This window comes from Nostoc sp. (genome assembly GCF_036917465.1).
Taxonomy (GTDB): domain Bacteria; phylum Cyanobacteriota; class Cyanobacteriia; order Cyanobacteriales; family Nostocaceae; genus Nostoc.
Genome location: NZ_JBALDL010000087.1, coordinates 1 through 226,001 on the forward strand (window position 1 = coordinate 1; position 226,001 = coordinate 226,001).

Consider the following 226,001-nt stretch of genomic DNA (forward strand, 5'->3'; position numbering starts at 1 on the left):
GTTATTTCGGCGTACTCAGTTGTTATTTTGGCGAACCCATTTGTTATTTCGGCGTACTCAGTTGTTATTTTGGCGAACCCATTTGTTATTTCGGCGTACTCAGTTGTTATTTTGGCGAACCCATTTGTTATTTCGGCATACTCATTTGTTATTTCGGCATATCCATAACGCACCCTACGAAACTTAACAAAGCGATAGCGCGGTATTAGCGTTAGCGAGTCATTGAGCGTCCGTAGGAGCGTCGGAACGAGTGTCATTACGAATTACACAAAGCGGTACTAGGAGATTTAGACCCCACCACAAAATCTGCTGTGCTTAGTTACTCTTTAGATTTAAATGATCAGTGGCTCAAGTTCACGATTATGCCATTGTCGCTGATGCCATTCGGCAACCAAAGGACGGACAATAAATTTAGGTTCTCCATCGCCTTTAACGTCAATGCGTAAACCTGAGTAAGGTCGCCGCTTTTGAGAACCTTGACCGTTGCGACCAATGAAAAGATGCGATCGCGCCACTAATCTATTTCCTTCCATTAAATCTGCTCCCTCAATGCGTTGACGGCGCAAACTAAACCCGCTACCACCACAAACAAGCCAGTGGATATGAGCATCAGCGTGTCCTGTATCCATTGTCTCTAAATGTTCCAAGCAGTGGGCGTGACCATTTAATACCAAATCAACCAAAGGACGACCCTGATTTAGAGAACCGATTTCTTTAGCTACTGCATCCAGCACACCACGGAAGCGATCGCGAACGATCAAAGTTTGCGCTTGTTCCCACTTTGTCGCCTCAGTTACATAAGGTGGATGATGGAAATAAATCACTCTTCCCCGAACTTGTGAATTATTCCAAGATTCAATTAATCTTTGCTTGAGCCAGTCTAATTGTTCGATATCAGTCAGCGTTGTTTTATCAGCAGCTAATTGCTTATCTATATCAACAATAATTTCTTCGATTTGCGATAGTTTGGCGTGGAAGTCGTCTAATTGGTCGGCTTCAATTGGGTTTTCGGGACGAAGCTTGGCCGAGCTTTCAATAATGTTCTGCTTTTCTTGCTCTAAATCTTCACGACGCTTTTCTAAGATTTTGCGATCGGCATCACCTTGTTTTGTTTTAGGTAGGGGTGGTGGATCGTTAAATGTATTAGAATCCAAGGCAAAGAAATCAATCCCGCCATAGCGAAAAGTATAGTAGCGATTGGGAAGACGGGTAAAATGTCCAGGTTCATACTTCAGACAAAGACCTGTATCTGTCTTACCTGTGTAGTACTTATCTAAATGGCTGCTTAACTCTCCTGGAAGCTGAAACGTCTTAAGATAGTCTAGAAATGCCCGTGCATAAGCCTCACCGGTTCCTGAGCCATGCAAGCCTACATCTAGGTCTAACCGCGATCGCAACAAGCGACGAATGGGTAATGTTGTTAGAGATGCCAAGCTCAATAAAATGGGCAAGTTATAGTAATCGTGATTTCCCGGTACTGGTAAAATAGGCAGCTTAAAAATCATCTGGTCATAAGCAATCTTTCTCGGATGCTCTCCCCCCAAGAGAAACTCTCGGTAAGGCTCGATGAAGTTCTGCTGGTAGTATTCACTCGATCCCACTAAGTAGATCACATCCCCGGTATGCAGCATAAACCGGGATTCTTCGTGATGAGGCAACATCAGTTCAGCTATCTGTCGCTGAGGATTATGTCCCCGATGCCTACCAGAACCACTATCACCTACAACTAAAAATGAGAACTCTGAATCGTCTGTTTGTCCATCCTCTAACACCAGGCGAGTTTGGTCGATGTTCCGTTCCACAATTAACGGATCTTCCCACTTTACTCGCTGATTCATCTTACGAATTTTGTTAGCGATCGCTGGATCAGATACAAGTTTCAATGCAACCTACTCCTGAATCTTGAATTGCAGGGGATGGGGGAGATGGAGAGATGGGGGCAGGGGGCAGGGGGCAGGGGGCAGGGGGCAGGGAGCAGGGAGCAGGGGGGAAAATACCAATGCCCAATGCCTAATCCCCAATCCCCAATGCCTAATCCCCAATCCCCAATCCCCAATCCCCAATTCCCTTATTCCTCTACCGTATCTTTCATCTCAATAGTTAAGTTAGGAAGTCCCTCTAGTTTTTCGGTACGCTCAACTTCTTCTACTAATGGCACAAAAATCCTCAATCCTGCTGGTACACACTTAATTTCTACTGGTGTTGTGCCGACTATTTCACCATCGAGAACAACCTTTTGTGGTGGCTCAGTTGTAATTTTAAATTGTTTAGCTCGCAGAAAACCAATATCATCCCGTTCTACGGCGTTACCTGTAGAAGCCGTTTGGAATAGATGGAATGTCGCTGCGATCGCTCCTGCCTTATTAACTGGAGCGACAATCGTTAAATCTAGCAACCCATCATCATAAATCAGACCTGCTGGCCCCTGAGCCAAGACTGAAGTCGCAGGCGCGGCATTTGCGACTGTTACTGCACAGGCGGTAGTTTTAATTATCCTGTCTTCTGTTTCAATTTCAACATCAAAGTTTTTTAAGTTTCTCAGTTGCTGAATTCCAGCGAAAACGTAGGCCATCATTCCAAAGCGATTTTTGGCATCTCGGTCTGCCAATTCTACAGTTTCAGCTTCAAAACCAATACCTGCCAAGAGTACCATCGGACGATCGTTACAATAGGCTACGTCTACATGGCGGGTTCCTCCCTGCAAAATTGTTTCACATGCAGCTGCGATCGTGTCAGGAATTCCTAAAGCTGTAGCAAAAGCGTTTGCTGTTCCTCTGGAAATGATGCCAAATGCAATATCAGTTCCCACTAAAGCTGTCGCCGCCGCCGAGAGTGTCCCATCTCCCCCCGAAGCAATAATTGCATCTACTCCTCGTTCTACAGCTGCATAAGCTAGTTGGTCTGCATCGATTTCTTCAGTTGTGAGATAAATATCTAGGTCAATATCTGGCTCTAATATTGCCCGAATTTCTGCTAATTCTATGTCTGGATCACCCTGACCCGCAACTGGATTGAAGATCAGGCAAGCGGAACGATTCATAAAATATAAAAGCTAAACTTAGATTACTAAAATACCAAATTATTTCTAGCATTCTCGTAAAATCTCGACTTTCTTCTACCAATTAGATTACATTTTGTAACAAATTACGAGTTTTTTGCGTCACACTATACCAAACTATGCACTACCATTGGTATATTTTACCAATGAAGATAAGCTACGCTTGTCCTGTCCGTATCAATACGTAGGCTCACTGCCTCCTGCCTCCTTCAAATACTTAAATAATAAATTTTGGTATGCGTCAATTATTATTAGCTTTGGCAAGTATGCTAACTCTCAGCAGTTTAGCTACCCCTACGATGACAATGGCAGGCACAACGCCTGATTTACCGCAGAAGATGCGCTTGGTTCAAAAATTTAATTGCAATAATGCTCAAACTCAAGCAGCAATTAATGAATGCACGAAGTTATCTTATCAGAATGCAGATAAAAAACTGAACCAAGCTTATCAACAATTACTACCTACCTTAAAAAGGTCTAGGAAAGAGAAATTGATTGCTGCACAGGTAGCATGGGTAAAGTTTCGGGATAATAATTGTGAGTTTGAAAGAAGTGAAAACGAGGGAGGAAGTATTGCTCCTAGCATTTATTTTGGTTGTCTGGAAAATACGACAAAACTGCGTACCCAACAATTACAGGAATATCTCAAATCCGATCGCTAAAATAATTCGTAATTCGTAATTCGTAATTAAGTAATGCAACTAGGATTTAGACCCCACCACAAAATCAGAGGTTGTTAGAAGCGGTGGACTTAAACCCGCAGAATTAGCTATTTAGCTCCACCAAAGAACGAATGGGCAAACAAAGCGGCTTGGGTGCGATCGCGTAAACTCAACCTACTCAGAATACTGGTAACATAATTCTTAACAGTATTTTCTGAAAGAAACAGCGATTCAGCAATTTCACGGTTATTAGATCCAGAAGCAATTAAGCGTAATACATCTAATTCTCTGGGTGTGAGTTGCGCTAATTCTGGAGGGGGTTGCACAGAAGGGATAGGTGCGGCAATGGGCGGCGTGAGTGCTTTCTCAAACAATCCTGGCCCAAGTAGGGTTTGTCCCTTATAGACGGATAGAATTGCCAACATGAGTTCATCTGGTTCGGTATCTTTGAGCAAATAGCCCTTTGCACCCAGTCGCATCGCCTGGAAAACATACTCATCATCATCGAAGGTGGTGAGAACGAGAACCTTAATGTGAGGATATTGTTGAGCGATCGCTTTTGTTGCCGCAACTCCATCCATTACGGGCATCCGAACATCCATAAGCACAATATCGGGTTGCAGTGCCAGAATCTGTTCGAGTGCGCGTTGTCCATTTTCCGCCTCACCGATTACCTGCATCTCTGCATTCGACTCAAGCATACTCTTAAGTCCCTGGCGAATAAGATGCTGATCGTCAACTAATAAAATCCGAATCATAGCTAAAATAACAGCTTTGATAGTGGCAAAGAAACAGAAATACAGCAACCTGTTCCTAGTTTACTGTGGAGATTTAACTGAGCGCCCAGTGCAACCGCCCGTTCTCGCATCCCTTGTAATCCAAACCCAGTTGTATTTTGAGTGGGATTAAATCCTTTTCCATTATCTTCAATTGATAAATGAATCATTCCAGCGTGAGCCAGTAATCCAACGGTGACACTTGTCGCTTGAGCGTGTTTGCAAATATTTGTCAGCGATTCTTGCACAATGCGGAAGAGAACCGTGTTTACTTCTGTTGGTAAAGAATAGGGCAGATCAATTTTATAAGATGGTTCAATACCTGTGGTTTGCTGAAAATCTGTTAGCAGCTTTTCAATGGCTGATGTCAGAGATTTTCCTTGCAAAGGGTTTGAACGTAACACAGAAAGCGATCGCCGAATTTCTAGCAGCGCCTCAGCCCCCAATTCCTTTGCCTGTTTGAGAAATGTTAATGCTTTGTCATTATTTGATTCCCAAAACAACAGAGTGTTATTAATCTGAATAGTTTGGGCAACTAGAGTGTGTCCCAATCCATCATGAATTTCGCGGGCAATTCGGTTGCGTTCCTGCAAGGTTGCTTGATCTTCAATCCGTAGCGCATACTGACACAGTTGTTGATTGGTGATCTCTAATTGCAAATGGGCAATTTCTAACTGCTCTCGACTTTGGCGCTCTGCAAGCAGGGCATTGATTAACAATAAAGCGAATACTAACGTTAAGCTAAACAATAATATATTACTTAATCGCCAATCCCAAGACATGGCAATTATATCTCGCCTAAAATTCTCAGGTACAATCGGTCTTGATAAAAGCAGTGTTCCATAGGTGAGCAGAGATAAAACCAAGACAGCCAGCTGTCCCGATCGCTTAAATATCAGACAACTCCGCATTACCAGTACTAGACACAGCAGGAAAACGGGGCGACTAGATAAGCCATGTTGAGTTGTTGGTAGCAAAATCAAACCGAATTCCAGGGCTGTATAAAATAATTTAGTTTCCAGCTTCACCATCGGTAGTCTCAAGCCCATCAAGCTGAAAGTTGCGATCGCAACAACTCTTAGCAGCAAAGACCAGGACAACTCAAACGGCAGCACAACTTCCATGAACATTGCCGTGGCTAACAACAGCCACTCTAGGTAAAGCAACAGACGAAATGATGGGTAAGTCAAGCGAATCATAGAACTGTTCCAACTCAATGGCCTTTGTAACAAAACCATAGGTATTTTCACAATTTTAGGATGAATCTCTTCTTCCTATATAACGAATCTGTCTCTACTATCGATAGAGCCGTTCCGACTGATTAATTATTCCTCAATTAGGAAAAAAGTCACAATAGCTTGAGTACTTTTTTCCTAGTCAGGTTAGGAATTCTAGTTCATGCACAAATCTATCCTAACTTTTAAGATTAGCTGGTATGAGTCAAGCAGTAACTTTTCAAACATCTTTCAGACAAACATCCTCTAAATTGAGCCAAAACAATCGTATTACCTACAACAAAAGCAGAAAAGTAAATGATTAAAAAACAGATAATTTTACCAACTCTTTTATTTGCAACTATCCTGATTGGAGGAATGACAGGTTGCACCAGTTCTAAGTCTCCCGATGTATCTCAAGGTGACAATGGTGGAACAAAGGTATCTGATACCAACACTTCTGCGCCAAACACTCCTGGAGCGAATACGCCAGAACGCGCAAAGAAGCGCGAAGCAGTTCGCCAGCAAGTTGAGGCAGTTCTGACCCCAGATCAAGTCAAGGAATTGTCAGCGAAATTGCAACAAGGTGAAAAGATGCGTAAAGCAGTATTCAGCCTGAATCTGACGGCTGAACAAAAAACTAAGATTCAGGATATTTTTAAGACTGCCTATCCCCGCCGTAAAGGGTAATTCGTAATTATTGTTAGGTAAGGGTTTTAGACATTTCAATTTGGTCATGTTATTGGGATGTAAATTTTGTTTGGTGTTGCGTTTTAAAACAGTGGGGATTGAAATTTGCCACTGATTATATTCTGTATTGTTCTTTAAGAGTTAAATTATGTTCAAACAAAAATTTATCCTCAAGATAGAAATTGCTATTATTACAGCAATCTTGACAGGAACTAGCTTCTACTCTTACAAAGCTCTAGGTATCACCCAAACTACCCCTCAAAAGCTGGTGGATGAGGTATGGCAAATCCTCGATAAAAATTATGTTGATGTCAGCTTTAACCATCAAGATTGGAAAGCAATTAGACAGCAATATCTTAGCCGCTCCTATAGTTCTAAGAAAGAGGCTTATGGAGCGATTCAAGAAATGGTAGGTAAATTAGGCGATCGCTACACAGAGTTTTTCGACCCCCAGGAATTTAAAGCCTTAAATAGCGATATTTCTGGCAACCTAAGTGGTGTAGGGCTGGAACTGGCAGAGAATGAAAAAACTAAAGCCCTAACTGTTGTTGCCCCAATTGAAGGAACGCCTGCTTTTAAAGCGGGTATTTTGCCGGGTGATTTAATTGTGCAGATTAACGGTGACATAACTCAGGGAATGAAAATCGAAGATGCCGTTAAGCGAATTATCGGCCCTGCGGGAACTAAGGTAGTACTGACGATTCAACGGGGTAGCCAATCGCAAACTTTCAAACTTACCCGCGCAAATATTGCCATTCATCCTGTAACTTATAATACTCAAACCACACCAGCAGGTAAGATTGGTTATATTCGTTTACCAGAGTTTACCGAAACTGCACCCGCCCAGATGCATCAGGCAATTGAAGCATTAGAAAAACAGCAGGTGCAGGGCTACGTTTTGGATTTGCGTTCCGATCCGGGTGGACTGCTAGATGCGAGTTTGCAAATTGCCAGTATGTGGTTGAAGCAAGGAGCGATCGTGTCTTTGGTAAATCGAGATCAAGTTAAAGATAGCTACAATGCGTCGGGACATCCTCTCACCAACAAACCCTTAGTGATACTGGTCGATAAGGGATCTGCCAGCGCCAGCGAAATTTTGTCAGGAGCGCTCCAAGATGATAATCGCGCCAGGTTAGTAGGGACTCGCACCTTCGGGAAAGGTTTAGTTCAAGCCGTAGAACCACTGGACGATGGTTCGGGGCTGAAACTAACGATCGCTAAATACTACACACCAAAAGGTCGAGATATCAATCATGTGGGTATTGCACCAGATATTACTGTGGAGTTAACCGAGGCACAACAGAAAGCATTAGTACAAAACCGAACCTTGGGGACATTAGCCGATCCTCAGTATGCTAGCGCTGTTGCTGACTTGAGCAAATTGATTCAATCGGGGGCTAATCATGTGAGTTTGCAGGGTGGGAAATAAGTATACCGATACTTTTGACAATATCTACTATCGTCACTTTCAATCATGTCAACCCGCAAAGCCCAACGACTTCAAATGTGTGAACCAGTCCCAGGTCTGCAAATCCTGGTTAAACTCAGTAACACTCCTTTGGTGCGGACAGTCATAACTACTGTTACTCGCCATCAGCTAGCGATCGTCGGAGTTGTATTTTTTACCACCCTACTTTTTGCTATGCGGGAAAACGCGCCCTGGCTGACAGTGCCTAAACAGGTGGCGATTGAATTTTTTTCTGCTGTATCCCAATCCCTAGCTGCTTTATTGGGGGTATTAATTGTTTTCCTCACCTTTACTAGTCAGTTAATCGCTCAAAGACGGCATGAAGACTACTATACGCTTCAGATTCAGATTGACCAACTCATTCGTCTAACTCAGTCTCTTCCTGCCGAACTCAGTAATTTTAATCAAACTCTAATAGCGCTGATTAACTATTTAGTTCCCTTGCATTTAAAAGATTTCCCAATCTGGGCAAATAGCTCCCAGATGCTACCTTTGGACAAACTTCTAGATAATTTCAAGAATGAATATGAATTGGCACAAGTGCAGCCGGAATGCTCATTAGCTACCCATTTGCACCGACAACAAATTTTACTTGTCATCAATAACATGGAAGAAATCCTGGAGGGATTTTCCAGACTTTACAATCGCATCATAGAGATCAGCCGTTTTATTCTCGCGATCGTTAAGTTGTCATTTCTTCTGGGAGTTTCGCTCCTATTTTTGCTGTTATTTGGCATTATCGATTTGCAAAGAAAGTTTCCCGATCTCAGTCTACCTGTAATTGTTTCTCTAGCAATTTGGGTATTGATTGCCCTTTTGGAGTTAGTACTTGATACCTGGTTTTTTTATAAAAACTTGTATGGTTCTTCGAGTCACTATCTGCGGTTTTTTCCTAATTCAAAATACCCTAATTAATAGGCATAAACTAACTTATTATGAGTAACTTAACATTCTCAGATACTAAAGCTAGTAACACAAACAAAGCTACAACTGATACAGTCCGTGCTTATCTTAAAGAAATTGGAAGAATACCTCTATTAACCCAGGAGCAAGAAATTATTTTTGCCCAAGAAGTTCAGGAGATGATGACAATACTTGCTGAATCTGAAAAGTTGGCTGTTGAATTAAAGCGTAAACCCACGTTTTCAGAATGGGCTAACCGGATGCAGTTAAGCGAACAGGAATTACTTCAGCAGTTAAATCAAGGGAAAAAAGCTAAACAGAAAATGCTCGCGGCTAATCTCCGCCTTGTAGTATCAATTGCCAAGCAATATCAGAGACGTAACTTAGAGTTGATGGACTTAGTTCAAGAAGGTACATTAGGTTTAGAAAGAGGGGTTGAAAAATTCAATCCGGCTCTAGGATATAGGTTTTCAACCTACGCTTACTGGTGGATTCGTCAAGGAATTACCAGAGCGATCGCTCAACAAGGACGCGCGATTCGATTACCCATTCACATCAATGAAAAATTAAACAAAATTAAGCGTGTTCAGCGAGAATTATCTCAACAACTGGGTCGTATCCCCACCAGTACGGAAATTGCTGATGCACTTTCTTTAAAACCTAGTCAGATTCGAGAATTTCTGCTTTTGGCTCGTCAAACTATCTCTCTAGATATTCGAGTTGGGGCAGATAAAGAAATACAATTACAAGATTTAATAGAAGATAATAGATATTCTTCCAATGGCTCAACTACTGATGAATATCTCAATCAAGAGGTTGAAAATTTATTATCAAACCTGTCTCGCCAACAACAAGAAATATTAAATTTGCACTTTGGATTGAAAGATGGCAATGAACTTTCTCTACAAGAGATTGGTCAGCGTCTGGGTATTAGTCGGGAACGAGTCCGGCAGATAGAAAAACAAGCTCTCAAACTTTTACAGCAGCAGTTAAGTCAGTCTTGAAAAAGAATTCAGAATTAATTTAATACGGAATAACGAACCGCAGAGGCGCGGAGGACACGGAGAAATAAGAGTTTAGAGAGATATTTTGCTTAAGTCCTATCATTCTGAATTCTGTTTTTAATAAACTAAAATCCTCTGGAGGTTTTGATGAACAATGAAATTGTTAATGAGCGTTTGACTGAGAATATTGTGAAACCGAAGTTACCGCGATCGCCAAGAAAGATTATTTTGGTAAGTTTGGGTTTGTTGTTGCTGGCTGGGCTGGGTATTTTTGGTATCCATACGGTTGCAGCTAAGTCAGACAAAACTGAAAAATCTGGGCGCAATAAACAGCAAGTGACACCTGTAACCGTGGCGATGGTGACACAAAAAACGGTTCCGGTGCAATTGCAGGCGATCGGCAATGTGCAATCGGGTTCTACGGTATCGATTACGCCCGAAGCTAGCGGACGGATTATTGGAGTTTATTTCAAGAAAGGTCAAGATGTGAAAAAGGGACAACTTTTATTTACTCTGGATGACCGATCGCAAGCTGCTGCAATCCAGCAAGCTGAGGGAACTGTTGCCAAAGACCAAGCTTCGGTACAACAGGCTAGAGATGGATTGACTAGAGATTTGGGTCAAATAGAGCAAGCTAGGGCGACTTTAATTAAAGACCAAGCGCTGGTACGACAAGCCCAGGCGACTTTGGCGAAAGATCAAGCCCAAGCAGAATTTGCCAAGGGACAGAGCGATCGCTATGGTGCATTGTATAAAAAGGGTGCGATTAGTTTAGATCAAGCCCAACAATACCTTTCTAATAGTAAATCGGCCACAGCAACCCTCCAAGCCGATCGAGAAGCGATCGCTAATGCGGAAGCAGTTTTGCAAAGCGATCGAGTGGCGCTAAGTAATGCTCAAGCTGTTGTTAAGGGCGATCAAGCTGCGATCGCTAATGCTCAAGCTGTTGTCCGTTCCGATCAGGGAGCATTAGACAATACCAAAGTGCAATTATCTTACTCCAAAATTTATGCGCCAATTGATGGTCGCGCTGGCAATATTCTGGTGACTCAGGGGAATGTGGTGCAGGCTAACAGCACAACTCCACTTGTGACTCTAACCCAAGTTCGCCCGATTCAAGTTGCTTTTTCTATTCCTGAAACAAATCTACCCCAGGTACAAAAGTATATGCAGAATGGCAAGCTGAAGGTAGATGTAACCTTTCCCAACGATCAAACTCGTTCTGTTCCAGGTACTTTGACGTTTGTCAATAATACGGTGGATAACACTACAGGGACAATTCAACTAATTGGCGATTTTGATAACACTCAGGGACATTTGTTTCCCGGTCAATTTGTGAATGCAACGCTAACATTGACCGAACAACCCAATGCAACGGTTGTACCCTCCCAAGCCGTGCAGAATGGCCCGGATGGTCAGTTTGTTTTTGTAGTTAAGCCAGATATGACGGTGGAAAATTTGCCAGTTACAGTTAGCAGCACTATTAATGGACTAGATGTGATTGAGAAAGGGCCGCAACCAGGCGATAAAATTGTCACCGATGGTCAAGCGAATCTGGTTTCGGGGAGCAAAATCCGCGTCAAAACAGCCGGTAATAATAACTCAAATGCAGATGGAAATTCCTCGAAGTCAGGAAGAGGGAGCAGAAGGGAACAGGGGGGAGAACCTTCTAAGTCAGGCGGGGGTGATTCATGAACCTTTCAGAACCATTTATCCGCCGCCCGATCATGACAACTTTGGTGATGACGGCGATTTTGATTTTCGGTTTCATGAGTTATCGCTTGCTGCCAATCAGCGATTTACCCAGCGTAGATTATCCCACAATTCAGGTCAGCGCCTCCCGACCGGGAGCTAGCCCCGAAACGATGGCAGCATCGGTTGCTCGTCCTTTAGAGAAGCAATTTTCTAGCATTGCTGGACTCGATTCGCTCAATTCAACTAGTACTTTGGGACAGACTCAAATTACACTACAATTCAACTTGAGTCGTAATATTGATGATGCAGCCCAAGATGTAGAAGCAGCGATATCAGGAGCATCGGGGCAAATTGCGACGGATTTACCCAATCCTCCCACCTACAGCAAAGTTAACCCCGCAGATCAGCCGATTCTTTACCTTTATCTAGATTCTCCCACTCTCCCCCTTTCCCAGGTAGACAATTATGCCGAGACTTATTTGGCGCAAAAGCTATCTACAATTAATGGGGTAGCACAGGTAGCCGTCTACGGTTCCCAAAAGTATGCGGCTCGAATTCAACTCGATCCCCAGCAATTGGCTACGCGGCAAATTGGGTTAGATCAGGTGGCGACGGCGATTCAACAGGGTAACGTGAATTTACCTACCGGCAGTCTTTCGGGAAATCATAAGAATTTTACAGTCCAGACTAACGGGCAACTTGAAGATGCGGCTGCTTATCGCCAGTTGATTGTGTCTTATAAAGATGGAATGCCTATCTATCTCAATCAACTCGGTAGGATTATTGACAGTGTAGAAAATGACAAAGTAGCAAGCTGGTACAACAATACTCGCGCCATTATTCTTACCATTCAAAGACAGCCTGGAACCAATACGGTACAAGTCGTAGACACAATTAAGAATTTGCTGCCGAAGTTACGAGAGCAAATTCCAGCATCCGTGGAAATTGGAGTTCTCTATGATGCATCTCAATCGATTCGAGATTCAGTAGATGATGTCAGATTTACGTTGATTTTGACGATCGCTCTCGTTATCTTAGTAATTTTCATATTTTTACGGAACCTCTCGGCGACGGTAATTCCCAGTTTGGCATTACCTGTTTCGCTGATTGGTACTTTTGCGGTGATGTATTTGCTGCACTACTCACTAGATAACCTATCACTGATGGCGTTGACCCTTTCAGTGGGTTTCGTCGTGGATGATGCGATCGTCATGCTGGAAAATATCGTCCGGCACATGGAAATGGGGGAAAGTCCGTTAGAAGCGGCGTTGAATGGGTCGAGAGAAATTGGTTTTACAATTCTGTCGATGACCCTTTCCTTAGTTGCAGTCTTCATTCCCATGTTGTTCATGAGTGAAGTGCTGGGACGATTATTTCATGAATTTGCTGTGACGATCGCAGTTGCAATTCTCGTCTCTGGTTTTGTATCTTTGAGTCTGACTCCCATGTTGTGCAGCCGTTTTCTGCGTCCTGTGGATCATGCTAATCAAAGTCGCTTATATCAAGCTTCCGAATATGTATTCGATCGCTTCCTCGGTTTGTACGATTGGAGTCTGAAAAAAGTCTTAAAATATCACCTCACCACGATGATTTTATCCGCCTTTCTCTTGGCGGTGACAGTTGGGCTGTTGGTGATAGTTCCCAAAGGCTTTATTCCTAGCGAAGATACCGGACAAATTACAGGTATTACCCAAGCAGCCGAAGATGCATCCTTTGATAATCTTGTCCAGCATCAGCAGACAGTTGCTAACCTGATTCGCCAAAACCCAAATGTCGATGCAGTCAACTCCAATATTGGCGCGGGATCTAGTGCTAGTGGCGGTGGGGCAGCAGTTGCAGCCAATTCCGGCAGTTTGTTCATTCGGTTAAAAGAGCGATCGCAGCGCCAGCTAAGTGCCGATGAAATCATTCAAGAGTTGCGAACCCAACTCGCTACTGTTCCCGGCATCCAAGTATTCTTACAAAATCCCCCAGCAATTCCCATTGGCGCTCAACAAAGTACGGGACTTTATCAAGTTGCACTTCAGAGTTCGGATGTCAAGCCATTACAAGAATATGTTCCTCAACTTGTTCTCAAGATGAAGGAGATGTCAGAACTCCAGGATGTCAACAGCAATTTACAATTTGCTTCCAAAATTCAAATTGACATTGACCGTGATAAAGCCTCAACTTACGGGATTACCGCCCAGACAATTGAAAATACTTTGAGAAGTGCTTACGGCTCTTACCAAGTGTCAACTATCTATGCAGCGACCAATGAGTATCAGGTAATTTTGGAATTAGCACCCCAGTATCAGCAGGATATTAATGCTCTGTTGACATTGTATGTTAACTCCAGCACTGGAGTAGCAGTTCCTCTCAAGACATTCGCCAAACTGTCTCAGGGAGTCAGCCCGTTAATGGTCAATCATAACGGTCGGATGAACGCCGCCACCATTTCCTTTAACCTCGCCCCTGGTGTATCCTTGGGAAATGCCAACGAAGACATCCAAAAACTGATTGATCAGGTGATTCCTGCCAGCATTAGCACCAGCTTTCAGGGTGCAAGCCAGGTATTTCAAAGTTCACTGCCGAGTTTGGGTTTATTATTAGCGATCGCCATCCTCGTAATTTATCTAATCCTGGGTGTTCTCTACGAAGATTTCATTCACCCAATTACAATTCTTTCCGGTTTGCCATCAGCAGGTTTTGGGGCATTGTTAACGCTGATGATATTCCACGTTGAACTCAACGTTTATTCCTTCATCGGCATAATTTTGTTGGTGGGTATCGTCAAGAAAAACGGCATCATGATGGTAGACTTTGCGATCGTTGCCCAGCGAGAAGAATTGAAAAAGCCCTCCGAGGCAATTTATCAAGCCTGTTTAGTGCGCTTCCGCCCGATTATGATGACCACAATGGCAGCATTAATGGGAACCTTACCCATAGCGATCGGATTTGGAGCTGGTTCCGAATCTCGCCGTCCTCTAGGGATTGCAGTTGTGGGCGGACTGGTATTTTCTCAGATATTGACCCTGTATTTAACGCCTGTGTTCTATATATATATGGAATCATGGCGGAAAAAGTTGAGTCAAGTTAAGTTCCGGGGGGTATTTTCATTTACAGGGGGGCGATCGTGATTTTGAACAAGCAATATAGCCTTACGAATTACGAATTAGAAAATAGCAGCACACTAAAATCTAGATACTAGCGTTTTTGGAAAAATTACAACTATGACTTTAGCACTAGAACAAGAAATTCCTCCCCTAAGTGAAGATGCAACAGGTGCAATTCGAGTAGGTAATACAAGGATTTTGCTAGAACTGGTGATTCGTAGCTTTCAAGATGGTGCATCGCCTGAATCTATTGTTCAGCGTTATTTATCCTTGTCATTATCCGATGTATACCTGACTATTGGCTACTACCTTCGACATCGAGATGCTGTGGAAGCATACCTCGATCGACGCGAACAGTTAGCTGAATCTGTTCATCAACGTCTTGCAAATGTTCAACCTGATTTGAGCCTGATTCGTTCTCGTTTATTAACCCAGCAATAATCTTAAAAAATGTCAATGCTGAAGTTATTGAGCGACGAAAATTTCAACGGCGATATTGTGCGAGGACTATTTCTGCGTCAACCGAATCTTGATTTACTTCGCGTTCAGGATGTTGGTTTGCAGGAAGTAGATGACCCAGTAATCTTAAATTGGGCAGCAGTGAGCGATCGCATAATCCTCACTCAGACCGTGCAACAATGCCAGATTTCGCTTACGAGCGATTGTTAAAGGGAGAGCAAATGTTAGGTTTATTCGTAGTAAATGATCGGATGCCTATTAGACAAGCAATTGACGAATTGCTGCTGCTGATTAATTACAGCGATAAATCTGAGTGGAAGGGGATTGTCCTATATTTGCCCTTATGAAATATAAACTCAAAACAATACAGACTGAGCAATTTCATTGCACGTACTCATCACATTTCTGGGATAACAAAACCCATGAACCTTTCAGAACCCTTCATCCGTCGTCCAGTCATGACCACCTTGGTGATGATTGGTATCCTCATCTTCGGTCTGATGAGTTATTTCCTATTACCCATCAGCGCCCTACCCAACGTTGAATATCCTTTTATTTCTGTCTCCGCTAGTCTCCCAGGTGCCACCCCCGAAACAATGGCATCTTCCGTCGCCGCACCCCTAGAAAGACAGTTTACCGAAATTGCCGGACTCAATTCCTTCAATTCCACCAGTTCAACCGGCAGCACCAACATCTCCCTCCAATTTGACTTCAGCCGCAGAGTCGAAGATGCCGCCAAAGATGTGCAAGCAGCCATCTCCGCCGCCGCCGGACAACTACCCGCCGGAATGCCTCATCCGCCCACCTACCGCAAAGTTAACCCCTCTGTCTCACCAGTTCTCTTCCTCTATATGTATTCTGAGACACAGCCAATCTCAACAGTAGATGAATACGCAGAGGTAACAGTTGGTCAACCCATCTCGATGATTGATGGTGTTGCTCAGGTACAGGTTTTTGGTCAACAGCAATATGCAGTCCGCGTCCAGGTTGATCCACGAGAGTTGGCATCGAGAGGAATTGGTCTAAATCAGGTAAAAACTGCAATTCAACAGGCAAATGTCAACTTACCAACAGGTAGTCTCTCTGGCACTTACAAAAGTTATACAATTCAAGCCAACGGTCAACTTACCGATGCTGCCGGCTATCGCCAGTTGATTGTAACTTACAAAAATGGCGCACCCGTGCGGCTTCAAGATTTGGGGCAGGTGATTGACAGCGAACAAAACGTCAAAGTCTCAAATTTGTATAGCGATCGCAAAGTAACAAACCGCCATTCTGTTGTTCTCGCTGTACAGCCGCAGCCGGGAGCTAATACTGTAAATATTGTTGATGCTATCCAGAAACTTTTACCGACACTCCGCGAACAAGTTCCCAAATCCATTGAGATGGGGATTATGTACGATCGCTCGCAAACTATCCGCGCCTCTGTCAACGATGTAAAATTTACCTTAGTTTTGTCAGTTTGTCTAGTTGTCTTAGTTATTTTCTTATTCTTGCGTGACACAACTGCAACGCTGATTCCTAGTTTGGCGTTACCTGTAGCCATCATTGGCACTTTCGCTGTGATGTATCTATCGGGCTTCTCCTTAGACAACCTCTCACTAATGGCGTTGACCCTTTCTGTGGGCTTTGTCGTAGATGATGCGATCGTGGTATTGGAAAATATCGTCCGTTATCGAGAAATGGGCGAATCTCCCCTAAACGCGGCATTGAAGGGATCGAGGGAAATCAGCTTTACCATTTTGTCAATGACTCTCTCCCTAGTAGCGGTGTTCATCCCCATCATGTTTATGAGTGGAATAATTGGTAAATTATTTCATGAATTTGCCGTGACGATCGCAGTGGCAATTTTGGTTTCCGGTTTTGTTTCCCTCAGTCTCACCCCAATGTTGTGCAGTCGCTTTTTGCGTTCATCCCATCAGCAAAAGCCAAATCTGGTGTATCGCGTTTCAGAACGAGCATTTGATTTACTACTGCAAGGATATGATTGGACGCTCAAACCGATTTTAAAATACCGTCTGATGACACTCATCGGTTCTGGTATTTTGCTAATAATGACTGTCTATTTGTTCGTCATCGTTCCCAAAGGCTTTATTCCCACCGAAGACACCGGACAACTGATGGGAAACACAAAAGCAGCGCAAGATATTTCTTTTGATGATATGCGTCGTCACCAGCAAAAGGTTGTTGATATCATTCGTAAAGACCCCAACATAGAAGCAGTTGACTCCATTGTGGGTGCAAGTGGCCCGAACGCCTCGGTCAACTCTGGGCGAATTACAATTATGCTCAAGCCACGTTCTAAACGGAAACTCAGCGCTGACGAAATCATTCAAGAGTTAACCCCCAAGTTAAGGCGGGTAACTGGGATTAAGACATTCCTCCGCTCTCCGCCAGCTATTCCCATCGGTGGACAACAAACTAATTCTAGTTATCAGTTCACGTTGCAGAGTTTAAATCTGCAAGACTTGCGCCAATACGTACCGAAACTTGTAGATAAAGTCAAAACTCTACCAGGACTCCGGGACGTTGACAGCGATTTACAACTTAGCACTCCCCAAATCCAAGTCCAAGTTGACCACAATAAAGCTGCAACCGTTGGCATTACCGCCGAACTGGTTCAACAAACCCTCAGCGCCGCTTATGGTTCTAGCCAGGTTTCCACTATCTATACTCCAAATGACCAATTTTATGTAATCTTAGAAGTTAAACCGGAGTTTCAACGAGATCCCAGCGCTCTATCGATGCTCTATGTGCAATCAAGTACAGGCAAACTTATTCCCCTGAGTGCGATCGCAAATATCACCCAAAATGTCGGCCCCCTCACTGTTGCTCACGTTGCTCAACTCCCTTCTTCGACGATCTCTTTTGACACCCTCCCCGGAACGTCTCTAAGTCAAGCTACAGATGCCATCAAGCAAGCAGCCAGTGAGGTGCTACCATCAACAATTACCACCAGCTTTCAGGGTTCAGCCCAAACCTTTCAACAGTCTTTTAACGATTTAGGTGTGCTGTTGTTGGTGTCTATTTTAGTAATCTATCTGATTCTCGGTATCCTCTATGAGGATTTTATTCACCCGATTACCATTCTTTCCGGTTTACCTTCGGCGGGTTTTGGTGCATTACTGACGCTGCTGATTTTCCAGGTTGATTTAAACCTTTACTCTTTCATCGGCATTATCCTGCTAGTAGGCATCGTTAAGAAAAACGGGATTATGCTGGTGGATTTTGCCATTGAAACACAACGCAAGGAAGGTAAAAATTCCTTTGATGCCATCTATGCGGCTTGCTTAATTCGCTTCCGGCCAATTATGATGACGACGATGGCAGCTTTAATTGGCACACTCCCTATTGCTTTGGGTACAGGAGTCGGTTCAGAAGCGCGTCGGCCTTTAGGGATTGCGATCGTTGGTGGATTGCTGTTCTCTCAGATATTGACTCTCTATCTGACTCCAGTGTTTTACATTTACATGGAGGCATTGCGGAAAAAGCTTGGACAACCTAAGTCTTACCGCTTTTTCTTCAAAACTTAGTTACTAGTAATTATGCACTATACAAAATAATCATATCGTGTATCAACGTAAATACGTCGGTTCAGATTTCTATATGACTCAATTGCAAACTGCTAATATCATTAAATTAGTAATGAGTAATGAGTAAATACCCATTACTTATTAGACATCTCCAGAAAAGATTTTGTTACCTTAAATTTACATAAAAATATCACGGGAATTAAGCCTCTCCCCGAAGCGGAGAGAGGTTTGGAGAGGGGTCTTAATTGATTTCTGGAGATGTCTATTACTCATTACTTCAAAATTAAAGACAGTTGGAGTCGGGGATTTAAACCCCAACTCAACTGAGCGCAAAGTGGGTGCGTCACGGTTTCCGTGCGCCCAACTTTGTAAGAATACTACGTATAGACGTAGGGGTCTTAAACCCTTGATTTAGTGATAAAGGATTTGTATCATAAATTACAGCAAGTATTTAATCTGAATGCTAGCTCTGAACCCATGAGTGCTAACCAAATATCTCTTAGACCTGCCCAAGAAACAGATGGCTGGGTAATGAGTGCAATTCATATTGCCGCTATCAAAGCTCTACCTGCAACTTTCTACACCGAAAAAGAACTTTTAGTTTGGCGTAATTACCAGAATAAACCTGATGGTTTAAATATCTTGAAGAGTATGAAAGTAGAGACTTGCTGGGTTGCGATCGAAAAAGATGTTGTTATAGGTTTTGCTAGTTTTACTCTTGATGAACTGATCGGGCTGTATGTCAATCCTAAATCTCAAGGTAAAGGGATTGGACGTGCTTTAGTTCAACATTTTTGCGATGAAGCAACTGAGCAAGGTATAGATAAAGTAATTACAACTGCTAGTCTTTATGCTGAAGAGTTTTATTTACGACTGGGATTTACTGCCATACAAAGATCACCTCATTATTTAAGAAGTGGGGTAGTTGTCCCAGTTACTAAAATGAGTAAAATATTAGCTACTGCACCGAAAGCAATTTAAGCGGATACAATATTTATCGCTAACTTTAAAATTGCTGGCATCAAGATTATTTTTCACATAACCTATGATGTAAGTAAGTAGGCGAGAATAAATCAAATTAGAATAAGCATTATAGATAATAACAAACTTGTAAACCCACGGGTGTGTGAATAATCACAGATTCCACGCCAAATACTTGGGCGATCGCATGAGGTGTCAAAACTTCTTCAGGTTTACCAACTTCCCAAAGATGACCTTGTTTTAATAAAGCAATGCGAGAGCTGTATCGTGCCGCTAAGTTTAGTTCGTGTAGAACTGTAACAATAGTTAATTCCTGTTTTTGATTCAGATTTTTCAGTAGTTCTAATAGTTGTAATTGATAGTTGATATCTAAGAAAGTTGTAGGTTCATCTAATAGTAAAACTTTTGGTTCTTGCGCCAGTGCTAAAGCTAAAAAAGCGCGTTGCCTTTCACCACCGGAGAGTTCTTCAACTAAGCGATCGCTCAATTTTTCTAGTTGCGTGTTTTCAATTGCAGCTTCCACTTTAACCCAATCTTGGGCGTTTAATTCCCATTGCCACCAAGATTGATGTGGCGTGCGTCCTAAACTTACTAATTGTCGCACTGTTAAGCCCACGGGAACTGTTTGTTGTTGAGGCAATAAAGCCAGTTTCTGTGCAACCAAATTTGGTGGTTGCGAATGAATTGCTTTACCATCAAGTAGCACTGTTCCCTGCTGTGGGGAGAGAATACGACTCAGCAATTTAAGTAAAGTAGATTTACCTGAGCCATTAGCACCAACAAAACTCAACCATTCTCCTGTTTGCAGAGTGAGGTTAATGTCTTGAACAATTGGGACTGTGGTATAACCGCCTGTGAGGTTTTGCAGTTCGAGTGGCATTTGCTGAAATTTAACAAGAAGAAACTTAATTTTATATTGATGGGCAAGAAAGTTCGTAGTAAGCACAAAGCGTCCTTATTTTCTAAGCACTAAAGTGCTTACTACAAACTTTTCATTAATAGCTTGACAAACTACTACTTTAATGCTAACACGCCACATTTTTTCCTGAAGGGGAATTCTACTTATTGCCGCACAATAAGCCAAACCGAATTAACCCACGTTGATAACCGCGACGCATTAATCCCAGCGATAATGCCCCTTGGATGGTAGTCCAACCAGCATTTAGTAAGCCCCAAAGTGCTTGGGGAGTGAATGCAGAATCAATCACCACATTCCAAAAGGGTGCGACAGCTGTTGACCAATCAGCAGTGCGGATATTATGTAATGGTAGTTGATGTGCGATCGCTTCATACTCTGGCAAAGAAATCACATAAGGTAAACAATACACCCGATAAATATCCTGCAAGTGCTTTTCCTCATCTGCCGTTAGTGGAGACTCATCAGTTGGTCGATGACACCAAGTCACCATAATTAACTTACCACCAGGCTTTAATACTCGATAGCATTCCTGGAGAAACTTGGTTTTATCTGGCATGTGTTCACCGCTTTCCAGCGACCAAACTAAGTCAAAAGAATCGTCAGCAAAGGGCATTGCTTGAGCATTTGCGACTTGGAATTGTGTTCTCAGACTCAAATTAGCTTCCAAGGCGCGTTCCGTTGCTCTCGCTGCTTGTACAGGACTCAATGTAATCCCTGTAGCCTTAGCATTAAACTTCTGTGAAAGGTATAAAGAACTACCGCCGATGCCGCAACCCACATCTAGGATATTTTCTGCTGCTTCTACCCCTGCCCAATTGAGCAATTGTTCGATTAAATCAATTTGAGCCTGACGACGGTCTTTTTTCTGAGTCCCATCGGCACCATAATAGCCGTGGTGCATGTGTTCGCCCCATATCTGTTCCCATAGACCAGATGAAGCATCGTAAAATTGCTGAATTTGCTCGTAAAGTGTTGCACTCATGAAAAAAGCAGTGTTAAGACAAAGCCGAATTTAAAAAAACATACAGATAGGCTACCATGTATATTTTTAATTAAATCAGGGTATTTTTGCTTCTAGAGAAAGTCAGAAGATTTTCGTGAAATTTTATTATTAATTGAAAGTTATGAGTTAGGAGTTATTAACTATCAAGGAAAATAAAAGCACCAGTATTGAGAATTTATGCTGAATTCTCAACACTGGCGGATGACTTCTTCGTTTATTTGTAACTCGGAGTTTTTTATTGTCCAGGACTTGTTGAGCTAGACTGTGGTTTAACTGAGATAGGGACATTAACGGGGTTTGCTGGAGTTTCTGATTGATTTAGCGTTTGTGGCTCAGGTGTTGGTATTCCTACATTACTTGTGTTGTCTGGAATCTGAGAAGGAGTAGCTGTTTGACTGGCTTGAGGCTGTTGTTGCTGAATTTTCTGGGCAATTTGTTGCATTAGTTGTTCTATTTTCTCAGCTTGCTCAATGTTCCCTTGCTCACGATACTCCTTACGGGCGCGTTTCAATACTCCACCAGCTTTCTTGATCTCTCCCTGATTATATAAAGTAACTCCCAAGTTATAGTAAGCTGAGGCGTTTTTAGGATTTAGGAGAATAGCTTGCCGATAAACAGAAATAGCCTCAGAAGCTTGACCTTGAGTTGCTAACAAATTTGCCATATTGTTGTAGGCTGTGGCATTTTTAGGATCTAGCTGCAATACTTGGCGATAAGTGGCGATCGCTTGCTCTGTTTGACCTTGTTGTTGCAAGGCGATCGCTAAGTTAAAATAAGCGTTGGCATTGCTACTATCTAGATTAATTGCTTGCTGGTATGCTGCGATCGCTTCCTGTATATGTCCTTGTTCATACAGCGCTAAACCCAAATTATACAGCGCTGCTACCCTTGTGGGATCTATCACAAGACTCTGCCGATAAGCTGTAATCGCTGTATCTTTTTCACCTTGTCGGTACAACACTAACCCTAAGTTGTAATAAGCTTCGCTAAAATTGGGATTAACTTTAATCGCCTTTACATAAGCTTGTAAAGCTATATCCAGGCGATTTTGCTCCATGAATATATTACCCAGATAATTTAGCGCAGCCCCAAAACTAGGATCTCGCTGCAAGGCTTGACGAAAGGCAGATTCTGCACCCTGTAAGTCTTTGCGGTTATAGCGCGTCACTCCCTGTTGGAAAAAGCTAGCTGCTTCGAGATCCTGAGAAACTGCGGTTTCTGCTAGCAGTTTACTTCCTAAAGAATTAGTAATTGCCGGCGAAGCTAAGACCAAAAATGCAGAACAGCTACAGAGTGTCACCCGGCAAAATAAATGTAACGACTGAGAAAATAGGAATTTTTCAGACATGAATCACAGACCTATACTTATTTTTCACTCCTCATAAGTCAGAGTACCCACCACGAAAGCAAAAATTCCAAATTTCCAAATCTTGTACAGACGCGATGAATCGCGTCTCTCCTAATTCCTAACTTCCATAGCTTCTGGCAAAATTAGCATGGCATCGCCGAATGAATAAAAGCGATATGCAGAAGCGATCGCTTCGTTGTATATATTTAATAACCGTTGTCTGCCAATTAGCGCACTTACCAACATCAGCAAACTAGAACGTGGAAGGTGAAAATTGGTAATTAAACCATCCACCACCCGCCATTGGTAGCCGGGATAAATAAACAGGTCTGTTTTACCGCAAAATGGTTGTAAATTCCCAGATTCAGCCGCCCCTTCTAAAGCCCGTACTACCGTTGTTCCTACAGCGATAATTCGACCGCCATCTGCTTTAGTGGCGCGGATTTGCTCTACTGTGGCGGCGGGAACTTCAATCCATTCTTCGTGCATCAGATGGGTAGTTACATCCTCCACTTCCACAGGGCGAAAAGTCCCGACACCAACGTGTAGAGTTACAAAAGCTTGATTGATTTGGCGATCGCGCAACTTTTGTAATAATTCTGGAGTAAAATGTAATCCTGCCGTTGGAGCTGCGATCGCTCCTGGTTGTTTTGCATAAACTGTCTGATACTGCTCATCAGCAGCTGACGAGGTAGTAATGTACGGTGGTAGTGGTACTTCACCAAATATCTCTAACAGTTGCACTAAAGACTTTCCCTCTGGCATATCAAATTGCAACAAACGCCCCCCAGTTGATGCATCTGTTTCCAAAACCGTAGCCGTGAGTTGGGGAATGGGTATTAGGGACTGGGGACTAGGGACTAGGGAAGATTCTTCCAAATCCCTAATCCTTGCTTCAAAAATAATCTTCGTTCCCTGTTTAAAGCTTTTTCCTGGCTTAACTAAAGCTAACCAACAGTTATACTGTCGTTCTTCCAACAGCAAAATCTGGATTTTAGCACCAGTGGATTTATGACCATAAAGCCGCGCTGGGATAACTCTTGTATTGTTCATCACCAATAAATCACCAGGGCGTAGCAGTCCAGGCAAATCGTGGAAAATATGGTGCAGAGGTGCTGTTTTGTTACCTGTAGTGGGAGAATTAACCACCAGTAGCCGGGAACTATCTCTAGGAACGGCTGGGTTTTGGGCAATGAGTTCTGGAGGTAGGTTGTAGTCATAGCCAGCTACCGAGCAATCTAATTTCAAATCTTTTTCTTGTGTGCCAGAGATATCTTTCAACTTTGCTTATACTAGTTTTTACTTCATTTAGTATTTATACTCTCTTAAAAAAGCTGCTTTGAGCTTTTCTTCTAAAGGAACTTTAAGGCATCTTTGCTTAATTTTCTCGCAAGGCTATAAGATTGTTACTATTAAGTAACACGGAAAACTTAATATAAAAATTGGGTAAACCTCCCCATCTAAAAACGGGGGCTTTTACCCTACCGGGAAGAGGCACTTATTGACGAATATAGATATGTAGGATTGGCTTTGATCCCAAGCACCAACAAACATGGAATATTTGTATTATCTGGCAAATGCCAGTCTAACCCTGAGGGTCGTTCAACACCTGCATGCTAGACCCCAGACACCAGTTTCGTTCGTCACCGTAATTCATCAAATTGATGGCTGGGTGGTTAGGATCAAACTCAAAGGTCAAGTCTCGCCCCAAGAAGATGGCGACTTTCGCGCATTTCTAAATGAATTAGGAATTAGCTACGAACCGCCAATGAGGGTGCAAATGGCACTTTGGAGTTTGGAAGCGGGACAATGCCCTGTAGAAGTGATGCGTCGCTATCAAGTAGCGATCGTCTCTCATGGTAGTCCAGAGAGAGACGAAATCGAAGCTTTCCGGCAACAATTTGTTCGGGGCTTAGGTTACTGTCCAGAAACTTTAGCATGATGGCATTTGGTTACAATGCCATTACAAAATTATTGGTAATTTAAGATATCTTATCTATTACCAATTAACCATTCTCAATTGAAGAGTCGAAAGCTGCCAGAATGTATTCTTGCAGCTTAAACTTATATCCGGCTGCCGATGAAGTAGCTAGAGCTTCCTGAGTTGCTACAACCGCAGTCTGATTTTTTGATATCCTTTGACAGTAGACAATAGCAACATCAAATCGGCAAGAATAATCTGCCTTCTCAGGGTACTGAGCTAAGAATATTCCAGCCGTCCGCGAGATTTTTGCTTGCTTTTGTAGACTGATTGCACTTCTCCCCCCTGCATCCCAACTCCCTGAACTGCGGGTTTTGACTTCAACAAATGCCAATATTGAGTCTTGAGTCCTGAGTTCTCTGACTGCGCCTCTGCTCCCACGCTCCTCTGCTCCCCCGATTCCATCATATTGGGCGATAATATCGATTTCTCCCCAACGGCTAGAAAAGCGACGATGCAGAATTATCCAACCTGTCGATTGCAACCATTGGGCAACTAGGTCTTCTCCTAAATGACCAAAATTCGGATAATGAGATGGAGGAAGGTTAGCCATTGACTAAAAATATGATGAATTCTATGAATTCTAGGTTAAGCGATGCCTGCGACGGGCTACGCCTACGCACAGCAGGTTCTACACTCGACTCATCCCGAACAAAATTCGGGTTGAGGCATAAAAGAGACTATCACTTTTGGGCAAATATACTCAGCTTATTTCTGTGGGCAATAGTTGGCATCACCGCAACCGTGGGTTTTGCTCCAACAGCTTTGGCACTCGAATATAATAAGGAAATTTTGGTCGAGGCTGATTTTTCAGGGCGTGATTTAACAGACTCCAGCTTTACCAAGGCTAATCTTCGTCAGAGTAACTTCAGCCACGCAAATTTGAACGGTGTCAGTTTTTTTGCAGCAAATTTAGAATCTGCGAATTTGGAGAGTGCTGATTTGAGAAATGCCACTTTAGATTCGGCTCGTTTAGTGAGAGCAAATTTGACAAATGCGCTGTTAGAGGGTGCGTTTGCCGCTAACGCCAGATTTGATGGTGCAATCATTGACGGGGCAGATTTTACCGATACGCTGCTGCGTTCGGATGAGCAAAAAAAATTGTGCAAACTTGCCAAAGGGACTAATCCAATCACCGGACGAGATACACGTGACACACTGTTTTGTCCATAGTATTGTTTAGATAGGCATTGGGTATTGGGCATGGGGCATGGGGCATTGGGCAGGAGAGAAATAATAACTCCTAACTCCTAACTGCCCACTCTGCTACCAACCAATAGCCCCAATCTTTTGACAAACAATTTTCATTCCTTTACCTGGTGAAGAATTTGCGACAAAAGGTATTTCTCCTTTCTCCTTATCTTCTTCAAGTAACTGTCCCTCTGAACCGTAAATGGCGATGCGATTCCGAAAAAGCCGCGATTCTGTACATGATGCATCGAAGGTAGTCTCGAAGATGCCATCTCCGTACATTCCGTAAAGTTTGTATGTTGTACCCTTAATAGTTTTTGTGTCCAGAGCGACACTGTTTCCTAATTTATCATGCCCCACAGTGATATATCTTTGTGCATCTTGGGCGATCGCTATGCCAACACCTTCAGCGATGGCTGCGCCAACACCTCCGGTGAACGCACTACCACTGCTCAATAAAATAGCGATCGCTCCCACCATACCGCCGATTTTAAAATACATACGCTTTCAAAATATAAGATTTCATATATTTTTACTCGCAATCAAAGCTCTTCTGGCATGGTATAAGCACTGAAATCAAAATATGTCAAGGTGTTATACTACTTCGTAATACCTTATAGGAAGCGTAAGGCACTAGATAAATAGCTGCAATACTTTTCAAAGTATGAGTGAAACACTTGCTGATATTGCCATACCACCCCAGTTTCCCGATCACACTCAATTACCAGAGTCTGATGGTACTTTTGTGAAAAATTTTCAAGAGCATCCCCAAACCATCATTATCACAGACTCAATTGCTCAAATTTTGCAAAACTTACATCCAGATGGACAGTATTGCATTGGTCAAGATTGTGGTATTTACTGGCGAGAAACCGATCCACCAGAAAAAGGAGCAGCAGCACCGGACTGGTTTTATGTCCCTAATGTACCACCAAGGCTAGATGGCAAAAACCGTCGCTCCTACGTTCTGTGGCGGGAATACATACCCCCATTGATTGCCATAGAACTAGCTAGTGGTAATGGCGATGAAGAACGAGATGCCACTCCTTTATCTCTAGCTGGTAGTCGGGAAGGCGCAAAACCAGGTAAATTTTGGGTATATGAGCGAGTAATCCGAATTCCCTACTATGCGATTTATGAAATTAGTAATGAGAAACTGGAGGTTTATCACCTGGTAGATTTTTCTTACCACAAAATGCATCCTAATGAGCGAGGCCACTACCCAATTCCTCCTTTAGGTGTGGAATTAGGGTTATGGCAGGGAAATTACTTGAATAATCCTGAGCAATTTTGGTTGCGCTGGTGGGATTTAGAGGGAAATCTGTTGCTGATTGGTAAAGAAGAAGCCGATTTGCAAAGGCAAAGGGCAGAGCAAGCAGAACAAAAAGCTGGACAATTAGCAGAACGGCTCAGGGCAATGGGTATCGATCCAGATGTAGAGTAATACTTATTAAGTTATGGCAAGCCGAAAAACTTAGTAATCAAGGGCAAAAGCTTACCACAGACTTCAACTAGCTTTTGAGTGTTTGGCAAATCAGCGATGTCTACGACGGGCTACGCCAACGCACCTTTCAATAACTTGACGGCTGTTTTTGCTATCTTCTGCATGGCTCGATCTTTTGGGTTTGGCAGTGGGGCGATCGCATCTGTGTTCAAATCGAAACCATAAGAAAATAAGCTAATCCTTCAACTTCTGTAGCGATCACCTCAAAGCGGCAGATAGAAGTTCTATAGATAGTAAAACCTTGAGCCTTGTTCTGATTTGTATAAGGATAAACAACACTTCCGCGAGGTTCGCGCAAACCTTCTGCTTGTTTTTCGTTTTTTACGGCATGTTCAGCACAGATATAAGGGCAAGTGAAATCTTGCTCTGACAATACTTCACCACCATCATTTAAATAGAAGTCATACAGAATAACTTCAAGTTCAGCAGCACGATTGCAACCTGGCACGCAGCATTCATACATATTTTTGTACAAATTATTACTTTTTTATATTTCCCATTTGTTTCTACAAAATTTGCATGACACGCTAAATCCTTAATGCCCAATGCACTCCTCTAGGTCGTCTCCATGCCAATTACCAGCAAATTTGAGCAAGTCTTGACCTGTAGAACCTCGTCGGATCACAGATTGAGAACGATCGCCACGTTGTTTTATTTCAGCGATCTTAGCAGCAAAATCTTCAGGTGGTTCTGCTAGAGTCTCATCCTCCAGAGGAGAATCGGGCGGAGTGTGTGCTTGCTCTAAAGATGCCAGAATCGAAGCTCCAGTGGAAGGTGATTTGGTCACTTCTGATTGAGATGGAACTGTTTTCTGAAAAACAAGAAATGCTATATATTGCTCAACCTGAGTCAGCTGGTCATCTGGAAGTTGAGCAATCTGTTGTTGAAGTTGAAGGCGGCACTCAAGGATAGTCAACGGACACCTCGCAGGAACAACTGAACTTTCATTTTACTCGATTGATACAGTAGGAATGGTTTTGACGATCGCACTATAAAAGTCAAAAAGCTTGAACAAAGACCGATCGCAACATTGAGCAGGAACTAGCTAAAAAATAGCGGTCGCACTCCAGCAAGGTTAGAGAGCAATGCTTGGTTCTATAAAACAGCGATCGCCTCAAAGCAGCAAATGCTAATATTTATGATTTTACAGCAGATATAACCGCTACTCCATATTTTCCAAAGATAGTATCGGAAGTAATTATAACCCTCTTTTCTAACATCGCTTGTGCTATTAAAAGTTTATCAAAAGGGTCTTTATGATATTCAGGTAGCGATGCTGCTTTAACAGCGTGGTGTTCTGTCATTGATAAAAAAATAAACTTAGTATCAATAATCGCTTGTATTAAATTTTCCGGCGTTTTAAGCTGCCCTTTTTTCCTTTTTATTTCTATTTCCCAAACACTAACAGCGCTAACAAACACTTTATTTGAAGAATCTGAAATTTGCTGACGAGCTTCAGGTAAAAGATAAGGGTTATCTTCAAGTGACCATATTAAAGCACAGGTGTCAAGCAACAATTCCATTATCCTTCTATACCAAATTCAGAAAGAATATCACTTGATGTTTTATAAAAATCTTCTGATATTTCTACTTGCCCTTTCCAAATACCTAAAGGTCTAGGAGATTTTTGAGTAGAACTAATTTCTTTTATTTCACCACCAATGTTAAAACTGAAGATAGGTGAACTAACTACAGTCGATTCATTTCCACATAAGGGTTGAGAAATAGTTTTTTTCTCTTTCAAACTATTTAATGGATGTAAAGTCAAAACATTCGTATCAGTAATAGAATTCAGAAATTCGATAGAATTATTATACATTCGTTCATTTATATCTTCTTTAATATTGTCTACATTTTTCGTACTAATAATATAATCAAGTTCTTCTTTTAACGATTGTAAGTCTGAAAGAGTTAAAGAAGATAGTATGGATGATATTAAACGCGCCTTATCGCTAATAGACATAATATTATTAGGTGTAAAATAAACTACAGTCAACAGCTAAAGATGAAATTTTTATTTCACTACTATTTTAATCTACCTGGTTAGACTCTATATCTTGTAAAGCGTGTATTAATGGTTGTTATTATCACAAACATTGAGCAAGAATTAGCTAAAAAAGAGCGTTGGTGCTAGCCTTATCATCAGACATCGCACTCCACCAAATACAACACTGGTTTTACCTGCAAATTTATTTAACACTCCTAAACCACTCAGTAATTCCCTGAGCGATCGCATCAGCCATTTTCTTCTGTTCTTCTGGGTTCACCACCTGCTCAAATTCATTGGGATTGCTCATAAAACCCAATTCCAGTAAGACTGATGGTGCAGCTGTCGGGCGTGTCAGCGCCAGATTATCCCAAAACACACCATAAGAAGGTTTGCCAAGTTTTTTGACTACATAGTTATGTAAAAACATTGCCAGGTTGTGGGCTTGGGGTTGATACCAAAAAGCGCCGAATCCCTTAATTTTTTCGGCATCGCCATCATCGGGTAGAGAATTGTGATGGATGGAAAGAGCGATCGCAGGTTCTTCTTGACTGATAATTGCCTGACGTTCTGCTAGAGAAACTTCGCGATCGTCCTCCCGCGTCATCACTACCGTTGCTCCTCTTTTCACCAAATCGTCGCGCAGCAACTTAGATACCACCAAATTCACATCTTTTTCTAAATATCCAGTTGGGCCACTGGCACCAGTTTCTTTACCGCCATGCCCTGGATCGAGTACAATCTTGAAATTAGCTAAAGGCTTGCGTCTTGTGTTCCCGATTTTAGGCGGATGACGCAAAGCCAAAACCAGGGTTGTACCGTCATATCTCAGCTTATATCCCCACTGTTGAGCTTTTTTGAGGTTAAAGGTGTATTTTACTCGTTCTGGAGCTTCCTGTTGCCAATCTAGGCGAGAAATTAGGGGGTCATTATCCAGGCGAATAATGTCCGTTTGGGCAGTGGTATTGTAGAGAGTAAGAGCGATCGCTTGCTCACTTTGTTGCACGCTCACAGGTACGGGAACTTGTAAGGGGAAAACTATCTCTGTCACACCAGGGAGTTGACGGTATCCGACACTGCGAATTATTGTCTGTGGCGGAATTGCACCAGGTAGAATGCGGGTTTCTTGACTATTAATCCAAGCACCATAGTCTAGGCGTAACCATTCACCTTCTCTACCTGTTACTGTAGCGCGTGTGCCTTTGGGCAGTGGTGTGAGTCGAGAATAATCGGTGCTTGGGCCGGTACGAGCAACGCCTGACTCTACTGTAACCTCAGAAACTGGCAATTCTGCTCTTGAGAGGATTTGAATTTTACCAGTCCCTGGTTGAGTTATCGTCTTGCCATTCAGCGTTAGTTGAAATTGAGGTTTTCCCAGATCGGCAGCTGTTGCCACTGTGGTACAACCTTGATAATCGCCTACGCTAGACTGGGCATGAGGCTGATTTTGCCCTGTTAAAGCTGCCAAATTACTTGGTAGTTGTGCCTGTTGAGGTTGGGGTGAAAGAGCAATGGTTTGATTAGCCAGAGTTACAGAGACATTGGCGTTAGGGGGTGCGATCGCGCTAAAACAAATTAGTTCTCCCGGTAATCTGGCAATTTCAACTGCGGGAGTCAAAGAATCTTTCGCAAAGGCTACCCCCTGTGGTAGTTCCCGGCTAGTGTTCAGCCGAATCACCTTAATCTTAAGTTCTTGATTTTGGCGACGCACAGTAAAAAGATTCTCCCCCAACTGCAAAGGGAAACTAGGGGAAAAATGACCGGCTTTGCTGCGAGTAATTGGCTTACTATTGATCAAAACCTGACCATCTGGTGGTGCAGTTCCCAAAAAAAAGATTTTTTCGGAACTAGTCTGGTAGTTTGTTTCGGGAAAAATGACTATAAGAGATGGCTCTGCCAATGCTATGGAGGATGCGAAAATGCAGCCTAATATTACTAATCCTAAAAGTTTTTTCACGACAAAATCACAGAAGATTACACCACAACAACTGTGGCACAATGACGGGATGTATTTTTAGAAGTTGTGAGAAATTTAAACTACTATGACTAAGTTTATCTTCGTAACTGGAGGCGTTGTTTCCAGTATTGGTAAGGGCATTGTAGCAGCAAGTCTAGGGCGTTTGCTCAAGTCCCGCGAATATTCGGTGTCGATTCTCAAACTTGACCCTTATATCAATATCGATCCTGGTACGATGAGTCCCTTTCAGCATGGGGAAGTATTCGTTACCCAGGATGGTGCAGAGACAGATTTGGACTTGGGGCATTACGAACGCTTTACTGATACCTCAATGTCGCGCTTGAATTGTGTGACTACTGGCTCGATTTACCAAGCAGTCATTAATAGAGAGCGGCGTGGAGACTACAATGGCGGCACTGTACAGGTTATTCCTCATATTACCAATGAAATAAAAGAGCGGATTCTGCGAGTTGCTAAAAGTACAAATCCGTCTGTAGTAATTACAGAAATTGGCGGGACGGTGGGAGATATTGAATCACTGCCGTTTTTGGAAGCAATTCGCCAGTTTCGCAAAGAGGTGGGACGGCAGAATGTGCTGTATATGCATGTAACGTTGGTACCGTGGATTGCTTCTGCGGGTGAAATGAAAACTAAGCCAACACAGCATTCAGTTAAGGAACTGAGATCCATTGGTATTCAACCAGATATTTTAGTTTGTCGGAGCGATCGCCCCTTACCCAAGGGATTAAAGCAGAAATTATCAGGATTTTGCGATGTCCCCGAAGAATGCGTCATTACTTCCCAAGATGCCAAAAGTATCTATGAAGTACCCCTGAATTTAGAACGGGAAGGAATGGCAGAACAAGTCTTGAAGTTGCTGCAAATGGAACAGCGCAAACCAAATTTGACGCAGTGGCAAACCTTGGTACAACGGTTACATACTCCCAAGCACGATCTAGAAATTGCCATCGTTGGGAAATATGTGCAGTTAAGTGATGCCTATTTATCTGTAGTGGAAGCACTAAACCATGCTGCAATCTCCACTTATGGCAAACTGCGCCTGCGTTGGGTGAACTCAGAAGATTTGGAAAATGAATCAGCCGAAACTCATCTTGGGGGTGTCGATGGCATAGTTGTGCCAGGAGGTTTTGGTGTTCGGGGGGTGGATGGCAAAATTGCCGCCATTAAATACGCACGCGATCGCCAAATTCCCTTTTTGGGTTTATGCCTGGGTATGCAATGTTCTGTAATTGAATGGGCTAGGCACGTAGGGGGATTAACAGATGCTAATAGTGCCGAATTTGACCCCCATACAACTAATCCCGTAATTAATTTATTGCCAGGACAGCAGGAAGTTGTCGATTTAGGGGGTACAATGCGCTTGGGGCTATATCCTTGTCGTGTTCTCCCTGATACCTTAGCTTTCAAGCTTTATCAAGAAGATGTAATTTATGAACGACATCGACATCGCTATGAGTTCAACAATACTTACCGCGATTTGTTATTAAAGTCTGGCTATGTAATCAGTGGTACTTCTCCTGATGGACAGTTAGTTGAAATTGTGGAATTACCCAAGCATCCATTCTTTCTTGCTTGCCAGTTTCATCCAGAGTTTCAATCGCGCCCTAGTAGCCCTCATCCCTTATTTAAAGGGTTTATTCAAGCAGCGATCGCTCTTTCTTTATCAATTCCAGGTACACCAAAACCATTGGAGGTGTCATAACAATTAAAAATTAATTTTTAATTTGTACAGAGCAACATTAACTTAAGGCTTCAGTAGATTTAGACATATAGGGTGCATCATTCGTAAATTTTTGACTTGAGGAGATGTTGTGGCGTACTGGGTGAAAATCCTTTACGAGAGGAGAGAATATGTAGTGAACTTTGAATGTGTCCATGCTTTTTGTTATGAAGTAAATGGCAGAGTTACTTTTTGGCTACCCGATAGTGCCATTCCAATAGTAATTAACCCTCAAAATAACCTGGAAGACTATCAAAAAATTCTCGATTATTTAGAATGTGTGACGAGCTTAGAATTAGATCATGCCCACTGGGTAAAAATCTTTTACGAAAAAAATGAATATGTAATTAATCTCAACTGCATCAGTTCCTTTTGTCATGAACCGAACGGCAGGATAACTTTCTGGTTGCCAGATGGTACTATTCCCATTATCATCAACCCTGCGAGCAATCCTGAATCTTATGAAAAAGTTGTGAAATACGTTTACAAGGCAACAGGATATTCTTTGTCCTAGTATTACAAATTACTTTAGCGTAGTGGTAGCGAATCCGCGTACCCCTCAAAGGAAGCTACGCGCAGCATATCGTAGAGAGACAGCATCATTACGAATTACGAATTACGAATTACGTAAAGACTGATGTCTCTTGCTGGGATTGTTTGAACCATAATCTAAAACCCTGAATAGCATTGCCATGCCAACTTAGCTGCACCCACTATCCCAGCAAAATTTCCTAATTCGGCTGGCAAAATCTGTAAACCCGCTCGTGATAAAGGCTGAACTCGCTTCTCAATTTCTGCCTTCGCTGCTGGTAAGAAAAACTCAAAACTGCCACTTATACCACCACCAATGACGATCGCTTGCGGTGTGAGTACATAAATCAAACTCGTCAAACCAATCCCCAAATTCTTACCATATTCTTGCCAAAAAGTCAATGCTGCTGCATCTCCTTGTTGAGCAAGAATACCCAATTCGATGGGTTCCTTGAGAGTGCGGCGGCGAATGGCAGTAGCAGAGGCATGTTGTTCTAAAGAGCCTTGATTGCCACTATTACAAATTGGCCCATCAGGATCTAATGAAATTAAACCTAATTCTCCGGCGGCTCCTTGATGTCCAACAAATAGTTTGCCATCGAGGATAATTGCGCCACCAACCCCAGTTCCTAAAGTTAGCAGAATCAGATTTTGCAAATGGCGACCGGCTCCTAGCCAAGCTTCTCCCAAAAGAGCGCAGTTGGCATCGTTAGCGATCGCAGTAGGTTTGTCAGTTTTCGCTTCTAACCAGTCTGCTAAAGGCACATCGAGCCATCCAGGTAAGTTAATGGCGATTTTGGCGATGCGTCCTGCTGCATCGGAAGGGCCAGGAGTCCCAACGCCAATAGCAACAGCTTGATTATCTGGATCAATTTGTGCGATCGCATCTAGCAGCACCGCCAACACCGCCTCCGGCGTTGTCGGTTGAGGAGCCGCCACAGTCAAAGATTGCAGACAAGTACCATCGGCTGTAAACCGCCCCAGCTTAATTGCTGTTCCCCCGACATCAATGCCAATTACTTGAGAACTCACCACTTTGTCATTTGTCATTTGTCATTTGTCATTGGTGAACAGCTATTCCCTATTCCCTATTCCCCAGTTCATTTTTTTATCCCCGATCTGTTTGCGTAGCGTCTTCCCGTGGAAGAAGACGCGAAGCTTTCAACTCCGATTTCTGTAAATTAGCAAAATTCGTGGTGCGGAAACTCGATTGCTCCTGCCAACCTGTAATCGGCGCACCTCTTAAAATGCCAGCAAGGGCAACAGAAAGGATAAATCCGCCAGTGGCGGCGGCAATTAATGTCAGGTTATCTTTCACACAAATCTCTCCAGTTATCAATTACTAGTTATCAATGATTAGTCCGTTGACTAATAAGTGTCCACTATTTATTAACTAACGCGATGTGCAACTTATTATTGGAACCCCTCTCTAAACTTCTCCCCGTTGGCGTCAGCCTGCCGTTAGGCAAGCGGAGAGAGGCTTTGATCTTGCTCCCCTTCCCTTGTAGGGAAGGGGTTGGGGGTTAGGTTCGAGAGAAAGTTGCACACGGCGTTAACTATTTTCGGGTTCCATTTTCTCTCCGTAATCGGGGATTGACAAATTCGTTTAACCCTTCACCAAGTAGTGATAACCCTACCACCATGAATGTCATGGTTAAACCAGGGAAAAGTGTAGTCCACCAAATGCCAGTAGGTAGAGCTTCTAAGGCTTGTTTTAAATCATGTCCCCATTCTGGCACTTCTTCAGGAAGTCCTAGCCCCAAAAAGCCCAAACCGCCCAACACCAAAATGGCATCGGCGGCGTTGAGTGTGAAGAGGACGGGTACGCTTTGAATGACGTTGAAAAATAGATAACGAGAAAGCACAACCCAAGTGGAAGCGCCCATTGCTTGAGCCGCTTCAATGAAGACTTCAGTTTTGACGCTAACGGTGTGGTTGCGAACAACGCGGTAATATTGGGGAATGTAGGCAATGCTAATAGCGATCGCTGCATTTAATATCCCCCGCCCCACTACAAAGGCTAGTGTTACAGACAGCAGTAGCCCCGGAAGAGTGTAGATGCTATCCATCATAAACAGCAACACTTTATCCAATTTCCCGCCGAGATAACCACTCAGCATCCCCAGAGGTACACCGATAATCATACTCAGCGCCGTTGCCAAAATCACCACCTGCAAGGCAGCTTGAGCGCCGAACAATGTCCGAGAGAAGACATCATAACCCAAGCGACTAGTGCCAAACCAATGTTTAGCTGAGGGTGGCTCGTGAATTGGATTAGAGAGAAAATCTTTCGGGTTTAGCAGCCATCCCCAAGCCTGGAATAAAGGAGCGAAGAATGCCAGGAAGATGAAAAATAGGGTGATGGCTAACCCAATGAGCATGAGTCTTTGGGAAAGATTGGAACTTTTGCCAAACTGTAAAAATGTCGGTAGTCGCCGTTTTGTAATGGCCATAAAGCGATCGCCTGGAGCAAAGCTTGATACGCTGACCATTTTACATATTAGGGAGTAGGGATTGGGGATTGGGGACTGGGGATTGGGGAAAAATTTCCCATAAAATTGAGGGACTTTAGATTAAGATGATATGCCAGATAGGGGTTTTGAGTCTTTAGACTTCTATCAAGATAGCCTTAAGTTGCTAAAAGCGCCTTATAGACTAGCAGATAGTTTGCCTAATTGTGAGCGTTACAATTTGAGCGATCAATTACGAAGAGCAGCTTGTAGTGTTTTACTGAATATAGCTGAGGGATATGGGCGTTATCACTACTTAGATAGATTGCGTTTTATGTACATTGCTCGTGGCTCATTAACTGAAACCAAAAGTGCCTTCATTATTGCTGAGAGCTTGGGCTACTGTAACACGGAACAATTAAACTGGGTCAGTCAGCTTAAAGACTGGATTGAAAAAGGTCTTAACGGTTATTGTCGTTTCATTCGTTTCCAACAACAGGGTAAAGAAGAGTACGGAACTCGATTAGGTGATTCGTAGATTGGGGATTGGTGATTGGCGATTGGATAGTTTGAGGTTCTGAGGTGGATGAACGGAGTTCTCAGAGAGATCAAAAAGTCTTTAATTTTGTTTGTCCCCAGTCCCCAGTCCCCAGTCCCCAGTCCCCCTAGTCCCCAGTCCCCAGTCCCCAGTCCCCAGTCCCCAGTCCCTAAAGATTACTTTCAATTAACTGGCGGTATTCGCTCTTTTGCTTCACACCTTTAACTTCCTTCACCAGTTCCTTGTTTTTGAACAATTGAACTGTTGGCGTTCCTGTCACACCAGCATTTTCAGCAATATCTCGGTCTTTGTCGATGTCAATTTCTATAAAGTGAATTTTGCTGTCAAATTCATCCACCACTTTATTTAAAATTGGCTTCAGGGTATGACAAGGGCCACAACCAGGAGAGACGTATTTAACCAGGAGTAAGCGATCGCTTTCATGGAACAATTTCCGTAAAGCATAACCTCCCGCATGGCGCGTTCCATCCAAATTAAATCCAGCTTCTTCCTCAGCTTCAGTCTTTTTGGCTGGCTGATGTTCTAATTCATTGTCTGCTGATTCTGTTTGTTGATGGAATTCTTGAATTAACCCACTGGATGACAACCAGCGTTCTGCCAACATCGCCGCCATACAACCAGTACCCGCAGCCGTAATTGCTTGCCGAAACTCATGATCTTGCACGTCACCAGCTGCAAAAACGCCTTCTACACTGGTTTCTACAGTACCGTGTTTGGTGACAACGTAACCCACTTCATCTAGTTCTAATTGTCCCTTGAATAAAGAGGTATTGGGACTGTGACCAACAGCGTAGAATAAACCCTTAGCGTGCAGTTTTCTTTCTTCACCAGTTTTAGTATTGCGGATTTTCACCCCTTCCATGCGACCATTACCAAAAATATCCACAGCTTCTGTATTCCAATGCACTTGGATTTTTGGGTTCCTCAAAACCCTGTCTTGCATGGCTTTAGAAGCCCGCATTTTATCGGTGCGTACCAACATATTTACCTTAGAACCGTATTTGGTGAGGTAAATAGACTCTTCCGCCGCCGAGTCGCCAGCACCGATCACAGCCAATTCCGCGCCGTGAAAAATTGGTGTCGCACCATCACAAATCGCACAAGCAGAGATACCCCGACTCCAAAATTCATGTTCGCTAGGTAAACCCAAACGCTTTGCTGTCGCACCCGTAGCAATAACGATGCTGTTGGTTTTAATTTCCCTTTCTTGCGATCGCACTGTAAATGGACGCTGACTCAAGTCAACTGATATAACATCTTCAGTATATAGTTCAGCTCCCCAGCGCTCCGCCTGTGCCTTCATCTGATCCATCAGTTCCGGCCCGGTAATCCCTTGGGGAAACCCTGGAAAGTTCTCGACTTCCGTCGTTGTCATTAATTGCCCACCAGGTAAACCCCCGGCTTGGAAACCTTCAAATACAACAGGTTTCAGGTTAGCGCGTCCGGCATAAATGGCGGCTGTGTACCCTGCTGGGCCAGAACCGATAATTACTAAGTTTTCTACTGTGGGGTTAGTCATAACTCTATACAAACTCATAACGACTACGCTTAATATAGCACAATAAATTATGATTGGCTACGCCAGATGGTAAGCGATGTCTCCGACGGGCTATGCCTAGGCAAAATGCCTACAATACTATGCGCTCAACACTTGGCAAACATCCTCTTAACCGCTAAAACTGTTCTTGCAGATATTTCCTGATAACTTCAATATCTATTTCTAGCAATTCTGCTATTTCTTGAATGCTCATACCTTTATCACTAAGTTTTGGGGCTAATTTCAATCTACTCTTTTCCAAGAGGCTCTTGTACAATCGAGTATTTACGAATTCATCTAAATCGAGCATGGCTTCAATTTCCTCTAAAGAAAGATTAGGAAACTTATAAAATACAATGGCTTGGAAAAAAGAAACCTGCGATCGCCTGATGTGTCTTTTGTTCGCGCCGATCGATGTTTGAATAAAGCACTCTCACAAACGAAATTAAGAATCTAGGCATTGGTGAACACCAGGGGCTTAGTTATATCTGTGTTAATTGAGATACAAGGATTTTGGATTATGTAACCGGATAGCCCCAAACTTTTTTTCTCAAGGTGATAGGAAAGCGATCGCAGTTGGGTAAGTTATATCTAGAACACCCAAGCACTTCCTACCCCCAGGAAAACACTTATGAAAACCGAACTAAAAGCAAAATTTCTCCAACACATCCTCAACAAAAAGAACGAAAATGAGGGTTTTACACTCATTGAATTACTAGTAGTAATTATTATCATCGGTATTTTGTCTGCGATCGCACTACCTTCTTTCTTGAACCAAGCTAACAAAGCCAAGCAGTCAGAAGCTAAAACTTACACAGGTTCTATGAACCGCGCTCAACAAGCTTATTACTTAGAAAATACTACATTTTCAACTTCAATTGGTAGTTTAGGTCTTGGTATTGCAACACAAACCATAAATTACGCATATTCAGCTCTTACGCCAGACGCTAGTTCAGTACTCAACCAAGCAAAAGTAATAAGTGGAGGGGGCCAAGCACCTCTCAAAGCCTATATTGGTAATGTCGCGATAACAACCCAAGCAGCTACTAGTGAAGCTACTACCATAGCTGTTTTGTGTGAATCTAACAACGCTATGGTTAACGGTGGTGTAAATGCAAATACCATTACAACAACTACTTATGCTTCAGGACAGCCTAGTTGTGCTTCCAGCTACGTCTCTTTGGCTAAGTAAGCAACCAAGGACAAACAGTATATAAATTATCTCTAAGCTAGATATTTTCCAAAGTGGGTAGATGCTTCTATCCACTTTATTTCTATTATGTGAGTCGTTCACAAGTATATTCCTCATAAAATTTTCTCAGAAAACTACAATGATTACTGATATATATAATTGGCGAAATCAAGCTGAACAATACTTAATTCAAGGGAGATATTCACAAGCAGCACAGTTATATGAACAAGCAATTGCAATAGAGCCAAATGCTAGTTCTTATTATTGGCATTTAGGTTTACTATTCCTATTACAAGGGCAAGAAGCAGAAGCTCAAATGACTTGGATGCTGCCAATGACAGAGGCAGATGAAGAACAGTTACAAATATGGACAAACGAATTATTTCAGGTTTTGCAAATAGAAGCTGTAAGGCGTGAAACACTGGACGAATATTCTCTAGCTTGGTTAATTCGCCAGCATATACGAGAAATTAATCCTAGTAATATAAATAATTTGCTTCAAATTCTTCTCCTTTCTATCAGATTAGAAAAGTTTGAACAAATTGATGACTTGAAGGAGTGGGGATTAATTGAAAGTTTAAATGCCAAAGAAAATATAGAAATTAATGCCGAATTATTAATCCAAGTTTTAAAAGAATTTTTAAATGCTGTTCCCTTACATTCAATTAATCTAAATTTAATAGAGGCTAGTCTGCCTTATTTCTCTGATACTCATCAATGCTTCTGTATACTACTTCCTGCTGCTATCCAACTTGGTCATACTTTGCGGCAGCCTTTACTAGCAGCATCTCTACTAGAATTGCATTTACGATTAGAACCAGATAATGTAGAAATTTTGCGACACTTAGCGACTTTTTATCAAGATGCTCGTAATTATTCTCAAGGTATAGAGACAGCTAGGTTATGTTATTCCCTATCAGCAGGTTTGGCTGATAAAATTTTTGCACTCCATTTGCTGTTAAGGGGTCTAATGTCAGCAGGAGGATATTGGCAAGAGATATGTACAACTTGTCAAGAATTGGAAACTGTATTTCAACAGTTTATTAAAGCTCAACGAATTCCTTTAGAAGAAGGAAGAATATTACGGTTACTTACGCCAGCTTTTGCGATTCCTCACATTAAAGATGCTCCTGCTGATTTTCGAGATATTCATAATAAGGTAGCTGATATTTTTACTAATTATGTTCAAGCTTTTGCTCAATCTGAAGGAAAAAATTATGCTCGTCAAATTAATCAATCTTTAACAACCCATCCCAAGAAACTAAAAGTTGGTTATATATCTTACGCTTTAAGGAATCATTCTGTTGGTTGGTTAGCTCGCTGGTTATTTCATCATCACGATCGAGATAAATTTGATATTCATACCTATTTCGTGAACTATAAATTAGTAGATGATTTCCTACGGGATTGGTATGTACAAAATGCAGGTAATGTTCATAAATTAGGCATGGATGGTCTAGAAATTGCTGACCAGATATATCAGGATAAAATTGATATTTTAATTGATCTTGATAGCATAACTTTAGATATTACAAGTGAAGTAATGGCACTCAAGCCAGCCCCAATTCAAGTTACTTGGCTGGGGTGGGATGCATCGGGTATACCTGCAATTGATTACTTTATTGCAGACCCTTATGTACTTCCAGATGATGCACAAAATTACTATACAGAGAAAATTTGGCGATTACCTCAAACTTACATAGCAGTAGATGGTTTTGAAGTTGGTGTTCCAACACTTCGCCGTGATGACTTGGATATCCCTATGGATGCCGTTGTCTATCTCAGCGCCCAAAGAGGATATAAACGCCATCCAGAAACAACAAAATGGCAAATGCAAATTATCAAACAAGTACCTAACAGCTACTTTTTGATTAAGGGGCTTTCTGAAGAGGAAACAATTAAACGCTTCTTTTACCAAATTGCTGAAGAAGAAGGTGTAGATTTTTCTCGGTTACGATTTTTACCAATAGTTCATTCAGAGTCAGTTCATCGTGCTAATTTAGGCATTGCTGATATTGTATTAGATACATTTCCCTACAACGGAGCGACAACAACCTTAGAAACATTATGGATGGGTATCCCCTTGGTGACGCGAGTCGGCGAACAATTTGCAGCGCGTAACAGCTACACCATGATGATAAATGCAGGAATTACAGAAGGCATCGCTTGGACAGATGAAGAGTATATCGAGTGGGGTATCCGCTTGGGGAAAGATGAGACTTTACGCCAGCAGGTAGCTTTAAAATTGAAAGCATCTCGACAAACAGCACCCCTGTGGAATGGGAAGCAGTTTACCCGTGAAATGGAGAAAGCTTACCAACAGATGTGGGAGAATTATAGCGGTTCTCAATTGTATGGAATAAAGCAAGGTTTTTAACCCGATTGGGCGGGTTTTACCACTAAGGAACGTGGATTAAATAAAATGTAAAACTTTATCCTGTCTCTAGCTTCCCTCTCCTTTATAAGGCTACGGTGTACACACATCTCTGTACAAACCCCAAATCGTTGGAGATCCCCCTAAATCCCCCGATAAATTGGGGGACTCTAAGAGACTTTTGCCCCCCAATTTATCGGGGGGTTGGGGGGATCAAAAGGCTCTGGGGCAACTCTAGAAGACTTGTACACCGTAGCCAATACATACGGGGAGGGTTAGGGTGGGGTAAAACCTGTCTTCTTGAGCTATTTTCAGACTTATGTGTACACCGTAGCCTTTATAAGGAGAGGGATTGAGGGTGAGGTAAGCCAGAAACATAAACTGTATGTTATTTAATTCTTATTCCTAAGTAAGTCGGTGAGAAAAATTCAATGTATATGAAAAAATATAAATTTGAAGTAGGGTGTGTTATGCCGTAGGCTAACGCACCTTGAATCGTTAAAACAAGTTAGACCATAGTATAAAATTTCCTCCGCGCCATTCTGAGGTAAGTTACGAGAGAGAAGATTGTGTGCATTAGAAATTTAAGCACTTTAGTGCTTACTACAAACTTAAGTTGTCTACATCGCAGAATGGAAGAGTTTCGGCTTTCGCCTGTGCGATCGCAGATTGATTATCTGTTGCTAAAGCAATTCGAGTATTAATTTTAGGCAAAAGAGTTTGCCATTGTGTATCACTTATCTTACCTAGCAGAGAAATTTCTGGCCCCTCAGTTATATCTACATCATCTTCCATAAGCAAATTCATGGTCAAAGATGATAAAAGCATATCGGCTTCTTCCTCAGAAATATTTTGAGTATCTATCAGAAGAGTTATATGACTTTTATGTGGGTGAGTAGTGAGAATAGAAATAACATTTGCTAAATCTTGATATAGCAAGTCTTCTGGCTGTGACCAGTCTGGGAAAATAATTAGGTTAATATCTCCTAAGCGGAAATTTTGACTCAGAGTATCTGCAAGATATTTACTAAATAGTTCTTGGAAAAGTTCGCCTATTTTAGCTGAGTAAGAGCGGCTATCTAAAAAACTAGGATTACCTTGCATTTTTTCTTTGATTTGGGCGCTCTTTTGTTGGCGTAATTCAGGATCAATTCCAAGTGCAACTGCTAACTGTATATAAGACTCTTCGCTATCCGCAACTAAGTCAGGGACATCTAATGCTTGAATCATTGCGGCTCCCATTGCAGAACGAAAGCTATTTCCCCGTCTAGCGATTACTGGTAAATTAACCTGTAATGGTTCTACTAGAGAAGTTGTTCCCGCAAATGGATAAGAATCTAAATACACATCGGCAATACTGAAATATGCTTTAACCTCTTGTCGATTTGGTACTGGCTGAGGATCTAAGACTATCAATCGATCTGCTGGTATTCCATGCTTGGAAAATACTTTATTCAAGTGATTTACAAAAGCTTTTTTCGGATAAGCATTTGACCAATTTGGGCCAAATGGCAAAAGTACTAAAACGGATTTGGGAACGGCAAAAATAATTTTTGCCCATGTATCAATTAGTTCAGGGATAATTTTGAAGTAGTTAGCACCAGAAATAAAAATAACTGTTTCTTCAGAAATACCCAAACTTTCCTGATCAACTTTTACAGTTGTATTTTCTTGTTCATTCCCATAACTAAAGCAATGAGCAGTTCCTTCTAGTTTTACCAACTTTTCTTGATATTGATCTTCTGCCATTGCTGATGAATCGGTTAGCGTACCAGAGATGTAATAATCAATATGTCGCATTCCGGTAGTAACAACCGATCCGCCACTTGTGACTTGTATTCTAGCCAACCGATGCATTGACAAGAGGCAGATTTGATTCATCACCGCCGTCACATTAGTAGCGATGAATAATATATCGAGATCGTCAGCCCGAATAATATTTACCTGTTCTGCTAAATTTTGTGGTAATAGCTTAAAGGAGTTTGCACAGCTTTGGCAATATTGCTCTAGTTGATGACCCGTTTGATTAAGAGAGTACAAAATTACTTCAAAATCTCTACTGATATACTCATAAATAGGAAGGTAAGCAAATGTTTCAGAGCCAGGTAAAAAATATGCAGCCAGGACACCCAACCGTATTTTTTTTCTGGTTGTAGGTCTATCAGCAAACTCGTAATCTACCTCATAACCCTTAAGCTTCAGCAAAAACTCTATAATCTCTCCCCGTTTAGTATAGATATCTTTAAGATTATGCTCATTAAAATATAGGGGAATAAAATTAGCAATAGGAGCAAAATTATTAATTATTTCATCCCATAAAGGAGAATCAGAATTTTTGAGTATCGATGTGTGTAAATAATCAATCCAACCCTGGATATAGTAATAGTAATTATCTGCATCACCCAGTTCTTGAAAGTTGACTGGGGATGAAAATAGGAATTGCAGATAGTCATTAAGTAACCAATGAGGTATGCCAGAGAGGTCATGCTGTAATGGTAACTGGTCAGCGCGCTGATACAGCATACCTGCTAGTAAATACTGAATTGCTTTTGGCTGCTCAAAACCTTGAGATATATTTTTAACAATATGATTAGCGAAAATTTCTTCTTCATCAGTTAGACTTTCATATTTGATGCTACTATTCAGTAACATCTGATGTGTTTTACCTAGCAGACTCACGTACCTATCTTTTATCTCTTCATCTAAAATATTTAGCCATTCTTCTGCTATTTGTTTTCGCAACTGACATAATTCAGTATTCTGTTCACTCAAAGCTGCGTATCTATAAAGAGCCTGTTGTCTCGTTGCTTGAGGATACCGTGTATCATTGTAAATTGTCTGAAACAGCTTTTGGTAATCTAATAAAATAGCATCCTTTAAAGCAACGTTTCGACGAGTTTGTTGTTGTGAATGTATCCTAAAGTGAGATAAAACTTTGTCAACAAAACCAACTTTGTATTGACTCATAATTCTGAGCCACATCTCCAAATCTACAAGCTGGCAAAACTCAGAATTAAATAATCCTACTTTTTCAAATACATCTTTTCTAATAAGGACTGTACTTGGTTCTCCAATTTTATTAATTGGATTATCAAGTATATTTGGATCTAACAAAAGTTCCTGTCCTGATTGAATCAGTTTTAATGTTGACCAAGCCTTGTGTACATCCTTGGCTTCGTGATGCATTAATAAATTTGAATCATAGTTAGTATCACCAGTATTACTAAAAATTGTTCTAGATGAAAAAACTAAACCTATTTCTTCATCTTGTTCAGCCAAATTGACCATTTCTTCAATAGCATTTGGCTCTAATATATCATCTTGAAATAAAAACTTTATATATTTACCTTTAACTTGAGAAATGCAAAAATTCCAATTAGGAGCTAGTCCATATTGGCTATGTTCAACTATTGAAAAATTAAAGGATAATTTTTGCTTAAATGATTTAGCAATCTCAACTGTTCTGTCAGTAGAGTTATCATCAGATAAAATAATTTCTATATTTGGATAGGTTTGACCTAACACACTATTAATAGCTTCTGCAATAAATACTTCACCATTGTAAGTAGGAATACAAATACTAACTAAAGGCTGCCCTTGTAAAAAATTAGTTTTATTGTAAGCAGTTTGTTGCTGTAATTTATCTAATTCATTCTTATTTGCTAATTGAGCTTCACATATAAGCAATGAATCTGCTCTAGTTTCACGATTTCTTAGTTCAGGTATATCACTTAATCCCCATACAACATCCTTGATATTTGTATAACCTGTTTCAAAAAGTCTACGATTTAACTCTTCTCTGTCGTAAAGCCACTGATGACCCCACCAACGAAAAGAAATATTTAGCATTTCAGCACGAGTTTTAATAAACTTGAATTCTGGCCAATTCAACCATTCTTGATTTTGCCATTCTTCAGAATTGTATTTTTGTACAACATACTCTAAAGAAGGCATAGCTATACGTAAGATTCCTCCTGGCTGTAAAACGCGGTAACACTCGCTGAGAAAAAACATAGCTTCTTGAAGTGTCAAATGCTCTAGAAAATGCTCATTATATATCAATGCACAGGAATCATCATCAAAAGGAAGTTTTTGTGCAGCGTTACAAACTAAATCAACAGCCTTTTTATCTTTATCTATATCTATATTTATCCAATTATCAAATTTGATATGTCCGCACCCGATATTCAATTTATAAGGCTTCTCAAAACTAGATAAAATTAAATGTTTAGCACTAAAGTTTTCCCAGATAAAAGCGGGAAGTTTTTCTAATCCAGATGAATAAATTGCTTGTTTATCTTCTCCACTCAAAATTATTTTTCCTGTAAGAAGAGGTATGAGATTTCGCCATTTAATTTGACTTAGATTCCCTGTAAAAGAAATTTGTAATTCCTCACTTACTTCTATTTCTTCCTCTATATAAAGATTCATAACGATAGTAGATATATACAAACTTGCATTTTCTTCAGTGATGTTATTAGTACATATCAGTAAAGTTATTTCATTTTTATTAATATGACTATTTAATCCTTTAATAAGATTGGCTAAAATTTTACATAATAATTCATGCGACTGATTCCAATCTGGAAAAATAATTAAGTTTGTATTTCTTAAATGTAAATATTCTTTTAAATCAACTGATGAAGAATTAATTATTTCTTCATTCTTCAAAAGACTAGCTAGTTGTTGAGAATAGAAATTTATTGATGTATTTATAATTGCTTGATATTGAGAACTAAAATTATGTTTTATAGTGTCAAGCATTCTAATCGTTTCTTTTATTTGCCATTCTCGGCTTTTACCAGACCATACTCCTTTTGCATGAACTCTATATGCTGACATTACTTCATCAATATATCCGATTTTTCCATGCTGTGCATTTAAAATATGGAAAGTCCAATCTCCCATACTTTGTTCATAAAACCAATCGGGAAACTCTTGTACCAAACCAGCACGATACATTACTGAAGGAGTGGAAATAAAATTGTTTATTAACAAATTTTCTATGGTAGACGTTTTTTGCTGATTGTGTAGGAAAATCGCAGGTGAGTAACTGTTATTTTGCCAAAATACTAGTACATTATGAAAACATATAGCAAAGTCTAGGTTTTTATCTAAAAAATCTACTTGTTTTTGTAATTTTTCGCTAGAAGTCCAGTAGTCATCACCTTCTAACATTGCTATATACTGACCTTGGCAAGCTTGCAACGTATTGATAAAGTTTTTGTGCATACCAAGATTTTTATCAGGCAATAACAACCGCAGTTTTTCGGGATAGTTCTTTTGGTAATCACTAATAATTTGGCGCGTATTATCTGTAGAACAGTCTTCTCCTATAACAACTTCATATTCAAAATTAACTTGCTGCATTAAAATACTTTCGATTGCCTGGGCAATATAATTTTCATGATTATAGGTAATCATTAAAATACTTACTTTCATGCTTTTAACTCTAAGATATAAATTTTAGATGTGTGAATAAAATTTGACTTTGGAAAGTTCGCAACTATTTGCAGCAACTAACTTGATAATTTGACAAATTTTGCTAATATCTTCTGGTTTTAGTGCTGTGCCTGTTGGTAGACAGAGTACTCGATTGACAAGTTTTTCAGTTTCAGGTAGCAATAGCTTATTATAAGGAAAATAAGAACGGTAAGGTTCCATATTATGGCAACCTGGATAGAAATACCTTCGAGCAATAACATTTTCAGCCTGTAATATTTCAACTAAATAATTTCGGCTTATACCAAAATCATTTTCATCAATTTCTAAAACAATATATTGATAATTACATTTTTCTGTTTTGTCATAATTAATAAGTCTTAGCCCCGCAATACTCTGCAATTCTTGTTTATATTGTTGGTAATTACGATAATTAATAGCAACAAACTCTTCTAAACTTTCAAGTCCTGTCAAACCCATTGCCGCTGATGTTTCATGCATTTTACCGTTTGTACCAATATAGATAACGTTATCGATACCAGCAAAACCAAAGTTAGTCATCAGGCGAATTTTTGCAGCTAATTCATCATTATTAGTCACAATTGCTCCGCCCTCAAATGTGTTCAAAAATTTAGTAGCGTGGAAGCTAAAAACTTCGGCATCTCCAAAGCTACCAATCATACGTCCTTGATGTGAACAGCCAAAAGCATGAGCCGCATCAAAGATTAATTTTAAATTATAAGTATGAGCAATTTCACTTAAAACTTCCACATTGCAAGGACGACCCCACAAATGAACACCAAGAATACCAGTAGTGTGAGGGGTGATGCTTTGAAATATTTTGTTTGGGTCTATATTATGGGTTTGAGGATCAATATCACAAAAAACAGGTGTAATTTCTTGCCATTGTAGAGCGTGTGCGGTTGCAATGAAGGTAAAAGAAGGAACAATAACTTCACCTTTTAATCCGGCGGCGCGAATGGCTATTTCTAATGCCACTGTTGCATTACAAGTAGCAATACAATGCTTTACTCCGATAAAATCAGCAATGCGTTGCTCAAATTCCTGGACATAGATTCCATTATTAGTTAACCATCTTCTGTCGAGTATGTCATTGATACGATACAGTAAGCGTTCGCGGTTTCCAATGTTAGGACAACCAACATGTAATTTATTAGTAAATATTGGTGTACCATCAAAAATAGCTAAATCGCCAAAGGGCTTATTTATCATTATATTTAATATATTGATTTAATTTATATGAGTTCTATTTTCTAATAAAAATTTGTTGTAGTTTTCAATAACTCCTGATTTATCCCGATCACCGATTTTGCGATTTCCAACATATATTCCCCACGGTTCTAAGTTTTTTGTGACAACTGAGCCTGCGCCAACTGTAGCCCCTTCGCCAACAGTAACACCTGGTAAAATGACGCTATTTGCGCCAATAACACAAAATTTGCCTATGTGTATCGATGCCCTTTTAGTATTTCTATACTTTTCGTCAATCGTAGGATTTCCAAATCCCCATTCTTGAAAATCTTCCGAGCCAGTGAAAATTCTTACCCCAGACGATAACCCTGAAAAATCCTCCATTATAAAACACTCACCTCCCGTTATTGAAGTGAAAGATGCAATATGTACATTGCTACCTATCTTTATAGGTTTTTTAGCATATATAAACACAAAATCATCGATTACGATATCCGTACCAAATTCTATATTTTCTAAACCTATTATCTTAGTGTACTCAAAGGTGCTAACACCTGGTATTCCATATTTATCAACAGGCAGTTGCATATTTTTCTCCTCACATCTTGAATTATCTCTAAATATCAATTCAATAAATAATCATTTTTCTTACTTAACTATTACCTTAGCAATCAAGAAAATAAGCTTGTTTATTTACTTGGCCTATCGCTATTACCCTGTTGCTTCTTAATCTGCTCTAATACAACTTTGTAATCTTGCCTTTGGGGGTGCAACTTCACCAGTTTCTCTAAAGGTTCCATCGCCCCCTTAGCATCCTTCAATTGCAACCGCACTACAGACAGTTTCTCTAAAGCAAGTTGGTTTTCTGGTTCCCGCCGTAAAACCAACTCGTAACCCCGCGCCTGTTGCTGTAATACTGACTCAGCAGAAGCAGAGGTAGTTACAGGCTTAGGTTGATTAGCCTGTTGGATTGCTGGAATGACTGCAAATACCGTAGAACCAAAAAATGAGAACATCGATACTATCGTTAAAATCTTTTGTCGCCGCTCAATCTGCTTTTTGCGGGCGATTAGGTATTCTGCGTCCGATCCGGCCATGTATCAATTATTGCTGCGTTAAATAGTTAGGTGTCAGCAACCCTCCTCGTTTTGAGGATACCCATCTGCTGAACAGAAACTAACATCTTGGCTAAAAATTTTTTACATAAACTTTAAAAGCTGACTCTGAAGACGGAGGAACTTTATGGTAAGCCTGTGCTGTAGCGAGAATTTTGCCATGCGTAGTTTACCGCCGTAGGCATCGCTCTTACCCTTTAAAATAAAACCTTCTCCTACCCCTGCACAGAGCTAAACCTCTAGGTCTAATTCATTGGAGAGAACATCAAGATTATATAAAGATTTGCGATTATTCTACCTAATGCCAGATGTTTGCGATATCCTAAATCACGTTCAAGTAAATAGAAACAGTGGATATTTCTACCCAATTGCAAATTTCCCTGTTAGTCAAAAACTTACAAATTAGCCTGTGTCATCTGGGTTTTTCAACAAGCAAACATATTTTTCAACGATCCAAAGAAATAGAATTTTCGCAGTTGTCCTCAGTTACACTACATAGTGCAACTTCCTAAAGGAGTAATTGTTTTGCTCAGTGTTCACAATTTGGACTAACTTCTGCAAAAAGTTTATGCACTGCTTGGTGAAATTAGAGTTTTGTGGTGGTAATTACCGTACAAAACCGAATTTACCAGTAATTTAGTAGAGTTTGTTATGGTATAGTTAAAAAGTTAAGACTAGCTTTACCAAAATTACACCACTCTACGACCCGGCAACAATTGCAGAATGGGAAGCAGTTTTAATCAAGTATTTACCAACAAACAAAATCTGAATTCAATCGAGGTTATGACTCAGCAAGTGATTCACCCGATGGTGAAATTGCAGCGCAACGTGCAATCACTCATAGAATCTAATATTATCAAGCCAAGCGATAGCATCTGGAAAATCGCTTTGCTCTATGGTAATGAATGGCAGCACTGGAAACAGGAACTGCTTGACTTTGGCTTTAGTATGCAAGACCCAGTTAGTGAATTGCTAGCTGTAGAAACTTGGGATGAAGAATTAGGGGATAGGGCATAGTGCATAGGGCATTGGACTCTCCGCCATTACCTATTGCCTGTTCCCTTTATTGGCAAGCAGCTAAGGCTGTGGCTAATTCCTTGGAAGTTTGGTAGCGATCGCGTGGCAATGGTTCTGTAACGCGATCAATCGCATCTCTCAATTGGGGACTAATGGTGGGAACTTTTGCCACATCAAACCTGAAGTTTCGCCCTCGTTGGCGGTAATACTTGAAAGGGTTTTCGCCTGTGAGCAAAAAAATCAGCGTTGGCCCAATTGCATACAAGTCAGATTGAGTCAAAGGTTGTCCCCGTTCTTGTTCAGGAGCGCAATAACCTTCCGCACCAATTCGAGTACCGGGCGCAGTGCCAATTTCCTTAACTGCGCCAAAATCCAGCACTACTATGCGATTTAGTGAACTTCGCACCATTAGGTTAGCGGGTTTAATGTCGCGGTGGATCAGTGGAGGCTCTTGGCTATGAAGATATTCTAAAATATCGCAGGTTTGGATCATCCAAGCGATCGCTTGGCTTGGTGTAACTGGCCCAGTGGTATAAACACGTTTCTCTAAATCTTGTCCCTGAATTAGTTCCATTGCCAAGTATTTTTTTCCGTCTTCTACAAAGAAGTCGTAATACTTGGGAATTCCTGGATGGTTAAGGGATTTGAGAGTATACGCCTCCCGCTCAAATAATTCTTGAGCTTTGGCAATTTTTACCATATCAGCATTCATTTGCTTTAACACCAGCAGTCGTGGGCTACTCCCAATCTGACTAGCTCCATCCCAAGCGAGATAAGTGGTACCCATACCTCCTTGTCCGAGAGTTCGCAACACCTGATAATGGCGAATTTTATGTTGTACAGAGAGAGGTTGACCGCAGTGGATGCAAAACAGATTGTTTGAGGAGTTACCTTCGTGCGTACAAGTGTATTTGCCTTGGGCTGAATAGACAGTTGCAACAGCGTTTTCTTCTCTCTCTTGCATTTGTGGCGATCGCAAACCAGTTTCCAATACTGTTACTTCCTGAATTTGGAATTGCAGTATTGGGCCTCCCTGTGCCAGTTGCAAAAGGGAATTATCTGGTAACGGACTCTGAATCACAAGAATACCGTTGAGAAAAGTCCCATTAGTACCCTGACTAATCAGCCGCCAACCACCACTATTGTCGGCAGAATCGACGTGTCTCAGTTCTAGATGATGCCGTGAAACTAAACTATCAGTTAAAACAACGTGATTATCTGCCGCTCGACCAATCCGAATTATGGAAGAGTTCTCAAAGCACCACTGTTGAAGGGGCGTTTTTTGTTTCGGTTCTAGCAGAGTCAGACTAACCACAATACAACCTATAAGGTAAAGGGATTAGGAAATGGGGCATTGGGCATTGGGCATTGGGCATTGGGCATTGGGTACTTGTACTGAGCGAAGTCGGAAGTCGAAGTATTGGGCATTGGGCATTCAACTATACGTAAATTAGATTTTGAATCCTGATTTATAAGGCTTAAAGGTTAAATTTTAAATATCTATATTGGGAATTGATGATTCTATTTATTACCCATGCCCTATGCCCCATGCCCCATGCCCAATTTCTTTTTAACTTTCCAAATTTGGACGTACTTTTGCCCGAATTAGTATACCAGTAATGTTGTCGTGACCATTATATTGGTTTCCCAAATCAATTAAGTTTGTAACACCCTGTTCTAAGTTAGCGCCTGAACTAAGTAAAGGTTCTAAATGAGTCTGGCAATGGGTTTCTAGTAAATCATTATCTGATAGACCGTCTGATGCTAACAGCAGAAGAGTATCTTCATTAATCTCGAAAAAGCCGACATCAGGATTAATTGAATTTTCATCACGAGGCCCCAAGGCTTGGGTGAGTTGGTAGGCATCAGGGCGGGCATAAGCTATGCTTGCTTCTACTCCTCGGCTAATTTCCCGTTGTCCAACTTCGTGATCTACTGTGACTTGTTCTAGTCCCCGTTTGCGTGTCAAGCGATAGAGACGGCTATCTCCTACGTGGGCAACTGCTGCTTGAGTATCTTCAATTAATAGCATTACCAGAGTTGTACCCATACGCCCTACTCCAGAACGGGCATCTTTTTGATTTAGCTTATAAATCGCCTCATTAGCTAAATACACTGCCTCACGAATACTATCTTCTGTTGGCAGTTGGTTAGTAATCCAATGTTCTTGAAAGTATTGCCGTAGGGTGTTGACTGCTAACTCACTGGCTATCTCGCCGCCAGCGTGTCCGCCCATACCATCGCAGAGAATATACAAACCATGCCCTTCTAGAACTCGACTTTTAGGGAACTCCAACTTCTGAATTTTGGTTTCAATGCCAAAGTAGTCTTCGTTATGATGACGTTGACGACCTACATCTGTACATCCTGCATCTTCCAAACTACTTAACTGCATCGCCAGCACAACAGTCGGCATCTCATCACTTTTGCTAATGATGTCTTCTGGTTCGGCTGATTGCGGCATAGTGGGCACAGTAGTATTGTTTTCCTTTATTGGGGGCAAAGTTGCGGTTCCTAGTGCTTCCAATTCAATAGAGATTTCTTCTAAACGCGATCGCAATTGGGCGATCGTCTGAATCTTACCTACATCTAAATCCCCTAACATCTGGACTACAGAACCAAATTGAGTGCGTTGAGACTGCCTAAATAGTGCTTGCCAAACCCGCCCTAAAGCTTGAATGGTTAACGGCTCCTCTGGACTCACAGATGTTTGAGCTTCGGCATTTTCTGACAATTCTGTGGCAAGCAAAGGACTTGATGATTCGAGATACAACCTTTGCAACGCTAGCGTTTGGTCTTCATCCAATCGCAAATTCGCCAAATCTAAAAGGCTTTGACGACAATTTACTGGTTCCAACAATGCCCAAAGTTGGGCCATTTGATAACACCAGTGCAAAATTTTTAACGAACTTGTTGTCTCTTCTTGCCACAAGTCTACTAAAGGCTGCCAATTTGAGCGGTCTTCAATTATTACTACCTGTATATCTCCCTGCTGCCATGCATCATGAATCAGTGGTATCTCGCGCTGACCTTGGGACTGTAAGGCAATATAAAGTTTAGCAAGGTGAGGAATTCCATTCCCTTCTATTGATGGCGTTAGCAAATCTGATTGCTGACTTGCTAGCATTGCCTCAATGTATGATATTTCATAAGGCTGGCAGTCTAGAACTCTCACACCTACATCAGTAATGGCGCTACTTTCCGTTTGGACAGGTAACGGATCTAACAATTGATAACGCTCTTGAAAGTCTAAATAGGAGCGTAATGCAATGTGGGAAGTAGGGGATAGCGGAGATGAAGAGGATATTGTTTCCTCATCTCCCGCTACTCCCACATCTTCCAGCTCTCTCTCTACTCCCAAAGCTTCCGCCGGCGTTTTTTTAGCAATAATTGCCCAAAACACTGTTCCACATTCCGCGCCACAGTTATGACAACGTAGTGCGTTGACAGGTACATCTTCGGCACTACATTCAGGACAAACTTTGTGGGTTAGGGATGTGCCACAGCTTTGACAGAATTTGTTGCTTTTGGGGTTTTCAAATTTACACTGAGGGCAAATCAGCATAGTGGAAGTTCCTTTAATTCCCGCTCCAAGGTGCTTCTAGCCACTAAGATCCAAGGTGCCACAATTGGCTGTCCCTGACTAAAGTAGACCTACAAGAGATTGTAGTTTATCAATTAATTTTGGTGGCAGTATTAATTGTGACGCATATTAGATAAATATTTAATATTTTGGGAATTGGGAATGGGGAATGGGGAATTGGGTATTAGACAAATGACCAAATGTTAAAAGTCTGGCAATTGTGGGGGTTCAGCATTAAACCATTTTTGATAAATTTGCTTGTAAGTACCATTGGATAACAAAGTCCCTATAGCTTTGTTAATTGTATCCAGATGGGGGGAGTCTTTCGGTGTGGCAATCCCGTAGTATTCTTCGGTAAGCAAATCGGCAACAACTCTGATGCCTTTGAGGTTGCCGTTTTTTATCGCATACAGAGTTGCAAAAGCATCACTAATTACAGCATCAACATTGCCATTGAGCAAATCTTGGAAAAATTCTGGGCCAGAATTAAAAGTGCTAATTTTGGCGTTAGGGATAGTTTTGGCAAAATCTGCGCCAGTAGAACCAATTTGGACAGCGATTTTTTTACCTCTGAGACTATTGAAGTCTTGAATATTTTGGTTGTCTTCGCGGACAGCAATCGTTAATCCGGCTTTAAAATAAGGTCGTGAAAAAGCAATTGTTTTCAGGCGTTCGGCGGTAATGGTGATTCCACTAATTGCTGCATCGACTCTTTTGGCTTGCAAGGTCGAGATCGTGCCATCAAAGGGCAGACTTTCAAACTGGACTGCAAAACCTGCTATTTTAGCAATCGCATTCATCAAATCAATATCAAAGCCTTCCAATTCCCCGCTAGCTTTTTGGATTTCAAAGGGGACAAAGGTGGGATCTGTCGCCACCCTAAGAGTTATGGCATCTCGGTTATTGGTGGGATAGAAACTTTTACAGGCAATAATCAGTAGCAAACAGCCTAAGCTGAGAATTAGCTGCTGCCACTTGAGGTTAATTAATTTCACTGTAGTAATTGCGTTCTATCGGTCAATATTCACGATACTTGTCATGATGTTATAAGAAAGAATACATCTGTTAGCAGTAACAATTTACTATGAATTCTGGGCGACTAACGAAAGTTTAAGACCCCCCTCTTGTGAAAAGTTTAGACCAGAGGAAGCTTCTAATCTGACTTTTCGTTAATTACTTACTTGTGTTTTCTGTATTTTGACTTCCAATTTTTAACTACTTATGGTTTCTACAACCCCTGCTTACCGAATTACTGATTTGTTCGCTGAACGAGCAAAAAACCTCGCACCACCTACTTACGGTACAGAGTTAAGCAAAGTTGTCACTGTCAGCTTTGCATACGGTTTAGCCGACCCAATTCTTTTTCCTCATGCTGACTTGGCTGCTGCAAGTGCCGTTGTGCTGGCAGAAGAGGCTCCGAACGCTCTCAATTACGGCCCACCTTCTGCTCAACTGTATGAGCAAATTATCCTCCGCTTGCAGGCTAAAGGAATCGCTGCCGATCGCGATCGCCTGATCGTTGGCTACGGTTCTGGTCAGATTCTCGGCTTGCTACCAGATGTGTTTGTGGAACCTGGTGATGTAGTAATTGTGGAAGGGCCAACTTTTTTAGGAGTAGTTGCCAGATTTGTCCACGCTGGCGCACGTATAATTACTATTCCTGTAGATGAGTTGGGGATGGATGTAGATACCCTAGAAGTGACATTGAAGGATTTAAAGAAAAAGGGCATCCGACCCCGATTTATTTATACTATTCCTACCTTTCATAATCCTACGGGCGCTACTATGCCTTTATTTCGTCGCCAAAAGCTGGTAGCATTAGCGGCTGAGTATGGCGTTCTCGTAGTGGAAGACGATGCTTATAGCGATTTGCGCTTCCGTGGAGAAACTATGCCCCCCCTGGCAAGTCTTGACCAAGAGGGGTGGGTATTATATGTAAGTACCTTCTCGAAAATTATTGCGCCTGGTATCCGGCTGGGATGGGCTTGTGGCGATCCAGCAATTATTGAGCGGTTGGCGATGTTCAAAAGTGAGGGGCCTGTGGGGCCATTTGTCAGCCATGTTGTTGCTCGTTATTGTGCCACAGGGAAACTAGAGAATCATACTCAGCAGCTAATCGCCTGCTACAAGCATAAGTGCAATTTGTTGTTAGAAGCGATCGCTCAAGAGTTCCCCAGTGATGTAGTTGCCTTGCGTCCCGATGGCGGCTTTTTTGTTTGGTGTAAATTGCCACCAGATATCAGCGCTAAAGCACTCCTTTTGGCTGCCAATGAACACGGCATCAGTTTTCTGCCAGGGACTCGCTGTTACGCCAATGGACAAGGGGATGATGCCATCAGGTTAGCTTTTAGCTTTCAGCCAACACAGAAGATTGTTGAGGGAATCGCTACATTAGGAGCGGTGTTACGCGGATTGAGGTAATTCGTAATTCGGAATTCACCTCGTTTTCAGTCTCAGACGGAAAATGCTTTTTAGGAGACTAACTAACGCCTCCCGATAACTCTTGTAGGGTGGGCATCTTGCCCGCCCTTTATATGCAAATTAAATGTGGTACAACTTATCTAGAAAGGATATATCAGCAGATTTTAAATTTTTTAAATATTTACAAAATTTGTTCTAAGCGTTGGAAATCGCGTTGGACTTCATACCAAAGACTTTTATTATGGGGGTCTGTTTTCAAAGCTTTTTTAAGATAAATTCTGGCTTTGAGCAGTTGGTTTTCAGAAATTAATGCCCGTCCCCAAATTTGATAAGCGATCGCTTGCCATTGGCGAACTTCTGCATCTGTTGACAAACGATCTGCTAAAGCTTCTACCAGTGCGATCGCTTGCGGAAAGCGCCTTTCTTGCAAAAATCTCTGCAATTGCTCATAAGTCTTCCACTTCAGCCGTTCTTCTATTTCCAACAGATTAGGCGGCTTTGGTTTTCCTGGTTGTTGGTTTACCACCGTTGTGACTGGTGTTTTCTGTCGCTGCGTTGCCTTCGCGTCATCACACCCAGTTGACACCTGACTTGAATATGCAATACTTTCCTCTGGCAGTACTACCGTCAGCAGGAGTTTGTAAGCCTCTGTCAAGGCAATAAACTTATCTTTGGCTTTGTTGTCATCTGGGTTGATATCGGGATGATATTGCTGCGCTAATCGTCGGTAAGACGCTTTGATGTCAGCAAAAGAAGCTCCCGATCTTAAACCTAGCAAGCGGTAGCAATCTCCAAGATCCATCTTGAGCTATGAGCTATCGAATATTTAGCTATTGGCTATTATCAGCTTCCAGCCTGGAATATTAATGATAAAGGCTAATGTTCTATTTTAAAGTTCAATGTTGACAATTTTTTTATAAAAGAGCATTGGGCATTGGGCATTGGGCAATTAATTATTCTTCCCCTGCCCCCTGCTCCTCTGCCCCCTGCTTCTTCTACTCTGCTACTATAGAGGTTCTTTCTTCAATTACACGGTCAATTAAACCGTATTCTTTCGCCTCTTCAGCAGACATGAAAAAGTCACGATCCATATCTTTTTCAATTTTTGCTATGGTCTGACCTGTTTTATCGGCATAAATGCCATTAAGCTGGTGACGAATCCGCAGAATCTCTCTAGCTTCAATTTCGATATCGCTTGCTTGTCCACGGGTGCCACCTGAAGGCTGGTGAATCATAATCCGGGAATGAGGCAATGCTAGCCGTTTGCCTTTGGTGCCAGCTGCCAATAGGAAAGACCCCATTGAAGCCGCTAAACCGACGCAAATAGTCACTACATCTGATTTGATATGTTGCATGGTGTCAAAAATAGCCATGCCAGAGGTGACCATCCCACCAGGGGAATTGATGTATATATAAATATCTTTACCTGGATCATCTGAGTCCAGATACAGCATTACAGCGATAATTTGATTGGCAATTTCATCATCAATATCTCGCCCCAAGAAAATAATCCGTTCCCGGTAAAGGCGATCGTAGATGCTAATCCAATCTGTATATTGTCCTCCGGGCATCCGGTAAGGAACTTTAGGAACGCCTATAGGCATAATTTACTCCGTTTTTAATAATTTGGGCGCGGTAGGAGAGTTAGAAATAACTCATAACTCATGTACAGACAAAGATTTTTCGCGTCTCTCAGCACTCACTAAAGGACACTGGCTGGGAGTGGGGGATTTGCGAGTTCTTCTTTCTCAAAAACTCGGTCAATTAGCCCGTATTCCTTCGCTTCGTAGGGTGTTAGATATAACAGCCGATCCATATCTTTAATAATCTTTTCTGGGGGCTGTCCTGTGGTGCGGTGTAAGATATCAACTAATGCCCCTTTATTTACCAAAACTTCCCTTGCCCGAATTTGAATATCCGTTGCTTGACCTTGGGCGTAGCTCTTGGGCTGATGCAGGATAATCGAAGAGTGAGGCAAACTAGCGCGGCAACCTTTTGTACCAGCACTGAGAAGCATGGCTGCCATACCCATCGCAGAACCGACGCAGATGGTGTGGATAGGAGGCTTGATATATTTCATGGTGTCAAAGATGGCGAAGGCTTCGGTTTCAAAGCCAATGGGTTCGCCACTGTAACCAGATGTGCCGGTGGAGTTGATATAGATTTTAATGGGCTTTTCTGGGTCATCGGACTGCAAAAACAGCAACTCAGCCACGATTAGTTCCGTGACAGCAGGCACCAGTGGCATCCCAATATAAACTATTCGCTCCTTCAATAAGAGGGAAGGTAAATCTGGCGGTGGTGTCCGGTAAGAGCTATCGCCGTAATATGGGGCTTGAACAGCTTTGATTGGGGAAATGTCCATAGCAACTGATCGCCTGAAACTATGCCGTTAACTGTAATACATCCTAGCGCGATGCTTGCCATCCTCAAGGTGCGGATTTCTCCCTAATGCTTCAGGTAGCTTCGCATCTGCCAATGCTTGGCTTGTAAGATATTCTGATTATTATATTGGATAAGTTTTCCGTAGAGCTAAAGTAGTGTTTTGAAGTTATTTAATAATATGTATATCCTGAATAGGGACTTTGAGTTATGAAGGTTAGTTTGCAGCCTGCCTTGAATGATGGTAATTTGGACGCGAATCAACTGAATAGTCAACGTCAGTTGGGAATTTCGATTTCGGCGATCGCAGAGACTCAAGACCGCAATGTGCCACTTAATCTATGCTTGATTCTGGATCATAGTGGTTCCATGAATGGGCGATCGCTAGAAACGGTGAAAAAAGCAGCGAATCGTCTAGTAGATAGACTCAATCCTAGCGATCGCCTCAGTGTTGTAGTTTTCGATCACCGCGCCAAAGTCTTAGTACCTAGTCAAAGTGTCGAAGATCCAGAAAAAATCAAGAATCAAATTAACCGCCTAGCAGCCGATGGTGGAACTGCCATTGATGAAGGATTGCGCTTGGGGATTGAGGAGTTGGCGAAGGGAAAAAAAGATACTGTTTCTCAAGCCTTCTTATTAACCGATGGGGAAAATGAACATGGTGATAACAATCGCTGTTTAAAATTCGCCCAATTAGCTGCTAGCTATAACTTGACTTTGAACACTCTGGGATTTGGTGACAACTGGAACCAAGATGTTTTAGAAAAAATTGCTGATGCTGGTTTGGGTACTTTATCTTACATTCAAAAACCGGAAGAGGCTGTGGATGAGTTTAATCGCCTGTTCAGCCGCATTCAAACAGTGGGATTAACTAATGCTTATCTGTTATTCTCCCTAATGCCGAATGTCAGATTAGCAGAACTTAAACCCGTTGCCCAAGTTTCCCCAGACACAATTGAATTACCCCTGCAACAAGAAGCTGATGGACGCTTCGCTGTGCGGTTGGGAGATTTAATGAAAGATGCGGAACGAGTTATTTTAGCTAATATTTATTTGGGACAATTGCCAGCAGGTGAACAAGCGATCGCTAATGTGCAAGTCCGCTACGACGATCCAGCCGCCAATAAGGTAGGTTTAGTTACACCAAATATCCCCGTTTATGCCCATGTGGTGAGAAACTACCAAGCAGATCCAAATCCCCAGGTGCAGCAGTCTATTTTGGCATTAGCTAAGTATCGCCAAACCCAGCTAGCCGAAACGAAATTGCAACAGGGCGATCGCTCTGGTGCTGCGACAATGTTACAAACGGCTGCTAAAACTGCGCTGCAAATGGGAGATACGGGGGCGGCGACGGTGTTGCAAACTTCTGCCACCCAGCTACAATCTGGTGGAGATTTATCGGAAAGCGATCGCAAGAAAACTAGAATGGTCTCCAAAACAGTTTTGCAAGATACCCCTCCTCAGTAAACTTACGTTTAGATGAAAGTTAAATTGCTCTCGGCGTTAAATGACAATAATGTTGATGTGGCTCAAACAAGTAGCCAACGTCAACTAGCAATAACGATTTTTGCTATCGCTGGTGAGTTTGACCAAAATCTACCCCTTAACCTCTGCCTGATTCTAGATAGAAGCGGTTCTATGCATGGACAACCGATTAAAACGGTGATTCAGGCAGTGGAAGGATTAATAGACCGGTTAAAAGTTGGCGATCGCATCTCAGTTGTGGCTTTTTCCGGTTCTGCGGAAGTCATTATCCCCAACCAAGTCATCGAAGACCCTGAAAGCATCAAATCTCAAATAAAAAGCAAACTCAGTGCTAGCGGCGGTACAGCGATCGCTGAGGGTTTGGAACTGGGAATTACAGAACTGATGAAGGGGACAAGAGGCGCTGTTTCCCAGGCGTTTTTGCTGACAGATGGGCATGGTGAAAACGGTTTGCGGATTTGGAAGTGGGATATTGGGCGAGATGATAATAAGCGCTGTCTCAAACTGGCGCAAAAAGCTGCCAAGCTGAACCTAACTATCAACACTTTCGGATTTGGCAATAGCTGGAATCAGGATTTGCTGGAAAAAATTGCTGATGTCGGTGGTGGTACTTTAGCTCATATTGAACATCCCGAACAAGCTTTAGAGCAGTTTAGCCGACTCTTTGGACGGATTCAGTCTATTGGGCTAACTAATGCCTACTTGCTGTTATCTCTAGTGCCTAATGTCCGATTAGCAGAATTGAAACCCATTGCCCAAGTTGCCCCAGATACAATCGAGTTACCAGTGGAATCGGAAGCTGATGGTAGCTTTGCTGTGCGTTTGGGAGATTTGATGCAGGACGTAGAACGGGTAGCTTTGGCGAACATTTATCTGGGACAATTGCCAGAGGGGAAACAAGCGATCGGGCATTTGCAAATTCGTTATGATGACCCGTTGGTTAACGAAGAAGGCTTACTTTCGCCTTTGGTTCCAGTGTATGCAGATGTGGTGCGGGCATATCAACCAGCGTCTAATTCCCAGGTGCAACAGTCTATTTTAGCATTAGCAAAGTATCGCCAAACCCAGTTAGCCGAGGCAAAATTGCAACAAGGCGATCGCACTGGTGCAGCCACGATGCTGCAAACAGCCGCCAAAACTGCTTTACAAATCGGAGATCAAGGTGCAGCGACAGTGTTGCAAACTTCCGCCACCCGCTTGCAAGCTGGCGAAGAACTTTCCGAAGCAGACCTCAAGAAAACTAGGATTGTATCAAAGACCGTTTTACAAGAATAATTAATTTAGATTTAAAACCCCTAATTTTGTAGGTTATTGTGTTATCTGCTATTCATCCAGGCGATCGCACACATATTAGACTGCCGATTGGGATATATAGTAATTTTATTTGATTTCTGAAAATTCCAAGAATCAGATCCCCGACTTCTTAGAGAAGTCGGGGATCTGATTGTTCACGGCTGTCATTTAAACGAGAATTTTATGCTTCCAGAATTTTAGAGATTTTTTAAAACCCAGTTATATACAAATCTTCTCAAGTAAGTTATTATTCTTCTGATGATTTGATAGTAATTATAACTAATAAGGTTATCCATGCTTTTTCCCTTCTTGATCATGTTCAGAGAGGGCGTTGAAGCTGCACTTGTCGTGGGCATCATTGCCAGTTACCTCAAGCAAACTGGGCGTACCCATTTGATGAAGTCAGTGTGGGTTGGCATCGCACTAGCGACTTTTGTTTGTCTAGTTACTGCAATTATCTTGCAAATAACTAGCCAAGATTTTCCCCAACAAGAACAAGAATTATTTGCAGCAGTAATTTCCATCGTCGCAGTTGTGGTTCTCACCTGGATGGTTTTTTGGATGCGTCGTGCTGCTCGTTCTATGAAAGGCGAGTTGCAGTCTCAAATTGAAACAGCCATTCAGTCAGGGGATAAATGGGGTACAGCACTGGTGGGGATGGCATTTTTTGCTGTGCTGCGAGAAGGTTTGGAAACAGTAGTGTTTCTGCTGGCAACATTCCAGCAAAATTTAGGACTTCAAGCCCCAATGGGAGCATTATTTGGATATGCAGCCGCAGTCGCCGTCGGTGTAGGCATTTATCAAGGTGGTATTCGCATCAATCTGAAGCGATTTTTTAAATGGACAGGAGCCTTTATTATCCTAGTTGCTGCTGGACTTTTAGCAAGTGGGGTGAGAGCTTTCCATGAAGCTGGAGTGTGGAATTTACTGCAAACAGTGGTATTCGATGCTAGTGGGGTAATTCCCAATAATGGATTTATAGGTTCACTTTTGGCGGGATTTTTTGGATATAACGATGCCCCGACTGTGAGCGAGGCGATCGCCTATTGTGGCTATCTAATTCCTACCATGTTGCTGTTCTTCTTGGGGGATAACGCTGGACAGAAGCCTAGAGCAAGGCATTCGTAATTCGTAACGGTTTTAGATATTTCAACTAGTGGCTTATTTTGGCCTTGCTGTAGTAGCTAGTTCAATAATTTTTAGGAAGATATAACAATGAAAAAATTTTTAAAGCGCTCAACAATTATCTGTTTGATTGCCTTGACAGTAGCTGCGTGTGAATCGAATAAATCAAATGATCCTTTGGGAAGTAATTCTCCAGAAGCGAAAGTAGCTAGTGATACTTCTACTAGCAATTCTGCCGAAACTGCTTTGACTGTAACAGATAAAGGTTGCGAACCTAATCAGCTGACACTGACATCTGGACAAAACAGCTTTGTAATTACGAACAAAAGCAGTCAACCTTTGGAGTGGGAAATTTTGTCTGGGGTAAAAGTCATTGAGGAACGGGAAAATATTGCTCCTGGTTTCGTTCAAAGACTCAAGACTAATCTAGAAGCAGGTGAGTATGACATGGCTTGCGGTTTACGCAGCAATCCCAAAGGAAAACTTACAGTGAAAGCAGGAGTTGGAGATTCTCAAGCCAAAGGAACTGTAGATCAAAGTAAATTAGTCGGTGCGATCGCAGAATACAAAGTCTACGTCACTAAAGAAACTGACCATCTTGTGGCAGATAACAAGACTTTCACAGATGCCGTGATTGCTGGCAACCTTGCTAAAGCTCAGAAACTTTATGCCTCTACCCATGTTCACTGGGAACGTGCAGAACCAATAGCTGAATTGTTCTCCGACCTCGATAAAACGATGGATTCCCGTGCTGATGACTTTGCAAAAAAAGAGGCCGATCCAGCATTCACTGGATACCATCGCCTAGAGAAAGCTTTATTCCAGGACAAAACTACAAAAGGGATGAAACCTTTTGCCGAAAAACTACAGAAAGATGGACTGGAACTACAAAAGCGTATTGCTACCTTGACCATTGAACCGAAAAATATGGTTGGCGGTGCTGCTGGCTTGATTGAAGAAGTGGCTGCTACCAAAATTTCTGGGGAAGAAGACCGTTACAGCCATACTGACCTATGGGACTTCAGCGCTAACGTCGAGGGTTCTCAAAAGATTGTGGAGTTATTGCGTCCCGTCATCCAAAAAGCTAACCCAGATTTACTAGCGCGGGTGGATGCTAACTTTACCAAAGTTAATCAAGGACTTGCTAAATATAAAACCCCTGATGGTGGTTTTGCTACCTACGACAAAGTGAGTGACGCAGACAAAAAAGACATGAAAACAGCGATCGCTGCTCTTTCTGAAGATTTGTCTCAACTGCGCGGCACTTTGGGCGTTAATTAAATTTTTGCATAATTCCCAGAAAAGTAAATTATGTCTAGTTCGGAACCACCAAGTTTACGGATTACTCCCCGAATCAGCCGTCGTGACTTGCTCATTGGCATGGCAGCAGCCGGTGGAATAGCAGCATTGACCAGTTTGGGTTATCGCACTCTTTCGGAAAGTGCTGAAGACTCATCGGAAGAGACTGTGCCATTTTTTGGTATTCACCAAGCAGGTATTATTACCCCTGTGCCGGCTTCTGCCCTGATGGTTGCATTTGACACAACAGCTAAAACCAAAGCGGATTTGGTGCGGTTGTTTCAAACCTTGAGCGATCGCATTCAGTTTCTCATGGCAGGGGGAACACCCAAGCTCCGCGACCCCAAATTTCCACCCAATGATTCGGGAATTCTTGGGTCTGTAGTGGTTCCCGATAATCTCACCATCACCCTAGCAGTGGGTGAGTCGCTTTTCGATAACCGTTTTGGACTTGGCAACTTGAAACCCAAACGGTTAAACACCATGCCAGGTTTTCCCAATGACCAACTCGACCCGGATTTGTGTCATGGGGATATGCTGCTACAATTTTGTGCCAACACAGAAGAAGCGAACATCCATGCTTTGCGGGATATTATCAAGAATTTGCCTGACTTGCTAACTCTGCGTTGGCAAATAGAGGGTTTTCTACCACCCAATACTCATAAAAAGCTTGGCAAAACCACAGTGCGAAATCTACTTGGTTTTAAAGATGGCACAGCAAATTTAGATGCTAGCGATGATAAATTGATGAACCGGATTGTTTGGGTAAAGCCAAACAACGGCGAACCAGCTTGGACAGCAGGGGGAAGCTATCAAGTGGTGCGGGTAATTCGTAACTTAGTCGAACGCTGGGATCGGACACCACTACAGGAGCAACAGACGATTATTGGACGCAGCAAGGATTCTGGCGCACCCTTGGGGATGAATCACGAGAAAGATATTCCCGATTATGCTCAAGATCCCAAAGGTAAACAAATTCCTTTAGATGCCCATATCCGCCTTGCTAATCCCCGAAAATCAGAATTGGGTTTGATTCTGCGGCGTGGTTTCAACTATTCACGCGGGTTTGACAAATCTGGACATTTAGATATGGGTTTGTTGTTTGTCTGTTTTCAGGCTGATTTAGAAAAGGGCTTTGTGACGGTGCAAAATCGCTTAAGTGGGGAACCTTTGGAGGAGTATATTCGCCCTATTGGTGGTGGATATTTCTTCGCTTTACCTGGTGTCAAAGCTGAAAGAGGTTATCTCGGTCAGTCATTACTAGAAGCTTAATTTTTAATTTTTTGACGGTGGTTAGCAGCTTGCAATAACAGAGATTCGGCAAAAGCGATCGCATCACTTGCAGATTTACCACCAGCTAACTGCGCTAATTCTTCCCGGCGTGTGGTTAAATTATCCAAGGTAGTAACTCTCACAACGGTACGCTGTTCAGCATTTTCATTGTTAGCTTTTTTACCTTTACCTTGATTAATAGTCTGCTTATCCACGCGGAAATGGCGATCGGCCATTGCTGCAACTAAAGGCTGGTGGGTAACACACAATACTTGGTTGCGTTGACTTAGCTGGTGTAATTTTTCCGCGATCGCTTGGGCGACTCTTCCCGAAACCCCGACATCAATTTCATCAAATACCATCGTCCCAGCCACATCAACCTGAGAAAAACAAGCTTTCAGCGCCAGTAAAAAGCGGCTCATTTCCCCACCAGAAGCAACTTCCGTTAAAGGTTGCAGTGGTTCTCCAGGGTTGGAACTAAATGTAAAGGTAATTTTATCTGCTCCCATAGCAGTGGGGAAAGCAGGTACTATCTCAACCAGAAACTTCACCTTTTCCATCGCTAGGGGCTTGAGTTCAGCTATCAAACGAGATTCTAAATTAGCAGCCGCCTTACTCCGCAGTTGAGTTAACTGATTAGTTGCTTGGGTGAGTTTTTCAAAACACGCCTTTTCTTGCTGTTCTAGCTTTTCAATCGATTGTTCGCTATCGTTAAGTTCGGCTAATTCCCCTAGGATGCGTTGGTAATAAGCGATCGCTTCGGTAAGTGTCGGCCCATACTTACGGCAAATTTGCTTTAATTCCTGAACCCGTTCTTCCACCTCTTCCAATCGCTGTGGATCGGCTTCCAAAGCATCCCCATAAGCATTAATTTGTCTTCCCACTTCCATTACCGCAGCTTGCGCGTCCCTAACCAACTCCAACAGGTGTTGTAGTTGGGTATCATACTCCACCATGTCATTTAATGTCGCTTCACTGTCTCCCAGTAAATCTGTGGCGGCTGGCGTTTCACGATCGTTTTGATACAAAGCCTGATAAACCTTGTAACTCATTTGTTGCAAATCAACGACATGATTCAAGCGTTCCCGTTCTTGTCCCAACTGTTCCAATTCATTAACTTCGCACAGATTGGCTGCTCCCAATTCCTGGACTTGATAAGTGAGCAAGTCGAGTTGTTGCAACCGTTCACGTTCCGATGTCCGGCGTTTTTCTAGCGCTAAATGCGCCTGTTGGTAAGTAGTGAAATTCGTGGCGACTTTATGGCGCTGCTGCATTAGAGAGTCGCCACCATATAAATCCAGCCAGTCGCGGACTTGGGCAGATTGTCCTACTTGTACAGTTTGACCTTGGGCTGTAATTTCCACCAAGCGATCGCGCATTCCTCCCATAATCTGCCGATTTACCAACACACCATTTACCCGCGATCGACTGCGGATATTACTAGTACTGGCTGTGATTTCTCGGCTAATGACTACGGAATGTTCATCAAGCAAATCTATTTCTTGTTCGGTCAACCAAGCAGCTAGGGGAGCATTTGAGGTGAAAGTAGCTTCTACCATCGCCCGACTTGTCCCCGTGCGAATGACTCGACTAGAGACTTTACCGCCCAAAGCGGCATCAATAGCATCCAAAATAATCGATTTTCCAGCGCCGGTTTCACCTGTGAGCACATTTAATCCCGCGCCAAATTCCAATTCCAGTTGGTCAATTAAGGCAAAGTTTTCAATTCGCAGGCAAAGCAACATCAAGCCAAATTCTCCATAAGGGCAGATGCCGAATACTTCTAATTTACAGGACAATAAGTATAATTTTTCAGCAACTAGCAATACCTAATACTATTGAACTAGTATGCCCGTTTAAGTGTAGCAAACCTTTGGCGAATGGGGAATGGGGAATGGGGAATGGGGACTGGGGACTGGGGACTGGGGACTGGGGACTGAAGAATGAGGAACATGGGTAAGAGTTCTATTGATTATCGCTCAATGCCCAATGCCCAATTCCCAATTCCCAATGCCCAATGCCCAATGCCCAATGCCCAATTCCCAATTCCCAATTCCCAATTCCCAATTCCCAATTCGTAAAGATATTGTTACAATACTTAATGTGATCGTTCTGACTGGTGGCCTTCTTCATGATTGTTAAGACACTTCCCCCTAGTTCCCGACCGATTCAGGAGGACAGTCGCAACGGCACTAATAGCCGAGGCGAACTGGACGTTATAGATATAGTGCCAGAAGAAAATGGTACATCAAGCTTAGTTGTACGTTCGCCAAGACTCTTAGCTGCCCAAAAGGTGAGGACAGATGCTCAACCTGAGACGCTTTACGATCCTGTGAGCATAGCGGCGCACTACCAAAATAGACCCCTGCAAGTTTTAGGACGGATTTTCGCCGTGTTGGGGCCGACTTTCTCCTTTGTTTTTGGGTTGTGGTCGGATAATAAACGGGGAATTGTCGTCAAAAATGATCGCCGCAGAGCCACTCAACTACGAGAATTGCTGACCAAACTGGGGCCTGCTTACATCAAAATTGGCCAAGCTTTGTCCACCAGACCAGATTTAGTTCCTACCGTATTCTTAGAAGAATTAACTAAGCTACAAGACCAATTACCACCTTTTCCCAACGAACTTGCTTACCAGTTTATCCAGGAAGAACTAGGCGCACCTCCAGAAGAGGTTTACGCCGAACTCTCCGCCCAGCCAATTGCTGCGGCTTCCTTGGGACAAGTATATAAAGGTAAGCTAAAAACAGGTGAAGAAGTCGCAGTAAAAGTTCAACGCCCTGACTTAAGAGAGCGGATCGCTATTGATTTGTATATATTGCGTAACATCGCCGCTTGGGTACAGAAAAAAGTCAAACGGGTAAGAAGTGACTTAGTTGGGATTCTCGATGAATTAGGCGATCGCATCTTTGAAGAGATGGACTATATTCATGAGGGGGAAAACGCCGAAAGATTTTTTGAATTATACGGTCACATAAAAGACATTTACGTACCGAAAATTTATTGGGAATATACCAATCGTCGCGTGTTGACGATGGAATGGATTGATGGTATTAAATTAACCCAGACAGCAGAAATTAGCGCCCAAGGCATAGATGCTCGTTATCTAATTGAAGTGGGTGTCCAATGTTCTTTGCGCCAGTTGCTAGAACATGGATTTTTCCACGCCGATCCCCACCCTGGTAATCTATTAGCAACACCAGATGGCAAATTAGCTTATCTTGACTTCGGAATGATGAGCGAGATTAAGCCACTACAGCGTTATGGTTTAATTGAAGCGATCGTCCATGTCGTCAACCGCGACTTTGAAGGGTTAGCAAAAGACTACGTTAAATTAGACTTTTTATCACCAGAAACCGATTTAACACCGATTATCCCAGCTTTTGCCAGAGTCTTTGCTGATGCCCAAGGAGCCAGCGTTGCCGACCTTAACATTAAAAGCATCACCGATGAACTATCGGCTTTGATGTATGAGTATCCTTTCCGCGTACCGCCTTACTACGCCTTAATTATTCGTTCTCTCGTTACCCTCGAAGGGATTGCAATATTTATAGATCCCAACTTTAAAGTCCTCAACGAAGCTTATCCTTACGTTTCCAAACGCCTGTTAACAGACCCAGCACCGCAATTAAGAGCATCATTGCAAGATTTGCTATTTAAAGATGGAAGATTTCGCTGGAATCGCTTAGAGAATTTGTTACGTAATGCGCGTAATAGTCAAGACTACGATTTCAATTTAGTGCTAAATCAGGGGATAGAATTTCTGTCATCTGAACGCGGTGCTTTTATTCGTGACAAGCTAGTAGATGAATCTGTTAATGGAATTGATGCTTTAAGTAAAAATGTTTTGCATAACTTCACCTCGTTGTTACGCGAACGTGTTGGATTGACAGCAGTTAATGAAACTCCAGCAGCGACAGTTGAGCAACAACAAACTTTAGAGCATATCAAACATATCTTAGGTATTCTACAAGAAACACAAGGCTTTGATCCAATACAATTTGCGCCCCGAGTTGCCCAATTATTGGTCAATTCAGATGTACAACGCTTAGGTCAACAAATTGCCAGCCGCTTCACGCAAAAAGCTGTAGCTAGGTTAATTCGGCAATTATTGGCATCTTAGTAAGAGTTATGAGTTAAAAACTTTCTTTAACTCATAACTCATTAACATTAGAAACTATGTAACCCAACTCTTCCAGCTTTTCTAAAACCTTAGTTGCACTTTGGACAACGCTTTCTTGGTTAGTCTTACATTCGACTTCAGGACGGAGTGGTATTTCATAAGGTGCGTCAATACCAGTGAAGTGCTTAATCTCCCCCGCTCTGGCTTTTTTATATAACCCTTTAACGTCTCGCTGTTCACAAACTTCTAATGATGCATTGACATAAACTTCAATAAAACATGGAATATTTTGGCGCAATTCTTGCCGAATTTCGCGGTAAGGTGAAATGACCGAAACCAATACAATGACATTATTTCTGGCAAGAAGATGAGCGACAAATCCAATGCGGCGAATATTTTCTTCTCGATCTTCTTTACTGAAACCCAACCCTTTGCATAGATTCTGACGTACCGCATCACCATCCAGAACTTCAACTTTGTATCCCTGTTTCCGTAGTTCCTTTTCCACGAATTGACAGATAGTAGTTTTCCCTGCACCACTTAGACCGGTGAACCACACTGTCACACCACGCTGTTGTTGTCTCATGCTACCTCCGTAGTACACTTCAAATCGCACACCGCAAAAAAGCTTTTTTGAGATAATTTTAGATAAAGTAGTAATTCTATAGGACTTACGCACTGTACAAATTAATCATCGGATGAATTTACCAAAATAGGTCGTTTCAGACTTTGATTAATCGTTCTTTGATACCCGCACTGTAGGGGTTTAGCAATGCTAAACCCCTACGATAAATGTGGTTTTTTCTATCATCCATATTTGGTATTTTCTGTCAATGGGTAAGTCCTATTTCAATACCTTTGCCAAAAATAAAGGTAGTCTAACTTTTGCCAAATAACCTAACACAAGAGCTTGCAATACTTCTTAAGCAAAACGTACTTTTAACTTTCCTCTTGGGGATAATCGTTTCTCTCGCGTTTGAGGCTTTCTTCTAAGGCTTGAATTTGTTCACGACGAGCTTCCAATTCTAAAGAACGTCGCGCTAAGTCTTGATTTTGTAACGTCAGGGATTGTCGCCAATGTTCTGCTCGCTCGGCTTCGTCCTGCAAAAATTCGGGGGTAATGCCAATGGTGAGGTAGTTTTCTACTAGATGGAGTACCCAGTTGGTAGCGTCTTCTATTCTTTCAATGTCGCCAGTAGGAGAAAGTTCTACTAAAACAAGCAAGTTCTCACTAATAATTTTTCCCTTTCCTAATAGAATGAAAGCCTCTTCTGGAATTATCGCCCACAAGTTATCAGCTTCTTGACGCGCTAATAAGCGTAACTGGTGCTGGTTTAAAAAATCGTTTTTACGCACCTGGGCTAGATATAGCATGAGGGTCGCTTCGCTCCAATTCAAAATTCAAAATTCAAAATTCAAAATTCAAAATTCAAAATTCAAAATTAATAAAAAAAATAACTGCCAGCATTTATATTTGGATTTTGTTAATTGGTAATGGGTAATTGGGAATTATTGATACTCCATTACCCATTACAGTTATCCTAAGCTACGCTGGCGATCGCTACAACAACGCCTTAAGGCGATCGCGCAAAATTTCCGCTTGTTTCTGTGCTTCTGTTAAGGAGTCCCGCGCTGCTTGCACTACATCAGCAGGTGCTTGTTCAACAAACTTAGCATTGCTTAATCTAGCATGTAGCCCGCTAATTTCTGCTTCTACCTTGTTCAGGCGTTTTTGTAGTTTGGCACTAACTGCTTCGACATCTACCACACCTGCAAGAGGAATTAGGACTTGGACTGTACCAATCACACCAGCGATCGCATTTTCTGGTTCTTGTGGTTGTTCTAATTCTCTCTGTGGGAAAAACCGTCCCCATAACTTTTGTCTCGCTTCAGCAGTGAGCAAATTTTGGCTAACAAACCAAGCTGTGTAACCAAAACCAACCATTTCAAAGAAAGTTCCGATGATGGGAATATCATCAATGGCATTTCCCACAGCCAACCCCAATCTACCAAAGACAATGGCGACGATAATTAAGCCGATTGTCTTCAAACCGCTCTGAGGTTTTTTAGCAGCAACAGTTTGGCTTTTTTCCTTGTCAGTAATGGTTAAAGTCTCAACCTTAGCCAAATCTTTAATATAAGACTGTCCAGCAGTGAGAATTTCTCGCTCCTTCTGGCTTTCAGTTTGCAAATTCGCTGTTACTTTCACCCCTGGTTTAATATCCGCTTCCGCCCGTAAATTCCGAATTGTGCGGATAGTAGCAATCAGCAATTCAAACTGTTCTTCTAAAGCTAGATCAATTAAGTTTGCATCTATCTGGGGATATAGTTGCAATGGTAAAGTTTGCAGTGAATCTGGCGGTTGTTGAGTGAGAGTTTGCCAAATTTCCTCGGTAATATGAGGCATGAAAGGGTGAAGCAGTTTCATAATCCCTTCCAATATGTAGCCGAGGGTTTGCTGTGCTACCCGCCGCGATACTGGATCGGCATCTGCTTGCAGTCTGGATTTTGCTAGTTCAATATACTGATCGCAGAAATCACCCCAGAAGAATTCGTAGAGTCCTTTTGCTGCTTCCCCTAAACCATAATTATCGATGTAATTGGTGGTTTGTTTGACAACTTGATGATAGCGCGAGATGATCCAGCGATCGCTCAATTCGGTAGCGACTGGGTTCCCCAATTGTTGCGGTGTTTGTCCATCCAAATTCATCATCACAAATCGGGCAGCATTCCACAACTTATTAGCAAAGTTGCGGGATGCCTCTACAGATGCCGATTCATCCTTTTTGCGATCGTATTCCAAGCGGATATCTTGTCCCGCACCAGCCACTTCCCTAATTAGGGTATACCGCAGGGCATCAGTGCCATATTTGTCAATTAATAACAAAGGGTCAATGCCATTACCTTTGGTCTTAGACATCTTCTGACCTTTTTCATCCAGCACCAGCCCGTGGATGTAAACCGTTTGGAAAGGCATTTGTCCTGTAAGATGCCCAGCCATCATTGTCATTCTAGCTACCCAAAAAAAGATGATGTCAAAGCCTGTTACCAAAGTAGTAGTCGGGTAGTAAGTTGTTAAATCTTGAGTTTGTTCCGGCCAGCCCAAAGTCGAAAACGGCCATAGTCCAGAAGAAAACCAAGTATCTAGTACATCTGGGTCTTGTTCAAGCTGGACATTTTCACCAAATTGTGATTTGGCTTTCTCCCAAGCTTCGGTTTCCGATTTTGCCACCACAAAGGGCGTGTTATCGGTAATTTGTCCACCCGTTTCACTGATGGCGTACCAAGCCGGAATTTGGTGTCCCCACCATAATTGGCGAGAGATACACCAATCTTTGAGTTTTACTAGCCAATCACGATAGACCTTAGTCCAACGTTGGGGGACAAACTCTGGGGAAGTTTGTTGGTCGAGGAATTCGAGAGTGTTGTCAGCTAGAGGGCGAATTTTGACGAACCATTGAGTTGAGAGGAGGGGTTCAATAGGTACTTTACCGCGATCGCTGTAGGGAACGGTATGTTTATAATCTTCTATCTTCACCAAAAAGCCATCTGCTTCTAGGCGAGAAACCACATTCTTTCTAGCAACAAAGCGGTCTTGTCCTTGAAACTCCCCGGCGTTGGCGTTGAGAGTGCCGTCTTTGTTCATAATATTAATTAACGGCAGATTGTGACGCTTACCCATGTCAAAATCGTTGGGGTCATGGGCGGGAGTCACCTTCACGCAACCTGTGCCGAAAGTGGGGTCAACAAATTCATCGCCAATGATCGGAATTTCTCGTTGTAAAATAGGCAGAGTTAGAGTTTTGCCAATGAGATGTTTGTAGCGATCGTCATTGGGATTAACTGCTACAGCCGTATCACCCAGCATCGTTTCTGGTCGAGTTGTCGCCACCTCTACAAAACCGGAACCATCGGTGAGAGGATAGCGGAAATGCCAGAGATTGCCATTAACTTCTTGATTTTCCACTTCCACATCAGACACAGCCGATTGGGAAGCTGGACACCAGTTAACTAAATATTCACCACGATAAATTAAGCCTTCCTCGAAGAGGCGAGTAAATGCCTCCACAACAGCTTTGGATAAACCCTCATCCAGGGTAAATCTTTCCCGTGACCAGTCTACCGAGACACCCAAGCGTCGTAGCTGATTCAGAATCGTTCCCTCAGACTCCGCTTTCCATTGCCAAGCGCGTTCTAGGAACTTCTCGCGCCCCAATTCGTAGCGAGTCTTACCCTCTTTTTTGAGTTGCTTTTCCAGCATACTATGCACAGCAATACTGGCGTGGTCAGTTCCGGGTAGCCATAGGGTATTGCGGCCTTGCATCCGGTGGTAGCGCACGAGGGTATCAATTAAGGCACTTTCAAAGGCGTGACCCATGTGTAAGCTGCCGGTGACGTTGGGCGGCGGGATGACGATGCAGTAGGGTTCACCGCCTTTGGTGGGGTCAGCTTTGTAAACTTGGTTGTCTTCCCAGAATTTTTGCCACTTGGCTTCGGTGGAAAAGGGGTCGTAGAGACTGGGGAGATTGGGAATGGTTGCGGTCATGCTGGGCAAACTAAGGAAGGACTTTTATAAATTTTGCCATAGGGTTGGGGAGGGATTGATGGAAACGAACCGCAGAGGCGCAGAGAACGCGGAGGGAAGAGAGGTGGGAGAGGAAATGAATCGGCTTACGGGTGAGGTGATTGGGGCGGCGATTGAGGTGCATCGGGTGTTGGGGCCAGGGTTTTTGGAGGCGCTAATTATAGAATTTTTTAGGTGCGGGATACCTCATCTGGTTGAGAAGTCGGTAACAGTCAATTACAAAGGACATGAAGTAGGTAAGGGTAGATTAGATTTTCTGGTTGCTAATTGTCTAATTGTGGAATTAAAAGCTGTCCAAAATTTAGCCCCAATTCACGAAGCCCAAGTCCTCTCATACCTATAAAATGACTAATTACCCCCTAGCCATCCTTATCAACTTTAACGTCCCCCTCCTCAAAGACGGCATCAAACGCATCATCCTCTCTTAATCCCTCTCTGCGCCCTCTGCGCCTCTGCGGTTCGTTCCCCCAACCTATGAAACACCAAACAACCTCCCCCTGGAAATTCATCCCCACCCTATATTTCACCTCCGGCATACCTTACATCATCATCAACACAGTTTCCGTAATCTTCTACAAAAAACTCGGAATCGATAACGCCCAAATTGCTCTTTGGACAAGCTTCCTCTATCTACCTTGGGTCATCAAAATGTTTTGGGCCCCAATCATTGATATTTACTCTACCAAACGCAAATGGATACTCTATACCCAATTTGCCATGTTCTGCTGCTTAAGTTTAATAGCCTTCTCTTTACAACTGCCAAATTTCTTTTTCATCTCCCTCGCAGTATTAACAATAGGAGCATTTATTTCTGCAACTTATGACATTGCCACAGATGGCTTTTACCTCCTCGCTTTATCTCCAGAACAACAAGCGTTTTTTGTCGGCATTCGTTCACTTTGTTATAGACTTGCTGTAATCTTTGGCTCTGGGATATTAGTAGTTTTAGCAGGACATCTTGAAGTATCTCTCAATAATATTCCTTTAAGCTGGACTATTGCTATTGGCTTCTCAGCTTTAATTTTAGCAATCCTGTTTATTTTTCACCGCCTAATTTTACCATTATCTGAATCAGATAACCGACAACAAATACAAGCTATAGAAAATATACCATTTTGGTCAATCATTAGCTCATATTTTGCTCAGGATAAAATTATCAGTATTTTAGCATTTATCTTGCTTTACAGACTTGGTGAAGCAATGCTTGTCAAAATAGCCTCTTTATTTTTATTGGATAAACCAGAAGTAGGAGGCTTAGGGCTATCAACGTCAGATGTTGGCTTAGTCTACGGAACTTTTGGGGTGATATCCCTGATTTGTGGAGGGATTTTAGGAGGCTTATTAATTTCTAAATATGGATTAAAAAAGTCTCTATTCCCTATGGCTTTGGCGTTAAATTTGCCTGATATATTTTATGTATATATGGCTTATGCTAAACCTTCATTAACATTAATATATCCCTTGGTTTCCTTGGAGCAATTTGGCTATGGTTTTGGATTTACAGCTTTTAGTGTTTATTTAATGTATATTTGTCAAGGCGAATATAAAACTTCTCATTTTGCTATCTCTACTGGCATTATGGCTTTAGGAATGATGCTACCGGGTTTAATTAGCGGTTATCTGCAAAAAGCACTAGGTTATCCATTATTTTTTGTCTTGGTCTGCTTGCTTACAATTCCTGGAATGATTGCTATCTTTTTTATTCCTTTAAAAGAAGAACTAAAGCGTCAAAATAATTAATATTATTACAGATAATGGTCTATATCTTAGGAATAGATGGCGGCGGCAGTAAGACTGTTTGTGTCTTGATGGATGATTCGCATCAAGTGTTAGGTCGTGGTGAAGCTGGGCCATCTAATTATCAGAGTATAGGAATAGAAGCAACTTTACAATCTATTCAATCAGCAATTCACGATGCTATTGAGGCAGCAATAATTAGAAATAGTGTGAAGATTGACGCGATATGTTTAGGTTTAGCGGGTGTAGATCGTGCAGCAGATATCGAATTAGTAAAAGATTTAGTTAAAGAATTACAGAATAGCAAATTGCCTATTGTCTGGGCATTGCAACCAGCGAATATCGTAATTTGTAATGATGCTTTAATTGCTTTAGTTGGTGGAATTGGTCAACCTGTAGGAATTGTGGTTGCAGCCGGTACTGGTTCGATAGTTTTCGGACGAAATCATCAGGGGTATACTAAGCGAGTCGGCGGCTGGGGCTATATTTTAGGAGATGAAGGTAGCGCTTATAAAATTGCGATCGCAGCCATGAACGCAGCATTAAAATCTTATGATGGACGGGAAATATCAACGATTTTGCTAGAGGGTTTTAAACAGCACCTTGATTTGGAGAGTATAGAAGATTTAATAGAAGTAATATATCGGCGAGGATGGGGAGTTAAACAGATAGCTGCTTTAGCACCAATTGTAGATTTTGCAGCAGCATCAGGTGATATAGTAGCGAATATCATAATTGACGATGCTGTAAAAGAGTTAGTAAAAGCTACATCTACAGTAATTGATGCTATTTTTAATGCTGACTCAGTTTTAGAAGTAGTCACAACGGGAAGTGTATGGCAAGGTAGATGCAACATCCATGAAAGATTTGCAGCATCTATTGTTAAGAAGTTTCCTAATGTAAACGTGATTTTTCCGAGGTATGAACCTGCTTATGGTGCTGGTTTGTTGGCGTTGCAGACAACTCAAATTTGACGGGCTACTAAATAATAGGAGTTTTCAGTCTGCAAATATGCGCCCCAAGAAAGTTACTATTTCAGACCAAGCTGCGGTGGTAGCGCTAGAATCATAACGATAACCGTCATCGCGCATGAATGTATGTTCTGCTTCATACAAGAAAACTTGGTGAGGTATGTTAGCATTCTCGATTGATCTTATTATGGTTTTGCGATCGCTCTCTGGTATATGAGGATCAAGTGTACCAAACACCATTAGCATCTCACCTTTTATTTCACTTACCCTCTGGATTGTATCAGCTACCTCTTTACCGAGTTTGCCACTAGGAATGCCAGTAGGATAACAGCAGACACAAGCCCGAATTTCGTTTTGAAATGCTGCACGGAATGCTAAATGTCCACCAATACAAAAGCCGAGAGTGCCTATTTGATTTGGAGAAACCGCACTCTCTGTTTTCAGAAATTCAATCACAGCAAGGCAATCGGCATCATAATTAGCTACTGCGGTTCGACGCGCATCGTCATTTCCCCGCATCCTTCCAATATCGTCTGGCTCAATTACTGAACCAATTGGCTCGATTCGGTGAAAAATTTCTGGGGCTGCTACTACATAGCCGTATCCTGCTAAGTAGTTAGCTAGACGAATCATTGCATCACCTAACTGATAAATATCGCTGTAGAACAGAATACCGGGGTATTTTCCTGCTGCTTTAGGAGCCGCAACGTAAACACGCATTAAGCTGCCATCTACTCTTAACTCAACGTTGCGCTTAGTGATTTGCACTTTTTTGTCTCCGTGTTCTGCTTGCTGTCATTAGCTTCTACACTGTAGCGCCGCAGCATCCGGTTACTTTAAACCCACAATTTGGCGTTTTTCTGCCATGATTGATTGCGATCGCCTTAATAGTTAATAAATAAGTATTAAATGTTATAAAGTAATGAATTTTGCTATTTAGATCATCTGTGATATGAATCAAAAAAATATTCTTACTTGGGGTGATGTAGCTTACGCTTCACGAATTGCGACTGGAGGATCAAAGCATGAATGGGAAGCTTTAGAACTGATTTGGCAAGCATGGGAAATAATAATCTACACCGGACTTGCAACTTATTCTAATAAACGTGAGCTTTTGCTAGTAGTTATAAGATTTTTTGCTATTGTAAGTTTTTACCTGGAATTTCTTAATGATTATTATTGGGAATACTATATTAATAATTACAGTAGAGAGTGGCTTAAAGGTATTCACATAACTCATGAGTATAATGAATACATAATCGACTGTGTAGATGGTTTACGCTGCCCTATACTACCGAAATCCGAGCCAAATAATCTACTTTTGTACTTTGTCGATAATGCTTTACAGCAAGTAATGCAAGTACTGATGGATAGCCTAGACAGTGACTCAATGCTATTTAAATCTGTATGGGAAATTAACCACCAGCAGTTTCAAGTAGATGCAGATATATATGAGTTGCAGAGAATGGAAGCTGAACTAATTAGTGAGAGTATATTTTTGGATAAGATCGTCAACTTAGCCGAAATACATGAAATCTATAATCAAAATAATGGATTTATTAGAGATGAAACTGTAATCATAGAAATGTTTTTTTACGAAGATAATACAGACTTCTTTTACGAAGATGATACAGACTTTTTTTACAAAGATAATACAGACGCACAATGGATGAAATGCACAAATAATAAAGATTTTCAGCAATCTCAAGAAGTTATAGATGCTACTAATAAATTTGTGGCTTTTTTTTCCTGTTATCAAATAAACCCTAACTTTTCTATCAAGCAATGCTCTGAAATAATTGGGTTTGATGAAACAGATTTAAAACGGTGGATACGTACAATTAATCGCAAAAAACAGGTAATTTTAAGCGGTTCGCCTGGAACAGGCAAAACCTTCATAGCTGAAAAACTTGCAAAACACTTAATCGGCGGTAGTGATGGTTTTTCGGAACTGGTGCAATTTCATCCAGCATACTCTTATGAAGATTTCATTCAAGGTATCCGTCCTCAAAGCCAAGATGGACAATTAACATACCCTTTGCTTCCTGGCAGTTTTCTAAAATTCTCCAAAGAAGCAGAGTATCATCAAGGAACTTGCGTTTTAATTATTGATGAAATAAACCGCGCTAATCTCGCACAAGTTTTTGGCGAACTAATGTACTTACTTGAGTACCGAGATAGAGAAATTCTATTAGCTGGCGGTAATATGTTTCGCATCCCGAAAAATGTCCGCATTCTTGGCACAATGAACACAGCAGATAGGTCTATCGCCAATATAGATCATGCACTTCGTCGCCGCTTTGCATTTATTGAACTTCGTCCAAATTATGAAGTGCTGAAACGGTATCACCTAAAAACAGGTTTTGGAGTAGAGGGATTAATTGATATTTTAGAGCAATTAAATCAGGCGATCGCAGATAAAAACTACGAAATTGGTATTTCATTCTTTTTAACAGACAACCTACGTGAAGATATAGAAGATATATGGTGTATGGAAATTGAGCCATATTTAGAAGAATACTTTTTCAATCAGCTAGAAAAAGTAAATGAATTTCGCTGGAAGACAATCAAAAATAAACTATGGATATAAACCTAGCACAACTAAAAATTATTGAAATTACAGAATACGAAAATAACTTATTTCTGCGTGATGAAATACCCCATTCAGACGGGGTCGAATTATATGAAAAATACAAAACACAAGTAGATATAGAATTCCCTAGCTATACAACGAGAGAACATTGGAAACTGAAAGCTAAAGGATGGGTAGGTTACATTCCTATAACTCCGGAATTTCATCTAAAAATAAATCCGAAAGTGCCTATCCAAAACCTCTTCGGAATGCTGGAATATGCCTACAAGTTAAAAGGTTTTCGCTTTCTCGAAGGGCTGATGGATTGTGAATCTCTAAAAGATTTTTATAATAATCTAGCTCAGATATTAGCGCATAAAGTTTTAGAGCGATGCCGCAAAGGATTATATCGTACTTACTTGCCTAAAACACAGCAGCTTTCTTATGTGCGGGGAAGGCTAGATGTGCAACAGGTAATTCAAAAGCCGTGGAATGTTAAACTTAAATGCGATTACGAAAAACATACGGCTGATGTTAAAGAAAACCAAATACTGGCATGGACACTTTATATCATTGGTCGTAGCAATTTATGCTCAGAAAGAGTATCACCAACAATACGAAAAGCTTATCATGCTCTACAAGGATTAATAACGCTGCAACCTTGTAGTGCAAAAGATTGTATTAGAAGACAGTACAATCGCCTCAATGAAGACTATCGACTATTACATATTTTATGCCGATTCTTTTTAGAAAATAGTAGTCCCATTCATGAGATGGGAAATTATAAAACCCTACCCTTTCTCGTCGATATGGCATATTTATATGAACTTTTTGTTGCAGAATTGCTTCAGAAAAACGCGCCACAAGGCTATTTTTTCAAACAGCAACATTCAATAAAAATTAGTCAAAATCGACACTTTAGTATAGATATATTACTGTGTGATGCTGCTACTGGCAAAACAATAGCAGTTTTAGATACAAAGTATAAAGTCCCTGAACAGGCAGAAAATATAGATATTCATCAAATGATCAGCTACGCTAACACAACAAAATGCACGCAAGCCTATTTGATATACCCCAAAAATCTGACACAGCCACTAGATATTCAAAGTGATAAAATTCGAGTCCGCAGCCTCACCTTTTGCCTAGATGATAATCTCGATCGCGCAGGTCAAACCTTCTTAAAAAACCTTTTTCTCCTAATCTCTCAGAACTCACACCAATAATTAGTAAAGGGGATAGATGACATTCGCTTGCGGCGAAGCACCCATCCCCGAATAGCTGCCCAGATTGTGAACCTGGTAATCTATAGTCCGGTATCTAATCACCCCAGTATCGTCCGAGATATGTAGATTGTCACTGGGATAGATACTGATTTATAAAATATCTACGAAAAGATAGTTACACAATTACTCCTGTTTAGCCCTTCCATCGCCAACAGCGCCGTCCCGTAAGCCGCTTCTGTATACACTGACGCTACTACAGGAATCTGCAAATAACGCGCTCTAATTGCAGTCCAAGTGTCATTTGCAGCACCACCACCAGCAGTATAAACACGACTTAACTTGTCTGCGCCCTTATGCTGCAACAATTCATACCCTCGCGCTTCTATGCGGGCAATACTTTCTAACAACCCGTGCAGAAATTCTACTGGGTTATTTGGGCGTGGTTCCAATCGTGGGGGGAGATTGGGATCATTAATGGGGAAGCGATCGCCAACCTTCAATAATGGATAATAATCTAACTCGCTGGCAATTGAAGGATCAATCTCACTGCTAAGGCTTTCTAACTCAGCCTTTGTGAAAAATTGCTTCAGTACTGCACCCCCAGTATTAGAAGCACCACCAGTCAGCCACAAATCCCCCAAACGATGGCTGTAAATTCCATATCTGGCATCTTCGACACGGGTGCAACTTAACAACTTTAGTACCAATGTTGAACCAAGGGAAGTTACGGCTTCACCGGGTAATTTTGCACCACTGGCGAGAAAAGCCGCAATACTATCAGTTGTACCTACACACACTAGACAATCACGGCGGAAACCGAATTTATCCGCAATTTCAGGGCGCAATTCGGCAATAGGAGTACCAGGAGTTAAAACTTTGGGTAGCTGAATCGGTATTTGCAACTTTTCTAACCATTCTGGGTATTTCAACTCTTCTACGTCATAACCCAGCTTTAAAGCATTATGGTAATCGCTAATCCCCAACTGTCCATCTAGGAGAAACGCCAGCCAATCTGCTTGATGCAGGAAATATCTAGCTTCACTAAAAGAGGGTAATTGTCTCATCCACAAAAGTTTAGCTAGGCTAGATGTGGCACTTAATACGGTATGATTAGGGGGTGCTATACTCTTCAAATGCTCTAGCACCAATGATCCCCGCGCATCGTTATATAGCAATGGTGCATCTGTTGGGTTGCCAGCAGCATCGACCAGCAAGACGGTGGAAGAAGTCCCATTAATTGCGATCGCTTTAATTTCTCGCCGTAATTGGTCAGGTATTTGTTCCACCAGCACAAACAAAGCCTCTTGCCAGATTTTGGGCGTAACGGCGGCTGATGAGTCTTGGAAGGGATATCGCACCTCAGCCTGAATAGAAGAGGCTTCCTCGTCAATCACTACGCCGCGTGCGCCAGATGTGCCGAAGTCGATACCCAAATACAAATTCATAATTTTTATAAATTTTTTTAATGCAGAATAAATAAAGACTACTGACTAATAACTGCTTTTGTTGCATCTTGTAACAAGATATTCCCCAATCCTGGCAAAACAAGGAAAAGTAGTAAACGAACTGTTCAAAATCTATTCAGGTTAGGAGGTTTTCAGCCATGCCTATCTTAGATACTCTGTACATCGCTCAGATATCTTCCATCTCGGATACTCAAGTCTACATCGCTCTCGTTGTGGCGCTGATTCCAGGAGTTCTAGCTTGGCGATTAGCCACAGAACTTTACAAATAACGCTTCGATGTGACACAGTTGAAAAGCTAATAATCCTGGCAGTACGGGGTGCAATTTCCTTTCTTCTTGTGGCTTTCTGCCATAAGTAACTAGGAAACTGGCACTTACGTAAGCCAGGTTATTTTTTAACTGGTGCAACACTTGTAGCGATTTCAAAAAAATGAAGTAATATGACAGCTAAATCAAGCAGTAATTAGCGCCAGAGCGCTTTTACAGTGCTTCCCTTCACTCAGCGAGGTTATTTTTTAGCATTATGAACGCGATTCAACCCTCCAGACCACCGTTACAACCTATACAAAAACGCCGAGTCATTCCTCGACCAAAGCGGCATCTTCGTCAACGTTCTTACCAGGTGATGGCACTAGAAAGCACAGCCAAGATAGCGGTTAATCTTGTTGTTACAGCCGTTGCAGCATCTGCTTTGGCACAACTTTTGCCTTATCATTCGTTACAGCAAGAAAAGTTGCGAGAAATTAGTACTGAAGTCAAGTTGATGGAAGCACACGTCAATGGTTTGCAAACGGAATTTAGCCGTAACTTCGATCCTCAGCAAACTAGAAGCATTATGCAACAACAAGGATACCGATTCGATCCTAGCCAGCGTCGGGTTGTGGTGATGAATAAGGATCGCCAAGAAGATGCACAGACACAATCATCACCTTAAGCTCAATGGCGAATTTGGGATTAATTTAGGTTTCTTGTGATTTTAGGTACGTAAAAACCGGGTGTTAATTTATATTATTGCTAATAAATAATGGTTAATAGCTAATTTTTGAATAGCTATGTAGTTATCATCTATTAGTAAAATCTAATTCAAAATTTAATCAATTATTTTGAATTTTGAATCCCCTAGTATAACTCATCTACCAAATAGGATGCTCAGGAGATAACAAATCGTTTAGCCAATTTTCGATTTGTAAACGCAAACGAGAACCAGTAACGTCCTTTGTTGTTTTGAGAGAGGGCAGTTGAGTGAGGGCGCGACGGTAATCAGCGATCGCACAATTCCAGTCGCCCCAAAGATGGTAAGTTCTGCCGCGTTCAGCCCAGATATGACCTTCTAGTTGACCGAAAAGCAGTGCTACCTCAAAATTCTCAATTGCCTCTTCATATTGCCCTAAGTCACGCCAGGTAATGCCTCTGTTAATCCACGCCCGGACATGGCAAGGATTAAAATCAATTGCTCGATCGTAGTCGGTAAGTGCTGCTGCTAATTCTCCACTAGCCGCGTAGTAATTTGCCCGGTTATTATAAGCACTAGCCAAATAGGGATTAAGCTTGAGGGCGGTGTTATAATCGGAAAACGCTTTTGGTCTTTCACCACTTTGGAAATAAATTAGCCCCCGATTGTTGTAATCAACGGCATTGTGCGGATGGCGGTAAATTAGTTGGCTTAAAAGTGCGATCGCTTCAGTATAATCTCCTTGTTGAGCCGACTTAAAAGCAAAAGAGCGTAAATCGTTATTCCCTAAAGTAGATGTGCTGCGATCGTTTTTCCTCTGCTCTTGGACTTTATTTGTATTATTTAAAACATATTGATATTGCTTGCTTTGCTGGTCATCGTCAGCTAAAAATGAGTTAATATTCATCTTTCCCTGCCTGAAATCGCTGCTTTGTGAAATTAAATTCTAGTTTTTGATGGGTAGTGGTTTTACCACTGTGTCTATTCTTAAGGTATTTAGGGTTACAAAAAAGCCATCTAAAGAGAGAACTTAACCTAGCCGCACAAGAGAAATCTACGCCTTAAATAAACAATTGCTCCTCAAACCTAATCATGGATACTTGATCCCACAGGTGAATTCCAGAAATAGCAGATGTCAATCTCAAAGACTGGTCAAGTAGTGAGAGCGACAAATTGGTAGAATGCCAACAAGCCGTTCTTTTAAAGATGAGAAAGAAGGTAGAGAGGAGATGAGGTAACAGGGGAAGCAGGGGAAGCAGGGGAAGCAGGGGAAGCAGGGGAAGCAGGGGGAGAAAGAATAAAGAACTAATGCCCCATGCCCAATCCCCAATCCCCAATGCCCAATGCCCAATCCCAATGCCCCAGTATCTAGATTTAATTTTTAAGTTTTGAGAAATTTTCTGATGACAACCGCAATTTCCTATCCCAACGCCCCCGATTTAGCAACCGATGACTACATTGTTATCGGCTTGGCAACCTGCTTCGTCAAAGAAGATGGAGAAGTTTATCAAATTGAAGTTATAGAACCGATTCCTTCTGCGGCTTTAGAAGCGCTTTTAAAGGGCATTCCTACCTCCTATAAGCTGGCTCATGCAACAACTTTGGGATCTGTGTTAGATGGCGATTCACAACTCCTACCAGATGGCTTTCCAGAGTCGGCTCAGTTTGGAGAAGAATTTGTGCCACGAGCATTTGCAGTAGCTCGTACCTACAAGCGTCGTGAATCTGCAAAATCCATGATTCCATTAGGTACAAATTACACTGAATTTAAGTATTCCATTGAGCGCAAACGGGTGCTAAATGCCGCTAGAGTTGTAACGAAAGAAGATAACGTTAAACAGCATTCTCACACTCACAAAGTTCTTTAAGTAATTATGCTCAAACTTTACGGAGGCGCTCGTAGTCGAGCGTCAATTGTTCAATGGTATTTAGAGGAAATCCAAGTTCCTTACGAATTCGTCAAACTCGATATGCAAGCGGGTGAACACCTCAAGCCTGAATATTTGGCGATTAACCCAGTTGGTAAAGTTCCAGCAATTGTTGATGGGGATTTTCAGCTTTGGGAATCTGGAGCAATTTTGCTGTATCTTGCCGAGAAGTACAGTAAAAGTCCACTTTCACTAGAAGAACGTGCTGTATTTTCCCAGTGGGTGTTGTTTGGCAATTCTACCCTAGCTACAGGGATTTTTGTAGAAGCAAATCGGGAGCGAGAAATGCCCCGCTTGTTGAATGTGTTAAATGAAATTTTCAGTAAGCAGCCTTTTTTGCTGGGTAATGAGTTCACTGTTGCTGATGTGGGAGTGGGTTCTATTCTGAGTTATATTCCCATAATGCTGAAGCTAGACCTCAGCGCTTACCCAGAGGTGTTGAACTATATCAAGCAGTTATCTGAGCGTCCGGCATTTCAAAAAAGTATTGGCGGAGGGGCTTAAAATAATTCGTAATTCGTAATTCGTAATTGAAATTTTAACTACGAATTACGAATTTTTTAGCGATAATTTGTAAATTGCAAAGCTACCGGGTAGTCTTCTTGTTTTAGTCGCTGCATAACTTCTTGTAAGTCATCTTTAGATTTGGCAGAAACCCGCACAGCATCACCTTGGATTGAGGCTTGTACTTTTTTGAATTCATCCCGAATCAATTTGGAAATTTGTTTGGCGATTTCTTGACTGATGCCTTTTTTGAGTTTGATTTCTTGACGCACGCGATTACCGCTAGCTGATTCAACTTTGCCAAATTCAAAGATTTTCTGGGAAAGGTTACGCTTGGCGGCTTTTTCTCGCAGGACGGTGTGTACAGAATCTAAGGTAAATTCGCTGTCAGTACTAACGTTAATGCTTTCTTCGACCAACTCAACAGTAGTTTCAGTATCTTTGAGGTCGTAACGACCTTTGATGTCTCGGATAACTTGATCGACAGCATTAACTAACTCTTGTCGGTCAAAGTCGCTCACAATGTCAAAGGAAAATGTAGAAGCCATAAAACATTTTAGATTTTAGATTTTAGATTTTGGATTGGACATTGGTTAGAAAATATTTTCCTAGTCCCCATTCCCCAGTCCCCAGTCCCCATTCCCCAGTCCCCATCCCCCACTTAATTAGTAGCTTGGATGATGCTCAAGAAGATAAGAGTGATAGAGCTAACTATGCCAGTAGCAAACATGAGCGATCGCAAAAGGGGTATATTCAAAATATAAAAAACTGAGTATAGCAAACGAGCTACCACAAAGGCGATCGCAGCTATTTGTGCTGTAGTAGAATTTACACCAGTTACATAAGCCATTAATGCTGCTGCGGCAAATACCATAAAGGCTTCAAAGGTGTTCTGATGTGCCCAAGTCGCTCGTTGGGCATAAGGCGGCAATTTATCAACCATCGCGCGAGGAGTAGCAAGCATTTCCTTGCCAATCCGCACACGGGCATAAGCTACTACCAAAAAAGGCAGGTAAATCAGAACGACAGCAGCAGCGATCGAGTACAAAAAAATTATCATTACTTATTGTTGTTGGTTATTAGTCATGAGTCATCGGTCATTAGTCATCAGTCAAATACAAATGACAAAAGACAAATGACAAATGACTAATCAAAGTAGAAAAGCGTCACCACTTTTCTTTGTTCTTCTGCATCTTGACAAGTTTGCAACAAGGTGCGGCTGTCGTGAAACGCAAAACAGATTAGTTGCTGGCAACGGGAGACAATTTCCTTGTTGCACAGGTAACTAGCTTCCGCAAGAGACAGATTATCATTACTGGGATTTTCCACTAAATGCATTACCTGTTCTAGTTGCTGGCGCGATTCCAAAGGCTGGCGTTCCAGGCTTTGGGGTAGAATCACCGTCAACAAATTTGCATCAGCCCGCGTTGCTCCCTTAATGGCGGCTGAATTTGTACCTGTAGCACCAGAAGTAATGATGCGATTACCCGATAGAACTAGGGCATAAGTCATCATTTCAATCAGATTCTGATGCGTAATTGGAACGTGACGAGAACCCAACAAGGCGATTTTTTTGGAACCCGTTTGTTGGATTGTCGCCAGTTCTTGTGCTAATGTATCGAGTTTAATAAGGTCTGTTGATTGGCTCAAAGATAGACATAATCCGATTAAACGACCCAGACATTTTACCAAACAGCGTGTAGGTGCGAGAAAAACTTGAGTTAGACATTGCTACAATTTTTCGATTGTTTGGTTGAATAACTCGATTACGGTGCGGAGGGAGACGGTACGCGATCGCCTCTGAGGTGACAGCGTGCCGACTTTATCTTCGCCAGGAATACAGGCTCCTACCTGATAATTGAGCATAGATGCTCTTAATTGTTGAGCTTGATGAATCTAAGACAATGCTGCTGCTGGAGTTAAACCCAGTTTAGATAACAGGCGTTCAATGTCAAAATGCTCAGACATTAACTGGCGAATGCAGTGAACCTTAATCGGTTCGTGGAGGCGGACTTGTCCGAAAGTGCGGTTAACAATTTCGACAGTGGTGAGGGTGTCTAAGTCAACAGATAAAATGGGGATTTCTAGTTCTTCAGCACGGCTGAGAATGAACGGCGGCGGCGGTAGTTGCCCGGTGAGAATTAAACATTGGGTAGATGTTTCCAAAGCGGCTTGCTGAATTTCGACGCGATCGCCTCCGGTTACAACTGCCATATTTCGGCGTTTGCGGAAATACTTGACAGCAGAGTTGACATTCATTGCTCCAATTGCCAAACTTTCTACCAGCAAATCCATGCGATCGTTGCGACAGAGAACATCAGCCTTTAACTGTTTCACCAGTTCGCCAACACTTATACTACGGAGCAAATCGCTATTCGGCAGCATTGCTAGCACGGGAATACCCTGCTGTTCCAAAAATGGACGCAAGAGAGTGTCAACCGCTTCTAGTTGGGTGACAGGGATATCATTGATCACAACTCCCATCAAGCGATCGCCCACACGCCCTTTAGCAGCCAATAGCGCCTCGACCGAAACCAACGATTTATAGCGGCTTACCAACAGCACACCAGCATCCAATACTTCAGCCATTTGCAGCAAAGACAAGTCAAACAAATTGCCTTCAGAAAAATCACCAGGCCCCTCCAGTAACACCAAATCTCCTTGAGATTTATGCAAATATTGCTGTACTAGAGACTGCTGATAATCGGTTTTGTCTTCCCCTCGTAAGCGCTTCTGCACATTTAGTTCATCCAAAGCCAGCATTGTAGGTGCGACACGGTTTTCCGGCAAATTGAGGCTAAGAGCGATGAATTGGACATCTTCCTCAATTACGGTTCCACTAGACGAATTTAGACACGTACCAAGCGGTTTACCGTAGGTAATATCCAGTCCTTTTTGCTGTAGCTGATGAGACAAACCCAGAACAGTTGCAGATTTACCGCTATAAGTCTCCGTTGAGCCAATCAGCAAATATTTAGGGGATTTTGGCACACATGCACTCCTAATTTCAAAATTCAGAAGAACCCAGCTAGGTGTTTCCTAATTCTAGTTCCTTCTGGCAAAAGCCTCCCGCTCTCACAAATTAAGGTTTCCCAGAATTCGCTTCTGAATAAACAGGCGAGGCTCTTATGGGTAGGTTTTTCAGATTAGACCAATTTTTGGGGTTTTAGAAGCAAAAAGATTGCTTGAAACCTTAAAACTACGTTAAATATCTTCTAGGTTTCTATAGGAATCCGGTTTGATTTCTGAAAATATACGTAGGATGTGAGCGCAGAGAGTACGGCATCAAACCCTTGATAATAGTGCGTTACGAACTCCGTTCTAACACACTCTACAATTTTCTTTGCTAAGTAAGATTTAGTTTAAAAAAAGCATTGACATGAACACCAACTTAGAAGAATTTTCATATCTATGGAAGAATGGCTTGGACTCTGATTGGGCACTCTTAAAATTCAATACTTCACCTTCAGAAAAAGAACCAAGATATTTAATTGTAAATACGAAAACTAAACAGGGTTTGCTAGTTCATGATGATGCTATCTATCAGCATCTAAAAGAAACTATGTGTGAAAAAGGGGTTCGTATTATTTCAAGTTTATGATTATGTATATTTTTCCAATAAATACTTCTAAGTGTAGATGACTAAGTGATAAAGAAAGGGATAATGCTGAAGGAGTAGATTTTCTCTGACTCACTAGGAGACTATTTGATGAAAACCAGAAAGCTAGGGAAACTTGGGTTAGAAGTTTCAGCCATCGGACTTGGTTGCATGGGAATGTCCGAGTTTTATAGTGGTCGTGATGAAATTGAGGCGATCGCAACAATTCATCGAGCATTGGAACTTGGAGTTAATTTTCTTGATACTGCTGATATGTATGGGCCTTTTACTAATGAGCAATTAGTAGGCAAAGCCATTAAGGATCGCCGAGATCGAGTAGTATTAGCAACCAAATTTGGTAATGTCCGCACAGAAGATGGTGGTTGGAAAGGGATTAGTGGCAAACCCGAATATGTCCATCAAGCTTGCGATGCCTCGCTAAAACGTCTGGGAGTGGAAGTGATTGACCTCTATTATCAACATCGGGTAGATACAACCGTACCCATTGAAGATACCGTAGGAGCAATGGCAGAGTTAGTAAAGCTGGGAAAAGTGCGTTATTTAGGGCTTTCAGAGGCTGCTCCGGCGACGATTCGGCGGGCTGTGGCAGTTCACCCGATTGCGGCACTGCAAACAGAATACTCGCTTTGGAGTCGAGAGCCAGAGGATGAAATTTTACCTACTGTGCGGGAATTAGGAATTGGGTTTGTTGCCTATAGCCCATTAGGAAGAGGATTTCTATCAGGTGCGATCGCTAGCCCTGACGATCTAGCTTCTGATGACTATCGCAGAAATGCTCCTCGCTTTCAAGGCGAGAATTTTTATAAGAACCTACAATTAGTCGAGCAAGTGAAGGCAATTGCCACCGAAAAAGGAGTAACTGCTAGTCAACTTGCACTAGCATGGCTATTGGCTCAAGGAGAAGATATTGTGCCAATTCCTGGGACAAAACGCCGTACCTACTTAGAAGAGAATGTTGCAGCTACCGAAATTACTCTGACTGAACAAGAGTTGAATCGACTGGAAGCAGTTGCGCCAAAAGGTGTAGCAGCAGGTGAACGCTATCCTGACATGAGTACTGTTAACCGTTGATCTATTAACCAAGTGTAACCAGATTTGTGTTGATAATTCCTAATAGTGCGATGTCTACGATGGCCTTGTGGTACTACTTCGTGGAAGCAAGCTGACTGTTGTATTCATCAAATTGCTTAAACATAGTTGAAGTTTCTCTAGTGGCGTATTTCGGTAGGGTTAGAATAACAGAAACAAGACAACAAAGTGGCGTAAAGCTTTAACGAAATTGGGTGGCGTTGGAACATCTGGTAAATTTGATCGGGTGATGCAGTTTCCACGTCTGGATTGTGCTGTGAAAGTCGCTGGATCAATTGAGTATGGCGGATCAGCAAATCTGTGGGTTTGAGCATTGGAACTGTTGATGCAATGAAGCCGTCGGCATCGGGTGTATGCGATAATTCCGTTGTGGCAGTTGGCAAGGCAAACGTATAATTCTCTTCTTCAGCAGCGTCCGCCACTGCACAATTTAAAGGAATCTGAATCCAGAATTCTGTGCCTTCACCTGGTTGAGAACGACACTTGAGCATTCCTCCATGTTTGTCTACAATAATTTGGTAACTGATTGCCATGCCTAAGCCGGTTCCCTTACCAATATCTTTCGTGGTGAAAAAGGGATCGTAAATGCGGCGGATGACTTCCTCCTTCATGCCTGGGCCATTGTCGGCAATGCGAATCACAACCCACTGCCCATCAAGGACTTTGGTACGAATAGTGATGGTCGGAAGTATCCTTTCTCCTTTGTCATTTGTTACTTGTGATTCGTTTGATGCCAATGACCAATGACTAATGACTAATGACTCTTCGAGCGCATCAATGGCATTTGCCAGGATGTTCATAAACACCTGATTTAACTGTCCGGGATAGCATTGAATTAAGGGAAGCTTGGTATAATCTTTAAGGATTTCAATTGCTGGACGGCGAACATCTGCTTTTAAGCGATGGTGAAGAATCATTAATGTTCCGTCGATGCCATCATGGATGTTCACGGCTTTCATTTTGGCTTCATCATGGCGGGAAAAGTTTTTCAGGGATTGGACAATTTCTACGATGCGATCGGTGCCCAGTTTCATCGAATCTAGCAGTTTGGGGAGATCCTGCATGATAAATTCCAGGTCTATATTGTCTAACTCTGATTCCAACTCTGGAGGAATAACAGGTAGGAAGTTCTGATACTTTTCCAATACGTGTAACAAGTCTTGGGAATATTCGGCAACATATTTTAAATTGCCGCAAATAAAGTTAATCGGGTTGTTGATTTCGTGGGCAACTCCGGCAATGAGTTGTCCGAGACTGGACATTTTTTCGCTTTGGATTAACTGAGTTTGAGCCAATTGCAGATCGTGGAGAGCTTGCTGAAGCTTCTGTGTCTGGGCTTTTGCCTGGACTGCTGCTTGAGTGCTTTGCTCGTAAAGTAAAGCTTTGTCAATAGCGATCGCACTTTGAGAGGCAAAGATACTCACAAGTTTCAGGTGTTCGGCTTTGTATGATTCAGTTTGGGATGTGCCAATAGCGATCGCTCCAAGTACCCGCTCCTTGGCTCGTAACGGTACGCAAATCATGGCACTAAGGTTTGTTTCCCCCTCTAATCGAGGATCGGCTTGCACATCATTGATCAGTTCAGCCCGGTTGGATTGGATAATGTTGCCAATAATTCCCTTACCTGGTTCCGGCTGACTGTCGTCAAAAAACACTCCAAATTCGGCGATGATTTCAAATGGAGTTCCATCTGAACTCAGGAGCAAAATTATCCCCCCAGACGATTCAATCAATTGACTCAATTCTTGAAGCACAAGTTGGGCAATCTGTCGCGGATCTAAACTTGTGGTGAGTTTAGTTGAGATATCCTCAAACAAATCAATTTCCTGGTATCGCTCCAGCAATTCTATGGCGAGTACTTTCTTCTCAGCTTCCTGCTTGGCCAGAAACGAGAGCAAAGTTGCCAGTAGAGTTGCCTGTTCTTCCCCAACAACCCAACCGATGATTTCTCCTGGCACCTCGATTGGATACCGGTTTTCGGTAGTTTGCTTTCCAATACTAATTAGTTTTGTGCCATCTACCAGTTCAACATCAATTGCAATGTTGAATTGGTAAACTAAGTTATGAAGGAGAGATGGCAACTCTTTTTTATTGAGAATCTTTCTGAGGTTAACTGCTGACATAAAATACCTCATCTAAATTGACTGCATTCAAGCCAACCAGGTTATTAATTTTATCTACCACCTCTGCCGCTAATTTTTTCAAGACGGATATTTTCTCTCTTTCTACCAGTTGCGATCGCGCAGCCTCTCGGATAGGAAAGAAGCCTACACTATATTGCAACCTTCTGCCTCCTGCCGACGATCGCGGACTCGCTACTGCTGCACTATGCTGTCTCCTACCTTCTTCACCGTAACTATCCGTACCCTTTCCCTGTGGGACGCTCTGCAAACGGATAAACAGGCTATGCCGAGCATCTCCGAAAAAGAGATGAATTCTCATAAAAATCTAGGGATATAGTAATTTACTAATTAAGACTAGTTTTCCCAAAAATATTGGCGATGTAACAGCGAAGTTGAGTGGTAGCAAATACCCTGAAACTCCTTAACAGGGTATGCTTCCGTTTGTGTAACTGGCTCATTCTTTGATGACACGCCCTAGAAAAACCATAAGTAAAGCTTTAATAAATTAGATAAAGGCATAGATTTAATTCTATGGTCGATTGATATCTCTTGTTGCTAGCGCATTTCTGAGACTGTAAAATATAAATAGCGGACAAAAAGAGGCTGCGATCGCAGCCTCTTTTGGTACTTTTAAAAAGTATTGAGATCAGCGTTAGCTTCAGTTAGATGCGAGAGTAGCGAAAACGAATTCTGAGTAACCGAAGCCAGCGTAACCACATTTGTGCAGGTTGTTCAAAGAAGGTGAAAATATCACCGAAACCTAAATTAGTTTTGTGATGATGTAACCAGTGTCCCTCAGGAGTAGTAACAAATAGAATTTGGCATAAAATATTTATCGGCCTTGGAGTTTGCCAACCCAGTACACTTATGTGTCTCCACCATACATGAAACTGACCAAGCAGTAATCCCGAAATAACGCCAATGGGAGAGAAAGACCACAAAAGTACTGCCATGAGTACATAAGGCAAAGCTCCCAATATCCCATCTAAAAGAACCTGGGGATTAAAAGTCAAAATAGCGTAGTGGCGGAAGTCCTTTTTCCAGGAGTGGTGCGTTTTTAAATGAAGGCTACCAAAAACGTGCTCGGGTACGTGGTAAATGAATGTAGATAGAAAATCCCCAAAAAACAGTAATAACCAAGCAACAGCGATAGCCTCAAGCATTTTTACTCCTCAAGAATAGTTAAGAAAACTCCACAGAAAATATGCAAATGTCATGCTGTAGGCGTAGACACATGGTTTCCTCTATACAAGTAGGATCTGTACGTCTTCTGAGTCTACGCTCCAGTGAATTTGTCTCAAAGGATGTGTAATTGGATCAGTTGCAGTTTCATAAATCTCCAGTCCTTAATGCAGTAAACAGCAACTCGCAAGAACCTCCAATTTGACTTCTAGCTCTAGGTTAATGGTAATAATACATCTAAAATCCGATAGTAATACTGTATTTTCCTCTAGTTACTACACAATCTTCTTACTAGGGGATACAGCATAGGCAAAGATTTAGTTAAAATTAGTACAAATTTAGGTTAAGGTTTTTGTCACATTGTTAATTTTAAATTGATTGCAATTAACAATGCTTAAAAAATGTTTGAAACTTATGCTATTGATATATGAAATAATTTTATATCCTTCTAAGTATCCTTTAAAAAAGGAGAATTAGATTTCGGTTTTACCTTTTTTAAGGGTAAAGACTAAGTAAGTTTGCATAATAAAACCGAACTATGTAAAGAAAGATAAACTAGACTAAAATCCTCTCCCCTCCAGCCTCCTGGTTTATCCCAACGACAAATTTTTACGCCAATCTACTTACGATATTCTTACAGAGGGAGGGATTATATCGGAGAAAAGAAGTTTCTTCAAGTGGAGCAAGTGGCATGGTTTAGGGAGATAAATAAGTGCCTCAAATCTCCTCTGAATTAGAGAAAAACCTTGGTTTGGGATAAATCCTAATTTTAGGCATTTATTGCCAAATAAATACAATAGCATTATTATTACTGTTTCTTAGCAGAGTTAATTATTTTATTTGCAAATATTTTTGTCGAGTTAACTAATAGTAATGAGAGTTAGACTGATCGGACAATATTCGTCTAATTAGTCGAATACAAAAATTCTAGCTTGTATTGGAACTTTCACAAACACACCATCAATTTCCTCAACCTTGTATTTGATAGTTGCTACAAAGCACTCCAAAACCAACATCAAACATTTACTATTTAATCCAGCCTTCTGTTTCTTACGTTTACTTGTGGATACCCCATCGATCATGTTCTTGACTTGATGATGTACGTTTTATCAGAAGTTTTTCAGATTTATCAAGGATGCTGAAGTATTTTAACTGTCATACTTGATTCATTCACGAATTCATCCTATTTTTAGATAAAATAAAACCCTGGACAAAGTTTTACCCTCTTGTACAAGGTTGTCTATTCTTTTATATACTTAAGACAGGCTCTTTTAGACTTGGGCTGTATAGACTTGGCATGAAAAGTCAGGTCAAGGTAGAGCTTGAATGAGTTCCCGAATCACATCTATTGCGGATCTACCTGTCTGTTCACAATACTTTTCAAGGTTTTGAGCTTCATCTGATGTCAAGCTTAAGGTAATTCGCTTAAGCGCCCTTTTTTTACTGGAGGTTGCCAAACGGGAAGATTTAAGTGCAGTAGTTTTATTCATTGATTGATAGTCTAGATATATACAAGCTTTCTTTATCAAGATTGCCAATTCCGAACTGTCTTTACCAGTGAAAATCGGGATTTTTAGATTGAACTTAAGCTTTCTGCCCAAATATCTTACTGAAAAGCTAAGGTAGCAAATAAATAATATATACGTAATGAATCTGCCGTTACCTGTGGTACTAGAAACTTTTAGCTAAAGAGTTTATGTCACTAATGTCCTATAAAGTAGATTGTCTGTTGAGCAAGTGGTATTGAATTACCGAGACTAGTAGATTGCAAAAGATGGTTTTATCAGTAAAGATTCTTGTTAATATATTATGTTTTAAATCCTCTGCAATATGAGGTTATTTATTTGTGATAGCTATCACCTCATATTTATAGCAACCTAGTAGATAATTCCTTTTAGTCAAAGGTGATTACACCAATAGTGAGTTAATACATGACTTTACAGAATTGGAGACGCAAGCGTGGCGTTGCACTTACTACCAAGGGGTTACAAAAAATTAAGGAAGCAAAGCATCAATCAGAAGCAAAAGAGAATTTTGGAAACAGGTATACTCTTGAAGAAATGAGTGTCCGCTCTGGGTTATATTCTGCTACCATCTCGAAAGTATTTAATCGAGAAGGAGGAGTTGATAAACAGACTATTGAAAAGCTTTTTTCAGTTTTCCACTTAAAAATAGATAAAAGTGACTATTCAAGCTCAACTAATCGTGTAGATTGGGGAGAAGCTATCTTTAACTCGGTTTTTTATGGACGTATTGAAGAACTGACTACGCTGGAGCGATGGATTCTGAATGAACACTGCCAATTAGTTGCACTATTAGGAATAGGAGGGATTGGGAAAACTACTCTATCTGTAAAACTTGCTCAACAAATTCAGGACAACTTTGAGTATGTGATCTGGCGATCGCTACGAGAAGCCCCACCTGTTACAATTATTCTCAGTAACCTGATTCAATTTCTATCTGACGAACAAGAAACAGAAGGTAACTTACCAGAAAGCTTTAGCGATCGCGTATCACGACTCCTCTATTATTTGCAAAATCATCGCTGTTTAGTGATTCTTGATAATGCAGAGTCAATTCTCCGCAGTGGTAGCCGCGCGGGACTTTATCGAGAAGGACATGAAGAATATGGTGAGCTTTTAAGACGGATAGGAGAAGCAACTCACCAAAGCTGTTTAGTGCTGACTAGTCGGGAAAAACCGAAAGAAGTGGCATTACTGGAAGGAGAAGCATTATCTGTTCGCTCCATACCACTGAGTGGCTTGAAGGTGGCAGAAGGGCAAGAAATCTTAAAACTTAAAGGGCTATGTGCGGTAGAGGATGAATGGAAAGTAATGATTGAGCGCTACGCAGGCAATCCACTGGCCCTAAAGATAGTTGCTACAACCATTCAAGATATTTTTGGTGGTAATATCACTGAATTTTTGCAGCAAGACACGGCTGTTTTTGGCGACATTCGTGATGTTTTAGAGCAGCAGTTTGAGCGCTTGTCAGATTTAGAAAAGGATATTATGTACTGGCTAGCGATTAATCGTGAGTCGGCTACACTCTCAGAATTGCGAGATGATATTACCTCACCAGTTGCACAATCAAAATTACTAGAGGCGATAGAATCGCTGGGAAGGCGATCGCTAATCGAGAAAGCTACGCCTACGCTGATTGGAAAAACTGGATTAGTTTTTACCCTCCAACCTGTGGTCATGGAGTATGTAACTACTAAGTTGATAGAACATGTATGTGAAGAGATTCTAACTCAGAATATTTATTTATTTAGGAGTAAAGCTCTAACAAAAGCAACAGCAAAAGAATATGTTAGGGATACTCAAATTCGCTTTATCATCAAACCAGTTATAGATTGGCTGCTTACTGCCTTTAGAAGTAAAAAAAACTTAGAAAATCACTTAGCTCAAATTTTAGCAACGCTACGAGAGATATCCCCTCTAGAACAAAGTTATACAGCAGGAAATATCTTTAACTTGCTTTGTCATTTAGAAACTGATCTCAGTAGTTATGATTTTTCTCATCTAACTATTTGGCAAGCCGATTTGCAGCATATAAAGTTGCATAATGTAAATTTTGCTCATGCTCATCTAGCTAAATGTGTTTTTATTGAAACCTTTGGTGGTATTTTTTCAGTAGCCTTTAGCCCGAATGGTAAACTTCTAGCTACTGGTGATACCAATGGAGAAATTCGCTTGTACGAAGTTGCCAACAGTCAGCAACTTATGGCTTGTAAGGGGCATACTGGTTGGGTTTGGTCAGTTACTTTTAGTCCCGACGGTCAAGTTCTTGCTAGTGGCAGTAATGACCAAACAATAAAGCTGTGGGATACCAGTACTGGTCAGTGCTTAAAAACTTTTGAGGGTCATAGTGGTGGGGTTCGTTCAGTCACTTTTAGTCCTGACAATCACGTTCTTGCTAGTGGCAGTGATGACCAAACAGTGAAACTGTGGAATATCAGTACAGGCAAATGTTTCAAAACATTACAGGAAAATGGTTGTAGTGTATGGTCTGTTGCCTTTAGTCCCAAAGGTGATGTGTTGGCAAGTGGAAATGATGACTATAAGGTAAGGCTGTGGGATATTAACAGCAATTCATGTATTCACACTTTAGACGGTCATACTCAGTGGGTATACTCAGTTACTTTCAGCCCTGACGGTAATACACTAGCTAGTGCTAGCCATGACCAAACAGTTAAACTTTGGGACACAAATACTGGTAAATGTATTAAAACTTTGCAGGGGCATACAGACTTGGTACATTCAGTTACCTTTAGCGTCGATGGTAGCACTCTTGTTAGTTGCGGTGAAGACCAAACAGTTAAGGTATGGGATTTCGTGACTGGCCAATGCCTTAAAACTCTACAAGGACATAAAAGTAGGGTATGGTCGTTAGCAATATGTATAAATCAAAATATCTGTGCTAGTAGCAGTGATGACCAAACGGTAAAGTTATGGAATATCAGTACTGGTCGATGCATTAAGACCTTCCAGGGTTACAACAATGGGATATGGTCAGTTGCTGTTAGCCCAAACGATAATTTCCTTGCCAGTGGTAGTAATGACCAAACAGTGACAGTGTGGGATGCTATTACTGGTAAGTGTCTCAAAATTTTCCGGGGACATGATAGGAGAGTTACATCAGTTGTTTTTAGCCCTGATTCTCACTTGATTGCTAGTGGTAGCGAAGACCAAACATTAAGGTTATGGGATATAAATAATAGTAAATGTCTTAAAATATTGAAAGGACATAGTAATCGAGTTACATCAGTTACTTTTAGTGCTGACAGCTATTTTTTGGCAAGTGGTAGCGATGACCAAACAATAAGAATATGGAATGTCAGCACTGGTGAATGCCTCAATATTTTACGAGAACATAGTGGTAGAACATGGTCAGTCACTTTCAGTTCTGACAGTCATGTATTAGCTAGTGGTAGTCATGACGGAACAGTAAAACTCTGGGATATTCGCATTAGCAAATGCCTTTATACTTTACAAGCTCATACCGAATGGGTTTGGGCAGTTGGTTTCAGTTCAGATGGTGGTATGCTAGCTAGCGGTAGCGGAGACCAAACGATTAAAATCTGGGATGTCACTACTGGTCAGTGTATTAGAACTTTGCAAGGCCATACAAATACTATATATTCAGTTGCTTTCAGTTCTGATGGTCGCATACTGGCGAGTGGCAGTGGAGACCAAACAGTTAAGCTTTGGGATGTTAGCACAGGTAGCTGTTTAATAACTCTATTAGGACATACTAGATGGGTTTGGTCAGTTACCTTTAGTTCTGATGGTCAGACTGTGGTCAGTTGTAGCGAAGATGAGACAATTAAAATTTGGGATGTACAAACAGGTGAATGTTTAAAAACTTTGAAAAGTAAAAATCCTTATGAGGGAATGAATATCACTAGCATAAGTGGCTTAACTGAGTCTCAGAAGGATACTTTAAAAGCTCTAGGAGCAGTTGAGTATTAAAGGGGACTTAATATTAGAGTCATAATACAAAGTTAAGCCAGCTTAGGAACAAGTGCTAATTCAATTAGTTATTTTGCGTTTCAATAGCGAAACTGCACCTAAAATGCTATATGCTAACATTCCTAATCCAGCAGATGCTTCGGGTACTGGTACTGGCTGAAGCGCTGAGAATGCTAATTCTCCAATTAGCTTATGAGCAGTAGTTGTAGGATGCACTCCGTCCCAAAACAAAAATTCTTTAGGGTTACAGGAAACTTGTTGTGTGGGAATATCTATAGGCACTACTGATAAGTCTTCGCTAATACAAGAGTTAGTAACGTTTGTAAAACCGAATTCCTCTGGAGCGGCAATGATCCGATCAAATAGAGAATTAACATTCAGTTCTATAATATTGACATCGGCACTTAATTGTTGGCTCAAAACTTGGAGTTCTGTATTCAAGCTAGAGTTATGTTCGCTGCTAAATGTGCTAAATAAGTTGGAACGTTGATTGGTGAAATTTGCAAAAGGCGATTTTCCCAAATCTGGTAAGTTGACGACCATGATATCTTTAGCGCCATCAGCAACAAGTGATGTCAACGCTGTTGATAAATTTGCCACTGTATTGCTAGGATTTGGCTCACCATCGAAAAAGTAACTTAGGTAGTCATTAGTTCCAGCCCAAATAATATATAGAGCATTAGGATCGGCAGTTTCTGCTGCTACAAAGTTATTTATCTGTTGCTGCAATCCTGGTAAGGTAGCTAAACCAATATTCTCAGTTCCTGTAGTCGCACCACCAAAAGCAAAGTTATTTTTCAGGTTTAATGTTAATCCTAGATCGGAGGCAAGATAATCAACCCAAATTGGGCCATTAGAGAAATGCCCATTATAGTAGGTTGGACTTGGGGGGATAATTCCATTAGTGGCATTAAATACATTCCCGGTATCAGACAAACTGTCTCCAAAGACGTAAATATTGTCATAATCCTTTGCTAATACTTTGAGTGGAAATATCAAAGATAACAGCAAAAATCCTGTTGTTATAATTCGTCTTTGCACGCTTAACTCCTTTATTGATAAAGATGCCAGTAAGAAATTCCGCTCCTTTTTAGAGAGATTTTTCGGCTAATTTAGAGCTTTCAAGAGGATGAGGGGCTAACGCCACATTACCCCAGCGCATTACACTTGCAGAGGCAACACCTGCTGCACCAGAACCATAAATGAGAACTAAGTCATTTTCGTGAATCTTACCCAAATGTGCAGCATGGTACAGATTTGCCACAGTCAGTACTGGCCCTATATTTGCATATAGAGGGTAGAGATCGATCGTGCGCTCTGGGTTAATACCTAGTAGCCGCGTGCAGAAGCGTGTCATCCAAGCAGTAGGGGTATTGAAAAGAAAAAAGTCTATTTGCTCTAACGTTACACCAGCAGATGCGATCGCACCCTCACAACATATAGAAAGAAACTCCGCAGCCGTTTCGCGTAGAGCCTTTGCATCCTTACCAGTCTGTATGCGAAGTCGTGAATTTCCTTGTTCATCCTTTGTCAGATCAGTAGATACCACTTCACACAGCGCCCCTGTATGAACTGTCTTAGTGCCAAGGATACCCTGATTTACTTTGAGTGAACTGACTACAAAGGCTCCAGCCCCATCACCAAGAAACCAAGACACAGTATCTTGCTCGTCACAAACGCGAGAGTACGAACACGAAATAACTACGAGTACATTGCGATACTCTCCCGCTCGTACCAAAGCAGAGGCAGTTTGAAGTACAACTGGTGTACTCCCACAGGTTGCATCAAGATTCCATGCAGCACCCACAAGACCGAGTTTACGGGCAAGAAAGGCGGCATTGCCAAATCCAATTTGTTCCGGCCAAACTGAGGCCACAATCATCAAATCAATATCATTAACTGAAAGTTTAGCTGCATTCAAGGCATCTGTTGCCGCGCGATACTCCAAGGTTAACGAAGACTCCTCATGACTAAGCAGCCAGCGCTCAACAGTACCTCGAAAGGGATCTGAAAGATAAGGCAACATCTCCAGATCAAACTCGTTAAGTGGAGTGCTTCCAGTCAGCGAAAACAGCCTTGCCAGTCCTTTTTGTTCAGTCTGAGCTATTAGCTCAGGGTACTTTTCTATGTAATAGTTATTGGTACGTCTAATAGTTGGAAAACTTAGTGCAACTGAGCTAATACCTACTGGGAAATGCACCATATAAAAAATTCTCTGTTATCTTATCTTAATAGTTGGTAGCGCCCTGTAAAATCAGGCTTAGATTACGACTTTGAGTGGGTGCTATTTGGGTGGGATCTATGATTACATCAACCACAAATGGGCCGTTCGCCGCGATCGCTTTTTCTAGTGCTACTTGAACGTCAGTTTCTTTTTCAACCCGAATACCTTCTGCTCCCATTCCCTGAGCAATCTTGACGAAATCTGCCTGTGGAATTGTTGCATCTACATTATTGAATCCTAGATATGCTATCCCCTGTTCGCAGATGTTATAGTGCCCATCATTGAGTACAATCCAGACGGCAGGAACTTGATATTTTACAGCCGTGTTTACCTCGCTGTTCATCAGCATGGCACCATCTCCGACAATGGCAACAGCCTTGCCATTCCGTGCCAAAGCAGCACCTACTACACCTGTGACAAAATGCCCCATAGAACCAAATCCGTTGCTGATCCGGTAACGATTTGCTGTGGTAAATCGTAGCAGATGAATTACCCAAGCAAAAGAGTTACCTGACTCTGCCATTACCACTGCATCGCTTCTATCAACAATCACTTGTTGAATCACATCCATGAGCAGTTCTGGTCGCACTAGACCAACCGCGCCTGGCTTGATGACATCGCCTTTGAATTGAGGCAGCACTATTGTTTGTGAGCGGCCAGTATTTTCTGGGAAGTTCTTCAACAGACTCTTCAGGAAGATTCTCACATCAGACTGGATGGCGAAAGTCTCAGTAGATGGATATGCAGTTCCCGGTATTTCCGGGTCGATGTCAACATGCAGGAAGCCTTGCCAAGGAATCATCACAGGGTTCCACAATGAGGTAAATTCACCAAGGCGTGTTCCTAGTACTAGGATGTGTCTTGGACGTTGCTCTTTCATGTACCTCAAAACCGACTCATGTCCCCCAAAGCCGGTAACACCTAGAAACTGAGGATGATCTTCAGGAAAAATACCCTTAGCTCGTGGTGAACACATTACGGCAGCCCCTGTTCTTTCAGCAAGCTGGCGAATCTCTTTTGCAGCACCCCGTGCCCCGAAGCCCACCCAGATTGCAAACGGCTCCTCAGAGAGTAAGTGAACACATTTCGCTATTGTCTCCTCACTTACGCTTGCCACAGCCTGAGACAAAGTTACTCGTGGCAAAGATGTATTTACAGAACTTGTCTGGATGTTTACCGGAATGCTGATATGAGCTACAAATCCTCCTGGTTGTCCTATACCAAGAGCAATCCTTCGAGCAACCTCTGGAAGTTCATCGCTGGATTCGAGGGTTGTCGCATAATGGAATATTGTCCCCGAAGTAAAAATACCTGCACTAGGCATAGTGTAGGTGCTAGTTTCTTGACAAGCCCAGCGTCCGCGCTGTGGTGAAGAGGTCGAAGCTGATACGAAAATTACCTTAGCTCCTTCCCAACGGGCAGCTAACAGCCCTGTCAAAGCGTTGGTGATCCCCGGCCCTGTAGTAGTGAATACCACAACTGGGCGATCGCTAGCAAAGTAAGCTTCAATCGCTGCGAAAGCTGCTCCAGCCTCGTGGCGAAAGTGCAGTACCTGCATGGAACTTTGGTGTAATGCAGCCCATATTGGCGCGATCGCGCCTCCCGAAACACCAAAGGCATACTCTACTCCCATCTCTTTTAGCATTTTAACCACTGCCTCTGCTACAGAAGAAGGTCTAGATGGGTGGTTATGAGATTCCTGCTCAGTAGAGTTTAATTTTTCAGTGGTATTTGCTTGTGTATCCTGAAATTTAAGATGCATACAAACTATACTTATTAGGAATAATTTCCCCTGTGAGGTAACATTATCACACACGCTAAACTCAGCAATATTACTTTTTTTTGATAAGTACCATATAAATTTTTTTAGCACTGCTTTACAAAAGCAGTTAGTTAGTAATCTTAAAACGACCCTCACACTTTGCCTTGCCAATCTTTTAGCAGTTGAAAATCTGATATAAAAAATGTCTAGAGACTTTAACAATATGATCTAGCGATGCCTGCGGCGGGCTGCGCCAACGCATCTGGGTTCACCTGTCTTCTAGTTTATGAGAACTGAACACTATAGAATCAAGCCATGAGTATAAAAAGGTGATTAACTTCAATCAGTATAAAACTTTAACTTTTGATTGTTACGGAACCTTGATTGATTGGGAGAACGGCATTTTAGCAGCGCTCAAGCCACTTCTGCTAGCACACAACACTAATTTGGATAACGATCAAATTCTGGAACTTTTTGCTGATTTTGAAGCAGAACTTGAAAAAGGGAATTATATCAAATATCGGGAAGTTTTGAAGAGAGTAGTCGAGAAATTTGGTGAACGACTTGGCTTTGAACCAACTGTCGAGGAACTAAATTCGCTTCCTGATTCGATTCAGCATTGGCTGCCTTTCCCCGATACAGTTGAGGCACTTAAAACCCTCAAGCAAAAGTTTCAGTTGGTAATTATTTCAAATGTCGATGACGATCTCTTTGCTTTCTCGGTAAAGCAGTTGGAGGTGGAATTTGACCAGATAATCACAGCAGAACAGGCAAAAAGTTACAAACCTTCCTTAAACAACTTCAGACTGGCTATTGAGAGAATTGATTTGCCGCTAGAGCAGATATTACATGTTGCTGCTAGTATATATCACGATATCGTTCCAGCCAAATCTCTAGGACTATCGACAGTCTGGGTAAACCGTCGAGCAGAGAAAAAAGGATCTGAAATGACAGAATCAACATTAAGTCAACCTGACTTAGAAGTACCTGATTTAAAGACTCTTGCTGGTTTAAGTTCACCGAAACAATACTGAGCAATCAATGCTAACTGACCAGCACTATTTTGACAAGGATCTGTTGTTACAAAACGAAACAGGGATTGCAACATAGATTGATTCTGCCTTACTCTGGAAAAACTACTATGCCAGTTTGACAGCACGTTCGCCCTTATTTTGAGGGCGACAGGCAAGGGACGGGTGATGCTCGTACCAACGCTTTTCTTCTGGCTCTCCAGGATTCAGCGTTCTGCCGATAAACTTGTTCAATAAAACACTTTGATAGCCTAAAACGATGAAAGCATCTGCTAATTTCGACTTTGAAGACGAGAAATTCAATGCACCGCCTTCTCAAGTCATCCCCTGGTGTCAGATGATTAATCCTCGGTATGGCACAGATGGTATGCAATCCCACGGTTTGGCGATTAAACTAGATAATGCTAATGCTGTCGGCTTTGTGCCAGATGATAATTGGCAGCAGGTAGAGCATGAATTTAGCTCTGGAGTCGAAACAGTCTTTATTACCACTACTCCAAACTTGGTTTTAGTGCGTCGAGGCCCATTGTCTGTCAAAGACCGGGAAAGTGGTCTAAAACTAGGTACGCTCAAAGAGAATTATGATGCTTTTTTAGCAGACAAACTTAAATTTAAAACCTTTACTCGCTATCTAATTTTTATAGTGGGTGAGAATAAAAAGTTTTTACATGAATCACCATTACAACTAACTCTTAATGGTGCTGCTGGAGCAAGTTTCAGCAAAACCTACTGCGAATATCAACAAGGCAAAGTAGTTAGTGGATTCGTTGCTGAACTAGAAAAAGCTTATGCTGTTTACCGCAAGCAACCTTTAACACCAAAAGGCCCTCTATTTCATGCTCATGGGATTTTTTGCCCCATAATTGAGTGTGAAGAAAGAGGTATTGAACCAAATACTGTTCTGGTGGCTTCAACTGTAGACTACAAACATCCGACAGTAGGCACTTTAACCCAATATTTAATTGCTTCGGATTCTCTTGAGTCTGCAATGATTTGCAAGACTTTTGAAGAATACAAAGATTTTGGGAAGGAACCTGTAAAATCAGAAACGCCTAAATTAGCAATGGCAGGAGTTTCTAACTCTTACGTTTATGCGGATGAAGATGATTTTGCTTATCCGCCGTATTAGGTGGGATTGGGGATTGGGGGCTGGGGATTGGGGACTGGGGACTGGGGACTGGGGGGAGATGAATCAATGCCCAATGCCCAATGCCCAATGCCTAATCTTTGAGCAGCAAATAATATAGTGAACCATTACCGCCTGTGATGCCAGCGCGATCGCCTGCTAGTTTACCAGAACCCATAAAATAATCCACCCGTCCCGGGCCTTTGATGGCGCTTCCTGTATCCTGGTCAAGCACATAGCGGCTGACAGTACGCCTCTCTAGTTTGCCACGGCCAGCAGAATAGGGAAATGAATTGTAAATTAGAGCTAGCGCTCCCGGAGGCATGAGAGACTTATCTGTGGCAATAGAACGTTCTGCTGTCACTGGCACATGAATACTACCAGTCGCCGATCTACCGTTTGTTTCTTGGAAGAAAATAAATCGTTCCCAGCGCGGCAGATAATTACTCAACTCATAGGGTTTTTGCCGGAAATAAGCAATCATCCGTGGTAGCGTCAATCCATTTAGTGGCAGTTTGCCATCTTTGGCTAGTTCTTTGCCGATGCTAGTCCAAGGGTAATCAGTTCCACCTGCATAGCCAATTGATGTTGTCTGGCCATTAGTTAATTTAATTTGGGCAGAACCTTGGATATGTACCATGTATGCGTCTAAGCGATCGCGGAACCAAAGCAGTTCTAAACCGCGCAATTTGCTTTTATTCCCTTTTAAACCATCCTTCCCTTCCAAATCAATTCGTTTTGGGTGGGGTTTCGGCCATTGGCTGAAATCAGGTGGTAGCCGATAAAGGGGATATTTATATATTGCAGTCCTGACACGGCTAGCAGTGTAAACAGGTTCATAGTAAGCAGTGAATTTAACAGTACCCTTGCCATCGTTGCCTATAGACTGGTAAAAGACAAACTCACGGCGGACAGAAGCTTGTAGTTGCGCTGCTGACTTAGAACTGACAACTAGTTGGCGGAAACGTAACAAACTCTGGCGGACGCGATCGAGAGTAATTTCCTTGACTGGATAATTTTGATATGCTGCGATCGCATCTTTCTTTGTTAGGTAGATCAAACTGTTGTCAATGGAAGCCAACAACGCATTGCGATCGCCTCCGGTGGACGAAGCACCTCTTTGACCCCAAATTTGATCGTCCCAACCCAAGCAATTCTGCCGGAGCGTACAATCGCTTCCTATGGCGATCGGTTTTAGCGGCGGCGCGATCTCAGGAGTGATTGGTATTGGCACAGGTGAGAGATCGGGAGCAGTCGGTACTGGCAAGGGCAGGAAGTTGGGAACTTGAGCAACAGATGACCAGAGAGGGTTTACAAGGACAACTCCCAAACTCAAGGAAAGGAAAGCAAGGGTTTTTCTCATCATTTAGTTGAATCTTTCAACACTGGAACTAAAAACGGGTTCTACCCGGATTGCCACAATCCGAGAAGGGCGGATTACCATATATTCCCCTTGAATATTTTTGATCGGCACACTAATAAAGTCATTAGAAGCAGATTTTGGCACAAGTTCGCCGCTATACCACTTCTGAAACTCTTGAATAGTAGGAAAACGTACTTCTTCCCGGTGGCCGCTTTCCAGTAGGAGGTAGACGGAATATTCATTTGGAGTTCTAGCCATAAGATTGAATCACTTGAAAAACATTCAACCTATTGTTAACCACATAACCCCCGAATGAAAAGGGTAAGCATACGGGAGCGAGAACAAGGGGAATAAATAACTCCTAACACCTAAGTCTTCACTCTAGACGGCTAATCCTTTAACCAGTTCCTTAAAAAGTGTAAGTTTACATTATTTTGCATAACTCTCCAACCAAACTCTGATAAGTCCTTGATATTGTTGAACAACACTATTCACGAGGCGAAAATAACTCTAGAATTTAATGATATTTATATCTTGGTAGTTAATTAAATTGTATCTGGGTCGATATTTAACTCTCGCAATTTTGCTGCCAAACGTTCTGCTTTTTCAGCTTCCTGTTGTGCCCGTTGTTCTGCCTGTTCTATGCGTTGTTCTGACTCTTGAGCCGTTTCTTCAGGTGTTGGGACTAATTGACCATCTGGTGTAAAAAACCGCAATACTCCCTGATAAATTCCCAGATATAAACCTAGCTGCTTACTCCACAAATGTCCTTGTTCGGAAGCTTGTAGAGGTTGATACTCTCCATCTACTAAATGAAATCCGGCAAATTCTAATGTATATGGGTCAAACCAAAAATAATCGGGTGTGCGGAAAGTATTTTGATAAATTTCTTTTTTTAAACCTTTGTCAGTATTAGCTGTGGAGTTAGATAAAATTTCGAGAATTACATTAGGATATTTGCCATCTTCTTCCCACACTACCCAACTTTTACGGGTTTTGCGTTCAGTTCCCAGTACTACAAAAAAGTCTGGGCCCCGAAACTTTTCTGATTTGCGTTGGCGTGGACTGTAGTAGATAGTCAGATTTCCCGCCGAGTAGAAATCATTTCTATCTCGCCATAGCCATTCCAGACATTGCAAAAGTAGGATTATTTGTCGCAGATGCAGTTCACTTTCCAAGGGAGGCTCGTCACTAAATAAATCACCAGGAGGAAATATAACATCTTCGCAGATGCCTGTTTCGGAATCTAATTCTTGGGCGATTGTCATAGAATTGATAGGGCATCAAATAGTTAATACTAATGTACCACAGGGATGCAGGGCGCGGCGAAGGAGCGATCGCAGTATTAATTCCTCTAACAATTTTTTCTCTGCTTCCTGAACTGACTCACAAAATTCAAAATTTATCTCATCCAAATTATTTAAAAAGTTTGGTAATTCTAAAATACAAACCTTGCCAAAGCTGGCAGTTGTGCCAAGATTAATTTTAGGACTTAAGGCAAGTGACACCATGTTAGGACAATTATTAGACGGACGTTACCAAGTCCTCCAGGTCTTAGGTGGAGGTGGATTTGGTCAAACTTATATAGCCCAAGATACCCATCGGCCAGGTTTCCCGAAATGCGTTGTCAAACATCTTAAGCCCGTCACTCGTAGCCCTGAATTTCTCGAAACTGCTAGACGGCTATTTACTAATGAGGCAGAAACACTAGAGCAACTAGGCAACCATGACCAAATCCCTCGGCTTTTAGCCTATTTTGAAGACAACCAAGAGTTCTTCTTGGTGCAAGAGTTCATTGAGGGGCATACCCTGAAAGCGGAACTCTTACCCAATCAACTTTGGACAGAAGACCAAGTAATTCAGCTTCTCCAACAGATGTTGGGTATTCTGCAATTTATTCACAGCCACAACGTTATCCATCGAGATATCAAACCAGACAATATAATTAGGCGGCAGCAAGACGGCAAGTTAGTGCTAATTGATTTTGGCGCAGTTAAACAAGTGCAAACTCAACTGCTTACAGTTTCAGGGCGTACGGGAGCTACTATTATCATCGGTACTCCAGGATATATGTCTACAGAACAAGGGCAAGGTAAGCCGCGTCCCAACAGTGATATTTATTCTTTGGGTATTATTTGCATTCAATCGCTGACAGGGTTACATCCTATAAATTTTGAGGAAGATATAGATAGTGGTGAGATTTCTTGGGAACATCAGGCTAAAGTTAGTTCTGAGTTGGCATCTGTGTTATCTAAGATGGTGTTACACCACTTTAAACAGCGCTATCAGTCTGCGGCTGAAGTTCTACAAGTGCTTAAGCTTCTGGATACAAGAGTAAAAGCGCAATCATTTCAATCACCATCTTTTACACAACCGCTTCAAGCTTCACTTTCTCCACAAAACTCAATTGGGCATTCGCCTGCTGTTATGCTGTCTGCGGAAAATTACAGCCGCTTAGAAACAATTCTTTTGGAATTTATTGGCCCTGTTGCTTCAAGGTTACTACAGCAAGTTACGGCATCAGCGCCCAATTTGGAAGAATTAATTAGTCGATTAGCCCTTCATCTTCGAGAAAATCAACAAATTGATTTTCAGAAAAAAACAATATTTCTACTAGAGAAACCTACTCAACTACAAGAAATTACTGTTAAATCTGAAGTTAAGTCTAATAATCTAGCAAGCGAAAAATCTCAAGTAATCACCGAGCGCTTTCTGCATCAGTGTGAGCGCGAATTGGCTGATTTAATTGGCCCAATAGCTAAGTTTCTAGTCCAAAAAGCTGTTAAATCTTCTGGACAAATTTCCCGTGCAGAATTTGTGAAAATTCTAGCATCACAAATCCCCGAACCTCAAAAAGGTTTGCAATTTCAGCAACGCCTACTTTCTTGATTTATTAAATATTGCGTTTTTGTTTCCAAAAATTACGAATTATCAGTTTTGGTTATTCAACATCTCCATAGCTATTTTCAAGCTGGCTTTCATCCGATTAAATGCTTCTGCTAGCCCGCCAATTTCATCATTAGAGCTTTCTTCAAAATCAGCGCTCATATCACCAATGCTAACTTTTTGGGCTATCTTCTCTATTTTCCTGATGCGCTGAATCACATATTTTTTGATTAAAAAGTTAATTAAGAAAACTACGATTGCAAAAATAGTAATTAAAAGTCCCATAATTAAAATCCAAGTCCGTTTGGCATTGGCAAAAATCTCTTGGGAAGGAACAGAGATGATTTGAGCAGAAACAATCTGATTGAGTTGCCAGCCAAAACCATTTTCTGAGCCATAAGTTACCAACTGACTCTTAGGAGCCTGATCTGGTGTAGAATGACATCGCAGACATTTCTGTTGTGTAATCTTTAGTGGTCGCGCTATGTAAAATACTTCGCCTTCTGACAAGTTGCGAAAGCCTGTAATTTCTTCAGTTTTGGAGTCGTTGCGAAAACGTTCTACAAGTTGAGTTTCAAAACTATCAGCTTTATCTGCTAAATTTGTTGGATTAAGTGTTGCATCTTTATGAAAAAAGTTTTTAAATTCAGGTTTTTTACGAAAATTCTCAAACACTTCTTTAGAAGAAAAAGTTGGTACAACTTCAGGCATGAATGTTGGATTAGTGTCTAATCTAGGTTCTAATAGAGGAACTATACGATTTTGTGTATAATCTCTAACTGCGTTCACCATTTGGATGAGAATCTGCGCTTGAGAAGTTACTTCATTTTGCGCTCTCCCCTGAAGTACACTGGATAAGGCAACGCCACTTCCCACAATACTGACTATGAAAACTAATATTAAAAGCAAGTTAAATTTAGCACCTATTTTTAAGTTTTTTAACGTAATGTTGTTTAACATAACCTAAGCAAGGAAGGTAGTATCTGAGTTTGTCTAATATTTATTTATACCTGTTAGAAAGCATCTCAACAATATTTAAATAAATATTAATTTTTGTTGCAATATAACCTATTTAGGCAGCAGTCAAACTTATCTCGATTAGTCCTGAAAACTAAGTTATTTACTTAAGCATAATTACGATGTCTTTGCGATTTTCCCGGCGTTTATTTCTGTTTCATCTGCTAGGTTTTACATTTGCTGCCTGCAAACCAAAAAATGACTTTGAGGGTGCGTTAACTGTTGGCGTTATCAACTATGGTGGAGGCGAACAGATAATTAATCAATATGCTAAATTTAATAATTATTTGGGCGAAAAAACTAACTCATATATTCAGCTAGAGCCTGTTTTTAATGAAAATAGAGCGGTTGAGCGCCTTGACGCTCGTGCTTGGTCATTGGTATTTGCTCCACCGGGTTTAGCGGCTATTGCGATCGCACGTCACCAATATTCTCCCCTGTTTCCTTTAATAGGTATCAGTAATTTGCGCTCAATCTTCGTTGTTCGCAAAGACAGTCCAATCACTCAATTGAAAGAACTTCAAGGTAAAACACTGGCTTTAGGCCAGTTAGGCTCTGCAACAGGATATTATTTCCCTCTTTATAATCTTTATGGTACAACGCTAGCTGAGATCCTATTTGCACCCACACCCAAAGCCGCGCTAGACTTTGTGGCTCAAGGAAAAGCGATCGCCTGTGCTGTCTCAGAGGCAGAATTGTCTCTCTACGCTTCACAGTTAGCCCCTACCGAATTCCGCATACTATTTAAAGACCCTCATTATGTACCATTAGGCGTGGTTTTGATTGGGCCGAATATAGAACGTAACCGTCAAGAGTTTATCCGTAAAGTCATGAGTGATGCGCCTTCAGGTTTAGCTCAAGAAGTTGGGTATGTAGCCAATGGACAAGTACCAGATTACAAATACATGATTTCTGTGGTCGATCGGGTAAGCTCGATTACTTCTAAGCTGCAAAAGAAACCTGTCCAACTATTTTGATTTACATCAGCGACAAGGTAAAAGGGAAAAAGAATTTATCTACGATTATTAACTTTTTACTGTTTACTGATTGCTCAATAAAACAATTTAAATCGGGCTAGCTGGTTCTGAATTGTTCCTGTGAGGATTTTATTTAGTTCTGTGGTGTCTTGAAATTGCAAAATTTGCTGTGTGGGTAAGTCGAAGGGAAATTGCCCTTCAATGTCTGGACGTTGCATTTGCGCTAGTACAATCTGTTCAGATCGCTTACTTTGGATGGCATAGCCAATCTCAATACAGACATTGGGACTGGGAATTAGTTGGGGGGTTTCTTTACCGTCAATACTAGCGATAGGTGTGGTGTCAGCGATAAACAACAAACTCCTACGGATTTTTCGCATAATCGTGCGGTTAATGCGGACGGCCGCACCACTGGGACGAGAGGATTCTACTAATGTTAGAGGAAGGCGCGATCGCAAGTTTAAACTTTCCAAACTTTTTCGTAGTTCTTCTCTTAAAGCATTCGTCGCTGCCACATACTCAGTTTGATAGGATAAAAAAATCGTTGGTTCTAACTGAGCCAACAATGCTTGTTTGGTAAAATAAATTTCGTGACTAATTAAGTCAATGTTGGCGACGCAATAGCCACCACTACCTTCAATATAAAATTCAATATTTTCCCCTTCTAGATAGCGCCCAAACCAAGTTGATTTCTTAACTTCGTCGCTTTCTTCCAAAAAGTCTGCTCGCAATGCCGATCTCAACAGGCTTTTTTTGCTTAAGCGAATGTCTGGCGGACGTTTTTCCAGTTCTGGAATCGGCTCGTAATCTTGTAGATACCACGCTCTGAGCGCAATAATTGACATAAGGCGCTATTTAAACTATTTTTCACTATTTAACTTAGTATAATCTAACACCAATATAAGCCTATATCTTAGATTTCTCTTTAAACACAACAACACCCAAACCTCTAGTCGCTGAACTATCTTCTCTCGTTGTTTATCAGATACAGGGATGTACTAACTTTCATTACTTGTGTAAACAAGTTATGAAAACTAGTTACAGCGCCCCCTAGTCTTCCACATTTGAGGAAATAGCAGTTTTCGTGTTGGGTGTTGCTGTGTTTTGACGAGACAGATGTAAGTTAAACAGCGTCTTTTACCTCTTACTATGATTCCAAATGCAGCTGTTATATCTGCCAGGTAAGCTTGTTTCTTAGCTTCAATTTTTAGATTATCACTTCTAAATGGGAGGTATTTTTTTTGCAACGAAACTTTACTTTTAAAGTATTTGTAATTACAGTAACGGGATAATTTCTAAATCTTTTGTGTAGTCTATTTTAAATAAAATATCATCACCCTTTTGGATGAATAAAATAATTACTAATTGAGATTTTAAGTTTTGAAACTAACATTCTGAAAATAAGGTAGAAAATTGTTCCTTCTACTTTTAGCGATCTATTTTAGCTGGAGGTTTGACAGGAATTTCAATCCAGAACTCTGTACCTTTGCCAGGTTCTGAAATGCATTCCATTATTCCACCATGTTTTTCGACAATAATCTGATAGCTGATTGCTAATCCGAGTCCTGTACCCTTACCCACAGATTTGGTAGTAAAAAACGGGTCAAAAATTCGCTTTTTCACTTCTAGAGTCATTCCAGGGCCATTGTCACTAATCCGAATCAATAAACGAGAGTTATCTGTTGAGATTCTAGTGGAAATGTGGATAGTAGGCATTGAGTATGGCTTATCCTTTTTATCTTCCTTGTTCTCATTCACTATTCCCCAGTTACCAGCCCCCATTCCCCATTCCCCATTCCCCATTTCTAAAGCATCGATGGCATTGCTGAAAATATTCATGAATACCTGATTCATTTGACCAGCATAGCATTCTACCATTGGGATATTGCCATAATCTTTGATTACCTGAATGCCTGGAAATGCGCCCTTTGATGTCAGTTGATATTGCAAAATTAATAAGGTGTTGTCAATACCTTCATGCAAGTCAACGCGCTTGTTTTCAGCCTCATCCAAGCGAGAAAAATTGCGTAACGATAGCACTATTGAACGGATGCGATCGCTTCCTACTTGCATTGAGGTAATGATTCTTGGGAGGTCTTCTATTAAAAATTCAAAATCAATTGAAGCGATCGCATCGCTAATTTCACTATGAGGATCGGGATAGTGTAGCTGGTAGAGGCGTAAAATTTCTAGTAATTGTTCGATGTAGTCACTGGTGTGGCAGAGATTACCGTAGATAAAGTTAACAGGATTGTTGATTTCGTGGGCGATACCGGCCACTAACTGTCCTAAGCCAAACATTTTTTCGGTTTGAACCAATCTTGTCTGTGTTTCTTGCAATTTATGTAGAGTGTGCTCTAACTGTGCAGCTTGATTTCTGGCTTCAGTTTCGGCATTATAGGTTTGTTCGTAGAGTTGTGCTTGTTGAATAGCGATCGCAGCCTGATCTCCTAACTGTTGCAATAAATCAATTTCTGCATCCTGCCAAGTTCTGGGAGCGCTACATTCATGGACAATTAGTAAGCCCCATACTTCTATACCTATATTAATCGGAACTGTTAAGCTTGCTTGAATTTGCAGATTTTGTAAAAACTCTCGATGACAATCACTTAAAGAATCGGTTGAAACGTTGTTCAGTGACCGTATCCTACCCTTAGAGTATAAATGTTTATAGTCATTAGGAAAGCATTCCAGTGGTGCATTCAGTCCCAAAACTGACTGCCAACTGCCATTAATCTCTTCCACAATGACCGATTTACTGCTCAGTTGGAAAATCACCACGCGGTCTGAATTTAGCAGTGGGCGAACTTCCCGGACAATAGTTTGCAGGGTTGTCTGCAAGTCTAACGTGCGGCGAATCTGCTCTGTGATTTGCTTGATTACCTTGGTGATTAGTAATGATTTTTCGAGTTCAGCAGTTTTTTCTTGCACCCGCAGTTCTAAGTTGCCATTCAGGACTTGTACCTCTTTATACATTTGCTGCTGCTGAATTGCCATTGAAAAATGATCGTACAAGGCTTGGGCCAATGCCATATCTTCCGGCTTCCACTCAGGCGCTTGCCCCTTTTTTTGTTCTCGCCAAACTTCAAAGGAAAGCTGGGGTAACAGTTGTCGCCGATTCGCGTCACATCGTCCCGCCCACAATATCTCGGTTTCAAATTCAGCGCGAAAAATGCTTAATACACCGATAAATTTTTCTCGGTAATGTAGGGGAATGACCATCAGTCCGCGAATTTGAGTAGAACGGAATGCTAAAGCCAAAACTCGCAAATGCGGTTCTTTATAGAGGTCAGAACTTGCCCAAATATTACCTGGTTTACACTCAAGCATCCACTTTTGCCATGTAGGATGCTGTTCAATAATGCTGTTATCTAATTCGTAGGGTAGTGTGGGTTGATCGCCCCAGGTGTATAGTTCCCGACTCTGTTCAATATAAAGCCTGCCACCTACTCCACTAAATGCGCTAATAACTTCTTCTATAGCTGCCTGCAATTCAACTGTTGGTAGTTTATGCAATAGTGTGGTGACTCTGTTAACAATTGCTTCTCGCTTTTGCTGGTTAAGGGCTTCGGTGAGTAGATTACTTTGAGCGATCGCGATCGCAACCTGATCGGCAACTTGCTGCAATACTTTTATTTCCCGCTTCAAAATCTTTCGCGGTTCGGTGTGGTGAGATACCAACAATCCCCACAATTTAGGCTTTGCCAATTGTTCTTGTGGATCGCAATCTAAAATTGGCACTACTAAGGAAGATTGCACCCCCATTGCCTTCAAGTATTGAATATGACATGGATCTACTTGCCGATAGTGGATATTAGTTTGTAGGCGTTTGCCAGTTTCTGTTGATTGTATAGGTGATAGCCCGATTTTCTCGTTTGCGACATCGACAATCGAACGTTGCCCCACTAACAAAAACATCTCTCTGACCGCTTTGGGGATATCATGAACTGGGAAGCGCAACCCCAACAAGGATGGCAAACGCTGGTCATGAATAGATTCAGCGATGACTTCACCACTACCATCAGTATCAAACCGATATACTTTAACTCGATCTGCACGTAAAAATAACCGTACTTCTGTAACCGTAGTTGTTAATATTTCTGGAAGATTGAGCGATCGCCTAATCTGTTTGATCATCCGATGCAGCAAGCTTTCTTGGTCTGAGTTTTGCTGTAACGGGTTTGATTTCTCGATAGATGTCATTGCTTATATACAGTATGACTGAAGTATAGTTTTTTTATAAGTTGTCCCTAATGATAAATTTCAACTGCCAATGCCTTGATTTTCATTCCATTTTCAATAAATTCTTGCTATAAATGTTTTGCCATAAGCATACATTTATTGCAAATATTTTTAGAAAGAGATCAGAGGATATTTGAAAACTATTAGATATTTTGTTTGATATCCCTAGTACAGCACGGCGTAAATAAACTACCCATTCCAAATCAATAGAACGCTCACCCTGTATTCATTTTGAATTTTGAATTTTGAATTCCGCCTTGCGCTACTAGTCCTTAAAAAGTTGATTTAGGAAGATATCAAACCGCTTGCTAGATCAGTCGTCACTTTTCCAACATCCTCTCAAGTAGACAATAAAGAAAAATTTAATCATTGACACCTTATTGATTTTATATTCTCACTCAGTAAATTATTTCAGTATTATTACTTAAATAGTGCCTTCGTCATCGCCTAAAACTAAAAATATTTTTTACAATTTTTGCCCTGGAAGATTCCCCAAAAATCCACTAGTTTAGTTTTCCTTAAAAGCTATATATTAGCCGGATATTTTTTAAGATTTGCAATAGCGATCGCGATCGCAAATTGCGAAGCCTTAAATCTACATCGTCTATTCTCAATCTTGTGAATTTTATCGATAGAATAATGGCTAATTTATGAAAATAGCCAGTTTTTAAAGCATTTAAAATCTTACTAAATAATGGTTTTGATTATCATATAAATAATAACTATAAGGCTATTTTTTCTTTATAGATATGGTTAATTAGGTTGAATTTTGAACCGAATTATATTGAATTAGTGACGAATTTTCAATAATTTTAAGTGTAAATTGTCCTATTCTCCGTTTAATTGCTGATTTTATGTTGAATGTAACTATTTTGATGAAATTATTCGTGAATTCCCGTTAAAGATAGTAAATTACGGATTTCTTCACGTACACTCATGAGAGTTTTACCAAGATAGTTTTGACCGGCTTTATTAGCACCACAGCCCCAAAAAGAATCGGTTGGGGAGTTTTCGACCAAAAGCTCATCACCTGTCTTCAGTAGAACTTCTCTAATATCAGCATGAGTAAGAAACTTTTTAAGTACAGCTTCTCGCATAATTTGCGTTTTGACTAAATCCCAGTCTTTACGAAGTTGGCGAGTGCTACATCTTCCCAAAGCGGCAGCCTCTTCTGGGGTGGCGACGGCATGGATAAGGCGTATAATTGCCGCATCTTTGCTGCCAACAAACTTTTGCGCTTGATAATAATGCTCAACCGTTGCCCAGTAAGTACCCTGGATGTGGATTTCGTGAGCAGAAAAGTTAGAAAAACAGCCATAAGGCTGCCAAACCTTATAAAAGTAAATAGTCATTTGAAAATTGCTCTTTCATATATAGCAATCCTATTTGATTTGTGAGAATTACAACCCAAAACCGAACTTATCTAAATTCTGTCACTTCGTTGAGATGGGCGTGGACGAAGAAAGGGTGGCGGTGGTTCTGTCTGCGGGGATGGTGAGAAAGGTATCAACTTAAGACGCTCAAGTAGCAGACGATTCACCTCAACGTCGGCAGATAGGGAGTTTGATTGATAAACTATGTTCCCGTTTGCATCAATCACCAGTAGGGCAATGGGGGTTTTTGTATTGGTTCCGAAGGCATCAGATAATGAGTCTTCGTAAAATTTCCATCGTGAGGGTTGGTTTTGTTTGCGTAGAAGTTCAGAAAGTTCCTCCAGTCGTGGCAAGTTTGGAGTTGCCCCCATCAAGTGATTTAACAGTTCTGCATCAAGACGGCTGATTTTAGCATTGTAAATTTGAAACCAGGAGACTGCACCAAACCCTACTAATGTGGTTCCAGCTAGAGCCGCAGACAATAGGGCAATTCGCAGCCGAAAGGAAGGGAACTTTATCATAATTACTAATTCGTAATTCGTAATTCGTAATTAAATTAAGGATTGATATCAAATCTGTTTGTATTGGAATTATTCCTCAGCGTCTCTGCGGTTTTGTAATCATTCAAATGCTACTGGATTTTATATGATACTCCCATTTATATAAACGGCTTGTATGTTTGTCGAGGTTTAAATCCTCCTCACAAAACACAATTACGAATTACGAATTGTTTAAGAGCTAGACTCTGGTTTGCGAAACCGATATCCAACCCCTCGAATGCTTTCAATTCAGACTGCTTCATTAATGGGGTCAATTTTTTTACGAATTCGCTGGATACAAACATCTACGACGTTGGTGTTGGGGTTAAAGTCATAGCCCCGAACATGCTCCAGAATTTGGGTGCGAGTGAAAACCCGTCCGGGAGAGCGCATGAGATACTCCAAAAGATTAAACTCGCGGGAGGTGAGTTCTATCGCCTGGCGATCGCAAGTGACTTCTCTGGTGATGCGATCGTTGATTGGTACATTCGGTTTTGTTACACCCAATCAGGCTTATGCTGCTAATCCATCCAATCGGAATGCCCAGATTTCTCAACAGCCTCAAAGACCAGAAATATCTGATAAAAAGCCACAGGTTAGACATTCTAAACCCCGTCTAAATCAGAAAAAACATCCTCACCAACATCCCCAAAATCATAATCAGGACGCGGTTCAAAATCGTGTAGAACGCAATAACCGTTAATTGCAGCCCCCTTTCTTCTTTAAAATTACAAAATTATAATTTACAACCAGGGTAAACTGTAATTTGGGTTCGGTTGAATCAGAAATGTAAACGATCTATCTTTAGGAAAACGAGCATGAATATTCGTAAAATACTAGTTGCAACAGCAATTCCAGTTCTGGTTGGCACATTTGGTTTTATTTCACTCAATCAGGCTTATGCCGCTAATCAATTCCCTCAAATTGCACAGGCGCAACAACCGCCTAACCAACCACCAGAGGGAGAACAGCGCCCACCTCGTCCTGATTTTGCGGCGGCTGCGGCGAAATTAGGAGTTACTGAGCAACAGTTAAAGAATGCCTTGGGAGTCCCTGCTAATCCTCCAAGCGGCGATCGCAATCAGCAGCGCCCACCCCGTCCTAACTTTGCAGCAGCTGCGACAAAGTTAGGAGTTACTGAACAACAGTTAAAGAATGCCTTGGGAGTCCCTGCTAATTCTCCAACAGGCGATCGCAATCAGCGTCTACCCCGTCCTGATTTTGCAGCAGCTGCGACAAAGTTAGGAGTTACTGAACAACAGTTAAAGAATGCCTTGGGAGTCCCTGCTAATCCTCCAACAGGCGATCGCAATCAGCGTCCACCTCGTCCTGATTTTGCAGCAGCTGCGGCAAAGTTAGGAGTTACTGAACAACAGTTAAAGAATGCCTTGGGAGTCCCTGCTAATCCTCCAAAAGGCGATCGTCCTAACCCAGTAAAATAGCTGAAAATTAATATCCAACTATTTATTGTAGGATGGGTGTCTCGCCACCCCGCAAGCGGGGTGGGGTTCTTTGGGTTTAATAAGTAATCAAGCGGACATGATATGTGTCGTGCATTTAATTTCCACAACTAGCGATCGCCTCAATAGTTTTGAGCAAGCAGCTTATACAACAATACATGACACACTTCTTAACGTGCTTTGGAGTGATAGTAATGGAGCTAAGCGGATTCGAACCGCTGACCCCCTCAATGCCATTGAGGTGCGCTACCAACTGCGCTATAACCCCTTGAAATCCATTATATACAATGGCTTAATTGTTAGTATTTTGTCAAGCTTTTATGGAAACTAAATTTTAAATATCTCCTCTACAACTCAGGCATTACAACGAGACTTGCAACAAATAGGTCATACAATGCCCCATTAAAAAGTAAACTACTAACATAGCAGCAGCAGCCAGAGCAACCAATGTACCAGCCAACATTAGAGAAAATTCTTTACTCTCGTAGGCTTTTTCCATTAAGTGCAGCGACCACGCTACCAGAGCTACATCAAAAAGTAAAATAGGAAGCAACATATTTTTAATATTTGTTAATACTTGTAAAATAATATTAACACCCTTTTTGAGAAGTGCGTCTAACTTCAGATAGATGCCATTCGCTAGAAAATTGTGGATCAAAATAACGTTCTTACTGGCACATTGCGATCGCGCAAATAATTTTTGATTTCTGCTACGGTTAATTGTCCGTAATGTAATAGAGATGCCAGTAATGCTGCTTCAGCCTTGCCTTCGGTTAGAGCGGTGTAGATATGTTCACAATTACCTGCACCACCAGAAGCAATAACTGGAATTTCTACAGCGTTTGCAATAGCCCGTGTGATCTCGATGTCATACCCGGCTTGGGTTCCATCAGCATCCATACTTGTTACTAGAAGTTCTCCAGCCCCGCGCTTTTCAACTTCCTGTGCCCACAATAGGGCATCTAAGCCTGTATTTTCTCTGCCACCCCGCACATACACATCCCACCCTGGATTTTCCGGGTTATTTCTGCGTCTGGCATCAATAGCAACAACTATGCACTGATTACCAAAGCGATCGCTAGCTCGATTAATTAAGTCTGGATCACGCACCGCCGCAGAATTAATACTAACCTTATCTGCGCCGGCTCGTAACAAAGCTTTAACATTTTCTAAGGATTGAATGCCACCCCCCACAGTCAATGGAATAAAGACCTGTTCAGCAGTCCGGTAGACGACATCCAAAATAGTAGCTCGATCTTCATGAGTAGCTGTAATATCCAGAAATACTAACTCATCAGCACCGGCTTCGTTGTAAACCTTGGCCAACTCCACTGGATCGCCCGCATCTTGGAGATTGACAAAGTTAACTCCTTTTACAACCCGTCCCGCGTTCACATCTAAGCACGGTAAGATTCTTTTAGATAACATAATAACTTTTGTACTTCTGGATAATTGACCGGAATTTAAATTTTAAATTGGCGTGGGTATTTCCAAACGAAAATTTTTACGGGAATTGGGCATTGGGCATTGGGCATTGGTTATTCTCCTCTGCCCCTTTGCCCCTCTGCTTCCCCACTCCCTACTCCCCATTCCCTACTCCCCATTCCCTACTCCCTAGTCCCTTAAAAGTAGATAGCTGAATTATGGCGATAATCTCCTCGAAAAAACAGCCTCCAGAATCCAACGGAGAACCAAAGCAGCGTCGAGAGTCGGCGAAAGCACCATCCACAGAAAATATTTTGAAGCCTGAAGCTGCTATTGATGAGCAAGAACAGCAGGAAGAAGGGATTCGACCACACCGATTTGCCGATTACATTGGGCAAAAAGATTTAAAGGATGTGCTAGATATTGCCATTAAAGCAGCTAAGTCTCGTGGTGAGGTACTGGATCACTTACTGCTGTATGGGCCGCCGGGATTGGGCAAAACCACAATGGCAATGATTTTAGCATCGGAGATGGGGGTAAATTACAAAATTACCAGTGCGCCAGCGCTAGAACGGCCACGGGATATTGTCGGGCTACTGGTGAACATGAAACCAGGGGATATTTTATTTGTGGATGAAATTCATCGCCTCTCGCGGATGACGGAGGAAATTCTCTATCCCGCAATGGAAGATTATCGCTTAGATATTACTATTGGTAAGGGTTCCAGCGCTCGAATCAGAAGTCTGCCACTGTCAAAATTTACCCTTGTGGGAGCTACAACCCGTGTGGGTGCTTTAACTTCACCACTGCGCGATCGCTTCGGCTTAATTCAAAAACTCCGATTTTATGAAGTTGACGAACTGACTAAGATTGTACTGCGAACCGCTCAATTACTCAAAACCCCTGTTACAGAAGATGGTGCTACAGAAATTGCCCGTCGTTCACGCGGAACTCCACGGATTGCGAATAGATTACTTAAAAGAGTCCGGGATTATGCGGAAGTAAAAGTATCTGGTGAGATTAATGAAAGCATTGCATCTGAAGCATTGCAACTATTCCAAGTAGATCCCTGCGGTTTAGATTGGACAGACCGCCAGATGCTAAGTGTGATAATTGAACAATTTAACGGTGGGCCAGTGGGGTTAGAAACAATGGCAGCCGCGACGGGTGAAGATACTCAGACAATTGAAGAGGTATATGAACCTTACCTGATGCAGATTGGGTATTTAACTCGGACTCATCGCGGGAGAATGGCGACAAAGGCAGCATATAAGCATTTGGGATTCACGCCGCCTAATGAACAGTTGTCATTATTGTAATTATGGATATTGGGCATTGGGCATAGGTTATTAATTCTTCTCCTCTGCTTCCTCTGTCTCCTGCTCCCTGCCCTTTGCTCCCCATCTTCAAAATAGATACAGGTAAACCTAGATGATTAAGTTGATTGGTATTTTTCTCAGTCTGTTAATCGTGCTTGGCTGGGGTACTCCAGTCATGGCGCAATCTCATATTACTCAAGAACAGTTAAAACAAGGCGATGAGTGGGCAAATCAAGCGTTTGCAGCGACAAATCAAGGTGATTTTGCTAGGGCTGAAACTTACTGGACAAAGATTATTGAGCAATTTCCGACGAATGCGGGGGCGTGGAGTAATCGGGGAAATTCGCGGGTGAGTCAGAATAAGTTACAAGCGGCATTGGCAGATTATAACAAAGCCATAGAACTAGCACCAAATGTCACCGATCCATATTTGAATCGGGGGGCGGCGTTGGAAGGGTTAGGAAAATGGGACGATGCGATCGCAGATTATAATCATGTCTTAGAACTAGATCCTAATGATGCGATGGCGTATAACAATCGCGGAAATGCCAAAACAGGTTTAGGAAAGTGGGAAGATGCGATCGCAGATTACAAAAAATCTAACGAGATAGCCCCAAATTTTGCCTTCGCCCGTGCTAACTACGCCCTCGCTCTTTATGAAACTGGTCAAAAAGAGCAAGCAATCCGCGAGATGCGAAATATTGTCCGTAAATATCCCAGGTTTGCTGATGTGCGTGCCGCCCTCACAGCTGCATATTGGGTAAATGGAGAACAAGGTGAAGCCGAGAGTAACTGGGTAGCAGCTTATGGACTAGATAGCCGTTACAAGGATATTAACTGGGTAACAAATATCCGCCGTTGGCCACCCAGCATGGTATTAGCTTTAGATAAGTTCTTAAAAATCAAATAATAGAGGCATTGATTATGACTCATTTTGGCATCATTTGTCCTGGCGCAGCAACTGGCCCCCTCAACACTATGCTTCCCTTGGGGCAGGAACTTCAACGGCGTGGGCATCGCGTCACCCTCTTTGGAAGCCTCGATACTCAATCTAAAGCACTCGCAGCCGGAATAGAATTCCAAGCAATTGGTGAAAAAGATTTTGTTGCTGGTTCAACAGCAGAAACCTTTGGCAAGTTAGGTCAACTGCGGGGATTGGCTGCGTTTCGATACACTATTGATTTGCTGAAGCGTGTTTCATCTGTGACACTCCAGGATGCCCCAGCATTAATTAAAGCAGCAGGTGTAGAAGCGTTGCTAATAAACCAAAGTTCTATAGAGGGAGGGACAATTGCAGAGTTTCTCAAAATTCCTTTCATCACTGTGTGCAGCGCTGTGGTACTGAATCGAGAACCTAGCATTCCTCCTTTTTTCACAACTTGGAACTATAGCCCATCTGTGTGGGCACGCTTACGTAACCAGATGGGTTACACCTTACTTAATAGCGTCGTCAAACCACTTGAAGATTTGCTAAATGAATATCGTCGAGAGTGGAAATTACCCCTGTACTCTAGTCTTGCAGATAGCTACTCTCCACTGGCTCAAATCAGTAATGCACCTGCTGAGTTTGAATTTCCCAGAGAAGAATTAGCTCCTTGGTTTCATTTCACCGGAAGTTTCCATACTTCAGCTAGTCGAGTGCCTGTTTCTTTCCCTTATGAAAAATTGACGGGTAAACCGTTAATTTATGCTTCGATGGGGACATTGCAAAATCGTCTGATTTGGGTGTTTCAGACTATTGCTTCAGCTTGTGAAGATTTGGATGCTCAGTTAGTGATTTCTCTGGGAGGTTCTGCTAAACCCGAATCACTGCCAGACTTGGCAGGAAATCCTTTAGTAGTTGAGTATGCGCCTCAAATAGAAGTGCTGGAAAAAGCCACCCTCATGATTACTCATGCGGGAATGAATACAACAATGGAATGTGTGAAAAAAGGCGTGCCAATGGTGGCAATTCCAGTTGCCAATGACCAGCCAGGAGTAGCAGCGCGTATTGCTTGGACAGGGGCGGGTGAGCTTGTCACCCTGAAGAAACTGAATGTTCCCAGGTTGCAAAATGCCATTAGGCGAGTGTTGACAGAAGAATCTTATAAACAGAATGCACTCAGATTACAAGCAGCTACTCACGCTGCTGGAGGTGTAAGTCGAGCTGCTGATATTATTGAGCAGGCCGTATCTACAGGTAAGCCTGTCTTGGCTTAAACAAAGTAATAACGATATTTCTCAGCTTTTATAGTGACTGTAGAATTTGGCGCTAAATAGTAGTTAGTAATACCTTAGAGAATGTAATGGAAAAATTGAAATATACCACTAAAAGCGAAACAGATAGGGTATTTAGCGTATTTGACACTTTCAAACAAGATGCTGAAGATACTAAAGACTCTTGTACAAATGATGTCATAAGTGCTACAGAGCCAGTTCTAACAATGTCCTCTCTTGGACAGTTTGGGCGATTCGGTAATCAGCTATTCCAGTATGCTTTTCTGAGAATCTGTGCAAAAAAAAATGGAGCAAGAGTAGAGTCTCCTCCTTGGATTGGACAAACTCTGTTTGGACATAAGGATGCCCCCATTTCCAAGCGCTTACCTCCTGCAATTGAGTACTGCAATTTTAGAGAAAGTTTATTTGAGATTATTCCAGAATTTATCCCTTATCTTGAAAAACTTGCTGATGCGAAAAGTTCCTATGTGGGTTCAGAAGCTCTAGAAGAGGGTCTTGCTAACGTTGATATCTGGGGTTTCTTCCAATTACCAACCCATTTACTAGCGCCATACAAGGAATACTTTCGTTCGCTTTTCCAGCCCGTTCAGGAGCTAAAAATTCCGTTGGTCAATACTCTAAATATTCTCCGTTCTAAAGGTAAAACAATCATTGGAATTCACTTACGCCGAGGTGATTATATTGCAGAGGTTAGGGCTAGTTTTACGTTAGTATTTCCTGCAAAATGGTATTGTGAATGGCTAGATGAGATATGGGAAAATTTAGAAGATCCGGTTCTCTTTCTTTGCAGCGATGATATCGACAGTATTCTTCCAGAATTTGAAAAATTTTCTCCTGTGATTTCGAGAGATTTGGATGTAAATTTGCCAGAAGAAATGAAAAAGTTAAATATAGAGTTCTACATAGACTTTTTCATGTTGAGCAACTGTGACATCGTATGTATTAGCAATAGCGTCTTTAGCTTTGCCGCTTGTATGCTTAACGAGGGTGGAGAAACTTTTATCCGTCCCCATTGGGATTTTTCCACAAAGTTCATAGCTTTTGATCCTTGGAATAGTGAACCACTGTTACGGTTAGGGGGTAAAGAACCTAAATTCTTCAAAACTTGGGTTGAAATTGCGTATGTTACATATGTCACCCAAGGGATATGGATAATGCTCAAATCCATATTTATCTATGTTCCTAAGAGCCGGATCAAAGGGTTACAACTTCGAGCATACTTGGGTTACCAAATCCAAGGTATTTTAGGTATAGTTAAGAGCTTATTGTATACATTAGGTTGGGATTCTTTATGGAAAAAACCGGGTTCACTTAACTCTAAATAGTATAATTTTTTGCTCATCTTTGAGAATTAATTAAGCTGCATTAAAAAACGCTTATATGGATCGCAGCAAGGTATGTGAGGCAAGTCGAGCCATTGATATTATTGAACAGCTCGTTACTATATAGGCAAACCTGTTGATCTAGTCAAAGATAAAATGCTATGTGCGATCGTTCGCAGCCTATCTCATATCATTTCAGATTTTCTACACTACATTACGGCTTATGTGAGTTGGAGTCTGGAAAGGCTTAAATACGTTAACATGGCTAAATCACAGCCTGAAACCCAAGCTATAGCTTGGGCGTTTTTAATTCACATAAGACGTACATGAGTCTCAAGTAGTTGCTGATTTTGCACCCGCTTCCCCTTTACCACCATCTGCACACCACCTGCTGGACTAAATAGCAAACCCTTACGCACTGGCTTCACAGGTTTATTATCAGCCAGTTCCATTTGCCAGCCAGACAGTAGCGTTGCCAACACCAACTTCATCTCAAATAAGGCAAATGCCATACCAATACAGCGACGGTTCCCGCCACCAAAGGGTAAATACTCAGATTGAGAAAATTGTCTTTCCAGAAAACGCTCTGGCTTAAATTGCTTCGACTCAGGATATAAATCTTCTCGATGATGGGTCAAATAAATAGAGGGAATTAGTATAGTCCCAGGCTCAAAGTTGTACCCCCCAATTTGTAGCGGTGATTTGACTAATCGACTGAGTGCCGAGGTTGCTACTGGGTAAAGACGTAGTGTTTCAGAACAGACAGCATTCAAATAAGGCAATCGGAAAATCGCATTTGCATCTGGTTTTTCACCCAAATTATCTAGTTCTTGCAGCAGTTTTTCCCGCACCTCCGGCCGATGATGAATCCAGTACAGCGCCCATGATAAGGAAGTTGCAGTAGTTTCATGACCCGCCACTAATAGGGTCATCAGTTCATCACGTAATTCCAAGTCTGTCATCGGCTCTCCCGCTTCATCACGAGCAGCCATCATCAAAGATAGAATATCAGTCCCAGATAGATTGGGTTGTGCTTTGCGTTCTTGAATTTGGGCGTAGATGAGTTGATCGATTTGCTGCCGTAAACGCAAGTATTTCCCCCAGGGACTCCACGCTCCTAAATCCTGTCGCAGTGATGGAAAAATAAGCAGAACTGTTCTTAGTAGAGGGATTTTGGGATTCAGGATTGCAATTAGAAGTTCGTTGAGTTTCTTGTAACGTGGCCCATCTTCTAGACCAAATACAGCCTTCAAAATCACTTGGAAAGAGATTTCTTGCATAGACGGTAGGACTGTAAAGGTTTCTCCAACCTGCCACTGGCTACTCGCTTGCTCTGTGATTTCACGGATTAACTCACCATAAGCCAGCATCCGTTCCCCGTGGAAAGGGGGTGTCAACAACTTTCGTTGTCGCTGATGAGGCTTACCTTCTAGAGATAGTAATGATTGCTGTCCTAATAAAGGCGCTTTAATCCCTGCTGGTTCACCAGAGTCTAACTGTTTTGGATCTGTAGTAAAAATCTGCTGAATTGCCTGGGGATTGCTAATGAAGACTTGAGGAGCAAAATTTGATCCAAGCTGGAGGGTGAAGATATCACCATAACGTTTAGTACACGTTTCTATATATTCTAAGGGATTAGTAAGCCAGTGATACATCTGTACCCAAGGATGAGTTTTAGGGCCGTTAGGTAGTTTTAGTGCAGACATTGTTATTAATCTCCCAATGATGAAAGCAAGATTGTTATCAGCAAGTTATTCATGCACCCCTAGCTTGATTAATCTTAGAACATAGATCGGGGAGATGAACTCACCAATTCTTGAATCTGCTTTGGAGTCAATTCTTGCACGTTACGCAAAACTACTGCTGCTCCTGCTGCTATTAGTGTCTCACCATAAGCATCACTACGCGCAGCTGTTTCCTGGACATGGGGCGGTAAAACTCCTACACCAATCCAAGGGCGAGAAGAATCTATATCTCGTGCCTTGTTGACGGTATACATATCTGCTACTGTATCTCCCACATAGACGATCGCTAATTTTTGCTCAATTCCATTATCTAATTCACGAACTGTAGCGAAAAGTCCCGTGGGGTCTGGTTTCCCTGGTGCATCTTCCATCGCAATCAACACCGGAGATTGCAAACCGAGCCGTTTTTCCAATACATAGTTAGCAGAAGCACGAGTTGCACCGCTAAAAAATCCCCAAGCAATCCCCGCTTCGGTAAGTTGTTCTAAATAGCTAGGTTGTAATAATAAGGGTTCATTACAAATATATCCAGTAAAATTATTCGGGTCTGTCCCTCGGTAGCGGGATTGAAAAAAAGCCACGATCGCACTGTAATCTAATTGCAGTTGCTCACGGCTTTGTTTTTGGGTTTCAAAGTAGCGATAAATTAATTCTTGTGATGCTTCCCAATCGTTATTCCACACACCTTCAGACTTCAGTTGGTCAATATCTAGTGGGGTTGGGCGATATGCTTGGGTAGTAAAATGTTCTACAGTATCTGCGATCGCTCGGCGATAGGAACCGCTAACATCGCGGACAACGCCATCAATATCGAAAATAGCGATCGCTTTTGCAAAAGTTTTTTCAGTCATGGGGGAGGAAGCAAAATAGTTTTATATCTGATTCTATTCATCTTGCTCTATAAATATCTCCAAAAATTAATTATGCGTTACCTGAAACCGTTGTAGACACGTTACAAATAACGTCTCTACATTCATTATCGGAGATGTCTTCTGTATGGCTAAAATCAAATGGCACTAAGAAAAGCTGAAACACTTATGGGTTAAGCGCTTTGCAAAAGATTTCGTAATTCATGCCGGGGTTTGTTCATTAAGGGGTAGGAGATTTCTCGGACATAATAGCCTTAATATTATGAGCGATCGCAGATCCTTGTTGATAGGCAACCTGAGCAATAACAGGCTGGGGATTCGATGGATCGATGGCACAATCTCGCGCCGCAAATACCTCTGGAAATTCTGGCAGTTGCAGAGTGGGTTTTACCAGCAGACGATTGTGTTTATCCCGGTTTTGAGCCGCAATCGGGAGATAGTCAATCACTGGATGATTTGCGTTCCCAGTTGTCCATATTACTGTAGCTGCTGCTAATCTTTCTAACTGTCCATTGCGTTCAAACTCTATGGCTCCCGGATGAACCGCTTTTACATCAGACCTTAACAACACCTCGACGGAGGCAGTTCGCCCTTTCAATGCAGACTGTGCAGTTCACGGAGGCGATCGCTTGGTGGCTGGCTTGCTTTCACTGATTATTCATAAAAACGAAGCTAACCACTGATTTTTCTTTTTAAAATTCAGGTAAAAAATCGGAGTCGAGGGCTTGCTCTGGCGTGAAGTTAGATTTTTCTGGGAAGATAGCGATCGCTAATCCAGTTTTAATTACAGCCAGTCGTCTAGCGGTTTGGTAGCTTTCATCGAAAACCTGATCAAAGTGAGGCTTTAAACTGGGACTTTCTTTAAGTGCCTTTTGGACTCGTCTGCGGTGTTCCAAAATTGTGTACTGCCAACTTTTTGAGCGCCTTTCAGTTTGAATTTGGTATTTAAGCAGATGCATCAGCAAAACTTCCAGATTGCTCTCCAATGCCCGTTTTTCACTTCTGCCCATCGTTTCAATTTCTTCAATTAAATTCTCTAAATCCAGTTCTGTAAGCCGACCTTGTTTGAGCAATTCTGCTGTGGTTTGAATCCACAGGTAAAAGTCTTGGTCATACAAACCTGAACTAGATGTTATTTGAGATTGGGGCAGTTGGGCAGTCACGTCGCTTCGCTCCGAATTAAAAATTAAAAATTAACACTAAACAGTACTGAGTAAAATTTCCTACTCCCCACTCCCTACTCCCGAATGTTTGGTCATTTGATAGGGTATTGCGTTAAAATAAGCGATCGCTATCCTAGTTAAGTAATGCCCGGAAATTCCCGGAGGTGTGATTGACCAAGTTTATTTTGAAAATTCTGTGGTTAGACGAAAACGTTGCTCTAGCAGTCGATCAAATTGTCGGCAAAGGCACCAGTCCCTTGACTAAGTACTTTTTTTGGCCCAGAAATGATGCCTGGGAAGAGTTAAAAAAGGAATTAGAGTCCAAACATTGGATTACTGACGTGGATCGTGTTGAGTTGCTTAACAAAGCAACAGAAGTGATTAACTACTGGCAAGAGGAAGGCAGAAACCGTCCAATGGCAGAAGCTCAGTTGAAATTTCCAGAAGTTGCGTTCACAGGTAGCGCCTGATATGACAATATTAGCTCCCATGCTATTCTACAAGCTGCCACAGTTTGATAGTCTTGTCCCGGCTGCCACTTGCAATTAATTGTCTAACTTGGCTCATAGCAACAGCAGATACTGAGTCTACATGACCAGAGAGAGTCACAATCTCTTCTGCTGTGCTTACCCTCCAAAGTTTAACTGTTTTGTCGCAACTTGCACTTAGGAGCGTTTCGCCATCGGCAGTAAAAGCCACAGCCACCACAGACCAAGAATGGCCTACAAGTGTGCAAATTAGCTGACCAGTGTTTACATCCCACAATTTAATAGTGTTATCATCACTACCCGTCGCCAAAATTTGACCATTAGGACTAAAAGCGACTGTCAAAACCGCCCATGCATGACCCGAAAGGGTGCTTAACAAGCTATAGCATGGGCGGTTTTGAATTTCTGTTTGAAAACTTTCTAATGCAGGTATGTGCCAGAGGCGAATTGTTCTGTCATAACTAGCGCTGGCTAAAATCTGTCCTTGGGGACTAAATGCTACTGAATTTACCTGTAATTGGTGTCCGGTTATGGTGCAAATTTCTCTACCAGTATTTATATCCCAGAGTTTGATTGTCTTATCCCAGCTACCACTAGCGAGAATCTGCCCATCTGGACTAAAAGCAACTGATTTGACAGCGTGTGAGTGTCCCAATAAGGTGGAGATTTCCTTTAATGTCTCAACCTGCCACAATTTAATAGTTTTATCGTCACTAGCAGTTGCCAGAATTTGACCATCAGGACTGAAAGCAACTGATTTTACAGCGTGTGAGTGTCCTGATAAGGTAGCTAGGACTTTTTGGGTATTTAAATCCCACAATTTGATGTTTTTGCGATCGCTCCCACTGGCCAAAGTATGATCGTCAGGACTGATAGCAAGGGCATTTACACTACTCAATGTTCCAGAATTATCAGTTAGGGTATGCAAGCATCGCCAAGGAGGATTTGGTAATTTAAAATTTTGAGTCTTATATTCCATACCCATTGCTTGCATAACTTCATCGGCTGATTGAAAACGGTGGTTAACAGCATTTTGTAGCAGCTTGTCGAGAATTTGTACTAAGCGTAGACTCTTTGAGTCTTGTCGCCAGATATCGCTCACCTTGGTAGTAAGATATTGTTGCCAAACCCAACAATCGTTAGCAATATCAAATAAATCAAAGGGAGGAATCTGGGTAAGTAAGTAAATACAAGTTACGCCCAAGCTATATAAATCACTAGCAAAAACTGCTTTTCCTTTAGCTTGTTCTGGTGCAGCGTATTCTGGACTGCCCATACTGGTTTCAGATGTTAGCCGATCAATTTCTGTGAAGATTTTCGCGGTGGTAAAATCGACTATGACAAAATCCCCTTTTTTGGTAATTGCGGATCTACGGATGATATTCTGGGGTTTAATGTCGCGGTGGATGATGTGGCGATCGCTCATAAATTGAAAAACTGGCAACACATCTTCTAAAAGTTGCCAAATCTGAGTTTCATTAAAAGCGCCTTCTTCTTCAACCACCTGAGCTAAATTAGTGCCTGCAATAAACTCTTGCACTAAATAAAAATGCCCATTCTGCTCAAAATAAGCCAACAAAGCCGGAATTTGCGGATGTTTACCTAATTCTTCTAACTTTTGCGCCTTTTGCTCAAAAGTTATAGAAGTTTCCGATTCCAGTGATAATTCTTGAACAACGCAAGGAACCGGCGGAAACTCACCCTCATCTACACCGAGGAAGGTTTTACAGAATCCCCCTTTACCAATCTGCTTAATTAAACGATAGCGTTCTTGTAACAACAAAATTTCTTTGCTTACAGGGTATCCACAATAAAATATATAGCAATCCTAAATGACTTATGAACAAAAAGATCCCCGACTTCTTAAAGAAGTCGGGGATCTGTGCCTCTAGTTATAAATGGTCTTTTTAAGGTTAATGGGACTTATCTGGAAAATTGACAACTATCGGTGGAAGACCATTTTCTGTGGTTGGTTGTCCTTTGGTAACTACTGGTTGTGGATGAAAAGGTGTTGGTGTCAATTCACCCTTACCAGTTTGATTCCATAAAATCATGGATAGTAACCCATCCACCAAGCCGTTATTACTACCGTTACCGCTAACTAAGACATCTGGTATTAAGCGGACATTGCGATCGCCTATAATCTGCATTAGTTGCATTGCGGTATAACCATTTGAACCCAAGGCTTCCACACCAGCTTGATATGTCTCAGCTTTAGCGTTACCTGTAGCCCGAATGCCTTCCGCCTCCGCCATTGCTCGGAGTTTTGTCCCCTCCGCTTCACCATTTGCCTGTTTGATTTGGGCTTGAGCTTTCAGGTTAGCAATTTCCACACTCTGCTCTGATTGCACCATTTCTTCTTGAATATTAGCCAGTGCTGTCTCCCGAACAAGTTGCTGACGTTGGGTTTGCGCCATTTGCTGAACTTCGTAAGTTTTGCGTTTTTCTTCAGCAATTTTACGATCTGTCAGTGTGTGCATTAATTCGTCTGGTGGGGTAATCAAACCAATCAACGAATCCACCGCTTGCACATCATAAGCACGCAAGGCAGATTTAACATATTCAGAGGCTTCAACTTGCCGCTCGCTTCGTGCAGTCAAGAAATCCAAGATAGTATACTCTTGAGCCGAGTTACGGAAATAATTTCCCACAATTGGACGCAAAACTTGATCGATGACGTTTTGCATCGAACCTAAGCGGGAAATGACCTTCGGCGCATCGGAAGCACCAATATGGATAATTTGGAATATTTCTAAATCAAAGCTAAAACCGTCAAAGGATAGCAGTTTCAACGCCTGCAAGTTTGTATCATAGCCGTGTTTACCGGTAATCCTTTCAGTAAAGTTTAAGACAATATTTGTTGTTGGGACTAGCTCAATTTTCATCACCTTAGTGTTGAGCGGGTGTTTTCCAGGATACAACGGCTCAACCCAAACGCCTTTATGTCCTTGGTTTACCAAATTTCCGTGGGTGAAAGATGCTCCGCTCACATCTTCGTGTTCTTTACCTACGAAAGAAATTACCACGCCCACATAACCGATAGGGATTTCAGTCATTGGGACTTGTTCAATATTTACCAACCAAGGGTTTAGGTTCCACGAACCAGATAATAATACCTGTTCTTGTAAACCCCGTTGTCCCCCAGCGTCGATAAATTTTTGACCATTTTGGAAATTATCATGCCCGATGATGATGTGTCCAGCGATTTCACCTGCTGCAATCGATGAACCATCTAAAGTAGTAACAATACCAACCTTCTCTGCTGCTATTTCATAAATATGCAGTTGTTGCGGAGTCATACCATGAGTGGTAGCATTGGCAGCTGTAATCACTTTAAACAGCGCAGTGTTGATGCGGTAAGTCCCGGCGGTGAGAAAACTCATTTGTCGCCCTTTTTCCCCACCTTGGGTAAGGAATTTTCGGGCATCTTGGAAGTTTTCACAATTGACAATCTTACCCAAAATCCGCTCTGGTGGGTTGGATGCACCATCTGCTGCCACAATTAAAGCGATTTCCCCTTGAGGAACGACAATTACCGATTCTTTCTTTACAGAATATTGCCAAGGCCAATAGCCCCAATGCCAACCAGGAGCTAAAGTATCTGCTTGCAAGCCAGCTTCTCCATTGAGAGCAATTAAACTGCCGGCGGGGAGTCCACGCCCGGAAAGGGTAAATTTCCTTACGACAATGCCGACTTCTCGTTCACCAATAACTACAAGTCCGCCAAAGAATAGGGGGACGAATATGACAAAACCGCCGACAAGTAAGATGGGAACCAGTACAAAACCATCAATTCCAGCACTTTGATATTGAGTCTTGCTAGTTTGTAACTGGGCAATATTTGGTGTAGTCTGATTTAGCTGGGCTGATGCCGAAGTTATTTCTTTTGCAGTAGTTGTTTTTACAGGAGTAGCATTAATGCTACCAGGGTTCGTCAAAGACGTTAGCGAAGCGATCGCTAACGTTGCTACGATAGAGGCTGCAAAACGAGCTACCTTATTTTGTTTACGAGTACCAAGCAAAGATGAAAAGCTTTTCATAATCTTTGCCCATTTGGGCAATTAATTAGCTAAGTTAACACTTCAGCAGCGCTTGACTCGATTTCTTAAACTTGACGTAATTTTCTTAAAATTTAATAAATAAGGAGTCAGGATTCAGAATACTCCATGCCTTTGCAGATAGAGTTTTAGCATCAGTACAGAATTTATACTGAATTCTGACTCCTGAGTTCTTCTTCATAAATAATTTGTAGGTTGGACATTGCCCAACCTACAAAGTTGAAATAGAAAGTAAAATTAGACCAAACCACCAGCCGCTTGAAACCGAGCGCGGGCGCGTTTGAAGGCTTGATTTGCCTTAATTTGGGCTTGGCGATCGTCTCCTGGAACTTGATTCAGTCCTGCTTCTGCTTGGTTGTAAGCAGCACGAGCTTCATCAAGGTTAATTTTGTCGCCACGTTCAGCGCCGTTAACCAGAATTGTCACTTCATTTTCTTCGACTTCGGCAAAGCCACCCAAAAGGGCGATCGCTTGCCAATTCTGATTTTTTGCGGCACGGACTCGCATGACACCAGTATCTAGAGCAGTCAAAAGTGGTGCATGTCCAGTTAAAATACCTAGTTGACCAGTGGTGCTAGGCAAAACTACTTCTTCAGCTGGAGCATCCCAGACTGTTTTATCTGGGGAAATTACCCGAACGGTTAATGTCATTTGTCCTTTGTCCTTTGTCCTTTGTCTGTTGTCTTTTGTCATTAGCCATTAGCTTTTCGCACTAATGACTAATGACCAATTGACTAATGACTAACCTTTCATTTTTTCAGCTTTGGCGATCGCTTCGTTGATATCGCCAACCAAGTAGAAAGCCTGTTCTGGCAAAGCATCCAATTCACCAGACAGAATCTTTTGGAAGCCTTTAATGGTGTCTTCCAACTTTACATACTTACCAGGAGAACCGGTAAATACTTCTGCGACAAAGAACGGCTGAGACAAGAAGCGCTCAACTTTCCGCGCCCGCGCCACGATTAGACGGTCTTCTTCAGACAATTCATCTAAACCGAGAATGGCGATAATATCTTGGAGTTCTTTGTAACGTTGCAGAGTGGATTGCACCGCCCGCGCAGTATTGTAGTGTTCTTCACCGACAATATTTGGTTGGAGCATGGTGGAAGTTGAACCCAAGGGGTCAACTGCAGGATAAATTCCCTTGGATGCCAAACCGCGAGACAGTACTGTGGTTCCGTCCAAGTGAGCGAAGGTAGTAGCAGGTGCGGGGTCTGTGAGGTCATCCGCAGGGACGTACACTGCCTGAATGGAGGTAATGGAACCCTCTGTAGTCGAGGTAATCCGCTCTTGCAGTTCACCTACGTCAGTTCCCAAGGTGGGCTGATATCCTACCGCAGAAGGCATCCGACCTAATAGCGCGGATACTTCCGAACCTGCTTGAACAAACCGGAAGATATTATCAATAAACAGCAGCACATCCTGCTTGTTCACATCCCGGAAGTACTCTGCTACTGTCAATCCCGAAAGACCAACCCGCATTCTTGCTCCGGGTGGTTCGTTCATTTGACCGTAAACTAAAGCAATTTTTGATTCGTTGAGGTTGTCTTTGTTGATAACCCCAGATTCCATCATTTCGTTGTAGAGGTCATTGCCTTCACGGGTGCGTTCACCCACGCCAGCAAATACGGATACTCCACCATGCTGAGTAGCGATGTTGTTGATCAATTCCATCATGATCACGGTTTTACCAACACCAGCACCGCCGAATAGACCAATCTTACCGCCGCGTCGATAGGGAGTCAGAAGGTCAACAACTTTAATCCCAGTTTCAAACACCGAGGGTTTGGTTTCCAGATCAGTAAATTTGGGAGCCGAGCGATGGATGGGTAGAGTTGCTTCAGCATTTACTGGGCCTCTGTTGTCCACGGGTTCGCCAAGGACGTTGAAAATTCGACCCAAGGTGGCTTTACCAACCGGCACGCTGATCGGAGCGCCTGTATCGGTAACTTCAAAACCACGCACCAAGCCTTCGGTAGAACTCATCGCAACAGTCCGCACCTGATTGTCGCCCAGCAGTTGCTGTACTTCAATGGTGATGTTGATTTCCTGCCCAGCTTCATTGGTGCCTTTGATTTTCAAAGCGTTGTAGATTTGTGGCAATTTCCCGCCGGGAAATTTAACGTCTACAACTGGGCCAATGATTTGGGTAATGTAGCCAATGTTTGTTTTTTCTGCGGTTGTGACCATGCTGCGCCTAATGAGTGAAGCTATATTTCAGATAAGGTCGGAGAAGACATAAAATTAAGCAATGTCACCTTTCAGATTAGCACTGAACGCCCCCACCTTCGCCTTAAATTGATCTTTAAGACTGGGGCTTGGGGATCAAAATCTAGGGTAAGTCTTAGCATGGGGACTTGGTAAGACTCAAAATCAAAACTGCTGTGTGAGGCGATCGCTTTTTTAACGAATCTCTCTAGGCTCAGAGAACACAGAGGAAGACGGGGGGCGATCGCAGAGATTTTTCAGGCGATCCTCTTTTTAACGAACCACAGAGGCGCAGAGTACACAGAGAAAGAAGACGAGCGATGCCTTCGGCGGGCTTCGCCTACGCACTATAGAGATTTTGCAGGCGATCGCTTTTTTGTTTCGCGCAAAGTCGCAGCGAAGCGATCGCCACTTAAAATCTTCTATACTTCTACTATGTAAAAGTAATCAAATTCTCTATGATTACAAACATTAATACCCAAATGAAAACCAATCAATACCCATTTGCGGAAGAATTAATCACAGATACTCAAGGTAATATTCGTAAAGTAATTATAGATTTTCAAGACTATTTACGCTTATTAGAAGTGATTGAAGATGAAGGCTTGATATTAGCAATCAAGGAAGTACAACAAGAAATACCATTAAATATTAATCAAGCATTAGCCGAATTAGAAAGAGAGTGAATACCCAGTATTTATCCAGTTTTATTAAATATTTAAAAGCACTCAAAAGTACATCTTACTACGAGGTAATTAAAATACTTGCTTTTGAAGAAATACCACAAATAGCTAATTTTGAAGAAATTACTAATATCAAAAAGCTGCAAGGATATGATGATATTTATCGTATTCGTATAGGTGATTATCTGATCGGAATTATATTTGACGGGGAAACACTAATATTTCAGCGTGTACTAACTACATCGTAAAGATATTTATCCATATTTTCCAAAGTAAGTAACATTAGTTATCTTGTAGAATTTAGCGATGCCTGCGGCGGGCTTTGCCTACGCACTGTGGAGATTTTTCAGGCGATCGCTTTTTTTAATGAACCTTTCTAGGTGCAGACAACACAGAGGAAGAGGAGGAGCGATCGCACCGTGTAGATTTTGTAGGCGATCGCTCTTTTTAGAGAACTTGGCGTGTGTGATCGCTTTTCAATCTACTTATTTTAGATTAGTATTGAATATTACTGTGGAGATAATCAACATGAGCGAATCACAAGCAACTTGGAGTGCTGATGGAAGCCATATTCCTGATATAAATCCTCATACAAAAGCCAAGCATCAAATTATTGAAACATATCTTGAAAATCTTATTTACACACTTTATGGCCAAGGTAGATATGGAGAAACAACGTTTACTTTTGTTGATGGATTTTGTGGAGGTGGTATGTATTATGACCACGATAATAAAACAGAATGGCAAGGCTCACCTATTAGAATTATAGAAGCTATTCGCGCAGGCTATAAAAAATCAAAACGCCAGTATGATTTAAATGTTAAATTTATTTTTATAGATAATAAGCCAGAACATTTAGCTTGTCTTAAAAATTATTCTATGCCAAAAGCTGGTCTAGGCGAGTTAGTTAACGGACAACGACATGAATTTAAAGGCGAAGTTGGAAAGTTAGTAGAAGAATGTGAATTTATATGTGGCGAATTTGAGAACTTGGTAAATGAAATTATATTCAAAATCGATATTCGCAAAGGACACTCGTTCTTTTTTCTAGATCCCTTTGGATGGACTGATGTTTCTATGCAAAGTATTAGGAAAATTAATGATTTAAGAGGATCGGAAATACTATACACATATATGATTGATTTTATCAAAAGATTTGTTATTGGTAAGTCTGGAAAAGAAAAAGATACATTTAACAGAATTCTAGAGGCAGAAGAATACTATAATTTTGATAATTTCAATAGTTTTGAGACAACAGGAGGTAAGTGTTATCTTAGAAATGAATCCATGAGGTTATTTAGAAACAAAGGCAGGTCTAAATATGTATTTACTTTTTCAATGATTCCTAGAGGTAATGTTAGCGTTTTATATTATCTAATGCATCTTTCTCAAAACATTAGGGCTTTAGAAGTAATAAAAGAAAGTTTTTGGCAAGAAAATAACTTAGATTATCAATATTATTTTGAATTATATGGACATGGGTTTAGAACAGCAGATTTTTATGAAGATAACCAACTAAAATTAAAATTTGATATTACCAAAAATAGCTCAGACTTCTGCTTAGAAAAATTGGATACTCATTTGGGAAATGTTATACGTAATAATCAAGACGGAATTATTTTTCGTGAGCTTTGTCATCAAACTATGGAACTTAACCCAGCGAGTAAAGAGCATTATACAACTTATATAAATCGCCTTAGAAATGATGAAAAAGAAATAGAAATTTGGAGAAAAGGTGAAATAGTAAAAGAGCGTAAAGTTGATTTACGAAAAAGTGATATAATCAAATTAACTAAATATAAACAGCTTTCATTTGTTTTAAAATAAAATCTTTTTTCTTATATCTTAATAGCCAAACTAAGGATGTGAGGATTGTAATACTAATAATAAACTATATAAAAAAAGTGTGCGTTATGTCTATTGTTAAAGGCGTTGAAAAAATTGTTAATCCTCTGCAACAGAGCGCTCTTAACAAAAAAGGACTATGTGACTATGTGGTTAATGTAGCGTCAGGATGTTTGCATGGATGTACATTCTGTTATGTGCCTTCAACACCTGCAATTAGGACAAAGCAAGCACAATTGCGTTCAAAAGGAGTAAGCAATCCTCAAATGGATTGGGGACAGTATTTATTTGTTCGAGAAGAGATACCTGAGCAACTAGAAAAAATCCTTAGTCGTAAGAGGTCTTGGCGTGAAACACCGGCAGGAAAAGGTGTAGTATTAGTCTGCTCTGGTACTGATCCTTATCAAACTAAACAGACTGCAAATGTTACCCGGGGTGTTGTTGAGGCTTTATCAAAATACAACAAAAAAGTCCGAATTCTTACTCGTGGTCTGTTATGGGTAAATGATATTGATATTCTTAATCATACCAACGTGATCGTTGGCATGAGTTTACCATACCTAAATGATGAACTCAGTCGCCAGATTGAACCTCAAGCTCCTCCTCCTTCAGAACGTTATAAAGCAATGCTGGCAGGTCATAAAGCTGGGTGTAGGATGTATGTTGCAGTTGCTCCTACTCCTCCGAATATGACTTTAGATGATTTTAAAAGACATTTGGAAAAAATAATGTGTATTAATCCAGAAGTTATATTTTGGGAGCCTATTAATGCTCGCGGAAGTAATGGAAAACGTATGATAGCGGCAGGTTTGGAGTTTACAGATTCCATAAGGCATAAAAAGTCATGGGCGGAATACTTTAAAAGGCAATGGAATGACATTGAAACAGCCGCAAGAGAGGTTGGATGTGAGGATCGGCTTCACATTTGGCCTGATCCTGAACTCAGAGGACTTGTTGATGATGTAAAGCTGGATTCTTGGTTATATAAGCCAACAGTGGAAAAGTGGGATAGCTTGACATACTTAAAAAAATAGAGACGCGAAATTTCACGTCTCTATTTTTTGCGCTCTCTGCGCCTTTGCAGTTCCTTAAAGTTGCTTCACTTCCGAAACCAACTTCGCCACCATATCCTTAGCGCTTCCAAAAAGCATCGTCGTTTTCTCCTTGTAGAACAACTCATTATCTACACCGGCAAAACCCGTACTCATCCCGCGCTTAATCACAATCGTCTGCTTTGCCCGATCTACTTCCAAAATCGGCATACCATAAATTGGGCTATTTACATCACTCCGCGCCGCCGGATTTACCACATCATTTGCCCCAATTACTAAAGCCACATCCGCTTGCTCAAACTGGGGATTAATATCATCCATATCGTACAACTGGGTATAAGGCACATTTGCCTCTGCCAGCAACACATTCATGTGTCCCGGCATTCTCCCCGCAACGGGGTGAATGGCATACTTGACATCAACGCCCATTTTTTCTAACTGATCTGATAATTCCCGGACGCTATGTTGAGCTTGGGCAACTGCCATACCATAACCAGGCACAATTACCACAGAACGGGCATAACCCAACATCATCGCCCCTTCTTCAGGATCGATGCTGCGGACGGTTTGATCTGTTGCACCACCACTAGCAGCACCACCACCAGAACTAGAACCTGTACCAAAAGCGCTGAACAGCACACTAAATAAGGAGCGGTTCATCGCCTTACACATAATTTCGGTGAGGATTAATCCAGATGCTCCTACCAAAGCACCAGCGATGATTAACATATTGTTCATCACCACGAATCCAGCTGCCGCCGCCGCCACACCTGACAACGAGTTCAACAGCGAGATTACCACTGGCATATCGCCGCCACCAATGGGGATGACGAACATCACGCCTAGCAGCAATGAAACGCCAACCACTCCCAAGAATATGGGTAAGCTATCTGGTGTGATGATTAAGTACGCACTACCTACTATATAAGCACCCAGAAGCAAGAGGTTAAATGGTTGCTGGAAGGGAAATGTAATCGGGGAACCGCTAATTAAACCTTGCAATTTGGCAAAGGCTAAAAAACTACCTGTGAACGTAACACCACCAATTAACACGTCCAATAGTATGGAAATGTTCACATCTAGGGGTATCGGCTGAGAACTATCTAATAACCGCCAGAATTCGGCAACAGCTACTAATGCTGAAGCCGCACCGCCCAAACCGTTGAGTAAACCCACCATTTGGGGCATTTCGGTCATTTGGACTTTGTAGGCAACGATCGCACCAATTCCCGATCCAATCGCCAAGCCCAACAATATCATCTCGTAGTTCAACACATGTTGATCTAACATTGTCGCTGCGATCGCCAGCAGCATCCCCACAGCCGCGACGAGATTCCCATTCCTCGCTGTAGCAGGTGAACCCAGCTTTTTCAAGCCCAGAATGAATAACGATGCAGCGACTAAGTACGTCAGCTGAATGCCAGTTGGTAAAAAGTCGCTCACGCCTTAATCTCCTTCTTCTTGAACATTTGCAACATTCTGTCTGTTACTAAAAAACCACCCACAACGTTGACTGTTGCCAATACCACAGCAATCAAACCAAGAATTACTGACACACTGGTGTCTCTCGCACCAGCAGCAACTATTGCTCCCAGTACTGCAATCCCAGAAATTGCGTTTGAGCCTGACATTAAGGGTGTGTGTAGCGTCGGTGGTATTTTGTTGATGACTTCAAAGCCGATAAAAGACGCTAAAACAAATACAAACAAAGCAGCAAGTAATGCCTCTGTCATGAAAATCAAAACTCCTTGTATAAATAGGCATGGGGCATTGGGAAAACTCTTCCCCAGTCCCTAATCCCCAGTCCCTAATCCCCAGTCCCTAATCCCCAGTCCCTAATTAACCGCCGGTTGTTGAGTATTCAGCGCTTGTAGCGCATCCCGCACTCGTTGATTGCGAATTTCACCAGCGTGGGTAACGCAAGCTGCATCAACGATGTCGTCGCTAAAGTCTATCTGCAACGCTTTGTCTTTAATTAGCAATTGCATCAACGATGTTACGTTCTTGGCATACAATTGACTGGCGTGAATTGGCATTGATGATGGGAGATTGATGGGGCCGATAATTGTCACGCCGTTCCACACAATATCTTTACCGGGTTCTGTACAGGCGCAGTTACCACCCTGATCAGCAGCCAAGTCCACAATTACTGAACCTGGTTTCATTTGTGCCACCATTTCTTCTGTAACTAGCCGTGGTGCTTGTCTTCCAGGAACTTGGGCGGTGGTAATTACCACATCAGAATTTTTGACGTGTTCGGCCACAACTTCTTGGGTACGTTGTTTACTAGCCTCAGAAATTTCTTTGGCGTAACCACCTGCGGCGACGGTTTCTTCGTCTAATTTGACTTCAACAAATTTTGCCCCTAAGCTTTGCACTTCTTCTTTGACGGCGGGACGGATATCAAAGGCTTCTACTACTGCACCCAAACGTCTAGCGGTAGCGATCGCTTGCAATCCGGCTACACCAGCGCCCATAATAAATACTTTCGCTGGAGCGATCGTACCTGCGGCTGTGGTTAACATGGGGAAATATTTCGGTAATGCAGCTGCTGCAATCAATACTGCTTTGTAACCTGCTAATGAAGCTTGCGATGACAAAGCATCCATACTTTGCGCCCTGGTGGTACGGGGAATCATTTCCATACTCAAGGCTGTGACTTTGCGATTTGCCAGTTGTTCTGCCACAACAGGATTTCCCAAAGGATTGAGGAAACTTATTAATACAGCCCCTTCCTTTAACAAATCAATTTCTGAGCGTCCATCTTCTCGTTCTTGTGGTGGGCTGACTTTCAGTAGAATATCTGTTTCGCTCCATAATTTGGCAGTATCGCTGATTATTGTAGCTCCTGCGGCTTCATAGTCAGGATCGCTGAAAAAAGATCGCTCTCCTGCATCTCTTTCTACCCAGACTTCCAAACCTTGCTTTACCAATCGAGCAACGGTGTCAGGAATTAATGCCACGCGACGTTCACAAACTTCAATTTCTTTAGCAACTGCTATTCTCATGAAATCTCCTGAAGATAAATACCTAATCTCTGCCAAGTAAGCGATTGTCTAGATTAGGACTTACGCAAAATTGTCTCAAAAAACTGATTTGTCGTAGCGGTAATTCATGAATTACCGCTACTTCAGAACTTTTTTGCGTAAGTCCTGTAGATAAGGGATAACCCGCACTTATAGTACTTAGGCAGCAACATCAGCCATGACTTTTACTTGTAGATTGAACCTTGAAACTTTCCTCTCCCACTCTTTAGCTATCCAGGCAAAGCCTGACTTTGCCGCTCGCAGATGTCATATTTTCAGATAGTTGCAAACAGGGTTATGTATTGCCCATCCTAAATTGATTCCCAAATTTTGCATCTTTATCTTCAGCTTATTTTCGGGATTAAGAAATTTTGGTATTCCTTTCTTATAGAGTAATATTGACCCAATTTTGAAAGCTTGATAATTTCCCAATCAAATTTTAATGATTACGAATTTCATTCCAACTTATCTTAATCAATTTATCGCAAGTTAACTGGCGATCGCTGATGGCATCCCTCAATTTTTATAACAAAACTCTCAAATTTAGATACACTTATACATATTTAGAAACACAATCAAATCCCAACTGTATTTCTATTTAGTTCAAAATTTGACTAACCTAGTCATCAAATCAGCATTCTATAAGGGTAATAAAGCAAATTGATTATATGTAAAATTTATTACTAAGCAATTTTACTGTCGTTCAAACATTAGGGAAGATGGCACTTTTTTTTGTTACTGAACGTCAATTGTCAGGAAGTGAGTAGTAAACTTTAGTAACGAATACTAACACACAGTTATTTTAGATAACAGATTTATTTTTTGGTGGAGGAAGCTCAACTATGCGACGTTTACTTTCCGCTTTAGCAGTGACTAGCTGTTTAGTGACTGGATTTCCAGTCCTGACTTGGGCACAAAGTTTACCTGGATTTACGCTGTTTAGCGGCGTTAAAGCCGAAAATCAACTACCCTTCCGGTTAGATTTTGGTGGACAAGCTAATGGTTGGGATCGATATATATTAAGAATTCCAGCGAAAAGAATGAAATTGGCTGTTGGTCAATTTGCCATTAACTACCCAGATTATTATAAAGGAACTTTTGACCAGAAAAAAATTGAAGTTAGAGTCAAAGGTAAAGCAGTTCCACTTTCTGAGGTGAAGTGGGACAAAGAAGGCAGGCTGATTAATATTTTTCCTCAAGAGCCAGTGCCAGCAGGTAGCGCAGTTGAGGTAGTGTTATCTAATGTGAAAAACCCATCCTTCGGCGGAGTTTACTACTTTAACTGTCAAGTGCTTTCCCCTGGTGATGTGCCACTATTGCGCTACATGGGAACATGGATTTTGAGCATCAATTAAATTTGGGGAGTGGGGAGTGGGGAAATGTGATGTAACCAATGCCCAATCACCAATTCCCAAAAAAGTGATACAATTAGAGATTGTGAGTTTTTATAAAAATCACCTAAGAGGAGAACAGTATGAAAAGAACACTAGGCGGTACTAGCCGTAAGAGAAAAAGAACCTCTGGTTTTCGCGCCAGAATGCGGACACCAGATGGCAGAAACGTCATTAGAGCTAGGAGAAAAAAGGGTCGTCACCGTTTGAGCGTTTAGGGCATATTTAAGCTAAAAGAGTATCTGTGGCTTTGCCTAAAGCAAATCGGCTAAAATCCCGCAAGGATTTCCAGGCAGTTTTTCGGGAAGGAATTCGGCGAAATGGCTCTTATTTAACCTTAAGAGCCTTAAAACCTTTATATTCAAGAAAACCTTCTTTGGACACTGCCACCCAGACTACACAATCAATTGACTTAAGAACTCTTGCCAGTACGCGGATTGGTATTTCCATAAGTACAAAAGTTAGTAAAAGGGCAGTGGTTCGTAACCGAATCAAGCGGCAAATTACTTCTGCTTTATATAATTTACTGCCCAAATTATCACCAGGATGGCGGTTAGTGTTCATTGTCAAACCCACAGCAGCAGAATCTAAGTGCGTAAGCCCACAATTTCTGCAAGAATTAGAGCAGTTGTTGGCACAAGCTGAGGTGTTCGATGGGAATTCGTGAAGATGTTTATTATGAAGGTGGCCCCCATCGTGGGGATTTAATTGTCAACCTGCTAATTGGGCTAACCATTGTCGGGATACCATTGACAGTTGGGGCAATTGTTAGAGCATTGTGGCTGCGTTTCCGCATCACCGATCGCCGAGTTACCGTGATTGGAGGTTGGCAGGGGCGCGATCGCACTGACATAATTTACTCAGAAATTGTTAAAGTCGTCACAATCCCCCGTGGCATTGGCTTGTGGGGAGATATGGTACTAACCCTAAAAAACGGCAGTCGTCTCGAATTGCGTGCAATTCCCAAATTCCGGGAAGTATATGACTACATTAACGAAAGAATTGCTGCGAAAAATCCCGAATATAGCGTCACTGCTAACAAGTGATGAGCAGGGGAAGCAGAGGGGCAGGAGGCAGGGAGCAGGGGAAGAAAAACGATTGGTTGATTGGTTATTTCCCAATGCCCAATGCCCATTTAAAATGTGCGGCTATCCGTAGCGAAGGGTAGTCGCGCATAATTTATGATTTAGATAAATTAGATTCAGTTTACAGTACCTCAGGTTGAATTCAGAATAATGGATTTTGGTATCGGCTTTCTCTCGAACAACGTGATGTTGCCAATCATAGATTTCTTCTATGGTATATTTCCGAGCTACGGATTGGCGATCGTTGCTTTGACATTGATAGTCCGCTTCGCGCTCTATCCCCTGAGTGCTGGCTCAATTCGCAACATGCGGAAGATGCGAATTGTACAACCTCTGATGCAGAAGCGGATGGCAGAAATTAAAGAGCGCTACAAGGATGAACCGCAAAAGCAGCAAGAGGAAATGGTCAATGTTCAAAAAGAATTTGGCAACCCCTTAGCAGGCTGTTTTCCATTATTAGTACAAATGCCGGTCTTATTAGCGCTGTTTGCCACTTTGCGGGGTTCGCCTTTTGCAAGTGCAAACTACAGCGTTAACTTGCAAATCCTTCCCGCAGAACAAATCGAGCAAATTCAACCCCAAGCTTTTGCTACTGCTCCCCAAAATATTTATGTTGCTGATGGCGAACACGTTAAAGTAGCTGCAATCCTCCCCAGTGGTAGCAAACTGGCCGTTGGAGAACACACTAAAATTCAATATCAGACTGTTGAGGGCAAACCTTTTCAGGTACTTATAGCAGAACACCCAGAAAATAAGCTAGTTCCTGATTGGAAAATCACCAAAGGGGAAGAACGGATAAAAATTGATGCTGATGGCAATGTAGAAGCCTTGCAACCGGGAGAAGTTAGCATTCAAGGAACAATCCCCGGACTAGCAGCAGAAAAAGGCTTTTTATTCATTGATGCTTTGGGCAGGGTTGGCGCACAAGATCCAGATGGTACAATCCACTGGGATATTGTCGCCATGATCGTCTTCTTTGGAATCAGCCTTTATGTTAGCCAAATGCTATCGGGGCAAAATTCCAGTGGTGGCAATCCGCAGCAGGATACAGTTAACAAAATCACTCCAGTCATCTTTTCTGGAATGTTTTTGTTCTTCCCCCTACCAGCCGGGGTACTGATGTATATGGTGATTGGTAATATTTTTCAAACTGCACAAACTTATCTTCTTTCCCGCGAACCTCTACCAGAAGAACTACAAAAAATAGTAGAAACCCAGGAGAAAGAAGCAGTAGTCACCGAGCAAAAAGCATTGCCATTTGAACCGAAAAGTTCCAAGAAAAAGGCCACAGGCGGATCATGAGCAATATTTCGATGCAGCGAGGTCAGCAGTGGTTAAAAACCCTGCTGGAACTCACTGGAGTACCTGCTGAGATTCAGGGTCATTTAGAAACTACCCAATCTCAAGACAGCGATTCCCCAGAACCAGATAATTACTGGTTGACAATCGATCAAACTAATCTGACGACAGAACAAATCCAGGTATTAATTGGTACTGATGGTTCTGTGCTAGATGCGATTCAGTATCTAACTAATTCGGTTTTAAACCTGAGCCAACCCCCAGAGGAACAAGCTTCTTACACTATTGAATTGAATGGCTACCGGGTCAAAAGAGAAGCCGAAATTCGCGCATTAGCAGAAGCAGCAGCCGATGAAGTGCGCTTTTCTGGTAGAGAAGTGGAAATCAAATCGCTTAGTTCTGCTGAAAGGCGACAAATCCATACTTTCTTGAAGGAATTTGGAGATTTGGAAACCTTCAGTCGTGGCAAAGAGCCACATCGTCATCTGGTTGTGCAGCCAGTTTCTTTGGAAGAAGTTAGGGGTGAGGAGAGACGCGATTAATCGCGTCTGTACAAGGGTTAATTGAAAGCTCAATATAATTTCAAAATTTCTCTTGTTCCTAAAAGCTAAAATAAAGATGTAGTATCAGTATTATTGCTGATAATGACGATTAATTTTCGTGAGGATGTCTCACAAATCCTATGGACGCAATTTATATTCCGCAGCTAACCAAAGCCCCGGAGCGGACAGAGGAAGTTCAAGTTGAGGAATTTCTGCCTGGTCTGGAAACGTTAACACCAGTTCGCGGTCATGTGCGCGTGCAGCATCATGGCAGTTACCTGGAAGTATCCGCTCAGGCAGAAACAATTATTACTTGTACCTGCAACCGATGCTTACAGCAATACAATCGCCGCTTAGGGCTTGATACGAAAGAAATCATCTGGTTAGACGAAACTGCAAATCAAGTAAATGACTTGCCCCTCGAAAGGGAAGTAGTTATGGAAGAGTTGCTTGAAACCCTTCCACCGGATGGTTATTTTTCTCCCAACGAATGGCTGTATGAGCAGATGTGTTTAGCAGTACCTCAGCGTCAATTGTGCGCCCGCAATTGTCCAGGTATTCCTGTAAGTAGTACTGCTGAGAGTTCCGATACTTCTGAAACTCCAGTCGATAACCGTTGGGCTTCTCTGGAAGCTTTGAAAAAGCAACTTCCGGGGAAATAATTTGGTAATTCCGTCAGACTCAAGTCTGCGGCTATACGAACTAAGCCTGTCTACACAGGCTTATTGTTTTATATAGCAATCCTATTTATTTGAGTTGTGAGAATTGCAACCCATAGATCCCCTACTTCTCAAAGAAGTAGGGGATCTAGTTTCTGCGCGTTTAATCCAGGATTGCTATATTTTATTTAATAGTTATAATCCGATCCAATAGTAATATCTATAGGACTAATGTTTAATTTTTGAAAAAACTCTGTAAGAGGTTGTTTGAAAAGTCCTCTTGTCGGTATCAAAAAGTTCTAGATCCCCCTAAATCCACGCCACGTGCTTCAAGTCGGCAGAGCCGCCCAACGCAGTGGCTCCCCTTAAGAAGGGGGACTTTGATTCCGTTTCCCCCCTTTTTAAGGGGGGTTAGGGGGGATCGCTAAGTGCCTAAAATCACAGCGAAATACTTGTTCATTCAACCTCTAAAACTCGATAAAGCTGATTTCCTAATCCCTAACCTCTACTCCCTATCTAGACAAATGAGTTCATAAATCAAAGCAGATTTCTATATATTTGAAAAGATCAAAAACTGCTGTATTTGAGCAAACCTTAAAATATAAGTAAATCCGTAGCTCACTTCCTGATTTCCGGTAATTTGCTGAGGACAGCGTTTTTGGGCAGAGGTTAGGTTGAATAAGAGCAATAGTTGGTATCGAAATATGACTGAGCGCTAAAAGCGATCGCACCGATAACCCTATAAACTTGCAGAGCCTAGAATTATTGTTATTAGTTTTTAGTTGTTAGAAGCGATACAAACCTGAACAATGAGAGAAGAACTAATAACCACAGCAAAATATGAACTTCCGTGAAGAGTTTAAACTGCTGCTACGCGCCCGCTACCCGTTGATTTATATTCCCACTTATGAAGAGGAGCGGGTAGAAGCAGCTATCCGAGAAGAAGCAACCAATCAGGGTAATCGCCCAGTATATACTTGGGATTTTGTCGATGGCTACCAAGGAAACCCCAATGATGTGGGGTTTGGGCGACGTAACCCCCTACAAGCTTTAGAATTTATCGAAAAATTACCAGCTTCCGCGCCAGCTGTATTGATTCTCCGAGATTATCATCGCTTTTTAGATGATGTAGCGATCGCTCGCAAACTCCGCAATCTCTCCCGACTTCTAAAGTCGCAACCAAAAAATATTGTCCTACTATCACCACGCATCGCCATCCCGGACGATTTAACCGAAGTTTTGACAGTCGTCGAGTTTCCCTTACCCGCCGCCCCAGAAATTAAAACTGAGGTGGAACGCTTACTACAAAGTACTAGTAACTCCCTTTCTGGCAAAGTTTTAGATGATTTGGTGCGCTCTTGTCAAGGGCTTTCGATGGAACGGATTCGCCGGGTTTTAGCAAAGGCGATCGCAACCCACGGTGAATTGCAGCCAGAAGACGTGGATCTCGTTTTGGAAGAAAAGCGCCAAACTATCCGCCAAACCCAAATCTTGGACTTCTGCCCCGCCACTGAGCAAATTTCTGATATCGGCGGACTAGATAACTTAAAAGACTGGCTAATCCGTCGGGGAGGTTCGTTTACAGACAAGGCGCGACAGTACGGATTACCGCACCCCCGTGGTTTAATGTTGGTGGGTATTCAAGGAACTGGTAAATCGTTAACTGCAAAAGCGATCGCTCATCACTGGCATTTACCCTTGCTACGTCTGGATGTGGGCAGGTTATTTGGTGGTTTGGTGGGTGAATCAGAATCTCGGACTCGGCAAATGATCCAAGTAGCCGAAGCCCTCGCTCCCTGTATTTTGTGGATTGATGAAATAGATAAAGCCTTTGCCGGAATTGGTAGCAAAGGTGATGCGGGAACAGCCAGCCGGGTGTTTGGTACTTTTATTAACTGGCTAGCCGAAAAAAGCTCACCCGTGTTTGTCGTCGCTACCGCCAACGATATCCAAGCTTTACCGCCAGAAATGCTCCGCAAAGGGCGATTTGATGAAATTTTCTTTGTGGGATTGCCTACCCAAGAAGAGAGAAAAGCAATTTATGATGTGCATTTATCCCGATTGCGCCCCCATAACCTGAAAAGTTACGACATCGAAAGGTTAGCTTATGAAACGCCCGATTTTTCGGGAGCAGAGATTGAGCAAACTTTAATTGAAGCGATGCATATTGGATTTAGCCAAAACCGCGACTTCGCTACCGAAGATATTTTAGAAGCCGCGAGTCAGATTATCCCCTTAGCGCGAACTGCTGTAGAGCAAATTCAGCAACTCCAAGAATGGGCGGCGGCTGGGAGAGCGCGTTTAGCATCGAAACACAATCCTTTAAGCGATCGCCTCCGGCGCACTACGTGAACGCTTCAACAGTAGCTACAATAATCAGTTAGTTAATAATTGCTAGTTAATAGCCAATAGTTAATCATGAATTACTATTGACTATTGACTATTTACCACTGGCGATCGGGTTTTAACTATGTTGTCTGGCTTAACAAAATTTATACTTGGATTTTTCTTAGCGATCGCTGTGCTAATAGGTGGCGGCGCTGCAATTGGACTCTATTTTATGAATCGCACCGGCATACCCCCTGCCAAACCTGTTTATTCTAACGATAGTCCCTCGGTGAAAGCCCAAGCTCCAAAAGGAACTCAGCTTGGAGCAGCTAAACCTAGCCTTACACCTGGGACATCTACTAAATCTCCAACCCCCACTCCTACAGAATCGCCAAAGGCTACCCCATCACCAAAACCATTGCCATCGGGAGCTTACCGAGGACGTGTTAATTGGGCTGAAGGTTTGAGTTTGCGATCGCAACCAAATCAAGAAGCTGAAAAAATTGGTGGGGTTACTTTTAATCAGAAAATTATTATTTTGGAACAAAGCGAGGATAAGGCTTGGCAAAAGATCCGTTTGGAAGGTAGCGAAAAAGAAGGTTGGGTGAAAGCAGGTAATACTGAAAAAGTTGATGAACAACAGCCTGAAAAACCAAAAGATCCAGAAAAAATAGAGCAATAACAATTCCATAAATAAATTTTGTTGCTCTGAAACCGGGATGGCTCTTTTAATTGTTTCTCCTTTCAAAGAGCAGATCCCCTCCCACCTGCATCTTCTGGAAAATTACTTATAAAGAATCATACAAAAATCAAATATGACACAGAGAAACTAGTATAATCTTGTATGGTCATAACTTGAAAAAAAGCAAGTGAAAACAGGGGTAGATAGCTATTTAACCAAGCTGGCCTCAGTCTTTGAGGCATCTAAAAGCATCAAGGTTGTTCCTACCGTAGCTAATTTCAAATTTTTGAATTGGAAAAAGTTATCTAGCGGTGCAGCGATACGTCTTGTGTCTGCGACAATAATTACGGGGCTTCTGAGTATTGCTGGGCAAGCTTTAGCACTTCAAAAAATAGGAAGCAATGGGCCGGAAGTTACCAGTAACCAGAGGTGTTTAAAAAAGTTAGGCTACTTTAACGGCCCCGCAAGTGGGAAGTTTGCTAGTTTGACTCAAAATGCTGTAATCAAATTTCAGCAAGCTAATAGAATACCTGCTGATGGAGTTGTAGGTATTAATACGCAACAAACATTACAACGAGCATGTCAAAGTAGAACTACTGCTAGGAATACTAGAAGTGCATCGCGGCTAAGTAATCAATATGCTGTTCTTTCTCAAGGCAAAACTGGTGCAGCCGTGACAAGATTACAACAGCGTCTGCGACAGTTAGGCTACTTGAATACTAATCCAAATGGGAACTTTGGCCCAAAGACTAGAGAGGCTGTGATCAAATTCCAGCGAAATTATCGCATAACTGCTAACGGGATTGTAAATCAACAAACTTGGAATGCATTACTGGGTTCCTCTCCAAATCAAGCTAGATTCTCTAGATCGTCGAGTCTTTCTACTCAACAAGTGAGAGAACTACAAGTGCGTTTGCGGCAGTTAGGTTATTTTAATACAAATCCTACCGGGACTATTGGCCCAATAACTAAAAATGCTGTGATCAAATTCCAGCAAAATTATCGCCTACCTGCTGATGGCATTGCCGATGCTCAAGTTTTAGAGGCAGTACGTAGAGTCTCTACAGGCGGAACTGTTACTCAACAACCGAGCAGGGATTATCTAACTGTAGGCGATCGCGGAGATAATGTCGCATTAGTTCAAGAGCGTTTATTGCAGTTGAATTTCTCTAATACTAATCCTGATGGATTTTTCAGCAATTACACCAGAGAATCTGTAATTGCATTCCAGCAATCTTCTCGAATTAATGCTACTGGAAATGTAGATTGGCCAACTTGGCAAGCATTAGGGTTGAATAGCGTTGCTGGGGGTAATCCTGTTGAGGGTAATAATATATCACCTGAAACTCCCTATCTAGTACCTGTTAATACAGGCTATGCTACACCTGAGAATAATCGCTATGTATTACCTCCTGCCAATGGCTATGCCGTACCTGGAACTAATGGCAACACATTAGTTGCTAGTAATCCTTATAGAGTAATAATACCAATTTCCAGTAATGATACTCTGAGTAAAGTACAACAATATATACCCGATGCGGTAACAGAGCAATCCCATCTAGGGGATTATGTGAATGCTGGAGCATTTAGCGATCGCGCCCAAGCCGAAACCCTAACGAAAAAGCTCCGCTCATTAGGTCTGGATGCACGGGTAAAATACAATTAAATTGACAAACTCAACTGCGAACCTTCTTGAGTTTTATTCACCTCAATCCTGGCTTGGAAAGCTTCTTTGAGGTGGGGCATGTGGGTAACAGTCAGAATGCAAGCGAAATCGGAGGATATCGCATTAATCGCTGCAATCAAGCGATCGCACCCTTCGGCATCTTGTGTACCAAAACCTTCATCCACAATCAACAATTGCAACGCCGCCCCCGCCCGTTGTGCTAATAATTTTGCCAGTGCCAAACGGATGGCAAAGTTAATTCTAAAGGCTTCTCCACCAGAATAAGTTTCATAAGATCGTGTTCCTCTAGAATCGGCGATTAAAATATCTAGGGTGTCTATCAACTTGGCATTTTTCTTGGTTGATTTAGCACTGCGCCCAGCTTTTTGAGTAATAAATTGGACATGAAACTGATTTCCACTCAGCCGCGAAAGTAGTTGATTTGTCTCGGCTTCCAATTGTGGTAACACATTCTCAATCATCAGTGCTTGGATACCATTTTTACCAAAAGCTTGCGCTAATTCCTGATAAACACGATATTCCTGCTTGCAAGATTGGAGTTGCTGCTGCTGTTGTTCATACTGAATTTGCAGTGTTTCCAGTTGATGCGCCAACTGTTCTAAACGCCCCAACTTGGCTATCTGCTCATCGAGTTGCCGTCTGCGGATTGCTAACTGCTGTTCTAAAGTTTGAATTTGGGCAGATGGGTTAGCTGTTGCTTGTAATTGCTGGATAATACTTTCAATTTGTCCACCAAGTTTTTGCCGTTCCGTGACTCTAGCGCTTCTGGATTCTTCTAACTCTTGCAATCTCGTCTGGAGTTGGGGATACTGTTGCTGGGCTGATAGCAGTTGTTGATAGCGCAAATGCCAAGATTGAGCTTTCTTTACAGCTAGACGTAGATGATTGTGCTGCTCGGAACTGTAGCCGATTTCGGTAATGTGCCGCTCAAGAGCCGCGATTTGTTTAGCGCATTCAGAATCAGTCTGTTCCTGCTGGATTCTAAGTTGTAATTGAGCAATTTGGGATTGTAATTCTGGTTTTCGGACTAATAGTTGCGCTTGTCGCTTAGTTGCATCTTTAATCTGCCCTTGTTTGATTTCTGCCCATCGCCACCGCTCAACTTCACTCCGAGCGAGGGCGTGATCTTGTTCATTATAATTAGCTTGTTGCAGATATTGGTCTAGTTGCCGGAGTTCGGCTTGTTTATCGGCAGCATAATCACCTGCTTGGAGCGATCGCTCTAAGTGTTGTTTTTCAGCAGCAATTTGTTGTAACTGTTGTTGAACATCAGTTGTAGCTTCTAACTGGGCTGCCAACTGTCCTCGCTGTTCGCGTAAACCATCATAAATCGCCAATTGTTGGGAAATTTCTCGATATTCCTGCCTAAGTACCTGAATTTCTCTGTCAGACACAGCCATTTGTTCTCGCACTACCCAAAACTGTCCTTGAGTATCCTCTAACTCAGCCTGGGTTTTTTCGACTACTCGGCTCCAGTGATGTTGATCTAAAGGACATTCGCACAATGGACAAAGTGCTTCAGGATTTTGGAGCATTTGTAATTTTTGCTCTAATTCCCCGATTAGCTTTTCATAATCGCGTTGATGAGCTTGCAGACGTTCGATAAAGTGCCGCCTTTCATGCCCTTTTTCCTGCACTCGTTGCAGATAAACCCGCTTTTTCTCTAGTTCCTCAATCTGGATTGCTACATCCATCACCGCTTGTTGCAGTTGCGGTTGGCGGCGATGCTGGCGTTGCAATTGGTTCTCAGTACTTTGCAGTTGTTCCAGTCGCGCCACTAAGCCAGCATGAGTGCGATCGAGTTGGCTTTGTAAAGTTGCTCGTTGTTGCAACAACGGAGTCACTTGCATTTGCAACTGATCTAAACGAGCAACATGGTGACGGGCTGCGGTTAGTTGTGACAAAGCAGCTTCTACTTCACCTGATTTAGTTAGAGTTTGCTGAATATCTCGCTCTTGTTGCTGTAAAGCTTCGATTTGGGCTTGAGCTTGTTGCAGTTGCCGTTCAATTTCGTGAATTTGTTTGGTAAGCTGTTGTTGCTTTTGTTGGCGAGTCTGCCCAGCGCGGGTGTATTCTTCAAATTTGACAGCAAAGGCTTCTTCTTGAGATTGGAGACTTTGATATTGGGCGTATCCAGCTTTAATTTCAGCTTCTTGATGTAATATTTTTTCTAAATCTGAGAGTTGAAAGCCAATAGCTGATTGTTCTTGTTGGAGGCGATCGCAATCTTGGGTAAGATTTTGGTATTGCTGCTTTATAAAAGTGAGTTGTTGTTCCCAATTTTGGCGCTGGTGTTGAACAACTTGCAAACTTTGTAATTGAATATTATCAAAAGCTTGCACCTGTTGCAGTTGATTGAGTTCGGCTTCTAACTCGACTCTTTGCGCTTGGGTTGTCTCGCGTTGTTGCAACTGAATTTTAATCGACTCCAAAGAACGCTCTAACTCTAACGCCTGAGCTTTGAACTGACGAGAAGATTCCTTTGCCCGTTCTTCCAAATCATCATACTGATTGAGTTTCAACAACTCCGCCAAAATTTCTTTGCGTTCCGTGGGGCGTTTGAGCATGAACTCATCTGCACGGCCTTGACGTAAGTAAGCAGAATTAATAAAAGTATCATAATCGAGCTTGATGTGTTCTAAAATCAAATCTTGAGTAGCTCTTACCCCTTTGCCAGTGAGTGAGCGAAACCCAGATGGTATTTCTATTTGAAATTCGAGGACACTAGTACCTGCCCGAATTCGGGTACGAATCACCCGATATTTTTGCTGGTTACTTTGAAAAGTAAAATCAACCCGAACTTCTTTTGCACCAGAATAGATGACATCATCTTCAGCAGTGGCGCGGCTTTCACCCCAAATTGCCCAAGTGATTGCTTCCAAAAGTGAAGATTTACCCGCACCATTGGAACCACAAATACAAGCCGTATGCAAACCACGAAAATCTAAGGTTGCATCACGGTAACTAAGAAAGTTTTTGAGAACAAGTTGTACTGGGATCATTCAGGCTATAGCGCCACATCTACTTTTAATAATTAACAGTACAGATGCACTGTTTGTTAGTTTAGCTATCTAGTTATCAGGTTTCTAGTCTTGAAGACATCAATTTTACAAAAATTAACAATAGAATAAGCAAATTTCTCTTGTTGCATGAAAAATTTTTGCTGTCTTTGGAGAAAAATGAAACATCTCAAATTCTCACGAATGATTTAGGACTACTATATAAGCAACAGATACCTCGAAGTCATGTTGAAGTACTTAAAAGTCGTGTTGAGGTACTCCGAAGTCATGTTGAAGTACTTGAAAGTCGTGTTGAAGTACTCCGAAGTCGTGTTGAGGTACTTGAAAGTCGTGTTGAGCTACTCCGAAGTCGTGTTGAAGTACTTGAAAATCGTGTTGGAGTACTTGAAAGTCGTGTTGGAGTACTTGAAAGTCGTGTTGAGGTACTTGAAAGTCGTGTTGGAGTCGCTACAAATCTTCTTAACTGAGCAGTATTGAGATGATTGGGCTAAATTTCGCGTCAAGGTAAAAAAATCAAGGTGATAAGGAATAAGAATTAAATAACATACAGTTTATGTCTCTGGCTTACCTCACCCTCAATCCCTCTCCTTATAAAGGAGAGGGAAGCTAGAGCAAGATAAAGCTTTACATTTTATTTAATCCACCTTCCTAAGGGAAAAAGCGTTAATTTACTCAGTAAAAATAAATGTACATTTCTGAGATAGCCATCATAAACCAATGGATATAGCTCTAATCGTTAAATTTCTCGCTCCCTGTCTGCCATATCTGTTGAATATGGGTAATAAAGCCGTAGAAGGTGCATCACAGAAAGTAGGTGAGGATGTTTGGAATAAAGCCAAAGCGGTTTGGGCAAAATTACATCCCAAAGTAGAGGCTAACCCAGACGCAAAAAAAGCAGCCGAAGCAGCAACCAAAAATCCAGGGGATGAAGATTACCAAGCAGCATTCCGGGCGCAATTAAAAAATATTTTAAACTCTGATACAGCATTGGCACAAGAGATAGCCAAGATTTGGGAAGAAACAAAATCTGCTGATAGTTCTGTTAGTCTCGATGCTCAATCTTACGATGAAAGTATACAGATAAATACAGCAGGTAACGTTAATAATCCAAATTATGACTTGACTAGGAATATCAACAGCCCAAAGTAACCACCAATATTACTATTCTTGGTGCTGCACAGCAAGAAATATTGGAGTTGCTAGAACGCAGCACCAAAGTAGAATCGCTGCGGGTTCTCAAAGCCGGGAATCCCGGTAAAAGTTTGGCTTACTGGCAAGGAAGAACAGCAGAAATTGCCCAAATACAGCAATGGTTAACTGATGAAAATACCTTTTTAATCGGTATAGAAGGCATCGGCGGCACAGGTAAATCGATGCTGGCTACAAAAATTTATGATGAAATTGCCGATTTTCCCAAGCGATTTTGGGCTGATGTCAGTTATGGGGCAAGTTTTAGCGATTTAGCAAGGAAAGTATTAACAGAGTTTGGCTTTCCCGTTCCAGAACAAGAAGCGCAGTTAGTAGAGGCGCTGGTTAGATGTTTACGTTCTGGGCAATTTTTACTGATTATAGACAACCTGGAGAGTTTATTACAACCTGATAGACAGTGGGGAAGTCTATTTTACGGCGACTTTTTCCAAGCATGGGTGGAACATGGCAGTAATAGTAAGGTGCTAGTCACCACCAGGGAAAGACCAGAATTAAAAGGCTTTGAGTGGCTATCCCTGAAAGGTTTGCAAGTAGATGAAGGGGTAGCACTGTTAACTGCATTAGGCATTCGCGGAGATTTAACGCAGTTTGTGGAATTAGTAGATGGGCATCCCCTACTGTTGAAATTGGTTGCAGATTTATTAACGGAAGAATATTCACAAGACCCGAATTTAAGCAGATTAGCAGATTTAGGCTTAGGAAATTTGCGGCAGTTGTTGACAGATTCTCAAGTGGTAGGTATCCATCGCCGGGAAAATGTGGGGATGGTGTTGGTGTTGGATGCCAGTTTTAATCGTTTGAATGAGTTACAAAAGGCTTTATTGCTGAATATTAGTGTTTATCGTGGTGCTGTTGAAAGTACAGCAGCTGTGGCAGTGTTGCCGGGAAGTTCAAAAACAGAGATTGAGGGAGAATTGAGGAATCTGGTTAAGCGTTCTTTGCTATTAGAAAAACTCAATGGTAAGAGGCGGTTTGAGTTTCAGCCAGTGGTGTTGGAGTATGTGCGGTATCAGGCTGGAAATCAGACTGAAGTGCATCAACGAGCTATCAATTACTATCTTTTAAATGTTAAACAACAACCTTGGCGGACTAAAGAAGATATCAAAGAATATTTAGAAGTTTTTCATCATTGGTATCAACTAGAAAATTATGACACGGCATTCGATGTATTAAATTTTTGCGATAATTTTTTAACCTTGCGGGGCTATTACACCGATCAAGTTGACTTATGGGGACAGTTGATAGCAGCTTGGGACAAAATTGATGAGCGAGAAAACTGGAATTATCGGGCTACTCTCAATAATTTAGGCACTGCTTACTACTCACTGGGACAGTACCAACGGGCGATTGAGTTCTCCCAGCAGTCTTTGGAAATCAAAAGGGATATAGGCGATCGCTATGGCGAAGGTACTTCCTTGGGCAATTTGGGCAATGGTTACCGTTCCCTGGGACAGTACCAACGGGCGATTGAGTTCTTCCAGCAGTCTTTGGAAATATCTAGGGAGATAGGCGATCGCAATGGCGAAGGTAATTCCTTAATCAATTTGGGCAGTACTTACGACTCCCTGGGACAGTACCAAGGGGCGATTGAGTTCTTCCAGCAGTCTTTGGAAATCAAAAGGGACATAGGCGATCGCAATGGCGAAGGTGCTTCCTTAATCGGTTTGGGCAATGCTTACGACTCCCTGGGACAGTACCAATGGGCGATTGAGTTCTTCCAGCAGTCTTTGGAAATCAGAAGGGAAATAGGCGATCGCAATGGCGAAGGTAATTCCTTAAACAATTTGGGCAATGCTTACTACTCGCTGGGACAGTACCAACGGGCGATTGAGTTCTTCCAGCAGTCTTTAGAAATCAGAAGGGAAATAGGCGATCGCAACGGCGAAAGTGCTTCCTTAATCGGTTTGGGCAATGCTTACTACTTGCTGGGACAGTACCAAGGGGCGATTGAGTTCCACCAGCAGTCTTTGGAAATCAAAAGGGACATAGGCGATCGCAATGGCGAAGCGATCGCATGGTTTAATTTAGGTCTGTCATTAAAAAACGTCAACCGAGAATCAGATGCGCTGGGTGCTTATCGCAATGCCCGTGAACTTTGTCAGGCGATGGGACTTGATGCTAAAGTGCAAGATTGCAACAACGCAATTGAGCGTCTTTCTCAACCAAAAACGCTTATAGTTCCTCGCCGTGCATTTTGGGCGTGGTTGCGTCGGTTGTGGCGTTGGGTACGCGCTTGGTTTCGGCGGTGATTTTGTCTTAGGTAGATAAGAGACTTTATAGAGTGCAATATTATAGCGAATCTCTTAAAAGTCAAGCGATACGTGCAAAGTGCGATCGCTACACCCAACCCAGGCATCCCTTATCTTGTACGTTGAGTTAATAAGGAAGGTTATAATATTAAAGACAAAAAACAAGAGATTCAAGTATGCTAGAAAAATTAACAGTAACTTACGATGGTTCAGCTTTTTATCCCGAAGAAACCATTAATTTAGAACCCAATACTCGTTATACCATCCAGATTATTGCTCAACAAAAACAGACAGAAACAACTGATAAAAATGCTTGGGATCTGCTTGAAGAAATGGCAGGAACTTATGAAGCACTAGAAGATTGGTCAAGTGAACACGATCATTAGATATTCATTTTATTCAAGCAGGGTTTAGTGCATTGTTGCGATAGAATACAATCAATATCACTTATGCAAAAACTAGAAATAGAACTTGACGAAGAAACACTTGCAAAAATCAACCAATTGGCACAAACCAATAATTGCCAAGTATCAGATTTAATTAAAGCAATGATTGATCATCTTACTCAACCAGAAGTTCTTAATGATTCATCTATTGGCAAATGGGCTAATGATTCTGAATTAGTTGATGAAATGGTTACAGATATTTTAAAACACAGGAATTATAGAGACTAAAGTTAGTTGTGAGAAAATCTTTAATTGATATAGATATTTTATCAGAAACTCGTAAAGGTAAAAATCCTAAAATCAATGCCAAATCTATGACACCTCCATTACTACCAACCCTTCAAAGTCTACCCGCTACTTTTCCTTTAGAAGGTGCAATCAGTATCGAGTTGCAAGAAGGAATACCTATATTTAGAGCTTCTAACATTGTCCAAAATCGCATTGCAGCTTTACTAGCCAAACAACAAATTTCTCCACTCCACCCAGAAGAAGAACAAGAGCTAGATAGCTACGAAGAAATTGACGATTACCTAAGTTTTCTCAATCGTCTAGCTAGAAATATTTTACAAAATCCCAAATCAATATCATTGGAAATAGTGCGATCGCAAGTTCAACAATCCGTCAGAGCATCAGCATAGTACACAGTGGTTTCTCGCCGTGGGTTTTGGGCGTGGTTGCATTGTAATTGAATATTATCGAAGCGTCATTACGAATTACGAATTAGTTTATCGATCGCTGTAGCTAATTCACCTGGATCAACAGGTTTAGGTAGGTGTTTTTGAAATCCTGCCGCCATTGCTTGGTTGTAGTTGATTTCTCCAGCATAAGCTGTAAGTGCGATCGCCGGAATTTGCCCCCCTTGCTCTGGTGGTAATTTTCTCACCTCGCGCAGCAACATATAGCCATCCATCAAGGGCATTCCAATGTCGCTTAACAGAATATCTGGCTTTGATTGGGCTAATGTTTCCAGTGCTTCGGCTGCTGATTCAACTGCGGTTACAGTCGCACCATATTGTTCTAGCGCAAAGCTAAAAAATTCTCGCACATCAGCTTGATCGTCCACAAGCAATATTTGGACTCCAGCCAGTAATGTGTCGTCAGTATTGAGTTCTGCTTGAGAAGCCTCATCACTACTAACTCGCAACTGAGAATTTTTTAGCAAAGGTAGTCTAACTGTAAAAGTAGCCCCTTGCCCTTCTCCCAAACTCTCTGCCTGAACTGTACCACCATGAAGTTCTACTAGATGGCGCACAATTGCCAGTCCTAATCCTAGTCCCCCAAATATTCTGGTTGTCTTAGCATCTGCTTGGCGGAAGTAGTCAAAGACGTAGGGCAAAAATTCCGGGATGATTCCTTTGCCTGTATCAATCACCTGGATTTGAGCATCTAAGCCAACTTGCTCTAGACGCACTTGTACAACTCCATCTGTGGGTGTAAATTTAACGGCATTGGAAAGGAGATTCCACATTACTTGTTGCAAGCGATCGCTATCGCCGAGAACTTTGCCGATATCATTACTTAACACCGTTTTAATTTCAATTGATTTGGCTTCTGCTGCTAAACGCACTGTTTCTAGTGCAGCTGCGATCGCTATTTTCAAATCCACTGCATAAAGGTTTAAGCTTACCTTACCTTGTAAAATCCGCGAAACATCAAGTAAATCCCCAATTAATTGGGTTTGTAACTTGGCATTCCGCTCGATTGTTTCCAATGCCCGGATTTTAGTGGCTTCGTCAAACTTGCGGGTTCTGAGTAACTTTGCCCACCCTAAAATCGGATTCAACGGAGTTCGGAGTTCATGGGAAAGGACAGCGAGAAATTCATCTTTAATGCGGTTGGCTGTCTCAGCTTGCGCCCTGGCGGTTTTTTCGGCTTCGTAAAGTTGAGCGCGAGCGATCGCTTGCGCACACTGCTGCCCCAGTGTCAACATAAATCCCTGTTCTTCTTTGTTAAATATTTGTCCAGTGGTAAAGCTTAATCCCAAAGCCCCAATTACTTTACCTTCTGCAATCAAGGGAATGGAAGCCCAAGAATTATTCCCCATAACAGTCACAACATTTGCTAAGTCGGGATATCTAGCAATCATGGCTGCTAAATTTTCTAAAAAAATCGGCTGTCCAGTTCTGACTGTTTCTGCTATTTGGTTAGGTGATGTGATGGGAAAAGTTGCCCAAGTATTTATGAGCGTTTGCGGATAGCCAATTGCTTGCACAACTTTTAGGGTAGTATTTCCCTCAGCAAGTAAGACAACGGAACCACCAGTGGCTTCCAAGGCGGCAATGCCTTGGTTTACCACTACATTGGCTACCTGTTGGGGAGTTAAGGCTTCCGAGAAGGCAGCAGTTATTCTTTGTAAAAGTATGGTGCGATTGACAGACCTTTGAGTTTCTTGATAAAGTCTGGCGTTGTCGATGGCTGTGGCCGCCCGACGAGCAATATCTTCTGCTAAAGCCAAGTCTGTCTGTTGGTAGTATCGGCCTGACTCGGCTGTGAAAAAGGAGATTGCTCCAAATAATTGCCCACGGGAACGAACTGGAATCACCATTAGAGAACGAATACCCAGGCTTTGCAGCAATTGCAGATGTTCATCATCTTCAGCCATGTCTACAACATTAGAGTCAGATAATTCGGAGTAAAAGGCAGATATTCCTCGCTTTAGCTGTTGCACAAGCAGTTTGGCTCTAGCTTTGGGTCGATAACGCCGTCGAATTTCCTCTAAAATATTTACTTTGCGGGGATCGGCAATTGCGATCGCAATTTGTCTACTTGACCAATCTTCTTGGAAAACATCTACAATACACCAGTCAGCTAAGGTAGGAACTGCTAGATTAGCCACGTTTTCTAAAGCAATTTCATAATCTAATGAGGCAGCTAGTAAGGTGCTGGCCTCGACTAAAAACTGTTGTGTCGTTTCAACTTGTTTGCGTTCGCTAATATCTTCAATAATGCCTAATGCATACTTTGGAAGTCCATTAGTATCCCAAACTACTGATGAAGTTAGGTTTGCCCAAAGTATAGAACCATCTTTGCGGATGTAGCGCTTTTCTAAAGAATAACCGCTAATTTCTTTTGCTAAAACTCGCCGAGCATTTTCCCAATCAATTGCTAAGTCGTGAGGGTGGGTAATTTCTTGAAAGTTTAATTCGATTAACTCTTCACGGCTGTACCCAGTAATTTCGCATAGGGCAGGATTAACTTGAATAAATTGTCCATCCAACGCTACCAGAGAAATGCCGACAGCTGCCTGGTTGAACATTGCTCGGAACTTTTCTTCGCTTTCTCGTAAAGCTACTTCTGTTTGCTTTGCTGCTGTTACATCTGCCAAAATAATCCCAATTCCTACCGTTTCGCCCATTGCGTTGTTGACTGGGTAATAGTTGCCCAGCCAGTAGCCGTAACGTGCGGGTTGTTCCCGTGTCTCACCGCTCATTTCTACATTCAGCAGGGGTTCTCCAGTATCCAAAACGTGCTGTAACTGTTGCTCCAACTCAGCCGCCATTGCTGGCAACACTTCCCCAAATTTACGTCCTAAATGTTCTTCTATGGTCAAACCGTTAATGTTAGCAAAAACTTGATTAATTCGGATATATCGCAGTTCCCGATCCAAAAAGCATACAGCAACAGGAGCAGCTTCTAGGAGTGCATCTAGAAGAGATAGAGATTCGGCATAATGAACTAAAGTCTGGTGGCTATCTTGATAAAGTCGAGAATTTTCTACTGCTAAGGCTGCACGATGGGTAATATCTGTTGCTAAAGTAAGGTCAGTGCGATCGTAGCGACGCTTTGATTCGGCAGTTACAAAGCTAATGCAACCGAGAACTCGCCCTTGTGCAATTAACGGCACAATCATTACAGACTTCATTCCCAATTGTCGAACAATTTCTAAATGTTCCTGATTCTGAGTGCTTGCCACTAATAGCGAGTCAGATATCTCTGGAATTAATTCGCTTTGCCCAGTTTGCAGCACTCTAGTAATCGCACTTACACCCTTGTAATCTGTCGTATATTGCTGAAGTTTACGCGCCAACTCTGCCTTTGATGGGTCTGCATGGGCAATGGGTAGACGACGAATGGAACCATCTTCATTTAAAATATCAACGCTACACCAATCAGCTAGTTCGGGAACTGAGATTTTGGCAATTTGTTCTAAGGTTTCTTCATAATCTAGTGAAGTAGATAGGACGTTACTAACTTGCGCGATATAACGGAGTCTTTCTTCAGCCTGCTGACGCTCTGTAATATCGAGAACAAAAAAAGCTCCTCTATCTACAGTCCCTTCAAAGTGGCTAGCACCTATCAAAATCGGGAAGTGTGAGCCGTCTTTACGGATATATTCCTTTTCATAAGGTATGCAAAAAGGGCTATCTTGAAATTGAGTCAGTGCTTGCTTATCGAGTTGCACATCCTCTGTAGGAGTTAGGTTTTGGCAGCGAAGCGTTCCGGCAAGTAAGTCTTCACGGGTATGACCGACCATATTCAGCAGGGTATCATTCGCTTCTGTAATTCTACCGTCTGTATCCCAGAAGCCAATACCAATCATATTTGACTCAACCACGCTGCGAAACTTCACTTCGCTTTCCCCTAATGCTTGCTCAGTTTGTTTGAGTTGAGTAATATCAATTGAACTAATGCCTACTCCCAATAACTGGCCATCCGGTAAACACACCGGATAGTAGCTAACAAGACCATAACGATACACCCCAGACGGATAGGTTTCACCGCTCACTTCCTGGTTGAGTAAAGGCTGCCGAGTTTCCATCACTTGCTCAAAAACAGGCTCAATTTGTGCTGCCCATTCCGGTAATACTTCCCTAAAGGTGCGACCAATATGTTGACTTTGTGGTACACCGTTAATGGCAGCTAGCGCCTCATTCGTGTAAACATAGCGAAGTTCAGTATCGAGAAAAGCCAGCGCCACTGGTGAACTAGTAAGCCAAGCATCAAGCAACGCCAAAGATTCATCTTTTTGTTTAACGGCTTGTTGAAGTTCTTGATGCAACCTAGATTTTTCTAGTTCTGCCTGCTTGCGCTCAGTAATATTCACAGCCGCACAAGTAATACCATGAATACTATTATCTGTATCTTTCAGTGGTTCAACCAGGAAATCATAGTAACGATCTTCTCCATGAATTGTCAGATAAACCTCTTCATGGGTTGAAATACCTGTTTCTATTACCTTCAGCTTAATTGCCTTCAATTGCTCTGCAACTGAGGCTGGAAATAGTTCATCATCAGGCTTACCTAACATTTCCTGAGCAGTATCTAGACCTTGGGGATTATGAATCCATTGATATTGCAAATCTCGATCTTGTTGAAAGACCACAATATCTGAACTGCTTAACGCTAATCGAAATCGTTCTTCACTAATTCTCAGTTTTTGTAAATTTCCATCAGCCTGTTTTTTAGCAGTCTTTAATTCTTCACAGATGATACTAAAGAGCAATCCTTGTAATGCAAACAAGCCAATTCGCACAGAATTAGATAGGTCAAAACTCAATTCATAAGCTGGCGAGAGAAAGAAGTAATCGCTGAGTAATGCAGACAAGGAAGTTGCTAATAGCCCTGATTTCAAACCACCATACCAAGCACTCACCATTACAGCGCTAAAAAACAGCAAGAAAGGTGTTCCACTCATGCTTAACCAGGGGTTTAGCATCAACATTAGCACTAATGCCAACGTGACAATTAATACAGTATTGCCATAACGCAGTAATTGGGAATAATTAATATCGGGCATGAAAATGTCTGAGAACAACCAATACTGATTACAGAGGCTCCATATACCCTAAGCTAGTTTGCAAATTTTAGTAATTTATCTCTAGATAGATTTTTTTGGGCTTTAAAAACCTCTTTGGCTAGAGGCTAACTATGAATTTATATAGTATATAAAAGCATAATCTATCATGACTCTTCTATAGCCATAACATTGATTTGCCGATTGTAAATACTCAATTTCATAGCAAATACAGTGTTGAAATATTTCAGATATCTTTTGGTTTTATCTCCAATATCAAATTTGACTATAAAGACATTGGATCTCTGAATTTTTAATTAAAAAGATTCTTTTGTAGGACTTACGCAGAAATACACGCGCTAGGGGTAATTCATGAATTACCCCTACCAGAAAATCTACGTTTGGACTATTTTTTGCGTAAGCCCTGTTTTGTTTAAAAAATCCGTTGAGCGGGTTTAGCCATTCACAAAAAATTAGCTTAGATTACACTCTGTCTACTTTGATAGTTCTGGCGTGAAAAGAATGCGCTTGTCATTAATGCTATCAAATGCAGGTGTAGACCAGCGATGGACTACTTTGCCCAGAATTGACATTTCTTGAACTAAGCGGTCAAATTTATCAGGGGTGAGAGATTGAGGCCCGTCAGATAGAGCTTTTGCAGGATTGGGGTGAACTTCAATCATTAAGGCATCTGTACCAGCTGCGATCGCAGCCATTGCCATTGATGGAACATATTCTGATCTACCAGTACCATGACTAGGATCAATCATAATCGGTAAATGGGTTAGCGATCGCAATACCGGAAGCACGGATAAATCTAGAGTATTCCGGGCATATTTACCATCAAAGGTTCTAATTCCCCGCTCACAAAGAATTACATTTGGGTTTCCAGATGCCAAAATATATTCTGCTGCCATCAACCACTCGTCAATTGTGGCAGACATCCCCCGCTTGAGTAGCACAGGTTTATCTTGAGCGCCTACCTTTTTGAGCAGCGAGAAGTTGTGCATATTCCGCGCCCCGATTTGGATTATGTCAGCGACTCTCGCCACTGCTGATAAATCGGCAGCATCCATCAATTCTGTGACGATACCCAAACCAGTAGCTTCCCGCGCTGCTGCTAATAAATCTAAAGCGCTTTCACCATAACCTTGAAAGGCATAAGGTGAAGTGCGAGGTTTGTAAGCTCCACCACGGAGAAAGTGCGCTCCTGCTGCCTTAACACGCTTTGCTGTTTCGACAATCATCGCTTCATTTTCAACGGAACAAGGGCCAGCTACTAGGACGATGGGGTGATGTTCGCCAAAATAGACATCACCGTTGGGTGTAGGTACGACAACCTCGCTGGCTTCTCCATGTCGGAATTCTCGACTTACCCGCTTGAAAGGTTGTTGCACTCGTAATACTTGCTCAATCCAAGGGCTAAATTCCTGAACCTGTAATTTATCGATGCTAGTGGTATCACCAATTAGTCCTAGTACAACTTTATGAGTGCCAATGCTTTTTTCTACGGTGACTTTCCAAGTTTCACTCAGTTCTTCGCTGATGCGAGTAATTTCTTCAGCAGGTGTACCGTTCTTAAGTATGATAATCATTTGTTTTTCCTTGTGTATAGTTTGTGGGTGTAATACAGTCCGTTCGTAGGGGTACAGCATTGCTGTGTCCCTACCTTGGCGATTCGTCGTGCAAAAATTCAGCAAGTTGTTCTAGTTTTGTCCAAGCTGCGCCGCTTTGCAGAATTTCTTTAGCAAGGACAATACCTTTAACACAACCAACTAAAATATCCGTTTCCCCATGAATGGCTTCACCAACTTGGAGTGCTAGAGCTGTATTTAAAGCGACAACATCTTGCTGCGCTTGCGTGCCTTTACCTTGGAGAACTGCCTTCAAAATTTCGGCATTTTCTTGGACATCTCCACCGTGCAATGCCGCAGTGGGGGCAAAATTCAAACCAAGTTCTTGAGGGTTCAGCGTTAGAGAACGCACCTTTTTATCTTGGAGTACAGCTAAGTCAGTGACATCTGCTAAACCAGCTTCATCTAAACGTTCGCGTCCATGAAGTGCGATCGCTTGTTGACATCCCAATTGCGATAAAGCTTGCACAATTTCCTCTAGTAAAAGCGGATCGTTCACCCCAATAATTTGCCCTGTCGGCCGCATCGGATTTACTAACGGGCCGAGTAAGTTAAAAACAGTCCGCACTTTCAAAGTTTTTCGCAAAGTTGCGATCGCTTTGAGTGCAGGATGCCAACCGGGAGCAAACAAAAAGGTGATTCCAATCTCACCCACTGCGGCTTGTACTTTCTCAGGTGTGGCGTTGAGATTTATCCCCAAAGCTTCCAGTACGTCAGCCGAACCAGTCTTGCTAGATGCCGAACGATTGCCATGTTTAGCAACTTTTACCCCGGCGGCGGCGGCAACAAAGGCGACAGCAGTGGAAATATTAAAGGTGGAAGCGCCATCTCCGCCAGTTCCGCAAGTGTCAATTAGGGGGACTGAGTGCTGAGTGCTGAGTGGGGGGGATTGGGATTGTAAAACGCTGGCCATGCCTACTAATTCTTGGGCGGATACGCCTTTGGCTTGAATTGCGGTTAAAATTGCTCCTGATAAAACATGGGGAATGGAATCTGTGAGCCAACCGTGCATTAAATCTGTCGCTTGATAAACCGTCAAAGATTGCCGATTTAGCAACTGTTGCAATAAAGCTGGCCAGTTGTAAAACTCAGGAGTGATGGAGATTTTGTCAGGTGGAGTTTGAGTTACAGCTATCATTTTGTTAAGAGTCAAAATTTTAGTCAATAAATTCCTCTTTACTCTGTGTTCTCCGCGCCTCTGTGGTTTAAAAATCAATTACTTTCTAAACCGCAGAGACACAGAGAGCGCTGAGAAAAAACTTTACAAGTCCCTTGAATGCTAATAATTAAGAATTTTTGAGACAGTTTGAACGTCTTTGTCACCTCTGCCGGAACAATTGATGACAATGCGGGGATTGCCTTCTAACTCCGCACAAAGGGTTTCGAGATATGCGATCGCATGAGCAGTTTCTAAAGCTGGGATAATTCCCTCTAGTTGCGAGAGTCTTTGAAATGCTTCTAAGGCTTGCTTATCAGTCACACTGTAATATTCAGCGCGACCAAGATCCTTTAAATAACTATGCTCAGGGCCAACGCCGGGATAATCTAATCCGGCACTAATTGAATGAGCTTCGATGACTTGACCATCATCATCTTGCAGTAAATAGCTCATTGCACCATGCAATACACCTATTCTTCCCTTTGTCAAGGTAGCAGCGTGTTTTTCTGTCTCTACACCTTCACCCGCCGCTTCGACTCCAATTAGACGCACGGAAGGTTCATGGACAAATTCATTGAATAATCCAATCGCGTTGGAACCACCACCCACGCAAGCCAGTAAAATATCTGGTAATCCTCCCCATTTCTCTTCGGATTGAGCGCGAGTTTCTACACCAATTACCGCGTGGAAGTCACGGACAATCATCGGGTAAGGATGAGGCCCGGCAACTGAACCAAGGATGTAATGGGTTGTTTCGACGTTCGTCACCCAATCTCGGATTGCTTCAGAAGTTGCATCTTTGAGAGTTCCCGTACCTGCTTCTACTGGACGCACTTCTGCCCCCATTAACTTCATGCGGAACACATTCAGGGCTTGGCGTTCCATATCGTGGATGCCCATGTAAATCACGCATTTCAAACCAAACCGCGCACACACAGTTGCAGTTGCTACGCCGTGTTGTCCTGCACCTGTCTCGGCAATAATCCGTTGCTTACCCATGCGTTTAGCTAGCAACACCTGAGCTAAAGCATTATTAATTTTGTGAGCGCCTGTATGATTTAAATCCTCACGCTTTAAATAGATTTGCGGCCCTGTGCCATCTGGTCTAGCGTAGTTTGTTGTCAGGCGTTCAGCAAAATATAAGGGGCTGGGTCGTCCGACATAATCACGCAGTAAGTTTTGCAGTTCTGCTTGGAAACTCGGCTCGTTGCGATATTGATGAAATGCTGCTTCTAATTCACTTAATGCAGGCATTAAGGTTTCAGGGACATATTTACCGCCAAATCTTCCAAATCTGCCTAAAGAATCTGGTTGGATAGTTGCAGTCTTGATCTCTTGGGTGCTTACCATTGGTTAAAATCCTTTATTTTTTACTTTCGTTTTATTCAAGGTGACTCTTAAAATCTCTGCGTCTCTTTTGCCTCTGCGGTTTAAAAGTATTTTGTTGAACCACAGAGGCGCAGAGAACACAGAGAAAAGAGCAATTATCTTTGCGTTTTCCTTTCCCAGGTTTCGTAGGTATAGCCCAGTTCCCTGTGATTTAAAACGTCTATAGGGCGCACCAAATCGCTACGGTTAAATTTTGGTAATAGGGATACTAAATTTCCTAACGCCGTAGCTTTGGGGATAGACATCCCGCCGTCCCAAGGCCACATTAGGTCTTTAAGATTGTGTCCGTAAGGCTGACCATCGGCAGGATAGAAATCGCTACCTTGATGACCGTTTTCTTGCCATTCAGCCCAGAGGCGGTCTATGTTGGCATGATGCAACCAAAACACTGGATCGTAAGGAGAACTTGGTATATTGCTCATAGTCCCCAAACCCTTAAACTTTACGGGGATCGTACTTGCGTCTATCTGCGCCCCACCCACTAAGCCATGAATGTAGTTGTGGATGAATCCTCCGGGGGTGACTTGACCCTGCTCATCTACAGAGATAAATCCTTCCAATGCGGGGCGAAATAGAGAATAGTCATTAAGACTCAGCGCCCGCTCAACATCTTTTTTAGGCACTGGGTAATCACTGGCAGGAGGTACTTTGAGAAAGCGTATAAGTGATGTCCCTAATGATGTTCCGGTATCTTGGTCAAGGTTTAATTCTGGATTCATAACCCAACCATTTGCAGCAGCAAAAGCCCCAGTTTGTACAGCCCCGCCTGTAAAATCTCCCTGATTTGGAATTTCGATGGTTGCTCCTTGACCGTTAGAACCAAGAAAGTCATCGTTAAAAACTACATCAAGTGATTTGGGGTCTGTCCAATCCCAGTATGGCAGAGTTACAGTTCGGTCTACTGCTTGCAAAGCTTGTTCAAATCTGCGGATATATTCTCGATGCCAAGGGAAAAAGGCAGCATTTTCATGAGCAAGTTCCTGAACTGAACCATCGGAATGTCCTTTATGATTATGAATTAGGCGTGTTGCCCCTAGATGTATGGCAACGAATTGGTCGTAAATACTGACCTTGCTACCTGCGGTAATTGTAGTTTTTAAGGTTTTGATAGCCTTGACGAAGGCTGTTTTCTCTCTTGGTGTCAGGTTGGTTACGTTCTTTCTTACAGCTAAGTGAGCGTATTGCCCTCGAAGATTTTCATACCCATAGTTTTTGTCTTGTCTATAGTCAATGCGATCGTGGGCGAAGACTGCAAAGGCACAAGTGCTAACTATAAGTAAGCTATAAATGAATATTTTGACAGATTTCAGCAGGAATTTCATGATCTTAATGGAAGCAGGGGGAAGGGAGCAGAGGAGCAGGGGAGCAGAGGGGCAGTACAGTTTTGACCTCTCTCCAAACCTCTCTCCTAAGAGGAGAGAGGCTTTGAATCTTACTCCCCTTTCCTAGTAGGGAAGGGGTTGGGGGTTAGGTCTATATTGGACTCAACTGCAAAGCTGTATAATTCCTTACTCGCCATATCTGCGGGTGAATTTATCGCACCTCTTGAAGAGATGGACTTTCGCGCCGACTTTCTGTAATGGCTGTTTTAAGTTCTTGACAAAGTTGTTCTACAGCTTGTAGTCCTTCGGTTGGGCTACCTTCGGCTAACCGTTTGACAAAGGCACTACCAACAATCACGGCATCTGCTCCCCATTCCATTACTTGATGCGCTTGTTCTGGCCCCGAAATACCAAAACCAACGCCGATGGGTTTATCGGTGACGCTTCGCAAATCTGTAATTAAATCTTTTACGCGGTGTTGGATTTGAGCGCGGATACCTGTAACGCCTGTAACACTTACTAGGTAGATAAAACCTTGAGATTGACGAGCGATCGCTAAAATCCTATCTTTAGAACTGGTAGGAGCTACAAGTAAAATTACCTCAATCCCAAAAGATGCAGCAGTCTGGATTAATTCTTCTGCCTCTTCTAAGGGCAAGTCTGGCACTACTAAGCCTCGCGCCCCAGCAGCAGCAATTTGTGCCAAAAATGTCTTAATACCCCGGTGCAAAATAGGATTGTAATAAGTAAATAGAATGATTGGCGCTTTCAGGGTAGGAGTTACAGTTTGCAACATCTCTAATACTTGCTCTAATTTCGTGCCTTTTTGCAAAGCGCGAGTTGCGGCTGCTTGAATTACAGGCCCATCTGCGAGAGGATCGGAGTAGGGAATGCCTAACTCGATGAAGTCAGCACCATTGCGATCTAAGATGCGTAAAGCTTGGGCAGTGGTTTCTAAGTTAGGATCGCCTGCTGTGATAAAGGGGATTAAAGCACACTGTTGGCGTGTCTCCTGCGGAGAAGCTTTGCTAACGCGTAAAGTTTGAAAACAATCAGAGATAGAAGTCATTTTGAAAAATAGTTAATGATTAGTTAATAGTTTTGAAGGAATCAACATTTAGGAATTAGCGATACCCACGCTATATTTGTTGTCGAGCCTTTTATCTCCGTGAACGAGTCTTTTAGCTCCGTGAACGAGTCTTTTAGCTCCGTGAACGAGTCCTTTATCTCCGTCAGCGAGTCTTTTATCTCCGTCAGCGAGTCTTTTAGCTCCGTGAACGAGTCTTTTAGCTCCGTGAACGAGTATCAGAGCTTCATTTTTTGAAGTAATATAGCGCTTCTCGCTTGCATGGAATACACTTTGCTACGGTGTATACACAAGTCTTCTAGAGTTGCCCCAGAGCCTTTTGATCCCCCCAACCCCCCTTAAAAAGGGGGGCAAAACTCTCTTAAAGTCCCCCTTTTTAAGGGGGATTTAGGGGGATCTCCAACGATTTTGGGTGTTACACCGTAGCTCCTAAAAGGAGAGAGGCTTTGAATCTTACTCCCCTTCCCTTGCAGGGAAGGGGTTGGGGGTTAGGTCTGTATTCTAAGAAAGCCTTAAAAGACTCTGCACAGCTTGTTCTACATCGCTTTGTTTAACTAAAGACTCTCCGACTAAAACCGCACGCACACCAGCTTCAGCGACTAGAGATAAATCAGCAGGTGTATACAGTCCAGACTCACTGACAACAGTGATATCCAAACTTTGCAAATATTGCTGCCGTTGTGATAAAAGTTGCTGTGTTATTTTTAAATCAACCGTAAAATCTTCTAGATTACGATTGTTGATTCCGACTAAATGTAAATCGTCAAGCTTAAGAACTCTATCCAATTCAGCCAAAGTATGGACTTCTATAAGTGCATTCATGCCCAAATCGTGAATCACTTGCAGAAAGTTTTGTAGTTCTTGGTCTGATAAAATAGCGGCAATCAACAAAACTGCATCTGCACCTGCTGTCCGTGCTAGATAGATTTGATAGGGGTCGATGATGAATTCTTTGCACAGTAGAGGTAATGCAACCTGCGACGATCGCACACGCCGCAGATTGTCAAAACTGCCCTGAAAAAACTTACAATCGGTGAGGACAGATAGACAAGCTGCACCACCCCGTTCATAAGCTTGAGCGATCGCTACTGGGTCAAAATCTGCCCGAATAATCCCACGGCTAGGTGATGCCTTTTTTACCTCGGCAATTAAGCTAGGTTGGTTAGGATTTTGTTGTAAAGCAGCTAAAAAATTTCGGACAGGTGGAGCAGTAATTAACTGCTGCTGCAAGGAAGCTAAAGAAAATTCCTGCTGCATCTGTGCAACTTCTTGCCTTTTATGCAACACAATCTCTTCAAGAATATGGCGGGAAGTAGCAACTTGGTTAGTCATAAAATACCTGGGGAGTGGAGAAAGCAGGGGAAAGCAGGGGAAGCAGGGGAAAAATAACTAATGCCCAATGCCCTATGCCCTATGCCCCATGCCCAATAACTCTTTCGTTGTATATGCACGCACCACATTTTTAATGATTTCTAAACCGACTTCTCCCGCTAAAGTCATGATTGATTCTGGATGAAATTGAACTGCGGCTATGGGAAGTGTCTGATGTTCAATGCCCATAATTACGTTGTCATCAGAAATCGCTGTCACCTTCAGTTCTTTCGGTAAATGCTCCGGGAGAGCAAACAATGAGTGATATCTACCCACGGTAAAGGATTCTGGTAAATTATTAAAGGTTACGGAATCGGAATCAGTAACGAAAATCCGTGAAGATTTTCCATGTTGAGGATAGTTGAGAACTCCCAGTTGTCCATCAAAAGCTTCAACGATGCCTTGCAGCCCTAGACAAACTCCAAAAATAGGAATTTTGCGGTGAAGAATAGCACCGACAGTCTGGGGAACCCGAAAATCACTTGGTCTACCAGGGCCGGGAGATAATACAACTAAGTCAGGGCGTTCTGTATCGAATAGCGATTCTGAGAAACCATGACGTAATGTGGTGACACTTGCACCTGTTTGGCGAATGTAATTAGCTAATGTATGAACAAATGAGTCTTCATAATCTATTAGTAAGATGCGTTTGCCAGTTGCTGGACTTGGAAGGATTTTAGTTGATTTTATCGAACTGGATTCATCAATTTTTTGACTGCTTTGCTTAACACGGCGAATCGTTTCAAATAAAGCAGCCGCTTTGGTAATTGTTTCTTGTTCTTCTGCTTGGGGTATGGAGTCATAAAGGACAGTAGCACCGACTCGCACTTCAGCAATGCAGTCTTTTAATCGGATTGTCCGCAGAATTAAGCCAGTATTTAAATTGCCGTTGAAATTTAAATAACCGACTGCGCCACCATACCAACGTCGGGCGCTACGTTCGTGCTGTTCAATAAAATCTATGGCGGCTTTTTTGGGTGCGCCGGTGACTGTAACCGCCCAAGTGTGCGAAAGAAAGGCATCTAAAGCATCAAATTGCGATCGCAGTGTCCCCTCAACATGATCAACTGTATGAATTAAATGGCTGTATAATTCAATTTGGCGACGACCAATCACTTGGACTGAACCAGGTTCGCAGATTCGGGATTTGTCATTGCGATCGACATCAGTACACATGGTCAACTCAGCTTCATCTTTGTGGGAGTTGAGTAAATGACGAATTTGCACCGCATCATCGAGAGCATCTAATCCTCGGCGAATAGTGCCACTAATAGGACAAGTTTCTACCCGCTTCCCTTCAACTCGCACAAACATTTCTGGAGATGCGCCAATTAGATATTCTCCACCTAAATTAAAAATAAACCCATAAGGACTAGGATTTATATCCTTTAAAGTTTCAAATAATTTGCTGGGTTCATCTTCATAACCTTCAAAAAAGTTTTGGCTAGGAACAACTTCAAATAAATCACCTCGGCGGAAATAATCGAGTGCAGACTCAACTTTTTTCGCATACTCGCCTACTTTATGGTCAGCAGTTTGACTTGGGAAAAGATGTTTTCCGCGATAATCAATAGACTCACCTGTTCGAGGCAGATTTTTAGTATTGCCGTGGGCTGTTTCAAAGTCATATTGTAAACGAAATGCTCGTTGCTGATAGTAATCAACAACTATCAATTCATCAGGGAGATAAAGCACCAAATCGCGCTGATCTGTAGGACGTTCTAGACGTTGAGTAATTGGTTCAAACTGAAAAACTAAGTCATAACCAAAAGCCCCATACAATCCTAAATGCTCATCTTCTTGGCTAGAGAAAGTGTGTAAAATTTCGCGGACAACTGTAAATGCGGAAGGTTGTTTACTGCGTTCTTCTTCAGTAAATAATCTCTTCGTAGATTTCACAAAGCCGACAATATTATTATTGTATAGGGTGACTTGCTCAAGTTGGCTTGAGTTGGATAAACACTCTAATAGTAATGGTAAAAGTACTTGACCGCGTTCATTCAACGCTATCAAATTGAAAGTATTTTCTTGTGTACTTAATTCCAAGGGTGGATTAACAAATCCGATTGCCCATCTTTTATATCTGCCTGGATATTCGTAGCTGCTTCTTAGCAAGCCGCCACGCTGAGAATTTAAATGAAACAGAATATCTTCGAGAGCGGTGTCCATCTTCACTTCGGTGATGGAGCGATAAATACTTACACCGCCAAGGGTTTTGTAGGAACGGGAATCAAAAATCATAATTATTAGTAGGAAATGGAAAGTAGGGAGTAGTGTACTTAAATTACTTAAAAAGTGCTGTATTTGTGAATTAGTAACAAATTTAGATGGGATAACATCAATCTAAATGAATCTATGTATATAGGATTAATATTTGATTTTTGAACAAAATTAGGTATTGTAGGGGAGCCAGTGCGTTGCGGTGAATCCAGCGCTGTAGGCGACTGATGAACCCGAAGGGAGGTTCCCTCCGTTGTAGCAACTGGCGTTGTGTTAGAACGGAGTTCGTAACGCACTCTTATCAAGGGTTTGATGCGTTACGCTCTCGCTAACCCATCCTACATATATTTTTAGAAAACCTGATTCCTATATATGTAGAGGATGTAATTAAAAACTTTTTGCTTCTTCTTTAAGAATACTAGATATCAAGCAAATAATACATTGAATAATTTTTCGATCGGGTGTCAATTTATTCGTTTTTTATACTGCTTATCTAGTACTCTCATTAAAGAAATTATTTTGAAATATCCGCCTCCATCAAAAGTAGTATATTGCTTCAAAAATTAATATCAACCCTCTGTATTACTTTGCGCTTCCCTCAGCGTTCCTCTACGTTTAAAATCCCCTCCTACAATTCCTGTAACAGCGATATTGCTTGCCTGTACAAAAACAAATTCACCTCATGAACTTCAATTGCTTTGCCAATACTTTTTAGCAATGTTAAAGTCAACTCTCCACCCAAGTGTTCGCGGAACTCAGTTAAACCCCGGAACAAACAATCAGGATGTTCTAGCTGTGATAACTTTTCAGTCATTTCTGGCACATATAACGTGAAACCCAACGCCGATAAAGTATTTAATATCCGTTGCCATTCTGAGCAATCAAGCAATCCTGCTAAATAAGAATAGGTGCTATCCAAAGCAATACCGATCGCAACGGCTTCGCCATGACGCAAGCGATAATTTGTCAAATGCTCCAGTTTATGAGCCGCCCAATGTCCAAAATCTAGGGGACGAGAGGAACCCATTTCAAAAGGATCGCCGCTATTGGCAATATGTTCTAAATGCAACTGGGCGCAACGATAGATAACCTGTTGCATAGCATCCATGTCTCGCCGCCCAAGGGCTTTGCTGTGAGAGTGGATAAAATCGAAAAATTTAGCATCTTTAATCAGCGCTACTTTGATGGCTTCTGCAATGCCAGAACGCCAATCGCGATCGTCTAGGGTTGTCAAGAACGCAGAGTCATTTATAACTGCATAAGGTGGCGCAAATGTGCCGAGAAAGTTCTTTTTACCAAAGGCATTGATGCCATTTTTTACCCCAACCCCAGAATCATTTTGTGCTAACACCGTTGTGGGAATCCGAATTAGACGAATTCCCCGATGAGCAGTTGCAGCAGCGTATCCTACCAAATCCAATATTGCCCCGCCCCCTATAGCTAACACATAAGAATGGCGACATAATCCGGCTGTTTCAATGAGTTGCTGGATTTGCTCTACTAAAGTGCGATCGTTTTTGGCAGCTTCTCCTCCCGAAATTATCATGGGTTCGGCTGCGATCGCTAGTACCTCTCCATAAAAATTGGTATACGCAACTAATTGCTTCACCAATTCCGGTTGATACTTTAATATTCCTGCATCTATCACCGCAACTACTTTCTTCGGCTTTGTCTCTTCATCTGCCGTAACCACTTGGGCTAGTGTGGGGTTTTTCAACTCAAATAAATTTTGGGTGAAGTAAACCTCGTAGTTAAAAGTAACCGAAACACGTTGATTAATTAATCTACTTTTTTGCTTGATATCAACAATCATATTTTTGCAGGTATATCTAAAAGTGCAGCACTATTTAAAGCTTCAATAAACATCTCTACCGAGTGAGAACCATTTACCTTAACTTGATTATTCATGATAAAAAACGGCACGCTGTTAATGCCATTTAATCGCGCAAATGCTGATTCAGCAATAACTACATCAACCACATCACAATCATTTAATTGCAACCTTAATTCCGTAGCATCCATCTGATATGCTGTACCGATGGCAACAATAACTTTAATATCTCCGATGTTCAAACCTTCTTCAAAGTAAGTTCTATAAATAGATTCTACAACATCATCTTTTACATTTGTGGGTGCGAGTGCAATCAGTTGGTGAGAAAGCTTAGTATTGACAGCCAAACGAATTTTATCAAAATTTAGCTTAACTCCAGCCGCCTCACCTGCTTGTTGCGTAGCATTAAATAGTTGTTGCAGTTCTTCCGCTTTAATGCCCTTTCTCTCTTGCATAAAGCTGCGAAATTCGTATCCGTCAGCAGGAATAGTATTATCCAGAATAAAGGGATGCCATCGAATATTTACCTCTTGTTCTTGCCATTGGGCTAGTGCATCAAACAGATGCTTTTTCCCAATTCTGCACCAGGGACAAACGGTATCGTGAAAAATGTCTATCAGCATATTTTTTGTTATTCAAATGCTAATATTTTGTGGTTTAAAATCTCTTTGAATAGCCGTTGCATTTAAAGGCTGGAGAAAACTGTTAATTTTCCCTTCAAAAAAACTTTGAGTATTTTCAAACTCTTTAATTAATGCCTCTCTATCCTTCCTAGCCACCAGTCTAGCCAATCGGCTGTAAGTATTAGCCAAAAAGCTAATAGCATTACACCTTTCTTCAGTCGCTAGCATAATATCAACACATAAATTAGGATTTTGAGAAAACAGACGTTTCACAATATCAATTTCTTGACGATAATTAGGAGTTGACATTGTTAAACTTTGCTCTATCTCAACTTTTGCTTGTGCTAAAAAAACACCAAGACTAAATCTACAGAAATGCTGCGTTGCTTGAATAACTACCATCATTTGATCGTGTTCTTCAGGTGTGCAAACAATTAACTCACCACCTTTACTTTCTAAAAAGTCTAATAACCATTGAAATGAATCATCATTTCGTCCTGGACACACTACCACTTTTTGTCCCAAAAACGATTTTATATTTGGCCCAAACATTGGATGTAAACCCATAACGGGGCCACAATGGTGTTCGAGCATTGCTTGAGTGGGCTGTGTCTTAATACTTGTAATGTCAGACAAAGCTGTAGTTGGAGCAAGATATTTTGCTGCCCGCTTGATAACATCAACTGTATATTCAATAGGAACACTTACTAATACTAATTCTGCCTGACTTAATAGTTTATCTGCGTATTCCCAATCATCATGTTCGAGAACGCTAACATTGTGACCTACTAGAGAAAGTTGCTCTTTAAATAATCTTCCCATCCTGCCGTGTCCACCGATGATGGTAACTTGTCGGGGAATGATATGATTTGTGGCAGATTTAGGGATATTGGCATGACAACTCTTTACTACACCCGCCCAAACAGACTCAGGAATACCAGCTTGAGCGAGTAGGGGAGCGACATCAGCTAGTTGTTCATCTAAAGAAGGCTGTTCTGATGCTGCTAATAATGATATGCGATCGCTAAGTAAGGCGATCAAGCTCTGGTCAGTTTTTTTCAGATGATCTGAATAAGAGGATTTCAGAGGCATTTTTCTTCCAACTTTCAAATATCAACAAGTGATTCTTTAGAACTTATTTCTGGTAAGATATCCAAGTTTGTTGCTTTTTTAGCGATCGCATCAGCAAATAACTCTTCATATCGGTTTAGCGCTTGCTCAAAGGAATAGTTTTCTACCGCAAACTTTCTTCCCTTACGTCCTAATTGCGCTGCTAATTCCGGCTGATGATATAAATCCAGCACCGCCGCAGCCAAAGCATCTGCTGACTCAGGTTCAACGATAACGCCGCCACCACTTTGTCTGATAGCTTTCGCAGCAGTCCCACTGGCGGGAACTGAACCCACAATCGGGCGACCACTAGCTAACAACAGTGGTATTTTAGAAGGCATATTGAAGGAAATTACATTCCGCTTCTGCACAATTAACCCCACATCTGCGGCTGCTAACATTTGCGGTAGTTTTTCTCGCACTTCCAATGGTAAAAGTAAAACGTTATCGGTACCACAAGCAAGACAATGTTTTTGCAACCTTTCGAGGGCTTGAGATTCACCGGCTACGACAAAAACAATTTCTTTTAGATGACGCAAACGGGCTGCTGCTTCTATTACTGTTTCCAAACCTTGTGTGAGAGCAATATTACCCGAATAAAGTACTACAAATTTACCATCGAGTTGATGGGTAGCTCTCCAGGAATTTTTCTCTTTCGGTAAAGGACGGATAAAATTTAGATTTACCCAATTGGGAATGCAGGCAATTTTATTAGCAGGTACGCCTTTATTTATTAAATTATCTACAAACCCATCGGCTATTACACTAATGGTATGTGCAGTTCGGTAAGCAAATTTTTCTAAAGCTTCCAGAGCTTTAATCATCAACTTGTTTTTAATTAGCCCAACACGCACACCAGCTTCCGGGAGGATATCTTGCACATTCAGTACTACAGGACAGTTGTATAGCCAACCTATCAAAGTTGCAGGTAAACAAACTAATAACGGCGGTACTGTTAAAAGAATTACATCAGGTCGCTCACCCTTGAGTGCTTGTGGCAAACTTGTAAACACAAAGCTCAACTCTAGCATTAGCCGATCTACAAGGTTAGGTTTAGACTTAATCCGCAGGTAACTACGCTGAATTTTGACACCGTTTTTCTGTTCAGTAACGTATAACTTACCTCGATACCCATCATAAATCTGACGCTGAGGATAGTTAGGCATACCTGTAATTACCCGCACTTGATGCCCTCGTTTCACCAGCCCTTCTGCTAGTTCAGTCATCAAAGGTGCAATACCAATTGGTTCTGGATGATAGTTGTATGAATAAATCAGAATGTGCATGAGTTGTTAATGTCCTGGAAGCACCTTGATAATGTTGGCTTTATTGTATTAACCAGTAGACATATCCCTTTTTTCGGATTTAATCACCTGAAATGTTCGTAGTCAGCAGTGTTACCGCGAAGCGTAACGCATCGAAATTATTGAGGTGGTGCGTTATGCCCTTGGCTAACGCACCCTACAAAACTACAAATTAGTAATTATTTAGCACTGTTTTTGCAGTTCTTTCTCTAAGAGGCTGTTTGAAAAGTCCTCTCCTTGGTAGCAAAACATTTCAGATCCCCCTAAGTCCCCCTTAGAAAGGGGGACTTAGATTCTGGTTCCCCCCTTTTTAAGGGGAGCCAGCGCGGTCTTGGGGGTTTCCCCCATGAGCGACTGGCGTGGGCTAAGGGGGATCTCTAAGTGCCTAAAATCACAGCCAAATACTTTTTAAACATCTTCTAAACTCAAGACTGGCTTTTGTTGTCTACGTTTCCGCAATGTGACGGTAGCAGCCCCAAATCCAAGCAATGCTAAACCTAATGTCGAGGCAGGTTCTGGTACTTGCTGTCTGCCTTCTACGTTTAACACTTGGACGCGACCTTGGAAGAAGTCGCCGACGTAAAGCTTGCCATCTTTGTAGCTTGTGCCACCTGTCCAGTTAAATCTGCCGGGAGTGAGGTCGAGGGGGTTGCCAAAAGGAGGATCAGTTAATCCTGGAGGCGATACAGGATTACCTGATGCATCGCGGGCATTTTCACCGTAGGAAGTCAAAAAGTTACCGTTTTTATCAAATACCTGAACGCGGCTGTTGATAGAATCAGCTACATAAACATTCTCTTGGTCGTCCACTTCGATGCCAATTGGCTGAAGAAACTGTCCAAGTCCGCTACCTGCTGAACCAAATGCCAACAGAGGATTACCATTTGGATCGAGTACTTGAACGCGGTTGTTATACTGGTCAGCTACAAAGATATTTCCACTAACGGGGGAAATTCTTACACCTGCTACACCTTGGAATTGCCCAGGTGCAGTGCCAGTAGTGCCACCAATGACACCAATTTGCTGTCCGTCTGATGTGAATTTAAGGATTCTTTCGCCGTTAAAATCACCGATGTACACGTTGCCAGCTTTGTCAAATGTCACACCAGATGGCCCAAAGAACGATCTACCCTCTACCAGACCGGTAAATTGTCCATTTGCAAAGGATCTAATAAAGTTACCCTGAGAATCGTATTGATTCACGCGGTTGTTGTAAACATCACCTGCATACAAATCCCCTGTTACTGGATTAAAGTCTACAGTTGTTGGCTCGTCAAACTGCCCGGGACCTGTGCCGCCGGAGCCAATTGATCCAATATATTGACCGCTTGGACTAAATTTTTCAATTTTGTCACCGACGTTGTAGTTAGGAGTACCATCTGGGTTAACACCTCGTCCGTTAGCTATGAGGGTATTCCCTTGGCTATCCACTGCTATACCTTGGGGAACAAATAGTTCCCCAGGGCCAAAGCCGGGGCTACCAATGCTACTGTTGTAAGTTAATGTTAGAGACTTGGCTTGCACAGATGTTGCTAAGACAGTGAATCCGGCACCGAGAATAGCAAGTGAGAAATTTTTGACTAATCCCATGAGTTTTAAGTCCTGGTTGTATGAGGTATACTCGTTCCTAGACTAATTTCGTTCCCAGTCCCAGTTTGGGAATCCTAAAATTTGGGCTGCTGCCTCTTGTCCGAAATGCAACTTTCTCTATGAGGCAGCAGCCTATTCTGTAACCATTACCTGACAGAGCCAGGTAATGATGAATTAGACTATCTCTGCTTTAGCTAGTAACTCTTCACCCAACCTTTCTGGACGTTTGCGCTTGAAGGCAGCAGTTGCACCTACACCAGCAAGTGCTAATAAACCGAATACTGAGGCAGGTTCGGGGACTTTTTCTACGACGACACCATCCACCCGAACAACCTCCCCTAGTTGTGGGCCGACACCGCGATTGGTAATATAAATCTTGCCGTCAGGGCCAATAGCAATTCCATCAGCCGAATCTAGCCCTTCACCTGCTGCAACGAGTTTTGTGCGAGTACCGTCAGGAGCAACTTGGATCAGAGATCCAGGTAGGTTTGTTATGTCACCCCCTAACTGGGAGGTGTCGCTGAACTGTAAGACCAGCAAATTGCCATCCTTATCAAAGGTTAGGTCTGTGATGTGGTTAAACCCATCTAGAAAAACTTCTGGCTTGTCATCTTCACCGATGCGGAAAATCCGCGATTTACCTTCTGGATAAGGAAAACCTGTATATTCACCAACGTATAAAGCTCCATCGGGGCCAATTGCACCACCTGTTGGTACTGATTGAATTGCTATGTTTCCTCCTGGAAGCTCTTCTAATAGTCCAGGGGGTAGTTCTAATCCTGGTGGTAAGTCGGAGCTACTAATAGTATTTTTAGGAATTGCGATCGCCTGGAAGTCACTTCCGTCAAGTTTAATTTTATAAGCAGTGTTCCCACCTCCGTCAACGACATAAGCACTATCGCCATTAACAGTCAAGTCATAAGGATTGGTAACTACATCCCCACTGTCTGGATTTTTGGTGATTTCATACTTGGCGAAGTCAAAAATACTGGTTAGAGAACCGGTGTTCAAGTCAACTTTGTACAGTTGTCCTAAAAGCGGGGTATTTAAAACTTTATCGGGTGTGGATGGTGGGAAAGTAGCAAGTTGCTCCTGTGGGAGAGTAGATGTAGAGCCAAGGTTAAGTGTTTCTAGATCGCGGTTTCCTGGATAACCAGCAAAGCCAGTCAAAAGATAAGCATTTCCTTGAGAATCGAATTCTACGGCTTCAATACCAGCGCCTTGGTTGCCAGTGGGTTGTTCTGCTAGAGACTCAAAGTTGTTAAGTATACGCTGTTTCGTGCCGTCTGGTGTAACTTTGATAAGTGAACTAGTATTACCAGCACAGATAGGCTGAAACAGCGTACTTGGAGATGGTTGGCAATTTCCGTTTCCTCCAATACCAGGCTCTGCTACGTAGAGACTGCCGTCAGGGCCAAAGCTAATACCCCGTGCATTACTGATTCCATCGACAATTGTCGTTAGTGTTGCAGCTTGTGCGGATGCTGTTCCACAAATAGCAGCAAAACAAAATGTAACAGATTTAAGAGCAAATGACTTGAGTTTCATACCTTTGGAGATTGAGGGTTAAATAATTTGTTTGTGGAAACTTTTATGGTTTTAAAGACAACAAATCGCAATCTTTGGGGAACGTAGGATTGATTTGAAACTCTTTACTTGAGCGCCACAACTCCATTTACGAGAAGTTTAGTAGCTCTCTTCTTGTGCAACCAACCAATGCCAAAAGCAGCGATCGCTAATACGCCGAAAGTAGAATCAGGTTCAGGAATAGATTTGGTATTCTCAATTCTGATCACTTGTCCAAGTCCGGGGCGATCGCCTCGGTTGGTGACGTATACTGCACCATCAGTACCAATCGTCAATGCGCTAGGTGACTCTAATCCATTGCCACTCAGCAGAGTTGTGCGAGTGCCATCCGTAGCTATTTTGATCACAGAACCATCAAGATCACCCTTCCAGGCTGATTGATTGGCGTACTGCAAAGCATACAAATTGCCTTCAGGATCAAATTCCAAATCTGTAAGTTGGGTAAAGCCATCGGCGAAGACTGTTGCTAAACCATCAGCCCCGACTCGATAGATTTTTGCCCCACCTTCAGGGAAGGGATAACCAGTAAATTGGCTGACGTAATAAGCACCATCAGGGCCTTTTGCCACATTTGAGGGTACTGCTTGGGTTGCAAACTGCGTTCGCACCTCTTCACCTTGAGATGGTACTTGTGCCGGTTCATTGGATGGAGTACCAGAGGGTGGAAAGACGGGATTAGCTAATATGTCTTCAGGGAATGTGGTAACAGCTTGCAAATTACTGCCATCAGCATTAAAGCTGAGTAAGTCGTTTGCACCTGCATCAACTGCAACTAACTTATTGCCATCTATTACAAAACCCAAGGGATTGCTCCCGACATCACCACCATCGGGATTGTTAGCGAGTTCGTAGTTAGCTAAATCGGCAATAGTCGTCCAGGAGTTAGTATTAAAATCGGCAGTGATGATTTTACCGAGGTCAGTTTCACCTAAATTGCGATCGCGAAAGGTTGGATTAGCCCCATACCCAATCAGAACATAAGGTTTACCTGTAGCATCAAATTTGATATCACGAGGGCCTGCGGCTCCAGTGCCATCTGGTAATGCTAAGGAAGGAAGTCCTGTAAGTATGCGTTCGGTTTTACCATTCTCAATTTTGGTAACTGCCCCAGTTGTGCCATAGCATAATGAATCACCTTCACCGCTTGCGGGTGGAACACAAGCCCCACTTCCCCCGATTCCCGCCTCTGTAACATAGAGACTACCATCAGGGCCAAAGCTCAGACCTCCGGCATTATATAAACCGTCGGCGATGACTGAAAAGGATGTGGCTGATGCAGCTTTCATTCCAGAAAAGGCGGCAACACAAAAGGTAAGGATGGTAATAGTAAGTGGTTTTAGTTTCATGTGTTGCAGGGAATTGAGGGGGGAATTTTAAACGCAAAGGAACGCTGAGGTTTTAGTTAGTAACTAGGGATTCTTGAATTTTTGGTAGATAGCTCATTCCCCGGTCGAATGATTTGAGGTTGCCGGCTTTGGCTTCGAGTAAACGTTTGATGTTCATGCTTTCAGCACCAAAGTCTTCAATTTGAAGTTTGCCGTGGGTAACAGTTCCATCTGTTTTCCAGAATGTAATTCTATGCAGGATAAAACCAGAAGCTTCGGGGTCAGCGAAAGCATAAGCGGTTGGGATAAGTAAGGCTACGGAACGCTGATAATATTCGTAGTCTGGATAAAAATGTTCTTGTTCAAGTAAGTAATATTTACTCAGACTATGGACTCGTACAGAAACTTTTACCTTTTGGTCATATTCATCTTTGAATTCACCTGATTCAGAAGTAATATCACCATTTGGACGGAGTAAATGCGCCCACTCATCTACATTTCGTAAGTCTTTTAAGTATTCAATGCCGATTTCAATTGGGGCATCAACATAGATGGTGTCTGTATCGATAAAATGGCTTCCTTTGGCTGCTGAGGTCAGACCAGCTTTGCGTTCCAAATTACCTTTGAGAGAACGACATTCAGAAGTGTGTACTGTATGAATTCCCTGCATAATCATCTGAGTCTGTCGTTTAGGATCGACAAAACTCAACCAGTGAAAGTACACGCCTTTTTCATCTGTACCCGGCTCGATGTAGTCTGTAGGAAACAGCAAAACAGGGTAAACTTGGAAATATTTCTGATACTCTAATCCGCAATGCCACTCAATGCCATAAAAAAGCGGATTTTCTAGTTTCTTAACGTGATAATAGAGATTTTTGTGATAACCAGATGCAGTTCCAAGCCAGGTATCTTCGTCAATTTGCTCTTTCATCCGGCTATAAAGTGTCCATTCATCCAAGTTCTTTAAACTACAAAGGTAGTTAAAGGCGCTCTCTGGTGAAGTCGCAATGTAAGCTGATGTTGCAAAAGTATTTCTTTCCATTTTTCACTCCTGAAGATAATAAAAATTAAGCTGCGATCGCCTGGGTCTTGCTTCGCTTACTATTGTTGATGCGGTCTTCTGCTAATCGTTTAGCAGCATCGTTGGTAGTAACTCCCTGAACTTTGGCAATATCAAAAATCGCTAACAGGGTGTCATAAATGTTATGCACTTGCTTGAAGGCTTTTTCTTCGTCATAACCAATCATTTCGTTGTAAACGTTGATTAGTCCTCCAGCATTAATTACATAATCAGGGCTGTAGAGAATCCCTTTTTTGGTAAGCATTTGACCATGTAATTGCTCATTCTCCAATTGATTATTAGCTGCACCAGCAATAATAGAAGCTCGGAGAAAAGGAATTGTATGACTATTAAGAATTCCTCCTAAAGCGCAAGGAGAAAAGATATCTACATCAAGACTGTAAATTTCGCTTGGTTCTACGATAGTTGCACCAAAAAGCCGTTTTGCTTCTTCTGTTTTAGCTGGATCTATGTCGCTTACAAAAAGCTTGACATCATGCTCATGTAAATGACGACAGAGATTTTTACCGACATTTCCCAAGCCTTGAACTGCAACTTTCATGCCATCAAGTCTTTTGCTCTGCCAACGAGACTCTACAGCAGCTTTAATTCCTAGAAAAACTCCTAACGATGTTATGGGAGCAGGGCCACCAGATTTTTCTGATACTCCAACAACATATTTCGTTTCTTGACTGATTGTTCTGACATTATCAGGGGTGATATTGACATCTTGCCCGGTAATAAAACGTCCATTGAGGCTGTTAACAAAACGTCCGTAAGCTCTCAAGAGTTCGTCTGTTTTATTTTCAGGATTAGCGATAATAACTGCTTTACCACCACCAGCCGGAATGTTTGCACAGGCTGCTTTATATGTCATTCCCCGGCTCAGGCGCAGCGCATCTTTTAAAGCAGCTTCTTCGTTGACATAAGGCATAAGTCTTGTAGCTCCCATCGCGGGGCCCAAGGTTGTGTCATGGATGGCAATAATTGCCTTAATTTCGGGATTTTTACCATGACAAAACAGGACTTGTTCGTGACCCATTTCTCTAACAGTTTCAAATAGCAGCATTTTGGTTTCTCAATTTGGGTAAAGTAATGACCATTACAAAATGTAAAGATGTAGAAACAAACAGACTCTGGAATATTAAGATTGGATGAAGTAAGAAATGCTGGCGAATCTAAGGTTGGAATTTAAACGCAAAGGATCGCAGAGTGTAGCGCAAAGGAACGCAGAGAATTTGCTACACAACTAATAAAATTTCTTCCTTGGCGTGTTGGCGGTTCGTAAAAAAAATTCACCAGCTTTTAAAATCAAACCATTGGAAATGAAACTTGCTTGGCTGCATTTTTCGCCGGATTTGATTTAACTCCTTGCGCCGCTAAACTCTTATTCCGTCCACCAGAAGGTGCTGGGCGATCGGCATCAATCACGACATCAATGAGAAAGGGAACACTTGATGCGATCGCTTGTTCTAATGCCGCTTCAATATCCGACTCTCTAACAACCACGATCGCTTCTGCTCCCATCCCACGAGCAATCATGGCAAAGTTTGTGGGTGGAAGTGTTGCATCTGCGCCCTTTAATCCCAAGATTTTCATCCCTTGATGGCACATGTTGTAACGCGCATCGTTGAGGACAATCCAAATCGCTGGAATTTTGTATTTCACGGCTGTGCTGATTTCGTTATTCATCAGCATTGCCCCATCGCCAACAATCCCCACAGCTTTGGTCTTACTTGCCAACGCTGCACCCAACACTCCAGTAACAGCGTGACCCATTGCGCCGACTCCGGTGCTGACTCGGTAACGATTGGCTTCGGTAAATTGGAGTAGATGGGTTGACCAAGTAAAGGAGTTACCACACTCCGCCATGACTACGGCATCGCTACCTTCAACAATTATCTTTTGAATTGCTGCCATCAATACTTCTGGCCGCACTGGATAATCTACATCTGGTGCAGGTTCAATTGCTTTGTGTTCGGGACGAGGTAGCGACAAAGTTGTGGAATGAGGAGCATCTGGTAATTGCTCCAATAACTCTTCCACAAAAGCTTTGATATCAGACCGAACCCCGAAAGTTTCAACCTGTGGATAGGCTACACCTGGCACTTCTGGGTCAATATCTACATGGATAAAGCCTCCTTTGGGAACTAGCGCCGAACTCCAAAAGGAAGTCGGTTCACCAAGGCGGGTTCCTAATACGAGTGTACGTAGTGGAGGTTGTTCTTCCATATAAGTTAAGACGGAAGCATGACCACCTAAACCTGTGACACCCACAAATTGAGGATGATCTTCAGGGAAGATACCTTTTCCACGGGGTGAACACATAACTGCTGCTCCAGTCTTTTCAGCGAGTTCGAGGATTTCTTCTGCTGCATCACGCGCACCGAAACCAACCCAGATGGCAAAGGGGCCAGATGATAATAACTCTACAGATTTAGCGATCGCTTCTTTTGAAGGAGTCATCGGAAATGGCAAAACATCTAGTTGAGGTAAGGCTACATCCTCAACTAAACTTGTCTGCACAGCCGTGGGAATGCTCAAATGGGCAACAAATCCGCCTGGTTGCGCCAAAGCCATCGCCAGTTTGCGAAAAATCTGTGGAAGTTGAGCCGCAGATTCAATGGTGATGGCATAGTTGAATAGCGCTCCTGATGTAAAAATTCCCCCACTAGGCAATGTATAAGTGCTGGTTTCTTGAATTGCCCAGCGTCCACGCTGCGGGGCTGAGGTGCAAGCCGATAGCAAAATCACCTTTGCACCTTCACCACGAGCCGCAAATAATCCGGTCAGGGCGTTGGTGATCCCCGGCCCGGCTGTGGTAAAAACTACAGTGGGGCGATTATTGGCAAAGTATGCCTCTGTTGCTGCAAAGGCTGCTCCGGCTTCATGGCGGAAGTTTAAGACTTCTATGCTGCTATTGGATAACGCCCCCCAAAGGCTGGCCATTGCACCACCAGCAACACCAAAAGCGTAGCTTACTCCCAAATTTTCCAACATCTGAGCGATCGCATCAGCAACTGAAAGGGTTGGAGGTGTTTCGTCATTTAAAAAAGGCTGAATTCCCCCATTCTGCTCCGATTCATCAACTTGACGAGAAGACTCTACATATCTATTTGCTGGAAGTTCTTTGTATGGTTCTGTGGTGATGAGAGGAGAGTTTGAACCAGTATAGTTTTGACTCATTGGTTTCACGCAATTACATAAAGTTACACAAAGGCTTTTTAGTTTACAATCACAGCGCTAGCAATATTTAATACGAACAACTCTGTTGCTTGTGACAGGTATAACCGAGTTTGCTCGATAGTAGAAACGGTTGATTGCTACTGATTGATGGTTGTGAGCGCACTACCAAAAAATTTTGGCAAAGCATACAGCAAGTAAGGCTGTGCTTCTAGAAACCAGAATAGAGGGGATGATAACTCTTGTGCAATCGACAATCCTTTGATGGAGGTGTCAAATTTTTCGCTTTAGCTGTGATAATTACAATACTGAAGTCGGTTAGTGGGGAAAACTAAATCATTTAAAAGTATGCAAAGGAGCAACTAATGCTTAACTCAACTGCTTCTCATAAACTTTCTTAAACTTAATATAGTTAAGTTTAATAACGCTGACCTACTTATTTAACTGCCTAAAGAGGTTCTTAACTGGCGATGGCTACTATGAGAGAAGCATATCTGCAATGAAAAATCTTTTGATAAAAGTGTCAATTCTTTTGCTTTTACAGTATTTTTCACATTTTCAATTTAGTCATTCTGAAAAATTGACATTCTGCGTAAGCGTAGCCCGCCGTAGGCATCGCAGAACTGACACATTGCCCAATTCACAATAGAAAATCTTTTGATGTAGTTGTCAATTCTTTTGCTTTAAGACTTACACAACTTTTTATCTGAATTAAAGCATGAGTCGAACTTCAACACTTTGGTGGTCTTTATATTGTCACCAAAAACTGTTTGAGTCAATTATTTGTAACGATAAAGACATCCTTTCTTAACTTTCTTCAAATTGAGAATCACTATATGTCTTTTGAGAGATGACTTAGGATTCAGTATTTAGTACAAATAAACTATATTTTTGTAACATATAATCTAGCTGATATACTTAATTCAAGAATGAAATATTTATCTATGATAAAACGAACACATTTGATTAAGTGAAAACACATGCATTTGTTTAATTTGACGTATTTCTTATGACGGATGACTAAGCGTATTCTTTTATAGTTAGATACCTGAGAGAGTAAGTTAAGATAAATTAAGAAAATAAATTGATGACTAAAATTTCATTCATTTAGGTCAGACAAGTTGTTTAAGGGACTTCCAACAAATAAATTACCCAATCTTGTGGGGTGGGCATCTTGCCCGCCTTTGTATATGGGCGCTCATGTTGCCCACCCCACAAGAAGTAGTTGAGTATTTTTTTATTTGGAAGTCCGTAAGCAGTTGCTCAAGCAACTGGTTAAAGGTGGGCAAACTTCCGCCGTACTGTACTAGTAGTTCGCTAAAGTCCTTGGCAAGGGAAAATTTAAAGGATAAAAATCTTTCTCCTTTAACCTTTCCCCAGTCGAAACCCAGCAATTTTAGGTTGGTGAACCATTATTTAGTTCTGGTGTAGGGCTAGTACCGCAAGGCGGAAGTCAAAAGTTACGCATACTTTAATTTTAGGCTTTCTGGCTGTAATGAAATAGTAGGTTGATTTCCGCCGATCTGTACTAGTTTAAATTTAAAATATCTTTTATACTTCTTATGGATTGAGAGTTTTGAACTCCTATCTAAGAAGTTTATTGACTAATCTGGATTTAATTAGTCTACACTTTTTAATGCCATCAAAAACTCGAAAAGTTTTGGTTTTTTAGGAAAATTTAGTTCAACAATCTCCTGTTTATTGGTATGATAAGTTTTGTTAACACCGTTAGTAACCTTTTTTAACTTACTAACTAACTTTATTTTTTAACTGCCTAACAGTGCGCCAAAAATTTTAATAGTTACGACTATTAACTGATTAATGGCTATGGTAATGATTGATTATCCAGAGGAAGTAGGAAGATGAATTCTGGCGAATATACATTAGCTAGATCAAAGAACCAAGGCGTGTTACAACCAGAAGTAGAGATGAAGTTTGCTCACTTCCTAATAAATCACGCTGTAGATGCTGCCTTCTGTTTAGGATCAAACGCGCAGTTTCTCTACGTCAACGATGCCACATGTCGCATGACTGAGTATTCCCGTGAGGAATTACTTACTATGAGGCTCGATGATATAGACGTAGATTTTGCTTTACATAATTGGTCAAATATTAGCTCACAGAGTTCTCTTACCTTTAAGTCTCGCTACCGCACAAAAAAAGGTCTGATCTTTCTGGTAGAAATATCCATTAGCTATGTAAAACAACAAGATATGGAATTTGGCTGTGCTTTTGCGCGGGAAATAAGTGATGAAATAGTAGAATTGAGTGTGCAGAAGTGGACTGATGAATTAAGAGATGCCAAAGACAATTTGCAACAGGAATTTTCTCAACTCAAGGCAAAAGAAGTAGAGCTAGAAACATCTCTTTCTTTACTTCGTTCTACTCTCGAATCTACTGCCATTGGGATTGTAGCAGTTAATTTTGAGGGAGATATTCTGAGCTTGAATCAGAAATTTTTGGAGATGTGGCAGATTCCAGAGTCCCTAATATTGTCTAAGAAATGTCCTCGATGCAAAGCCTTTTTTGAGAACCAACTTAAAGATCCGCAAGCCTTTAGTCGGCTGATTTGGGAAGTGTCTAGCCAATCAGATTTTGAGAGCTACGACATTCTGGAATTGAATGATGGGAGAGTTTTTGCACACTACTCTAAGCCTCAGTGGTTAGAGGGAAAAATTATTGGTAGAGTCTGGAGTATTTGGGACATTACTCAATCGAAGCAGACTGAAGAAGCATTGCGGCTAAACGCAGTTAGATTTCGGACAATAGCCGAAACGACAGATACCAGCACTTTTCTAATTCAAGGTACGCGGCTTTGTTACATAAATCCAGCAGTAGAGCAACTCACTGGTTACACAAAAGAGGAATTGTTAACAGGTTTTGATATTCGCCGACTGATTAAGAGCAAAAAACGTAGACAGGTACGTAAGCAAAGTGAAGCAACTAACTTTGAATACCAGGAAATGAATATTCTGACAAAAAGCGGCACGGAGCGCTGGTTAGCTTGCGCGGTTGTAATGCTGGATGGAGTGCTAGATTTTGGTGGAAAACCTGTAGAAATGATTGCAGGCATTGATATTACAGATTACAAATATGCAGAATTAGGTCTTAACCAAGCTTTAGAACAAGCAAAACAACTTAGTGAACTTAGAGCGCGTTTTCTCTCTATGGTTTGCCATCAATTCCGAACTCCACTAAATATTGTTTCATTTTCTAATAGTTTACTAAAGGAAGAAGTAGACAAACCTACACAGAAGAAAATCCAACCACTACTGGATCATATTCAAAAGGCTACCGAACAACTCAGTCACATGTTGGATGATATTTTGTTCTTTTCTAAGGCAGAATCAGCCAAAATCAGCTATGAACCAAAACCACTTGAGTTAGTTGAGTTTTGTAATGACTTAGTTGCACAAATGCAGATGAGTGTTAACAAAATTCCGATTAATTTTGTCAGTCAAGAAAATTCCGTAACAGCTTGCATAGATAAAAAACTGTTAGAGCCGATTTTGAAAAATTTGCTTGATAATGCAATAAAGTATTCTCTCTCCGGGATGACAGTTGATTTGGAACTGTGTTGCGAAAATGAGCAAGTAATTTTCCAGATAAAAGATCGGGGAATCGGTATTTCAGTACAAGATCAACAACGAATATTTGAGCCATTTTACCGTGGTAGTAATATCGATCGTATACCTGGTACTGGACTGGGACTGTCAATTCTTAAAACCCTTGTAGACTTACATCATGGTCAAGTTTCTGTAGAAAGTAAACTTGGTGTAGGCACTACATTTACTGTGATATTGCCATTAACCAAATCATAGTTTACTAATTCCGAGTTATGAATGTTCAATTGAAGATAGTTATTAATTAACAACTTAACAATCACAACTCTCGGAAGGAAGTAATTAAGATCGTGCCGATTTACATCCTCACAAAAAAGTTTAGTAAAACATGGCATAATCCGGCTAAACCAAACTAAAGATAAGCAAACTTACGTGACAGCGTAATAGTAAACAGCTTCTGGAAAAAGTTATGGTAATAAAAAATGATGTACGAATCCTCAAATAAAATTCTCGTCATTGAAGATGATAATGTTACCCGCGATCTTTATTTAAAAGGTCTTAAGGCTAAAGGCTTTGATACGATTGGTGCTAACAACGGACTTGCTGGTATCCAACAAGCACAAGAGTGTATACCTAACTTGGTAATTTGCGATATTACAATGCCCGATATGGATGGTTATAGTGTTTTAAATACGCTACGCCAAGATCCTATGACAGCAATTATTCCCTTTATTTTTTTGACTGGGAGTAGTAACAAAGCAGATGTTCGCAAAGCTATGGAATTGGGAGCAGATGACTATCTTACCAAACCCTCTACACTAGACGAATTGCTCAGAGCGATCGCTATTCGCTTGCAAAAGCAAGCTACTCTACAAAACTGGTGTACGATGAAATCTGAGAAAGCGCCAAAATCAGTATTTGCAGATAATACTACAGTTGCGATCGCACCTGAAGAAACCTCTGATGAAGAAGTCACAGTTTCTTCTAAGTCAATCTTTCCCGCCGTTCCCCAATTAAAAGAAGTTTTTGACTTTATCGAAGCTCATTATCATCAAGGAATTACTTTGTGTGATGTGGCTGTTGCTGTTGGTTACTCACCCGCTTACTTAACTAACCGAGTCGCAAGACAGACGGGAGAGACTGTAAACTGCTGGATTGTCAAACGCCGCATGGCGGGCGCTCGTTTTTTGCTCCAAAATAATAATCAGACAGTCGAAAAAATAGCGAAAGCATTAGGCTATCAAGATGTGTCTCATTTCTCCCGCCAGTTTCGCCAACATCACGGTTTACCTCCCCAGGCTTGGCGCAAACAGCATCAGCTTGTATCGCAAAAACATGTGAAACTCTGGTGAAAGTAGAAATACAGCAATTTTCATTAAAACTGGCAATTGGGAATTGGGAATTGGGCTTATCCTCCCCTGCTCCCCTGCGCCCTCCCTCCTTCAAATAAATAGTTGTGTAAACTCATACATTAAATCTACCCGACCTTTACGTAATATGGCTGGATCTAATCTTTCAGTAGTATTACAAGTCATCAAGACAACTAAGCGTTGCTGCATCTGAATACCAGACTCATCAATTACACTCTGATACAAAGTGCCATCCAGCAAACTGAGAATGTGTTCGGTTTTATTGTTGTATTGCGCTACCTCAGAAGCGCGATTTTGTGCTAGATTATCAGCTTCATTAATAACAATACAAATCCGCTCTATGTAAGTTGGAGGGACAAAATTAGCGATCGCATCATGGTCTAAAATAAAAATTACATATCCTAAAGGGACAAGAATTTCTTTTGCTATTGCCTGTGTCCAGACTGTTTTACCAGTACCGGGTTTGCCATGTACAACAACCGCTAACTGGTTTTGATTCAAAATAGCTTGCTGTACAGAATCAGTAAAGTTTTGGATATCTGCTGGAAATGTGCGAATGCTAAATTGGCTGTGAACTTTACCCACACGACTTTGATATCCACTCAGCATCACCGCCAAATCGTAAGTTGCCTTGTTAATTAGTGGTGCAAGATTCCTCGCCATCAAACTATATTGTCGCCGCCCGCGATCGTAGGGATCAATTTGCAACCAAACGTCATGCTTTGCCCAGTAAGCATAAACAGTATTGATAACATCTAAACGTTCCCAGCTAATAAATTTATCTATCGGAAAATAAAAATCTCTTTCTGAATAATACTGAGTAATAATGTCAGGATTACCCAACACACCTAAAACTCTCAATACAGTAATTTCTTGTAATCGGTTAAGAACATAATCAATGGGAATGCTACTACGACTGACAAATTGGACGATAGGTGTTTCTGTACTCAAAACATCTTTGTAGCGATGATCTGGTGATTGAGGATCTGGTGTAATGTAATTCCAAAATTTTTCCACTTCATAGCGGGTATTATCAGATACAATATTTAATAAATTAGCCCACCAAGCATAATTATTTCGTCCCAAAATATCAGCAACATTACTCGCTAAATTCAAACTTTTTTGAGTTAATTCGCGCGAGTCGCTATGCAAAAGTTGCCACAAAAACCCCCAATCTAACTCTCGGTTAAACGGCCGCCAACCGCTAGCAAGCAAGCTTTGGCGGGTATTATTTGTAGGAGTGCCTTCATTGTTTCTAAAATAGTCAAAATCCATATTTTTTTAGTTAATATACCTTTAATAGAGTTATTTGGTGTTAAATATAAGATTTTAAAATTTTTGCTTGTAATCTCACTTACTTAGATATAAATAGTAATTTTATTTTCACCGTACTGTACTAGGAATTTTTTTTAATCTAACTCATTCCTGGTGTAATATACTATATTACACAAAAACTACTTTAGTCAACTTTTTTGACAAAGCAATTAGCTATTAATGTCTCTTCTCCACTTATCCATCTTTAGATAAACACTAAGGGACTTCCAGTTAAAAACATTCCATTATAGGGGTGCAAAGCTGTGCGCCCCTATAAATGTACACCGTAGCCCTGATAGCAGGGTGAGGTTCCGAGTATTAGCAGTGAAGAAAGCAGCTATGCTGTATTGCTGAGGGCTTCAACTCTATCGATTGCAAGTTTGTATAGCATCAACTTACATAAAGATGCAAACTTGAATCAAGTTGAGTATTTGCCATTAATTTCTATATAACCCTCCGAAAGATCGCAACCCCATACAGTTGCAGAAGCTTTGCCAATATTTAGGCTAACATGAATATCTACTTTATCTTTAGACATGATTTGTCGTAGCTGTTCTAGATTTTCATTAGTTAAGGTATTAGGATAAACTTTTACATTATCAAAACTAATAACAACTCGTTCTTGATTTATCTGCTGTTCATTTTCACATTTGCCTATAGCCATAGCAACTCGTCCCCAATTCGGATCTGCCCCATAGACGGCGGTTTTTACTAATGGTGAATTGACAATTGCTTTAGCTACTTTTTTCGCCTGTGTATAGTTAATGGCTGAATCTACAGTTACCTCAATAATTTTGGTAGCACCTTCGGCATCTCTGGCAATTTTCAACACCAATTCTTGGGCAACTTCTTGCAATGCACTAGCAAAATCAGTTTCTGAAACTTCACCGGCTATTCCATTAGCTAGAATCACGGCGGAGTCACTAGTAGAAGTGTCAGTGTCTACACTTAAGCAGTTAAAAGTTTTATCTATAGTAGAGCGAAAAATCGAACGAAGGCTATTCGCAGAAATAGCAGCATCAGTAAAAAAGAAAGTTAGGAGTGTAGCCATATTAGGCTCAATCATGCCAACACCTTTAGCAATTCCTACCAGCTTCGCATTGCCTATTTGTCGTGTAGCTAGTTTTGATACTGTATCGGTGGTCATAATACCACGGGCTGCGGCATTAAAATCAGCAGCAATCAATTTTTCTCCTAGTCCTAATAAACCTGCTCGGATTTTTTCAATCGGGTAACGTCTGCCAATTACGCCTGTAGAAGCTATCGCAATATTCTGTGCAGCAATTCCAGTTTCAGTTGCAACTAATTGTAGAACCTCTTGGGCATCAGCGATGCCAATAGCACCATTAGCGACATTTGCATTCTTAGATATAACGACAATTCCTTGTAATTGTGAATCTTTTAAGTTCTCACGGCTAATAGTAACACTTGGCCCAGCGAAAAGACTTTGAGTGAAGACTCCATCAGCAACACAAGGAACTGATGATTTGATAAATACAAAATCATCAGTCGCATCGCGTATTCCTAAGTTAGTAATAAATGCACTAAAACCTTGAGGTGTGGAAGATATAGTTAATGGCATTTTTCTAGATTTAATAATTTGCTCTAATTATCTCATAGCATTAACAAAATTTTTATAACATCAGTTATTGGAGGTGTATAGATGTACCCCTCTAATAATTGATGTGTAGGATAAATTTGAGCAATGAAATTTTCATAAGAGCTAAAAAGCTATAATAAATCAGTTAATGTAATGATAAATTTTGTCCATCCGTTACGGCTTTCTACTTCAATGTTTCCTTGCAGTTGTTCGACTAATTTTTGTACTATAGGTAAACCTAATCCCGAACCACCTTGATTCCAGATATCTGCATTGGGGATGCGATAAAATTTCTCAAAGATTCGTGGTAGCTCTATTGCTGGAATTTCTGCTAAATTACTGATAGTAATTATAGTTTTTGCAGGCGTTCCCAAGGAGTTGTGACTTACACGTAGGATGATTTCACCACCCGCAGGTGTGTATTTACAGGCATTATTGAGCAATTCTACTAAGATTCGTTCCAACCTAATGCCATCTGATAACAACGGCGGGAGATTTGAAGGGACATTCAACTGTAGACTTTGCTGATGTTGTTGAACACGGATTTGAAATGGCTCAATCATCCAAGCTAACCACTGTCGTAAGAGCAATGCATCAGTGGTAATAACTGGATAGGATGAACTTTCTAGGTGTTGCAAGTCTAGTAGGTCGTTAATTAATCCTAACTCGCGATCGCACTCCGCTTCCATCAATTCTAGATAGCGTTGAGCTTCCTCAGTACCAGTAGATAATTGTATCATTTGAATCATCAGCTTCATATTACTCAGAGGCGATCGCAATTCGTGGGAAACTAAATTCAAAAAATCATTTTTGAGTTGATTTATTTCCTCCCATTTCACTATAAGTTGCTCTTGCTCAATTTGCCTTTTATGCGCTTCAATCGCTCGTTTGCGCTCAGTAATATCTCGAAAAACTAACACAGTACCCGTAATATTATCTTGATCGTCTTTAATTGGTGCAGCGCTATCATCAATTGGTATTTCTTCACCCTCTCTAGTAATCAAAATAGTTTCTGCTGGAAGATTGACGATAATATCATCTTCAAGGACTTTGATAATCGGATTTTCAATAGATTTATGAGTATCTGCATTAGCAATATTGAATACTTCTGATGAATTTCTGCCATAAGCTTCTTCCTGTTTCCATCCAGTCAGATTTTCAGCAACCGGATTCATAAAAATTACCAATTTTTGCAGATCGCTAGCAATTACACCATCACCGATACTTTTTAAAAGTGCATCCAGCCATTTTTTATTTATTTTTAATTGCCTCTCTAAACTATGTTTATTTAGAATTATTTCAATATTTGTTTGTAGTTCTCTTTCTTTAAAAGGTTTGAGTAGGTAGCCAAACGGCTCAGTTATCTTGGCTCGTTCTAATGTTTTATCATCTGCATAAGCAGTCAAATAAATCACTGGTATATCTAAATATTTATGGATTTCTTGGGCAGCTTCTATCCCATCCATTAGCCCTTTAAGTTTAATATCCATTAGCACTAAATCTGGGGATATTTCTACTGCTCTATTAATTGCTTCTTGTGCTGAAGAAGCAATTACAGGTACTCTATAACCAAATTTTATAAGTCGATTTTGTAAATCTTTGGCAACAATAGCTTCATCTTCTACAACTAATATTTTTGCAGATGTCATATTTAACTTTTTATATTAATGTAAACTTCACCCGACACTCCACACCCAGATCACCTTGGATATTAATATTTCCTGAAAGTTGATTGGTTAAAGCATCTACTAACTGCCAGCCTAAAGAAGCAATTTTTTTGAAATTAAAATTTGGTGGTAAACCAATTCCATCATCACTAACTATAAGTGTAACTTCATGGTCTTGATTTTGGTTAAGTTCGATATAAATCGTACCATTTTTATCTGCTGGAAATGCATATTTTAAGGAGTTGGATACAAGCTCATGAATAATTAAGCTACAAGGAATTGCTGTATCTAAACCGAGAAATACCTGATCGTCGATATTTATGCCCAAAGCGATCGCATCTTCGTTGACTTCATAAGCAGTAAATAAACTTGCTACCAAATCTCGAATATATTCACCAAAATTAATCCTTGCTAAATCTTGAGACTGATACAATTTTTCGTGAACGAGAGCCATTGATGCAATTCGTTGCTGGCTTTGTTTGAATATTACCAAATCGTCTTTGTCTTTGATATAAGCAGATTGCAAACTTAGTAGACTAGAAATAACTTGTAAATTATTTTTTACCCGATGATAAATTTCTTTTAATAATACCTCTTTTTCTAAAAGTGATGCTTGTATTTGCTCCTCCCACTGCTTGCGATCGCTAATGTCTTCGATCACGGAAATAAAGTACTTGGGATTACCACTAAGTTCACGCATTAAAGAGACAGTTAGACTAATCCAAACAACGGAACTATCTTTACGTAAATAGCGCTTTTCTATCGAGAAAGTTTGAATATTATCTGCTAAAATCTGGTCAATATATTTTAGCCCTATGTTAATATCATCTGCGTGAGTAATATCTTGGAAAGTTAGCAATTGTAATTCTTCGGGTGTATAACCAAGAATATCGCAAACCCTCTGATTAACTAACAACCACCTGCCATCTATTGCTAGATGGGCGATGCCAACGGCGGCTTGATGGAATGTAGCGCGGAATCGTTGCTCGCTTTCCCGCAATGCTTCTTCTATTCGCTGGCGTTCAGTAATTTCTGCCTGTAGTGATTGATTGATTTTTGTTAACTCTGCTGTCCGTTCTTCAACTTTGTTTTCTAATTGCTCCAGCAGACTACTTAATGCTTTCTCTGCTTGTTTTCGCTTAGTGATATCTTTTTGTGTACCTGTCATTCGCACTACGTTACCATCTTCATCCCACAGTGCTTGACCTCGATCCAAAATCCATTTGTAAGTGCCATCTTTACATAAAACGCGATGCTCAGTAGTGTAGAATGGCGTTTTCTGAGCAAAGTGATCTTGAATTGCTTGTGTCACCCAGCTAAGATCGTCTGGATGCACTCGTTTCAGCCTTTCATCTAAACAATCGGAAATTTCATTGTCTTCATAACCGAGCATTTCCTTCCACCGAGAGGAAAAGAAAATTTTATTAGTTTTAACATTCCAGTCCCAAATTCCATCATTATTACCGCGCAAAGCTAATTGCCAGCGTTGTTCACTTTCTCTCAACACCTCCTCTGTTCGGATGCGTTCAGCAATTTCTTTTGCTAGTTGGAAGTTTGCAGTCTCTAGTTGGGTAGGACTTGGTAGAGCCAATACCTGGGATATTAATGGCATGAGTTCTATAGCCGTCAATACAGAGACAAAAGCGGTGAAAGCTTTGAGTAACCCTGATAACCAATAGGTAGGATACCAAAGCGTCCATACATCCATTAAATGGTTTGTGCCACAAGCAACAATGAATGTGCCAAACATTAAAAATATCCAACCGAAAGGCACATCTTGCCGTTTACGGACAAAATAAACTAGCATCACTGGAATTGAATAATAAGCAAGTCCAGTTAACACATCTGACACCAAATGCAACCACACCAATCCTGGTTTCCAGAGGTAGCAATGTCCGTGGGGAATAAACTGGCTAGTAAAGAAAAAATTATTTAAAAGTTCTGTCATAATTTAAGAGTGCTATCAAAAATGACGACAATCCTAAAATTGTAACTAAATAGTGGTGATTTACTGAACTAAAATATTCCTTTTCTATTAATTTTGCCAGAGAATAATCTAGAATGCTTACAAAATAGGATTGTGAGCAAAAACTCCATTTCAGCTATGCCATTAAAAAATAAACGTTCCAATTATCGCTCTATCTATAGTTGAGTTAAAAAATGGGTTCTTATTTTTATTTTTTTAAAGTGATTTAAGAGAGATAAGTAAGCCGATGAGAATAACTCAAACTAGATTTACTAATGTAAAAAATCTTGAAATTAGTTCGTAGAGAGGCTACGCGAACACTACAAAGCTTCAATTATTTAATCCTCATTCCTTATGATTAGGAGCGTGACATGAATATGATTGCAGTCAAAATTATTCCTAGTGCAGGTATTGCTTAAGGTTATCTGAATATATTCAGTACTTATGCAAACGATCGCAAAACGCCGATTTTTCGCTAGGGACAATTCATAAATTCCCCCTGAGTGTCTGTAGTTAAGCAGATTTGGGAATACTATCTATAGGAATTCGGTTTGATTTTTGAAAAAATACGTAGGGGAGCCAGTCGCATAGGCTGGTTTCCCGACTTGAGCGGTAGCGGTAGCGAGGAACGAGCGTCCGCAGGAGCGTCACTGGCGTTGTGTTAGTACGGAGAGTACGGCACGTTACGAACTTTGTTCTGACACACTCTACAATACATAATTTTGTTCAAAAATCAAATAGTAATCCTATGTTTATTTAACTTTGATACCAATATTTAGTCGATAAATAGAGGGAAAAGAATTTATATCAGTTCTGATAGTGAAATTAAAAGAACCAAGTAATTGGCAATAAAATATTCCTTAAGTATGGAGTAAGACACACCTGGAGTATGAAGTTTTAAGTACTCATCTGAAATAAGATTGTATTGTACGGTGTTCTACAATCCAGTTTTAGAGGACGTTTTAAGAAGTAATATATGGCTCAAATACTTTTAGACAAATCATTATCTTCATTCTGGTTGGTATGAAACTTTATAATCAAGGACTTGATTTTTTGTAGACAAAAAATAAGAAGTAACTTTATATTTTTTATATTTTATAAAATCCAAAAAATCTCCGACACCTAAAGATCCTTCTGAGTGTTTTGTCAATCCTCCTTATGGATGTGCCAATCACGGACAAAATATCCAGTGTGAAGATTGTGCTTATCTAGTTGTACAGCTACAAGACATCTCATTCTCTTGACATTGATAAGCTAACTGTAAGGCAAAATTAATTCCTGCGACAGAAGTGGTTCTATCCCTCTGGGAGAAGTCTAACAAAAAACTAGCTGTTATCTTACAAATGAATGACAAATAAAAATTCATAATGAGTAATTAAAAGTTAGAATACAAGTGAATATTATCAATAATAATTCTTACTTGTTTCTCACCAACACGCGGTATAGTCCGTAGCTTCTTAATCATGAAGAAGTAATTACTTATTATTAATTAGTTTGAATATGACTAATATTCATGTGTTATGGGAGCTTCAAATGCTTTCAATTCTCCCAACATAAACTAGGTAAAAGACTCTTCAATCTGGGTGTCTTACTTATCAAAAATTTCCTAAGTTAGCACTGGATTGAGTAGAAAATATCAGTTTTGAACATCAATCAATCACAGAAATCTAAAACATAAAAGGAACTATTACCATGAAGCCTTTTCATTTATCTAAAGCTGTTTTGGCTACTGTCTTTGCCATGAGTTTCGCTTCTGTATCCTTACCTCCTTCTGTTTTTGCCCAAAGCGGAGGCTCCGGTAGTGGAGGTTCTAGTGGTGGCAGTAGCTCAGGAAGCGGAACTGCTGGTAGTAGCTCAGGCACCGGAACTACAGGTACTGGCTCAGGCACCGGAACTACAGGTACTGGCTCAGGCACCGGAACTACAGGTACTGGCTCAGGCACTGGAACTACCGGCACTGGCTCAGGCACTGGAACAACTGGCACTGGCTCAGGAAGTGGAATTGGTGGCACTGGCTCAGGCACTGGAACTACCGGCACTGGCTCAGGCACTGGAACTACTGGTACTGGCTCAGGTACTGGAACTACAGGCACTGGCTCAGGTACTGGAACTACAGGCACTGGCTCAGGCACTGGAACTACAGGCACTGGAACTACTGGCACTGGCTCAGGCACTGGAACTACCGGTACTGGCTCAGGCACTGGAACTACTGGCACTGGCTCAGGCACTGGAACTGGCTCAGATACTGGAACTACAGGCAGTGGAACTACAGGGAGTGGCTCAGGTTCTGATGGCACAGGCACTGGTTCAGGTTCTGGTACAAGCACCGATTCTACAAGCACTGGTACAACAGGTACTGATTCTACAAGCACTGGTACAACAGGTACTAACAGGAATGCAGGTGTTACAACTTCTGAAAGAACTAGCGATCGCGGTTTCGATTGGGGTTGGCTGGGTTTATTTGGTCTACTCGGTTTAGGCGGTCTGGCTCGTAATCGTGATAAAGTCCGAGCTTATAACGATCCCAATGAAGTAACAGGTACTCGGTCTAAATAGTATTCACCACACTGTAAGAATCATACAGCCGTCATTTATGTGAACTTCAGATTAGACTAGTAGGGGCACAATATATTGATATTTCGCCCCTATAATCGCATATTATTTCGCTCAAGTTGAACTACTGCCTTGCCCAATAAAGATTACATTTGCCAAAACTTGGATTTTCGTTAACGCCCGCACAAGACGTTGAGCTTGATGTTTATAAAGTGGTATTGGCAACATTCCAGGCAAATTATTCATCCATTGCCTAGCAGTGGCTAAACTACATCCCGTAATCAAGACTATTTCTTCAGCCCCATAGATAATAGCATTTGTAGTCAGAGCTTTTTCGATCTGCACCTGCCAGAGGCGAGGCAGCATTTCACCCCATTCAATTCGCTGCAAACTACTGCTTGTGGCTAAAACAATCAAGCGATCGCCAGCATAAAGCTTAACATCATACCAAGGCATCAACGAGTAATTGTCTCGCTGATATTTATGGTAAATAATCGGTACAACACTGTAGCCAGATGCAATTTCAGATAGAAGCAACCCATTTAGGGTATCATCTTCTTCAATCTTGTATTCCGTCACCATGACTATTTTCTCGCTCAAATGAAACAAGCTGAGAACATTTTCCCCAAAGGCAGCACAAGCAAAGACTTCCGCAGATAAAGCCGCGCCACACAAAACTTGGGCATAGGGAAACAGAGGGGCGATATTATCACTAAAATGGCGATCTTGAGAGCGGATAATCAAGCTTGTGGCCGGGTTCATTGCATGAGCCATCAAACCAATTTCTAGATTTTCCATATTATCGTCCCCCAGTAAAACGATGCTTTTAGCACGATAGAGATTCACCTTAGTCAGTGCTTCGGCAGTATTGCCAACAATCAGGGGCATATCTGGTAAAGTCCCTTGGTCGAGAGTGGTATCATGAATTCCCACTAACGGCTGATTGAGTTCTTGCAAAAGAGCAGCCACTTTCTGTCCCAAGCGATTTAAACCAATAATCACTACATGGTTGCGTTGTGGTACGGGAGGACGAGAATTGAAAAACTGGAATCTGGAAGTTACAAGAGCATCAGTAACCAGGGCATATAATACTCCCACGAAAGCTTGACCTGTTAACGTGAGTCCCAGACTGAACAACCGCAACCACCAAGGTATATGATCTGAGGGTTCAGATTGCGATCTAAATTCAACACCGCCAAATAAATCTCCGTATCCTCCCAAGAGCAACACTGCTGTTGCATAGAAAGCTTCTTGCATGGTGATCTCAGGATAATACAAGCGGTAAAGAACTATTCCAACGAACCATAGGATGATTACGGTAATCCCATAAATTGTTGCAATTCGCCGAATTTGATTTTGGCTTTGGTAGTAAGATTGCCAAAATTGTACTATTTTCTGCTTAAGATTCTTCGTTTTGATGCCTTCGACAAACTCTTGCCACCGCCAACTTTGGCGGTAAGATTTATTTGTATGTTCCTCAGATAAAGCTAGTTCGTATGCAACATCAATGTAAACGAGGGTGTCTCCTACTTGAACTTCTGCTTCTGGATTTCATTCAAACAATTCTTTAAGTGGATCTGATGAAACAGTTGTGTGACTCAAGATGCGGCGAGTTGTAAGATTCAGTCTATGTACTGGCTTGCCATTGCACCAGCTATCCTTCGCTTCTACTTGGTGCTTGATTACTTGCAATAATTGCCCTTCCAAGGTGAAATACCCTATGGCTTCAGATCCGAGAGATGCTAAAGCATAGGCATGAGCAGAGAGATGGGTAGGCTCAAAGGCAACAAAATTGCCTAAATTTTCGGACAAAAGTTTGTTGAAATTTTGTTTATCAGAACGTACAATCAGCCGAACGTGCGGATTAAGTCGCCGTGCTGCAAAGGCAGCTTCTATGTTTATCCGCTCGTTTCTTGTGACTAAAAGTATTGAACGACATTCCCCTATACCTGCCTGCTCTAAAACACTTGGCTGGCGGCAGTCTCCTACAATCAACTTTTCTAGTAAGCTTGGTACTTCTGGGACTTCCCAATGTTCGGGTTCTACATCGTCAATGGCGTTGACTTTAACATCGTATTCCTTTAGGACTGCAACACAATGTTGCCCTAAACTTTGGAGTCCGCATACTAAGAAAAGGTCTTGGGGTTTTTTGGAGTTGGTGTTGGGAGGGGAATGCACTTTCTGTTGATGGCAGCATTCAATACTGCTAACAGTACGTGTTTGCTAGGATTATATCTTATCTTCACGTAATGGCTGGAATTAGGCAATGTGCATTAGTCCTCAGTGCGTCTTCACCACAGCTAACTAGTGGTCTGTCCCATTAGTTATGAGGGGTAAAGGAACGAACCGCAAAGGACGCAAAGGAAGAAAAAATAAGAGAGATTGAAAAATTAATTTATCCCTCAATTAAATTTTGACAGACTGCTAGCAGAATTGACATCCAAAAATAACGTCGCTTGGGATTGTTGACGGAGAACAGAAGCCGGACAGTCTGTACTTATAGCTCCTTGCAACATTCGTTTTACCACATTCGCTTTACGTTTTTCTGGAGCCAGACAGATAATTTTTTTAGCTGAACAAATTGCTGAGATAGTGACAGTAAAAGCATATTGTGGAACAGTTTCTAGATTCGGAAAGTGACCTGTGTTTACTTGTTGCTGACGGTTCACTGTATCCAGCTTCACTAGTTTCACACTGTAAGGATCTTGAAAATTTGCTACTGCTGGATCGTTAAAAGCCAAATGCCCATTTTCGCCAATACCCAGACAGCATAAGTCTATTGGTTGCGCTTGTAATAGTTTGGTGTAGCGATCGCACTCGTTTACTGGTTGCAGTGTATCACCTTCTATATAGTGAAACTCTTTAGGAGCAACCAGCTTCTCTACACGTTCTCGCATATAGCGCCGGAAACTCGCAGAATGGTCAGCACTAATTCCCAAATATTCATCTAGATGGAACAGAATAATCCGCGACCAATCTACACCACCCAATGCAATCAAAGCATCGAGAAATTTGAGTTGGGAGTTACCTGTTGCTAACAATACAGCAGCTGTATCTTGTTGTTTGAGAACCTGCTGTAAATGCTTTTGGGCGATTTCGGCAACATCCTCGGCCATTTCGACCTCAGAGTTGTAAATCTGCACCAGTAAGTCATCAACATGAAAAAAGTTTGTAGCGGTTAGCATTTGCTTACATAGAAGGTTATCAATAATTCACAAGGGGCTTACGTCACAGTCTAAGTATTCCCCTCTATTGAGGTAGAACGATCGCTAAGGACAAAAAAACGATGTAAACTATGTAGATTAAGTTTACAATTATTTACATTTTACCCAAAAATCATGCTAGCTGCAATTCTCTTTGACCTCGACGGCACTATTGTCAACACTGACCCCATACACTACCGAGCTTGGCAGGAAATGCTGTCAAATTACAGCATAGAAATTGACGAAACATTCTATAAATCCCGAATTAGTGGACGGCTAAATCCAGAAATTGTTAAGGATATTTTGCCACAATTATCAACCGCAGAAGGGCAGAAATTTGCAGACGAAAAAGAGGCGCTTTTTCGCAAACTCGCCTCGAATCTTAAACCATTGGATGGATTTTCTGAGCTACTAGCATGGACAGAGACACATCAGTTAAAACGCGCATTAGTAACTAATGCCCCTAGATTAAATGCAGAATTTTTGCTAGAGGTTTTGGGAATAAAAGAAGCTTTCCATACAGTCGTTTTAGCGGATGATTGTATTGCAGGTAAACCCGATCCTGCACCCTACCTAGCCGCTCTGAATAAGTTCGAGATTTCAGCAGAGGAAGCGATCGCATTAGAGGATTCTCCCTCTGGTATTCAGGCGGCAGTGGGCGCAGATATCCGCACTATTGGCATCGCTTCCACCCACGATCCGCTAGTTTTGCAGGAAGTCGGCGCATTTATGGCAATTCCAGATTTTACTGATTTGCAGTTGTGGACATTTCTTAACTCATTCATTGAAGAAGATTTAAGTGCGATCGCTTCTAACCTGTAAGCGCAAAATCTGAGAATGTAGAGAGTAGAGATGCAAATTTTTGCCTCTCTACTTATTTTTCTGCCAGAATCGCGTAAATTTCCCGTTTAACTTGCTCTAAAAGCTCACGAACCCGATTTATTCGCTCCACATTGCCACTACGAGCAACCTGCACTACAACAGCAGCTAATTCTGTTGCAGCATTCCGCAACTCCATAAACTCTTGGGGTTTACCTTTCACGAAACTTTTGACGGTATCCCAAGGAGAATCTGAAGTCTCTTGTTGGGAACGTTCTGCTAATAATTGTCTACCCTCATCGGTGATCGTGTAAATCCGCTTGCCACCTTCTTGTGCGCTCTTGAGATAACCCCCTTCCTCCAGCAATTGGAGTGTTGGATACACTGAGCCAGGACTGAGGCGACGGAAACCACCATAACGAGTTTCCATCTCTTTAATCAGGTCGTAACCATGACTAGGATGCTCGGATAACAATTCCAGCAGGATGAACTTGATGTCACCCCGACGAGTGCGATGTTCATCTCCCCAACCACGACCAAACATTTCATTACCAAAGTGTTTGCCATGCTCTCTACCATGATGCTTATCATGCATAAACCAAGACCTGACAAGCAATGAATCCTCTTCGCTAACTCCTGCCAATGCAGGTGTTCCAAACCGTGAACGAAAATGTCTAAACATAAATCAATCTCAAATCAACTTTCTCTACTATACGATATATCGGAATATATCACGATATATCGCAATAAAACTTTTATGAAGATTTGTAAAGTAAGCAATTGTGCCAATGCAAAGCTGATGAAGAAGAATTCAGAATCAAGACGCTCGATGACTCGCTATCGCTCATAGCGTTGCTATCAATACAGTTCAGATAAGACCAAAACACTTGTAGAGACGGCGATTTATCGCGTCTCTTAGGCTGTGCGTAACCGTTCAATATCCCTTATTGGTGGCGCACCGAACATCCGGGAATATTCGCGGCTAAACTGTGATTGACTCTCATAACCCACCTGATAGGCAGCATTAGCCGCATCGGAGTTTTCGGCAAGCATCAGGCGACGTGCTTCTAATAGTCTTAATTGCTTTTGATATTGAAGTGGACTCATTGATGTCACTAACTTGAAATGATGATGAAAAGATGAAGGAGACATACTTGCCTGTCCAGCTAGCTCCTCAACCCGCATCGGCTTTGTAAAATCAGCCTTGATGAGTTTTATCACTTCGGCGATGCGCTGCATATTGCTGCCGGATGTCGCAATCTGGCGGACAGCTTCGCCCTGTTCACCCATTAAAAGGCGATAATAGATTTCGCGGATAATCAGTGGTGCAAGAATCGGAATATGCTGTGGCGTATCCAAAAGTCGTGTCAGTCTGAGAGCGCAATCGAGCAATGGTATATCGACGGTGCTGACAAATAAGCCTCTGACAGAGTTATTCTTACCCTCAATCACACTGGTTTGAGCAGTAATAATATCGCAGAGTTCACGTGGATCTAGATTCAGCTTGAATCCTAAATACGGTTTTTCTGGGGTTGCTTCAACAATAAATGCGCTCAATGGCAAATCAACCGAGACGACCAGATATTGAGCCGCGCCATAACAATAGGTTTCCTCACCCAGCAACGCTTCCTTTTTGCCCTGGACAAGGATGGCGAGGATAGGTTCGCAAACACCCTGTAGTGTGGTAGAAACAGAAGATTCTCGCTGAAATTCCAGCTGCTCAATAGCTGTTTTATGAAAACCGTTCCCTTTGCCATTGGTGTGACGAGTGACTAGTGCTGCCAATTCTTGACATTGATGAGCGATCGCACTTTGGTCTATGACTTGGTTGATAATTTTGATCGTCACAATGTTCTTGGATTAATTTAATCATTCTTTTGTGGACATTGTAGAACATCGATTTGGAGAATTAGGCAATAAAGTGCGAGGTCTGTGTATTCCAAAACTTTGCCCTTACTTATACGATGAACACATCCAAAGTTCAACCTCAACAGAGGAAAAAATTAACTATGTTAAACGTAGAAAATAAAGTCATTGTCATCACTGGAGCTAGTAGCGGTATCGGTGAAGCCGCCGCTAAGTTACTCGCCAAAAATGGTGCAAATGTGGTTTTAGGCGCACGGCGCACAGAAAAGCTAGAAAAGATTGTTGAGGATATCCACAATGAAGGCGGCACAGCAGAATTCAAAGCCGTAGATGTCGCCAATCGTGAGGATATGAAAGCGTTCATTCACTTTGCTAAAGAGAAATTTGGTCGTGTCGATGTCATCTTTAACAATGCAGGCGTGATGCCCCTATCGCCGATGAATGCCCTGAAAGTCGAAGAGTGGGACAACATGATTAACGTGAATATCCACGGCGTTTTAAACGGCATAGCTGCTGGTCTACCCATCATGGAAGCGCAAGGTGGTGGACAGTTTATCAATACCGCATCCATCGCCGCACACATGGTAGGCCCTACCAGCGCAGTCTATTCCGCGACAAAATATGCTGTTTGGGCTATATCCGATGGATTGCGTCAAGAATCGAAAAATATTCGTGTTACAATAATATCCCCTGGCGTGGTTGAGACTGAACTCGGCTCTGATATTACAGATGAACCAGCAAAAGGCTTTTTGAAAGAACTCCGCAAAACCGCACTGACTCCAGATGCGATCGCTAGAGCCGTATTATATACCGTAGCCCAGCCGGATGATGTTGATGTCAATGAAATAATTGTCCGCCCTACAGCAAGTGCATTCTAATCCTGGCGGGATATGGTGACAAAAGAAAAGCTCTAAAATAGCCTCTGGTTGATATAACTAAACCAGAGGCTGATTTCAATTTCTTATTACCTATCGGAAATTGCGAGGATTCAGGCGAACAGAGTTAGGTTGAGACTGACGACCAATTGCGACTCCATTGCGGAGTTTATTCGCAGTCCCACCATCTTTGCGATCGAGGAAAGGTTTGAGATTAATGCCACCTCTATATGAACTAACTCGATTATTGCCACTGCCTAGAAGTGTGCGTCCTAAATTATATAATTCGCTTCCCCCACTACTGCGATCGCCATAAGTGTTAACGGCTATAGTCTGCTGTCCGTTATCAGCAGTAGTCAAGTTTTGAAAAATGCTATTACGGATGACAACGGGATCTTTCCCACGCGGTACTGTCAGCACAATTCTACAGCTTGAGTTAGCTTCAGTTGTGACACAGACAACATTTTCGTTATTTTCTACAGATGTCTGGAGTTCTTGTAAACCATCTGGACGATAAAGTTCTAAACGACTGGCAATTGCTGCACAACGCTTTTGTGCGTCCCAACCACCGCCTAAAGTTGCAGGTGCCGCCCAAGGAAAGAATTGTCCTGGTTGACTTTGTGGCTGATACATAACGGTAGACTGACCGTTGTAAGTCTGACAGCTAAACCGAGTTATACCGTCAGATGAGGGTGAAGTTGGTATACCTGTTGATGTGTCTATTGGAACTGATGACCCACCTGATGGCACTGTTGGTACTACTACACCACCACCACCATCGCCAGTAGAATCATATTGCGCCATTGCTGCCGAATTGCCCAGACACAAAGATAAGCCAATACTGCCCAAAGATATCAATCGCAACAGTTGTGATGACATAAATCATCCTCCAGTAAAACAAGTAAGGAATTGATAGTTTAAGTGACGAATAATTCTATTTTTTGATTCATCAAAAACGTTATTTTTTTCTTTGATTTCTTTTTTCTCTGGGGGTAGCTTTTAGATATACTTGAATTTCTGCATAATACCGCACTGTTTCATAATTCTGTTTCATACTGAGATATATTTAGATAGAATAGTGTTTTCTATTACTTTTATTAAAAAATAGCAAAATACAGATAAGTAGGTAGGCGTAATTAAATATAAGATTCGTTGGAGATCCCCCTAAATCCCCCTTAAAAAGGGGGACTTTAAGAGACTTTTGCCCCCCAATTTATCGGGGGGTTGGGGGGATCAAAAGCCTATGAGGCCACTCTCAAAGACTTGTGTGTACACCGTAGCCTTATTAAGGAGAGGGAAGCCGGAGGCAGGGTGAGGTTTTATATTTAATTTGACCCACTTACTTAAAGCGATCGCACTTAGCACTTAATTTTTGCTTACAGCACTTACGGCAGCTATGAGGTACATTCTCAAAGCTGAAAGCTATGATAGAAGAGGGGCAAGAGGAAAACTGTATTGCATAATAGCCGGAAGCGGTGTAAACTAAGTAACTCAGCTATCTGGCAAATTATTTGGGTCGATACCTTGAGATTGTAAATAGGCAATTAGCCGTTCTTTTTGCTGACGTTCTTGTTCGGCGCGTTGACGTTCCTGTGCAATTTGTTCTACTGCCCAAGGTAACAAATTACCTGCCTCATCCCACCAGCGCAACCAGTAACCAGTTCTGGCTTCTTTTTTTCCTTGCCAAGTTCCTAAGAATAAGCCCATTGAATCAATCCAATGACGACCATTTTCGTCAGGCTGTTGTAACTCGTAGCGCCTGTTTTCGAGTTGGTAATATTCTAATAAACCGCCATTAGGGTCAAAAATCACGTAAATTGGTACTTGAAGAATCTGCTCGTAAAAAAACCATTTTCCTGGTGGATAGATTCGCTTAAAAGAATACTCTGTACCGTCAGTGTCAGATAGAAATTCCATCACCACTGCCGGAATCTCACCTTCTAAATTAGGTGTGTAACTTTTGCGTTCTGCTAAAACTTCATTTACTGCTGGAACATAAACCCAGTCAGGTGCTTTCGCTACAAACTGATCGTTTATCGTCGCACAAAGTCCAAAATTCGAGGCGATTAACATGTGGGGTTGCATAAAACCGCTTATCTCAAGGCTTTCGCGCAAAGCACCAGCCAACAGTGGCTGACCTGTATTTTCCACTGGTTCATCCTCTAACTGAAAATCTGCGGGCAACGCTTCCCAAGATATTATCAGTTCTGTTGAAGATTTAGCTTCACCGAGTTGGGTTGCCATATAACACCCCATTTTATTAATTTGTCTTTATTTTATGTGCGATCGCAGTTATTTTACAATGTTGCCTTTGGGGATACGATGCCTGCGGCGGGCAAAGCCAACGCACAGAGGGAAAATACAAAAAACCCCGGCGAAACTAACCGAGGCTTAAGAGAGAAGTGAGAATGACAATAAGATACAGCGATAAGGCAATGGAAAAATCTTAGCTAACGCTAAAACCAACCAAAACTAAAGTTGTGACAATTAAAGTTGCAAAAAGACCTTGTAAAACGTATTTACTTTGTTCCCAAATTGCTGGGTACTCGGCGTAGTATACCTTTGGTTCAGCTGCGTAGTTATTGAGGATACCGTTTTCGTTTACAGTAGTATACATATTTTTTTATTTTCTTTTGTTTACTTATGTAACTAAATCTAACAAGTTTATTACAAAATGTCAATAGAGCTTGACAAAAAAAGCTGATAGGTTTGCTAAAAATTACTTATTAAAAGATGGGGGATTTGAGGTAAAGCGGTTCCAGGCAATGAAAGCGAGATGTCTCTTAACCCATTACTGCACGTCTTCTTAACCTAACTGCCATAAAAAACCCCCAAATAAGTTGGGGGGTAAATTGAGCAAGATGCTTGTCAGGCTGATATTGAAGCTGTTAGCCTTCCTTCAACTCGCTCGGATTCATCTTTACAGCTATTTATCAGGTAAATAAGACCAGATGGTAGGGGCACAGCATTGCTGTGCCCTTACAACAGATGTGGTTCAAATACATGAAAACTGCTGTAAGCAACCAAAATTTTGCCTTTTCGTAGGATCAAAACCTAATTCTTCATCACCGCATCCAAAAGGATATTGGCACCAAAACGGACTACATCAGTGCAAGGTAGCCCGGTTTCTGCTGTGACTTGAGCGATGCTTTCCTCAGCCGCAGATTCATCTAAATGGGCTGTGTTCAATGCTATACCCACTACAGGAACGCTTGCAAAAGCACCACCAGCACTAGCAACGCTTTCATAAAGCCGAATTACCTCTGATAAAGGTGGAATTAAAACATGGGGATGATTGCGGACATGAACTTGTCCCGCCCGATGGACTAATACCAGTTGAGTTGGTTGGGAACCACGAATTAGGGGTAGGGTTGCCGTTGAACCAGGGTGTAGCAGCGAACCTTGTCCTTCAATGTGCAGGATGTCGTAGTTTTTGCCATAGCGCATGATTATCTGTTCTACAGCACCAGCAGCAAAGTCTACCCGCACGGCATCTAAAGCCACACCATCCCCTTCTAACATCACCCCAGTTTGACCTGTGGCGAGAAATTTAGAACGCCAACCCCGCAGTTTTGAGGCCCAATGTAACTCTAAGCTAGTTGACATTTTACCGATCGCCATGTCAGTACCCACCGTCAACACCCGCCGACAAAGGAGGGTGCGTGCCATTCCACTAGCAACACTTATATTAGGCGGCTCTTTGCGGACATCCCAAATTAGTTGCCCTGGTTTGAGCAGTGCATTTAACTCTGGGATGTTTGCCATTGGTGTGTGTAAGCCGTTCACCAAAGACATCCCAGTTTCTAGAGCATTTTTGATTTCTAGCCAGTAATCATCGGGGATAGCACCACCACTTGGAGCAATACCTATTACTAACACTTCTGGCTTGTACTCTAGGGCTGCGGCTACTGATGCCACAATGGGTACATCACGTTTGATACCTGTTAATTCTGTCAGAGATTTGCCAGCACATTCGCGATCGATTACGGCTACGATTGGGGCTTCGCTGTAACGTAAAATTGCGAGTCCAGTTTTGCCGTGGGTTCCAGTAGTTCCTTCATGTAATAAGATGGCTATTCGTTGATTAAGTGGTAGACGCACTGTGTTGTACTCCCAAACCTGGTAAATCGTTTGGCAAAACTCTCCCTTCCTTTAGCAATCCACCCGTAAAGGGGTCATCAATTAAGTTAAGGTGACTGTCTAAATCTAGATAATCAGCTAGTGGCGCTAGCTGTAATGCTGCTGTATTAGCTAGCGAACTGTCAGAATAGCAACCGAACATTACTTGCAACCGATATGCTCGTGCTGTATGTACCATTCGCATCGCCTCTGTTAGTCCGCCTGATTTCATCAGTTTGATATTAATACCATCTACGTAGTTTGCCAATTCGGGGATATCAGAACTTGTAAAACAACTCTCATCAACAAAGATGGGTAGGGGAGAGTGTTCTTTGAGTTTAGCTAAACTTTTTTCCTGACCTCGTGGTAATGGCTGTTCTACATACTTTATACCTAAATTACTCAGCCAATTGCACATTGCGATCGCATCTTCTAAACTCCAACCCCCATTAGCATCAACAAATAATTCTATTTCCGGTGCTTCTTCTCGCACTGCCAACAGCATTTTTTGATCTGCATCTATGCCATCTGGACTACCTAACTTCACCTTAAAAAGGCGGACATCGGTAAATTGTAACCAGTCTCGCGCTCTGGTCTTAGCACCTTCAGGCGAATTTATCCCAATTGTTACTGAGGTTGGTACTATTTTATTGCGATCGAGTCCCCAAATTTGCCACAAAGGTAATCCTACACGCTTACCCAACCAGTCGTGCATTGCCATATCCAAGGCAGCTCTTGCAGCAGAAGGAATTTGGTTTTGTATTAAAATTTGTTCAATTTCTTGTCGCTGTAAGGGGCTAAATGCTTGTAATAATGGTGCAATTTGGTCGAGAGAATCTTTGATTGTATCAGTTGATTGTCGATGATTACCTACACCGAATGGCGATGCTTCTCCCCAGCCTTCAATACCATCATCCGAAATCCTCACCCATACATTCGTTGTCTGTGCCGTTGTACCTCTACTAATGGTCAACGGAAATCTTTTATTTACTGTAAATAAATTTACATTTATTTGCATATTTTTTTATATTATGATATAGCAAAAGCCAGTGTAAGTTTAGATTATCGGATGTATCTGTTATACTTTTTTACATTCCATTGCTTAGTTACTAAACTTTTCATACATAATTTTATTTTTTACTTGATTTATGAGCGACTTAAAAAAATGGAAAACTTTAAAATCAAAAATGGTTTTAGATAACCCCTGGTGTCAGGTAAGGCAAGATGAAATAGAATTGCCCAATGGTAAAATTATAGATGATTATTTTGTCAGTATTAAGCCTGACGTGGCGATGGTTTTACCGATCACTGCTAATAGAGAAATTATTTTTGTCCGGCAATACAGACATGCAGTAGGTGAATTTTTTTTAGAACTTCCCGCAGGGAATTTCGACCCCACAAAAGAGAATGCAGAAGTGGCAGCAATTAGAGAACTTGCAGAAGAGACTGGTTATATACCCCAAGAATTTAGAAAAATTGGAACTCTATACGATAAACCGAGTAAAGACACTAACCAAATACATTTATTTTTAGCAGAAAATGTCAGCAAGGTTGGAGAGCAACAACTCGATATTACAGAAGAGATTGAAATTGTATTTATTCCTGTAGAAGCAGTTTTAGAAAAAATTATTCAAGGAGAAATTTCTGTGGCGGGAACTATCGCGGCTATATTCTTAGGTTTAAATCTTCTAACTGTTTAATTATCTAATAGTTAATTATTATGTTTATCTTTACAGTAACTGCTGATACTTTCCTTAAAGTTCGTCCAAGTGAGTTAGCGGAACTTGCTGAAGATGAAAAACTTCTCATTCAAGTCAAAAGTGTTCTTAAAGTAATTTCTTATATTGAGGAGGGAGAATATTACAGAATTACGTTGAAAGACTCTATGAAGGGTAAAGATATATGGTTTATCCGTAAGAAGTATATTGAGATATCTGCTTTAGGGAGTTTATCTAAATCCCCTCCAAACCCCCGAATGGAAAAAACGAGGGAGATAGCAAGACCGCCAGGATACGACACTAAAAATTCATTAGAGTTGTTAGAAGCTGAAAATGAAAATTCATTGAAGGCTGAAGGTGGCTGTGCTGCTCCGTTCAGTAAAGGTGGCGGTAGCATTGAGGTTGAAGGAGAACTTATTAAGCAACTTAAAGCGCAGCTACAAAAAACCCCAACTCTTCAAGAACGATCTTCACAACCTGCTGATATAAGCAAAGATTTGGTTGATTGTAGTGTGTTCAGTCCTGCTTTTGTAACTCCAGATGATATGTTTCTTGTGCAAGTCTTTGTTCATCTTCCTGAACAAGTTGAATCTGCCAAACAGTATGCTCAACAATTTGATCCTGAAGCTCAACAGTTAGGGGTAAAAAGTTTAGGAGTACCTATTAAACGAGGAAGTGAACTTACTTTTAACTTGTCAATTCCAAAACTAGATGTGGACGATCCGATTCAACAGTTGACTTGGAATGGTAGAGCAGATTCTATTCAATTTGGTGTAACAGTTCCTGGCGATATTACTCAGAAAACAGTCATTGGAACTGTTACTATCAGCCAAAATACAATTCCCCTTGGTCATCTAAAATTCAAACTATCGATTGTTTCTTCTGCATCTTCTACATTTAAAAGCCCTCAACCAGTAGGAGAGGTTGCTCGATATTATAGAAAAGCATTCGTCTCTTATTCTTCTAAAGATCGGATAGAAGTTCTTAAAAGGGTACAGGGACTGGCTGTAAGTGGCATTGCAGTTTTTCAAGATGTTCTTAGTTTAGAACCTGGCGATCGCTGGGAGCAAGAACTTTATCGCAATATTGATGAGTGCGATCTTTTTCTACTATTTTGGTCTACTGCTGCTAAAGAGTCGCCGTGGGTGCTTAAAGAAGTGTTGTATGCCCTTGAGCGACAAGGATCTGATGGATTACGTTCCCCCGAAATTATTCCTGTAATCATCGAGGGGCCGCCGCTTGTCCCTCCACCTCCTGAATTGCAGAATCTTCATTTTAATGACAAACTTCTTTACTTAATGGCGACATCTAAATAGTAGACACAGGTAACAATTCAGTTTGATCTGACTGCTGATCTCAATTACCCAATAATTGCGTCTACCCTAGACAGTATTGGGATCTTACCCGCCTTGAAGACGGGCGAAATACTCCAAAGTTTTAATCTGAGACTTCCTTAGCTTAGATGTTTCTACATATCAGAATAAAATAGGTAGAAGCTAAGAAACAAGATTTTCAGTTGAAATTATCAAAACAGAATTCAGGAGTCAGGAGCCAGAATTCAGAAAAATTTTGTGCAGTTGGCGAATGAATAAGCGAGTTTAAGACCCGCCACTAAATCATTCCTGGCTTCTGAATTCTTCTTCAAGCTAACTTCTAAATACCCAAAGTAACTCTAGTTTCTGGGCCGACTACACCATCTACAAGTAGACCTTTACTTGCTTGAAATTTTCGGACTTGGTTAACAGTTTCTTGACCATAAATTCCATCAATTCTGAGATTACCTAAAGCTGTCTGAAGGTCTCTCACTAGCTGACCTCTAGAACCAGGGGTAAGAATCACTGAACCCCCAACGCCACCAGGTGTAGTTGTAGGAGTATTGTTAGGTTTATCACCAACCCATCGAGCAAAAACATATCTCCCCGAAGAAAGTCTAGCAAAACCGTTTTCATACCTTTCAATTCCTGGAAGTGTTGCACCATTTGATATACAGTCTACATAAGAGTAGTTAGTGCCTGGGCCTGTACGGATGCGTAAACAATTACCGTTAGTCTTTACATAAGCGGCTGAACTTGTTTGAATTTGGGCAGCAGCAATAAGTAATACACCCACTCCAGCTAAAGCCAACCAAGCTGAAGACTTAAGAAGTTTTCGCCAATTGAATTTAGTTTTGCTGATTCCAAATACCTGTTTTTTAGTAATAAGTATCTCAGAAGATTTAAGAGTTTTTTCACCCTTTAATAGAGATTTAGATGAGTTATATTTGGTCTTTCCAGATTCCTCTTCTTGAGCAATAAACATGTGAGAATAAGCAAGATATTCCATAATACACCCCTTTATTTTAAAAAATGAGTATTCACAGAGAATAACCGAGTAATTCTCTGTGTTTATCCTTAGTATATTTTATATCACTACCCTTTTAAAAGGTTTTTACTGGTAGCGAAATTAAGAAAAAATAAAATTAACGTGAGTCTGATAAACCTTAAACTTAATCAAAGAGAATTCTTAACAGGGAAAACTAGACCGCTTACAAGGGGCAAGGCTTTAAAGCTTTAACTTGTTGCCTCAAAAAATTCCTGAGAAAATGCGATGTCGTTGTAAATATGGCATTTTCAAAATAACTAACATTTAGTAAAGCTTTGTATAGACGGACTTTTTGTGCATCCAAATATGTCAAGCGTATTGTTCGAGTCGAGTTAAACCAGCAACCGTAGCAGCTAACTCATCTAAGTCTATCGGCTTGCATCGGTATATATCATAACCTGCTAATAACGCCCGATTACGATCTTCGTCGAAAGCAGATGCCGTCATAGCAATGGCTGGAATCTTTCTCCCTCGCTTTGCTTCCAGATTTCTAACTTTCGTGAGCAGTGAGCAACCGTCTTCATCTGGTAAATAAATATCACTAATCAATATGTCTGGTTTAAAAAATGAGATTATTTCTAAAGCATCACCTGCCGAAGCCGCTGCGATCACCTCTGCTCCGTCTAATTCAAACAAAAAGGTAAGTAAAGTTCTCGTATCACGGTCATCATCGACAACGAGCAATCGCAGACCTTTAAAAGACATTGATTGATTAGACATTACTCTCACCGATGTATAGCTCGAACACTTGGATTAGTAACTACATCAAACAACACCTATTTGTAAATGCCATTTGATGCATACTTCACTAAATCTTAATGTAACTAATTAGCGAGTGTCTGTCCGATTTCGGACATAGCAACTTATAATTGGTTGTTCATTAGCGATCGCGCTTTGGCTCATTCCCCAGCAACCGAGCAAATTCGTTTTGTATGACTCGATAACACTCGCAGGAAGTTGCTTCCAAATCATCTCGGTTCAGGATGTTAATATGCCCACGTCGGTAGCTAATCATTCCGGCTCGGCTCAGGGTGCTAGCCGCTACTGTCACACCGGAACGACGTACACCTAGCATCTGGGCGATAAATTCTTGCGTGAGTGGAAAATCTTCTGATTCCAGACGGTCAGAGACTGTCAATAGCCAACGAGCTAGACGTTCTTCCAATATATGGAGACGGTTGCAGGCAACTCCTTGCGCCAGTTCAGAGTATACAGCTTGTACGTAGCACAGTAGTAGGGTTTGAATAGCTCCGCCCCGATTGAACTCGGCTTTAATTACATCTGCATCGATCTGCATAGCAGCGCCCGAAACCTGCACAAATGCTGTTGTGGTTGTGGTGTTGTCTCCTAAAATTACCGGGATACCCACCATACCTTCGTTGCTTACTATCCCAACTTCCGCCGTTGAGCCATCTTCCATAGTGGTGACTATTGAAACCACTGCCTTATCAGGAAAATATATCTGTGCGATCGGTTCGCCTGCTTGGTAAAGGACTTTCCGAAGTGGGAGCGGAACTAGCTTCAGGTGGGGAACAAGACGCTCATAATCACTGGCTGGCAGATCTGCGAGCACCTTATTTGGTGGTTGCGGAAAAAGGCTTTTATCTAATGACATTGCAAGTCACTCTCCTTAAGGTAGGTGACTTTAGAAAAGCTAACTAAGGGCACAAGGAAAGAACTTCAGAATTTGATCCTAATGTCGAAAGGTGTATTCTCTAAAGGAACACGGGGAAAATCTAAAAAATATTAAATGAACGCACTTCTTAGAGTCTGTACGGTTTCAGACATAGAAGCTTAAAAAAAATTATTTTCTATAATCTGATAACATTTGCAGGAAGTTTTTTCTAAAGCCTCTCGATTCAGGATGTTAATCTGACCACGGTGGTAGGTGATCATTCCGGCTTCGCTCAGGATGTTAGCTGCTTCGGTGACACCAACGCGACGTACACCTAGCATCTGTGAGATAAATTCTTGGGTGAGTGGAAATTCCTCTGATTCTAGACTAAAAGTATTAGTATGCCAGTTTGTAACTCCAACTTTAATGCATCAAAAGTATCATAATCATCTCAGAAAAAATTATACTTAAAAAGTATAATTTTTATTTTCTTTATAATTTAAATTACATTATTGTATATATGAGCATCGATGAAAGCGATCGCAGCCATAGCCAAAGATTCCTTTGATTACGACTCTACTGCTAATTGGAAAGGCATAGTAGCTCCCCCAATGGGCAATTCGTAGTTGCATAACATTGCCAATTTTTACTAAAAACGCAATATATCGCCTCTTTACAAGGATTTTGACATCAAAAAAGCTAATTTTTATACTCAGTGGAAACGTGCTTTAAAAGAGCGTGAATCTGTGAAAGCGATCGCTCACTCTAAGAGGTTGTTTGAAAAGTCCTCTTGTCGGTATCAAAAGGTTCTAGATCCCCCTAAATCCACGCCACATGCTCCACTTGGGGAGACCCCAAGACCGCAGTGGCTCCCCTTAAGAAGGGGGACTTTGATTCCGTTTCCCCCCTTTTTAAGGGGGGTTAGGGGGGATCGCTAAGTGCCTAAAATCACAGCGAAATACTTGTTCATTCAACCTCTAAGGAATTCTACATCGAGCGGTATGCTAAATTCGCTGCGCCTACTCTCGCTGCTGTTTAAATGTAATTAATAATTATGTTTCAAGTGGGCTTTAAATTCCCAATTAAAACATATAATTAAATTATTTAAAATTACGAATTACTTATTGCGATTTTACCAAAGTGAGCCGCACTTTTTAGATAACTGTAAGCTTCTCGTGCTTCAGCAAAAGGGAAAACTCGATCGATAATTGGTTTGATTTGATGCTGTCGCATTGCCTGATTCATTGCCTCAAATATTTCCCGACTGCCAACATAAATACCCTGAACTGTTAAACTCTTAAAAAGTATTTGCATGGGGTCAATTTCACTTCCTCTACCTGACAATACGCCAATCAAACTAATCCGTCCTCCAATGCGGACTGCTTGTAATGATTTTGGCAGAGTTCCTGCACCGCCTACTTCAATTACATGATCTACACCTGTGCGATTCGTTAATTGGTAAACTTGCTTTTCCCAATCTGGTGTTGTTTTGTAATTAATTGTTTCATCAGCACCAAGCTGTTTTGCTCGTGCCAATTTTTCATCACTACCAGAAGTAATAATCGCTCTAGCGCCATGTATCTTAGCAAACTGGAGAGCAAAAATCGAAACTCCCCCAGTACCGAGTAATAAAACAGTATCATCTGCGCCAATATTACCTTTTGTCACCAGTCCATGCCAAGCTGTGACTGCTGCACAGGGTAAGGTTGCCCCTTCAATGTAGGAAAGGTAGTCTGGTAATATAACCAAACCATCTTGGTGTAATACAACATACTCAGCCAGCATTCCATCGATACCGCCTCCGAGATCGGATTTCATTTTCTCTTTGGTTAAAGACGCATAAATCCAGTCTTGGAAGAAAATACCAGCCACGCGATCGCCTATTTTCACCCGTGTCACACCTTCCCCTATCGCCACGACTTCCCCTGCACCGTCAGATAGGGGAATTAAGGGATATTTCTGTCCAGCGCCGTAAGCACCCTCAGCGACGAGTAAATCACGGTAATTTAAGGATGTTGCTTTGACTTGAATGAGAACTTGTCCCACAGTTGGTTTTGGTTCAGGGCGATCGACTAATGCGAGGGCATCAATACCGCCATTGCTTTGAATTTCGTAAGCTTTCATTGTGTTAAGTAGAGCGACGTAATTAAGGCTTAGATCCCCGACTTCTTAGAGAAGTCGGGGATCTAATCGTTCACGAATTATTTAGGATTGCTATATAAAAAAGCAGTGGTTAAATGTTATGTGAAACCACTACTTTTTTATATAGATAAATAGTACCTACCCTAAATCGATATTATTTCGCCTTATGAGCTTGGTTGCTGATCGGGAAACATACACTTATCAGAATCACAACCACTAGGGCCAGCCTCTGACATTTCGCCTAAATCGTAGCGGCTTAAGACTGCACAGAAATCATCTGTTTTTCGCCGTGCTTTCACCTCTTGATTCAAGCGATCGTAAGTTGGTTTGTCTATTGGTTCAAATGGCAAACGGGGGAATGATTGCAGGTCATCAAAACGAGCTAGAAGGGCTGCTGAAATATATCCTTCATCATTCTGGATAGTTTCGTATATCTTCTGTCCCAATGGTTCGATTTCATCAGAACGTAGTTCCAAAGTAGCTGATGTATTATGAGTAACATACCAGCGTTGAACCTGGAGAACAAAATCAAATTGGGCTAAGACTGAAAACTTAGAAACATCAATTTCATCAGCCCCTGGTAAATCAGCCCAAGTTACAGAAACCGGGATTTCTACTAACCACTCACTCACCCGTGAATCAAAGGGATCGTTGAGCAAATTGCCCTGTTCATCTTTATCTGATTGAGAAGGAATGACGTTGTAACCGTAGTCAATACAAGCTAAGGCTACTGGGTCATTTTTGCCGAAGGTAATGCGGCGAATAAATCTTTGGGCTTTGGGGGGATGCCATCCTGAGCTAGCATTAGTTAACAAAGCCTTAGTGCCACTGGGTTGGACTGTGGTACAGCGATTTGGACGTTTGAGATTGTGGCGATCGCAGTAATCCCAAACTACGCGATGTACAATATCTTTCCAAGAACTGAGATATTTTTCTTCCTCACGCTTGAAAGCTAATCCTTGTGGAGTTGCAGGTCTTCCCGCTTCCCACCAGCGCAGCCAATCAACACCAAAAGCATGAACAAAGAAATCAAACAAGCCTGTAAAAGAAACTCCCACAATCGGGTCTAATTCACGGCTGTATTGATAGCGTGGTTCGAGGAATTTGTGATTTAAAAGCGCTGCTACAGATAACGCCCCAGCAGTGAAAGCTTCTTCTTGTTCTTTATAGTTACGTGGGTCGATTTGATTCAGGTGAACCTCAGACAAATTGCAGTGGAAATTACTACCGATGATTTCCAAATTTGTTACCCTAGAGGCTTTTTATCCCCTAGTTCTACTGCTTAATTATTCGCAGTAGCTCCGCGTACCTTTTACAGATGTGACTTCAGATAATAGAAGTGTTTTTCACATCTGCCCCCGCACTCTTGGAGAGATTATATTCTAGACACCAATTTCTGATGTAATCTAGTTTCACTCTCTACGCTGTACGGTGTCAAAGGCTTTTTAGTTCCTTTGATTACCACGGGATTAGCATCTCAGCTTTCCCCGTTTTTGCGAGGTTTTTAACGTGAGGCAAAATCACTTACCACACGGATTTAAAGCATATCGCTGCAAACGATGTTCTAGCTCATTAGCATCAAGATTGGAATGGTGTTCTTTTAACCACTCCTTTGCTGTGCCTTGTTCGTAAGCTTGCAAAAACTCAACTTTCAGAGCTTTTGTTGGCAGCAAATCAATGTTCGATCGCGCGACAGCTTCACCAGCCCATTGAATTGCTCCCTCGCCACTGTAATATTGTTTGCGGACAGCATTAAGACATTCTTCTAAGGTTGGCTTGCGGTGAAAAACTCTGGTATGGTTTGCCATCCTGAGTGCATCACGTTCTGGATCGATTCGCCAGTTGCCACTTTCATCTTGCTGCCATAAGTTATCTTTAGCATCGGCAAACAAACTATCTTCGCTAGAACCTTGCCTCATGCCAGCTGATCGCCTAATATTGCCGGCAACAATTGTTACAGCACCTTGATCGATTAATAGACAGCATTCAACTGAATTTAATTGTCGCCCTAAAGCTTTATTGAGAATAGATGCACAACGCTGATAAAGTCCAGGCAATTTTACAGGATTAGCAACTCCTCCAAAGCCGTTGAGAGTTTCTCCGGCTTTCCTAACATCACTGATATCAACAAATACTTCAACTTCTGCTGAAAATTGTTCATCAGTGGAGAGTTCTAACAGGGTTTGATATGATTCAACCCAACCTTCACGGCTATCTCCAACGTGAATAGTAACACTGTTGCCTTCTATATTAGTTTCAGTATATTCACGTCGCTGTTGCACAGGAGTGCTGCCAATTTCACCTTTTACACTGATATTCAGTTGATTACGGATGGGGGGCAACTGGTCAATAAATTGTGGTTCTAGGACGGCTCCAGTACCACAGCCCATCATTGCCAAATCCATCATTAATCCCAAGGCACTCCAGTCTTGGAGATTGGTAGAGGTGCAATTATAAGCGCCGGAAAAGTTTTTGGGCTTGGTTATCCAGTCTGTACCACCAACCCATAACCAGCGTCCACTGGGCATAGCTTTCAAGTTGCGCTGCATCTTATCGAGTGTGGCAGCTTCCTCTTGAGTGAGCTTTCCTAACTCGACTAAGCCGAGGAGAGTGCGATCGCATACCTCATCCCATGTTTCCCTTAGTCCCGCCTTTGTACGGCGGCTATAGGTTCTAAAAAATACGGGATTAGCAGCCGGTGCTGTTTCGGGAAACTTTGCACTCTGACGTTTTCTTTCTAGCTCTCGAACCATATATTAAGTGTCTTGCGTTCTTGTTGCGTGCGGACAGATTATGACTATACGCCAAGTAGTTTGAGTATTAAAGATTGTCAAATTGACCACTTTGCGCTAGCTCTAGGCTGTAATATTTTCAACATAAATTTATGTTGTATAATGTCCAATTTCGCATTATGAAATGATGCCCCCTGTAGTTCATGTCAAATTAAAACTCCTAGCAAATAGCTGAATTAGGCAGCGATTAACTAGGAGTTTCGACTATTGGGAAACTGGCAAAAGTCTAAATTGAATAAGACACTGGGAAAGACTTCGCATCCTTGGGCTTCACATATACGCGCTGTTTTGCTTCTAACTCTAAATCATTAAAGCGATCGCGTGTTAAATGCGCCGTCACTACTTGTCCATCATCGAAAGTTAATTCCACCTGAATTTCCCAACCCAAATGCACCAATCGGCTTATTGTTGCAGGTATAGTGCCATTGTTAGCATTAGTTTCAAAAATCACATCTTGCGGACGCAAAAATACTTGTGGGTGTGGTGCATCAAATCTGCTACCTTGAAAAATCTTTGAGGTGCTGGGTAATATATTCACTGGGCCGATGAAGCTCATCACAAATGCAGTGGCAGGATTATCGTAAATTTCTGCTGGTGTTCCCACCTGTTCTATGCGTCCTTTATTCATGACCACAACCTCATCGGAGACTTCCATTGCTTCCTCTTGGTCGTGGGTAACGAAAACCGTGGTAACATGAACCTCATCATGGAGGCGGCGTAACCATGCCCGTAAGTCTTTGCGGACTTTTGCATCGAGTGCGCCAAAGGGTTCATCTAGGAGTAATACTTCAGGTTCTACTGCCAGCGCCCTTGCTAAAGCTACCCGTTGTCTTTGACCACCAGAAAGTTGTGATGGATAGCGATCGCCTAATCCAGTCAATTGCACCAATTCTAGTAACTGTTCAACCTTTCCCTTAATCTTCTTTGGCTGTGCCTTCCTAATTTCTAAGCCAAAGGCAATATTCTGCCTGACAGTCAAATGCTTAAATAGGGCATAGTGCTGAAATACAAAGCCAATATTGCGCTGTTGCACGCTTTGGTATGTAGCGTCTTTACCAGTAAGCAGGATTTTGCCGCTATCTGGCATTTCTAAACCGGAAATTAACCGTAATAGCGTAGATTTACCCGATCCTGATGGCCCAAGCAACGCAACTAGCGAACCACTCTTAATTTCCAGGCTAACCTCATCAACTGCCTTGAAACTCCCGAATTGTTTGGAGACGTTTTCAACTACTATGCCCACTGCTGCTATACCTCTGCAACTAAATCTACAGCTCCTTGGTAGGATTACTGTGTCTTACATATAGCATATATTTTTATTTATAGATAAATAAAGTTTAGCTACCACAACTGCCACAATCGAGGCAGCTACAACGAGGAGCAAAGTGTGAGGAACCTTGGAATTGCAGATAGAGCAAATCATATAGATTTAGCAAAGGGAGAGTATGGAAAATATGCTGATCGGCTCTACTTTTCAGGACGCACTAAATGCCCAATGCCCCACGTTAGAGTACTCCAAGTAAAAAAGTGTCCAATTGTCATTGCCAATGGAGACAAAGCGGAATGAAGCAATCCCAATATCTTGGGATTGCTTGTCTGCGACACGCTCCGCGAACGCTACACTTCCTTGCGATCGCAATCACAGGTTTTGGCTCATTTATTTCTTGGAACACTCTCAATACGGTTCGGTTAAGATCCCCCCGCCTACGGCGACCCCCTTTTGAAGGGGGTAAAAGATGCTTATAAGCCCCCCTTTTGAAGGGGGGTTGGGGGGATCTTCGAGGAACGCTCCGCGAACGCTACACTTAATTGCGATCGCAATCACAGGTTTTGGCTCATTTATTTCTTGGAACACTCTCAATACGGTTCGGTTAAGATCCCCCCGCCTACGGCGACCCCCTTTT

191 protein-coding genes, 1 tRNA gene and 4 pseudogenes are annotated in these 226,001 nt (G+C 41.7%); 79 read left to right on the top strand and 117 right to left on the bottom strand.

Annotated elements, in window-relative coordinates; translation table 11 throughout:
- The 3 genes from V7K38_RS22185 to V7K38_RS22195 form a co-directional block, all read right to left on the bottom strand.
- On the bottom strand, positions 1-257 hold a 257-nt coding region (locus tag V7K38_RS22185), incomplete at its 3' end, for a hypothetical protein (protein ID WP_334860689.1).
- A gap of 75 nt (positions 258-332) precedes the next feature.
- Positions 333-1,883, bottom strand: a complete 1,551-nt coding sequence (locus tag V7K38_RS22190) for a metallophosphoesterase family protein (RefSeq protein WP_334860691.1) — start codon at positions 1,881-1,883, stop codon at positions 333-335.
- Between the two features lie 185 nt (positions 1,884-2,068).
- Positions 2,069-3,040 carry a YegS/Rv2252/BmrU family lipid kinase gene (locus tag V7K38_RS22195; RefSeq protein ID WP_334860693.1) on the bottom strand — a complete coding sequence of 324 codons (972 nt, stop codon included), beginning with the start codon at positions 3,038-3,040 and terminating at the stop codon, positions 2,069-2,071.
- Positions 3,041-3,294: 254 nt separating this feature from the next.
- Here V7K38_RS22195 and V7K38_RS22200 point away from each other — a divergent pair, with 254 nt between their 5' ends.
- Complete coding sequence (locus tag V7K38_RS22200) at positions 3,295-3,720, top strand: lysozyme inhibitor LprI family protein (RefSeq protein ID WP_334860695.1); 426 nt, start codon at positions 3,295-3,297, stop codon at positions 3,718-3,720.
- A gap of 107 nt (positions 3,721-3,827) precedes the next feature.
- Here the strand turns inward: V7K38_RS22200 and V7K38_RS22205 are convergent, their stop codons facing one another.
- Entirely contained in the window at positions 3,828-4,478 is a 651-nt protein-coding gene (locus V7K38_RS22205; protein WP_334860697.1) for a response regulator transcription factor, read from the bottom strand.
- A 2-nt stretch (positions 4,479-4,480) separates the two neighbouring features.
- Positions 4,481-5,695 carry a sensor histidine kinase gene (locus V7K38_RS22210; RefSeq protein WP_334860699.1) on the bottom strand — a complete coding sequence of 405 codons (1,215 nt, stop codon included), beginning with the start codon at positions 5,693-5,695 and terminating at the stop codon, positions 4,481-4,483.
- 333 nt (positions 5,696-6,028) lie between these two features.
- Here V7K38_RS22210 and V7K38_RS22215 point away from each other — a divergent pair, with 333 nt between their 5' ends.
- The 11 genes from V7K38_RS22215 to V7K38_RS22265 all read left to right on the top strand — a co-directional run bounded on the left by V7K38_RS22215 (position 6,029) and on the right by V7K38_RS22265 (position 19,538).
- Complete coding sequence (locus tag V7K38_RS22215) at positions 6,029-6,400, top strand: hypothetical protein (RefSeq protein ID WP_334860701.1); 372 nt, start codon at positions 6,029-6,031, stop codon at positions 6,398-6,400.
- A 148-nt stretch (positions 6,401-6,548) separates the two neighbouring features.
- Positions 6,549-7,829 carry a S41 family peptidase gene (locus V7K38_RS22220; RefSeq protein ID WP_334860703.1) on the top strand — a complete coding sequence of 427 codons (1,281 nt, stop codon included), beginning with the start codon at positions 6,549-6,551 and terminating at the stop codon, positions 7,827-7,829.
- A 45-nt stretch (positions 7,830-7,874) separates the two neighbouring features.
- Positions 7,875-8,783 carry a hypothetical protein gene (locus tag V7K38_RS22225; protein ID WP_334860705.1) on the top strand — a complete coding sequence of 303 codons (909 nt, stop codon included), beginning with the start codon at positions 7,875-7,877 and terminating at the stop codon, positions 8,781-8,783.
- Positions 8,784-8,803: 20 nt separating this feature from the next.
- The gene (locus V7K38_RS22230) at positions 8,804-9,775 is read left to right on the top strand and encodes an RNA polymerase sigma factor, RpoD/SigA family (RefSeq protein WP_334860707.1); all 972 of its coding nucleotides are present in this window, start codon (positions 8,804-8,806) and stop codon (positions 9,773-9,775) included.
- A gap of 147 nt (positions 9,776-9,922) precedes the next feature.
- On the top strand, positions 9,923-11,470 hold the full coding sequence (locus tag V7K38_RS22235) for an efflux RND transporter periplasmic adaptor subunit (protein WP_334860709.1): 1,548 nt from the start codon (positions 9,923-9,925) through the stop codon (positions 11,468-11,470).
- The gene (locus V7K38_RS22240) at positions 11,467-14,589 is read left to right on the top strand and encodes an efflux RND transporter permease subunit (protein WP_334860711.1); all 3,123 of its coding nucleotides are present in this window, start codon (positions 11,467-11,469) and stop codon (positions 14,587-14,589) included. The genes V7K38_RS22235 and V7K38_RS22240 overlap by 4 nt, the downstream gene beginning before the upstream one ends.
- Before the next feature lie 93 nt (positions 14,590-14,682).
- Positions 14,683-15,006 carry a DUF433 domain-containing protein gene (locus tag V7K38_RS22245; protein ID WP_334860713.1) on the top strand — a complete coding sequence of 108 codons (324 nt, stop codon included), beginning with the start codon at positions 14,683-14,685 and terminating at the stop codon, positions 15,004-15,006.
- 9 nt (positions 15,007-15,015) lie between these two features.
- Positions 15,016-15,234, top strand: a complete 219-nt coding sequence (locus V7K38_RS22250; protein ID WP_334860715.1) for a DUF5615 family PIN-like protein — start codon at positions 15,016-15,018, stop codon at positions 15,232-15,234.
- Positions 15,235-15,245: 11 nt separating this feature from the next.
- Positions 15,246-15,371, top strand: a complete 126-nt coding sequence (locus tag V7K38_RS22255; protein ID WP_334860717.1) for a hypothetical protein — start codon at positions 15,246-15,248, stop codon at positions 15,369-15,371.
- 75 nt (positions 15,372-15,446) lie between these two features.
- Positions 15,447-18,557, top strand: a complete 3,111-nt coding sequence (locus V7K38_RS22260; protein WP_334860719.1) for an efflux RND transporter permease subunit — start codon at positions 15,447-15,449, stop codon at positions 18,555-18,557.
- A gap of 414 nt (positions 18,558-18,971) precedes the next feature.
- Positions 18,972-19,538 carry a GNAT family N-acetyltransferase gene (locus V7K38_RS22265; RefSeq protein ID WP_334860721.1) on the top strand — a complete coding sequence of 189 codons (567 nt, stop codon included), beginning with the start codon at positions 18,972-18,974 and terminating at the stop codon, positions 19,536-19,538.
- 109 nt (positions 19,539-19,647) lie between these two features.
- On the opposite strand, the gene V7K38_RS22270 is transcribed toward V7K38_RS22265, so the two are convergent.
- The 4 genes from V7K38_RS22270 to queA all read right to left on the bottom strand — a co-directional run bounded on the left by V7K38_RS22270 (position 19,648) and on the right by queA (position 24,089).
- Positions 19,648-20,418, bottom strand: coding sequence for an ABC transporter ATP-binding protein (locus V7K38_RS22270; RefSeq protein ID WP_334860723.1), 771 nt, complete (start codon positions 20,416-20,418; stop codon positions 19,648-19,650).
- 178 nt (positions 20,419-20,596) lie between these two features.
- On the bottom strand, positions 20,597-21,439 hold the full coding sequence (locus V7K38_RS22275) for a methyltransferase domain-containing protein (protein ID WP_334860725.1): 843 nt from the start codon (positions 21,437-21,439) through the stop codon (positions 20,597-20,599).
- A gap of 256 nt (positions 21,440-21,695) precedes the next feature.
- The gene (locus V7K38_RS22280; RefSeq protein ID WP_334860727.1) at positions 21,696-22,808 is read right to left on the bottom strand and encodes a tetratricopeptide repeat protein; all 1,113 of its coding nucleotides are present in this window, start codon (positions 22,806-22,808) and stop codon (positions 21,696-21,698) included.
- A gap of 111 nt (positions 22,809-22,919) precedes the next feature.
- Positions 22,920-24,089: a tRNA preQ1(34) S-adenosylmethionine ribosyltransferase-isomerase QueA gene (gene queA / locus V7K38_RS22285; RefSeq protein WP_334860729.1), complete on the bottom strand. Its 1,170-nt coding sequence runs from the start codon at positions 24,087-24,089 to the stop codon at positions 22,920-22,922.
- A 271-nt stretch (positions 24,090-24,360) separates the two neighbouring features.
- Here queA and V7K38_RS22290 point away from each other — a divergent pair, with 271 nt between their 5' ends.
- A complete protein-coding gene (locus tag V7K38_RS22290; protein WP_094333021.1) occupies positions 24,361-24,750 on the top strand; it encodes a hypothetical protein in 390 nt (129 codons plus the stop codon).
- A 64-nt stretch (positions 24,751-24,814) separates the two neighbouring features.
- Here V7K38_RS22290 and V7K38_RS22295 read toward each other — a convergent pair whose 3' ends face one another.
- The gene (locus V7K38_RS22295) at positions 24,815-25,342 is read right to left on the bottom strand and encodes a YraN family protein (RefSeq protein WP_334860731.1); all 528 of its coding nucleotides are present in this window, start codon (positions 25,340-25,342) and stop codon (positions 24,815-24,817) included.
- 23 nt (positions 25,343-25,365) lie between these two features.
- Here V7K38_RS22295 and V7K38_RS22300 point away from each other — a divergent pair, with 23 nt between their 5' ends.
- Positions 25,366-25,962 (top strand): pentapeptide repeat-containing protein, encoded by a 597-nt coding sequence (locus V7K38_RS22300; RefSeq protein ID WP_334860733.1) that lies wholly within the window; start codon positions 25,366-25,368, stop codon positions 25,960-25,962.
- A gap of 93 nt (positions 25,963-26,055) precedes the next feature.
- Here the strand turns inward: V7K38_RS22300 and V7K38_RS22305 are convergent, their stop codons facing one another.
- Positions 26,056-26,481: a hypothetical protein gene (locus V7K38_RS22305; RefSeq protein WP_334860735.1), complete on the bottom strand. Its 426-nt coding sequence runs from the start codon at positions 26,479-26,481 to the stop codon at positions 26,056-26,058.
- A 163-nt stretch (positions 26,482-26,644) separates the two neighbouring features.
- Between V7K38_RS22305 and V7K38_RS22310 the strand changes: the two genes are divergently transcribed.
- Positions 26,645-27,424, top strand: coding sequence for a Uma2 family endonuclease (locus V7K38_RS22310; protein WP_334860737.1), 780 nt, complete (start codon positions 26,645-26,647; stop codon positions 27,422-27,424).
- Between the two features lie 96 nt (positions 27,425-27,520).
- On the top strand, positions 27,521-27,649 hold the full coding sequence (locus V7K38_RS22315; protein ID WP_334860739.1) for a hypothetical protein: 129 nt from the start codon (positions 27,521-27,523) through the stop codon (positions 27,647-27,649).
- Here the strand turns inward: V7K38_RS22315 and V7K38_RS22320 are convergent.
- The 5 genes from V7K38_RS22320 to V7K38_RS22340 form a co-directional block, all read right to left on the bottom strand.
- Positions 27,633-27,947 carry a hypothetical protein gene (locus tag V7K38_RS22320; RefSeq protein WP_334860741.1) on the bottom strand — a complete coding sequence of 105 codons (315 nt, stop codon included), beginning with the start codon at positions 27,945-27,947 and terminating at the stop codon, positions 27,633-27,635. The genes V7K38_RS22315 and V7K38_RS22320 overlap by 17 nt on opposite strands.
- A 72-nt stretch (positions 27,948-28,019) precedes the next feature.
- Entirely contained in the window at positions 28,020-28,271 is a 252-nt protein-coding gene (locus V7K38_RS22325; RefSeq protein ID WP_334860743.1) for a hypothetical protein, read from the bottom strand.
- A gap of 349 nt (positions 28,272-28,620) precedes the next feature.
- Positions 28,621-29,007: a type II toxin-antitoxin system VapC family toxin gene (locus V7K38_RS22330; RefSeq protein ID WP_334860745.1), complete on the bottom strand. Its 387-nt coding sequence runs from the start codon at positions 29,005-29,007 to the stop codon at positions 28,621-28,623.
- Positions 29,007-29,447 (bottom strand): hypothetical protein, encoded by a 441-nt coding sequence (locus tag V7K38_RS22335; RefSeq protein ID WP_334860747.1) that lies wholly within the window; start codon positions 29,445-29,447, stop codon positions 29,007-29,009. The genes V7K38_RS22330 and V7K38_RS22335 overlap by 1 nt, the downstream gene beginning before the upstream one ends.
- Positions 29,448-29,673: 226 nt before the next feature.
- Entirely contained in the window at positions 29,674-31,428 is a 1,755-nt protein-coding gene (locus tag V7K38_RS22340) for an N-acetylmuramoyl-L-alanine amidase (RefSeq protein ID WP_334860749.1), read from the bottom strand.
- 85 nt (positions 31,429-31,513) lie between these two features.
- Here V7K38_RS22340 and V7K38_RS22345 point away from each other — a divergent pair, with 85 nt between their 5' ends.
- Positions 31,514-33,151, top strand: a complete 1,638-nt coding sequence (locus V7K38_RS22345) for a CTP synthase (RefSeq protein ID WP_334860751.1) — start codon at positions 31,514-31,516, stop codon at positions 33,149-33,151.
- Positions 33,152-33,260: 109 nt separating this feature from the next.
- Positions 33,261-33,683: a hypothetical protein gene (locus tag V7K38_RS22350; RefSeq protein WP_334860753.1), complete on the top strand. Its 423-nt coding sequence runs from the start codon at positions 33,261-33,263 to the stop codon at positions 33,681-33,683.
- Positions 33,684-33,838: 155 nt separating this feature from the next.
- Here the strand turns inward: V7K38_RS22350 and V7K38_RS22355 are convergent, their stop codons facing one another.
- The 3 genes from V7K38_RS22355 to V7K38_RS22365 all read right to left on the bottom strand — a co-directional run bounded on the left by V7K38_RS22355 (position 33,839) and on the right by V7K38_RS22365 (position 36,153).
- Positions 33,839-34,750 carry an ROK family protein gene (locus tag V7K38_RS22355; protein WP_334860755.1) on the bottom strand — a complete coding sequence of 304 codons (912 nt, stop codon included), beginning with the start codon at positions 34,748-34,750 and terminating at the stop codon, positions 33,839-33,841.
- A gap of 58 nt (positions 34,751-34,808) precedes the next feature.
- Positions 34,809-35,018: a hypothetical protein gene (locus tag V7K38_RS22360; RefSeq protein WP_334860757.1), complete on the bottom strand. Its 210-nt coding sequence runs from the start codon at positions 35,016-35,018 to the stop codon at positions 34,809-34,811.
- 238 nt (positions 35,019-35,256) lie between these two features.
- Positions 35,257-36,153, bottom strand: coding sequence for an ABC transporter permease (locus tag V7K38_RS22365; RefSeq protein ID WP_334861039.1), 897 nt, complete (start codon positions 36,151-36,153; stop codon positions 35,257-35,259).
- 130 nt (positions 36,154-36,283) lie between these two features.
- Between V7K38_RS22365 and V7K38_RS22370 the strand changes: the two genes are divergently transcribed.
- Positions 36,284-36,688 (top strand): four helix bundle protein, encoded by a 405-nt coding sequence (locus V7K38_RS22370; RefSeq protein WP_334860759.1) that lies wholly within the window; start codon positions 36,284-36,286, stop codon positions 36,686-36,688.
- A gap of 169 nt (positions 36,689-36,857) precedes the next feature.
- Here the strand turns inward: V7K38_RS22370 and trxB are convergent, their stop codons facing one another.
- Both trxB and V7K38_RS22380 read right to left on the bottom strand, forming a co-directional pair.
- A complete protein-coding gene (gene trxB, locus V7K38_RS22375; protein WP_334860761.1) occupies positions 36,858-38,228 on the bottom strand; it encodes a thioredoxin-disulfide reductase in 1,371 nt (456 codons plus the stop codon).
- Positions 38,229-38,382: 154 nt separating this feature from the next.
- A complete protein-coding gene (locus V7K38_RS22380) occupies positions 38,383-38,556 on the bottom strand; it encodes a hypothetical protein (RefSeq protein ID WP_334860763.1) in 174 nt (57 codons plus the stop codon).
- Between the two features lie 321 nt (positions 38,557-38,877).
- Here V7K38_RS22380 and V7K38_RS22385 point away from each other — a divergent pair, with 321 nt between their 5' ends.
- A complete protein-coding gene (locus V7K38_RS22385; RefSeq protein ID WP_334860765.1) occupies positions 38,878-39,438 on the top strand; it encodes a type IV pilin-like G/H family protein in 561 nt (186 codons plus the stop codon).
- Between the two features lie 139 nt (positions 39,439-39,577).
- The gene (locus tag V7K38_RS22390) at positions 39,578-41,815 is read left to right on the top strand and encodes an O-linked N-acetylglucosamine transferase, SPINDLY family protein (protein WP_334860767.1); all 2,238 of its coding nucleotides are present in this window, start codon (positions 39,578-39,580) and stop codon (positions 41,813-41,815) included.
- Positions 41,816-42,415: 600 nt separating this feature from the next.
- Here V7K38_RS22390 and V7K38_RS22395 read toward each other — a convergent pair.
- The 4 genes from V7K38_RS22395 to V7K38_RS22410 form a co-directional block, all read right to left on the bottom strand.
- Positions 42,416-47,254 carry a glycosyltransferase gene (locus tag V7K38_RS22395; RefSeq protein ID WP_334860768.1) on the bottom strand — a complete coding sequence of 1,613 codons (4,839 nt, stop codon included), beginning with the start codon at positions 47,252-47,254 and terminating at the stop codon, positions 42,416-42,418.
- 24 nt (positions 47,255-47,278) lie between these two features.
- A complete protein-coding gene (locus V7K38_RS22400) occupies positions 47,279-48,487 on the bottom strand; it encodes a DegT/DnrJ/EryC1/StrS family aminotransferase (protein WP_334860770.1) in 1,209 nt (402 codons plus the stop codon).
- A gap of 18 nt (positions 48,488-48,505) precedes the next feature.
- Positions 48,506-49,054, bottom strand: a complete 549-nt coding sequence (locus tag V7K38_RS22405; protein WP_334860772.1) for an acyltransferase — start codon at positions 49,052-49,054, stop codon at positions 48,506-48,508.
- Between the two features lie 101 nt (positions 49,055-49,155).
- Positions 49,156-49,563: a tetratricopeptide repeat protein gene (locus V7K38_RS22410; protein WP_334860774.1), complete on the bottom strand. Its 408-nt coding sequence runs from the start codon at positions 49,561-49,563 to the stop codon at positions 49,156-49,158.
- A gap of 801 nt (positions 49,564-50,364) precedes the next feature.
- Between V7K38_RS22410 and V7K38_RS22415 the strand changes: the two genes are divergently transcribed.
- Positions 50,365-50,598 (top strand): DUF4327 family protein, encoded by a 234-nt coding sequence (locus tag V7K38_RS22415; RefSeq protein ID WP_334860776.1) that lies wholly within the window; start codon positions 50,365-50,367, stop codon positions 50,596-50,598.
- A gap of 46 nt (positions 50,599-50,644) precedes the next feature.
- Here the strand turns inward: V7K38_RS22415 and V7K38_RS22420 are convergent, their stop codons facing one another.
- The 3 genes from V7K38_RS22420 to V7K38_RS22430 all read right to left on the bottom strand — a co-directional run bounded on the left by V7K38_RS22420 (position 50,645) and on the right by V7K38_RS22430 (position 55,176).
- Positions 50,645-51,913 carry a protein kinase domain-containing protein gene (locus V7K38_RS22420; RefSeq protein WP_334860778.1) on the bottom strand — a complete coding sequence of 423 codons (1,269 nt, stop codon included), beginning with the start codon at positions 51,911-51,913 and terminating at the stop codon, positions 50,645-50,647.
- Positions 51,914-52,168: 255 nt separating this feature from the next.
- A complete protein-coding gene (locus tag V7K38_RS22425) occupies positions 52,169-54,163 on the bottom strand; it encodes a serine/threonine phosphatase (RefSeq protein WP_334860780.1) in 1,995 nt (664 codons plus the stop codon).
- 221 nt (positions 54,164-54,384) lie between these two features.
- A complete protein-coding gene (locus V7K38_RS22430) occupies positions 54,385-55,176 on the bottom strand; it encodes a basic amino acid ABC transporter substrate-binding protein (protein ID WP_334860782.1) in 792 nt (263 codons plus the stop codon).
- A 226-nt stretch (positions 55,177-55,402) separates the two neighbouring features.
- Between V7K38_RS22430 and V7K38_RS22435 the strand changes: the two genes are divergently transcribed.
- Positions 55,403-56,602 carry an aminotransferase-like domain-containing protein gene (locus V7K38_RS22435; protein WP_334860784.1) on the top strand — a complete coding sequence of 400 codons (1,200 nt, stop codon included), beginning with the start codon at positions 55,403-55,405 and terminating at the stop codon, positions 56,600-56,602.
- Between the two features lie 181 nt (positions 56,603-56,783).
- On the opposite strand, the gene V7K38_RS22440 is transcribed toward V7K38_RS22435, so the two are convergent.
- From V7K38_RS22440 to V7K38_RS22450, 3 genes are all read right to left on the bottom strand, one after another.
- Positions 56,784-57,404, bottom strand: a complete 621-nt coding sequence (locus tag V7K38_RS22440) for a J domain-containing protein (RefSeq protein ID WP_334860786.1) — start codon at positions 57,402-57,404, stop codon at positions 56,784-56,786.
- Between the two features lie 193 nt (positions 57,405-57,597).
- Positions 57,598-58,206 carry an ATP-dependent Clp protease proteolytic subunit gene (locus tag V7K38_RS22445; RefSeq protein WP_334860788.1) on the bottom strand — a complete coding sequence of 203 codons (609 nt, stop codon included), beginning with the start codon at positions 58,204-58,206 and terminating at the stop codon, positions 57,598-57,600.
- Positions 58,207-58,304: 98 nt separating this feature from the next.
- Entirely contained in the window at positions 58,305-58,967 is a 663-nt protein-coding gene (locus V7K38_RS22450) for an ATP-dependent Clp protease proteolytic subunit (RefSeq protein WP_334833042.1), read from the bottom strand.
- Positions 58,968-59,194: 227 nt separating this feature from the next.
- Here V7K38_RS22450 and V7K38_RS22455 point away from each other — a divergent pair, with 227 nt between their 5' ends.
- The 5 genes from V7K38_RS22455 to efeB all read left to right on the top strand — a co-directional run bounded on the left by V7K38_RS22455 (position 59,195) and on the right by efeB (position 65,458).
- Positions 59,195-60,451, top strand: a complete 1,257-nt coding sequence (locus V7K38_RS22455; protein ID WP_334860790.1) for a vWA domain-containing protein — start codon at positions 59,195-59,197, stop codon at positions 60,449-60,451.
- Positions 60,452-60,463: 12 nt separating this feature from the next.
- Positions 60,464-61,744, top strand: a complete 1,281-nt coding sequence (locus V7K38_RS22460) for a vWA domain-containing protein (RefSeq protein WP_334860792.1) — start codon at positions 60,464-60,466, stop codon at positions 61,742-61,744.
- Positions 61,745-62,056: 312 nt separating this feature from the next.
- Positions 62,057-62,890, top strand: coding sequence for an iron uptake transporter permease EfeU (gene efeU, locus V7K38_RS22465; protein WP_334860794.1), 834 nt, complete (start codon positions 62,057-62,059; stop codon positions 62,888-62,890).
- Positions 62,891-62,977: 87 nt separating this feature from the next.
- On the top strand, positions 62,978-64,168 hold the full coding sequence (efeO, locus tag V7K38_RS22470; RefSeq protein ID WP_334860796.1) for an iron uptake system protein EfeO: 1,191 nt from the start codon (positions 62,978-62,980) through the stop codon (positions 64,166-64,168).
- A 30-nt stretch (positions 64,169-64,198) separates the two neighbouring features.
- Positions 64,199-65,458, top strand: coding sequence for an iron uptake transporter deferrochelatase/peroxidase subunit (gene efeB / locus V7K38_RS22475; protein WP_334860798.1), 1,260 nt, complete (start codon positions 64,199-64,201; stop codon positions 65,456-65,458).
- On the opposite strand, the gene recN is transcribed toward efeB, so the two are convergent.
- A complete protein-coding gene (gene recN, locus V7K38_RS22480; RefSeq protein ID WP_334861041.1) occupies positions 65,455-67,203 on the bottom strand; it encodes a DNA repair protein RecN in 1,749 nt (582 codons plus the stop codon). The genes efeB and recN overlap by 4 nt on opposite strands.
- A gap of 220 nt (positions 67,204-67,423) precedes the next feature.
- Positions 67,424-67,591, bottom strand: a complete 168-nt coding sequence (locus tag V7K38_RS22485; RefSeq protein WP_334860800.1) for a hypothetical protein — start codon at positions 67,589-67,591, stop codon at positions 67,424-67,426.
- Here V7K38_RS22485 and V7K38_RS22490 point away from each other — a divergent pair.
- Positions 67,590-69,581, top strand: a complete 1,992-nt coding sequence (locus tag V7K38_RS22490; RefSeq protein WP_334860802.1) for an ABC1 kinase family protein — start codon at positions 67,590-67,592, stop codon at positions 69,579-69,581. The genes V7K38_RS22485 and V7K38_RS22490 overlap by 2 nt on opposite strands.
- A 31-nt stretch (positions 69,582-69,612) precedes the next feature.
- Here the strand turns inward: V7K38_RS22490 and cysC are convergent, their stop codons facing one another.
- The 3 genes from cysC to V7K38_RS22505 form a co-directional block, all read right to left on the bottom strand.
- Complete coding sequence (gene cysC, locus V7K38_RS22495; RefSeq protein ID WP_334860804.1) at positions 69,613-70,167, bottom strand: adenylyl-sulfate kinase; 555 nt, start codon at positions 70,165-70,167, stop codon at positions 69,613-69,615.
- Between the two features lie 353 nt (positions 70,168-70,520).
- Complete coding sequence (locus V7K38_RS22500; protein WP_334861043.1) at positions 70,521-70,955, bottom strand: hypothetical protein; 435 nt, start codon at positions 70,953-70,955, stop codon at positions 70,521-70,523.
- Between the two features lie 187 nt (positions 70,956-71,142).
- Positions 71,143-74,127 (bottom strand): valine--tRNA ligase, encoded by a 2,985-nt coding sequence (locus V7K38_RS22505; RefSeq protein WP_334860806.1) that lies wholly within the window; start codon positions 74,125-74,127, stop codon positions 71,143-71,145.
- Positions 74,128-74,185: 58 nt separating this feature from the next.
- Between V7K38_RS22505 and V7K38_RS22510 the strand changes: the two are divergent.
- From V7K38_RS22510 to V7K38_RS22520, 3 genes and pseudogenes are all read left to right on the top strand, one after another.
- Positions 74,186-74,594, top strand: a pseudogene (locus V7K38_RS22510) (GxxExxY protein).
- Between the two features lie 46 nt (positions 74,595-74,640).
- A complete protein-coding gene (locus V7K38_RS22515) occupies positions 74,641-75,906 on the top strand; it encodes an MFS transporter (protein WP_334860808.1) in 1,266 nt (421 codons plus the stop codon).
- A gap of 14 nt (positions 75,907-75,920) precedes the next feature.
- Entirely contained in the window at positions 75,921-76,877 is a 957-nt protein-coding gene (locus V7K38_RS22520; RefSeq protein WP_334860810.1) for an N-acetylglucosamine kinase, read from the top strand.
- 24 nt (positions 76,878-76,901) lie between these two features.
- On the opposite strand, the gene V7K38_RS22525 is transcribed toward V7K38_RS22520, so the two are convergent.
- A complete protein-coding gene (locus V7K38_RS22525) occupies positions 76,902-77,642 on the bottom strand; it encodes a dienelactone hydrolase family protein (protein ID WP_334860812.1) in 741 nt (246 codons plus the stop codon).
- Positions 77,643-77,826: 184 nt separating this feature from the next.
- Between V7K38_RS22525 and V7K38_RS22530 the strand changes: the two genes are divergently transcribed.
- The gene (locus V7K38_RS22530; protein ID WP_334860814.1) at positions 77,827-79,464 is read left to right on the top strand and encodes an McrB family protein; all 1,638 of its coding nucleotides are present in this window, start codon (positions 77,827-77,829) and stop codon (positions 79,462-79,464) included.
- Positions 79,455-80,672 (top strand): McrC family protein, encoded by a 1,218-nt coding sequence (locus V7K38_RS22535; protein WP_334860816.1) that lies wholly within the window; start codon positions 79,455-79,457, stop codon positions 80,670-80,672. The genes V7K38_RS22530 and V7K38_RS22535 overlap by 10 nt, the downstream gene beginning before the upstream one ends.
- 161 nt (positions 80,673-80,833) lie before the next feature.
- On the opposite strand, the gene V7K38_RS22540 is transcribed toward V7K38_RS22535, so the two are convergent.
- Positions 80,834-82,117, bottom strand: a complete 1,284-nt coding sequence (locus tag V7K38_RS22540; RefSeq protein WP_334860818.1) for an FGGY-family carbohydrate kinase — start codon at positions 82,115-82,117, stop codon at positions 80,834-80,836.
- Positions 82,118-82,317: 200 nt separating this feature from the next.
- Here V7K38_RS22540 and psaM point away from each other — a divergent pair, with 200 nt between their 5' ends.
- Positions 82,318-82,407: a photosystem I reaction center subunit XII gene (gene psaM / locus V7K38_RS22545; RefSeq protein ID WP_040630342.1), complete on the top strand. Its 90-nt coding sequence runs from the start codon at positions 82,318-82,320 to the stop codon at positions 82,405-82,407.
- A 253-nt stretch (positions 82,408-82,660) separates the two neighbouring features.
- Entirely contained in the window at positions 82,661-83,071 is a 411-nt protein-coding gene (locus V7K38_RS22550) for a hypothetical protein (protein ID WP_334860820.1), read from the top strand.
- 199 nt (positions 83,072-83,270) lie between these two features.
- On the opposite strand, the gene V7K38_RS22555 is transcribed toward V7K38_RS22550, so the two are convergent.
- A complete protein-coding gene (locus V7K38_RS22555; protein ID WP_334860822.1) occupies positions 83,271-83,996 on the bottom strand; it encodes a tetratricopeptide repeat protein in 726 nt (241 codons plus the stop codon).
- A gap of 496 nt (positions 83,997-84,492) precedes the next feature.
- On the opposite strand from V7K38_RS22555, the gene V7K38_RS22560 reads away from it, so the two are divergent.
- Positions 84,493-84,957 carry a hypothetical protein gene (locus V7K38_RS22560; RefSeq protein WP_334860824.1) on the top strand — a complete coding sequence of 155 codons (465 nt, stop codon included), beginning with the start codon at positions 84,493-84,495 and terminating at the stop codon, positions 84,955-84,957.
- A 6-nt stretch (positions 84,958-84,963) separates the two neighbouring features.
- A complete protein-coding gene (locus tag V7K38_RS22565) occupies positions 84,964-85,521 on the top strand; it encodes a glutathione S-transferase family protein (protein ID WP_334860826.1) in 558 nt (185 codons plus the stop codon).
- A gap of 56 nt (positions 85,522-85,577) precedes the next feature.
- Here the strand turns inward: V7K38_RS22565 and V7K38_RS22570 are convergent, their stop codons facing one another.
- The 5 genes from V7K38_RS22570 to V7K38_RS22590 all read right to left on the bottom strand — a co-directional run bounded on the left by V7K38_RS22570 (position 85,578) and on the right by V7K38_RS22590 (position 88,512).
- Complete coding sequence (locus tag V7K38_RS22570; RefSeq protein WP_334860829.1) at positions 85,578-86,069, bottom strand: YajQ family cyclic di-GMP-binding protein; 492 nt, start codon at positions 86,067-86,069, stop codon at positions 85,578-85,580.
- Positions 86,070-86,182: 113 nt separating this feature from the next.
- Positions 86,183-86,581, bottom strand: a complete 399-nt coding sequence (locus tag V7K38_RS22575; protein WP_334860831.1) for an MAPEG family protein — start codon at positions 86,579-86,581, stop codon at positions 86,183-86,185.
- An 86-nt stretch (positions 86,582-86,667) separates the two neighbouring features.
- On the bottom strand, positions 86,668-87,171 hold the full coding sequence (locus V7K38_RS22580) for a DNA recombination-mediator protein A (protein WP_174712867.1): 504 nt from the start codon (positions 87,169-87,171) through the stop codon (positions 86,668-86,670).
- Positions 87,172-87,252: 81 nt separating this feature from the next.
- Positions 87,253-87,387, bottom strand: a complete 135-nt coding sequence (locus V7K38_RS22585) for a hypothetical protein (protein ID WP_334860834.1) — start codon at positions 87,385-87,387, stop codon at positions 87,253-87,255.
- Between the two features lie 30 nt (positions 87,388-87,417).
- On the bottom strand, positions 87,418-88,512 hold the full coding sequence (locus V7K38_RS22590) for a phosphotransacetylase family protein (RefSeq protein WP_334860836.1): 1,095 nt from the start codon (positions 88,510-88,512) through the stop codon (positions 87,418-87,420).
- Positions 88,513-88,900: 388 nt separating this feature from the next.
- On the opposite strand from V7K38_RS22590, the gene V7K38_RS22595 reads away from it, so the two are divergent.
- Together V7K38_RS22595 and V7K38_RS22600 are read left to right on the top strand one after the other, a co-directional pair.
- Entirely contained in the window at positions 88,901-89,122 is a 222-nt protein-coding gene (locus tag V7K38_RS22595; RefSeq protein ID WP_334860838.1) for a hypothetical protein, read from the top strand.
- Between the two features lie 108 nt (positions 89,123-89,230).
- On the top strand, positions 89,231-90,211 hold the full coding sequence (locus V7K38_RS22600; protein WP_334860840.1) for an aldo/keto reductase: 981 nt from the start codon (positions 89,231-89,233) through the stop codon (positions 90,209-90,211).
- A 137-nt stretch (positions 90,212-90,348) separates the two neighbouring features.
- On the opposite strand, the gene V7K38_RS22605 is transcribed toward V7K38_RS22600, so the two are convergent.
- The 4 genes from V7K38_RS22605 to V7K38_RS22620 all read right to left on the bottom strand — a co-directional run bounded on the left by V7K38_RS22605 (position 90,349) and on the right by V7K38_RS22620 (position 95,024).
- On the bottom strand, positions 90,349-92,352 hold the full coding sequence (locus tag V7K38_RS22605; RefSeq protein ID WP_334860843.1) for a sensor histidine kinase: 2,004 nt from the start codon (positions 92,350-92,352) through the stop codon (positions 90,349-90,351).
- Positions 92,339-92,671 carry a hypothetical protein gene (locus V7K38_RS22610; protein WP_334860845.1) on the bottom strand — a complete coding sequence of 111 codons (333 nt, stop codon included), beginning with the start codon at positions 92,669-92,671 and terminating at the stop codon, positions 92,339-92,341. Before V7K38_RS22610 ends, V7K38_RS22605 begins: the two co-directional genes overlap by 14 nt.
- Positions 92,672-93,014: 343 nt before the next feature.
- Positions 93,015-93,515 (bottom strand): fatty acid hydroxylase, encoded by a 501-nt coding sequence (locus V7K38_RS22615; protein ID WP_334860847.1) that lies wholly within the window; start codon positions 93,513-93,515, stop codon positions 93,015-93,017.
- 1,329 nt (positions 93,516-94,844) lie between these two features.
- Positions 94,845-95,024, bottom strand: coding sequence for a CopG family transcriptional regulator (locus V7K38_RS22620; protein WP_334860849.1), 180 nt, complete (start codon positions 95,022-95,024; stop codon positions 94,845-94,847).
- A gap of 441 nt (positions 95,025-95,465) precedes the next feature.
- On the opposite strand from V7K38_RS22620, the gene V7K38_RS22625 reads away from it, so the two are divergent.
- Positions 95,466-99,008 (top strand): NB-ARC domain-containing protein, encoded by a 3,543-nt coding sequence (locus tag V7K38_RS22625; protein WP_334860851.1) that lies wholly within the window; start codon positions 95,466-95,468, stop codon positions 99,006-99,008.
- Between the two features lie 60 nt (positions 99,009-99,068).
- On the opposite strand, the gene V7K38_RS22630 is transcribed toward V7K38_RS22625, so the two are convergent.
- The 3 genes from V7K38_RS22630 to V7K38_RS22640 are packed head-to-tail and all read right to left on the bottom strand — an operon-like array spanning position 99,069 to position 102,994.
- A complete protein-coding gene (locus V7K38_RS22630) occupies positions 99,069-100,049 on the bottom strand; it encodes an SGNH/GDSL hydrolase family protein (RefSeq protein ID WP_334860853.1) in 981 nt (326 codons plus the stop codon).
- Between the two features lie 49 nt (positions 100,050-100,098).
- Complete coding sequence (locus tag V7K38_RS22635) at positions 100,099-101,211, bottom strand: 3-oxoacyl-ACP synthase III family protein (protein ID WP_334860855.1); 1,113 nt, start codon at positions 101,209-101,211, stop codon at positions 100,099-100,101.
- Between the two features lie 25 nt (positions 101,212-101,236).
- The gene (locus tag V7K38_RS22640) at positions 101,237-102,994 is read right to left on the bottom strand and encodes a ScyA-related TPP-binding enzyme (RefSeq protein WP_334860857.1); all 1,758 of its coding nucleotides are present in this window, start codon (positions 102,992-102,994) and stop codon (positions 101,237-101,239) included.
- A 329-nt stretch (positions 102,995-103,323) separates the two neighbouring features.
- On the opposite strand from V7K38_RS22640, the gene V7K38_RS22645 reads away from it, so the two are divergent.
- Complete coding sequence (locus V7K38_RS22645) at positions 103,324-104,028, top strand: haloacid dehalogenase type II (RefSeq protein ID WP_334860859.1); 705 nt, start codon at positions 103,324-103,326, stop codon at positions 104,026-104,028.
- A gap of 105 nt (positions 104,029-104,133) precedes the next feature.
- Here the strand turns inward: V7K38_RS22645 and V7K38_RS22650 are convergent, their stop codons facing one another.
- Positions 104,134-104,259, bottom strand: coding sequence for a hypothetical protein (locus V7K38_RS22650; protein ID WP_334860861.1), 126 nt, complete (start codon positions 104,257-104,259; stop codon positions 104,134-104,136).
- Positions 104,260-104,284: 25 nt separating this feature from the next.
- Between V7K38_RS22650 and V7K38_RS22655 the strand changes: the two genes are divergently transcribed.
- The gene (locus tag V7K38_RS22655; RefSeq protein ID WP_069073730.1) at positions 104,285-105,154 is read left to right on the top strand and encodes a DUF5895 domain-containing protein; all 870 of its coding nucleotides are present in this window, start codon (positions 104,285-104,287) and stop codon (positions 105,152-105,154) included.
- A 91-nt stretch (positions 105,155-105,245) separates the two neighbouring features.
- On the opposite strand, the gene mltA is transcribed toward V7K38_RS22655, so the two are convergent.
- The 4 genes from mltA to V7K38_RS22675 all read right to left on the bottom strand — a co-directional run bounded on the left by mltA (position 105,246) and on the right by V7K38_RS22675 (position 108,025).
- Positions 105,246-106,514, bottom strand: a complete 1,269-nt coding sequence (mltA, locus tag V7K38_RS22660; protein WP_334861045.1) for a murein transglycosylase A — start codon at positions 106,512-106,514, stop codon at positions 105,246-105,248.
- Positions 106,515-106,517: 3 nt separating this feature from the next.
- A complete protein-coding gene (locus V7K38_RS22665) occupies positions 106,518-106,772 on the bottom strand; it encodes a hypothetical protein (RefSeq protein ID WP_094344291.1) in 255 nt (84 codons plus the stop codon).
- A 287-nt stretch (positions 106,773-107,059) separates the two neighbouring features.
- Positions 107,060-107,782, bottom strand: coding sequence for a Uma2 family endonuclease (locus V7K38_RS22670; RefSeq protein ID WP_334860865.1), 723 nt, complete (start codon positions 107,780-107,782; stop codon positions 107,060-107,062).
- Positions 107,783-107,797: 15 nt separating this feature from the next.
- A complete protein-coding gene (locus V7K38_RS22675; protein WP_334860867.1) occupies positions 107,798-108,025 on the bottom strand; it encodes a hypothetical protein in 228 nt (75 codons plus the stop codon).
- On the opposite strand from V7K38_RS22675, the gene V7K38_RS22680 reads away from it, so the two are divergent.
- Positions 108,024-109,403, top strand: coding sequence for a serine/threonine-protein kinase (locus V7K38_RS22680; protein WP_334860869.1), 1,380 nt, complete (start codon positions 108,024-108,026; stop codon positions 109,401-109,403). The genes V7K38_RS22675 and V7K38_RS22680 overlap by 2 nt on opposite strands.
- A 42-nt stretch (positions 109,404-109,445) precedes the next feature.
- Here V7K38_RS22680 and V7K38_RS22685 read toward each other — a convergent pair whose 3' ends face one another.
- Complete coding sequence (locus V7K38_RS22685) at positions 109,446-110,360, bottom strand: Tll0287-like domain-containing protein (RefSeq protein ID WP_334860871.1); 915 nt, start codon at positions 110,358-110,360, stop codon at positions 109,446-109,448.
- Positions 110,361-110,539: 179 nt separating this feature from the next.
- Between V7K38_RS22685 and V7K38_RS22690 the strand changes: the two genes are divergently transcribed.
- Positions 110,540-111,394, top strand: coding sequence for a phosphate/phosphite/phosphonate ABC transporter substrate-binding protein (locus V7K38_RS22690; protein ID WP_334860873.1), 855 nt, complete (start codon positions 110,540-110,542; stop codon positions 111,392-111,394).
- A 74-nt stretch (positions 111,395-111,468) separates the two neighbouring features.
- Here V7K38_RS22690 and V7K38_RS22695 read toward each other — a convergent pair whose 3' ends face one another.
- The 5 genes and pseudogenes from V7K38_RS22695 to V7K38_RS22715 form a co-directional block, all read right to left on the bottom strand.
- Complete coding sequence (locus tag V7K38_RS22695) at positions 111,469-112,239, bottom strand: hypothetical protein (protein WP_334860875.1); 771 nt, start codon at positions 112,237-112,239, stop codon at positions 111,469-111,471.
- A 583-nt stretch (positions 112,240-112,822) separates the two neighbouring features.
- Entirely contained in the window at positions 112,823-115,597 is a 2,775-nt protein-coding gene (locus V7K38_RS22700; RefSeq protein ID WP_334860877.1) for a GAF domain-containing protein, read from the bottom strand.
- A gap of 920 nt (positions 115,598-116,517) precedes the next feature.
- Positions 116,518-116,988 carry an N-glycosidase gene (locus tag V7K38_RS22705; RefSeq protein ID WP_334860879.1) on the bottom strand — a complete coding sequence of 157 codons (471 nt, stop codon included), beginning with the start codon at positions 116,986-116,988 and terminating at the stop codon, positions 116,518-116,520.
- Between the two features lie 71 nt (positions 116,989-117,059).
- A complete protein-coding gene (locus V7K38_RS22710; RefSeq protein WP_334860881.1) occupies positions 117,060-117,530 on the bottom strand; it encodes a hypothetical protein in 471 nt (156 codons plus the stop codon).
- A gap of 267 nt (positions 117,531-117,797) precedes the next feature.
- Positions 117,798-118,022 (bottom strand): annotated as a pseudogene (locus V7K38_RS22715) (winged helix-turn-helix domain-containing protein); the annotation flags it as partial.
- Between V7K38_RS22715 and V7K38_RS22720 the strand changes: the two are divergent.
- Entirely contained in the window at positions 117,940-118,251 is a 312-nt protein-coding gene (locus V7K38_RS22720) for a hypothetical protein (protein ID WP_334861055.1), read from the top strand. The pseudogene V7K38_RS22715 and the gene V7K38_RS22720 overlap by 83 nt on opposite strands.
- 115 nt (positions 118,252-118,366) lie before the next feature.
- Positions 118,367-118,990 (top strand): hypothetical protein, encoded by a 624-nt coding sequence (locus V7K38_RS22725; protein WP_334860883.1) that lies wholly within the window; start codon positions 118,367-118,369, stop codon positions 118,988-118,990.
- Positions 118,991-119,203: 213 nt separating this feature from the next.
- Here V7K38_RS22725 and V7K38_RS22730 read toward each other — a convergent pair.
- The 3 genes from V7K38_RS22730 to hisF all read right to left on the bottom strand — a co-directional run bounded on the left by V7K38_RS22730 (position 119,204) and on the right by hisF (position 120,436).
- A tRNA-Ala gene (locus V7K38_RS22730) sits at positions 119,204-119,276 on the bottom strand.
- A gap of 93 nt (positions 119,277-119,369) precedes the next feature.
- Positions 119,370-119,564 (bottom strand): hypothetical protein, encoded by a 195-nt coding sequence (locus V7K38_RS22735; RefSeq protein ID WP_012410736.1) that lies wholly within the window; start codon positions 119,562-119,564, stop codon positions 119,370-119,372.
- A 98-nt stretch (positions 119,565-119,662) separates the two neighbouring features.
- Positions 119,663-120,436, bottom strand: a complete 774-nt coding sequence (gene hisF / locus V7K38_RS22740; RefSeq protein ID WP_334860885.1) for an imidazole glycerol phosphate synthase subunit HisF — start codon at positions 120,434-120,436, stop codon at positions 119,663-119,665.
- A 215-nt stretch (positions 120,437-120,651) separates the two neighbouring features.
- Here hisF and ruvB point away from each other — a divergent pair, with 215 nt between their 5' ends.
- From ruvB to V7K38_RS22760, 4 genes are all read left to right on the top strand, one after another.
- Positions 120,652-121,752, top strand: coding sequence for a Holliday junction branch migration DNA helicase RuvB (gene ruvB, locus V7K38_RS22745; RefSeq protein ID WP_334860888.1), 1,101 nt, complete (start codon positions 120,652-120,654; stop codon positions 121,750-121,752).
- A 112-nt stretch (positions 121,753-121,864) separates the two neighbouring features.
- Positions 121,865-122,662: a tetratricopeptide repeat protein gene (locus V7K38_RS22750; RefSeq protein ID WP_334860890.1), complete on the top strand. Its 798-nt coding sequence runs from the start codon at positions 121,865-121,867 to the stop codon at positions 122,660-122,662.
- 14 nt (positions 122,663-122,676) lie between these two features.
- On the top strand, positions 122,677-123,951 hold the full coding sequence (locus V7K38_RS22755) for a glycosyltransferase (RefSeq protein ID WP_334860892.1): 1,275 nt from the start codon (positions 122,677-122,679) through the stop codon (positions 123,949-123,951).
- A gap of 86 nt (positions 123,952-124,037) precedes the next feature.
- Entirely contained in the window at positions 124,038-125,294 is a 1,257-nt protein-coding gene (locus V7K38_RS22760; protein WP_334860894.1) for an alpha-1,2-fucosyltransferase, read from the top strand.
- A 308-nt stretch (positions 125,295-125,602) separates the two neighbouring features.
- Here the strand turns inward: V7K38_RS22760 and V7K38_RS22765 are convergent, their stop codons facing one another.
- From V7K38_RS22765 to V7K38_RS22780, 4 genes are all read right to left on the bottom strand, one after another.
- Positions 125,603-126,997 carry a cytochrome P450 gene (locus tag V7K38_RS22765; protein ID WP_334860896.1) on the bottom strand — a complete coding sequence of 465 codons (1,395 nt, stop codon included), beginning with the start codon at positions 126,995-126,997 and terminating at the stop codon, positions 125,603-125,605.
- A 74-nt stretch (positions 126,998-127,071) separates the two neighbouring features.
- Positions 127,072-127,887 carry a TIGR01548 family HAD-type hydrolase gene (locus tag V7K38_RS22770; RefSeq protein WP_334860898.1) on the bottom strand — a complete coding sequence of 272 codons (816 nt, stop codon included), beginning with the start codon at positions 127,885-127,887 and terminating at the stop codon, positions 127,072-127,074.
- A 238-nt stretch (positions 127,888-128,125) separates the two neighbouring features.
- The gene (locus V7K38_RS22775) at positions 128,126-128,503 is read right to left on the bottom strand and encodes a hypothetical protein (protein ID WP_334860900.1); all 378 of its coding nucleotides are present in this window, start codon (positions 128,501-128,503) and stop codon (positions 128,126-128,128) included.
- 94 nt (positions 128,504-128,597) lie between these two features.
- Entirely contained in the window at positions 128,598-129,068 is a 471-nt protein-coding gene (locus tag V7K38_RS22780; protein WP_334860902.1) for a DUF29 domain-containing protein, read from the bottom strand.
- A 170-nt stretch (positions 129,069-129,238) separates the two neighbouring features.
- Here V7K38_RS22780 and V7K38_RS22785 point away from each other — a divergent pair, with 170 nt between their 5' ends.
- A complete protein-coding gene (locus V7K38_RS22785) occupies positions 129,239-129,538 on the top strand; it encodes a 30S ribosomal protein PSRP-3 (protein ID WP_069071048.1) in 300 nt (99 codons plus the stop codon).
- Between the two features lie 22 nt (positions 129,539-129,560).
- Here the strand turns inward: V7K38_RS22785 and V7K38_RS22790 are convergent, their stop codons facing one another.
- From V7K38_RS22790 to atpD, 4 genes are all read right to left on the bottom strand, one after another.
- Complete coding sequence (locus tag V7K38_RS22790; protein WP_334860904.1) at positions 129,561-131,339, bottom strand: serine/threonine-protein kinase; 1,779 nt, start codon at positions 131,337-131,339, stop codon at positions 129,561-129,563.
- A 130-nt stretch (positions 131,340-131,469) separates the two neighbouring features.
- On the bottom strand, positions 131,470-133,596 hold the full coding sequence (locus tag V7K38_RS22795) for a flotillin family protein (RefSeq protein ID WP_334860906.1): 2,127 nt from the start codon (positions 133,594-133,596) through the stop codon (positions 131,470-131,472).
- Positions 133,597-133,851: 255 nt separating this feature from the next.
- Positions 133,852-134,265, bottom strand: coding sequence for an ATP synthase F1 subunit epsilon (gene atpC / locus V7K38_RS22800; RefSeq protein WP_334860908.1), 414 nt, complete (start codon positions 134,263-134,265; stop codon positions 133,852-133,854).
- Positions 134,266-134,355: 90 nt separating this feature from the next.
- The gene (gene atpD / locus V7K38_RS22805) at positions 134,356-135,804 is read right to left on the bottom strand and encodes a F0F1 ATP synthase subunit beta (RefSeq protein WP_334860910.1); all 1,449 of its coding nucleotides are present in this window, start codon (positions 135,802-135,804) and stop codon (positions 134,356-134,358) included.
- A 500-nt stretch (positions 135,805-136,304) separates the two neighbouring features.
- On the opposite strand from atpD, the gene V7K38_RS22810 reads away from it, so the two are divergent.
- From V7K38_RS22810 to V7K38_RS22820, 3 genes are all read left to right on the top strand, one after another.
- Positions 136,305-136,508 carry a hypothetical protein gene (locus tag V7K38_RS22810; RefSeq protein WP_334860912.1) on the top strand — a complete coding sequence of 68 codons (204 nt, stop codon included), beginning with the start codon at positions 136,305-136,307 and terminating at the stop codon, positions 136,506-136,508.
- Between the two features lie 525 nt (positions 136,509-137,033).
- A complete protein-coding gene (tcmP, locus tag V7K38_RS22815) occupies positions 137,034-138,332 on the top strand; it encodes a three-Cys-motif partner protein TcmP (RefSeq protein ID WP_334860914.1) in 1,299 nt (432 codons plus the stop codon).
- A gap of 86 nt (positions 138,333-138,418) precedes the next feature.
- Positions 138,419-139,384 carry an SPL family radical SAM protein gene (locus V7K38_RS22820; protein ID WP_334860916.1) on the top strand — a complete coding sequence of 322 codons (966 nt, stop codon included), beginning with the start codon at positions 138,419-138,421 and terminating at the stop codon, positions 139,382-139,384.
- A 54-nt stretch (positions 139,385-139,438) separates the two neighbouring features.
- On the opposite strand, the gene V7K38_RS22825 is transcribed toward V7K38_RS22820, so the two are convergent.
- From V7K38_RS22825 to V7K38_RS22835, 3 genes are all read right to left on the bottom strand, one after another.
- Positions 139,439-140,845 carry an NAD(P)(+) transhydrogenase (Re/Si-specific) subunit beta gene (locus tag V7K38_RS22825; RefSeq protein WP_334860918.1) on the bottom strand — a complete coding sequence of 469 codons (1,407 nt, stop codon included), beginning with the start codon at positions 140,843-140,845 and terminating at the stop codon, positions 139,439-139,441.
- The gene (locus V7K38_RS22830) at positions 140,842-141,135 is read right to left on the bottom strand and encodes an NAD(P) transhydrogenase subunit alpha (RefSeq protein ID WP_100900811.1); all 294 of its coding nucleotides are present in this window, start codon (positions 141,133-141,135) and stop codon (positions 140,842-140,844) included. Before V7K38_RS22830 ends, V7K38_RS22825 begins: the two co-directional genes overlap by 4 nt.
- A gap of 102 nt (positions 141,136-141,237) precedes the next feature.
- Complete coding sequence (locus tag V7K38_RS22835) at positions 141,238-142,410, bottom strand: Re/Si-specific NAD(P)(+) transhydrogenase subunit alpha (protein ID WP_334860920.1); 1,173 nt, start codon at positions 142,408-142,410, stop codon at positions 141,238-141,240.
- 860 nt (positions 142,411-143,270) lie between these two features.
- Between V7K38_RS22835 and V7K38_RS22840 the strand changes: the two genes are divergently transcribed.
- The 10 genes from V7K38_RS22840 (at position 143,271) to V7K38_RS22885 (ending at position 152,080) form a co-directional block, all read left to right on the top strand.
- Positions 143,271-143,783, top strand: coding sequence for a DUF2808 domain-containing protein (locus V7K38_RS22840; RefSeq protein ID WP_334860922.1), 513 nt, complete (start codon positions 143,271-143,273; stop codon positions 143,781-143,783).
- Between the two features lie 119 nt (positions 143,784-143,902).
- Positions 143,903-144,037, top strand: coding sequence for a 50S ribosomal protein L34 (rpmH, locus tag V7K38_RS22845; protein WP_012408291.1), 135 nt, complete (start codon positions 143,903-143,905; stop codon positions 144,035-144,037).
- Positions 144,038-144,063: 26 nt separating this feature from the next.
- On the top strand, positions 144,064-144,486 hold the full coding sequence (gene rnpA / locus V7K38_RS22850) for a ribonuclease P protein component (protein WP_334860925.1): 423 nt from the start codon (positions 144,064-144,066) through the stop codon (positions 144,484-144,486).
- Positions 144,473-144,865: a PH domain-containing protein gene (locus tag V7K38_RS22855; protein WP_334860927.1), complete on the top strand. Its 393-nt coding sequence runs from the start codon at positions 144,473-144,475 to the stop codon at positions 144,863-144,865. Before rnpA ends, V7K38_RS22855 begins: the two co-directional genes overlap by 14 nt.
- Positions 144,866-145,054: 189 nt before the next feature.
- Positions 145,055-146,206: a membrane protein insertase YidC gene (gene yidC, locus V7K38_RS22860; protein WP_334860929.1), complete on the top strand. Its 1,152-nt coding sequence runs from the start codon at positions 145,055-145,057 to the stop codon at positions 146,204-146,206.
- Positions 146,203-146,745 (top strand): Jag family protein, encoded by a 543-nt coding sequence (locus tag V7K38_RS22865; RefSeq protein ID WP_334860931.1) that lies wholly within the window; start codon positions 146,203-146,205, stop codon positions 146,743-146,745. The genes yidC and V7K38_RS22865 overlap by 4 nt, the downstream gene beginning before the upstream one ends.
- A gap of 140 nt (positions 146,746-146,885) precedes the next feature.
- Positions 146,886-147,407, top strand: coding sequence for a YceD family protein (locus V7K38_RS22870; protein WP_334860933.1), 522 nt, complete (start codon positions 146,886-146,888; stop codon positions 147,405-147,407).
- A gap of 837 nt (positions 147,408-148,244) precedes the next feature.
- On the top strand, positions 148,245-149,756 hold the full coding sequence (locus V7K38_RS22875) for an AAA family ATPase (RefSeq protein ID WP_334860935.1): 1,512 nt from the start codon (positions 148,245-148,247) through the stop codon (positions 149,754-149,756).
- A 118-nt stretch (positions 149,757-149,874) separates the two neighbouring features.
- Positions 149,875-150,414: an SH3 domain-containing protein gene (locus V7K38_RS22880; RefSeq protein ID WP_334860937.1), complete on the top strand. Its 540-nt coding sequence runs from the start codon at positions 149,875-149,877 to the stop codon at positions 150,412-150,414.
- A gap of 187 nt (positions 150,415-150,601) precedes the next feature.
- Positions 150,602-152,080 (top strand): peptidoglycan-binding protein, encoded by a 1,479-nt coding sequence (locus V7K38_RS22885; protein ID WP_334860939.1) that lies wholly within the window; start codon positions 150,602-150,604, stop codon positions 152,078-152,080.
- Here V7K38_RS22885 and V7K38_RS22890 read toward each other — a convergent pair.
- Complete coding sequence (locus V7K38_RS22890) at positions 152,077-155,103, bottom strand: SMC family ATPase (RefSeq protein WP_334860941.1); 3,027 nt, start codon at positions 155,101-155,103, stop codon at positions 152,077-152,079. The two genes, V7K38_RS22885 and V7K38_RS22890, sit on opposite strands and share 4 nt — an antisense overlap.
- A gap of 735 nt (positions 155,104-155,838) precedes the next feature.
- Here V7K38_RS22890 and V7K38_RS22895 point away from each other — a divergent pair.
- From V7K38_RS22895 to V7K38_RS22915, 5 genes are all read left to right on the top strand, one after another.
- Entirely contained in the window at positions 155,839-156,270 is a 432-nt protein-coding gene (locus tag V7K38_RS22895) for a hypothetical protein (RefSeq protein ID WP_334860943.1), read from the top strand.
- Positions 156,271-156,311: 41 nt separating this feature from the next.
- Positions 156,312-158,579, top strand: a complete 2,268-nt coding sequence (locus tag V7K38_RS22900) for a tetratricopeptide repeat protein (protein ID WP_334860945.1) — start codon at positions 156,312-156,314, stop codon at positions 158,577-158,579.
- Between the two features lie 176 nt (positions 158,580-158,755).
- Positions 158,756-158,965, top strand: coding sequence for a hypothetical protein (locus tag V7K38_RS22905; RefSeq protein ID WP_334860947.1), 210 nt, complete (start codon positions 158,756-158,758; stop codon positions 158,963-158,965).
- Between the two features lie 63 nt (positions 158,966-159,028).
- Positions 159,029-159,253, top strand: coding sequence for a hypothetical protein (locus V7K38_RS22910; RefSeq protein WP_334860949.1), 225 nt, complete (start codon positions 159,029-159,031; stop codon positions 159,251-159,253).
- Positions 159,254-159,261: 8 nt separating this feature from the next.
- Complete coding sequence (locus V7K38_RS22915) at positions 159,262-159,663, top strand: hypothetical protein (protein WP_442940794.1); 402 nt, start codon at positions 159,262-159,264, stop codon at positions 159,661-159,663.
- Between the two features lie 68 nt (positions 159,664-159,731).
- Here V7K38_RS22915 and V7K38_RS22920 read toward each other — a convergent pair whose 3' ends face one another.
- From V7K38_RS22920 to scyA, 18 genes are all read right to left on the bottom strand, one after another.
- Complete coding sequence (locus tag V7K38_RS22920) at positions 159,732-164,762, bottom strand: PAS domain S-box protein (RefSeq protein ID WP_334860951.1); 5,031 nt, start codon at positions 164,760-164,762, stop codon at positions 159,732-159,734.
- Positions 164,763-165,253: 491 nt separating this feature from the next.
- Positions 165,254-166,354, bottom strand: a complete 1,101-nt coding sequence (gene aroF, locus V7K38_RS22925) for a 3-deoxy-7-phosphoheptulonate synthase (RefSeq protein WP_334860953.1) — start codon at positions 166,352-166,354, stop codon at positions 165,254-165,256.
- 70 nt (positions 166,355-166,424) lie between these two features.
- Positions 166,425-167,531 carry an anthranilate phosphoribosyltransferase gene (gene trpD / locus V7K38_RS22930; RefSeq protein ID WP_334860955.1) on the bottom strand — a complete coding sequence of 369 codons (1,107 nt, stop codon included), beginning with the start codon at positions 167,529-167,531 and terminating at the stop codon, positions 166,425-166,427.
- 141 nt (positions 167,532-167,672) lie between these two features.
- On the bottom strand, positions 167,673-168,902 hold the full coding sequence (gene trpB / locus V7K38_RS22935; protein ID WP_334860957.1) for a tryptophan synthase subunit beta: 1,230 nt from the start codon (positions 168,900-168,902) through the stop codon (positions 167,673-167,675).
- Positions 168,903-169,036: 134 nt separating this feature from the next.
- Positions 169,037-170,263 carry a tyrosinase family protein gene (locus tag V7K38_RS22940; RefSeq protein WP_334860959.1) on the bottom strand — a complete coding sequence of 409 codons (1,227 nt, stop codon included), beginning with the start codon at positions 170,261-170,263 and terminating at the stop codon, positions 169,037-169,039.
- A gap of 211 nt (positions 170,264-170,474) precedes the next feature.
- Positions 170,475-171,332 carry a tryptophan synthase subunit alpha gene (gene trpA, locus V7K38_RS22945; protein WP_334860961.1) on the bottom strand — a complete coding sequence of 286 codons (858 nt, stop codon included), beginning with the start codon at positions 171,330-171,332 and terminating at the stop codon, positions 170,475-170,477.
- Between the two features lie 519 nt (positions 171,333-171,851).
- Positions 171,852-172,682: an indole-3-glycerol phosphate synthase TrpC gene (gene trpC, locus V7K38_RS22950; RefSeq protein WP_334860963.1), complete on the bottom strand. Its 831-nt coding sequence runs from the start codon at positions 172,680-172,682 to the stop codon at positions 171,852-171,854.
- Positions 172,683-172,754: 72 nt separating this feature from the next.
- The gene (locus V7K38_RS22955; RefSeq protein ID WP_334860965.1) at positions 172,755-174,962 is read right to left on the bottom strand and encodes an anthranilate synthase; all 2,208 of its coding nucleotides are present in this window, start codon (positions 174,960-174,962) and stop codon (positions 172,755-172,757) included.
- Positions 174,963-175,569: 607 nt separating this feature from the next.
- Positions 175,570-176,754, bottom strand: a complete 1,185-nt coding sequence (locus tag V7K38_RS22960) for a 3-dehydroquinate synthase (RefSeq protein ID WP_334860967.1) — start codon at positions 176,752-176,754, stop codon at positions 175,570-175,572.
- Positions 176,751-177,395 carry a DsbA family oxidoreductase gene (locus V7K38_RS22965; RefSeq protein ID WP_334860969.1) on the bottom strand — a complete coding sequence of 215 codons (645 nt, stop codon included), beginning with the start codon at positions 177,393-177,395 and terminating at the stop codon, positions 176,751-176,753. Before V7K38_RS22965 ends, V7K38_RS22960 begins: the two co-directional genes overlap by 4 nt.
- A gap of 12 nt (positions 177,396-177,407) precedes the next feature.
- Positions 177,408-178,487 carry a bifunctional chorismate mutase/prephenate dehydrogenase gene (tyrA, locus tag V7K38_RS22970; RefSeq protein WP_334860971.1) on the bottom strand — a complete coding sequence of 360 codons (1,080 nt, stop codon included), beginning with the start codon at positions 178,485-178,487 and terminating at the stop codon, positions 177,408-177,410.
- A gap of 14 nt (positions 178,488-178,501) precedes the next feature.
- Entirely contained in the window at positions 178,502-179,791 is a 1,290-nt protein-coding gene (locus V7K38_RS22975; RefSeq protein WP_334860973.1) for a glycosyltransferase family 4 protein, read from the bottom strand.
- Between the two features lie 426 nt (positions 179,792-180,217).
- Complete coding sequence (scyF, locus tag V7K38_RS22980) at positions 180,218-181,399, bottom strand: scytonemin biosynthesis PEP-CTERM protein ScyF (RefSeq protein ID WP_334860975.1); 1,182 nt, start codon at positions 181,397-181,399, stop codon at positions 180,218-180,220.
- Between the two features lie 174 nt (positions 181,400-181,573).
- A complete protein-coding gene (locus tag V7K38_RS22985) occupies positions 181,574-182,947 on the bottom strand; it encodes a ScyD/ScyE family protein (protein ID WP_334860977.1) in 1,374 nt (457 codons plus the stop codon).
- Positions 182,948-183,051: 104 nt separating this feature from the next.
- Positions 183,052-184,332 (bottom strand): ScyD/ScyE family protein, encoded by a 1,281-nt coding sequence (locus V7K38_RS22990; RefSeq protein WP_334860979.1) that lies wholly within the window; start codon positions 184,330-184,332, stop codon positions 183,052-183,054.
- Between the two features lie 52 nt (positions 184,333-184,384).
- Positions 184,385-185,353 carry a scytonemin biosynthesis cyclase/decarboxylase ScyC gene (gene scyC / locus V7K38_RS22995; RefSeq protein WP_334860981.1) on the bottom strand — a complete coding sequence of 323 codons (969 nt, stop codon included), beginning with the start codon at positions 185,351-185,353 and terminating at the stop codon, positions 184,385-184,387.
- Positions 185,354-185,378: 25 nt separating this feature from the next.
- Positions 185,379-186,440 carry a tryptophan dehydrogenase ScyB gene (gene scyB, locus V7K38_RS23000; protein ID WP_334860983.1) on the bottom strand — a complete coding sequence of 354 codons (1,062 nt, stop codon included), beginning with the start codon at positions 186,438-186,440 and terminating at the stop codon, positions 185,379-185,381.
- A 242-nt stretch (positions 186,441-186,682) separates the two neighbouring features.
- Positions 186,683-188,557: a scytonemin biosynthesis protein ScyA gene (gene scyA / locus V7K38_RS23005; protein WP_334860985.1), complete on the bottom strand. Its 1,875-nt coding sequence runs from the start codon at positions 188,555-188,557 to the stop codon at positions 186,683-186,685.
- A 1,859-nt stretch (positions 188,558-190,416) separates the two neighbouring features.
- On the opposite strand from scyA, the gene V7K38_RS23010 reads away from it, so the two are divergent.
- Complete coding sequence (locus tag V7K38_RS23010; RefSeq protein ID WP_334860987.1) at positions 190,417-192,375, top strand: scytonemin biosynthesis sensor histidine kinase; 1,959 nt, start codon at positions 190,417-190,419, stop codon at positions 192,373-192,375.
- A 224-nt stretch (positions 192,376-192,599) separates the two neighbouring features.
- Positions 192,600-193,469 carry a response regulator transcription factor gene (locus V7K38_RS23015; RefSeq protein WP_334860989.1) on the top strand — a complete coding sequence of 290 codons (870 nt, stop codon included), beginning with the start codon at positions 192,600-192,602 and terminating at the stop codon, positions 193,467-193,469.
- A 90-nt stretch (positions 193,470-193,559) separates the two neighbouring features.
- On the opposite strand, the gene V7K38_RS23020 is transcribed toward V7K38_RS23015, so the two are convergent.
- The 4 genes from V7K38_RS23020 to V7K38_RS23035 form a co-directional block, all read right to left on the bottom strand.
- Entirely contained in the window at positions 193,560-194,762 is a 1,203-nt protein-coding gene (locus V7K38_RS23020; protein ID WP_334860991.1) for an AAA family ATPase, read from the bottom strand.
- Between the two features lie 457 nt (positions 194,763-195,219).
- A complete protein-coding gene (gene argJ / locus V7K38_RS23025) occupies positions 195,220-196,383 on the bottom strand; it encodes a bifunctional glutamate N-acetyltransferase/amino-acid acetyltransferase ArgJ (RefSeq protein ID WP_334860993.1) in 1,164 nt (387 codons plus the stop codon).
- Between the two features lie 149 nt (positions 196,384-196,532).
- Positions 196,533-198,050, bottom strand: a complete 1,518-nt coding sequence (locus V7K38_RS23030; RefSeq protein ID WP_334860995.1) for a hybrid sensor histidine kinase/response regulator — start codon at positions 198,048-198,050, stop codon at positions 196,533-196,535.
- Positions 198,051-198,060: 10 nt separating this feature from the next.
- The gene (locus V7K38_RS23035) at positions 198,061-200,016 is read right to left on the bottom strand and encodes a PAS domain S-box protein (protein WP_334860997.1); all 1,956 of its coding nucleotides are present in this window, start codon (positions 200,014-200,016) and stop codon (positions 198,061-198,063) included.
- Between the two features lie 1,710 nt (positions 200,017-201,726).
- Here V7K38_RS23035 and V7K38_RS23040 point away from each other — a divergent pair.
- On the top strand, positions 201,727-202,590 hold the full coding sequence (locus V7K38_RS23040) for a hypothetical protein (protein WP_334860999.1): 864 nt from the start codon (positions 201,727-201,729) through the stop codon (positions 202,588-202,590).
- A gap of 111 nt (positions 202,591-202,701) precedes the next feature.
- Here the strand turns inward: V7K38_RS23040 and V7K38_RS23045 are convergent, their stop codons facing one another.
- The 3 genes from V7K38_RS23045 to V7K38_RS23055 form a co-directional block, all read right to left on the bottom strand.
- On the bottom strand, positions 202,702-203,844 hold the full coding sequence (locus V7K38_RS23045) for a potassium channel family protein (RefSeq protein WP_334861001.1): 1,143 nt from the start codon (positions 203,842-203,844) through the stop codon (positions 202,702-202,704).
- 294 nt (positions 203,845-204,138) lie between these two features.
- Complete coding sequence (locus V7K38_RS23050) at positions 204,139-204,765, bottom strand: potassium channel family protein (protein ID WP_334861003.1); 627 nt, start codon at positions 204,763-204,765, stop codon at positions 204,139-204,141.
- A gap of 224 nt (positions 204,766-204,989) precedes the next feature.
- A complete protein-coding gene (locus V7K38_RS23055) occupies positions 204,990-205,772 on the bottom strand; it encodes a glucosamine-6-phosphate deaminase (RefSeq protein WP_334861005.1) in 783 nt (260 codons plus the stop codon).
- A gap of 153 nt (positions 205,773-205,925) precedes the next feature.
- Here V7K38_RS23055 and V7K38_RS23060 point away from each other — a divergent pair, with 153 nt between their 5' ends.
- Entirely contained in the window at positions 205,926-206,612 is a 687-nt protein-coding gene (locus V7K38_RS23060; protein WP_334861007.1) for an HAD family hydrolase, read from the top strand.
- Positions 206,613-206,664: 52 nt separating this feature from the next.
- On the opposite strand, the gene V7K38_RS23065 is transcribed toward V7K38_RS23060, so the two are convergent.
- Both V7K38_RS23065 and V7K38_RS23070 read right to left on the bottom strand, forming a co-directional pair.
- Entirely contained in the window at positions 206,665-207,291 is a 627-nt protein-coding gene (locus V7K38_RS23065) for a PadR family transcriptional regulator (protein WP_334861009.1), read from the bottom strand.
- Positions 207,292-207,524: 233 nt separating this feature from the next.
- Positions 207,525-208,460: an AraC family transcriptional regulator gene (locus V7K38_RS23070; RefSeq protein WP_334861049.1), complete on the bottom strand. Its 936-nt coding sequence runs from the start codon at positions 208,458-208,460 to the stop codon at positions 207,525-207,527.
- Positions 208,461-208,618: 158 nt separating this feature from the next.
- On the opposite strand from V7K38_RS23070, the gene V7K38_RS23075 reads away from it, so the two are divergent.
- Positions 208,619-209,353, top strand: coding sequence for an SDR family oxidoreductase (locus V7K38_RS23075; RefSeq protein WP_334861011.1), 735 nt, complete (start codon positions 208,619-208,621; stop codon positions 209,351-209,353).
- A 90-nt stretch (positions 209,354-209,443) separates the two neighbouring features.
- On the opposite strand, the gene V7K38_RS23080 is transcribed toward V7K38_RS23075, so the two are convergent.
- Complete coding sequence (locus V7K38_RS23080) at positions 209,444-210,229, bottom strand: COP23 domain-containing protein (protein ID WP_334861013.1); 786 nt, start codon at positions 210,227-210,229, stop codon at positions 209,444-209,446.
- A gap of 612 nt (positions 210,230-210,841) precedes the next feature.
- Positions 210,842-211,594, bottom strand: coding sequence for a Uma2 family endonuclease (locus tag V7K38_RS23085; RefSeq protein WP_334861015.1), 753 nt, complete (start codon positions 211,592-211,594; stop codon positions 210,842-210,844).
- A 21-nt stretch (positions 211,595-211,615) separates the two neighbouring features.
- On the opposite strand from V7K38_RS23085, the gene V7K38_RS23090 reads away from it, so the two are divergent.
- Positions 211,616-211,756 carry a hypothetical protein gene (locus V7K38_RS23090; RefSeq protein ID WP_334861016.1) on the top strand — a complete coding sequence of 47 codons (141 nt, stop codon included), beginning with the start codon at positions 211,616-211,618 and terminating at the stop codon, positions 211,754-211,756.
- Between the two features lie 40 nt (positions 211,757-211,796).
- On the opposite strand, the gene psb34 is transcribed toward V7K38_RS23090, so the two are convergent.
- From psb34 to V7K38_RS23105, 3 genes are all read right to left on the bottom strand, one after another.
- A complete protein-coding gene (psb34, locus tag V7K38_RS23095; RefSeq protein ID WP_334861018.1) occupies positions 211,797-211,967 on the bottom strand; it encodes a photosystem II assembly protein Psb34 in 171 nt (56 codons plus the stop codon).
- A gap of 437 nt (positions 211,968-212,404) precedes the next feature.
- Entirely contained in the window at positions 212,405-213,451 is a 1,047-nt protein-coding gene (locus V7K38_RS23100; RefSeq protein ID WP_334861020.1) for a DUF1611 domain-containing protein, read from the bottom strand.
- On the bottom strand, positions 213,435-214,487 hold the full coding sequence (locus V7K38_RS23105) for a dipeptide epimerase (protein WP_334861022.1): 1,053 nt from the start codon (positions 214,485-214,487) through the stop codon (positions 213,435-213,437). Before V7K38_RS23105 ends, V7K38_RS23100 begins: the two co-directional genes overlap by 17 nt.
- A gap of 130 nt (positions 214,488-214,617) precedes the next feature.
- Here V7K38_RS23105 and V7K38_RS23110 point away from each other — a divergent pair, with 130 nt between their 5' ends.
- Positions 214,618-215,169 carry an NUDIX hydrolase gene (locus tag V7K38_RS23110; protein ID WP_334861024.1) on the top strand — a complete coding sequence of 184 codons (552 nt, stop codon included), beginning with the start codon at positions 214,618-214,620 and terminating at the stop codon, positions 215,167-215,169.
- Positions 215,170-215,189: 20 nt separating this feature from the next.
- Positions 215,190-216,503 (top strand): toll/interleukin-1 receptor domain-containing protein, encoded by a 1,314-nt coding sequence (locus V7K38_RS23115; protein ID WP_334861026.1) that lies wholly within the window; start codon positions 215,190-215,192, stop codon positions 216,501-216,503.
- A gap of 337 nt (positions 216,504-216,840) precedes the next feature.
- Here the strand turns inward: V7K38_RS23115 and V7K38_RS23120 are convergent, their stop codons facing one another.
- The 8 genes and pseudogenes from V7K38_RS23120 to V7K38_RS23155 all read right to left on the bottom strand — a co-directional run bounded on the left by V7K38_RS23120 (position 216,841) and on the right by V7K38_RS23155 (position 225,340).
- Positions 216,841-217,509 carry a peptidoglycan-binding protein gene (locus tag V7K38_RS23120; protein WP_334861029.1) on the bottom strand — a complete coding sequence of 223 codons (669 nt, stop codon included), beginning with the start codon at positions 217,507-217,509 and terminating at the stop codon, positions 216,841-216,843.
- Positions 217,510-217,857: 348 nt separating this feature from the next.
- Positions 217,858-218,268: a response regulator gene (locus tag V7K38_RS23125; protein ID WP_334861051.1), complete on the bottom strand. Its 411-nt coding sequence runs from the start codon at positions 218,266-218,268 to the stop codon at positions 217,858-217,860.
- A gap of 160 nt (positions 218,269-218,428) precedes the next feature.
- Positions 218,429-219,163, bottom strand: a complete 735-nt coding sequence (locus tag V7K38_RS23130) for a Crp/Fnr family transcriptional regulator (RefSeq protein ID WP_334861031.1) — start codon at positions 219,161-219,163, stop codon at positions 218,429-218,431.
- 179 nt (positions 219,164-219,342) lie between these two features.
- On the bottom strand, positions 219,343-219,591 hold the full coding sequence (locus V7K38_RS23135; RefSeq protein ID WP_334861053.1) for a Crp/Fnr family transcriptional regulator: 249 nt from the start codon (positions 219,589-219,591) through the stop codon (positions 219,343-219,345).
- 682 nt (positions 219,592-220,273) lie between these two features.
- Positions 220,274-221,287, bottom strand: coding sequence for a zinc-dependent alcohol dehydrogenase family protein (locus V7K38_RS23140; protein WP_334861033.1), 1,014 nt, complete (start codon positions 221,285-221,287; stop codon positions 220,274-220,276).
- 182 nt (positions 221,288-221,469) lie between these two features.
- Positions 221,470-222,543: pseudogene (gene nrdJ / locus V7K38_RS23145) on the bottom strand (ribonucleoside-triphosphate reductase, adenosylcobalamin-dependent); the annotation flags it as partial.
- A gap of 285 nt (positions 222,544-222,828) precedes the next feature.
- Positions 222,829-224,058: pseudogene (gene nrdJ / locus V7K38_RS23150) on the bottom strand (ribonucleoside-triphosphate reductase, adenosylcobalamin-dependent); the annotation flags it as partial.
- Positions 224,059-224,323: 265 nt separating this feature from the next.
- A complete protein-coding gene (locus V7K38_RS23155; protein ID WP_334861035.1) occupies positions 224,324-225,340 on the bottom strand; it encodes a sulfate/molybdate ABC transporter ATP-binding protein in 1,017 nt (338 codons plus the stop codon).
- 320 nt (positions 225,341-225,660) lie between these two features.
- Here V7K38_RS23155 and V7K38_RS23160 point away from each other — a divergent pair, with 320 nt between their 5' ends.
- Positions 225,661-225,843, top strand: a complete 183-nt coding sequence (locus V7K38_RS23160) for a hypothetical protein (RefSeq protein WP_334861037.1) — start codon at positions 225,661-225,663, stop codon at positions 225,841-225,843.
- Positions 225,844-226,001 lie beyond the last annotated feature (158 nt).

What these genes read in the sequence shown, in the direction of transcription:
- V7K38_RS23130 (WP_334861031.1), bottom strand. Translation starts at nt 219,163, where the DNA reads ATGTCATTAGATAAAAGCCTTTTTCCGCAACCACCAAATAAGGTGCTC.
- V7K38_RS22335 (WP_334860747.1), bottom strand. Translation starts at nt 29,447, where the DNA reads ATGTCTATTAGCGATAAGGCGCGTTTAATATCATCCATACTATCTTCT.
- V7K38_RS22485 (WP_334860800.1), bottom strand. Translation starts at nt 67,591, where the DNA reads ATGAAGAAGGCCACCAGTCAGAACGATCACATTAAGTATTGTAACAAT.
- V7K38_RS22905 (WP_334860947.1), top strand. Translation starts at nt 158,756, where the DNA reads ATGCTAGAAAAATTAACAGTAACTTACGATGGTTCAGCTTTTTATCCC.
- V7K38_RS22620 (WP_334860849.1), bottom strand. Translation starts at nt 95,024, where the DNA reads ATGAATAAAACTACTGCACTTAAATCTTCCCGTTTGGCAACCTCCAGT.
- atpC (WP_334860908.1), bottom strand. Translation starts at nt 134,265, where the DNA reads ATGACATTAACCGTTCGGGTAATTTCCCCAGATAAAACAGTCTGGGAT.
- efeU (WP_334860794.1), top strand. Translation starts at nt 62,057, where the DNA reads ATGCTTTTTCCCTTCTTGATCATGTTCAGAGAGGGCGTTGAAGCTGCA.
- V7K38_RS22345 (WP_334860751.1), top strand. Translation starts at nt 31,514, where the DNA reads ATGACTAAGTTTATCTTCGTAACTGGAGGCGTTGTTTCCAGTATTGGT.
- V7K38_RS22315 (WP_334860739.1), top strand. Translation starts at nt 27,521, where the DNA reads ATGTCTACGACGGGCTACGCCAACGCACCTTTCAATAACTTGACGGCT.
- V7K38_RS22680 (WP_334860869.1), top strand. Translation starts at nt 108,024, where the DNA reads ATGTTAGGACAATTATTAGACGGACGTTACCAAGTCCTCCAGGTCTTA.
- V7K38_RS22985 (WP_334860977.1), bottom strand. Translation starts at nt 182,947, where the DNA reads ATGAAACTCAAGTCATTTGCTCTTAAATCTGTTACATTTTGTTTTGCT.
- V7K38_RS22810 (WP_334860912.1), top strand. Translation starts at nt 136,305, where the DNA reads ATGAAAACCAATCAATACCCATTTGCGGAAGAATTAATCACAGATACT.
- V7K38_RS22830 (WP_100900811.1), bottom strand. Translation starts at nt 141,135, where the DNA reads ATGACAGAGGCATTACTTGCTGCTTTGTTTGTATTTGTTTTAGCGTCT.
- V7K38_RS23045 (WP_334861001.1), bottom strand. Translation starts at nt 203,844, where the DNA reads ATGCAAGAAGCTTTCTATGCAACAGCAGTGTTGCTCTTGGGAGGATAC.
- V7K38_RS23115 (WP_334861026.1), top strand. Translation starts at nt 215,190, where the DNA reads ATGTTTATCTTTACAGTAACTGCTGATACTTTCCTTAAAGTTCGTCCA.
- V7K38_RS22540 (WP_334860818.1), bottom strand. Translation starts at nt 82,117, where the DNA reads ATGAATTTGTATTTGGGTATCGACTTCGGCACATCTGGCGCACGCGGC.
- efeO (WP_334860796.1), top strand. Translation starts at nt 62,978, where the DNA reads ATGAAAAAATTTTTAAAGCGCTCAACAATTATCTGTTTGATTGCCTTG.
- V7K38_RS22295 (WP_334860731.1), bottom strand. Translation starts at nt 25,342, where the DNA reads ATGGCTAACCTTCCTCCATCTCATTATCCGAATTTTGGTCATTTAGGA.
- V7K38_RS22290 (WP_094333021.1), top strand. Translation starts at nt 24,361, where the DNA reads ATGGAATATTTGTATTATCTGGCAAATGCCAGTCTAACCCTGAGGGTC.
- V7K38_RS23015 (WP_334860989.1), top strand. Translation starts at nt 192,600, where the DNA reads ATGATGTACGAATCCTCAAATAAAATTCTCGTCATTGAAGATGATAAT.
- V7K38_RS22220 (WP_334860703.1), top strand. Translation starts at nt 6,549, where the DNA reads ATGTTCAAACAAAAATTTATCCTCAAGATAGAAATTGCTATTATTACA.
- V7K38_RS22685 (WP_334860871.1), bottom strand. Translation starts at nt 110,360, where the DNA reads ATGTTAAACAACATTACGTTAAAAAACTTAAAAATAGGTGCTAAATTT.
- V7K38_RS22725 (WP_334860883.1), top strand. Translation starts at nt 118,367, where the DNA reads ATGAATATTCGTAAAATACTAGTTGCAACAGCAATTCCAGTTCTGGTT.
- V7K38_RS23160 (WP_334861037.1), top strand. Translation starts at nt 225,661, where the DNA reads ATGAAGCAATCCCAATATCTTGGGATTGCTTGTCTGCGACACGCTCCG.
- trpC (WP_334860963.1), bottom strand. Translation starts at nt 172,682, where the DNA reads ATGACTAACCAAGTTGCTACTTCCCGCCATATTCTTGAAGAGATTGTG.
- V7K38_RS22840 (WP_334860922.1), top strand. Translation starts at nt 143,271, where the DNA reads ATGCGACGTTTACTTTCCGCTTTAGCAGTGACTAGCTGTTTAGTGACT.
- V7K38_RS22865 (WP_334860931.1), top strand. Translation starts at nt 146,203, where the DNA reads ATGAGCAATATTTCGATGCAGCGAGGTCAGCAGTGGTTAAAAACCCTG.
- V7K38_RS22255 (WP_334860717.1), top strand. Translation starts at nt 15,246, where the DNA reads ATGTTAGGTTTATTCGTAGTAAATGATCGGATGCCTATTAGACAAGCA.
- V7K38_RS23120 (WP_334861029.1), bottom strand. Translation starts at nt 217,509, where the DNA reads ATGGAATATCTTGCTTATTCTCACATGTTTATTGCTCAAGAAGAGGAA.
- V7K38_RS22305 (WP_334860735.1), bottom strand. Translation starts at nt 26,481, where the DNA reads ATGTATTTTAAAATCGGCGGTATGGTGGGAGCGATCGCTATTTTATTG.
- V7K38_RS22330 (WP_334860745.1), bottom strand. Translation starts at nt 29,007, where the DNA reads ATGGAATTGTTGCTTGACACCTGTGCTTTAATATGGTCACTTGAAGAT.
- V7K38_RS22275 (WP_334860725.1), bottom strand. Translation starts at nt 21,439, where the DNA reads ATGAGTGCAACACTTTACGAGCAAATTCAGCAATTTTACGATGCTTCA.
- V7K38_RS22370 (WP_334860759.1), top strand. Translation starts at nt 36,284, where the DNA reads ATGCCAGATAGGGGTTTTGAGTCTTTAGACTTCTATCAAGATAGCCTT.
- V7K38_RS22245 (WP_334860713.1), top strand. Translation starts at nt 14,683, where the DNA reads ATGACTTTAGCACTAGAACAAGAAATTCCTCCCCTAAGTGAAGATGCA.
- V7K38_RS22940 (WP_334860959.1), bottom strand. Translation starts at nt 170,263, where the DNA reads ATGAAATTCCTGCTGAAATCTGTCAAAATATTCATTTATAGCTTACTT.
- V7K38_RS22205 (WP_334860697.1), bottom strand. Translation starts at nt 4,478, where the DNA reads ATGATTCGGATTTTATTAGTTGACGATCAGCATCTTATTCGCCAGGGA.
- V7K38_RS22890 (WP_334860941.1), bottom strand. Translation starts at nt 155,103, where the DNA reads ATGATCCCAGTACAACTTGTTCTCAAAAACTTTCTTAGTTACCGTGAT.
- V7K38_RS22735 (WP_012410736.1), bottom strand. Translation starts at nt 119,564, where the DNA reads ATGTTGCTTCCTATTTTACTTTTTGATGTAGCTCTGGTAGCGTGGTCG.
- V7K38_RS22760 (WP_334860894.1), top strand. Translation starts at nt 124,038, where the DNA reads ATGGAAAAATTGAAATATACCACTAAAAGCGAAACAGATAGGGTATTT.
- V7K38_RS23060 (WP_334861007.1), top strand. Translation starts at nt 205,926, where the DNA reads ATGCTAGCTGCAATTCTCTTTGACCTCGACGGCACTATTGTCAACACT.
- V7K38_RS22530 (WP_334860814.1), top strand. Translation starts at nt 77,827, where the DNA reads ATGAATCAAAAAAATATTCTTACTTGGGGTGATGTAGCTTACGCTTCA.
- scyB (WP_334860983.1), bottom strand. Translation starts at nt 186,440, where the DNA reads ATGCTGCTATTTGAAACTGTTAGAGAAATGGGTCACGAACAAGTCCTG.
- V7K38_RS22835 (WP_334860920.1), bottom strand. Translation starts at nt 142,410, where the DNA reads ATGAGAATAGCAGTTGCTAAAGAAATTGAAGTTTGTGAACGTCGCGTG.
- tyrA (WP_334860971.1), bottom strand. Translation starts at nt 178,487, where the DNA reads ATGCCTCTGAAATCCTCTTATTCAGATCATCTGAAAAAAACTGACCAG.
- V7K38_RS22755 (WP_334860892.1), top strand. Translation starts at nt 122,677, where the DNA reads ATGACTCATTTTGGCATCATTTGTCCTGGCGCAGCAACTGGCCCCCTC.
- V7K38_RS22695 (WP_334860875.1), bottom strand. Translation starts at nt 112,239, where the DNA reads ATGTCAATTATTGCGCTCAGAGCGTGGTATCTACAAGATTACGAGCCG.
- V7K38_RS23105 (WP_334861022.1), bottom strand. Translation starts at nt 214,487, where the DNA reads ATGCAAATAAATGTAAATTTATTTACAGTAAATAAAAGATTTCCGTTG.
- V7K38_RS22605 (WP_334860843.1), bottom strand. Translation starts at nt 92,352, where the DNA reads ATGTCAGCAGTTAACCTCAGAAAGATTCTCAATAAAAAAGAGTTGCCA.
- hisF (WP_334860885.1), bottom strand. Translation starts at nt 120,436, where the DNA reads ATGTTATCTAAAAGAATCTTACCGTGCTTAGATGTGAACGCGGGACGG.
- V7K38_RS22390 (WP_334860767.1), top strand. Translation starts at nt 39,578, where the DNA reads ATGATTACTGATATATATAATTGGCGAAATCAAGCTGAACAATACTTA.
- V7K38_RS22705 (WP_334860879.1), bottom strand. Translation starts at nt 116,988, where the DNA reads ATGACTATTTACTTTTATAAGGTTTGGCAGCCTTATGGCTGTTTTTCT.
- atpD (WP_334860910.1), bottom strand. Translation starts at nt 135,804, where the DNA reads ATGGTCACAACCGCAGAAAAAACAAACATTGGCTACATTACCCAAATC.
- V7K38_RS22515 (WP_334860808.1), top strand. Translation starts at nt 74,641, where the DNA reads ATGAAACACCAAACAACCTCCCCCTGGAAATTCATCCCCACCCTATAT.
- V7K38_RS22670 (WP_334860865.1), bottom strand. Translation starts at nt 107,782, where the DNA reads ATGACAATCGCCCAAGAATTAGATTCCGAAACAGGCATCTGCGAAGAT.
- V7K38_RS22765 (WP_334860896.1), bottom strand. Translation starts at nt 126,997, where the DNA reads ATGTCTGCACTAAAACTACCTAACGGCCCTAAAACTCATCCTTGGGTA.
- psb34 (WP_334861018.1), bottom strand. Translation starts at nt 211,967, where the DNA reads ATGTATACTACTGTAAACGAAAACGGTATCCTCAATAACTACGCAGCT.
- V7K38_RS22270 (WP_334860723.1), bottom strand. Translation starts at nt 20,418, where the DNA reads ATGCCACTCGAACTGCAAAACCTCACAGGCGGTTATACCACAGTCCCA.
- V7K38_RS22600 (WP_334860840.1), top strand. Translation starts at nt 89,231, where the DNA reads ATGAAAACCAGAAAGCTAGGGAAACTTGGGTTAGAAGTTTCAGCCATC.
- V7K38_RS22875 (WP_334860935.1), top strand. Translation starts at nt 148,245, where the DNA reads ATGAACTTCCGTGAAGAGTTTAAACTGCTGCTACGCGCCCGCTACCCG.
- V7K38_RS22585 (WP_334860834.1), bottom strand. Translation starts at nt 87,387, where the DNA reads ATGCTCAATTATCAGGTAGGAGCCTGTATTCCTGGCGAAGATAAAGTC.
- mltA (WP_334861045.1), bottom strand. Translation starts at nt 106,514, where the DNA reads ATGAGAAAAACCCTTGCTTTCCTTTCCTTGAGTTTGGGAGTTGTCCTT.
- V7K38_RS22635 (WP_334860855.1), bottom strand. Translation starts at nt 101,211, where the DNA reads ATGGTGCATTTCCCAGTAGGTATTAGCTCAGTTGCACTAAGTTTTCCA.
- V7K38_RS22640 (WP_334860857.1), bottom strand. Translation starts at nt 102,994, where the DNA reads ATGCATCTTAAATTTCAGGATACACAAGCAAATACCACTGAAAAATTA.
- V7K38_RS22720 (WP_334861055.1), top strand. Translation starts at nt 117,940, where the DNA reads ATGAGATACTCCAAAAGATTAAACTCGCGGGAGGTGAGTTCTATCGCC.
- V7K38_RS23030 (WP_334860995.1), bottom strand. Translation starts at nt 198,050, where the DNA reads ATGACATCTGCAAAAATATTAGTTGTAGAAGATGAAGCTATTGTTGCC.
- yidC (WP_334860929.1), top strand. Translation starts at nt 145,055, where the DNA reads ATGGATTTTGGTATCGGCTTTCTCTCGAACAACGTGATGTTGCCAATC.
- V7K38_RS23110 (WP_334861024.1), top strand. Translation starts at nt 214,618, where the DNA reads ATGAGCGACTTAAAAAAATGGAAAACTTTAAAATCAAAAATGGTTTTA.
- V7K38_RS22310 (WP_334860737.1), top strand. Translation starts at nt 26,645, where the DNA reads ATGAGTGAAACACTTGCTGATATTGCCATACCACCCCAGTTTCCCGAT.
- V7K38_RS22225 (WP_334860705.1), top strand. Translation starts at nt 7,875, where the DNA reads ATGTCAACCCGCAAAGCCCAACGACTTCAAATGTGTGAACCAGTCCCA.
- V7K38_RS22415 (WP_334860776.1), top strand. Translation starts at nt 50,365, where the DNA reads ATGACTCAGCAAGTGATTCACCCGATGGTGAAATTGCAGCGCAACGTG.
- trxB (WP_334860761.1), bottom strand. Translation starts at nt 38,228, where the DNA reads ATGACTAACCCCACAGTAGAAAACTTAGTAATTATCGGTTCTGGCCCA.
- rpmH (WP_012408291.1), top strand. Translation starts at nt 143,903, where the DNA reads ATGAAAAGAACACTAGGCGGTACTAGCCGTAAGAGAAAAAGAACCTCT.
- V7K38_RS22200 (WP_334860695.1), top strand. Translation starts at nt 3,295, where the DNA reads ATGCGTCAATTATTATTAGCTTTGGCAAGTATGCTAACTCTCAGCAGT.
- V7K38_RS22710 (WP_334860881.1), bottom strand. Translation starts at nt 117,530, where the DNA reads ATGATAAAGTTCCCTTCCTTTCGGCTGCGAATTGCCCTATTGTCTGCG.
- V7K38_RS22435 (WP_334860784.1), top strand. Translation starts at nt 55,403, where the DNA reads ATGGTTTCTACAACCCCTGCTTACCGAATTACTGATTTGTTCGCTGAA.
- trpD (WP_334860955.1), bottom strand. Translation starts at nt 167,531, where the DNA reads ATGATAGCTGTAACTCAAACTCCACCTGACAAAATCTCCATCACTCCT.
- V7K38_RS22920 (WP_334860951.1), bottom strand. Translation starts at nt 164,762, where the DNA reads ATGCCCGATATTAATTATTCCCAATTACTGCGTTATGGCAATACTGTA.
- argJ (WP_334860993.1), bottom strand. Translation starts at nt 196,383, where the DNA reads ATGCCATTAACTATATCTTCCACACCTCAAGGTTTTAGTGCATTTATT.
- V7K38_RS22195 (WP_334860693.1), bottom strand. Translation starts at nt 3,040, where the DNA reads ATGAATCGTTCCGCTTGCCTGATCTTCAATCCAGTTGCGGGTCAGGGT.
- ruvB (WP_334860888.1), top strand. Translation starts at nt 120,652, where the DNA reads ATGGCGATAATCTCCTCGAAAAAACAGCCTCCAGAATCCAACGGAGAA.
- V7K38_RS23085 (WP_334861015.1), bottom strand. Translation starts at nt 211,594, where the DNA reads ATGGCAACCCAACTCGGTGAAGCTAAATCTTCAACAGAACTGATAATA.
- V7K38_RS22320 (WP_334860741.1), bottom strand. Translation starts at nt 27,947, where the DNA reads ATGTATGAATGCTGCGTGCCAGGTTGCAATCGTGCTGCTGAACTTGAA.
- V7K38_RS22655 (WP_069073730.1), top strand. Translation starts at nt 104,285, where the DNA reads ATGAAAGCATCTGCTAATTTCGACTTTGAAGACGAGAAATTCAATGCA.
- V7K38_RS22675 (WP_334860867.1), bottom strand. Translation starts at nt 108,025, where the DNA reads ATGGTGTCACTTGCCTTAAGTCCTAAAATTAATCTTGGCACAACTGCC.
- V7K38_RS22410 (WP_334860774.1), bottom strand. Translation starts at nt 49,563, where the DNA reads ATGGCCGGATCGGACGCAGAATACCTAATCGCCCGCAAAAAGCAGATT.
- V7K38_RS22550 (WP_334860820.1), top strand. Translation starts at nt 82,661, where the DNA reads ATGAACGCGATTCAACCCTCCAGACCACCGTTACAACCTATACAAAAA.
- V7K38_RS22975 (WP_334860973.1), bottom strand. Translation starts at nt 179,791, where the DNA reads ATGCACATTCTGATTTATTCATACAACTATCATCCAGAACCAATTGGT.
- V7K38_RS22215 (WP_334860701.1), top strand. Translation starts at nt 6,029, where the DNA reads ATGATTAAAAAACAGATAATTTTACCAACTCTTTTATTTGCAACTATC.
- V7K38_RS22625 (WP_334860851.1), top strand. Translation starts at nt 95,466, where the DNA reads ATGACTTTACAGAATTGGAGACGCAAGCGTGGCGTTGCACTTACTACC.
- V7K38_RS22520 (WP_334860810.1), top strand. Translation starts at nt 75,921, where the DNA reads ATGGTCTATATCTTAGGAATAGATGGCGGCGGCAGTAAGACTGTTTGT.
- V7K38_RS23075 (WP_334861011.1), top strand. Translation starts at nt 208,619, where the DNA reads ATGTTAAACGTAGAAAATAAAGTCATTGTCATCACTGGAGCTAGTAGC.
- V7K38_RS22990 (WP_334860979.1), bottom strand. Translation starts at nt 184,332, where the DNA reads ATGAAACTAAAACCACTTACTATTACCATCCTTACCTTTTGTGTTGCC.
- V7K38_RS22425 (WP_334860780.1), bottom strand. Translation starts at nt 54,163, where the DNA reads ATGCTGATTTGCCCTCAGTGTAAATTTGAAAACCCCAAAAGCAACAAA.
- tcmP (WP_334860914.1), top strand. Translation starts at nt 137,034, where the DNA reads ATGAGCGAATCACAAGCAACTTGGAGTGCTGATGGAAGCCATATTCCT.
- V7K38_RS22300 (WP_334860733.1), top strand. Translation starts at nt 25,366, where the DNA reads ATGAATTCTAGGTTAAGCGATGCCTGCGACGGGCTACGCCTACGCACA.
- V7K38_RS22795 (WP_334860906.1), bottom strand. Translation starts at nt 133,596, where the DNA reads ATGAAAAGCTTTTCATCTTTGCTTGGTACTCGTAAACAAAATAAGGTA.
- V7K38_RS22570 (WP_334860829.1), bottom strand. Translation starts at nt 86,069, where the DNA reads ATGGCTTCTACATTTTCCTTTGACATTGTGAGCGACTTTGACCGACAA.
- V7K38_RS23065 (WP_334861009.1), bottom strand. Translation starts at nt 207,291, where the DNA reads ATGTTTAGACATTTTCGTTCACGGTTTGGAACACCTGCATTGGCAGGA.
- V7K38_RS22440 (WP_334860786.1), bottom strand. Translation starts at nt 57,404, where the DNA reads ATGGATCTTGGAGATTGCTACCGCTTGCTAGGTTTAAGATCGGGAGCT.
- V7K38_RS22555 (WP_334860822.1), bottom strand. Translation starts at nt 83,996, where the DNA reads ATGAATATTAACTCATTTTTAGCTGACGATGACCAGCAAAGCAAGCAA.
- scyA (WP_334860985.1), bottom strand. Translation starts at nt 188,557, where the DNA reads ATGAGTCAAAACTATACTGGTTCAAACTCTCCTCTCATCACCACAGAA.
- V7K38_RS22365 (WP_334861039.1), bottom strand. Translation starts at nt 36,153, where the DNA reads ATGGCCATTACAAAACGGCGACTACCGACATTTTTACAGTTTGGCAAA.
- V7K38_RS23125 (WP_334861051.1), bottom strand. Translation starts at nt 218,268, where the DNA reads ATGTCTAATCAATCAATGTCTTTTAAAGGTCTGCGATTGCTCGTTGTC.
- V7K38_RS22690 (WP_334860873.1), top strand. Translation starts at nt 110,540, where the DNA reads ATGTCTTTGCGATTTTCCCGGCGTTTATTTCTGTTTCATCTGCTAGGT.
- V7K38_RS22910 (WP_334860949.1), top strand. Translation starts at nt 159,029, where the DNA reads ATGCAAAAACTAGAAATAGAACTTGACGAAGAAACACTTGCAAAAATC.
- V7K38_RS23010 (WP_334860987.1), top strand. Translation starts at nt 190,417, where the DNA reads ATGAATTCTGGCGAATATACATTAGCTAGATCAAAGAACCAAGGCGTG.
- aroF (WP_334860953.1), bottom strand. Translation starts at nt 166,354, where the DNA reads ATGATTATCATACTTAAGAACGGTACACCTGCTGAAGAAATTACTCGC.
- V7K38_RS22610 (WP_334860845.1), bottom strand. Translation starts at nt 92,671, where the DNA reads ATGAGAATTCATCTCTTTTTCGGAGATGCTCGGCATAGCCTGTTTATC.
- V7K38_RS22820 (WP_334860916.1), top strand. Translation starts at nt 138,419, where the DNA reads ATGTCTATTGTTAAAGGCGTTGAAAAAATTGTTAATCCTCTGCAACAG.
- V7K38_RS22405 (WP_334860772.1), bottom strand. Translation starts at nt 49,054, where the DNA reads ATGCAACTGCCTGTTGATAAATATGGAATACCAGGTGTTAGCACCTTT.
- V7K38_RS22560 (WP_334860824.1), top strand. Translation starts at nt 84,493, where the DNA reads ATGACAACCGCAATTTCCTATCCCAACGCCCCCGATTTAGCAACCGAT.
- V7K38_RS22960 (WP_334860967.1), bottom strand. Translation starts at nt 176,754, where the DNA reads ATGATTGTTGATATCAAGCAAAAAAGTAGATTAATTAATCAACGTGTT.
- V7K38_RS22955 (WP_334860965.1), bottom strand. Translation starts at nt 174,962, where the DNA reads ATGATTTTTGATTCCCGTTCCTACAAAACCCTTGGCGGTGTAAGTATT.
- V7K38_RS23080 (WP_334861013.1), bottom strand. Translation starts at nt 210,229, where the DNA reads ATGTCATCACAACTGTTGCGATTGATATCTTTGGGCAGTATTGGCTTA.
- V7K38_RS22210 (WP_334860699.1), bottom strand. Translation starts at nt 5,695, where the DNA reads ATGATTCGCTTGACTTACCCATCATTTCGTCTGTTGCTTTACCTAGAG.
- V7K38_RS22395 (WP_334860768.1), bottom strand. Translation starts at nt 47,254, where the DNA reads ATGAAAGTAAGTATTTTAATGATTACCTATAATCATGAAAATTATATT.
- V7K38_RS23035 (WP_334860997.1), bottom strand. Translation starts at nt 200,016, where the DNA reads ATGACAGAACTTTTAAATAATTTTTTCTTTACTAGCCAGTTTATTCCC.
- V7K38_RS22445 (WP_334860788.1), bottom strand. Translation starts at nt 58,206, where the DNA reads ATGCCTATAGGCGTTCCTAAAGTTCCTTACCGGATGCCCGGAGGACAA.
- V7K38_RS22250 (WP_334860715.1), top strand. Translation starts at nt 15,016, where the DNA reads ATGTCAATGCTGAAGTTATTGAGCGACGAAAATTTCAACGGCGATATT.
- V7K38_RS22665 (WP_094344291.1), bottom strand. Translation starts at nt 106,772, where the DNA reads ATGGCTAGAACTCCAAATGAATATTCCGTCTACCTCCTACTGGAAAGC.
- V7K38_RS22490 (WP_334860802.1), top strand. Translation starts at nt 67,590, where the DNA reads ATGATTGTTAAGACACTTCCCCCTAGTTCCCGACCGATTCAGGAGGAC.
- V7K38_RS22500 (WP_334861043.1), bottom strand. Translation starts at nt 70,955, where the DNA reads ATGCTATATCTAGCCCAGGTGCGTAAAAACGATTTTTTAAACCAGCAC.
- V7K38_RS22895 (WP_334860943.1), top strand. Translation starts at nt 155,839, where the DNA reads ATGGATATAGCTCTAATCGTTAAATTTCTCGCTCCCTGTCTGCCATAT.
- V7K38_RS22280 (WP_334860727.1), bottom strand. Translation starts at nt 22,808, where the DNA reads ATGTCTGAAAAATTCCTATTTTCTCAGTCGTTACATTTATTTTGCCGG.
- V7K38_RS23020 (WP_334860991.1), bottom strand. Translation starts at nt 194,762, where the DNA reads ATGGATTTTGACTATTTTAGAAACAATGAAGGCACTCCTACAAATAAT.
- trpB (WP_334860957.1), bottom strand. Translation starts at nt 168,902, where the DNA reads ATGGTAAGCACCCAAGAGATCAAGACTGCAACTATCCAACCAGATTCT.
- V7K38_RS22380 (WP_334860763.1), bottom strand. Translation starts at nt 38,556, where the DNA reads ATGCTCGATTTAGATGAATTCGTAAATACTCGATTGTACAAGAGCCTC.
- V7K38_RS23140 (WP_334861033.1), bottom strand. Translation starts at nt 221,287, where the DNA reads ATGAAAGCTTACGAAATTCAAAGCAATGGCGGTATTGATGCCCTCGCA.
- V7K38_RS22260 (WP_334860719.1), top strand. Translation starts at nt 15,447, where the DNA reads ATGAACCTTTCAGAACCCTTCATCCGTCGTCCAGTCATGACCACCTTG.
- V7K38_RS22460 (WP_334860792.1), top strand. Translation starts at nt 60,464, where the DNA reads ATGAAAGTTAAATTGCTCTCGGCGTTAAATGACAATAATGTTGATGTG.
- efeB (WP_334860798.1), top strand. Translation starts at nt 64,199, where the DNA reads ATGTCTAGTTCGGAACCACCAAGTTTACGGATTACTCCCCGAATCAGC.
- V7K38_RS22385 (WP_334860765.1), top strand. Translation starts at nt 38,878, where the DNA reads ATGAAAACCGAACTAAAAGCAAAATTTCTCCAACACATCCTCAACAAA.
- V7K38_RS22455 (WP_334860790.1), top strand. Translation starts at nt 59,195, where the DNA reads ATGAAGGTTAGTTTGCAGCCTGCCTTGAATGATGGTAATTTGGACGCG.
- V7K38_RS22700 (WP_334860877.1), bottom strand. Translation starts at nt 115,597, where the DNA reads ATGACATCTATCGAGAAATCAAACCCGTTACAGCAAAACTCAGACCAA.
- V7K38_RS22400 (WP_334860770.1), bottom strand. Translation starts at nt 48,487, where the DNA reads ATGATAAATAAGCCCTTTGGCGATTTAGCTATTTTTGATGGTACACCA.
- V7K38_RS22230 (WP_334860707.1), top strand. Translation starts at nt 8,804, where the DNA reads ATGAGTAACTTAACATTCTCAGATACTAAAGCTAGTAACACAAACAAA.
- scyC (WP_334860981.1), bottom strand. Translation starts at nt 185,353, where the DNA reads ATGGAAAGAAATACTTTTGCAACATCAGCTTACATTGCGACTTCACCA.
- V7K38_RS22535 (WP_334860816.1), top strand. Translation starts at nt 79,455, where the DNA reads ATGGATATAAACCTAGCACAACTAAAAATTATTGAAATTACAGAATAC.
- V7K38_RS22450 (WP_334833042.1), bottom strand. Translation starts at nt 58,967, where the DNA reads ATGGACATTTCCCCAATCAAAGCTGTTCAAGCCCCATATTACGGCGAT.
- V7K38_RS22595 (WP_334860838.1), top strand. Translation starts at nt 88,901, where the DNA reads ATGAACACCAACTTAGAAGAATTTTCATATCTATGGAAGAATGGCTTG.
- V7K38_RS22615 (WP_334860847.1), bottom strand. Translation starts at nt 93,515, where the DNA reads ATGCTTGAGGCTATCGCTGTTGCTTGGTTATTACTGTTTTTTGGGGAT.
- V7K38_RS22750 (WP_334860890.1), top strand. Translation starts at nt 121,865, where the DNA reads ATGATTAAGTTGATTGGTATTTTTCTCAGTCTGTTAATCGTGCTTGGC.
- V7K38_RS22355 (WP_334860755.1), bottom strand. Translation starts at nt 34,750, where the DNA reads ATGACAAATGACAAAGTGGTGAGTTCTCAAGTAATTGGCATTGATGTC.
- V7K38_RS22770 (WP_334860898.1), bottom strand. Translation starts at nt 127,887, where the DNA reads ATGACTGAAAAAACTTTTGCAAAAGCGATCGCTATTTTCGATATTGAT.
- V7K38_RS22870 (WP_334860933.1), top strand. Translation starts at nt 146,886, where the DNA reads ATGGACGCAATTTATATTCCGCAGCTAACCAAAGCCCCGGAGCGGACA.
- V7K38_RS23040 (WP_334860999.1), top strand. Translation starts at nt 201,727, where the DNA reads ATGAAGCCTTTTCATTTATCTAAAGCTGTTTTGGCTACTGTCTTTGCC.
- trpA (WP_334860961.1), bottom strand. Translation starts at nt 171,332, where the DNA reads ATGACTTCTATCTCTGATTGTTTTCAAACTTTACGCGTTAGCAAAGCT.
- V7K38_RS22565 (WP_334860826.1), top strand. Translation starts at nt 84,964, where the DNA reads ATGCTCAAACTTTACGGAGGCGCTCGTAGTCGAGCGTCAATTGTTCAA.
- V7K38_RS23055 (WP_334861005.1), bottom strand. Translation starts at nt 205,772, where the DNA reads ATGCTAACCGCTACAAACTTTTTTCATGTTGATGACTTACTGGTGCAG.
- V7K38_RS22235 (WP_334860709.1), top strand. Translation starts at nt 9,923, where the DNA reads ATGAACAATGAAATTGTTAATGAGCGTTTGACTGAGAATATTGTGAAA.
- recN (WP_334861041.1), bottom strand. Translation starts at nt 67,203, where the DNA reads ATGTTGCTTTGCCTGCGAATTGAAAACTTTGCCTTAATTGACCAACTG.
- cysC (WP_334860804.1), bottom strand. Translation starts at nt 70,167, where the DNA reads ATGAGACAACAACAGCGTGGTGTGACAGTGTGGTTCACCGGTCTAAGT.
- V7K38_RS22240 (WP_334860711.1), top strand. Translation starts at nt 11,467, where the DNA reads ATGAACCTTTCAGAACCATTTATCCGCCGCCCGATCATGACAACTTTG.
- V7K38_RS22575 (WP_334860831.1), bottom strand. Translation starts at nt 86,581, where the DNA reads ATGATAATTTTTTTGTACTCGATCGCTGCTGCTGTCGTTCTGATTTAC.
- V7K38_RS22855 (WP_334860927.1), top strand. Translation starts at nt 144,473, where the DNA reads ATGGGAATTCGTGAAGATGTTTATTATGAAGGTGGCCCCCATCGTGGG.
- V7K38_RS22965 (WP_334860969.1), bottom strand. Translation starts at nt 177,395, where the DNA reads ATGCTGATAGACATTTTTCACGATACCGTTTGTCCCTGGTGCAGAATT.
- V7K38_RS22505 (WP_334860806.1), bottom strand. Translation starts at nt 74,127, where the DNA reads ATGACCGCAACCATTCCCAATCTCCCCAGTCTCTACGACCCCTTTTCC.
- scyF (WP_334860975.1), bottom strand. Translation starts at nt 181,399, where the DNA reads ATGGGATTAGTCAAAAATTTCTCACTTGCTATTCTCGGTGCCGGATTC.
- V7K38_RS22880 (WP_334860937.1), top strand. Translation starts at nt 149,875, where the DNA reads ATGTTGTCTGGCTTAACAAAATTTATACTTGGATTTTTCTTAGCGATC.